Genomic DNA, 215,873 nt, shown 5'->3' with positions numbered 1-215,873 from the left:
CTGGGCGTTGCGATAGCCGTGCTTCTCGCCGAGCTCGAGCGCCGCATCCCAGGCCGCCTGCGCACGCGTGACGATGTCGGCTTGCGGGCAGGACACGAGATCGAGCGGCACCGGGTTGACGCTGAGCGCCTCGTAGCCGCTGGCCTCGCCATGCGCGGCGCGGCGGTGGTTGCGGATGACGCGCAGCATGTGCGCGGCGTTCTTCTTGTAGCCGGGGAAGGTGCCCAGTTCGGCCGCCATCTCCGCCGAGGTCTTGTAGGTGATGCCGGTCATGACCGCGGTCAGCGCGCCGCAGAGCGCACGGCCTTCCTTCGAGTCATAAGAGAGACCCATGGTCATCAGGAGGCCGCCGATATTGGCGTAGCCGAGGCCGAGCGTGCGGAACTCGTAGGAGAGCTCGGCGATCGCGCGCGACGGGAACTGCGCCATCATCACGGAGATTTCGAGCACGATGGTCCAGAGCTGGCAGAGGTGCTCATAGCCGGCGACGTCGAACTGCTTCGTGGTCGTGTTGTAGAAGGTCAGCAGGTTCGCGGAGGCGAGGTTGCACGCCGTGTCGTCCAGGAACATGTATTCCGAGCACGGATTGGACGCGCGGATGTCGCCGGACGCCTTGCAGGTGTGCCAGTCGTTCATGGTGGTGTTGAAGTGCAGGCCCGGGTCGGCCGACGCCCAGGCGGCGTAGCCGATCTTCTCCCAGAGGTCGCGCGCCTTCAGCGTCTTCGTCACCTTCTTGGAGGTGCGGGCGTTCAGGTTCCAGTCGCCATCGGTCTCGACGGCGCGGAGGAAATCGTCCTTCAGCGAGACCGAGTTGTTGGAGTTCTGGCCTGATACCGTGAGGTAGGCTTCGCTGTCCCAGTCGGTGTCGTAGGTGTCGAACTGGATGTCCTTGTAGCCTTGCTTGGCGAACTGGATGACGCGCTTGATGTAATTGTCCGGCACGAGGCTGCGGCGCGCGAGCTTGATCTCGCGGCGGAGCGCCGGGTTCTTCTCGGGGTCGAAGCAATCGTCGCCCGAGCCTTCGCAGTTCACGCAGGCCTTCAGCACCAGCTTGAGGTGCTTCTGGTTGATCTTCGATCCGGTGACGAGGGCGGCGACCTTCTGCTCCTCCTTCACCTTCCAGTCGATATAGGTCTCGATATCGGGGTGATCGACGTCGACGACGACCATCTTGGCGGCGCGGCGCGTGGTGCCGCCCGACTTGATCGCGCCGGCGGCGCGGTCGCCGATCTTGAGGAAGCTCATCAGGCCGGACGAGCGGCCGCCGCCGGAGAGCTTCTCGCCTTCGCCGCGCAGGCGCGAGAAGTTGGAGCCGGTGCCGGAGCCGTATTTGAACAAGCGGGCTTCGCGGACCCAGAGGTCCATGATGCCGCCCTCGTTGACGAGGTCGTCACCGACGCCCTGGATGAAGCAGGCGTGCGGCTGCGGATGCTCGTAGGCCGATTTGGACTTGGTCAGCTTGCCGGTGAAGGGGTCGACGTAATAATGGCCCTGGCCGGGGCCGTCGATGCCATAGGCCCAGTGCAGGCCGGTGTTGAACCATTGCGGCGAGTTCGGCGCAACCATCTGCATGGCGAGCATGTAGCGGAGCTCGTCGTAGAACGCCTGGGCGTCCTCGTCCGAGGTGAAGTAGCCGCCCTTCCAGCCCCAATAGGTCCAGCAGCCGGCGAGGCGATCGAATACCTGCTTCGATGAGAGCTCGCTGACATAGCGCTCCTTCTCAGGCAGCGCGGCAAGGGCTTCAGTGTCGGGCACGGAGCGCCACAGGAAGGAGGGGACGGATTCTTCCTCGACCTTCTTCAGGCGCGCGGCCACGCCGGCCTTGCGGAAATACTTCTGGGCGAGCACGTCGGAGGCGACCTGCGACCATTCGGTCGGGACCTCGACGCCGTCCATTTTGAACACGACCGAGCCGTCGGGATTTCTGATCTCCGACGTGGTGAGGCGGAATTCGATTCCCGCGTAAGGTGACTGTCCCGAAGTGGTATGGCGCCGCTCAATCCGCATGGTCTTGCCCCGTCCTATTCTTTGACCGGACCACCTCGGTTCAGGCGTGCCGGTCGACATTTCGTTTCGCGTTGCCACCCAGGCCTATCGGCCCTTGGGCAACGCAGTTCAGCCGGTGGACCCGGCCCTGTTTCTTCCCGACGTGAGTGGTCGATGCGCGCACCGATCATCCGCCGGCACGTCCAGACCCATCCGCCCCAAGGGATGAGCCCGACATGCGTTCAAACGCCCCACCGTCACAACGTCTACCGATGCCATCCGAGCCTGTTGCCGGCCCGTTCTGGCGCCCGAAAAATCCGCTTCTCGCGGGCAGACAAGCCCTCCTCCCGCGGCCTTTGGCTGGCTTGGCGGAGTGGAGATTTGCGAGACCCTTTGGGGGAGTGTCGGCGGGACGCAAACTCACTCGCGCCGAACGGACCGAAAGCTAGGACTCTCCGTTGCGCCCGTCAAGAACTAGTGCGGGTTCCTGAATCAAATACTAAATATGGTGGATTGCGGGGGATAACAGGGGGCAAGCCCGCGCCTGTTGTTGAGCCAAGTATCAGTGAGTCCTCAGGGATTCCCAACCGAAAAAATTTGCATCCCGTGATGATCCGGACCCTTCATCCCGCTGTTCACAGGGCAGGTATATTTTTGGGCAATGGGATTGCGTCAGCCAGACTCACGTAATGGTACGGAAGGTGAGGGCAGGCATGCCCGCCGAGGTGGTGGTGGAGTACGCGAATCCGCGCCAAGCTGAGCGCGATTTTGCCGGATACCCCACATGCTTGATTCGACCAGGCCGGTGCAGCGACCGCGCATCGCCCCGGCCGGCCTGATGTTCCTCGCCATCACCTCGATCGGCTGGGGCTTCAATTGGCCGGTCACGAAATTCCTGCTCGGCGAGCTGCCGCCGCTCACCTTGCGCGGCGTGACCGGCGTGCTCGGCGCCGTGCTGCTGGCGGCGCTCGCGCTGGTCCGCGGCGACAGCCTGAGGGTCGACCCGGCGATCTGGCCGCGGCTGATGACGGCCGCCATGCTCAACGTCACCGGTTGGATGGTGCTGATGGGGCTGGCGCTGCTCTGGCTGCCGGCCAGCGAGGCGGCGCTGATCGCCTACACCATGCCGGTCTGGGCCTCGCTGATCGCCTGGCCCGTGCTCGGCGAGCGGCCGACGCTCCTGCGTACCATCGCGCTGCTGATGGCCTTTGCGGGCCTCGCCTCGATCATGGGCGGCAACGGCATTGCCGCGAGCGCGGAGAAGCTGCCCGGCATCATCATGGCGCTGTGCGGCGCGATCGGCTTTGCCGTCGGCACCGTGTTCTCCAAGAAGTACCCGATCCACCTGCCGCCGGTCGCCGCCGCGGCGTGGCAGATCGGGATCGGCTGCCTGCCGATCTCGGTCGTCGGCCTGCTGATCGAGACCTCGCATCTGGACAAGGTGACGCCGGTCGGCTGGTGGCTGCTGATCTATTCGACCGTGGTGCAGTTCTGCATCGCCTATGTCAGCTGGTTTGCGGCGCTTGCCCGCTTACCAGCCTCGGTCGCCGCGATCGGCACCATGGCCGTGCCCGTGATCGGCGTTGTGGCCTCCGCGGTCGCCCTGCACGAGCCGCTGGGGCCGGGCCAGATCGCGTCGCTGATCTTCACGCTTGCGGCGGTGGTGCTGGCGACGCGCTAACCTGCCGCCGTCCCACCGCCGTTCAGCGCCTTGCGGATCATCTCCGCGAGCTGGTTGCGGCGGTACGGCTTGGTCAGCAGCAGGACGCCGTCGTCGAGCTTGCCGTGGTGGACGATGGCGTTGTCGGTGTAGCCGGAGGTGTAGAGCACCTTGAGGCCGGGCCGGCGCTTGGCGATCTCTTCGGCGAGCTCGCGGCCGCTCATGCCGCCGGGGATGACGATATCGGTGAACAGCAGGTCGAAGGCCTGGCCGGCCTCGATCAATTGCAGCGCGGCCTTGCTGTCGCCGGCCGCGACCGTCTTGTAGCCGAGGCTCTGCAGCTGCGCCGTGACGAAGTTGCGTACCAGATTGTCGTCCTCGACGACAAAGATGGTTTCGGCGCCGCCTTCGGCCTGCGGTGCGATCGCGGCGGCCGCTTCCGCCGCGCCCTGACCCGGCGGCAAATAGAGCTTGATCGTGGTGCCGTGGCCTTCCTCGCTGTAGATCTTGATGTGGCCGCCGGACTGCTTGACGAAGCCGTAGACCATGGAGAGGCCGAGACCTGAGCCTTTACCGACCTCCTTGGTGGTGAAGAACGGCTCGAACGCCTTTTCCTGGACGCTCTGTGCCATGCCGGCACCGGTGTCGCTGACAGCGAGCATCACGTAAGGGCCGGGCCGTACTTCGGCGTTGGCTTGTGCATAGGCTTCGTCGAGCACGACCCGGTGGGTCTCGAGCAGGAGCTTGCCGCCGTTCGGCATGGCGTCGCGGGCGTTGATCGCCATGTTGAGGACGGCATTGGTCAGTCGGGACGGATCGATATGCGAGGTCATCGGTCCCTGTTCCAGAACCGTCTCGATCTGGATCTGCTCGCCGAGGGTGGGGCGCAGCAGCTTTGCGATGTCGGTGATGGCGGCGTTGATCTCGACGTCGTGCGGCTGCAGCGGCTGCTTGCGCGCGAATGCCAGCAGATGCTGGATCAGCTCGGCGCAGCGCTCGGCGGCATCGTCGATCAGGCGCGCCGTGCGCTGCAGTTCGGGCTGCTCCTTCAGGCTCGCCACCAACGTCTCGGTATTGCCCGATATCACGGTCAGCATGTTGTTGAAGTCGTGGGCGACGCCGCCGGTCAGCTTGCCGATGGCGTCGAGCTTCTGCGACTGCTGCAACTGCCGCTCGGTTTCGCGCGACGAGGTCGCGTCGTGATACACCAGCACGGCGCCGGAGATATTGCCTTGCCCGTCGCGCATTGGCCGGCCGCTGACCATCAGATGGCGCACGTTGTTGCCGCTGTGCGGGCGGACGATCATCTCCAGTTCTTCGAACTCGTCGCCGCCCAGCACGCGCACGGACGGCAGCTCGTCGGATTTGAGCGGCGTAACGCCGTCGCCGTGGAAGACGTCGGACAGTGCCCGCAGATTGCGCAGGTTCATGCCGGCGCGGTGCAACAGCACGCGCTCGGCGGCCGGGTTGGACAGCAGGACATTGCCCTCGCTGTCGATCACCAGCACCGCTTCCGCCATGCTGCGGAACGTGCTCTGGAGCACGTTGACCGACAGGCGCAGCTCGTCATGGGCGGCGACGAGATGTTCGGTGCGGTCGGCAACGGCGGCTTCGAGGGCTTCGTTGGCGGCCTGGGTCTCGTGCAGCGAACTCTTGAGCGCGACCTGGGCGCGCTGGCTTTCGCGCATCAACATCAGGACGAGCAGCAGGATCACCAGGGCGCCGATCACGTCGATCCCGAGCAGCACGATGCCGGTCCGGCGGGAGTCCGACGTGCGCGCGGTCAGCAGCCGCTGCTCCTCCGCGGCCAGGCGGTCGAGATTGACCATCACCGTATCCATGAGGCCGCGCCCTTCGGCCTTGCCCTGGAGCGCGGTGATGCCGGCCGGATCGTTGTCGGTGCGCAGCCGCATCGCCTCGGCGGCGATCTCGATCCGGCGCAGCGCCAGCGGTTCGGTGCCCTCCAGAAGCGCGACCTGGTCGGGATTGTCGCGGACGGCCCGTTTGAGGTCTGCCAGCGCGGGCGCAAGCTCGCCGCGCGCCGCCCGGAAGTCGTCGCCGAAGGTCGGGCTCCGATAGAGTTCGAAGCCGCGTGCCGCGCTCTCGGCCCGGCGCATCAGAACGCGCAGATCCGAGATCTTCCTCAGCACCTCGACCGTATGATTGACCCACGTCGTATCCGACCGCGACTTGACGTCGAGGCCGATCGAGGCGGCGGTGATGATCAGGAGGATTGCAAGTCCAGCACCGAGAATGACGCGCTGCGTTGGAATCAAGGTGCCTCTTTCTGGTCCTTCGGCGTCGCGCTCCCGCCGAGGCATTCCCGGATCGTCGCCAGCAGCGTCTCGGGCGTGAACGGCTTGCGCAGGCAGCGCGTCGCACCGAGTTCCAGCGCCATGCGGAGGAAGTCCGGAGAGGGCGAGGCGGACGAGGCGAAGGCGTAGCCCGACATGGCGATCAGTGGAATCGCCGGTGCACGCTCGTGAAAGATGCGGATGGATTCGAAACCGCGCATGTGCGGCATGAAGATATCGACCAGCATCACATCAAACGTCTGCGCTTCCAGCGCAGCAAGCCCCGTTTCGCCGCCATCAGTCAACGTGACGTCGAAGCCCTGACGCAGAAGGAGGACTTCGATGGTCGCGCCGACCATCGGATCGTCGTCTACCACGAGAATACGCGGCATGACCTTTCCCAGTAGATCGAAGTCCCCACGATACCTGCTGATATAGGCGAATCGTGCGCCGGGTCAATTTTGGATTGGGGCACGACGGATATGCACGGCGCGATGCATAGCGGCCCTGCGACTTCTGAGCATCGGTTGTCGCTGCGGGACGCGGGCAAGAGAATTTCCCCCGGTTTTCAATTACAGGTTGAGGTAAATCCGCGCGACCTGCGAAAGCTGTTCGCGGAAAGATACGCAAGACCTGAAAGACAACACTTGCAAGACACGAGCGAAGGCGATCGCAGGGTCCGTGCGTTCGTTCGCGCAGTTTGCTCATCGGCACCTGCAACACCGACAACACAAGGCGGCCAAACGAAAAGGGCGGTGCCGAAGCCGGCGCCGCCCTCGTCTGATGGACCTCAGGCCGCGTTACGGGCAGGGATGGCGCAGCCCGTCATAGCCGAGATACGTGCCGGACGCCGGGTCGTAGGACCGGTAGCGCTGAGCGCAATAGGCCGACGAATCGCCGCCAATGTCGGGCACCGCGGCGACGGTCGCACCGTCGTCATAATAGCCATCGTCGTAGTAGGAATCGCCGTAATACGGGCCGCCGTAATAGGCATAAGAGCCGAGGCCGCCGATCGCCGCGCCCGCCGCGAAGCCGGGCCAGAAGCCGCCGTGACGGTGGTGCCAGCCACCGTGCCAGTTGCCGCCGCCGCCATTCCAGGTGCCGCCGGTTGCGGCGAAGGTGCGGGTGCCGCCGCTGAATGTCGCACCGCTGCCCGGGCGCACGGCCGGGCCGGCCGCGAAATTGCCACCGCCGCCGCTAAAGGCCGGTCCAGCGCTCGGGCGCGCCATCGCGCCGGCAGCAAAACCGCCGCCGCCCACGTGGCCGCCACCGCCACCACCGATGTGAGCGCCGCCACCGCCGCCTGCGAAGTGGGCTCCACCGCCACCGCCGCCGTGCCCGCCAGGGCCTTGGGCAAAGCTCGGGGTCGCCATCGGAAGAACCAGTGCCAGCGCTGCGGCCGCACTCAAAACTCTGAGGTTGTTCATGTTCAAACTCCTTTCCCGGAAGCAAATCCCTCGAAAGGGCTGCAGTTCCCGGGATCACGCCGGTTTGCGCATGAGGGACAGCTTTCCTCAGCCACGCTGTACCGGGCATGAATGGATCGCGTCCGATTTGCGGCGGCCTGAGCTCATTCTGTCTCCGCGTCTGGGCTGGGCATGGCCGCGCTGGCCGAACTGGACATTTGGCCGTCCGGATGGCATCAGGACCGCACGAAGCAGGGCCCTTGCCGCATGAAACAATTCTTCCTGAAGCTCTTCACCTGGTGGAATGGCCAGACCTTTGGCACCCAACTCTGGACCTCCAGGTACGGGGAACTGGTCGGACAGGACGGGCAGGGCAACAGCTATTACCGCACGGCCGGCGGCAAGATCGACCCGACGCTCGGCTTCGAGCGGCGCTGGGTGATCTACAACGGCTATGCGGAAGCCAGCCGCATCCCGCCGGAGTGGCATGGCTGGATCCATCACGTCGTCGACACGCCGCCGACCGAACTCAACTACCAGCCGCGCGAGTGGGAAAAGCCGCACCAGCCGAATCTCACCGGCACGGCGAAGGCCTACCGTCCGTCCGGCTCGACGCTCGCCAGCGGCAAGCGGCCGAAGGCGACCGGCGACTACCAGCCCTGGACGCCTGGCTAGGCCCAAAATCGAGCCCAAGGGCAGGCCTAAGAGTCCTTTCCCTCTCTGGATTGGATGCACGCGCATCCGCATGACGTCGCTGTGGACAACGGGAACAGCGGGGACGCTTTCAGCGCGCCTGTTGCGCCTGCACGGGCGATGCGGCTCAATGAACCCATCTTACGGAGATGGGAAACCATCGCGTTCGGTTCGGGCAACAGTTCGCGACTGTCCCGAGATGCAGCGGCCGCCGAGGAAGGACTCGATCGGGAGATAGGCCCCCGGTCTGGAAGCTCCGACATCGCCCGATGAGAATGTGCGCCGCCGTGAGACAGGAAAGGCCGCTTGGGAAACCGAGCGGCCTTTTTCTGTTGGGGCGGGTCACATCAGCCGCGCCGACGCACGCGCCACCGCTTCGAGGCGACGGGCCTGTCTCGGCGCGCCACGCTCCCTGAGCAAGGCGAGCACGTCCGCGGACGCTGTGTCGGGCGAGCCCGAATTGAACGGCGGCGCCGGATTGTATTCGAGCTGCAGCTGGATCGCTTCCGCCGTCGTGCGGTCGCGCAGGATCGAAACCAGCGTCAGCGCGAAATCGATCCCTGCGGTGACGCCGCCGCCGGTGACGCGGTTGCGGTCGATGCAGACGCGCGTCTTCGTTGGCGTTGCCCCGAACTGACTGAGCATCTCCATCGCACTCCAATGGGTCGCAGCGCGATAGCCCTTCAGCAGGCCCGCGGCGCCCAGCGCCAGCGATCCCGTGCAAACCGATGTCACGTATTTGGCGCCCTCGGCCTGCCGGCGCAGGAAATCGAGCACCTCCTCGTCGTTGAGCAGGTCGTCGGTGCCGCCGCCCCCGGGCACGCAGATCACGTCGAGCTGCGGGCAGTCGGCAAACGTCGTGGTCGGCGTCAGCGTGAGAACGGAATCGCTCGGCACCGGCTCGATGCGCTTCCAGATCAGATGCAGTTTCGCGCCGGGGACGTTGGCAAACACCTGCAACGGACCGGTGAAGTCGAGCTGGGTGACGCGCGGAAACACCAGAAGTCCGATCTGGAGCGGTGCCGACATGAGAACCTCCGATGAAAAGCTTGACGGGCGCAAATTGGCATGATGCCCTCCTGTCCAAAATGGCGTATTTCCCTCACTTTCGGACATAGGCATGATCGGCATCCTGATCTTCCCGGATTTCCAACTGCTCGATGCGGCGGGCCCGATCTCGGTGTTCGAGATCGCGGCACGCGCCGGCGGCAAGCCGCTGGCGCTGCGGGTGCTGGCGGCGCAGGCCGGGCTCGTGCGCAGCTCGTCGGGCGTCGAGATGATGGCGCGTGATTTCAAGGCGACGAATGCGATCACGACGTTGGTCGTGGCAGGCGGCTCTGGCGTGGCCGAGGCGTCGCGCTGTCCAACGACGCTCGCCTTCGTGCAGCGGCTGGCGAAGCGCGGCGTGCGGATCGCCAGCGTCTGCTCGGGCGCCTATGTGCTTGCGGAGGCCGGCCTGCTCGACGGCCGCCGCGCCACCACGCATTGGGGCCGGACGCGGGAATTCGTCGCGCGCTTTCCGAAGGTGAAGTTCGAGCCCGACCAGATCTTCACCCGTGACGGCAATGTCTGGACGTCGGCGGGCATCAGCGCCGGCATCGACCTCGCGCTCGCGATGGTCACGGAAGATCATGGCGAGGACATCGCGCAGCAGACGGCGCGCCAGCTCGTGCTCTATCATCGCCGCAGCGGCGGCCAGTCGCAGTTCTCATCGCTGCTGGAGTTGAAGACGCCGAACGGCCGTTTCGGTGCGCTGTTGTCATGGGCGCGCGAAAATCTCGACGCGCCGCTGACGGTAGAAAATCTCGCCGATCGCGCCGGCATGAGCGCGCGGCACTTTGCGCGCGCCTTTGCCGCGGAGACCGGCACGACGCCATCGAAGGCGATCGAGCGGTTGCGGATCGAGGTCGCCCGCGAGCGCGTGCAGTCCTCGCGCGAGGCCATCGAGCGCGTTGCGGAGACGACCGGATTCGGTGATCCCGAACGCATGCGCCGCGCCTTCATCCGCGCCTTCGGCCAGCCCCCGCAGGCCCTGCGGCGCGCGGCGCGGGCGGGGTAGGGGACTCATCGCCATGGATGAGAGTGATCCCGAATATTGGCCTACCAGTTGCGGGACATTTTTGCCGCGGTCGGCGAGGCCATGGGTGATAGGCGATTAACGCCGGAGACACTCAAATCGGTTCGACTTCCGAATGACGAATTTGCGATCTGCTATGTCTCCGCTCAGGAGGCTGGATGGAAGCGTGGCCACTATCGAATATCGATGGCCGGGGGACAGTGGACTTTCAAGTCAACTGTCGCGCAGGGCTGCTAGACTAAAAAGCAATCTCCACTTTAGCATTCGGTTCCACCTTCGAAATCAGACATTCCATTCATGCGGGCTCGCCCTAGCTACTGCTGTTCGCGGCTGCCGCTGATGTCTCCGCCTGCGCCGTCAGCCGCCGCGCGATCGGCGTCAACAGGTACGGCGACAGGTGGATCGGAAACTGCGTCATCGCGAAATAGAGCCAGGTCGTGGCCGGCAGGGCGCCTGCGGTCGCAGCCAGCATCAGGCCGAGATTGCGCTGTGACACCATCAGCCCGAGCGCCAATGCGCGCTCATAGCCGATGCGGCGGAACAGCAAGGTTGTGACGCCGAGCAGCGTGAAATAGATCGCGAAGGACAGGGCTGCGAGGCTGATGGTGAAGATCGGCCGCGCCACCAGATCGCTGACGACATCGCCCATGATCGCGGACGCGAAGACCAAGAGGATGATGATGTTGAAGCCGTCGATCGGCTGCTTGTGGCGCTGGATCGCGTCAGCGCCGAAAACCCGGCGGATGATGGTGGCGGCCAGCAGCGATGCCGCGAGGATGCCGAGCAGCTTCAGGCCGAGCGTGAGCGGTGAGATGCTGAGCATGCCGCCGAGAAACAGGCTCGCGAACAGCGATGCGGTGAAGGGCACGATCGCGGTTGCGGTCACGAGCGTGACCAGCACCAGCGTGGCGTCGAGGCCCATCAAGGCTGCGAGGGCCGGAGAGGCCATCATCGGCGAGGCCATGCTCTGGAGCATCAGCGCGAGCGTCAGGCCGGGGGCGCGATCGCTGAGCCCGGTCGCGTGTGCGATCAGCCCGACGATCAGCGGCACGCCGATCGTGGTCCAGGCCGTGGCCGCCGCCACCAGCGCCGGCCGGCGCAGATGGCCGTACAGCGCCGCGAGATCCACCCGCATGAACGAGATGCAAAGCAGGACGAGGATCGCCTCGGTGACGTAGGGGCGCAGCAGCGCGCCGAGCGGCGGCACGGCAGCAGCAATGAACACGACGGATGCCACCGCGCGCGTCCCCTGGCCGCCGAGCCAGGTCAGGCCGCGGAGGGGAAGGGCGAAGATGGTTTGGAGAACGGAGGACATGCGTATGAGGGCGTTGTTCAGCCCGGTCCTGGGCGGGGCGGCCAGTGTCCTGAAACGCCTTTGGGGAGGAACATTCGCACTGAAGACCCCCCGGACTATCCCACCCGTGGCCCTGTCTGGCCAGCGGGCGGCGGGCAGGGCGGGAATGCCGCCCTTTCCCCGCCGTATTCGCCGTGTTAACCGGAGGGCCTGCGAGCGGCGGTATCCCCTGTAGAATGTCCAACAAGCCCGATTCGCTGTTGAAGCCGCGCGAGATATGTTTCGAACCATTACCCTGACAGGTCTTGCGGCGCTTTTGGCCGCCACCGCTTTGACGGTGGCGACGCCAGCGCAGGCGCAGATCGGCACGATTTTCTCCGATCCGCCGCCGCTGCGGCCGCCGGGGACCATTCCCCGTGGCGGGCAGCCGCAACCGGCGCCGACGCCCGACGACGACGAAGAGGTGCCGGAGCTGCCGCCGCAGGGTCGCGTGCTGCCATCGCGCCCGATGCCGCCGCCGGGCCGTCAGGGCAATGTGATGCCCGGGCCGGTCGAGAGTCAGCCGCTGGCGCCGCCGCCGGGCAGCCCCGTCGCGCCGCCGAACCAGCCGCCCGCCGTCGCGGTTGCGCCGCCAGGCGCGCCGGCTCAGCCAGGCGCCGCTCCTGGCCGCCAGCCGCAGCAGAAAGGCGCCCCGCAGCAGGGCGCCGTGCCGCAGGCCCCGGCGAGCCTTCAGCCGGGCGACGAGGTCGTGACCGAGCCGCCGGCGCAGAAGATCGTGAACAAGAAGGCGACGTTCTCCGGCCTCGACAAGATCACCGGGCGCATCATCAATTTCGACGAGGATATCGGCGAGACCGTGCAGTTCGGCGCGCTGCGCGTGAAGACCGATGCCTGCTACACGCGGCCCGCGACCGAAGCGGCCAATACCGACGCTTTCGTCGAGGTCGACGAGATCACCTTGCAAGGCGAGGTGAAGCGGATCTTCTCCGGCTGGATGTACGCCGCGAGTCCCGGCCTGCACGGCGTCGAGCACCCGATCTACGACATCTGGCTCACCGACTGCAAAGAGCCGCAGCAGACCATTGCAACGGCGGCACCGGATCCCGCGACGAAGCCCGCGCCACCACCGCCGCCTGCCGCACAGAAGAAGGCCGCGCCCAAGCAGGCCGTGCAGCAGCGTCCGCCGCAGCCCTTGCCGCCACCGCAGCAGCCGCAGGCGGCTCCGCCACCACCTCCGCCGCCGGAGCAGCGGCCGGGTCTGTTCGGTATCCCGGGGTTTGGCCGCTAAAGCGGAATGTGTTTTGGTTGAATCGGTGCAATCCGCGAACTCCGAACACCTCTCCCTTAGGGAGAGGTCGGAGCGCATCGGAGATGCGGTCCGGGTGAGGGGTTCTGGTCTCACTGGGGGGGCGCGGCTCTTGGCAGCCGGTAAGCCTGATCTATTGCCGTGAGGCGATGATCTCGAGCGCGCGCGCGCCGGGGATCGCCTCACCATTTGACATCCGCAGGAAATCGCCGGGCTCGCCGGCGAGTGCCTTGTCGAGCAGCGCGGTGTAGCGCCGCCGCGAGATCTCGGCCGCACCGAAGCTCTTGAGATGTTCGGTGACGTATTGCGTGTCGAGCAGCTCGAAGCCGCCATGGATCAGACGCGCGACCAGATGCACCAGCGCCACCTTGGAGGCGTCGCGCGCGGTGTGGAACATGCTCTCACCGAAGAAGGCGCGGCCAAGGCTCACGCCATAGAGGCCGCCGACGAGCTCGTCGTCCTGCCAGGCCTCGACGCTGTGGCAATGGCCGAGCTCGTGGAGCCCGCCATAGAGGTCGCGAATGCGCTTGTTGATCCAGGTGTCCTCGCGCCCCAGCTGCGGCGCGGCGCAGCCGGCGATGGTCGCCTTGAACGCGGTGTTGACGGTGACGCGAAACGCATCCGAACGCACCGTGCGTGCGAGGCGCGAGGCGACGCGAAAGCCATCGAGCGGGATCACGCCGCGCATTTCCGGCTCGACCCAGAACAGGGTCGGGTCGTCGGCGCTCTCGGCCATTGGAAAGATGCCGCAGGCATAGGCGCGCAGCAGCACGGCCGGGGTAATTTCAGACGAAGCGGAGTCGCGCGAAGTCATGGCATCCGATCATAGCAGGATCGCGCTGCGCGTGCGATGGGGGCGAATTCCGGTTGCGGAGATCAACCCGCTGCAGCGCTGCTCGCCTTGCCGGGAACGGCGGGGGTTCGGGGGAACTGCAGGATGATGCGGGTTCCGGAATGCGTGGGATCGCGCTCGACGGTGGCTTCGAGCTTGGAGGCCATGGCCGCGACGATGCGCTGACCCATGCCGGTGGAGCGCGGATCGGCCTTGACGTTGTCGCCGACGCCGTTGTCGGTGATCGACAGCAGCAGATCGTCTCCTTTCGAGATCAGCTCGACATGAATGGGGCCGGCTCCGTCCGGATAGGCGTATTTCACCGCGTTCATCACCAGCTCGTTGACGATGATGCCGACGGCGACGGCACGGTCCGGGTCGATCTCGATCGGCTCGGCCTTCACCGTCAGGCGCGACATCCGGTTGCCTTCGGCGGAGCGGCGGAGATCCTCGAGCAGGGAGTCCAGATACTGGTTGAGCACCACGCTCTTCAGGTCCTGCGAGGTGTAGAGACGGCGGTGCACCTGGGCGACGGCTGCGACGCGGCCCATCGCGTTGGTCAACGCGGCCTTGACCTCGTCTTGAGCTGCAGAGTTCGCCTGCAGATGCAGGAGCGACGCGATGATCTGGAGCGAATTGCCGACGCGGTGATTGACCTCGCGCAGCAGCATCTCGCGCTCGGCGGCGAGCGCCGCGTAGCGGTCGCGCGAGGCATGGATCTCGGCCTCGGCTTCCTCGCGCGCCCGCTGCAATTCGGCCTGGCGCAGCGCGCCTTCGGCCGCGACGTGCAGCAGCGGGATGAAGTCGCCCTTGACGTCCTTGACCAGATAGTCGGCCGCGCCGGCCTTCAGCGCGGTGACGGCGATGCTGGAATCCTGCGAGGCCGTGACGAAGACCACCGGCGGGGCGTCCGGGATCGCCATGATCTGCTCGAGGGTCTCGAGCCCGTCGAGGCCCGGCATGTACTGGTCGAGCGCCACGACATCGATGCCGCCATCGCTGCCACCCTGGCCGATTGCACTACGGATGCGCTCGAGGCCTTCCTCGCCGCTTGCGGCATGGACGACCTTGTAGCCGCGCCGCGTCAGGCCGCGATCGACCAGGCGCGCCAGCGCATCGTCATCGTCGATATACAGCAGTGTTGGCGTGCGCTGGTTCATGGTGCGGCGGGGGGGACCTGGATGACCGAGAAGAACAGGCCGAGCTGCCGGATGGCATTGGCGAAATTCTCGTAGTTGACGGGCTTGGTGATGTAGACGTTGCAGCCGAGCTCGTAGCAGCGCTTGATCTCCTGGCTGTCGTCGGTCGTGGTCAGCACCACCACCGGCGAGGCCTTGAGATATTTGTTCTCCTTGATCTGCTTCAGGATATCGATCCCGCTCATGTCGGGCAAGTTGAGGTCGAGCAGGATCAGGAGCGCGTTGCCCTTCTGGGCGATCCCGCTGCCGTCGGCGCCAAACAGATGCTTCATCGCCTCGGTGCCGTTGGCGAAGGAGATGATTTCGTTGTTCACGCCGGATCGGCGGATATTGCGCTCGATCAGCCGGGCGTGCCCTTCGTCGTCCTCGATCATGATGATGTTGACAGGCTGGGTCATTTATCGGCGTTCCGTTTGGTGGCGTTCCAGGCGATGGGCAGCGTGATCGTGAAGGTGCTGCCCGCGTTCAGTTCCGACGATACCGACATTGTGCCGCCGAGGCGGCGCACAAGTGCACGCACGTGGGCAAGACCGATGCCCTGACCGGGCTTGTCCTGGGTTCCCGCGCGGCGGAACAGGTCGAAAATCCGCTGATGATCCTTCGCGTCGATGCCGCGGCCGTTGTCGCTGATTTCGAAGATAGCGTAGCCGAGCTTGGTGCGCCCGCGAATTCTGATTTCGCCGGGTATCCCGCTCTTGAGATATTTGATCGCGTTATCGATCAGATTGGAGAAGATCTGCTCCAGCGCAAGGCGGTCGCTGACGATATTCGGCAGCGCCTCGATATGGATTTCGGCCTGGGCCTCGACGGCCTGATGCGCCAGCGTCGACACGATGGTCTCGACGAAATCACGGGTGTTGATCTTCTCCGGCTGGAACTCGCGTCGACCCTCGCGGGTGAGGTTGAGGATCGCCGAGATCAGACGGTCCATCTTGGCGATCGACGACTTGATGAAGCCGAGCGCCTCGGAAAAATCCGCCGAGAGCTGCTGGTCGGGGCCGTCGAGCGCGAATTCGCCGGTGCTGCCGGGGACCAGAGGCGGCCCGTCGGCCGGGATATGGGTGAGACTACTGACGCGGCGGAAGATGTCGCCGCCGAGCTCCTCGAGTTCGCTGGTGAAGCCCATGATGTTGACGAGTGGCGAGCGCAAATCGTGGCTCACAATGTAAGCAAAGCGCTGGATCTCGTCGTTGGCCTCGCGCAGATCGGCGGTGCGCTCATCGACGATGGTCTCGAGGTTGACGTTGGCGTCGCGCAGCCGCGCCTCGGCCTCGTCACGAAGGCGTGCCGAGCGCTGCATGAGCCAGATCGAGATCAGGGCCAGCACCACCACGAGGCCCGAGCCGATGCCGGTGAGGGAGGCGGCCAGCGTCTGGCTCTGGTCGGAATTGGCGCTGCGAACCCGGAACAGTCGTTCCTCCTCCCGGATCATCGCGTTGGCCAGATTGCCGATCGTCGTCGTGATGTCGCCGCCGGAGGCCTCGCGGACGAGCGCGGTGGCCATGTCCGGTTGCCCCTGCTTGACGAAGTTCATCTCGCGCGAGAACTGGTCGAGCCGAGTCTCGATCGCCGCGCTGAGCTTCTCGATGCTGTCGCGTTGCGCCGGGTTGTCGCCGATCTGGCGCGTGAGCTTGTCGAGCGCCGGAACGATTGCCGCGACGGCCTTCTCGTGATCCGACTGAAAATCCGGTTTCTGCGTCAGGAGAAAGCCGCGGGCGCTGCTCTCAGCGCGCCGGACTTCGAGCAGCAAGGCGTTGATCTGGTTTTCCGCCTCGATGGTGTGGACGACCCATTTGCTGTCGTCCCGCGCCTTGTTGACGAGGTAGACGGAGCCGGCGCTGATCGCGGTCAGCACGACCAAACCCGCTGCAAACAGCAGGATCTGCCAAAATAGGCGCCGTCGCTGCGACTCGCTCGTCACGACGGTCTCGCGTTGTCAGGCTGAGTGGAATTCAAAACGCCCCCTTGGAACTGGCCCCAACGTCCAGAACGTGATTGGGGCCAAAGGGTTCCATGAGGCGAGCCGATTATTTCGCGGCGGGTTCCGCCTTGCCGGCCAGATATTGTTCCAGCCAGTGGATGTGGTAGTCGCCGTTGATGATGTCGTCCTGACGCACCAGGTCGCGGAACAGCGGCAGGGTGGTTTCGATGCCTTCGACCACCATCTCGTCCAGCGCCCGGCGCAGCCGCATCAGGCATTCGGCACGGGTCTTGCCGTGGACGATCAGCTTGCCAACCAGGGAATCGTAATAGGGCGGGATCTGGTAGCCCTGGTAGACCGCCGAATCGATGCGCACGCCAAGCCCGCCCGGCGGGTGGTATTGCGAGATCCGGCCGGGTGAGGGGCGGAAGGTCTGCGGGTTCTCCGCATTGATGCGGCACTCGATGGCGTGGCCGATGATCTGGATCTCGCTCTGCTTGGCCGGCAATTCGCCGCCGGCGGCGATGCGGATCTGCTCCAGCACCAGATCGATGTCGGTGATGCTCTCGGTGACGGGATGCTCCACCTGGATGCGCGTGTTCATCTCGATGAAGTAGAACTCGCCGTCCTCAAAGAGGAATTCGATGGTGCCGACGCCGAGATATTTCATCTCGCGCATCGCCTTCGCACAGGTCTCGCCGATCTTGGCGCGCGCAGCGGCGGCCAGCACGGGCGAGGGGCCTTCTTCCCAGACCTTCTGGTGGCGGCGCTGCAGCGAGCAGTCGCGCTCGCCGAGATGGATCGCGCCGCCGCGGCCGTCGCCAAGGATCTGGATTTCGATGTGGCGCGGTTTCTGGAGGTATTTTTCCAGGTAGACGGAGGCGTCGCCGAAGGCGGATTTCGCCTCATTGGCCGCCGTCGACAGCGCCAGTTGGAGATCCGCCTCGCTCTGCGCGACCTTCATGCCGCGGCCACCGCCGCCGGCAGCCGCCTTCACCAGCACGGGAAAGCCGATCTTCTTCGCGATCGCCAGCGCGTCGTCGTTGGGCCCGACCGCGCCATCGGAGCCGGGCACCACGGGGATACCGAGCCGCTTGGCGGTCTTCTTGGCCTCGATCTTGTCGCCCATCAGGCGGATGTGCTCGGCCTTGGGGCCGATGAACTGCAGATTGTGCTCGCCGAGGATCTCGGCGAAGCGCGCGTTCTCCGACAGGAAGCCGTAGCCGGGATGAACGGCGTCCGCGCCGGTGATCTCGCAGGCCGCGAGCAGCGCGGGGATGTTGAGGTAGCTGTCCTTCGACGGCGGCGGCCCGATGCAGACGCTCTCGTCCGACAGGCGCACATGCATGGCGTCGGCGTCGGCGGTGGAGTGCACGGCGACGGTCGCGATGCCGAGCTCCTTGCAGGCCCGCAGGATGCGAAGGGCGATCTCGCCGCGATTGGCTATGAGGATCTTGTCGAACATGTTGTCCTAGCGAATGGCGAGTGGCGAATGGCGAATAGGGAACGGCGACTCCATTCGCTACTCGCTATTCCCCATTCGCGTTACTCGATAATCACCAGCGGCTCGCCGAACTCGACCGGCTGGCCGTCTTCGACCAGGATCTGCGTCACCGTGCCGGCGCGCGGCGAGGGGATCTGGTTCATGGTCTTCATCGCTTCGATGATCAGCAGGGTCTGCCCGACCGAGACCTTCGAGCCGACCTCGACGAACGGCTTGGCGCCGGGCTCCGGCGCCCAATAGGCGGTGCCGACCATCGGCGAGGTCACCGCGCCCGGGTGCTTGGAGACGTCCGCGGCGGCCGCGGGGGCGGCCGGCGCCGCGACGAGCGCGGGCGCAGCGGCTGCGACCGGCATCGGCATGGTCGCGGCGACGCTGATATTGCGGGCGACGCGCAGGCGCAGACCGGCGCGCTCGATCTCGATCTCGGTGAGGCTGGTCTCATCGAGCAGCAAAGCGAGTTCGCGGACGAGCGCGGAATCGTCGCTGGAAAACTTTGCGGCTGCTTTGTCGTCTGGCTGGCGCGCCATGTTCTTTGATCCGAATGTTCTGTGTGAGAGGGAGCGTCAGGCTTTGGGCTTGATGCCGACCTTGGCGGCAAGGCCCTGGATGGCGAGGCGGTAACCCTCGATGCCGAAACCGCAGAGCGAGGCGAAGGCCGCGCGCGCGGTGTAGGAGTGGTGACGGAAGCTCTCGCGGGCGTGAATATTGGTCACGTGCACTTCGACCGTCGGGATCTGCACCGCGAGCAACGCGTCGTGCAGCGCGATCGAAGTATGCGAATAGCCGCCGGCGTTGATGACGATGCCCTTCATCTTGCGGGCATGAGCCTCGTGGATGAAGTCGATCAGCTCGCCTTCGCGGTTGGACTGCCGGCAGTCGGCCTTGAGGCCGAAGGTCGCCGCCGTCTCCCGGCACAGCGCCTCGACGTCGGCCAGCGTCGCATGGCCATACTTCTCGGGCTCGCGCGTCCCCAACATGTTGAGGTTCGGCCCGTTGAGAACGAGGATCGTGTCGGTTGCTGGTTCGGCCATTCCTGTCCCGGAAAGGTGTTTCGGCGTGGCGGGGGTTATAGGTAACAAAGCGCGTGAGGGGAAGCCTTGAAGGGCCTCCCGGACCGGTTAAGGCACCTCATCCGGTGTGCAAAAACCTGTGCGGAAGCTACGGAAATTGCTTGTTAACCAGTCAAAAGCATGGCTGCCGGCCGAACGCAAAGGGGCGGGCATCGCTGCCCGCCCCTGAGGTTGCCGTCATCCGGCCTTAGACGTTCAGGACCGCCACGATCTCGTAGGTGTCCGGATTGATGATCACGATCTCTTCCTTGACCAGGACGTACTTGTAGGTCCGCCACTCCGGATAGATCGTCACGACCCGCGACGGCAGGGCGTGCAGCTCGATACCCTCACGCGGAATACGGGTACCAACCGAGATCGAGAAGTTCACGTTGGTCACCGGACGCACGCGCTCCTCGCGGATCACCGAGGTGATCTGCGTGCGCTGCTCGGTCGAGAGCTTGGCGCCGGCGCCGGCCTGGCCGACCGTCGTGTTGGTGCTGCTCTGACCCTGCGCATTCTGGTTGGTGCTGGTGCCGGTCTGGCCCTGTGCGTTCTGGTTGGTGCGCGTCTCGGTGCCCTTCTGGTTCTCGGCATTGTTGGTCGAGGTGCCGCTCTTGCTGCCCTCAGCCTTCATGTCCTTTTGCTCCTTGGCGCCGGACTTGCTGGTGTCCTGGCTCATGCTCTTGGACTTGTCCTGCTGGCCCTGCGCATGTTCGTCAGTGCGCTGGCTCTTGGTGGCGCCGGATTTCTCCTCGGCCGCGTTCTTGTTCATCTCGCGGCCGGAGTGCTCGTCCTTGGCCGCGCCTGAGGACTTCTCCTCGGCCGATGTGCCGGACTTCATGGTGCTGGAGCCGCCAGCCTGGCCGACGGTGCCCTTCTCGTGGGTGGATTCCTTGCCCATCGAGTTGCCGCGCTCGGCGGCGCCGCCCGAAGACTGCGAGTGCTGCATCGGCTGCGCGCCGGCGCCGCCACTCTCGTTCTTCGTCGTGCCTTGTGCGTTCGCCAGACCGGTGCCTGCGATGAGTGCGAGTGCGGCAACCGAAATCATAAAGCGGTTCGACATCGTATTCTCCTCACGTGTTTCTTTGCGTCATTGCCCGCGCCACCAACGAAAGGAGATTTGAGTTGTTCCGGAACATCTGATGTTCCGCGGTATTTGTTTCCTAAACGCGCGATGAACGCGCGCGCCGGATTTGCGCCAGGATTTGTGCAGAGCTTCGGCCAACGAAAAAGGCCGGCTTTTCAGCCGGCCTCGTTGCGAGCGTGAGTTGTAGGATGCGCGATCAGCAGGTCGCTTTGCCGCAGCGGGCAACGCCGATCTTTTCCTTGAGGCCGTCGAGGCCGACGGCGCCGACCACGATCTGCTTGCCGATCACGTAGCTCGGCGTGCCGTTCATGCCCATCGCTTCGGCGAGCTTGAAGTTCTCCTCGATGGTGGCGCGCACTTCGGGGCTGGCGATGTCCTTCTCGATCTTGGCGACGTCGAGGCCGGCTTCCTTGGCCGCCTGGAGCGCGCGCGCCTTGTCGGCGGCGCCACGACCGCCGAGCAGCTTCTGGTGGAAGTCGAGATATTTCTTGCCGGAGGGATCCTGCATGCGCACCGCGACCGCAACCTGGGCTGCCTCGACCGAGCCCTGGCTCAGCACCGGAAACTCCTTCAGCACGACCTTCAGCTTCGAATCGGACTTCATCAGGTCGAGCATGTCGCTCATCGCGCGCTTGCAGTAGCCGCAATTGTAGTCGAAGAACTCGACGAAGGTGACGTCGCCGTCCTTGTTGCCGAGCACGACCTGGCGCGGCGAATTGAAGATCGCATCCGAGTTCTGCGCAATGCTGGCCTCGTGCTTCTTCGCTTCCGCGTCAGCCTGGCGCTTGCTGAGCTCGGTCATGGCCTCCTCGAGCACCTCGGGATGGCTGACGAGGTAGTTCTTGATGATCGCCTCGATGTCGGTGCGCTGGGCATCGGAGAAGCTCTCGGCCGAAGCCGGTCCCGTCGCGCCGAAGATGGCGAGCGCAAACAGCGCGGGAGCAAGCAGGCGCAGCGAAGGCATTGGCAAATCCTCTTATCCAGAGCAGGTTTCAAAAAACGTCCCGGCGGACTTAAGCTGGTGTCGTGACGTCAAAGTGGCGGACAGGTCTAGTTGCGCGGCGGTTTCGACGCCACGATGTCGTCGGCCTTGACCCATCCGGGCGTGCCGACGGCGAAACGGGTTTTCGCGCGCGTGGCGAGCTCGCGAGCGGTCTTGTTGTCGCCGCGCAAATATGCGGCCTGGGCGGAGGCGAGATCCGCCTCGGCATAGTCTCCCTTCCGGCCATAGGCCATCGCGAGCTGGGTGTAGCCGATCGGCGCCTCGGGCTCGCGTGCCACCGCGGCACGGAGAATCCGAATGGCGTCGTCCGTGTAGGCCTTATTATCGGTTCCAACCAGGGCCTGCCCAAGTAACATCTCGATGAGGGCCGCATTGTTTGAGAGTGCGACAGCCTTACGCAGGGGAGCGATCGCCTCGGCCGGCTTGCCGCTCTCCAGCAGGGCCTGGCCACGGACCTCGTAAAAATACGGGTTGTTCGGCTGTGCCGCGATCAACGCGTCGATCTGGGTCAGCGCGCTGCGCAAATCGCCGTGCAGATAGGTGCTGATGGCGCGGGCATAGCGCGCCGGCATGCTGTCATTGGTCAGGGGATAGCGGCGATACACCAGCTCCGGCCGCTCCAGGAAGGCGGAGATCTTGGCGCGCACCATGTCGTGGCGGAGCTGCAGCGCGGGATCGTCCTTCTTGTCCCAATACGGGCTGCTGCTGGCGAATTCCTGGAGCGCTGCGACGCGCTCGGCGGGCATCGGGTGCGACTGCAGATAGGGATCGGCGCCGCGCGCTGCGAACAGGCTCTCGCTGGTGAAGCGCTTGAAGGTCTCGTACATGCCCTTCGGGGACTGTTGGGTCGCGGTCAGGAATTTCACGCCGGCGCGGTCGGCGTTTTCTTCCTGCTGGCGCTGGTAGGACAATAGCGAGCGGCGGATCATCTCCTGCGGTCCGGCGATTGCGGCCGCGCCGGCATTGGCGAGCCCGTTATTGCCGCTGCCGCCGCGGCTGGCACCCGCCGCGAGCGCGCCGGCGCCGAGCAGCATGGCGATGATCATCTGGGTCTGGGCACTGGCGAGCTGCTCGCGCAGCTTGGACAGATGGCCGCCGGCCAGATGCCCGGTTTCGTGCGCGAGCACGCCGATCAGCTGGTTCGGCGTCTCCGACTGCAGGATCGCGCCGAAATTGACGAAGATGCGGCGGCCATCGGCGACGAACGCGTTGAACGAGCCGTCGTTGATGATCACCATCTGGATGTTCTGCTTCTCCAGACCGGCAACCCTCAGGATCGGGCGCGTATATTCGCGCAACAGCTGCTCGGTTTCGGTATCGCGCAGCACCGGCGGCCCGCGGCCCTCCTGGGCCTGCGTTGCCGGGACCGGCAGCAGCGCGATCGCAGCCGCCGTGACGAGGGCGGTCAGCGCCGAGGCCTTCTTGCGCAATGCGATCTGGAGCAACATCAAACGGTCTGGATCAAACGGACATGCAAAGCGGAGTTGGAAGCAGTTTCGTGCTTGGTTTTGGCGATTGGCGGCCGACCGGATACGCGATATGCCCTTATGAGCCGTATAATGCGGCTAGTCTGGGGCGCAAGCGCCCTGTTTTCCGGACCGAACGGACCGGTCCGCCAGCGAAATAGCAGAAATCGATGCACGATGCGACATTGAGGAACCGGGTGGGGCAGTGGCTCGAGCCGTCCCGCCGCAGTGATGTTCCCCCGTTCATGGTGATGGACGTGATGGCGGCTGCGGCCCGAATCGAGGCGGCTGGCGGTCATGTCATCCATATGGAGGTCGGTCAGCCGGCGGCCGGCGCGCCGAAGACCGCAATTGCGGCGGCGCAGGCCGCGCTTTCTGCGGGGCGGATCGACTACACCTCGGCGCTCGGCATCCCCAGTCTACGCGAGCGCATCGCGCGGCATTATCGCGATGCCTATGGCTGCACCGTCAGCCCCGACAGGATCGTGGTGACCACCGGCTCCTCGGGCGGGTTCATCCTGGCGTTCCTGTCGATGTTCGAGCCCGGCGATCGCGTCGCCGTCACGGTGCCGGGCTATCCGCCATACCGTCACATCCTCACAGCGCTCGGCTGCGAGCCGGTGCTGATCGAGACCACCAACGAGACGCGCCACGCGCTGACGGGCGAGGCGCTGCTCGCTGCCCATCGCAAGGCGCCGCTGAAAGGCGTGCTGGTGGGAAGCCCCGCCAATCCGACGGGAACGATGATGTCCCGTGAGGCGCTCGCCGGCCTCATTGCGGCTTCCGAGGATGCCGGCATCCGCTTCATCTCCGACGAAATCTATCACGGGCTCGATTATGCCTTTCCGGCAGTTACGGCGGCAGAGCTGTCTCCGCACGCCCTCGTGATCAACTCCTTCTCGAAGTATTTTTGCATGACGGGCTGGCGCGTCGGCTGGATGGTCGTGCCCGAGATCCTGGTGCGGCCGATCGAGCGGCTGCAGCAGAACCTCTCGATCTCGGTGCCGTCGCTGTCGCAGATCGCGGCGGAGGCTGCCTTCGACGGTGCGGCCGAGATGGAGGAGATCAAGCACGGTTATCAGGAGAACCGGCGCATCTTGATCGAGGGACTGCCGAAGGCGGGCCTCAGCAAGTTCCTGCCGGCGGACGGCGCGTTCTATCTCTATGCCGACGTCTCGGACTTCACCTCCGACAGCTTCGACTTCGCCAAGGAGATGCTGGAGCAGGCCCAGGTTGCGGCGACACCGGGCGTCGATTTCGATCCGATCCATGGCCGCTCGTTCATCCGATTCTCTTATGCGCGCTCGGCCACGGAGATGCAGGAGGCAGTTGACCGGATCGCCCACTGGCTTAAATAGCCGCCAGTTTTCGCGACATCTCCGGAGTGCATCTTGTCTGACCGAACCGTCCAGTCCACCGCCACGTCACGTTCTCCTCTTGCCGCAGTGATGTGGCCAACCCGGCCGGGCGAAGCCGTCGGGCACTTGCGTGCCGTCGTGCTGATCGCGCTCGGTTCCGCACTGATGGCGCTATCAGCCAAGGTGAACCTGCCGCTGCCTTATGTGCCCATGACGTTGCAGACGCTGGTCGTGCTGGTGATCGGTGCGGCCTATGGCTGGCGCCTTGGCAGCGCAACCATGATTGCCTACCTCGCCGAGGGTGCGATGGGACTGCCGGTGTTCGCCGGACCGGTTGGTGGAATTGCGCCGCTGGTCGGCCCGACCGCGGGCTATCTCTATGGCTTCGTGGCTGCTGCCTTCATCACCGGCTGGCTGGCCGAGCGCGGCTGGGATCGCAACGTGGTGGTGCTGTTTGCGGCTATGGCGGTCGGCCATGTCGTCATTTTCATCGCCGGCTTCGGCTGGCTCGCCTATGGCATCGGCCTTGGCGCAACCAAGGCCTGGATGGTCGGCGTCGCGCCGTTCCTCGCGGCCTCCGTCATCAAGAACGCCCTCGGCGCCGCGCTGATGCCGGCGGCGCGCCGGATCGTCGACCGCCGCGGCTAGATTTCGTCGTACGGAATGTTCCAATTGACAGGGCCGGCCAAGTTGATCTTGGCTGGCTCTGAGTTTTTGAGGGGGAGTGAAACAATGACAACGACAACGATGGCTGGTGCGCCGGCCGCACCGAGCGCGGCCAAGCCGTGGTATAAAATTCTCTACGTCCAGGTGCTCATCGCCATCGTGCTTGGCGCGATCGTCGGCTGGTTGTGGCCGTCCGTCGCCACCAACGACTGGATCAAGGCGATGGGCGACGGCTTCATCAAGCTGATCAAGATGGTGATCGCGCCGATCATCTTCTGCACCGTCGTCTCCGGTATCGCCCACATCCAGGACGCCAAGAAGGTCGGACGCATCGGCGTCAAGGCGCTGGTCTATTTCGAAGTGGTCTCCACCTTCGCGCTCGTCATCGGCCTCATCATCGGCAACCTCGTGAAGCCGGGCACCGGCTTCGGCAATGCAGCGGCAAACGAGGCAGCCGTCGCCAATTACGCCAAGCAGGCCGCGGGCCAGAAGTCGGTCGACTTCATCCTGCACATCATTCCCGACACCGTGGTTGGCGCCTTTGCGCAGGGCGAGATCCTGCAAGTGCTGCTGTTCTCGGTGCTGTTCGGCTTCGCCATCATGGGGCTCGGCGAGCGCGGCCATACCATCCGCAGCTTCATCGACGATGCCGCGCATGCGGTGTTCGGCGTGATCTCGATCGTGATGCGCGCGGCGCCGATCGGTGCGTTCGGCGCGATGGCCTACACCATCGGCAAGTTCGGCACCGGCGCGATCCTCAATCTGATGGGCCTGATTGCCACGTTCTATCTCACCGCGGCGCTGTTCGTGTTCGTCGTGCTCGGCATCATCGCGCGGCTGGCCGGCTTCTCGATCTTCAAGTTCCTGGCTTACATCAAGGACGAGCTGCTGATCGTGCTCGGCACCTCCTCGTCGGAAAGTGCACTGCCGTCCTTGATGGAGAAGCTGGAACGGCTCGGCTGCTCGAAGTCGGTGGTCGGCCTCGTGGTGCCCACGGGCTATTCGTTCAACCTCGACGGCACCAACATCTACATGACGCTGGCGACGCTCTTCATCGCCCAGGCGCTGGGCTTCGATCTCACCTTCGGCCAGCAGCTCACGATCCTGGTCGTGGCGATGCTGACCTCGAAGGGCGCCTCCGGCATCACCGGTGCGGGCTTCATCACGCTGGCGGCAACGCTCGCGGTGGTCGATCCGCGCCTCGTGCCGGGCATGGCGATCGTGCTCGGCATCGACAAGTTCATGAGCGAGTGCCGCGCGCTGACCAATCTCTGCGGCAACGGCGTGGCCTGCGTGATCGTCGCCTGGTGGGAGGGCGAGCTCGATCGCGACAAGCTCACCGCGCGGCTGAGCCAGCAGATCGATCCGACCGACATGGAAACCGCTGTCACGACGGACTGACCCGACCGAACGGCGCGGTGCGCCGTCAGGTCTCGAAGTAAGAGGGCTGATCGGGATCCTCGATCAGCCCTTTCTCCTTTGGCGAAACCGTGGTCGCCACCCCGTGCTCGGCCCGATCTCGTTCGAATATTCGGCCTTCGCAGTCGACGGCCGGCCCGATCTCGGCATGGTCGTCTACAATCCGGCGACGCCGGAGGATGCCCAGCGCATCAAAGCCATCCTCGACGCGCATATCGACTGACGGAATTGGCCGCCTCGCGCGTTTAACCGGCATCTCTAATGTCGGGGGCGGTGGTATCGTGGGCGAGGCGGCTGTTCATCGGATTGTGCTGGAGGCGGCGGAGCATTTTGCGGCGGGCCGGCCGGATCGGGCAGGGCACCTCTGCACGGAGGTTCTGAAGGCGGCGCCAGATCATGTGTCGGCGCTGCATCTGGCCGCGGTCGCCGCCTTCGTCACCGACCGCGCCACCGAAGGGGCTGCGCTGCTGAGCCGCGTCTTCACGATCGATTCCGATCATGCGCCGGCGCTGATCACGCTGGGCGATGCGCTCGCTGTGAAAGGCGAGCACGAAGGTGCCGTGGCCGCGTTCCAGCGCGCGCTACGCGGGCGGCCTGATGATGCCGGCCTGCACAACAAGCTCGGCGTGGCTTTGGGCGAGCTTGCGCGCTTCGGCGAGGCGGAGACGGCCTATCGCCGTGCGATCGCGCTCGATACGCATCTGACGCGCGCGTGCTTCAACCTTGCCGTCGCGCTCGCCGAGCAGGGACGGCTGATCGAGGCGGAGGACGCCTATCGCGCCGTGATCGCGCGCGAGCCTGCTTACCGTGGCGCTTGGCTCAATCTCGGCAACGTCCTTGCGGACCAGAACCGGCTCGCTGACGCTGTGGCTGCGTATCGTCGCGCACTCCAGGCCGATCCCGATGATATCGGGTTGCTGTGCAATCTCGGCGCGGCGCTCTATCGGCAGGAATTGCTCGATGACGCCATCGTCCAGTACCGCCGCGCCGTCGCGCTCGCGCCCGACAATGTCGCGGCGTTGCGCCTGCTTGGCCTTGTCCTGCATGAAGCCCGTCATTTGCAGGAAGCCGCCGGGATCTATCGGCAGACATTCGCGCTTGATCCCAATGATCACATGATCGCCACCAATCTGGGCGCCTGCCTCTCCGATCTCGGCGACCTCGACGACGCGGTTGCGGCCTGCGAGCACGCGCTGCGGCTGAAGCCCGATCACGCGCCGGCCTATACCAATCTCGGTATCATTTTCGAGAAGCAGCAGCGCGTCGCCGATGCGGTCGCCGCGCACCGCTGCGCGGTGGCGTCCGATCCATCCTATGCCAAGGGCCACGCCAATCTCGCAGTCGCGCTGCGTAATGCGGGCGAGCTCGACGAGGCGCTCGCGGTCTCCGCCCGCGCCGTCGCGCTCGATCCGGAGCAGCCGCTTGCGCAATACAACCACGCGCATTTCCTGCTGATGAACGGTCATTTCGCCGAGGGCTTCGAGGCTTATCGCTGGCGCCGCAGGTGCAAGACGCTGTCGGACGGCGATCCCCATTTCAGCGAGCCGGAATGGCAGGGCGAGCCGCTCAAGGGGCGCACCTTGCTGGTATTCGCTGAATATGGCCTGGGCGATGCCCTGCATTTCGTGCGCTATCTGCCGCTGGTGACCGCAAGCGGCGGCAAGATCATCCTGCAGGTGCAGCCGGCGCTGGCCTCGCTGCTGCGGCAGCTGCCCGACGTCACGGTGATCCCGCGCGGTGAAGCGCTGCCGCCATTCGATCTGCAGGTGCCGCTGATGAGCCTGCCGCGCCTGTTCGGCACGACGCTGGATAATGTGCCTGCCGATGGTCCGTATCTGCACGCCGATCCCGGGAAGCTGTCGCGCTGGCGGACTGTGCTTGGTTGCGAGGCGAGGCTGAAGGTCGGCGTGGTCTGGGCCGGCAATCCCAGGCACAAGGGCGACCGGCAGCGTTCGCTGCCGGCCGCGGCCGTCTTGCCGCGGCTCGTGATGCCGGGCGTGCAGCTCTATAGCTTGCAAAAGGAGCCGCGCGCCGAAGACGTCCCGGTGCTGGCCGCGCTCGGTGGCGACATCATCGATCTCGCGCCTGCGCTCGGCGATTTCGCCGATACAGCGGCGGCCGTGGCGGCGCTCGATCTCGTCATCGCCGTCGACACGTCGGTGGCGCATCTGGCGGGCGCACTCGGCCGTCCGGTGTGGATGCTGACGCCTTACGCGCTCGACTGGCGCTGGCTGCGCGATCGCGAGGACAGCCCGTGGTATACGACCATGCGGCTGTTCCGCCAGCGTCGCCCGCGCGAATGGGATGATCCGTTGATGCGCTTGGCGGCGGCGCTTGCGGTGCTCGCCGCGAAGGCTGAGTGCTAGAACCGCTCCGGCCGGTACGGTGTCGGATCGATTGATGGCGTCTCGCCGTTCATCATCTCGGCGAGCAATCGTCCGGTCGCGGGTCCCAGCGTAAAGCCTTGGTGGCCGTGGCCGAAGTTCATCCAGAGTCCAGGGTGGCGCGGGGCGCGACCGAGCACCGGCACCATGTCGGGCGTGCAGGGACGGGTGCCGAACCACGGCTCCGGTTCGGCACGCTTGCCGAGATCGATCAACTCGCGTGCCGATGCTTCGGCACTGGCGAGTTGCACCGGCGTCGCCAGCGCATCCGGCCCGGTCAGCTCCGCGCCCGTGGTGATGCGGATGCCCTTGGCCATCGGGCCCATGGCATAACCGCCCCCCTTGTCGACCAGCGGCAGGTCGAGCGAGGCGCCGCCGCTGTAATGCATGTGGTAACCGCGCTTGCGCACCAGCGGAATCCGGTAACCGAACTTGTGCAGGAGATCCGGCGACCACGGGCCCAGCGTCACGACGGCGTTGGCGGCATCGACGCGGCCATTGTCAGTCTCGACCGACCATCCGGTCCCTGTCTGCTGCAGCGACTGCGCATTGCCGAGCACGATGGCGCCACCGAGACGCTCGAACAGATCGGCGTAGGCCGTGACCAGGGCGCCGGGATCGGATGCGGTCCAGGTGTCGAGCCAATGGATCGCGCCGGGGAGGTCGTCGCGCAGGATCGGCTCGGCCCTGGTCAACTCGCTGCCCGAGAGCACGCGAAAATTCACGCCGAACTCGCGGCGATCTTCCTCCGCCGACTTGATCGCCTGGTCGAATGATGCGGCGTCACGATGCAGCACACGGTAGCCGGCGCGGCGGATCAGATTGTCGGCATGGGCCTCGCGGATGAGGATGTCGTGCTCGGGCGTCGCATAGGCGATCAGGCGAGCCCAGGCCTCGATCGCTTCGCGGTGTCGCTTCGGCGCGGAGTGCCACCAGTAGCGAAGCAGCGGCTCGACGTGGCGATGCAGCGACGAAAAGCTGTAGCGCACGTCGTTGGTGCGCCCGGTTGCGATATTCAGGAGTGAAGTGAGGTCGCGCGGCATCGGATAGGGCCGCACCGCCTCCGCCTGGATCATCCCGGCATTGCCGTAACTGGTCTCGCGGCCCGGCTCACGGCGGTCGACGAGCGTGACGGTCCAGCCGCGTTGCTTCAGATGCAAGGCGGCACTCACGCCTACCATGCCGCCGCCAAGAACGATTGCGCTTTGCATCGGCAGACCTCTCTCGTCAGGCCGGCTCTGGCGCGAGCCTGGGCTGCGCCGTGTTGATGGTCGTAGCGACGACGACGGACAGCGCCGTCATCGCGACCAGGAAGCCGAAGGCCGCGTCGAATGATCCGGTTCCGGTCACGATGAAACCCATGATGGCCGGCGCAACGAAGCCCGCGCTCTGGCCGCCAAGGTTGACCATGCCGACGCCCGATCCGATCTGATCGTCCCGGAGCAGCTTGGTCGGGAGCGCAACCACCGCCGCCAGCACGAAGGACTTGAAGAAGTAGACCAGCGACTGAAACACGATCAGCACCGTGATCGTCTCCGACTTGTACATGGCGTAGAGGAAGATGCCGGTCAACGTGGAGCTGCCGATCAGGAGATATTTTTCGCGCTCGGCAAAGAACGTGGTCATGACCCAGCCACCGATCGCGGTCGCGATCGTCGCCATCACGAACGGGATCGGTGCCACGATGCCGACCGTCTTGAGATCCAGCCCGCGGTGCTGAAGCAGATAGAGCGGCATCCAGGAATCCAGGCCCTTGTTGACGCAGCTGAGGCCGAACCACACCACCATCAACTGCCAGAGCAGCGGATTCTTCATCAGCTCGCGCATCGGAGCCCGGGGCTTCGCCGTCACGGGCCCCACGCCGATACGCGCAAGATGTGGAACGAAGACGAAATAAATCAGCGCGAACAGGACGCCGGCGAAGCCGATGGCATTGAAGGCATGACGCCAGCCCAGCCAGAGGATCAGCGGCGCCATGATGAGCGGCGCGATCATGCTGCCGGCATAGTTCGACGACAGCAGCAGCGCCGACATTTTTGGCCGGCTGTCCTTCTTGAACAACTCCGCTATGGCGCGGATGCTCGCCGGCGGAAATCCGCCCTCGGCGATGCCGAAGATGAAGCGGATCGCGATCAGCGAGGTCAGCGACCAGGCCAGGCTCGTGAAGGCCGTGAAGATCGACCACATCACGATCGTGACGATCACCACATATTTGGAGCCGAAGCGATCGGAGAGCCATCCGCCCGGCACTTGCATCGCGGCATAGCCGAGAAAGAACGCGCTGATGACGATGCCGAGGTCGGCGGCCTGGAGATTGAAGTCCTTACCGATCTGCGCCAGCGCCAGCGAGATCGCCGCACGGTCGATATAGGAGATGCAATAGGCAATGTAGAGCAGGACGAACGCGACGATTCCGGTTTTCCGCTGCGACAGTTCGGTCATGCTGATCTCCGTTTCGCCGGCGACCCGGCGGCCATGCCTGCTTGGTCGATTGCCAGGTTCTATTCCCAGGTGAGGAAGCCGGGTGCCGACGAGAGCGGCGGTGCCGTTGCAAGCCGCGCCAGGTCGGGCACCGGCCGGCACAGTTGCGGGTCGCCCGCGAGTGCAGCCTCGAGGCTCGCTGCGACGGAGAGCACGATCGCGTCGCCGCCGCGCGGGCCGACGATCTGCAGGCCGAAGGGCAGGCCGGCTTCGTCGCGGCCGAGTGGAATGCTGATCGCGGGATGGCCGGGGAGCGTCACCGCGTAGGCAAGCGCGAGCCAGTGGAAGTAGGACTTTGTCGGCGCGCCGTCGATCTCGGCGGGATAGAGCTCGGACCACGGCCGGGGACTGAGCGTGATGGTCGGGCTGACCAGGACGTCGCAGGTTTCGAAGAAGCTTTGATAGGCACGGTAGATCCGCGTCTGCGTCGTCGCGGCGCGTCCGTGATCTTCGAGCGTATAGCTCAGGCCTTCCTCGACATTGGCGCGAACATTGGGGCCGAGCATCTCCGGCCGCTCTTTGTAATTCTTGCCGTGCATCGCCAGGAACAGCCCGGCGCGCAGCACGGCGAAGGCATCGTCCGCGCCGGTGCAGTCCGGCGTCGCCTCGCGGCATTCGGCGAACAGCGGCGCAAGCGTCTTGACGCGATTGCGGAAGACGCGGCGGATGGCCTGCTCGGTCGGCGCAAAGCCGAAGTCTTCGGTGAAGGCGAGGCGCAGCTTGCCAAGGTCAGCGGGGCGCGGCGCGGCCCAGCGCTCGGCGCGTCCGCGCAGGGGCTCGCCGGGCAGCGTGTAGGCGAGCGGATCGCGGGCATCGTCGCTCGCCATCACTGACAGCATCAGCGCGGTATCGGCGACATTGCGCGCCATCGGTCCGTCGGTCGACAGGTTGGACCAGCCGAAGGCGCGCTTCTCGCTGGCCACGAGACCGTAGGAGGGACGCATGCCGACGATGCCGGCGTAGCCCGCGGGATTGCGCAAGGATCCGCCGGTGTCGGAGCCCGAGGCAAGCGGCGCCATGCTGCAAGCAAGCGCGACCGCGGAGCCGCCGGAGGAGCCGGCTGCCGAACGCATGGGATCGAAGGGATTGCCGGTCGCGCCGAACACGGGATTGCGGGTGTTGCCGCCGGCCGCCCATTCCGGCGTGTTGGTCTTGCCGAAGATGATGGCGCCGGCCGCGCGCAATCGTGCGACCGAGCCCTGGTCGGCGGCTGGCACATTCTCGCTCAGCAGCGGGCTGCCATAGGTGGAGCGCATCCCGGCGGTGTCTTGCGTATCCTTGATCAGAACCGGGAGGCCGTGCAGCGCGCCATGATCCTCACCGCGCAGGAGCGCGGCCTCGGCCTGCTTCGCGGCAGCCCGTGCACCCGGCTCGTCGAGCGTCACGACCGCGTTGACGGCGGCATTCGTCGTGGCGATGCGGGACAGGCAGGCGTCAAGCAGCTCGACTGGCGAGATCGCCCGCGCGGCCAGCAGGCGGCGCAACTCAACGGCACTCGTGTCGCAAAGTTCGGGCAACGCCAGCTCCCTTTCAGAATATGAAAACAATTTAGCATATCGGAAAGTAGGTTCGACGCATCAATATTCGTCAAATCCGGCGAGTTCGTGCACAAATCCTGGTTGGTTTGCCCAGGAAGCTACCAAAAGAGGTAATTAGGTATTCGATCCGTTGAAGAGATTAGGTCGATCGGCCAATATTTTTTCTCGTGGCCGTGTTAGAGATGCTGCATGAGCGAGATTACGACGCCCGAAGGTGCCAATTCCCAGCTCGGCCAGTGTCTCAAGGCTGCGCGCCAGGCGCGTGGGCTGACGCTCAAGCAGGTCGCGGAGCGGACCGGCATGGCGCTGTCGACGCTGTCGAAGGTCGAGAACGGGTTGATGTCGCTGACCTACGACAAGCTGCTCCAGCTCACCTCAGGCCTGAAGATGGAGATCGCCGAGCTGTTCAATCCGGCGGTGGCGGCGCCTGCACAAGGCAGGCCGGTCACGGCGCGGCGGAGCATCAGCCGGGCCGGGCAGGGCCAACTGATCAACACGAAATTCTACACCTACACCTATCAATGCACGGATCTGATCGGCAAGCGCATGGTGCCGATCGTGGCTGAGGTCCGCGCGCGCTCGCTGGACGAGTTCGGCCCGCTGCTGCGCCATGCCGGCGAAGAGTATTTTCTGGTGACGAGCGGACGCGTCGCGGTTCACACCGAGTTCTACGCGCCGGAGATCCTCGGCGAAGGCGACGGCATCTATCTCGACAGCACCATGGGCCACGCCTACCTCAATGCCGGCGAGGCGTCGTCCGCCAAGGGAGTCTGTCTCTGCACCAGCGAGGCGCCAGATCTCTACGATCAGCTCCGCCAGATCGCATCGCGCGACGTGGCGCCGCTCGCCGATGACGAGTTGCCGTCCTAGCACTTCGGCGAGGCATGAAACGAAAAACGCCCGGCCAGGCCGGGCGTTTTTTTACTTTGGATATTTCCTTCTATTCGCCGCCGCCGAAGCGGCGCGACCACCAGCCGGCGCGGCGCGGGGCGGCCGGCGTCTCGGTGGCCACTTCCGGCGCGGGCTCAGGCGCAGGTGCTGGTGGAGCAACCGGTTCGGGCGCTGCCGCAACCGGGGCTACCGGCTCGCTCGGGCTGCTCGACAGGAAGCTCACCTTCTCGCGAACCGTGGAGCGGCGTCGGGCGGCCTTGTCGTCGGCTGAGGGTTCTTCCTCAGCAACGACGGCAGAAGGCGCGGGCTGCACCGGCGTTTCAACAGGTGCCTGCAGCTGAAACTCGGGCTGAGACGCCTCAACCGGGGCGATATGCTCCGAATGCGCAATCGACGGTGCCGACTCGCTGCCGGAGCTGTCGAAATCAGCGACCGCTTCGGTTGCTTCCGACGGCGGATTGCCGCCGAGCTCGTCGCCGATGGAGCCGGCGAGACCTTCCTCGCCGTTACCGCGCCGACGACGTCCACCCCTGCGACCACGCCGGCGACGGCGCTCGCCGCTGCCCTGCTGCTCGCCGCGGGCGGCCTGCTCCTCGCCTTCCTCGCCGTCCTGTTCGGCCTCGGCGTCCTCTTCGCCTTCGACTGCGACCGCTGCGGCCCCTTCAGCAGAAGCGGGAGCGCCATCCTCGCGCGCCTCGCCGTCGCGCTGACCACCGCGGCCACGCCGGCGGCGGCGGCGCTTGCGGCGCTGGCCGTCCTGCTCGGGCGAAGCGTCGCCTGCAGCTTGTTCTTCCGCGAGACCCTCGGTCTCCTCGGTCTCGACTTCGGATTCCAGCTCCGGATCGAACTCCTCGTCGTCATAGGCTTCTTCGGCCAGCGGCGGCGGGCTTGCGGCGGCCTGAGCTGCAAGCAGCGCCTTGGCGGCTTCCAGCGTATGCACCTGCTCGCCACGGTCGATGAGATAGGCCTGCGGTCCGCTGACGCTTGCATCGGCGATGACCGACAGCGTGACCTTGAAGCCGTTCTCGAGGTCGCGCAGATGACCGCGCTTGTGATTCAGCACATAGAGCGCGACGTCGGTGCGGGTGCGGACCACCAGGTTGTGGGTCGCGCCCTTCATCAGGATTTCTTCGAGGCCGCGCAGCAGTTGCAGCGCCACCGAGGACACCGACCGGACATGGCCGGTGCCGCCGCAATGCGGGCAGGGATCGGTCGAGCTCTCCAGCACGCTGGCGCGGATGCGCTGGCGCGACATTTCAAGCAGGCCGAAATGCGAGATACGCCCGACCTGGATGCGCGCGCGATCCTGCCGCAGGCAATCGGACAGCTTGCGCTCGACCGCACGGTTGTTGCGCTTCTCGTCCATATCGATGAAGTCGATGACGATCAGGCCGGCGAGGTCGCGCAGGCGGAGCTGGCGGGCGACCTCTTCGGCCGCCTCCAGATTGGTCTTGAGCGCGGTGTCCTCGATATGATGCTCGCGGGTCGATCGCCCGGAGTTGACGTCGATCGAGACCAGCGCCTCGGTCTGGTTGATCACGATGTAGCCGCCGGAGCGTAGCTGCACGGTCGGCGAGAACATCGCATCGAGCTGGCTCTCGACGCCCATGCGCGAGAACAGCGGCTGGCCGTCGCGATACTGCCGCACCGCGCTGACATTGGCGGGCATGAGCATCTTCATGAAATCGCGCGCTTCGCGGTAGCCGGCCTCGCCGGCGACCTGAATCTCGTCGATCTCCTTGTTGTAGAGGTCGCGCAGCGAGCGCTTGATCAGCGAGCCTTCCTCGTAGACCAGCGTCGGGGCCTGCGACTTCAGCGTCAGGTCGCGCACCGTCTCCCACATCCGGATCAGGTATTCGAAATCGCGCTTGATCTCGGGCTTGGTGCGGGCGGCACCCGCGGTGCGCAGGATGATTCCCATGCCCTCGGGCACGTCGAGATCCTGCACCACTTCCTTCAGGCGCGAACGGTCCTGGGCCGAGGTGATCTTGCGGCTGATGCCGCCGCCACGCGCGGTGTTCGGCATCAACACGGCATAGCGGCCGGCGAGCGACAGATAGGTCGTCAGCGCCGCGCCCTTGTTGCCGCGCTCTTCCTTGACCACCTGCACCAGCATCACCTGGCGGCGCTTGATGACTTCCTGGATCTTGTACTGGCGGCGGGGGCGGAAGGTGCGCTCCGGCACTTCTTCTAGCACGTCGTCACCGCCGACGGATTCGACGACTTCCTCTTCGGCTTCCTCGCCGTCGTCCTCGTCCTCGTCGTCGTCACCGGCGGCGTCCGCAGCCTCGCCATGCGGCGCTTCGCTGATCTCGCCGGCAGCGTAAACGGCATCGGCCGGCTCGGTGACTGATGTCACGGCTTCGGCAAGGGCCTCGCTGTGCGTTTCGAAGGCGGGAGCTTCCTGCGGCTCGGCCACGGTCTCGGCGGCAACGACCGGCTCGGCGCCGATGGCTGCGACAGGCGCGGGCGTCTCGTCGGCATGATGATCATGGTCGTGATGATCGTGCTCACCATCGTGACCGTGGTCGTCATTGTCGTGGTGGTGATCGTCATCATGGGCATGATGATGGTCGTCATGGCCATGATCGTCGTGATCATGCTCGTGATGATCATGACCTTCGTGCTCGCCGTGATGCTCTGCGTCGGCGTGCAGGTGCTCGCCCTCATGCGAAGCGCCCTCGGCGTGCTCAGGCAGCGGCTGGCCCTCGACCGGCTGCGCCGCCGGATCGGCGCCGGCGTCCAGACCCTCGACGATGTCGCTGCGGACGCGCTCGCCGTGACCGCGACGGCGGGCGTTGCGGTGGCGCGAGCGGCGGCGGCCGTGGGAGCGATTCTCGCTCTCTTCCTCGGCTTCACGATGGGCCTGCTCCTCGGCCTCGATCAGCGCCTGCCGGTCGGCGACCGGGATCTGATAATAGTCGGGATGGATTTCGCTGAAGGCGAGGAAGCCGTGGCGGTTGCCGCCGTATTCAACGAAGGCGGCCTGGAGCGAGGGTTCGACCCTGGTGACCTTGGCGAGATAGATGTTCCCGCGCAGTTGCTTGCGTTGCGCGGTCTCGAAGTCAAACTCTTCGACGCGATTGCCGCGGACCACGACGACCCGGGTCTCTTCCGGGTGGGTGGCATCGATCAACATCTTGTTGGGCATGTCTTAACTCTTGGCGGCGGCGGGCGCGATCGACCGTGGGCGCGAAGAGCGCTGCCGGGTGACGCGACGGTCCACCTGATTCGGGGGTGAGGGGAAGGCCGAAACGCCGTCTCTCGCGCCTTGCCGAACCGAAAGCTTCAGGACCCAAGCGGCGCGCGGGAGTGTCACTCCGCAGCGTCGCGAAAGGTCCTTCAGAATTCGTCGGCACAGTCTGGCGCATCAAGCGTCGGCCCGTATGAAACATTGGGCGGCGGGGCCGCCCCTCAATCAGTTGCTGCTGGCCAGGCATGGCGCGAGCGCGCTCGCCTTGGTGATTGCGAACCGCTCCCTTGGGATCAAGGGACCGGGTAACGGGTTAAGTCGCTGTCAGAACCGCCCCGGAAACGCAGTGGTAACCGGAAACCGTCCGCCGCCGGGGCTTGCCCCGTTCCGCCTCGCTGCCGCGCACCGCGCTGGTCTTAGAGGGGAACGAAAAACGCTGGAATTCCCAAACCTTGGGCGTTCCGGCGCTGCACCGGGAGGCTGAACGCGACACAACCGGAAATATCGGCCGTCAGCATTCCGTACATACGAGGAATGGGGCATCCGTGCAAGGGAGCGTCGCACGCCGGTCACAGTCGAAGAGTTTCGCGCTTCCGTCATTAAGGATCGATTAACCCTGTGGTTCTATTGCGTTAAAGAGGGCTGCTCGGAGGCACGGAGTCGGTGGCGAGCCGCACAAATCAACGGGTTTTGCTGGGGGTTGCGCTGCTATGCGCCGCAGCACTGCCGTGCGCCGATTCCTCGCGTCTGAATGCGGCTGAGAGCCCATCGCAACCCTCTGTTGCAACAGCGAATTTTCCCGTTGCCACGGCCGCGCGCCTGGCCGGTGACGGCAAGCAGACCCGCTTCATTCTCGACCTCGACCAGACCGTCAGCTTCCGCACCGCAACGCTCGCCGATCCCTATCGGGTCGTGATCGATGTTCCCCAGGTCAATTTTCAGCTGGCGCCGGGCACGGGGGCCGGGCGGGGGCTGGTCAAGGCCTTCCGCTATGGGCTCGTGATGCCGGGCGGCTCTCGAATCGTGTTCGACCTGACCGGGCCCGCCAAGATCACCAATTCCTACGTTCTCGATGCGGCCAACGGCCAGCCGGCCCGGCTGGTGCTCGAGTTGGAGGAGGTCGATCGCGCAGCCTTCGTGCAAACGCCGGCTCCGGAGAATCGCCCTGAGTTGCGCCCGACGGTTGCTGCCGCGCCGCCGGTAACTATTCCTGCCGGGCCCGAAGCGGCCCCGCAGAAGCCGGGGACGCCGTCCGACGGGCGGCCGGTCGTCGTGATCGATCCTGGCCATGGCGGCATCGATAACGGCACCCAGTCGAGCGGCGAGAGCGAGAAGAACCTGGTGCTGGCGTTTGGCCTCGCGTTGCGCGACCGGCTCGAAAAGGCCGGCAAATATCGCGTGGTGATGACGCGGGACGACGACACTTTCATTCCGCTCAATGACCGTCCCAAGGTCGCCCGCAATCTGAACGCCGCGCTGTTCGTCTCGATCCACGCCGATGCGCTGCCGAAGGCCGAGGGCGATGCGCAGGGGGCCACGATCTACACGCTCTCGGACAAGGCGTCCGACGCTGAGGCCCAGCGCCTGGCCGACGCCGAAAACCGGGCGGACGCGATTGCCGGCTTCAATCTCGCGGAAGAGCCGACCGACGTCGCCGACATTCTGATCGACCTCACACAGCGGGAAACCCGCACCTTTTCAAACCGTTTCGCCCATTTGCTGATGGGCGAAATGAAGTCGACGGTGCGGATGCACAAGCACCCCCTTAAATCGGCCGGGTTCCGGGTGCTGAAGGCTCCCGACGTGCCTTCGGTGCTGGTCGAGATCGGCTATGTCTCCAACAAGGGCGACCTCGAGCACCTCGTATCGGAGGGCTGGCGCTCCAAGGCTGTCGGCTCGATGGCCCAGGCGATCGACACATTCCTGGCCAAGCGGATGGCGACGGCGGGGGCTGGCAATTGAGAAGGGAATGCCGGGTCAGCTGTTAAGCCCTAGTTTGGCCACAGCGGGCGCCTTATAAAAACGACGCAGGGGGTTCCGGAATCGACGAGAATCCCGTTCGGCAAGCGTCTTTCGGTCCGGCATTGATGGTATTGAGTAGGCCGGCGAATTCGCGACGTGAGGACGGCGCCTCTTTTGTGGTTTGGGCGCCTTGAGGCTGATCTTGGGCTGATCCAGGGATTGAACGGATAAATATATAATGCGCTTGCTTGTGCGGTTCATGGGCTTCCTGTTCGCCGCGGGAACGGTGGTGTTCCTTGTCGGTGTCGGTGCCGTGGCAGGCCTGATCTGGCATTTCTCCAAGGACTTGCCCGATTACTCTCAGCTTCAGGATTACGAGCCGCCGGTGATGACCCGCGTGCACGCGGTCGACGGCTCGCTGCTCGGCGAATACGCCAAGGAGCGCCGGCTTTACTTGCCGATCCAGGCCGTGCCGAAGCTCGTGATCAACGCCTTCCTCGCCGCCGAAGACAAGAATTTCTATGAGCACGGCGGCATCGACTACACCGGCATGGCCCGTGCGGGTCTGCTGTACTTGCAGAACTACGGCTCCAACCGCCGTCCGCAGGGTGCGTCGACGATCACCCAGCAGGTCGCCAAAAACTTCCTTCTGACCAACGAAGTTTCGTTCGCGCGCAAGATCAAGGAAGCCTTGCTCGCGATGCGGATCGAGAAGACCTATTCGAAGGACAAGATCCTCGAGCTGTATCTGAACGAGATCTATCTCGGCCTCGGCGCCTACGGCATCGCTGCCGCCTCGCTGGTCTATTTCGACAAGTCGGTGAACGAGCTCACCGTGGCGGAAGCCGCCTACCTCGCGGCGCTGCCGAAAATGCCGGCGACGCTGCACCCGGTTCGCAACCGGGACCGCGCCATCGAGCGCCGCAACTACGTGATCGACCGTCTCCAGGAGAACGGCTGGATCAAGCAGGCCGACGCCGACAAGGCGCGCAAGGAGCCGCTGGCCGTCACCAACCGTTCCAACGGCGCCCACACCTTCGCCGGCGAATATTTCGCCGAGGAGGTCCGCCGCGACATCTTCGAGCGCTATGGCGAGAAGAAGCTGTACGAGGGCGGTCTGTCGGTCCGCACCACGCTCGATCCGAAGATCCAGGTCATGGCGCGCAAGACCATGGTGTCCGGTCTCGTCAATTATGACGAGCAGCAGGGCTACCGCGGCGCCATTAGCAAGCTCGATATTTCTGGCGACTGGGGCGTGAAGCTCGCCGAGATCAAGTCGCTGTCCGACATTTCGCCGTGGCGCATGGCCGTGGTGCTGGAGACCAGCGACCAGTCGGCCCGCATCGGCTTCCAACCGAACCGCGAGCTCGGCGGGGCCGTCAGCAAGCAGCGCGAGACCGGCCTCATCACGGTCGACGGCGTGCGCTGGGCGAGGGCGGCGCAGGGGAACGCCAAAGGCAAGACGCCGAATTCGGTGGCGCAGGTGCTGCAGCCCGGTGACGTGATCTATGCCGATCCGCTCTACAGCAAGGAAGGACAACCGGTCGAAGGTCAGTACCGTCTGCGCCAGATCCCCGAAGTGTCGGGTGCGATGGTGGTGATGGACCCCTGGACCGGCCGCGTGCTCGCGATGGTCGGCGGCTTCTCGTTCGACCAGAGCCAGTTCAACCGCGCCACGCAGGCCTACCGGCAGCCGGGTTCGTCGTTCAAGCCGATCGTCTATTCGGCCGCGCTCGACAACGGTTATACGCCATCGACCGTCGTGCTCGACGCCCCGATCGAAATCGACCAGGGGCAGGGCGCCGGTGTCTGGCGGCCTGAAAACTTTTCGGCGAACAAATATCAGGGACCGGTGACGCTGCGGAACGCGCTGCGGCAGTCGCTGAACACCGTGACGGTGCGCCTTGCGCAGGACATCGGCATGCCCCTGATCGGCGAATATGCACGCCGCTTCGGCGTCTATGACGAACTGCCGAATTTTCTCTCCTACGCGCTCGGCGCCGGCGAGACCACGGCGATGCGCATGGTCACGGCCTATTCGATGCTCGCCAATGGCGGCCGCCGCGTGAAGCCGACCTTGATCGACCGAATCCAGGACCGCTACGGACACACCATCTTCAAGCACGACCAGCGCGAATGCCGCGGCTGCGACGCACCCGGCGGCTGGAAGAACCAGGCCGAGCCGCAACTGATCGACCGCCGCGAGCAGGTGCTGGATTCCATGACCGCCTATCAGATCACCGAGCTGATGGAAGGCGTGGTCCAGGCCGGTACCGCGACCGTGGTGAGGGAAGTCGGCAAGCCGATCGCCGGCAAGACCGGCACGACCAACGAGGCCAAGGACGCCTGGTTCGTCGGCTTCTCGCCCGACGTCGCGGTCGCCATCTACATGGGCTACGACAAGCCGCGTCCGCTCGGCAAAGGCAACGCGGCGACCGGCGGCCATCTGGCCGCGCCGATCGCGCGCGATTTCCTGAAGCTCGCGCTCGCCGACAAGCCCGCCGTTCCCTTCAAGGTGCCCGCCGGCATCAAGCTGATCCGCGTCGTTGCAAAGACCGGCATGCGCGCCGGTCCGGGCGAGACCGGTGGAACCATCCTCGAAGCCTTCAAGCCGGGTACGGCTCCGCCGGACAATTACTCGGTCATCGGCGTCGCCGACGCCGACGGACGCGGCGGGCCGGGAGCGCCGCAACAGCAGCCGGATTCCGGCTTCTTCATGCGGCCGGGCACCGGCGGACTGTACTAAGGCCTAGGACAAGACAGACGTACTTTGCGGTGGCGGTTGCGCTTTGCAGCCGCCGCCGCTACATCCCGGTCTCACTTGTACGCGGAACGAATTCCGCGAGATCAGAGAACGACATGCGCGCCGAAATCGAACGGTTGGTAGAAGAGATCAAGCAGTCAGTCGGGCTGCTGAGGAGGCATCTTTGACGTCGAGAAATCGACGGCGCGCCTCGCTGAGCTGAACAAGCTCGCAGAAGATCCCAACCTCTGGAACGATCCCCAGAAAGCCCAGAAGCTGATGCAGGAGCGCACCTCGCTTGAGGACTCGCTCTCGGGCATCGGCAAGGTCGAGCAGGAGCTCGAAGACGATATCGGCATGATCGAGCTCGGCGAAGCCGAGGGCGACACCGGTGTCGTGGCCGAAGCTGAAGCTGCGCTCAAGAACCTCAAGAAGGAAGTGGCTCGGCGCGAGCTCGAGGCGCTGTTGTCGGGCGAGGCCGACCGCTTCGACTCCTATCTCGAGGTCCATGCCGGCGCCGGCGGCACCGAGAGCCAGGACTGGGCGCAGATGCTCCTGCGCATGTACACACGCTGGGCCGAGACGCACGGCTTCAAGGTCGAGTTCCTCGAAGAGTCCGAGGGCGAAGAGGCCGGCATCAAGTCCGCAACCATCCAGGTTTCCGGCCACAACGCCTATGGCTGGCTCAAGACCGAAGCGGGCGTGCATCGCCTCGTGCGCATCTCGCCATTCGATTCCAACGCGCGGCGGCACACCTCGTTTTCGAGCGTGCAGGTGTTCCCGGTCATCGACGACAGCATCAAGATCGACATCAAGGAATCCGACGTCCGCACCGACACCATGCGTTCGGGCGGCGCCGGCGGCCAGCACGTCAACAAGACCGAATCCGCGGTGCGCCTGACGCATATCCCGACCGGCGTCGCGGTGGTCTGTCAGGCCGGCCGTTCCCAGCACAAGAACCGGGCGCAGGCCTGGGACATGCTGCGCGCGCGCCTGTACGAGATCGAGCTGAAGAAGCGCGAGGAGAAGGCCGCCGCCGACCAGGCCGCCAAGACCGATATCGGCTGGGGCCACCAGATCCGCTCCTACGTGCTGCAGCCCTATCAGATGGTGAAAGACCTGCGCACGGGCGTGCAGACCTCCGATACCTCGGGCGTGCTCAACGGCGAGCTTGATGACTTCATGGCCGCGACGCTGGCGCAGCGCGCCTTCGGCACCACTGGTGCCGACATCGAGGACGTAGACTAGCCATGACCCGCGTTGCCTTCATCGGGTTGGGACGGATGGGCCATGGCATGGCCGGCCGTTATCTCGATGCCGGTTTTACTGTGGCGCTGTGGAATCGCAGCAAGGCGAAAGCTGAAGACCTGATTGCGCGCGGCGCGAAATGGGCGACCTCGCCCGAGGACGCCGCGATCGATGCCGATGCGGTCGTGACCATGGTCGCCGACGACGAAGCTTCGCGCGCTGTCTGGCTCGGACCGAACGGCGCGGCCAAGACGATGAAGGCCGGCACCATCGCCATCGAGTGCTCCACCGTTTCCTACGACCATGCGCGCGAGATGGGCCGCGAGCTCAATGCGCGTGGCCTGATCTATATCGATTGCCCCGTGACGGGATTGCCGGATGCGGCTGCGGCGGGAAAGCTGACGCTGCTCGCCGGCGCCGACCCGGCCGATCTCGAACGCGCGCGCCCGTTCCTCGAGCCGATCGGCTCGACCATCCGCCATTTCGGCGCGGTTGGCTCCGGTACGGTCTACAAGCTCATCAACAACCTCCTGGGGGCGATCCAGATCGCGGGCCTCGCCGAGGGCCTTGCCATCGCCGAGCAGGCCGGGCTCGACATGAAGCTCGTGCTGGAGTCGATCCAGGCCGGTGTTGCCGCGAGCCCGCAGGTCACGCGCCACTCCAAGCGCATGGTCGCCCGCGATTTCAGCGGCGCGACCTTTACGGCCGCACTCCGGCACAAGGATGCCGCCTACGCCGTGAGGCTTGCGGAGAGCCTGCTCGCCGACAAGCCGCTGGTTGCGCGCGCCGCCGTCGAGTCCTATGCGCAGGCGAAGGCCGCGATGCCCGACGACGACGAAGGCAAGATGATCGAGCTGGTGTCGCGGCCGAAGAAGCCTTCGTAACTGGAATTCGACTTAACTGGAATTCAACATGGGGCAGCCTCGATCGGACCGCGGTCTCGGCATTGCCCTCGTCACCGCTGCGGCGATTGCCTGGAGCACGGCGCCGTTCTTCACGCGGCTCCTGCCGTTTGATCCCTGGACCATTCTGTTCTGGCGCGGCCTGTTCGGCGGCAGCCTGATCTCAGGCCTTCTCGTCCTGATGCAGGGGCCGGGCGCGCTCAGGCAATTGGTGGTGCCGGGACGTGGCGGCTTACTGGTCGCGTCATTGTCCGCCATCGGCATGATCTCGTTCATTCCCGCGCTTCAGATGACTGATGTCATGAACGTCGCGGTGTTGATCGCGACCCAGCCGTTTGTCGCGGCGGTGCTGGCATGGCTGTGGCTCGGCGAAGCCGCGACATGGCGCACTCTGATCGCGAGCCTCGTCGCGCTTGCCGGCGTGGTCATCACCGTCGGCGGGATTAGAGCGGGCGCCGATATCGGCGGCGTGGCGCTGAGCTGCCTGATGGTGCTTGCCATCTCGGCGATGACGGTCGTCGTTCGACGCCATCGCGAGACGTCGATGGTGGCGGCAGCCGCACTGTCGAATTTCATCGGCAGCCTGGTCAGCCTGCCGCTCGCCCACGACATCACCCATGTCGGCGGCTACAATCTGGCAATCCTTGCGATGTTCGGCTGCCTCCAGGTCGCGCTCGGCCTGACCTTCTACATGCTCGGTTCGCGGCTGCTGCCGTCAGGGCAGGCGTCGCTCATCGCCACGCTGGAGACGCCGCTGATGGCGTTCTGGATCTGGGTCGGCTTTGGTGAGGTGCCGGCCGTGCATGCGCTGATTGGCGGGACGCTGGTGATCGGGGCGGTGATCGCGGATATCGCGGGGGATGCGCATTCGCGCCGATCGCCTGAGTGACTTTATCGGAAACCGGGTGGCAAGATCAGCCGCGCCGTCCTAGGCGACAGGCTAGGCCGCAGAGGCGAGACGCATGCCCCCGAACGACAACCGGATCGACGCGCGAGATTGGTCGCTGCTCGCATTGCTCTCGATGCTCTGGGGCGGCTCGTTCTTCTTCAACGGCGCCGCGCTGCGCGAGTTGCCGCCGCTGACGCTGGTGTTCCTGCGCGTTGTCCTTGGCGCGGCCATGCTGCTGCCGCTTCTGCGCATGCAGGGGATCAGCTTTCCCAGGGGTATGAGCGGCTGGAAGCCGTTCCTCGTGATCGGACTCCTCAACAACGTCATCCCGTTCTCGCTGATCGTAATCGGCCAGATTTTTATCCCGAGCGGCCTGGCGTCGGTCCTCAACGCGACCACGCCGCTGTTCACCGTGCTGGTGATGGCAGCGGCACGTGAAGAGGCGTTGCAGGCGCGGCGGGTGGCTGGCGTCGCGCTTGGCCTTGCCGGCGTGATCATCCTGCGCGGATGGGGCATCGAGACGCGGACCGGGCAGGGGCTCGGCATCCTGCTCTGTCTTGGCGGCGCGCTCAGCTATGGCTTTGCGGCGCTCGCCGCGCGGCGGCTGTTGAAAGACTCGCCGCCGCTTGGCACGGCGACATTTCAACTGATGGCCTCCACGTTGATGATGGCTCTCGTCGCCGGCGTGGTGGAGCAGCCGTGGCGGCTACCGATGCCGGGCCTGGCGACCTGGCTTGCGGTGCTCGGCCTCGCCGCGCTCTCGACGGCGCTCGCCTATTTCGTCTTCTTTCAGATTCTGCAGCGCTCGGGTGCGACCAACGTCATGCTGGTGACGCTGCTCATTCCCGTCACCGCTATCCTGCTCGGATGGCTGGTGCTGGGCGAGCCGATCTCCATGCGCGAGATCGCCGGCGCGATCGTCATCGGTAGCGCTTTGATTGTGATCGACGGACGTGCCCTGAGAATATTGCAGCGCGTCGGTAAAGTTCCGGCTCTCGCCCGACGATGTCACGAGGCAGGCGGCAAGCCTGAAGAATTTCCACACCACGAGCGCAGCCAGTAGTCGGGAGCGGCTTGCCCTTTCAGGACCATGCCGCCGGCCACGCCGACGCCGAGCACATAGATCCAGCCCTCGTGGAAATCGACAAGGTGCGAGTTCAGGAGTGAGCTCACGATGTTCTGCACGACCACGACGAGGCCGATCCAGGCGGCAAGACCATCCCCCGTGAACAGGCGAAGATGCGCGATCCATAGGGCGTAAAGCAGGACGACGCCCAGCAGTCCCCATTGCACGGCGACGTGCAGGGTCTGGTTGTGCGGATTGCTGACGATCTCGGCATCGAGGTCGCTCTCGGTCGAGGCGGCGCGCTCGAACTGCCGCTTGATCGAGCCCGTGCCGTGGCCGAACAGCGGGGCCTCGGCAAAGGCGGCTGCAGCCTTGCGCCAATAGGTCAGGCGCTGTGCGGTCGAGGCGTGGCTGATGTCCTCGCGTCCGTGCCGATATTCCACGGCGACGTCGGCAATGCGCTGGCGCAGATAGGGCGATGCGGTCCAGGCCAGTGCGCTTGCCGCGACAGCACTTGCGAACAACAGCGGCGCCGCGCGCCGACTGAGGTGCCGCCAGGCAAACAGCATCAGCAGAACGCCGATGCAGAGCAGCGCCGTCCTGGCCGAGGCGACGAACACCATGTTGGTCACGAACAGCAGGATCAGCGCGAGGCAGGCCGCCGTCGCGATCATGCTACCGCCGCGCAAGAAGTTCAGCACCGGTAGCGCGAGCGCGATGGCGCACAGCGTGAACTCCTGGCTCTGGTCGATGTAGTTCTTGACGGGAACGCCGGCAGACGCCGTTGCGGTCAGCTTCAGGGCGGGATTGAGCAGCACGATCCAGGAGTACACCGCAAGCAGCGCACAGGAGACCAGAAAGGCTGCGCAAACCGTGAAGCCGCGCTCGGACCGGCTGAAGTGATAGAGTAGCGGCGGGATCAGCACGAGCTTTGCGACCGGCTTGATCGCATGCAGCCGGTCGGTCCAATCGCCGTCCGACCACAGCGTGCCCAGAAGCGCGAGCAGCAGGACGACGAAGGGCAGGGCGTAAGCGGGCTGTGCGAGGCGGCGTGCATAGTCTCGCCAGTCGATGATCGGCGTCACCACGAGCAGCCAGAGCCCGACGAAGATCGACGGGACCGTGGTCGACCACGGCAGCGACGCCGCGATCAGTGCGGCGAGCACATCAGCGGCGCGCATCAGCGTGGCCGAGCCCTGCCGGGCCGGCGCCGCGGCGAGGCTCGCGCACGGAGCGGATTCGGCGATCATGCTCACTATTGCGCCGCGACCAGGCGCTCCGGCGGCAGATACTGCCCGAGGAAATCGCGGGCCTGGGTCTGGTAGCCGAAGCGCTCGGCAAGCTCGGGGCGCCGGGCCCGGATCTTGCCGCGGGACTCCTCTTGCCGCGCCAGCACGCGGGTGACTGAGGCGACGATCGACTCTGGCGCGAACGGATCGAAATAGTCTGCAAGCTCGCCCGCGACCTCACGGAACACGGCGATGTCCGAGCACAGCACCGGCGTATTGGCGGCGAGCGCTTCGATGATCGGGATGCCAAAGCCCTCGGCGAGGCTCGGCATGATCAGGCCGTGTGCCTCCGCGATCAGCGCGGCCTTCTCCTGCTCGTCGACATAGCCGGCGAAACGGACGTTCTTCGGAAGATTGCGCATCTGGCTGATCTGGCCAGCATATCCGATCACGACGAGATCGGCCTGAGGGATGTTGCGGAAGGCGCGGATGACGGTGGCGACGTTCTTGCGCGGCTCGTTCGACACGATGATGACGAAGTTCGGCCGCCCCGGACGCCCCGACGGGGCTGGGAGGTGCAGGACATCCGGGGCGTCGAACCGGGTGCGGGGATACACGACCCGCGCCGGTACGTGAGCAAATTGCGGCAACAGGTCCCTGAACCGCATCATGCTATAGTGTGAAACAAAGGCGAGCTCGTCAGCCTGGCGCAGACTGGTGCGGATTCGCGCCAGGAACTGCCGCGTGGCAATGTCGCTGAGCTTGAGGTCGGTGAGCGGCAGCAAATCGTGCACCACGCAGATCACCTTGGCGTCCGGCCTGCGCTTGATCGCAACCCGTGTCGGGGTATCCACCACGATGACGTCGTAGTCGCGTGCGTCGATCCGCGGCGGCGGCAGTAGGAAGAAGGCCGAGGAGTCCTGATAGTTGAAGAATCCAGGCTCGAGCTGAAAGGCGCGGAACAGTTCGAGATGGCTCAGGTCCGGCGGAATGTATTCGAGGGCGGCGGTCCGGTTCTCGATCAGCCGTGCGCCTGGGCTACGCAGGCCGATCGCGCCCAGGAGGCAGAGGAGGTTGTCCCGCGACAGCAACATGCCGCCCCTGTGACGGAGCCAATCGAACTTGCGGCTTGTGCCGCTGAGCGTCATCGGTCCACTCATATTGACTTCGTCCAGGAAGCGATAAAGCGCGAGCAACTCGATGTTGCGCGCCTGCGCCGGAAACAACCTCGTGCGCCGCTCGCGCCGGCACAGCTTGCGGTAACGCTTCGAGGTCTCCACGAGCAACGTGAGGTCGTGGCCTTCCGAGGCGAGCGAGCGCGTCAATTCCCGGGTGAAGTGGAAGATGCCGCGCTTGTGGTTGGGTTGTCCGAGTGACTCGGACACGACGAGGATGTTCTGCTTCATGCGCGTTTCTCGCGGAGCTCGAAGGAAAGAGCCGACGGTTGCTCGACGGTGACGGTCGAGGCGATGCGGCCGTGATCCAGATTGATGATGCTGGTGCAGGTGCGGCGCAGCAGTGGCTGGTCGTGCGAGGCGATGATCACGATCGCGGCCTGCGAGACCAGGTTCTGCAGCCGCTGCTCGGCCTTCGCGGCAAAGCGCTCGTCGACCACGCTCAGCCATTCGTCGAGCAGCAGGATGTCGGCGGGAAAGGCAGTTGCGGTGGCAAACAGCACGCGCATCAGCATACCCGAGGAGAACATCCGCAACGGCAGTCGCTGCATGCGCTCTTCGAGCTCGGTGAAGGCCCAGATCTCGTCGATCGCGGCGCGCGTCGGCTTGCGGCCGCTGATCCGCAGCAGCAGGGCGATATTGTCGTCAGCGACGAAATCGAGGTTCACGCCGGCGTTGAGGCCGAGCAGGGGCACGACATTGCCCTTGATCGCGACGCGGCCGCTGCTCGGCGGATAGACGCCGGCGATCAGCCGCAGCAGCGTCGACTTGCCGGAGCCGTTGGGGCCGGCAAGCCCGATGCGCGCACCGGCCTCGGCTTCGATCGTGACATGATCGACAGCGCGGACGATCCGCATCTCGCCCTTCTCGCGGATGAGGTGGCCGATCAGGCGCCGCTTCAGCGAGAAGTCGTAGGCTCCGTAGAGCGGATAGTCGAGACAGACATTGCGCAGGCTGATCGAGGCCATCGGTCAGATCCAGAAGGCGGCTTTACGCAAGTGGACCAGGGTCAGCACGCTCGCACAGAGCAACAGCGCCAGCGCGACCAGGACATAGATGATGCTGGTCGCATCGACATGGCCGCCGGCCAGCGGCTCGCGCCACACCGCGAACAGATGCGTCAGCGGATTGAGCCGCATCACGGTCGAGCGATGATTGACCATGTCGGCGGACCAGATCACGGGCGAGGCGAGGAAGGCGAGCATCAAGGTGGACTCGATGATCGGCTTGAGGTCGCGATACCGGGTTGCCAGCGCGCCGAGCACGAGGCTCAGTGCGAAGGTGCAGATGACGAAAAGCGACAGGCCGGGCAGCGCTGTGAGCGCGCCGGAGAGATCGTGCGGCGTGAGCAGCAGCCAGAGCGCGAGCGGGACGCAGGCGTTATGCAGCGCGAACAACCCCTGGCGGAACGTGCATTGCAGCAGGAAGATCACCGGCGGCAGCGCCCGGTCGCGGATCAGGCTTGCGGAGTTCTGGAGCGCGGTGGTTGCGTCGAGCACGACGCTGTTGAGGAAGGTCCATGCCGTCATCGAGAGCGCCAGCATCGGCAGCCGCGCCAGCATGTCGGCATTCGACATTTGCCCGATCACCGAGCCGAGCACCGCGACCACGATCGCCATCTGCAGCGACATCCAGAAGGGGCCCAAGAGCGAGCGCACATAGCGGTGGCGCATATCGGACCAGGCGAGCGCGGCGGCGATCCGGATGCTGTCGAACCAGCTGGTCTCCTCCGGTTGATCATCCGCGGGCGCCGGCTTGTCGCAAGGCGCCGCGACCGCCGAGCGATAGACCGATTCCATGCCTTCCCTGAAAGCCGTGGCGGAGTAACGGCTCACAGCGCGGGTCCGGGCGGATAGCCCCATGCGGCGGCGGCGCTCGGGATCGCTGATCAGAGCGTCGATGGCCGCGCCAAGCGCTTCAGCTTCGCCCGGCGGCACGGTGATCGCCTCCATGCCATGTCGGGCGACACGGGGCACCGCCGTGTCGAGGGCGGTGTTCACCACGGGCCGGCCGGCGGCCATGGCCTCGAGCTGGGAGAGGCCGAAGGTCTCGGCATTGGTGACGGATGGCATCACGAAGACGTCGGCAAGGCACATCAGCTTGATGCGCTCGCAGTCATTGACGGAGCCGAGCAGGCGGACGCGCTCACCGAGGCCAAGCTCGGCGATCAGCTGCTCGAGCCGGGCCCGCTCGGCGCCCTCGCCGATGATCCAGACCTCGAACTTGCGATTGACCGCCGCGCGGATCAGCACGTCATACCCCTTGTAGGGTACCAGCCGGCCGCAGGCGAGCACGAGGCGACCGCGATCGTTGACGTGGTGGGGTTCGATCTTCGGCCAGTCATAGACACTGGTGTCGATGCCGAACGGAACGACATGGCATTTGTCTTCGAATTCGCGCAGCAACGGCGTCGCCTCGATCAGCACGCGGTCGGAGACGATGATCGCCTTGGCCCGACACAGCGTCTGGCGCATCAGCGGCTCGACGAACCAGCGCAGGCCCGCATGGGTGACGATGTCGGCATGCCAGTGCACCACCAGCGGCCGGTTGCGGCCGAAGCCGAGGGCGAAAACGAGGTCGGCGAGCGGGAAGGGCGCATGCAGCGCCAGCAGATCGTGCTCGGCGATCTTCTGCCATAGCCGCCAAGGGTAGGCGGGCGCCGCCGGCAGCGACAGCACATTGCCGAACGAGCGGACGCGCTCGACCGGCACGTCGTTGACGATGATCTCGCCTTTCTCGGCCGATTGCGAGCAGGTCAGCACGGCCGAGGCGAAGGCGTCCTTCAGGCTGGCGCAGATGTCACGGATCACCGTCAGCGTCCCGCCGAACAGGTCGGGATAGTAGATCTTGAAGATGTGCAGCACCGACGGGCGGCGCGGGGGAGAACTGGTGTGATGCATGGTGGCGTCAGCCCGCGAGCAGCGCTGCAACGAACGGTGCTGATAGCACCGAGATGAAGATCACGCCGCGCAGCAGCGCCGGCAGCATCGGCTCGATCGTGGTGGCCCGGCTCCGATCGGGAAACGGCACAGCACGCGGTGAACTGGAAATGCGGACCAGGCGGTCGGCCATGGGTGTCGTGTCCCTCTACGTCGTGCCCTCAGTGGCGTCTCGTGTACGTGGGAAAATTTACCACGTCAATCTCAAAATGGAAAAATGTGGGATTGTGTCCCACGTATGGCGCGGGTACAATTCAGACATGAATGCCAAGTCCGGGCCCAAAGCGGCGGCGCCAGAGCCGAATGCCGCAGCAAAGCTGCACGCGCCGCTGGCGCGGCTGCTGCGCCCGCTCGTGCGGCTCTGTATCCGCAGCGGCATGACGTTTCCGGCGCTGGCGCAATTGCTCCGCGAGCTTTTCGTCAACGTCGCCGAGCATGATTTCGCGCTGGAGGGCAAAGAGCAGACCGACAGCCGCGTCAGCCTGCTCACCGGCATCCACCGCAAGGAGGTGGCGCGGTTGCGCGGCGCCGGCGCGCCGGTCCACGAAACGCCGGCGGCGCTGTCGCTGACGAGCGCGGTGATCGCGCGCTGGCTCGCCGCGCCTGAATTCACCGATGCGAGGGGCGAGCCGCTGGCATTGCCGCGCACCGCCGAGGGCGATGCGCCGTCATTCGAGCAACTCGTTGCCTCCGTCACCAAGGATGTGCGCCCGCGTGCGGTGCTCGACGAATGGATCGACCGCAAGCTCGTCACCATCAACGCGGCCGACGAGATCGAATTGGTCGAGGCGGCCTTCGTTCCGAGCGGCGCGGACGACAGCAAATGGCACTATCTCGGCCGCAATCTGCACGACCACATCGCGGCTGCCGCCGAGAACGTGTCGGGGCTGGCACCGCGCTTCCTCGAACGCGCGGTCCATTACAACAACATCTCGCCGAAGCTGGCCAAACGCCTCGAGGCGCGTTCGCGCGAGCTCGCGATGGACGCGCTGAAGACCGCCAATCGCGAGGCCAATCGCGCGCTCGCCAAGGACAAAGGCGGCGACGCCCGCTGGAATTTCGGCATCTACATCTACAGCGAAGACGCCGATGAGCAGAGCGAGAAGGATGCGAGTAAGGACGGCGGCAAGGAGGGCAGCTCCTCATGAGCCGGCCGCCGCTGATCTCACGCCGTTTGCTGCTGACCGGGTTCTGGCTCGCCGGAACCGAGATCGCGCGTGCGCAGGTCAAGCGCGGCACGGATCAGGGCATTGGCGGCACCGGAATCACCCGCGGTGACGATCACGGCATCGGCGGCACCGGCATCGTCGGCGTAATCCAGCGTTTCGGCAGCATCTACGTCAACGGCGAGCGCGTCACCTATGCGAGCGATGTGCCGGTGCGTATCGACGGCGAGGCGGCGAGCCCGAAGGCGCTGCGCATCGGCCAGCTCGCGCGCGTGGTCGCGACGCGGCAGGCCGACGGCACGCTCGTGACCCGCAACATCGCGATTGCGAGCGAGGTCTCCGGCCCGATCGAGCAGGTGAAGGGCAACGAGCTGACGGTACTCGGCCAGAAGATCGTGGCCGGCAGCAAGGACAGCAAGCTTCGCGCGGGCGCGCAGGTGGCCGTCTATGGATTGCGCCGGACCGACGGTGTGATCGTCGCGAGCCTGGTCGAGCCGCGCAAGGACACCGCTGAGCGCGTCACGGGTCTGGTCGAGCGCGGGCCTGACGGCCTGCATATCGGCGGACTGAAGCTGAACGGCGTCGATCCCTTGCTGGTCGGCCAGCGCGTCCAGATCGAGGGCAGCACGAGCCAGGGCAGGATGCAGGCTGCACACACGCGCATCGACGATTTCTCGGATCTCGTTGGCGCGAGCCGCCTCTCGATCGAGGCCTATGTGCAGCGTGCGGGCTCCAGCCTGCAGCTGGGCTCGGGGCTTGTCGCGCGCGACAGTTCGCGCTTTGGGCCGGCGGCGGGCGAAGCGCGCATGGTCGTCAACGGTGTGTTCGATCGCTCGCGTGGCTTGCAAGTCGAGTCGACGCAGGCGATCAGCCCAGCGCCGGGCGCTCCGCAGCCCGGCGGCGGCAATCCCGGCCGGTCGCCCGGTGGTTCGATCATGCATCCGGATCGCGGCACGCCAAGCCCGGGCAACAGTCAGCCCGGCGCGCCGGGAGCGCCCGGATCCGGTCCCGCTGGCAGTCCCGGTCCCGCGCCGTCGGGGCCAAGCGGCCCGTCAGGTCCGGGCGGTTTTGGCGCGCCCGGTGGAGGTCCGATGGGGCCGGGTGGCGGAATGGGTGGTGGCGGTTTCGGCGGTCCTGGAGGCGGGATGGGCGGCGGCCGGCGCTAAATGACGCCTTAGTGCACTTTCGCGAGAAAGGAGCGCAACCGCTCGTGACCGGGACGATCAAGGACCTCGGCCGGCGGACCGCTCTCGACGATTTGACCCTTGTCCAGAAACCAGACGGTGTCTGCGACCTCACGGGCGAATCCGACCTCGTGCGTGACGACAACCATCGTCATGCCGTTCTGCGCAAGCGTCCTCATCACCCGCAGCACCTCGCCCACCATCTCCGGATCGAGCGCGCTGGTCGGCTCGTCGAACAGCATGACGTCCGGATCCATCGCCAGCGCGCGTGCAATCGCAACGCGTTGCCGCTGGCCGCCGGACAGGCGCGACGGCAGGGCGTCGGCCTTGTCTGCCAGCCCGACGCGGTCGAGCTCGGTCATCGCGCGCTCTCTAGCCAAAGGCTTGGACATTTTCCGCAGGCGCTCCAGCCCCAGCGTAATGTTGCCGAGCGCGGTGAGATGCGGAAACAGGTTGAACGCCTGGAACACGAATCCGACGCGCTGGCGCAAACGGTTGATATCGACGCCACGCCCGGCGAGATCGACACCCTCGAATAGCACTTTCCCGCCTTGAATCGCTTCGAGGCGCGTCACCGTGCGGATGAGCGTGGATTTGCCGGAGCCGGATGAACCCAGCAGCGTGACGACCTCGCCGCGCTTCACGTCGCCGGTCACGCCAGCCAGCACCTGCTGCTGACCAAACCATTTCTCCACGGCCTCGAAGCGGATCATTTCTGCCCTCACGCCGTCTGGACGCCGAGCCCACCACGCTCAGCTGCCAGCCGTCGCTCCAGCCAGCGCGCCGCCGATGTCAGGGTGAAGCAAAGCGTGAAATAGGTCAGCGCCAGCAGGCCGTAGACCTCGAACGGTTGCGTCATGAGCTGGTTGTTGACCTGGCTCGCCGCAAAGGTCACCTCGTTGGCGCTGATGACATAGCCGAGCGAGGTCTCCTTGATGGTGGAGACGAACTGGCTGACCAGGCTCGGCATCATGTTGTGCAGGACTTGCGGCAGGATGACCTTGAAGGTGGTCGGAAAATAGCCGAGGCCAAGGGCCTTTGCCGCCTCAGTCTGGCCTTTTGGCAGGCCTTCGATTCCGGCACGGATGATCTCCGACAGATAGCTCGCTTCGTAGACGACAAGCGCGAAGAGCAGCGTTTCGACGCCTCCGACCGTACGTCCGGTCAACAGCGGCAGCGCGAAATAGGTCCAGAAGATGAACATGATCAGCGGCAAGCCGCGCACAATGTAGACCACGGCGGTTGCCGGTCCGCGGAGCCAGCCATGCGAGCTGAGACGCGCCAGCGCGAGCGCGACTGCGACCGGAAAGCTGAGAGATAGTCCGACAACCGCGAGGAACAGCGTCATGGCGAGGCCGCCAACGGGGCCATGCGGGTATTGCCCGATCAGGAACAGAAGCCAGTTGTTCTCGAGGATCTCCAGCATCAGCGCAACTCGAGCTTCAGCCGCCGGTTGGCGAAGGCGCCGAGCGCCATGATCCCAAAGGAGATCGCAAGATAAATGATGGTCGCGACCGCAAACGCTTCGAACGTCTTGAACGTGTAGCTGTCGACCTCGCGCGTGCGATAGGTAAGCTCACCGACGCCGATCGCCATGGCGAGGCTGGTGTTCTTGAACAGGAGCAGGGTCTGGTTGATCAGCGGCGGAATCACGATGCGCAGCGCCTGCGGCAGGATCACGTAGCTCATCGCTTGGAGATAGTTGAACCCGATCGAGCGCGCCGCCTCATATTGCGTCTTCGGGATCGAACGAATTCCGCTGCGCAGATCCTCGGTGATATAGGCCGCGCTGGCGAGGCCGAGCGCCACCATGGCGAGCAGAAACTCGCTGTGGTGGCTGTTGACCCACATGCGGATGGCGCGCGGCAGAAGTTGCGGGACGCCGAAATACCAGACCAGGATCTGGACCAGCAGCGGAACGTTGCGATGATATTCGACGTAAGCCGCGACCAGCCATTCGAGCGGCCTGAACGGAAGCATACGGACCAGCGTCAGGATGATCCCGATCGTCATCCCGAGCAGCCAGGCCGCGACCGTCAGCGCGATCGTCGTCGCCAGTCCCCAGATGAACCAGTCCAGATATTGGCCGGTCAGGACTGCGGCCGGGTCGAAGACATAGCCCATCGTTAAGTCATGCTCTCCCGATGCTCGGTTTCGCGCGGCGGCGAGGGATCAGCCCTTGATCTCCTCGATCTTGAAATCGAGCTTCATGCCATAGACGGTATCGGGGCCAAACCATTTGGCAAAAATCTTGCCGGCCTCTCCGGACGCATCCAGCCCGGTCAGCACCTTGTTGACGTGGTCCTTGAAGGCGGCCTCACCCTTGCGGACGCCGAGTCCCCACGGCTCGACAAAGACCGACTTTTCGACGATCGACATCGGCGCGGAGGCCTGGGCCTGCTTGCGCAGCTTCACCAGGATCAGCTCCGAAGCACAGAAGCCGTCGACCTTTCCCTGAACGACCGCAAGGAAGGCCGAGGACGAATCCTGAAACGTCACGGTTTCTGCCGTTGGTATGACGCGCCTGACGCCCTGTTCCGAAGACGATCCCTTGAGCGCGCTGACCCGCTTGCCCGATAGCTGCTCCAAGGTGGCGATACCGGAATCGGCGGATACAAGCACCTTCTGCTCGCTGACGAAGTACGAGTAGCTGTAGTCGATCTGCTGCGCGCGCTCCTTGGTCCAGCCGAGATTGGCGGCGAGGATGTCGACCCGACCCTGCAACAGCTCGGGGATGCGGGCCTCGACCGCCATCGGCTTGAGCTCGAGCGCGACGCCGAGGGACTCTGCGACCTTGCGGCACATGTCGACGTCGTATCCGACGATCTCCCGCGTCTTCGGGTCCTGGAAGCTGAACGGCTCGGCCGTGCCGAGCGTCCCGCAGACCAGCTTGCCGCGGGCCTTCACGTCAGCGAGCTCGTCGGCCTTGGCCACGTTGACAACGCCGGCAAGGATCAGGAGTCCGGCGGCGACCTCTAGTAATCTCATGGCTCTTCTCCTTTGTCCTTCAGCGGTTAGCGCAACGCCGCACAGCATCGCGCGAGCCGAGTGCAGGCTTCCTCGATCTTGGGCAACGAAGTTGCGATCGACATGCGCAGATAGGATGGCATGCCGTAGGCCGTTCCATCGATCACTGCAACGCCGGCGGCATCGAGAAAGTGCATCACGACATCCAGATCCGACTTCAGGACCTTGCCCTCGGGCGTGGTCTTCCCGATCAGGCCGGCGCAAGACGGAAACACGTAGAAGGCACCATCGGGCGCAAGGCAAGACAGGCCGGGAATGTCGTTGAGCATGGCGACGGCACGATCGCGGCGACGGCGATACATCTCGCGGGCCTCCGCGACGAAGCCCTGATCGCCTTCGAGCGCGGCGGTCGCTGCGGCCTGGCTGATGGCCGACGTGCAGGACGTCGACTGCGACTGGATCGTGTTCATGGCTGCGATGAGTTGCGCGGGCCCGGCGCCATAGCCGAGGCGGAAGCCGGTCATGGCGTAGGTCTTGGAGACGCCGTTGACCAGCAAGGTCCGCTCCGTCAAGCGCGGCTCGATGGCGACGATGCACGGCGTTGCGCCACCGTCGAAACGGATGTGCTCGTAGATGTCATCGGTCATGACAGCGACATGGGGGTGGCGCAGCAGCACTTCGCTCAGCGCAGCCAACTCGGCGGCGGAATAGAACGCACCGGTGGGATTGCACGGGGAGTTCAGGATGAGCCAGCGCGTCTTGGCGGTGATCGCTTGGGCGAGGGCCTCGGCTGACAGCTTGAATCCGGAGTTCTCGCCGCAGCTCACGATCACAGGCGTCCCGTCACAGGCTTCGACCATGTCGGGATAGGAGACCCAATAGGGCGCGGGGATGATCACCTCATCGCCGGCGCCGAGGGTGGCGGCGAGCGCGTTGTAGATGACCTGCTTGGCGCCGCCGCCGACGGAGATCTCGTTCATGGCGTAGCGAGCGCCGTTCTCGCGCGAGAGCTTTGCGATGATCGCCTTGCGCAGCGCTGGCGTTCCATTGACCGGCGTGTAGCGCGTCTCTCCCGCTTCGAGCGCGGCAGCGGCCGCTGCGCGGATGTGCTTCGGGGTGTCCAGATCCGGCTCGCCGGCGGTGAGATCGATGACGTCACGTCCCTCGGCCTGGAGCTGGCGGACCAGGTCCCGTGCGACCATGCTCGGCGACGGCTTGATCCGTTGAACCCTCGGGGCGAGGGCGATGGCAGCCGTGCGGCTCATGAGGCGGCTCCCTGGGCGGGCGCGGGTCCGGTGCCGATGTAGGAATTGTCGAGACGGCCCTCGCGGATGGCGGCCAGCGCGCCGGCTTCGCGCGCCTCCTGCTGTTTGACCCGCGCGAGCAGCTCTGCTGCAACCGATCGGTCGAAGGCGACAACGCCGTCTTCGTCGCCGAGGATGACGTCGCCCGGCATCACCACCATGCCATCGATCGAAACGGGCACGTTGATCTCGCCGGGACCTGATTTGTAGGGACCGCGATGCGTGACACCGCGTGCGAAGCAGGGAAAGCCGGCTTCCGCGAACGCGCCGACGTCGCGGACGGCGCCGTCGATGACGAAGCCGGCAACCCCCATCGCCTTGGCGCGCGTCATCATGATCTCGCCGACCAGTGCCTGGTTGAGATCACCGCCGCCATCGACCACGAGCACGTCGCCCGGTCGCAGCAGCTCATAGGCCTTGTGCAGCATGAAATTGTCGCCGGCGCGCGTCTTGACGGTGATCGCGGTGCCGATCAGGCGGGCGCTGCCATGGAGCGGCCGAAGCGCGCGCGTGCCGTGCAGCCGATTCATGTTGTCAGAGACAATCGCGACTTGCGCGGCGGCAAAGTCGGCGATGGTCGCGGGCGGGACGGAGGGCGGCGAGGGAAGCAGTCGATGGCCGGGCAGGAGCATGAGCAAAACCGAAGGGCTGTGCGCGGGAGCGCAGATGTTCCGCGAAGCCTGCCCCGCGGTAGACTTGAAGAAAAGTGAATATTTTTCTAGGTATATGATCGCTTTTTTCGATTTATGGGTGTCGCGACCATGGTGAGCCTGACGTTGAAGCAGGTCGAAGCCTTCTACTGGATTGCCGAATTGGGCGGCGTGGTTGACGCCGCGGAGCGGCTGAACCTGGCGCAATCGACCATCTCCAAGCGCATCGCCGAGTTGGAAGCCGCGGTCGGGAGCGCGCTGTTCGATCGCAACGGTCGAACGATCAGCCTGACGCGCAGCGGTGAAAACCTGATCGAACTCGCAGCAGAGCTGTTGGAGCTCGAGGCGCGCATGCGTCAGGTCGCAGCGGGACCATTGGCGTTCAGTGGCGCGTTCCGGTTCGGCGTCACCGAGCTGGTAGCGCTGACCTGGCTGCCGAAGCTAATCGTGGCCATGAAGGAGGCCTATCCGGCGGTCATTCCGGAGCCCGAAGTCGAATCCAGCGTCGTGCTGCTCGATAAGCTCGCCGATCGTCGGCTGGATCTCGTCATTGGTCTTGATCCGCCGGCCAGTGCCGATTTCAACGCGCTGCCGCTCGACAGCGTCACGCTGCAATGGATGTCGGCGCCCGGCGTCGGCCCCAAGGCTGACGCGGCCGCGCTCGACGAGATCGCGCGATACCCGATCCTCACTCAGGGCGAAGGATCGGGCTTACAGAAGCTTGTTCTGGATTGGCTGGGCGCGAGCGGTATCAAGCTCAACCGCGTCGTCAAGTGCAACAGTCTCAGCGTGCTCTCGGCGCTGGCCGTGGCCGGGCTCGGCATCACCTTCCTGACCGAGCAGTATTTCCGGCATGAGATCGAGATCGGTCTCTTGCGCACGATTAGGACTTCGCCACCCATCCCGCAGATCAGGTACTTTGCCGTGACGCGGACCGACTTCGTCGATCCGCTGGCCGGGCAGATCGCGCGGATTGCGCGTGAATGCTGCGATTTCTCGCTTCGAGGCCTGTCGGCGCGTCGCGTCCGACAGCGCTAGCTAACCCGCGCTGAGGCGTACGCCGGCGCGCAAGAACTTCTGCGGGTCGACGGCTTCGCCATCGATGCGGGTCTCATAGTGCAGATGCGGGCCGGTCGAACGTCCCGTCGATCCGACGAGGCCGATGACCTGGCCGATCTTCACGATTTCTCCGACCTTGACGTTGATCTCGGAGAGATGGCCGTAGCGGGTCGACAGCCCATTGCCGTGATCGACCTCGACCATGCGGCCGTAACCACCGGACCAGCCGGCCGAGATCACTTTGCCGTTGGCCGTGACGCGCGCGGGATCGCCGGTCGCGGCACGGAAGTCGAGACCGGTATGCATCGCCGGCCGGCCGAGGAAGGGATCGCTGCGCACGCCGAAGCCCGAGGTGAATTCGACCTCGCCGATGACGGGCTTGCGATAGGGCACCTGCGCCAGGGTGCGGTTGAGCCGGTCCATCTCGGCGCGGGTGATATTGATACGATAGAGCTGCTTCTCGAACGAGCCTGCATTGGCGGTGAGCTTCACCGGCACGAACGGGCCGCCCATCGCGGCACGCGGCACGGCGGCTTCGAGACTGGCGATGTTCAGGCCGAGGTCGCTGACCACGCCGCGCATCCGCCGCATCCGCGAATCCATGCCCTCCTCGACGGCGTTGAGCGCCGCTACCTGGCGGCGCTCGACCTGGTCGAGCGAGGTCGTGAGCCGAACCAGGACATTGTCAAACCCCTGGTTCTTGGCAAATTGGTTGGCTGGCGGCGCCATCACCGCCGGCGCGCGTGATTCGAGCCGCGCTTCGCGATCGGGCGGCGCCACGAAAATCACGGTGTCGCTGATCGGCGACGGTTTGGGCGTACCTTGCGTCGTCGTCTGGCTGGCGTCGCCGCGCTGCGGCGTCGCGCGTGGAATCGATCCGGTGACATCAGGCATGGCGCCGAGCGCCGTGGCCCGGGACTCCAGCGCCGTCTGGCGCTTCATGATCTGATCGAGCTTCTGGTCGAACTGCTCCTGGTCGAGCAGTTGGCGGCTGGTGGTGCGGTCGACCTTGGCGCGCAGTTCGGCGATGCGGTCTTCATAGGCGTATTGCATCTCGGCCTGGCGAGCGATCAGCCGGGTCAGGACGTCGTCGCGGAAGGCGAAATAGGTGGCGGTCGCCGCCGACCACAGCCCGAGCAAGACGACGGTGCCGACGACGATCCAGAACACCACCGGTCCCAAGCGAACCTGCTTGCCGTGATGCAGGATGGTGTAGGCGTCATCGGTGTCGGCGAGGGGGATGGCGACTGCCGCCGCAGCTGTGGCCGGACGGCGATGAAAGGCACGCCCGTGGTCGTGGGGATGATGTTGGGGGGACTGCGAATATTGGGCAGAACTTTTCGACATCGGCACTCCCGCGCCGGTCGGAACGGTTCCTTGCGGCCTAATTGCCGCGGCAATCTGGGCTGGTCATGGTTAATTTTCCGGAAACGGGAACGCTCGATTTTAACGCGCTGGTTAAAGACCTCTTGCCGCTGTCAGCACCTCATCGGCATGTCCGTCGACCCGGACATTGCGCCAGACCTTGGCCACTTTGCCGTCGGCGCCGATTAATACGGTGGTGCGAAGAACCCCGAGGAAGCTCTTGCCATACATGGACTTTTCGCCCCAGGCCCCATAGGCCTCCAGCATCTCGTGCTGCTCATCCGAGATCAGGGGGATACCGAGGCTGTGCTTGTCACGAAACTTCTCCTGGGCCTTTAACGGATCGGCCGAGATGCCCAGCACGGCGGTGCCGGCAGAGGCGAAAGCGTCGTTGAGCCGGGTGAAGTCGATCGCCTCGCGGGTGCAGCCCGGCGTGTCGGCGCGGGGATAGAAGAACAGCACCAGCTTCCGGCCGGCGTAATCCGCGGAGGCGGCGACATTGCCGCCGTCGCGGGGCAGGCGGAACGCCGGGGCCTTCTGGCCCTCGACCAGAGCGGATTTGGCGCCGGAGGCCGCAGCGGCGGGCTCAGATGCCTTTTCAGAAGATTTTAACCGTTTCGATGCGGCCTTATGCGATGCTGCCTTTGGGCCCGCTTTGCCTGATTTGCTTGCCGACGCCGGCTGTGTTTTGGCGCCACGTGTTTGAGTCGCGGCCCGTGTTTTGAGGGGCTTGCTTTTTGCTGTTGAACTGCCGGAGGGCGTTTTGGACGATTTCTTTCGGGATTTCTTGGACATACGCCTTCCTTTCGTCGCTTTCGGCGGGTCAACCGAAGCGGTATTGCAGCTCTCGTCCGGCAAGCCGGATTCGCGCCCTCGGCTGGGCAAGTTTGGCGGCGCCGGAGTATGGTTACAAGGAATTCCACGCACCACCCCACTGCTCGTTGAACGCGCTCCCGGGGCGAAATGACGAACAGCAGGAACATTCGAGGCATGGCGGCAATGCCGGCGCGGGGAGCATCGATTCCCGCCGACGGCTGCAGTCCCGGCGGCGCTTCATCCTACGATGGGCGCCTGTATCGAGAGGCAATGGCTAGGAATACGTCGCCCCAGGATCACAATCGGGACTTCGATCGGCACGGCGGTCATGACGCGCAGCCGGAATGGGACGAGGCCGACTGGGATCAAGACCAGGAAGAGGAGGCGGGGCATCGCGCACGCCGCCTGTTGTCGCGTTCCAACTCGCGCTTCCGTGTCGGTGACGGCATCTCGGCCTTTCGGCGGGTGCTTCCGAGCGGTCGCTGGCTTCGCCGGATGTCCGTCGTCATCGGTGCCCTGATCGTCATCTTCGTCGGCTGCTTTGGCGCGCTGTGGTGGCGGCTGGGCGCCGGCCCCATCAATCTCGACATGGCAACACCCTGGCTCGCCGCCGCGATCGAGGACAATATCGGCCACGGCAACACCGTAGAGGTCGGCGGCACACAAATCGAGCGCGCCGGGCGTATCAGGATTGCTGTGCGCATCCGCGACATCATCGTTCGCGACCATGACCATGCCATTGTTGCCAGCGCACCGAAGGCTGAGGTGCGGCTGTCGGGGGTCGCACTTCTCACCGGGCATCTGCGTGCCGAAAGCCTCAACCTCGTCGATGCCGAGCTTGCCATCCGGATTGCACCTGACGGGACTGTCACGGTGTCCGCCGGCGATACGGCGAAACCGCTGGCAACCGGCGTCGCATCCAAGAAGGAAGCAGGCCTGCCGCCGACATTCCCGCGGAACGGCGTGCCGCCGCCGCCTTTCGGGATGGCGCCTGCGACCCCGGACGCGTCTCAGGCAGCACCCCAAGCCGTCGCGCAGAGTGGAATCCTTCAGGGCCTCGACTGGCTCGATAGCCTGAGCATGACCGGCCTCGACGGCCAGAACCTCAACGAGATCGGTCTCAAGAACGGCAATCTGATCGTTGACGACCAGCAGCGCGGCAGCAAATGGGCGTTTGAGAACATCACGCTCAGCCTGCGCCGGCCGAGCCAGGGTGGCGTCACGCTCAGCCTCGGCGAGGAGGGAGCGCATCCGTGGTCGTTGCGCGCCACGATCGGGCCAGCCGAGAATGGCGTGCGTTCGGTCGATATCCGTGCCGACAAGGTCTCCACTTCCAACATCCTGCTCGCACTGCGCGTGAAGGATCTCACCTATACGGCCGATCTGCCTCTGACCGGCGAGCTCAAGGGCGAGCTTGGCCGCGACGGTGTTCCGACGTTCTTCCGGGGCAAGATCGCGGTCGGCGCGGGCAACATCATCGACACCGACACGCCTGATTATCCAATGGCGATCGACCAGGCCGAGATCAATGTCGAGTGGGATGCGGGACGGCGGGTGCTGGTCGCGCCTTTCAAGATCCTCTCGGGCGCGAACCGTCTGACGCTGCTGGCGCATCTCGAGCCTCCCAACGGCACCGTCAACGACTGGCAACTCGGCTTCAGCGGCGGCTCGATCCTGCTGGGCGGCATCGACAACGAGCCGCCGCTCGTCTTCAACCGCATTGCGATCGGCTTCCGCTTCGACACCGACCACAAGCGCATGCTGCTGACGCAGGCCGATATCAGCAATGGCGAGATCGGCGTCGCCGGCACCGGCGCGATCGACTATTCCGGCGAGCCGCGCCTGACGCTCGGCTTTGCGGGAACGCCGATGTCGGCCTCCGCGCTGAAGCGGATGTGGCCGACACTGGTGGTGCCGGAGTTGCGCCAATGGGTGATCGAGCGGATCGAGCGCGGCACGCTCCAGCGCATCGAGGTCGGGATCAATTCGCCGACCAGGAACCTTCCGCGCAAGGGGCCGCCGATCCCCGATGACGGCCTGTCGGTCAACATCGTCGCGAGCGGCGTCGCGGTTCGCCCCGTGGACGGCATGCCGGTGGTGCACGACGCCGACCTCAAGGCGCACGTGACCGGACGCACCGCCACCGTGACTATCGGGCAGGGCATTGCCGACACGCCCGCGGGCCGCAAGATCACGATCTCCGACTTCACCTTCGAGGTGCCGGACATGGCGCCGAAGCCGTCACCGTCGCGGACCCGCTTCCGCGTCGAGGGCCCGGTGCCGGCGGCGGCCGAGATGCTCTCCAATGATCGGCTCAGCGATCTGTCGTCGACCGTCGTCGATCCCAACACCAGCAAGGGCACGTTCACGGCCAACATCCAGCTCGGCCTGCCGGTCAAAGGCGAACTGACCAAGTCGGATACGGTCTACGCCGTCACCGCCGATCTCAACGGCTTTGCCGCCGACAAGCTGGTGATGAACCAGAAGCTCGAGGCCAACAATCTCAAGATCGTCGCCAACAACCAGGGCTATCAGGTCAAGGGCGACGTCAAGATCAACGGGCAGGCGGCCTCGCTCGACTATCGCAAGGCGACCGATGGCGACGCGGACGTCAAGCTGCAGACGACGCTGGATGATGCCGGCCGTGCACGACTGGGCTTCGATCTCAGTCCGGCCGTGAGCGGGTCGGTGCCGGTCAAGGTGTCCGGCAAGATTGCCGGCGGCCCCGAGCAGACGACGAAGCTCGGCATCGAGGCCGACCTGACCTCGGTCAAGCTCGACAACATCCTTCCCGGCTGGGTCAAGCTGCCGGGGAAGTCGAGCAAAGCGACGTTCAAGGTGGTGCCGACGGCGCAATCGACGCGGCTCGAGGACATCGTCATCGAAGGCGGCGGTGCCTCGATCAAAGGCTCGCTGGAAGTCGATCCGAACGGCGACCTCATGAATGCGAACTTCCCGACCTATTCGCCGTCCGACGGTGACAAGACGTCGTTGAAGGTGGAGCGCGGCCAGGACGGCGTGGTCCGCGGCACGATGCGCGGCGACGTGTTCGACGGCCGCGGTTTCCTGAAGTCGGCGATCTCAGGGAATTCCAAGGACGACAGCAAGAGCAAGCTCAAGAACGTCGATTTCGACATCGACGTGAAGCTCGGCACGGTCGCCGGATTCAATGGCGAGACGATGCGCAGCGTCGACGCCAAGATGTCGAAGCGCAGCGGGGCCATCAAGGCGTTCTCGCTCAGCGGCAGGATCGGCCAGAACACCCCGGTGGCGGCCGATCTGCGCGGCGGACGGGCGCAGGGCAGCCGCGAGGTGATCTACCTCCAGACCAACGATGCTGGATCGCTGCTGAAGTTCACCGACACCTATACCAAGGCGGTCGGCGGCCAGATGGTGGTGGCGATGGAGCCGCCAACGTCGGAGCCGAACACGGCGCGCGAAGGTCTCATCAACGTGCGCGACTTCACGGTGAAGGGCGAAGCGCAACTCGAGCGCGTTGCGGCCGGCGCGCCGAACGGCACGCCAGGCGGAACCGGTGTCTCCTTCAGCGCGTTGCGCGCGGAGTTCACCCGGCAGAATGGCGCGCTGACGATCCGCGACGGCGTGGTCAAGGGACCGATGATCGGCGCCACCATCGAGGGCTCGATCGACTATCCCGGCAATCAGGTGTGCATGAGCGGCACCTTCGTGCCGATGTACGGCGTCAACAACATCTTTGGCCAGATTCCGTTGTTCGGCATCTTTCTCGGCGGTGGCGACAAGGAAGGATTGATCGGCGTCACCTACGAGGTCGTCGGCACGCCGGCGGCGCCGGTGATGCGCGTCAATCCGATCTCGGCGATGGCGCCGGGCCTGTTCCGCAAGATCTTCGAGTTCAATACCGGCAAGCAGAACACGCCGATCGACGAGCTGCCGTCGTCGCAGTCCAGCGACAGCTCGACGGGATCGGCAAGGCCGCTTTCGAGCGGCTGCGGCCTCGCACGGCGTTAGCCGCGAAGCTACGATTGCACCGTGTTGGCGTGCGCTGAAAAATCGATCTTGGAATTTGTTGGGTGAGGGAGGCTGACGGGACCCGCAATGAACCGATTCGTTCACCGTCTCGTCATGTCCTTACTGCTCGTAGCGGCCCTCGTCCTGATCTGGAACGTGCTGGGGTCGCGCTAAATCGGCGCCGGCAAATCGCCGGCGCCGTCTCACGAAGTGTTGGTCCGTTGAGCGCGTCAGCGCCGTGCGAAGGCGCCGCCCGACGCCTCGCTTTCCTTGCCCAGCAGGGCGTCGACGCTGACCGAGCCGCCGCCTGCTGCCGAGATGTAGAGGCAGGCGAAGCAGAACAGGATCGCGGCGGTGCCGCCATTGAGCAGCGGCAGGAACACCGGCGTGCCGGTCTTGAGCATGTGGCCCATGAAGTAGGCGAAGGCCATTTCACCCGACAGGATGAAGGCCGTGAGGCGGGTGAACAGGCCGAGCATCAGCGCCGCACCGAGCACCAGCTCGAGCGTGCCGGCCGCATAGATCAGCGGCGGGATGTCCGCGAAGTAGGGGAGCACCGGGAACTTGAACAGCTTGGCTACGCCATACTGGAACAGCAGCAGGCCGGTGATGAAGCGAAACAGGCTCAAGAGAACCGGCTGAAAGCGAGTGAGATAAGGAAAGTTCATTGGTTTGTGCCCTCCATCCAATGCTGCGACTAGGACCGCATTCGGTTCCGCCCTGCAAGCTGCGCCAGGTCAATTTGCGCTGACATTTTTGTCATGTCGGACAAAACACCGCAGGCTGTGATTTCAGCCGCGTACCATTCGCATTTTCTGAGCGTATACGCGTCACGGCCGCCCGTAGTTCCCCGGTGACACGAATGAGATCAGGTTACCCCTGGGATACCTAGCGCCGTAAGGCGGGCACGATCAGGAACGGAATCATCCCGAGCACCACGCTCGCAAGCGCGAAAACGAGCAGTGCGTTGTAGCCGTGGGTCGCGTCATGGATCAGGCCGCCGCTCCAGGACCCGAACGCAGAGCCGAGGCCACTGCCGATCGAGATGGTGCCGTAGATGGTGCCGACCCGCTTGCCCCGAAAGATCTTCATGGCGGTTGCCGTGATCAGCGGCCCGCGCGAGCCCATCATGCTGCCGAAGCAGACGACGAAGCCGGTGAGCAGGATGAGGTTCGGGGAGTACTGCAACAGCCAGAGCAGGGCGATGCCGAGGATCGAGATCGCGTAGCTCAGCAGCACCGATGGCCTGCGTCCGATCAGCCCGTCGAGCGCCGAGACCCCTAACATGCCGAACACCAGAACCACGCCGGAAAAGCCCCAGGCGGTTGCGGCCTGGAGAGGCGGAAAGCCTGCATCGATCAGATAGGCGACGATCTGGGCCGCGATCGCATACATGCCGACGGCGGTGAAGAAGAAGGTCGAGAACAGCGCCCAGAAGGCGTGGTGGCGCATTGCGCTGAGAAGTGTCCAGCCGTCATCGATGAAATCCGGATCGGTCTTCTTCACCACGTGTGGCGAGCCTGCTGCAAAGAGCCGCCACGGCAGCAGCATGAGCGGCACCAGCAGGCCCAAAGCGGCGAAGCCGAACATCTGATAGGTCTGGCGCCAGCCGAGATGATCGATCAGAAGCTGCGAAGCCGGCAGCAGCGCCAGCACGCCGCCGCCCATCGCCGAGTAAACCACCGCCATTGCGGTCGGCAGCTTTGGGCCGAACCAGCGGCCGAGCAGGATCGAGTTCGGCACGTTGCCGATGAAGGCCACGCCGATGCCGACGCACAGCCCGATCGAAAGTTGAAATTGCCAGAGTGCTTTCGCATGGCCTGCGATCAGAAACGCCGAGCCGAGCAGCAACAGGCCGAGCGCATAGACGATGCGCGGTCCGGAATGATCGAACAGCCGTCCGACCAGCGGTGCGGTCAGCCCGCTGATCAACCACGTCAGCGAATAGATCGAGACGACTTGCGCGCGGTCCCAACCGAAGGTCTCAGCGATGGGCTTGAGGAAAACGGTGAAGCTTTCACTCAGGCCGCGGCCGAGCACTGCCAGCGTGAAGCACAGCGCGAGCACGACGAGCGCGGTGCGCACCGCGCCTTGCTGCGGGCTTTCGCGTTCCGTAGCCGTTTCCTTGGGCGTCTTCTGATCCATTGCCTGTCAGGGAGCGCGCTTCGGCACGCCCTGACAAGCATCAAAAGCTCATACGCCTATGCAGGTCGGATGAGGACGTGCTTCTTCTTGCCGAAGGACAGCTTGATCACACCTTCCGGCGTCAGATTGGCCGCCGACAGTGCCATCTTCTCGTCGGCGACCGGCTCGTCGTTGATGCGCAGGCCGCCGCCCTTGATCTGGCGGCGCGCCTCGCCATTGGAGGCGACGAGGCCCGCCTTGACGAAGGCGTTGAGCACGCCGAGCCCGGCCTCCAGCTCGCCGCGCGGAATTTCCACCGTCGGCAGGCTTTCGGCGAGCGCGCCTTCCTCGAAGGTGCGGCGCGCGGTTTCGGCCGCTTCGTTGGCTGCGTCGCGGCCATGCAGCAGCGCGGTCGCTTCCGTTGCGAGCACCTTCTTGGCCTCGTTGATCTCCGAGCCGCCGAGCGTTTCGAGCTTCTTGATCTCGTTCAGCGGCAGGGTCGTGAACAGCTTCAGGAATTTGCCGACGTCGGCGTCCTCGGTGTTGCGCCAGTACTGCCAGAAATCATAGGGCGAGAACTGGTCGGCATTGAGCCACACCGCGCCTTGCGCCGTCTTGCCCATCTTGGCGCCCGAGGCGGTCGTCAGCAGCGGCGTCGTCAGCGCGAACAGCTGATGCGTGCCCATGCGGCGGCCGAGATCGACACCCATGATGATGTTGCCCCACTGGTCCGAGCCGCCCATCTGCAAATGGCAGCCGGTCCGCTTGGCCAGTTCGACGAAGTCGTAGGCCTGGCAGATCATGTAGTTGAACTCGATGAAGCTCATCTCCTGCTCGCGCTCGAGGCGCAGGCGCACGGAGTCCATGGTCAGCATGCGGTTGACCGAGAAATGCCGGCCGACGTCGCGCAGCATCTCGATCCAGTTGAGCTTGGTCAGCCACTCCGCATTGTCCAGCATGACAGCGTCGCTCTTGCCGTCGCCATAGCGCAGCACTTTTGCGAACACGCCACGGATCGAGGCCTTGTTTGCCTCGATCTCGGCGACGGTGCGGATCGCGCGCGTCTCGTCCTTGCCGGAGGGATCGCCGACCATGGTGGTGCCGCCGCCCATCAGCGTGATCGGCTTGTTGCCGGACTGCTGAAACCAGTGCAGCAGCATCATGGTCAGGTAGTTGCCGATGTGCAGCGAGGGAGCGGTACAGTCGTAGCCGACATAGGCGATCGCCTCGCCCTTGGCGGCGAGGGCGTCCAGCCCCTCGAAATCGGAGCATTGGTGGATGAATCCACGTTCCTGCAGGGTGTTGAGGAAATCCGATTTAAATGCAGTCATCTGTCGGCGTGCCTGACAATTCTTGGTTTACTGTTTTGGGAGCAATTTAAGGGTCTTTCGTGGGAACTCGATTGCTGCCCGCCACTTGGCGCTGTGGCATTATAAGATGTACCCCTCTGGCACAAGATCGGCATGCCGGAGGTAGGGTTTTGAGGACGCTGATCCATGATGTTGACGGCACTCGGTTTGATGAGCGGCACCTCGCTGGACGGGGTGGACGTCGCGCTCATCGAAACCGACGGAAAGCAGGTGAAAGCATTCGGACCGTCCGGTTACCGGCCCTATAGCCCGGCGGAGCGCAGTCTGCTGCGCCAGGCGTTGTCCGAGGCTGTGCATCTGTCGCAACGCGACGCCCGGCCGGGGATTTTGGCCGCGGCCGAGCGCGCGGTGACACTGGCGCATGCCGAGGCGGTCGCCGCTTTCGTCGCCCAGAACCGGATGAAGCCTGAGGAGATCGACATCGTCGGCTTTCACGGCCAGACCGTGCTGCACCGGCCTGAGCGGCGGCTGACGGTGCAGATCGGCGATGCGCCGGCGCTGGCCCGGGCCATCCATATCCCTGTCATGCACGATTTCCGCGCCGCCGACGTCGAGGCCGGCGGGCAGGGCGCGCCCCTCGTGCCGGTCTACCACCGCGCGCTCGCCAATTCGCTGGCGCGCGAAGGACCGATCGTCGTGGTCAACATCGGCGGCGTCTCCAACATCACCTATATCGACGAAAACGATACGCTGATCGCCTGCGATACCGGTCCGGGCAACGCGCTGCTCGACGATTTCATGTACCGCACCATGAACCAGGCGTTCGATACCGAAGGGAAATTCGCAGCCCTCGGCAAGGCCGACGAGGCCTGGATCGCAAAGGCGCTGGAGCTGCCGTTCTTCGCTCTTCCGCCGCCGAAATCGCTCGACCGCAACGACTTTGCGGCCTTGAGGCTTGGCGACGTCGCGCCGGCCGATGGCGCTGCGACGCTCACCGCCTTCACTGCGGCTGCGATCGCGCGCATCGTCCCCTTGCTGCCGCGACGGCCGCGAAGCTGGATCGTCTGCGGCGGCGGCGCGCGCAACCTTACCATGATGCGGATGCTGCGGGAGCGCGTCGGCTCGGCCACGGTCGAGGCCGCGGAAACGCTGGGTTGGGCCTCCGATGCGATCGAGGCGCAGGCCTTCGGCTTCCTTGCCGCCCGCGGCCTGAAGGGCCTGCCGCTGTCCTATCCGGCCACCACAGGCGTGCCGATGCCGATGACGGGCGGGGTGATCGCGAGGCCCTAAGAAGGACTGCCCAAAGGTCACGGTCGATTAATGCAAACGCATTGATCTTGACAGATAAATGCAAATGCATCTATCTTAGATGCGACTGCATCTAACCGCCGGGATCATGGCCATGACTGCTTCACGCGGAACGCCCGCTTCATTGAAACTGATCAGCCACAAGCTTTGCCCCTACGTGCAGCGCGCGGTGATCGCGCTGAAGGAGAAGGGCGTTCCGTTCGAGCGGATCGATATCGATCTCGCGAGCAAGCCCGACTGGTTCTTAAAGCTTTCGCCGCTCGGCAAGGTGCCGGTGCTGGTGGTGACGACGGAGCAGGGCGAGGTCGCGCTGTTCGAGAGCAATGTGATCTGCGAATACATCGAGGAGACGCAAGGCGGCGCGAAGCTGCATCCGGCGGATGCGTTGAAGCGCGCCGAGCACCGTGCCTGGATGGAGTTCGGCTCGGCGATCCTTGGCGATCTCTGGGGCTTGGAGACCACGACGGATCCGGGGACGTTCGAGAGCAAGCGCCAGGCACTTGCGGCAAAATTCGCGCGCGTGGAAGCGGCGCTCGGCGCCGGACCTTATTTCGCAGGCGAGGCGTTCAGCCTGGTCGATGCGGTGTTTGCACCGGTCTTCCGCTATTTCGATCTGTTCGACGAGCTGACCGATCACGGCATTTTCCGCGATCTGCCGAAGGTCCGTGCCTGGCGCGCGGAGCTCACGAAACGTCCGAGCGTCCGCACCGCAGTCGGCGCAGACTATGTGCAATTGCTGCGCGCCTTCCTCGTGCGGCACGACGCGCATTTGCTCAAGCTCGCGGCCTGACGGAATTCTTTTAGGGGGAAAGCTTCCGGCGTCGCTCGAAGAGCGATGCGGAAGCGTGCCCACCGCGCCTGCTGCAATGGTGGAGAGATGGTGGGCACGCTGCGCTTTGCCCATCCTGCCAGCCACTAGAGTTCCGCGGCCATTTTCGCCAGCGTCGCGATCGTGTTCATGTTGCGCGCCGTGCCAAGCTTGGCAGCGGGAATCGCGAGTTTTGACGTTCCCATACCGTCGCCGTAATGCACGTAGATCTCGCGGCGGCCGAGCTTGACCTCTTCGTTCTTCTGACCGCGAATTCCGGCGAGCGTATCCGCAGGCGGCGCCTTGTCGAGGAAGATCGCGACCGTGCGGTTGGGCGCCATCTTGGGAAATGGATTGTCGGCGAAAACCCGCGCCATCTCCGCAGCGCTGCGCACGAGCACACCGACCGGCGCGCCGGCGTAGGTGTGCAAACGCTTTTCCAGCGCGGCCTTGACTGCGGATTCCGATTTGCGGCTGGTGAAGACCACATTGCCGCTGGCGATGTAGGTGCGCACGGCGCCAAAGCCGAGCTCTTCGCACATCGCCTTGAGCTCGGTCATCGGCAGCTTGCCGGTGCCTCCGACATTGACCGCGCGCAGCAGAGCTACAAACGCGGCCATGTCATTCTTACCGCACGTTGGCGAGACGCATGTCCAGATACGCCGTGATGGTTTCCATCAGCGGCTCGAGCTTGGCGTCGAAGAAGTGGTTGGCGCCTGGAATGACCTGCTGGTCGATCACGATGCCCTTCTGCGTCTTCAGCTTCTCGACAAGCGTGTTGACGTCCTTCGGCGGCACCACCGCGTCCTTCTCGCCATGCACGATCAGGCCCGACGACGGGCAGGGCGCAAGGAACGAGAAGTCGTAGAGATTGGCCGGCGGCGCAATCGAGATGAAGCCTTCGACCTCGGGACGGCGCATCAAGAGCTGCATGCCGATCCAGGCACCGAAGGAGAAGCCGGCGACCCAGCAGGCGCGCGCTTCGGGATTGATGGTCTGTGCCCAGTCGAGGGCTGCCGCCGCGTCCGACAGTTCGCCGGTGCCGTGGTCGAATGAGCCCTGGCTGCGGCCGACGCCGCGGAAGTTGAAGCGCAGCACCGAGAAGCCGCGATGCGCAAAGGCGTAGTAGCACTGGTACACGATCTGATGGTTCATCGTGCCGTGAAACTGCGGATGCGGATGCAGGATCATCGCGATCGGCGCGTTCTTCTGCTTGGCCGGGTGATAGCGGCCTTCGAGACGGCCGGCGGGGCCGGTGAAAATAACTTCAGGCATCGATGATCTCTTGATTGATGTGCTGGAGAGCTGGTCCTTGGCAATCAATCGATTGTGGCCTCATCGGCAGGTGCCGACGAAAGCGCGAATGGAAGGATGAGAAGGCGTGCGCCTCGCGGTGATGCGCGATCGGCGCGCGGTGACTTGACGGCCGCGTTCTAACATAGGCTGCGGGGCAAAAAGCAAGCATCTTCGGCATCTATCAATGAGCTCAAGTGCTTAGCCGGCCATCCCGGTGTCACGCCAAGTGCGGCTGGAATTGAACGAGGTGTTGGCCAGCCTCGCATTTGAGGCGGCAACTGATTGGAATCACGGTCGTTTATCGACCGTCGGGCACTCCCGCGAGCGATTCACGCCGGTGCTGTGCGGCCTCCGAGCGCGGCGACAGCGGGCCGATAGCGGCGGCTGCCGCCCAGCGTCTTGCCATTGTCGAATGTGAGCTCGAAATCCCCCGACGGCTTGAAGTCCACGCCGCTGACCCGGTCGAGATTGGCAAGTCTCGTCCGGTGAACGCGCACGATGGCAAAGCGGGCGAGCTCGCTTTCAGTCGCAGCGAGCGTCCCGCGGATCAGGTGCTGGGTGCCGTTTGCAAGGCTGTATTCGATGTAGTTGCCGGCAGAGGCGACCCACAGGATGTCGCGCGGCGCGACGCGAATGCGGCTGGTGCCATCCCGGAGCCAGACCAAATCGGGAGACGGTTGCTCCTGCAGGGCGGCTGGCATGGACAGGGCTTGTTGTGCGGCCCTGCGCAGCTCGCGACGGCTTTCGAGCAGCCAGAGCGTGGCCCCGATCAGCAATGCGGTCACCGCATCCTTGCGGAACTCATAAAGGACTGACGCCAGCGAGAAATGGAAGTCGTAGGCACTGCCCGCGAGCCAGAGCGTGAGTTTCCGCAAGGCCACCATGCCGGCGATGTGAAGGGCCGAGAAGCCGAGCAGGGCGGCCACACCCATCCCGGTCCGCGCCGCCAGGCCCGGCGTCTGGCGCATGTGCCGGACCGCCAGCATCAGGATCGGCACCAACGCCAGGATAACGATGATGCTCGTCATCTCCCAGAAGAGGCGCCGGCCGATATCGGCGCTGTCGCCGCGCCAGGCAGCGTCCTGCGCGCCGGAGAGCGCGTTGACGATGCCGATGGCGAGCGCAATGGCGGCCATCGCCGCGAACATCATCCAATCGCCACTGATCCCGCGGGACCAACCGCTCGTCCCTGATGGCGACACCTCATCCCCTGGCGCTCGGTTCTGATCCCAAACCGTCTCGACGGGCTCCGTTTCGGGGGCATTTTGGCCGTCAGCCATGGCTCGAAAACCGCATTTGCCGAGCCGTCAAGGAGCAGAGAACCATGTCAACACCGCAGCAAGCATCAAACCCGGAACGACGCGTCGATCTGGACTGGGTGCGGATTTTAGCCTTTGGGCTCCTGATCTTCTACCACGTCGGCATGCTCTACGTGTCCTGGGGATTTCACATCAAGAGCGAGCACCGGCTCACCTGGCTCGAGCCCGTGATGCTGGTGCTCAATCCCTGGCGGCTGTCGCTGCTGTTCCTGGTCTCCGGGGTTGCCAGCCGTTTCATGCTGAGGAAGGTCCGCCTCGCCGCGTTCGTCCGCGCGCGGTCGATGCGGCTGCTGATACCGCTGATCTTCGGCATGCTCGTGATCGTGCCGCCGCAATCCTATCTCCAGATCGTCGAGAGCCTCGGCTATCCGGCAGGTTTCGCCGACTACTATCTCCACCATTATCTGGCGTTCAGCGCGCAGTTTTGTCCGAACCCCTGCATCGTGCAGCCGACCTGGAACCATCTCTGGTTCGTGGTCTATCTCTGGGTCTATACGATGGCCCTGGCTGGCGTGCTGTCCCTGTGGCCGACGGCCGCAGATCGGATTGGTGACAAGTTGGCGGCCGCGCTTACAGGCCCGTGGCTGCTGCTTCCGTGCCTGCTGTTTGCCGCCTGGCGGCTGTTTCTGTCACCGATCTTTCCATCGACGCATGCGCTGTTCGGCGACTGGTACAACCACGCGGACTACGCGACCGCATTCCTGATCGGTTTCCTGCTCGCGCGCCAAGATCGTGTCTGGCATGACATCGAGCGGCAACGGTGGGTGGCGCTGGCGCTTGGTGCCGCTTGCTTCACCGCCTTCATCCTCATTTATGCCGGCTGGTTCCCGCGGTCGCTGATGCTGCGATGGTTCGCCGGCTCGGTCTATGGCTGCTATCAGTGGATCGCGATGGTGGCCGTTCTCGGCTTTGCACGACGCCATTTGACGGCCGATGGTCCGGTGCGCCGCTATCTGACCGATGCGATCTTCCCCTATTACATCGTGCATCAGACCGCGATCATCGTGATCGCGCACGCGCTGCGGGACAGCGGACTGTCTGCTGGAAGCGAGGCCGCCATCGTGATCGCGGGCACCGCGCTCACCTGTCTGGTCAGTTACGAAGTCGCGCGGCGCATTGGCTGGCTGCGTCCGCTGTTCGGGCTGCGGATGGAACCCCGTTCAACCGCCGGAATCGCGCGGCAACAGCCAGCCTGATGCGCTTCCAATTGGCGTGATGGCAAAAGGTGCTAAGAGGGCGCCATGCCAAACCGCGTCTATCTCGACTGGAATGCGACCACGCCGCTGCGCCCCGAGGCGCGGGCGGCGATGGTCGCCGCCTATGAGCGGATTGGCAATCCGTCCTCGGTCCATGCCGAGGGGCGGGAAGCACGGCGGCTGGTCGAGGAGGCCCGTGCCACGCTGGCGGCCGCGGTGGGCGCGCTGCCCCGGAACGTCGTGTTCACGTCCGCCGGAACCGAAGCCAATGCGCTGGCGCTGTCACCCGGCCTGCGCGGGGGGGCGGGCGAGCCGGTGCAGCGGCTTCTGGTCTCCGCGATCGAACATGCCTCGGTGCTGGCGGGGGGCCGGTTCCCGGCAGAGCGCATCAGCCAGATCCGGGTCACGCGCTCCGGGATCGTCGATCTCGATCATCTCCGCGCTCTGCTCGCCGACGGCCCGCCGGCGCTGGTCTCGGTCATGGCGGCCAATAACGAGACCGGCACGCTCCAGCCGGTCGCGGAGGCGGCGCGGATCGTCCGCGAGGCCGGCGGCCTTCTGCACGTCGATGCGATTCAGGCGCTCGGCAAAATTGCGTTCAATATTAATGCGATAGGCGCGGACCTTGCGACCTTTTCTGCGCACAAGATCGGTGGTCCGAAGGGCGTCGGTGCGCTGATCGTGGCGGAGGGGCTTGCTGGGTTGGAACCGGTCCTGCGCGGTGGCGGGCAGGAGCTCGGCCGGCGGGCGGGAACCGAGAATGTCGCCGGTATCGCGGCCTTCGGCGCGGCGGTGAAAGCTGCGCTTCAGGCTCTGCCGGAGGATGCGGAGCGCATGACAACCCTTAGAGATTGCTTGGAAAACGGCCTTCGGGCGATCGCCGGCGCGACGATCTTCGCGGATCAGGTTGCGCGGTTGCCAAATACCGTTCTCTTCACTGCGCCGGGTCTGAAGGCCGAGACCGCCGTGATCGGCTTCGACCTCGAAGGCATCGCGGTCTCCTCCGGTTCCGCCTGCTCCTCCGGGAAGGTTCAGCCCTCCCACGTGCTCTCGGCCATGGGATTCGATGCCACCGTTGCCCAGGGAGCGGTGCGTCTCAGTCTGGGCTGGTCCACGGAACCGGCGGACATCAATAGGACGTTAGAGGCTTGGCGAAAGCTCGGTAATACCCTACTTAGAGCCTAAGCGACGAAACACGGCTTGAACTGTTCTAAGCCCGTGCTTTCCGCACAGAAACATCGTAATAGTCGTTCGAGTTTGATCCACCGCGGTCCTTGAAACCGCGAGCGGAGGATGGAATGCCAGCCGTACAAGAGACGGTCGAGCGCGTGAAGCGCATCGACGTCGACCAGTATCGTTATGGGTTTGAGACCCTGATCGACTCCGAGAAGGCTCCCAAGGGGCTGTCGGAAGAGATCGTAAAGTTCATCTCGCAGAAAAAGAACGAACCCGACTGGATGCTCCAGTGGCGGCTCGATGCCTATCGGCGCTGGCTGACCATGACCGAGCCGACCTGGGCGCGTGTCGACTATCCCAAGATCGACTTCCAGGATCTCTATTACTACGCCGCGCCGAAGCCGAAGAAGACGGTCACCTCGCTCGACGAGATCGATCCGGAGATCCTGAAGACCTACGAGAAGCTCGGCATTCCCTTGCGGGAAGTCGCCATGCTCGAAGGCGTCGAGCCCAAGCCCGGCGAGCAAGATCCCGCGCGTCGCAAGATCGCGGTCGATGCCGTCTTCGATTCGGTCTCCGTTGCGACCACCTTCAAGGCGGAGCTGAAGAAGGCCGGCGTGATCTTCATGCCGATCTCGGAAGCGATCCGCGAGCACCCTGAACTGGTGCAGAAATATCTCGGCTCGGTGGTTCCGACCTCGGACAATTTCTACGCCACGCTGAACTCGGCGGTGTTCTCCGACGGCTCGTTCGTCTACGTGCCGCCGGGCGTGCGCTGCCCGATGGAGCTGTCGACCTATTTCCGCATCAACGAGCGCAACACCGGCCAGTTCGAGCGCACGCTGATCATCGCGGACAAGGGTTCCTATGTCTCCTATCTCGAAGGCTGCACCGCTCCGCAGCGCGACGAGAACCAGCTGCATGCCGCCGTGGTCGAGCTCGTCGCGCATGACGACGCCGAGATCAAATATTCGACTGTGCAGAACTGGTACCCCGGCAATTCGGAAGGCAAGGGCGGCATCTACAATTTCGTCACCAAGCGTGGCGACTGCCGCGGCAACCATTCCAAGATCTCCTGGACCCAGGTCGAAACGGGTTCAGCGATCACCTGGAAGTATCCGAGCTGCATTCTCCGCGGCGACAATTCGCGCGGCGAGTTCTACTCGATCGCGATCTCGAACGGCTTCCAGCAGGTCGATTCCGGCACCAAGATGATCCATCTCGGCAAGAACACGTCGAGCCGCATCATCTCGAAGGGTATCGCCGCCGGCAAATCGCAGAACACCTATCGCGGTCTCGTCACCGCGCACCGGAAAGCGACCGGCGCGCGCAATTTCACCGCATGTGACTCGCTGTTGATCGGCGACAAATGCGGCGCGCACACCGTGCCGTACATCGAGGCCAAGAACTCGTCGGCGACGTTCGAGCACGAGGCGACGACGTCGAAGATCTCCGAGGACGTGCTGTTCTACTGCATCCAGCGCGGCCTCAGCCAGGAAGAGGCTGTCGGCCTCGTCGTCAACGGCTTCGTCAAGGATGTGCTGCAGCAACTGCCGATGGAATTCGCGGTGGAAGCGCAGAAGCTGATCTCGATCTCGCTTGAAGGGTCGGTTGGCTGATCGCCGACCCCAGCGGTGCGCCACGGCGCTCAAACATCAATTGAATAAACTGGATACCAAGATGGCTTTGCTTGAAGTGAAAGACCTCAAGGTTCGTGTCGAGGAGCGTGAGATCCTCCACGGGCTGACGCTGACCGTGAACGAGGGCGAGGTGCACGCGATCATGGGGCCGAACGGCTCCGGCAAATCGACGCTCTCCCACGTCATCGCCGGCAAGCCCGGTTATGAGGTCACCGACGGCCAGATCCTGTTCAAGGGCGAGGACCTTCTGGAAATGGATCCCAACGAGCGCGCCGCGAAGGGCGTGTTCCTGGCGTTCCAGTACCCGGTCGAGATTCCCGGCGTCGCCACCATGACCTTCCTGCGCACGGCGCTGAACGCACAGCGCAAGGCGCGCGGCGAGAGCGAATATTCGACGCCGGACTTTCTGAAGAAGGTCCGCGAGGTCTCGAAGTCGCTGAACATTCCGCAGGACATGCTCAAGCGCGGCGTCAATGTCGGCTTCTCCGGCGGCGAGAAGAAGCGCAACGAGGTGCTGCAGATGGCTCTGTTCGAGCCGAGCCTGTGCATCCTCGACGAGATGGATTCGGGCCTCGACATCGACGCGCTGCGCATCGCGGCCGACGGTGTCAACGCGCTCCGCTCGCCGGGCCGTGCGATGGTCGTGATCACCCATTATCAGCGGCTGCTGAACTACATCGTGCCCGACGTCGTGCACGTGATGTCGAAGGGCCGTGTGGTGAAGAGCGGCGGCAAGGAATTGGCGCTGGAGCTGGAAGCGTCCGGCTACGCCCAGTTCGAGGATGCCGCGTAAGGAATTTTGCGATGAACGTTGCTGTGGCTAAGACCGGAGGTGGCCGCGCGGTGAGCGATCTGTTCGCCAGCGCCGAAGGCCGCCTGGCGGGTTCGCCTTCCGTAATCGCGGTCCGCCGCGAGGCGTTCGAGACCTATGAGCGTCTCGGCCTGCCGCACCGCCGGATCGAGGAATGGAAATACACCGACCTGCGCGCGCTGGTCGGCGAGGTGCCGCCGCTGGCAGCCGCGCCCGATGCGGCCGCGCTGAAGCGCGCTGCGGACGCCGTGAAGACACACGCGATCGTGGGCGCCCGCAAGCTGGTGCTGGTTGACGGTGTGTTCGCGGCTGATCTGTCCGATGTCAAGGCGCTTGCCTCCGAGGTGAGCTTCAAGACGTTGCGGGAAGCGCTGGAGAAAGACTCGGGTCTGCTGACGACCGCCGCCACCGACGCCGTGATCGCGCTGAACGCTGCCATGGCGACCGACGGTGTGGTGCTGTCGATTGCCGACGGCACGCAGCTGTCCGCGCCGATCCAGATCATCCACATTGCGACGGCAGCTTCCGCATCTGGCTTCACCCGCTCGCAAGTCGCGATCGGGAAGGGCGCGCGTGCCACCATCGTCGAGAGCTTCGTTGCGGCTGGCGCCAAGGCCTACCAGGTCAACGACGCCTTGATCGTCACGGTCGGCGACGATGCCGATGTCGCACATATCCGCCTGATGGACGATGCGCCTGACGCCGTGAACGTCTCGTCGCATTTCGTCACCATCGGCGCCAATGTGAAGTTCAACTTTTTCAACATGACCACGGGGGCCGCGGTCAGCCGCCTGCAGGGTTTCATCACGCTGGCAGGCGAGGGCAGCGAGCTCTCGGCCAATGGCGTCAACCTGCTGCAGAAGACCGAGCATGGCGACACCACGCTGGTGGTCGACCATGCCGTGCCGAACTGCGTCAGCCGCGAAGTCTTCCGTGCCGTGATCGACGATCGCGCCCACTCGGTGTTTCAGGGCCGCATCATCGTTCGTCCCGACGCGCAGAAAACCGACGGCAAGATGATGACCCGTGCGTTGCTGCTCTCGGACGAAGCCGAGGCCGACAACAAGCCGGAGCTCGAGATCTTCGCCGATGACGTCTCCTGCGGCCACGGTGCCACCGCCGGCGCGTTGGACGACAGCCTCTTGTTCTACCTGAAGGCCCGTGGCCTGCCGGAGAAGCAGGCCCAGGCGCTGCTAATCCAGGCGTTCGTTGGCGAGGCGATCGAGCAGATCGCCGATGATGGCCTTCGCGAGCACGTGATCGGCATTGCCGAGCGCTGGCTGGAGCGGCGGTCATGAGCACGCATCCCGCAGTCAAGAACGGCGTCTATGACGTCGCGCGCGTGCGCCAGGACTTTCCGGCGCTCGCCATGCAGGTCTATGGCAAGCCGCTGGTCTATCTCGACAACGCCGCCTCGGCGCAGAAGCCGAGCGCCGTGCTCGACCGCATGACGCAGGCCTATACGAGCGAATACGCCAACGTGCATCGCGGGCTGCACTACCTCGCCAATGCGGCGACGGAGGCTTACGAGGGCGGCCGCACCAAGGTGGCGCAGTTCATCAATGCTGCTCGAACCGAGGAAGTGATCTTCACCCGCAACGCCACGGAGGCGATCAACCTCGTCGCGTCGTCCTGGGGCGGGCCGAACATCAAAGAGGGCGACGAGATCGTCATCTCGATCATGGAGCACCACTCCAACATCGTGCCGTGGCATTTCCTCAGGGAACGCCAGGGTGCCGTGATCAAGTGGGCGCCGGTCGACGATGAGGGTAACTTCCTCATCGACGAGTTCGAGAAGCTGCTGACGCCGAAGACCAAGCTGGTCGCGATCACGCAGATGTCGAACGCGCTCGGCACCATCGTCCCAGTCAAGGACGTCGTGAAGATCGCCCGCGCCCGCGGCATTCCCGTGCTGGTCGACGGCAGCCAGGGCGCGGTGCATCTGCCGGTCGACGTCCAGGACATCGGCTGCGACTTTTACGTCTTCACCGGCCACAAGGTATACGGTCCGACCGGCATCGGCGTGCTTTGGGCCAAGTACGACCACCTCGTCGCGATGCGCCCCTTTAACGGCGGCGGCGAGATGATCCGCGAGGTCTCGCGTGATGTCGTCACCTATGGCGATCCGCCGCACAAGTTCGAAGCGGGCACGCCCGCGATCGTCGAGGCCGTCGGTCTTGGCGCCGCCATCGATTACGTCAATTCGATCGGCAAGGAGCGCATCGCCGCGCACGAGAACGACCTCACCACCTATGCCCAGGAGAAGCTGCGCGAGATCAACTCGGTCAGGCTGATCGGCACCGCCCGCGGCAAGGGACCGGTGATCTCCTTCGAGCTCAAGGGCGCACACGCTCATGACGTCGCCACCGTGATCGACCGCCAGGGCATCGCAGTGCGCGCCGGCACCCATTGCGTGATGCCGCTTTTAGAGCGGTTCAACGTGACCGCCACCTGCCGCGCCTCGTTCGGCATGTATAATACGCGGGAAGAAGTCGATCATCTGGCACAGGCGCTGCTCAAGGCGCGGGATTTGTTCGCATGAGTGACACGGCCGAAATCAAAGCCAATCCGATGGAGACTCATTCGGCGCTGCCGCCGGAGGAGACCGAGCGTCTCACCGCCGAGATCATCGCCGGCCTCAAGACCGTTTTCGACCCGGAAATCCCCGCCGACATTTACGAGCTCGGCCTGATCTACAAGGTCGAGATCAAGGACGATCGTTCCGTCGACGTTCAGATGACGCTGACGACGCCGAACTGCCCGGCCGCCGGCGAGCTGCCGACCATGGTCGAGAACGCGGTCGCAAGCGTTCCCGGCGTCGGCGTGGTCGACGTCAAGGTCGTCTGGGAGCCGGCCTGGACGCCGGAGCGCATGAGCGACGAGGCTCGCCTCGTGCTCAACATGTGGTGACGCGTACCCCCGATATTGAATTCGCTTCGCAACGGACCACATCACTGACATGACACAGGCAACACCAGCATCCACTCCGAAGCCCCGGCGGCCCCGCCCGCAGGTGATGCGGCTGACGGATGCAGCGGCCCAGCGCATCAGCGAACTGACGAGCCGCGCCGATTCCGAGATCGTCGGCCTGCGCGTCGGCGTCAAGAACGGTGGCTGCGCCGGCCAGTCCTACACGGTCGAATACGCTCACGAGATCCGCCCGACCGACGAGGTCGTCGAGGACAAGGGCGTCAAGATCCTGGTTGATCCCAAGGCCGTCCTGTTCCTGCTCGGCACCGAGATGGACTACAAGACCGACAAGATGCAGGCCCAGTTCGTCTTCAACAATCCCAACCAGATCTCGGCTTGCGGCTGCGGCGAGTCGGTCGAGCTGCGTCCGGCCAAGATCGACGGGTAAGCCCGGCTCCGTCGTTTCACTCCGCTGTCGTCCTGGAGAATGCCAGGACCCATACCGCGTGATCTCTCGGCGATCCGAGATGTCAGTACCGACAGTCTTCGCTAAACTTCTCCCTGTGGTAATGGGTCCTGGCATTCGCCAGGACGACGTTGCGGAGAAAGTTGGCCATGGACCGCGAATTCCTGATCGACCTGTTCGCCGATTTCGGCCCCGTCGCCATTCGCAAGATGTTTTCCGGCTATGGCGTCTCCGCCGACGGCATCAACTTCGCGCTCGCCTTGCGCGCCGGCCTGTTCTTTCGCGCCGACGAGGTGACCATCCCGGACTTTGAAGCGGAAGGCTCAAAACCGTTCCAGTATTCGACCCGCGCCAAGACCGTGCTGGTGAACTCGTACTGGGAGCTGCCCGCACGCCTGTTCGACGATTCCGAGGAGCTGGCGCAATGGGCGAGGGCGGCACTCGCCGCTGCCCAGCGCGCCAAGGTGAAGAAGCGGCCGAAGGGGAAGAAGGCGAGCAAGCCTACGAAAAAGGCCGTACCGAAGAAGCGGTCGGCCAAGAAGGCAGCCAAGAAGATGGTGCTGTAGGGTGGGCAAAGCGGAGCGTGCCCACGATTAGGATTGTCATCGCGAGAGCGCGTGGGCACGGCGCGATGCGCCCACCCTACGAGTCCTTAATCTGCGGCCTTGGTCAGGCCAACGCGCATATCCTTCGCCACAAAGACAGACACGCCGTCGGCAACCACGCGCCCATCCGCGATCCCGAGCACGAGCTTGCCGCGGCGGACCATCCGCATCGCAACCTCGTAGCGCACGGATCGCGTCTCGGGCGTGATCGTCCCCGTGACCTCGACCTCGCCGACGCCGATGGCGCGGCCCTTGCCGGGCGAGCCTGACCAGCCGAGCCAGTAGCCGACCATCTGCCACATCGCATCCAGGCCGAGGCTTCCCGGCATCATCGCATCGCCGCGATAGTGGCAGTCGAAGAACCAGTGATCCGGCACAATGTCGAGCTCGCCGACGATATGGCCCTTGCCGAACTCGCCGCCGTCCAGGCTGATCTCGGTGATGCGGTCCATCATCAGCATCGGCGGCGCCGGCAATTGCGCGTTGCCCGGACCGAAATAGCCACCTTCGCTCGATCTCAGCAGCTCGTCCTTGGTGTAGGACGGTTGCGGCGTGTGAAAATCATGAGGATTGGGCACGATGACGAGTCCTCGCTGCGAATTGGCGAGGAAGATGTCGTTCGTCAGCTTGGAATGTCAAGCAGGGTCGGATCCCGCAGGCCCCTTACTCGCCTCAAGCCACCCGATTGTGTGTCTCGACCGCGTATTCCGGGTCGACTTCGCAGATCACGCGGTTGCGGCCGTTGCGCTTGGCGGCGTAGAGGCAGGCATCCGCGCGCTCGATCAGTGCGTCGGTGTCGTCGCCTTGTTTCAGCAAGGAGACGCCAACGGAGATGGTGACGCGACCGAGGATCTCGCCGGTGGACTTCTTCTTCAATTCCTTCGCCATCACGGCGCGGCGGATATGGTCGGCGACGGTGAGGGCCTGGCGCAGCGCGGTGTTGGGCAGCACCACCGCGAATTCCTCGCCGCCATAGCGTGCCGTGATGTCCTGGCCCTTGATGGTCTGCTTCAGCGACAGGCCAACGAGCCGGAGCACCTGGTCGCCGGTGAGATGGCCGTAGGAATCGTTGAACGACTTGAAGTGGTCGATGTCGAGCAGCAACAGCGACAGCGGCTCACCACCGGCAAGTGCGCTCTGTACGGCCATGCCGATCATGCGGTCGAAATATTTGCGGTTGCCGAGACCAGTCAAAGGATCTGTCAGGCTCTCGGCACGGATTGCCTCGAGGCTCTGCTGGAGATTGCTGATCTCGTTCTTCGACAGTGTCAGCCGGTCTTCCAGCGTCTTGTTGATCTCGCGCATCTCACTGGTCGAGCGCAGCAGGGCTTCGACGATCGTCCTGACCTGCTCGGGGCTCTTGGCCGAGGTCAATTGCTCGCTCGCACCCGACAGACTGGCATCGTAGGCGCCGGTCATGCCGAGCGCATCGCTCAGCACAGTCATCACGTCGTCGATCTCGCCGATGACGCGTGCGCCGACCTTGTCGATGCGGTCGGTGGTTTTGATGTGAGACAGATAGGTATCGTAGATCTGTTCGAGATCGGCTTCGGTCAGCTTGCCGTTGCGCGCGAGCGTCTCGTTGATGATCTTGTTGAGCGGGGCGTTGTAGCCGGTCGCGTAGACGTACCAGATCTCGTAATTGCGGGGAATTGCGGTTTGCTTCAACGACCGGATCTGACCGAGCGCCACCTCGGCGAACGCCATCGTGCGTTCGTGTTCGTCGAGAACCTTGACCACAGAACATACCCCACAGCGGTCGGTGCGCGCGCGACCGCAGCAATGCTTAAATTATGTTCGTAGGCTAACGGACGATCATGAACGGTCGGTAAACGGCCGGCAGCTCAACTCAGGCGTGTATCGTGATGTCAGGCCCCGGCGGGGGAGCGGACCGGCCGCAACAAGAAGGCGGGGAGATGCGAGTGATCGCCGGGCTCGGTGTCGACCTCGCGCTGGCGGCGCGGTTCGGGGCGGCCAATCGACGGCACGTGCGAATTGTTGGCCTGCTGGCGCGCACCATGACGCGCCTCGGATTGCCTGGCTTCGCGCGGCGGCCTCGCCTCGCGCGCCGGCCGAGCTTCGCCGGTGGGCCGTGCCTCGGCTGCAGGCCTTGCGTCGGCCGAGAGGCTCGCTTCGGCGCGCGGCTCGTGGCTGCGCTCACGATCACGACCGCGCGGGCCGCGCTCGCGCTGTGGCTTGCCGCGTCCGCCGCGAGAACGCTCACGGCCGCGCGATTCGCGCGAACGGTCGCTCTGCTCACCCGAATCCGCATGCACTTCGTAGTCGCCTTCGGCGCGGGGGATGCTCTGGCCGATCAGCTTCTCGATCGCCACCATCGACTTCTGGTCGAGCGGCGTCACGATCGAGATCGCGGTGCCGGTGCGGCCGGCACGGCCGGTGCGGCCGACGCGATGGACGTAATCGTCGGGATGATGGGGGACGTCGAAATTGAAGACGTGGCTGACCTCGGGAATGTCGAGGCCGCGGGCGGCGACGTCGGAGGCGACGAGGAGGGGAAGCTCGCCCTTGCGGAATTGCTCGAGTGCGGCCATGCGGGCCGGCTGGTCCATGTCGCCATGCAGCGCGCCGACGCTGAAGCCGTGCTTCTGAAGCGATTTGTGAACGATCGCCACCTCGCGCTTGCGATTGCAGAAGATGATCGCGTTCTTGAGATCCTTGGCCTCGCGCAGCAGGCGGCGAAGCAGCTCGCGCTTTTCATGCGCCTCGCGTCCGGCGGGGACCTGCGACTGCGTGACGGTGACGGCGGTGGTGGCGGGCTTGGAGACTTCGACCTTCTGCGGATTGTGCAGGAAAGCTTCGGTGATGCGCCGGATTTCCGGCGGCATGGTCGCGGTGAAGAACAGGGTCTGCCGCGTGAAAGGAACGAGCTTGCAGATGCGCTCGATGTCGGGAATGAAGCCCATGTCCAGCATGCGGTCGGCTTCGTCGATGACGAGCAGTTCGACGCCGGTGAGCAGCAGGCCGCCGCGCTCGGTATGGTCGAGCAGACGGCCCGGGGTGGCGATCAGCACGTCGACGCCGCGCGTCAGCTTGGCATCCTGGTCGCCGAAGGAGACGCCGCCGATCAGGAGGGCGACGTTGAGCTTCTGGCCGGCGCCGTAGCGGTCGAAGTTTTCTTTCACCTGGGCTGCGAGCTCGCGGGTCGGCTCCAGGATCAGCGTGCGCGGCATTCGCGCGCGCGCTCTGCCCTTTTCGAGAATGGTGAGCATCGGCAGCACGAAAGCCGCGGTCTTGCCGGTGCCGGTCTGGGCGATGCCGAGCACGTCCTTGCGTGCGAGGACGTGGGGGATCGCCTGTTCCTGAATGGGGGTGGGATTGGTGTAACCGGTGGCCGCCACTGCGGCGAGGACTTTTTCGGACAGTCCGAGATTGGAAAAGGACATTGAGCCTCTGGTCGAAACCGCCGTTCGGAATCGAGAGTAAAAAGGCTGTCGCGTTCCACCCCGAAACGGCGCGCTCTCAAAGAAGCTGGGGGTGCTGACTCACGCGAACAAAGCGCCAAGCTCAGGAATCGCTCTTCGATACCGAGCCGCGTCGACCCGGAACATAGGGCGGAATCGGCCAAAGTCAATGCAGCAGGCACGGGAAGGTCCTTAAAACCCTAAGGTTTTTGCCCAAATAGCGGGCGTAGCTCGGCTTTTTGCCGCGGCAGCCGGCCCGAGGGTTAACGCCTCCCTGCTGCCTGGGCGCGGAAATCGCCGGGCGCCATGCCGTAGGCGGCGTTGAAGACCCGGTAGTAGGTCGCCAGGCTCTCGAAACCGCAGGCGGCGGCGATATCTGCGATCAGCCGCTCCGGCGCTTCACGCATCAAGCGGCGGCTTCTCTTCAACCGCTCTTCGGTCACGGTCTGGGAGAAGCTGCGGTCGGCGACCTCAAACAGCATGTGCAGGTGCCGCACGGAGACGCCGAGCAGGTCGGCCACCCGTGTCGGCGCCAGATCCGGATCCTCGAGATGTCGTGCGATCAGGCGCCGCGCCAGCGACAGGCGGGCGGTTCGCAGCGCGGCCTGTCCGCGCCGGCTGCCCGGCCTGACGATGCCACGTTCGATCAGCGCCAGATGTCCCAGCGCCTGCACCAGCGGCAGGGCGCCAGGCGACCCATCATTCGCGGCCGTCTCGCCGAGATCGGTAAAGCAAGCGTCGAGCAGCGGCGCCAGAGCAGGATCGATGAAGGGTTTGGGCGCCAGCTCGCGCATGCGCTTGTCCTGTGTCGCGAGGCCGCTGACGGGGATCTTCAGAATACGCAGGTGGAAGCCGGAGGCGCCCAGCGGCTTGGTGCGGTAGGGCAGGTCGGTGTGGCTGGTGGCGAAGCTGCCATTGGCAATCGCAAAATCGCTGGAGCGCATGCCGCCGAACCAGCCGCCGCCACCGAGTTGCTGGTAGACGCAGATGCTGTCACCGGGGGCGTCGCTGATGTCGGCCTGGCTGCGTTCGACGGCATAGGGCGAAGCCTTCAGCTCGACCAGGGCGCCATTGCCGACCTGGCTCAGCGAGAATTCACCGTGGAAGTCGCCGCGCCGTTCGCGCTCCAGTTCTGCGGTGACCCCGAACAGCCCCTTGGCGCGCACCTCGCGCCAAAAGTCGAAGCGGTCGTGCGGCTCGACCTCGTCGGTGCACCAGCGAACCACGGCAGCCCCTCGTCTCGAACGGAATTCCGCCAAAGAAAAAGCAGATTCCGGCGGAATCTGCCATAGGTCAGGTGATGGAACTGCTCGGGCGCGCCGGTTGAACCGCCGTTACGGCTGGACCGACTATCACATCAACGGCGTAAGGTCCCGCATGGAGCCTGCGGGGAGCCGTTCAGAAGCGGGAACACTGAGATGACGCGTCGGGTTTTCAGAATTTTGGCGGCGCTTGGCCTGGCGGCGAGCCTCAGCGGTTTCGCAGGCCCTGCACACGCCGAAAAGCGCGTCGCGCTCGTCGTCGGCAACAACGACTACAAGAACGTTCCAAAACTCCTCAAGGCCGTCAACGACGCCCGCACCATGGGAGACACGCTGAAGCAGCTCGGCTTCCAGGTGATGGTCGCCGAAAACCAGAACCGTCAGCAATTCGCCGAAACGCTGCTCGCCTTCGACCGGGCGATCGAGCCCGGCGATACCGCGTTCTTCTTCTACGCCGGCCACGGTTTTGAGATCGCGGGCCAGAACTATCTGCTGCCGACCGACGTGCCGGCCGCGACCGAAGGCCAGGAAGAGCTGGTGCGCGACGCCTCCATTCTCGCCGATCGCGTCGTCGAGCGTCTGCAGAACAAGAAGGCGCGCACCTCGATCCTGGTGTTCGACGCCTGCCGCAACAATCCGTTCGAACGATCAGGCACGCGCGCAGTCGCCGGTGGCGGCGGCCTTGCGCCGATGACGCAATTGCCCGAGGGCGTGTTCTCGGTGTTCTCGGCGGGGCCGCGCCAGACCGCGCTCGATCGCCTCTCCAATGACGATGCCAACCCGAACTCGGTGTTCACGCGCACCTTCGCCAGGGAGCTGCTCCAGCCCGGCGAGAACCTGGTTCAGGTCGCGCAGCACACGCGCCGTCTCGTCAGCGAGATGGCCGACACCGTCAGGCACAAGCAGGTGCCGGTATATTTCGACCAGATGGTCGACGACGTCTTCCTCAGTGGCGCTGCGAAGGACGCGGCAGCCGCCGCCGCGCGTCCGGCCGATCCGCCGCCGCAAAAGGTTGCGGCTTTGCCGCCGGTGTCGGTGCCGCGCGTACCGAAGGAGGAGACCACCAACGCGCCGATCGCGAGTTTCTCGCGCCACAATGGCGGCTGGAGCGTGACGTTCTCCTTCGCCGATCCCACGCTCGGCGTGTCCTGGCGCATGGCCGGCAGCGGCGATTTCCGCGAGACCGGCTTCATCGACACGCTCGACCCGCGCACGCGCAAGCGGATGCCGAACCCGTCGATCGAGCTGCCTCCGGATGCGCAGGCCGGCACCATCGAGGTGCGTTACGTCGATGCGTCCGGCGACATGCAGGGCCCGTTCCCGATCAAGTTCGATCCCGAAGCGGCGCTGATCCGCGATCAGCGCAAGATCCTTGATATGACCGCCACGAGCTGGCTGTCGTTCCGCCAGTTCAACGGGCTGCTGGTCTACTACTCGCATCTGGTGTCGTATCGTTGCGCGATCCGCGAGGTCAGGATCGGCATCGACACGGCGGTGCCGGACAAGGTGCTGAAGCTGCCGCCCTGCGATCTCCGCGATCCCTCTGCCATCACGGCCGGCATGCTGCTCTATGAGAAGCTGCCGCCGGCGACCCAGTTCATGTCCGTCGAATTGACCTATCGCGACGGCAGTGTGTCCGAGGTCAAGAGCTTCCGGACGGCCAACCGCAGCAACAATTGAACATGGTCCCGGCGCCCGCCGGCGCTACAATCGCCTGAGCGATGGCAGCGAAAGTCGGGTCATGGACACAGTCACCTCGGAACAGCCCGCATCGCGCGGCCGAAGAGTCCGCTGCTGTATCGTCGGCGGCGGGCCTGCGGGCATGATGCTCGGCTATCTCCTGGGACGCGCCGGCATCGATGTCGTGGTGCTGGAGAAGCACGCCGATTTCTTCCGCGATTTTCGCGGCGATACCGTGCATCCCTCGACGCTTCAGGTGATGGACGAGCTCGGCCTGATCGATGGTTTCCTCAAGCTCCCGCATCAGCGGCTGCAGACGATGGACGGCCTGATCGGTGGCTCCAAGGTGCGGATCGCCGATCTGCGCCGGTTGAACACGAAGTACCCGTTCATCGCCTTCATGCCGCAATGGGATTTTCTCAATTTCCTGCGCGAGTCCGGCAAGCGCTTCGCCTCGCTCGGGGTGCTGATGAATACGGAGGCGGTCGACCTGATCCGCCACGGCGAAATCGTTGCCGGCGTGCGTGCGAGGACGCCAGACGGCATCGTCGACATCGAGGCCGATCTCACCATCGCCTGCGATGGCCGGCATTCGACCGTGCGCGAGCGCGCAGGCCTCAGCGTGGAGGAAATCGGCGCGCCGATGGACGTCCTGTGGTTCCGCGCCGGGCGAACTCCCGACGAGACCGAAAATTTGTTCGCCCGTGTCGAGTCCGGCAAGATGATGGTTACCTTCGATCGCGGCGACTACTGGCAATGCGCCTATGTCATCGCCAAGGGACAATACGAAGCGGTGAAGGCGAGGGGATTGCCGGCGCTGCTCGAGGATGTCGTGCGCATGGCGCCGGTGCTCAAGCGTGGCGTTGCCGATGTGAAGAGCTTCGACGACGTCAAATTGCTGACCGTCGCGATCAACCGTCTGGGCCGCTGGACGCGGCCCGGGCTGCTGTGCATTGGCGATGCCGCGCATGCGATGTCGCCGGTCGGTGGCGTCGGCGTCAATCTGGCCGTTCAGGATGCGGTCGCCGCAGCCAATCTGCTTGCGGACGCGCTGACGCGCGGCTGTCCGTCCGAGCATGAGCTCGATGCCGTACGCCGCCGCCGCGAGTTTCCGGTGAAGATGACGCAGGCGATGCAGGTGATCGTCCAGAACAACATCATCAGCGGCGCGCTGAAGGGCGGCGACCGGCCGCTCAAGGTGCCGCTGATCGTGCGTCTGATCACCGCACTGCCGTGGCTTCAGGGCATCCCGGCGCGCTTCATTGCGTTCGGCGTGCGACCCGAGCACGTGCATTCGAGAGCTGCGGCGGTCTCCTGATGCAGGGATTTGGTAGGGATAATGTCGCGTTAAATTGCAGCTTTCGCGTTGCGCGCGTGCAACAGCGCCGAGGGATTCAAAGCCGGCCAGACGGCAATCCGGCGCCTTAACTTTCTTGATTCAAATTTGAGTAAGAACTGCGTGTGAGCGTGCGCCCATCAAAGGACACGGGGTGTACCATGCGTAACAAATTGATTGCTGCCTTCGCCTGCACGACTGCTCTGGTTTCGACCGGCGCTGCTTCCGCCGCCGATCTCGCCGCGCGTCCGTACACCAAGGCGCCTGCTTATATCGAGCCGCTATTCAACTGGACCGGTTTCTATGTCGGTGGCCACATCGGTGGCGCCTGGACCAACGAGCAGTTCATCAACAATGGCGTCGGCGCGCCGTTCGGCGATCTGACGCCGGGCCAGGGCTATCGTCAGCGCGGTGCCGGCATCATGGGCGGCGCCCAGATCGGCTACAACTGGCAGGCCAACAACTACGTGTTCGGCATGGAAGGCACGATCTCGGGCCTCGACAACAAGGGCTCGTTCACCAATACCGCCTTCGGTGCCGGTGACGACGTGTTCTCCTGGCGCGCCAACGTTCTGGCGACTGTCGTCGGTCGCGCTGGCTTCGCGGTTCAGAACAACCTGTTCTACGTCAAGGGAGGCTACGCCGGCGTCAACAACCGTCTCAGCGTCAGTGACACGGTCGCTCCGGCGACGGGGTCGGGCGGTCAGACCCACTGGGCCAACGGCTGGACCGTCGGCGCCGGCTGGGAATACGGCGTCACCCGCAACTGGATCGTCGGCCTCGAATACAATTACGCCGCCTTCGGCAGCCAGACCTACCAGCTCGGCGGCACCTCGGGCAATTACACGTTCGATGCCAAGCCGCGTGACATCCAGTGGGCTGTCGTCCGCGCCAGCTACAAGTTCGACGCGCCTGTGATCGCGCGCTACTGAGCAACAAACGACCAATCAAAGAAAAGATCACGATCAAATTAAAAGCCCCGGCTTCCACCGGGGCTTCTTTTTTGCGTGCAGCCGCGGCGACGGCCTACGCCATCACCGAGAACCCGCCGTCGACGGGGATCGCGGTGCCCGTGACGAAGTTCGAAGCGGGCGAGGCGAGGAATACGGCGATGCCGGCGAAGTCGTCGATGTCGCCCCAGCGCCCCGCAGGCGTACGCGCCAGCACGCGCTCGTGCAGGCCCGACACCTGCTTCCGCGCGCCGCGGGTGAGATCGGTGTCGATCCAGCCCGGCAGGATCGCATTGACCTGGATGTTGTCGGGCGCCCAGGCATTGGCGCATGCGCGCGTGTACTGCACGATGCCGCCCTTGCTCGCCGCATAGGCGGTCGCGAAGCTCGCGCCGAAGATCGACATCATCGAGCCGATATTGATCACCTTGCCGTTGCCTGACGCCTTCAGTGCCGGATAGGCGAGCTTCGAGCAGACAAAGGCGCTGGTCAGGTTGGTGTCGATGACCTTGTTCCACTCGTCGAGCTCGAGCTCGTGCGGCGGCTTGCGGATGCTCATGCCGGCATTGTTGATCAGGATGTCGATGCGGCCGAGCTCCTTCACCACGCGGTCGATCATGGCCCCGACCGCCGCCTTGTCGGTGACGTCGGTGGTGACGGCGATCGCCTTCACGCCGCGTGCTCTGAGATCGGCGACGGCTGCGGCCGACTTGGTTTCGTTGCGTCCGATCACGGCGATATCGGCGCCGGCGTCGGCAAGACCGTGCGCCAGCCCGAGGCCAATGCCGCCATTGCCTCCCGTGACGATCGCGACCTTGCCGCGGAGATCGAACCGGTTGGATGTCATGCTCTTACTTTCTGGTTTCTTCTATTGGTTGCTTTGCCAGATCAGCACCAGCCCGAAGCCTGCCATGGCGGCACCATAGCCGGCCCATTGCAACTGGTTGACCATGAAGCTCGATCGCGGCCAGGCGACGGTACCGGTGCCTTGTCCGATCCAGAGCAGCCCGACGGCGAGGGCAAACAGGCCTGCTACAAGCAGAAATCTGCGCATCCATTCCTCCCCATCGGTCTGATTCTGTCGCGACCCACGGCAGAACGATCGCCGCGGATCACGAAAACTTCCCGCCAGACTAGCCGTAGCTTCGGTTCAGATACAATGGCTGCGGATGCAGGGCGGTGGGGGGAGCCAACAACAGAGAGCTGAACAGATCTCGCCCGCTCGCCGCTGGATGCTAAGGCAAGCGTCAAGCTCACCCACGCAACAAAAAAAGCCCCGGCGAGGCCGGGGCTTTGATGTCTCAGATCGAGATCAGCTCAGTACTTGGCGACGACCGGGCCGGTCCAGTTGAAGCGGTAGACCAGCGAGGTGCTGATGGTCTGGACGAACGGCTTGAAGGTGATGTCGCGGCCGTTCGAAACATTCGTGCCGTCGACCAGCTCCGAGATGTTCTTGTTGTTGTAGTAGGCTGCCCGATACTCGGTCTTCATGAACCAGCCGGGAGCGCTGATCCCGAAGATGTTCAGGTTGTTCTCGACGCCGCCACCGACGAACCAGCCACCACGATTAAAGGCGTCGGTATGCGCTCCGCCCGGCAGGGTCGTGATCGTGTTGAAGAGGGTGGTGCCCTTCCAATGAGAGTCGGAGTAGCCGGCGTTCACGTAGGAGAGGACGTTGGGGGCAACCAGATAACCCAAGCGCGCACCCGCGGCCCAGGAGTAGTCATTCTTGATGTTGCCCGCGAAGAACGGACCCTGATCCTGGATGGTGCCCTTCAGGCTGCCGAACTGGCCGTCGGCGAACACGCCAGCCACCCAAGTACCAGCGAACTGCCAGTCGTAGCCGGCACCGACGGTGCCGAACCAACCATCACCGCCCTGCTTCTGATTGAACGGGAGGAGGGGAGCACCGGTACCCGTCACCTGCACGCCGGTATTCGCGTCCCAGACACCACCGCCGCCGCCGCCGAAGATGTAGAAGCCGGTCCAGTTGGCAACCGGAGCAGCCATCGGGGCCTTGACGTAGGGACGGGCCGCAAGATCAGCGGCCGAAGCCGAGCCGGTCATCGCCGCAATCGCGGTCAGTGCGAGTGCAATCTTCTTCATAATAAAATCCCCAACCTTGGTCCGCGCGAGCGTACTGAAGTCCGTGTGATCTGATGTCCCGACTATAGACGGTTCTCGCCGAAATGCTGTTGCAGGGCAGGCACAGTCGCCGGAAAACGCCCGTCAGTCGGGTTTTGAGGGAGCGTCACCGAGATTCCCAAAAACTCCGTGATTTCAATGCACTATGCCGGCTTGAGCGTGACCCGTCCGGGTTGGATTTCGTCAGTAAGTCGCCTGTGTCCGAAACGGAGGCAATCCTGCCTCAGCCCCTCGCTTGCCGCTCGGCCGCTCTGAGTCGTTGGCCGAGTCGCATGTTCGAGAGGTAAAATGATGGGATGAAGTGTCCGTAAGACGCTCAATCGTCCGTTTCAAACGAAAAAGCCCCGGCCTCGGCCGGGGCTCGTCGCCGGGAATCGCGAAGTTTAGACGTCGAGCAGCTCGTCGCTGGCAAATTCCGCCTTGTCCGAGATGAAAGCAAAGCGCGCCTCGGCCTTGGTGCCCATCAGGCGCTCCACCGAATCCGCGGTGGTGTCGCGATCGTCGGCGAGCAGCACCACCTTGAGCAGCGTCCGCTTGCTCGGATCCATGGTGGTTTCCTTGAGCTGCGCCGGCATCATCTCGCCGAGGCCTTTGAAGCGGTTCACCTCGACCTTGGCGTTGGCGTTGAACGCGCTCTTGATCAACTCTTCCTTGTGCTTGTCGTCGCGGGCGTAGACCGACTTTTGCCCGTGGGTCAGCTTGTAGAGCGGAGGCACCGCCAGGAAGAGATGCCCTTCGTCGATCAGCTTCGGCATCTGCCGGTAGAAGAAGGTGATCAGAAGCGAAGCGATGTGGGCGCCGTCGACGTCGGCGTCGGTCATGATGATGATGCGCTGATAGCGCAGGTCCTCTTCGCGATATTGCAGCAGCTGGCCACAGCCGATCGCCTGCACGAGGTCGGAGAGCTGGGCGTTCGCCGTCAGCTTGTCCTTGCCGGCGGAGGCGACGTTGAGGATTTTTCCGCGCAGCGGCAGCACGGCCTGGGTCTTGCGGTCGCGCGCCTGCTTGGCGCTGCCGCCGGCCGAGTCACCCTCGACGATGAAGAGCTCGGAGCCTTCGGTGCCGGCGTCGGTGCAATCGGCGAGCTTGCCGGGCAGGCGGAGCTTCTTGCCGGCCGTCTTGCGGGCCGTCTCCTTTTCCTGGCGGCGGCGCAGCCGTTCCTCGGCGCGGTCGATCACGAAATCGAGCAGCCGGTTGGCCATGTTCGGATTACCCGACAGCCAATGGTCGAACGGATCCTTCATCGCCTGCTCGACGATGCGCTGCGCCTCTGCGGTGGCGAGACGATCCTTGGTCTGGCCCTGGAATTCAGGCTCGCGCACGAACACCGAGAGCATCACCGCTGCGCCCACCATGACGTCTTCCGAGGTGATGGACGCGGCGCGCTTGCCCTGGCCGACGCGCTCGGCGTGATCCTTCAGGCCGCGCAACAGCGCGCTGCGCAGGCCGGATTCGTGCGTGCCGCCGTCGGGCGTCGGCACCGTGTTGGTGTAGGAGGAGAGGAACCCGTCGGCATCCGCGGTCCAGGCCACCGCCCATTCGCAGGCGCCGTGAGCGCCGTTGCGGCCCGATTTGCCGGAGAAGATGTCGGGATGCACCAGCGTGTCGGCGTGGATCGCCGCCGCCAAATAATCCTTGAGGCCGCCCGGGAAGTGGAACGTCGCTTCCGCCGGCACGTCCTCGACGCCCTTGAGCAATTCGGGCGCGCAGTTCCAGCGGATCTCGACGCCGCCGAACAGATAGGCTTTCGAGCGCGTCATCTTGAACAGGCGCTGGGGCTTGAACGCGGCCTTGGCGCCGAAGATGTCGGTGTCGGGCTTGAAGCGCACGCGCGTGCCGCGGCGGTTGTTGACCTTGCCAAGGTCCTCGAGCTTGCCCTTGGGATGGCCGCGCTCGAACGTCATGCGATGCAGCTTCTGGCCGCGCGCGACCTCGACCTCGAGGCACGAGGAGAGGGCGTTCACCACGGAGATGCCGACGCCGTGCAGACCGCCCGAAGTCTCGTAGACTTTGCTGTCGAACTTGCCGCCCGAATGCAGCGTGCACATGATGACTTCGAGCGCCGACTTCTTCGGGAACTTCGGATGTGGATCGATGGGGATGCCGCGGCCGTTGTCGGTGACGGTGAGGAAGCCGTCGGCGGAGAGCTCGACGCCGATGAAAGTCGCATGCCCGGCCAGCGCTTCGTCCATCGAGTTGTCGATGACTTCGGCGAACAGGTGATGCAGCGCCTTCTCGTCGGTGCCGCCGATATACATGCCGGGCCGGCGCCGCACCGGTTCCAGACCTTCGAGCACCTCGATGTCAGCCGCGGTGTAATCGGCTTCGCCTCCGCTTGCGCGCGGCGCAGCCTTCGCGGCACTGGCCCGCCCCTTCGGCTCGTTGCCGTCGAACAAGTCGTCTTTGGCTTTAGTTTTCAACTGCTTGGACATATATCTTGATGCGTTTTGAGGGCCGCGCAAGCGGCGAATCGGTTGAGGTGACTATGCCACGGCCGGCCTGGAAAGGTCACCGCCGGGCCGAACCTGGGGCGTCGTTGTGGGCCAATCCCGGCGAATTTACGCCGCAGGCCCATCCATTCCCGGCAATTTGACGTCGCGGTCCGGTCTGGGCCGGATTTTGTGACTTGATGTCACACAAGTGCTTGGCTTACCAGTCCTTTTCATCGAGCAGCACCTTGAGGCAGGGCGGGAAGGCTAATCTGGAATGGAGCAGTTTGCGCACGCCCTGGCCGACTTCGTGCGGGCTCATCAGGCATGGGCGGCTCCGATCGTATTCCTGCTCGCCTTCGGCGAGTCGCTCGCTTTCATCTCGCTGCTGATCCCGGCCTGGGGCGCGCTGGTGGCGATCGGTGCGCTGATCGGGGCAAGCGGCATCAGCTTCTACCCGGTCTGGATTGCCGGCGGGCTCGGAGCTGCGCTCGGCGACTGGGTCTCGTACTGGTTCGGCTATCGCTACAAGGAGCGGGTCGCCCAGATGTGGCCGCTCTCGCGCTACCCGGAACTGTTGCCCAAGGGCGAGGCCTTCGTGCGGAGCTGGGGCGTGCCCAGCATCTTCATCGGCCGCTTCTTCGGCCCCTTGCGCGCCTCGGTGCCGCTGGCGGCCGGCATCTTCGAGATGCCTTACTGGAGTTTCCAGGCAGCCAATTTCGTCTCGGCCCTGATCTGGTCGGCAGCGCTGCTGCTGTTCGGCGACGTGATCGCGAAGGTCACGGAATGGATTTGGCGGGTGATTTAATTTCCGTCATTCCGGGTTCGCTCGCAAAGCGAGCGAACCCGGAATCTCGAAATTGTGGCGCGAGATTCCGGGTTCGATGCTCGGCATCGCCCCGGAATGACGTGGTCACCTTGACGGGAACTGCAGTTGGCCTTATAGCCGCGCGCCATGATCAACGCTGCGACCATCCTGTTCGCCCGTCGCCGCCGCCGCTCTTTAGCGGTTTGGGCGGTCGATCGCGTTTGAGATCATCGTCTTTGCCGCTGGATCCGATCCGCGGCATTCTCTCTCCTGTCAGCGCGATCTGATCCGGCGGCCCCCTTAGGAGGCCCAGCAGGAGACCACGATGTACACGCCACCCTTTTTCAAGCCGGACCGCACCGCGTGCCTGAAATTCGCCGAGGAGCGCGGCTTCGGCACGATGTGCGCCTTCGACGGCCACAAGCCGATCGCCTCGCCGTTGCCGTTCTACCTGACCTATGCCGATGACGGCACGCCGCAGGCCGCCTTTCATGTCGCCCGTCACAATCCGCTGGTAAAGCTTGCGGGCGGGACGACGTCCTGGCTGCTCGCGGTCAACGGACCCGATGCCTATGTATCGCCCGACTGGTACGTCTCGCCGGATCAGGTGCCGACCTGGCTCTACCAGTCGGTCCATCTGACCGGACCGGTGAAGTTGTTGTCGGACGACGAGCTTGCGGTGCAGATCGAGACGCTCAGCGACAAGTTCGAGAGCTGGCTGCTGCCGAAGAAGCCGTGGACGTCGGCGAAGATGACCGCGGGCCGGCTCGAGGCGCTCAAGAAGGGGATCGTGGGTCTGGTCATGACGGTTGAAGAGGTCGAAGGCAGCTTCAAGCTCAACCAGCACAAGTCCGACGCCGACTATACGGCGATTGCCAATGCGCTCGGCGCGCAAGCAGACGCCGACGCCAGACAGATCGCACAACTGATGCAGGACGTGAGGCCCGACGCCTTCGCGGCCGAAACCAACAAGCTCGAAGGGAGCGTATCATGAGCCTCACGGAAACCACGAAAGCCCCGACCTCCGGCGCGCCGAAGAAGCCCGCCACCGTCTTCGTCGACGGCGGCTCCGGGACCACCGGGCTCGGCATCAACGAGCGGCTGAAGCTCCAGAGCGACGTCGTGGTGAAAACCATCGCCGACGACAAGCGCAAGGATCCCGCGGCCAAGAAGGCGTTGATGGAGGAGGTGGATCTCGTCATCCTCTGCCTGCCCGACGAGGCCGCGAAGGAAACCGTCGCGCTGATCGACAGCATGGGCGCTTCAGGGCCGAAGGTGCTGGACGCCTCGACCGCCTACCGGGTTGCACCGGACTGGGCCTACGGCTTTCCGGAACTGGCGCCTGACCAGGCCGCCAAAATCAAGGCCGCGAAAAAGGTCTCCAATCCCGGCTGCTATCCGACCGGCGGCATCGCGTTGCTGCGGCCGATCGTCGACGCCGGCCTGCTGCCGCCCGACTATCCCATCAGCGTCAATGCGGTGAGCGGCTATTCCGGCGGCGGCAAGTCGATGATCGCGAGCTTTGAAGACGGCAGCGCGCCGTCCTTCGAGCTCTATGGCCTCGGCTTCGAGCACAAGCATCTGCCGGAGCTGCAGCTCTATTCGAACCTGACGCGGCGGCCGATCTTCATTCCCTCGGTCGGCAATTACCGGCAGGGCATGCTGGTCTCGGTGCCGCTCCAGCTCGACACGCTGCCGGGCAAGCCAAGCGGTGCGGATCTGCAGGCTGCAATGGCCAAGCGCTACGCCGGCTCGAAATATGTCTCGGTCATGCCGCTTCAGAACGAGGCGACCAAGGGCGGCCGGCTGGAGCCGGAAGCGCTCAACGAGACCAACATGCTCGAGCTCTATGTCTTCGCCAGCGACAAATATCACCAGGCCGTCCTGGTCGCCCGGCTCGACAACCTCGGCAAGGGGGCCTCAGGTGCCGCCGTGCAGAACATGCGGCTGATGCTGGGCCTGCCGGAACAGTAGAGCGCGTTGACGTTCTGGATGCTGCGCATCGCTAGCGCTGGCGATGCGAAGCATCGCCCATGGCTGTGCGCTGCAAAGTCGGAGTCTTGACGCCTATTGCAAGACGATGTCGGCCGGAAACGGCCGAGCGGGGCGACCCGAGCAGACGTTGTTGCGGGCCGTCACCGCTTCTCGGCGATATGTCGCGAAATCGCCGAGCAAGCGGTCGGAAATGCCGCAGACGTCCTGATGCTCGCTGGCGTAGTCGACCACCGCGCTCCATGCCCGCGAAGCCCGGATATAGCCGTCGCAGCCAGGCATCAATGAGCGTGCGCGAGGCTTTGCAGCTTCCACAGCCTCGTTGCGTAGCCGCGTCAGTTCAGGGCATTGCGCCTGGGCGACGGCACCGTGGCATAATCCGGCGAACGAAATCATTGCGACGACTGGCAAAAGCATCCGCATCGGGATTTCCTCGCTTCGGTTGCTAGCCGTGCGAGATTATCTTTGCCCTGCAGCAGCGTCCAGCGAACCCCGGCGCTGCGCGCTCAAAACACCTTGAAGATCGCCAGTGCCAGCACGGCCTGCGCGAGGAAACCGACACTGAAGGCGAGGGTGCGGAATACGGGGATGCCGAGCGCATAGACGATCAGATGCGCGACGCGCGACCAGAAATAGACCACGCAGGCGAGCACCGTCCATTTCGAGGAATAGTCGATCGCGTTCAGGATCAGCACCAGCGGCGCGAACAGCACGAGGTTCTCGACCGCGTTGTCATGCGCGAACATCAGGCGGTTCGCCCATTCGGCTTGCGGCTTGTCGCCGCGCGAGGGGTTAGCCATGGCGCCGCTGAGCCCGCGAACCTGGCAGCGGTTGATGGTGTAGGGAATCCAGAGGATCCCGGTCAGGATCACCGTGCAGGTCAGCCAGAACAATTCACGCGTCATAACCCGGTCCCCTCTGTCGTCGCTGTCTTGGGAGTTAGCTTATACAAGCGCCCACGATTGCACCATGCGCACGGAAGCTTTGGTTTGCGCATGATCGTTTCGGAAAACCGCTTCGCACTTTTCCGGATCATGCGCTACGCGCGAACCCTGACATAGCTGCCGGGTGCGTCCTCGATCGGGGGCAGCGCCTCGGTGCCGACGCTGCGCGCCGGCACTTCTTCCGGATCGAGGCTGCCCAGCCATTCGCGCCAGTCCGGCCACCACGAGCCCTTGTGCTCCACTGCGCCCTTCATCCACTGGGCGACGTTGACGTCCTTGATATTGTCGTTGGTCCAGTACTGGTACTTGTTCGAGGCAGGCGGATTGACGACGCCGGCGATATGGCCGGAGCCGGACAGCACGTATTTCACGGGGCCGCCGAAGAATTGCGAGCCGTACAGCACCGATTCCGCCGGCGCGATGTGGTCCTCGCGGGTCGCGAGGTTGTAGACGGGCACCTTGACCTTGGAGAGATCGAGCAGGGTGTTGTCGAGCACCATGGTGCCCGTCGACAGCCGGTTCTCCAGGTAGCAGTTGCGCAAATAGTAGGAATGGTTCGCCTGCGTCATCCGCGTCGCGTCGGAATTCCAGTGCAGCAGGTCGAACGCGCTCGGCTGCTGCCCCTTGAGATAATTGCTGACCACGTAGGACCAGATCAGATCGTTGGAGCGCAGCATGTTGAAGGCCATCGCCATCTTGGAGCCTTCGAGCACGCCGGACGCCTTCATGTCCTGCTCGAGCGCCGCGATCTGGTCTTCGTCGACGAACACGAGCAGATCGCCGGCATGGGTGAAGTCGACCTGGGCGGCAAAGAACGTCGCCGAGCTCACCCGCTGGCGCCGCTTCTCGGCGAGCCAGGCCAGCGTGGTCGCGAGCATGGTGCCGCCGACGCAATAGCCTGCGGTGTGCACCTTCATCTCGCCGGTGACCTTTTCGATCACGTCCATCGCCGTGAGCGGGCCCTCCTTCATGTAGTCTTCCCAGCTCTTGGCGCCCAACCGCCTGTCGGGATTGACCCATGAGATCACGAACACCGTGATGCCCTGGTCGACGCACCACTTGATGTAGGATTTCTCCGGCTTGAGATCGAGAATGTAGAACTTGTTGATCCAGGGCGGCACGATCAGCAACGGCGTGCGCAGTACCTTCTCCGTGGTCGGAGAATACTGGATCAGCTGCATCATCTCGTTCTGGTAGATCACCTTGCCCGGCGTCGTCGCCATGTTGACGCCGACGACGAGGTTGTCCGGATTGGACTGGCGGATCTTCAGCATGCCCTTGCCGGCGGCGATGTCCTCGGCCAGCATCGTCAGGCCGCGCGCGAGGTTCTCGCCGCTGCTTGCAACCGTCTCGCGCAGCACCTCCGGATTGGTCAGCACGAAGTTCGATGGCGAGATCGCGTTGGTGATCTGCTGGACGTAGAACTCGGCCTTGCGGCGGGTCTGCGGATCAAGCTCGGCGTCGTGCACCAGCTCCTGCGCCCATTTGGTCGTGAGCAAATAGAGCTGCATCATGAAGTCGAAGAACTGGTTCGACTTCCATTCCGGATCGGCAAAGCGCTTGTCGCGCGGCGAGGGCGCGATTGCGGGCTGGGCGTCCTGCCCGGCCATGCGCCGCGCCGCCGAGCCCCAGAGGTCGAGATAGTCCTTGGCGAGCTTGGTCTGGAGGTCTGACGACCGCGACTGGTCGGACAGCCAGTATTCGGCGACCGAGGTGAAGGTCTTGACGACCTCGGCCAGCTCGGCCGGCGGGCGGTCCTGCACCTCGCCGGTCTCGCGCGGCTTCAGATACGCGGCGAGCGCCTTGCCGCCGCTCTCCATCGCCCGCGCGACATTCATCGCGAAGGCCTCCGCATCGAATTTCGTTTCAGACTTTGTCTCGGGCTTGGTCCCGGACTTGATCTCGGATTTGGGCGTGTCGGTCGTGGCGATGCTCATGGGGCCGACAGTAACGATTCAATCCGTATTCGTCACCGCGAAGCTCGCTGGTTTCGCATTAAACACGCGCGAAGATGTGCTGCACTGCGACAAGGCTTCTTGCTTTTGTCACAATCAAAGTGCACTTCTCCGGACGTGGGCCTTGGATGATTTCTCGCTCGTACCATTTGTGGGCAGCAATGGTTTGAGCTTGGGCAGGTTGTCGGGTTAAGCTCCGGCGGCCTCGCATGGGACGAGTAGGGGAATTCCCAGGTGTTTGCGTTGTGGGACCTGCAAAAGTCGCGGCTTGCATGCTGCGCGCTGCTGACGGCGGCGTTCGCGCTTGGCGGCTGTTCGAGCCAGATCGCGGATATGTCGGCTGCCGATACGCCGGCTCATCCCAGGGAGCCCGGTGCTTATCTGCCGGTGCACGACCTGCCGCCGGATCGTGATCAGGCGATCATCCCACCCGACCAGCGCGCCAAGATCGAGGCCGAGCTTGCCGCCGCTCGCGACCGCCAGGCCGTCGCCGCCAAGGACGCCAAGTAAGAACGCGGAGTAGGACCACCCAGTCGGGCTGCCGATGCAAGGATGGGGCGCTCAGCGGGCGATGCAAGGTAATCGCTGGCGCCCCCGTCACTCCGTGCTAAAAGACGTTCATTCAGCCGAGAGTCAGGGCGAGGAACTTCAGCTCCTCTCGCCGAAAATTGCTCCAAGTATTTGTTTTTGAGCGATTTTCGCGAAAGAGTTGATGCCCTTCGGAGAGGCGGCATGGCCTCTTGATTCTTCCCTGACCGGTTGCCCGGAGCCCAGAGAGCCATGGACGATTTTTACCGCATCCGCCGCCTTCCGCCTTACGTGTTCGAGCAGGTCAACCGGGCCAAGGCGGCCGCGCGGAATGCCGGCGCCGACATCATCGATCTCGGCATGGGCAATCCGGATCTGCCGGCCCCGCCGCATGTGCTGGAGAAGCTGAAGGAGACGCTGGGCAAGCCGCGCACCGACCGCTACTCGGCATCGCGCGGCATCCCCGGCCTGCGCCGGGCCCAGGCTGCCTATTACGCCCGCCGCTTCGGCGTGAAGCTCAATCCCGACACCCAGGTGGTGGCGACGCTCGGCTCGAAGGAGGGTTTTGCCAACGTGGCCCAGGCGATCACCGCGCCGGGCGACGTCATCCTCTGCCCGAACCCGAGTTACCCGATTCACGCCTTCGGCTTTTTGATGGCGGGCGGCGTGATCCGTTCGGTGCCCTCGGAGCCGACGCCGCAATTCTTCGAGGCGGTGGAGCGGGCGATCGTGCATTCGATCCCGAAGCCGCTCGCGCTTGTGGTCTGCTATCCCTCGAACCCGACCGCCTATGTCGCGAGTCTCGATTTCTACAAGGATCTCGTCGCGTTCGCGAAGAAGCACGAGATTCTGATTCTGTCCGACCTGGCTTATGCCGAGGTCTATTTCGACGAGAACAACCCGCCGCCCTCGGTGCTCCAGGTGCCCGGCGCGATGGACGTCACCGTCGAGTTCACCTCGATGTCGAAGACCTATTCGATGGCCGGCTGGCGCATGGGCTTTGCGGTCGGCAATGAGCGCGTGATCGCAGCGCTCGCCCGCGTCAAATCCTATCTCGACTACGGTGCCTTCACGCCGGTGCAGGTCGCTGCGACCGCGGCGCTGAACGGTCCCGACGACTGCATCAAGGAGATGCGCGACACTTATCGCAAGCGCCGCGACGCGCTGGTGGAATCGTTCGGCCGGGCGGGGTGGGAGATTCCGCCGCCGGAAGCCTCGATGTTCGCCTGGGTGCCGCTGCCGGAAGCCTTCCGCAGCGTCGGCAGCATGCAGTTTGCGACCCTGATGGTGGAGAAGTCCGGTGTCGCGGTCTCGCCCGGCGTCGGCTTCGGCGAGCATGGTGAAGGATATGTCCGCATCGCCATGGTGGAAAACGAGCAACGGATCAGGCAAGCCGCGCGCGGCGTGCGCCGCTTCCTTGAAAGCGGCATCGAAACGTTGCACAACGTCGTTCCACTCGCCAACCGGCGTTAAGTTCTCTTCTGCAGGTTTTCTAAAGCATCATGGTTGCACCCCTGAAAGTGGGCATAGCGGGGCTCGGCACCGTGGGCGCCGAAGTTGTCCGTTTGATTGAAACGCAGGCCCGCGTGCTCGCGGGCCGCAGCGGCCGCGGCATCCGCGTCGTCGCTGTCACCGCACGCTCCAAGGCCAAGAAGCGCAGCATCGACCTGCGCGGCGTCGAATGGGCGAAGGATCCGATGGCGCTTGCCACGCATCCCGGCATCGATTGCTTCGTCGAACTGATGGGCGGCGCCGGCGATCCTGCGCTCTCCGCGGTCGAAGCGGCGCTCAACGCCGGCAAGTCGGTTGTCACCGCCAACAAGGCGTTGCTCGCCAAGCACGGCATCAAGCTCGCCAAGGCCGCCGAAAATCATGGCGGTGCGCTGAATTTCGAGGCAGCCGTTGGCGCCGCGATCCCCGTCATCAAAACGCTACGCGAAGGTCTTGCGGGAACCGGCATCAATCGCGTCTACGGCATTCTCAACGGCACCTGCAATTACATCCTGACGCGGATGGAGCAGGAGGGGCTGTCGTTTGCCGAGTGTCTCAAGGATGCGCAGCGGCTCGGCTATGCCGAGGCCAATCCGTCCTTCGACGTCGATGGTCACGACACCGCACAAAAGCTCGCCATTCTCGCCAGCCTCGCTTTCGGCACGAAAGTTGCTCAAAGCGCGGTGTATGTCGAAGGTATCTCCTCCATCGCGCCGGAAGACTTACGCGCCGCCGCTGATCTCGGCTATCGCGTCAAGCTGCTCGGCGTTGCCGTTCGCACCGCCAAGGGCATCGAGCAGCGCGTGCATCCGACCATGGTTCCCAAATCCTCCTCGATCGCGCAGGTGATGGGTGTCACCAATGCGGTCACGGTCGATGGCGAGGGCATTCCGCCGATCACGCTGGTCGGCCCCGGCGCTGGCGGCGCCGCAACCGCGTCCGCCGTCGTTGCCGATATCGCCGACGTCGCGCGCGGCATCCGCGCCAATCCATTCGGCCGGCCGATCGCGCAGCTGCGCGACACCAAGAAGGCGCCGATGGAGCGGCACGAGGGCGGCTACTACATCCGCCTGCTGGCGCGTGATTTCCCGGGCACCGCGGCTGCAATCGCGACCCGGCTCGCAGAGCAGAAGATTTCGATCGAGTCCATCGTGCAGCGCCATCCCAATGGCGGCGTCGCACCGGCAAATGGCAAGGCCGTGCCCGTGCCCGTCATCCTGATCACCTATGCCACGCATGAGGACGCCGTGCGCCGCGCGCTCGCGGCCGTGCAGAAGGACAAGGTCATCAGCGGACGGCCGCAGGTCATACGGATTGAGAAGAACTAGAGCATGATCCGGAAAAGTGTGACGCGGTTTTCCGGACAGGTCATGCTCAAACCATAAAACGGTTCGAACGAACTGTGGGTGTTACGAGTTGATGCGGACGGAGATGTCCGTCCCAAACGTTTCGAAGGAGTTAGCCGATGTCGACCCATATTTCAGTGCCGCCGCAGGCGTTGCTCGAGCGCATTCTCACGTTGGAGATCGTGCGCGTGACGGAGCGGGCGGCAGTGTCGTCGGCGCGGCTGCGCGGGCACGGGCAGGAAAAGGCGGCTGACCAGGCCGCCGTCGACGCCATGCGCCGAGAGCTCAACAAGCTGCCGATCCAGGGCACCATCGTGATCGGCGAGGGTGAGCGCGACGAAGCGCCGATGCTCTACATCGGCGAGAAGGTCGGCGTGAATGCCGGTCCGGAAGTCGATATCGCGGTCGATCCGCTCGAGGGCACCACACTGTGCGCCAAGAACATGCCGGGCTCGATCGCCACGATGGCGATGGCCGACGGCGGCACGCTGCTGCACGCGCCCGACGTCTACATGCAGAAGCTCGCGATCGGCCCCGGCTACGACAAGGGCGTCGTCGAGCTCGACGCTTCGCCCGCTGACAACGTTCGCCGTCTCGCCAAGGCCAAGGGCGTCAAGCCCGAGGGCATCACCGTTCTCGTGCTTGACCGTCCGCGTCATGCCAGCATCATCGAGAGCGTGCGTTCGACGGGTGCGGCGGTGCGCCTCATCACCGACGGCGACGTCGCCGGCGTGATCCACTGCGCCGACCCCGACAACACCGGCGTCGACATGTATCTCGGCACCGGCGGCGCGCCGGAAGGCGTGCTCGCGGCGGTGGCGCTGCGCTGCATCGGCGGTCAGATGCAGTGCCGCCTGATCCTCGATTCCGACGAGAAGCGCGAGCGCGCGGCCAAGATGGGCGTCAACGATCCCAAGATGATCTACGGCATCGAGGACATGGCGCGCGGCGACTGCCTGTTCGCGGCCACCGGCGTCACCACGGGCTCGCTGCTCTCGGGCGTCAAATTCCGCAAGGACGGCGTGATCGAGACCGAGACGGTGGTGATGCGCTCCGTCACCGGCACCGTGCGCTACATCAAGGCCGAGCACCGCGAGCTCGCGAAGTTCCACCTGGACTGATGGTCTCCGTCATTCCGGGGCGATGGGACCGCGCAAAGCGCGGCCCGGAGAACCCGGAATCTCGCGCCGACAACCTCTGGATTCCGGGTTCGCGCTGATGCGCGCCCCGGAATGACCAACAACACCAAAGAGGAAGCGCCCAATGTCCGATCTCTCCGCGGTCAAAGCCCTCGTCTTCGACGTGTTCGGCACCGTCGTCGACTGGCGCACCAGCCTGATCACCGACTTCATGTGGTGGAGCAAGCAGCGCGGCATCAGCGCCGACTGGGCGGCTCTGGTCGACGGTTGGCGCGGCATGTATGTCGCGTCCATGGACGACGTGCGCAAGCATCCCGAGCGCGGCTACGTCATGCTCGATGATCTGCATCGCCGCTCGCTGGAGAAGCTCGTCGAGAAGTTCGAGATCAAGGGGCTCACGGACGCCGATCTCGATCACCTCACCAAGGGCTGGCATCGTCTCAATCCCTGGCCCGACAGTGTCGCCGGCCTGACGCGGCTGAAGACGAAGTTCGTGATCTCGCCGCTGTCAAACGGCAACGTCGCGCTGCTCACCAACATGGCGAAGCACGCGGGGCTCCCGTGGGACCTCGTGATGTCGGCCGAACTTTTCGCGCACTACAAGCCGGATCCCGAAACCTATCTCGGCGCAGCTAAGCTGCTTGGCCTCAAGCCCGAGCAGGTAATGATGGTCGCCGCCCACAATGGCGATCTCGCCGCCGCGCAGAAGTACGGCCTGAAGACCGCGTTCGTGGCGCGGCCGACCGAGTATGGTCCGTTGCAGAAGGTCGACTTCGAGGCCACCGGCACTTGGGACATCGTCGCCAAGGATTTTGGCGGGATCGCCGACCGGCTGGGCTGCTAGCAGGGGCTTATCACGCGATCTTCAGCGTGAGCTCGCTTGCTTCCGTTTCGGCAAAACCCGCCTGCAAAACCTCTTCGCGCTTGTGGCGCAGATGCGCGCGCAAGATGTGGGAGAGGCCGGCGCCGTCGCGGCGCTGGAGTGCGTTCAGGATGGCCTCGTGCTCGCTGACGGCGAATGCCCAGCGCTGCGGCGTCATCGGCGTGACGTAGCGCGCTCGGCGGATGCGTGCGGTCACCGATGCATAGAGCCCTGAGAGCACGGGATTGCCGGCCGCGTTGACGATCCCCTCGTGAATGGCGCGGTTGCCGCGATAATATTGCAGCAGGTCGCCTTCGCGATAATGCTGCACCATCGCCGCGTGGGCCGCGGCAATCTCCGCGATCTCGTGATCGGTGATGCGTTCGCAGGCGAGCTCGCCCGCCAGCGCTTCGAGACCCTGGCACACTTCGAAGAGGTCGCGCATGTCCTTGTCGGTCAGTTTGGCCGCGCGCGAGCCGCGATGGGGCAGGAGCTGCACGAGACCCTCGGCCGCGAGCACCTTGAGCGCTTCACGCAGCGGCGTGCGCGAGATGTCGAGCCGCTCGCACAGCTCGCGCTCGGGAATCCGTGCGCCCGGCGGGATCTCGCCGTCGAGCAGAATGTCGCGGATGCGGCCGACGACTTCCTCATGCAGCATGGGCTATCTCAGGTTTTGAATGCAAAAATGATCCAATAGACGAGAGTTAGGTAATTATATCTTGAAATTCCAGAATTTTGCATTCAAAAATGCAAAAAACAGCAGGGATCGAGGAAATGGACCAGGCCGTAAAGGCGGACGACCTCGTTTTTGAATGCAAGGACGGGATCGGGCGGATCACCTTCAACCGCCCGCAGGCGCGCAACGCCTTCACTTTCGCGATGTACGAGCGGCTCGCCGCCATTTGCGACCAGGCCAACGACGACCGCGCCATCAAGGTGCTGGTGCTGCGCGGGGCCGGCGACAAGGCCTTTGCCTCCGGCACCGACATCAACCAGTTCCGCGAATTCAAAACGCCGCAGGACTCCATCGACTACGAGAACCGGATCGACCGGGTGCTGACCACGCTCGAGCAGTGCCGTGTGCCGACGATCGCCGCCATCAACGGCTTCTGCACCGGCGGCGGGGCGGGCATCGCTGCGGCCTGCGACCTGCGGATCGGCACCCGGAGCGCGAAGATCGGCTTTCCCATCGCCCGCACGCTCGGCAATTGCCTGTCGATGTCCAATGTCAGTCGCCTGACGGCATTGATCGGAGCTGCGCGCGTCAAGGATCTGATCTTCACCGCGCGGCTCGTCGATGCCGCGGAGGCCGCCAGCGTGGGGCTACTCGGCGAGGTCGTCGACGATCTCACAGCGCTCGACAAACGCACTGATGAGGTTGCACGCCTCGTGGCCAGCCACGCGCCACTGACGCTGAATGCGACCAAGCAGGCGGTGGCCCGGCTGCAGCGGCGGCTGACGCGGGACGAGGGCGAAGACCTCATCCTGATGTGCTACACGAGCCAGGATTTTCGCGAAGGGCTCGATGCTTTCCTCAACAAGCGCGCCCCGCAGTGGCGCGGTCAATAGGACGCTCCGATGCAAAGCGATCGATCGCAATCCACTTCACGCCGCTCGGGGCCGCTCGCGGGTCTCAGGGTCATCGATCTTACCCATGTCATGGCGGGGCCGACCTGCACCTTGATGCTCGCCGACATGGGCGCGGACGTCATCAAGATCGAGAAATGGCCGAACGGCGACGACACCCGTCATTCGGTGCCGCCCAAGATCGGCGACGAGGCGGCCTCATTCCTGATGATGAACCGCAACAAGCGCGGCATCGTGCTGGATCTCAAGACCAACGGCGGCAAGGAGGTCTTGCGGCGGCTGATCGCCGACGCCGACGTGCTGGTCGAGAATTTCGCACCGGGCGCGATGGAGCGCCTCGGTTTTGGCTATGACGAGCTGCACGAAAAATTCCCGGCGCTGATCTATTGCTCGCTGTCGGGCTTCGGCCGCACCGGTCCGTACAAGCACCGCAGGGGTTTTGACCTCGTCGCGCAGGCCATGAGCGGCATCATGAGCTTTACCGGCGAGCGGCCCGATGGCCCGCCGGTGAAATGCGGACCCCCGCTGTCCGACATCACCGCGGGCCTGCTCGCGAGCATGGGTATCCTTGCGGCCTATGCGCACCGTCTCAAGACCGGTGAGGGGCAATGGGTCGAGACCTCGCTTTACGAGGCAGCGCTGGTGCAGACCTATTGGCAGTCGACCATTGCGCTCGCCGCCGGCACCGCACCGCGCGCGATGGGCTCGGCGCATCCGCTCAACGCGCCGTATCAGGCCTTCGAAGCTTCGGACGGCTGGCTCGTGGTCGGCGGCGCCAACAAGAAGCACTGGCTGCTGATGCTGGAGGCGCTCGGCGCGAGCGAGCTCGCGGCCGATCCGCGCTTCGTCAGCGGTGCCGACCGCATGGCGAATTTGAAGGAGCTCGAAGCGGTCCTGAGCGAACACTTCCGCACCCAGACGCGCGCGCACTGGCTCGCCGCATTGGATGAGAAGGGCGTGCCCTGCGGTCCCGTGCACGACATGCTGGAGGCGCTCGGCGATCCACAGACGCTGGCGCGCGAAATGGTCGTCGAGGTCGAGCATTCCACGCTGGGCCCCGTCAAGACGATCGGGCTGCCGGTCAAATTCTCGGAGACGCCGGGCAAGGTCGTCTCGGGTGCACCCGTCTATGGTGAGCATACGCGCGAGGTGCTGGCCGAGCACGGCTTCGACCAGAAGCAAATCGAAGCGCTCGAGCAAGAAGGCGCGATCGTTTCGGCATCGAGGGAGCGCGAAGAACGCGTCGCCTGAGCCGAAACGACTGATCAAGCAAAACAGAAAAAGTCAGTTGGAGGAAATCATGCGTGGGACGTCTCTCTTCCTGTTGTCGGTCAGTGCGGCCGTGCTCGCAAGCAGTGCGCCGGCGTTTGCGGCCTGGCAGCCGCAAAAGCCGATCGAGTTCGTCGCGACCGCGGGGCCCGGTGGCGGCACCGACAATCTCGCCCGCGCGGTTCAGAACATCATCACCAAGTACAAGCTGACGGAGCAGCCGATCGTCGTCGTCAACAAGGGTGGCGGCAGCGGCGCCGAGGGCTATGTCTACGGCAAGGCCTCCGCCGGCGATCCCTACAAGGTTATCTTCGGCACCTCGAACGCCTGGCAGCAGCCGCTCGTCTCAAAGGTTGCCTTCAACTACACCGATCTCACTCCGATTGCGGCAATGGCGCAGGACGAGTTCCTGCTCTGGGTCAAGCAGGACGCGCCCTACAAGACCGCAAGCGACTATCTGAAGGCGGCCGCATCGGGCGAGTTCAAGATGGGCGGCGCGCAGTCCAAGGACACCGACGAGGTCTTGACGCGCATGATCGAGAAGGTCGGTCACATCAAGCTGACCTACATCCCGTTCAAGAGCGGCGCCGAGACTGCCGTGCAGCTCGCTGGCGGGCACCTCGACTCCCACGTCAACAATCCCAGCGAAAGCATCGGGCAATGGCGCGGCGGCACGCAGCGTCCGCTCTGCGTCTTCAGCCCGAAGCACCTGCCGCAGGGTCCCAAGGTCACCGCGACCGAGGGGTGGAGCGACGTGCCGACCTGCGCCGAGCAGGGGCTCGACATCAAGCAATATGAGCAGCCGCGCACGGTGTGGCTGCCCGGCAAGATCACGCCGGAGCAGGCCGCGTACTACGTCGACCTCATGAAGAAGGTGCAGGCGACGCCGGAATGGAAGGACTACATCGAGAAGACCTCCCAGGTCGACACGTTCCTGACCGGCGCCGAGTTTGACAAGTTCATCAAGGAGGACCTCGAGCACGTCAAGCAGGTTGCGGGCGAGCAGGGCTGGCTGATCAAGTGAGACGGGGCTCGCCTCAAATGCTGCCGTCGTCCCGGCGAACGCCGGGACCCATACCGCGTGAACTCTCGATGAGCGGCAGTCGTCGTACCGGAGCGCGTTGCACGCCGAGTCATCGTCAAACTTCTCCCTGGGGTTATGGGGCCCGGCCTTCGCCGGGACGACACCGAATGCTGGGAAACGCCAACGCTATAATCAGTCACAGCACGTGGTTTGCGCGGAGCTCCCGATGATCTCGCGCCGCGCGCTTGAACTTGCGACCGCTGTCCTTACGGGAAGCTTTGGTGTCTCCGTGGTGGTCCAGAGCCTGGACAACGGCATCGGCTGGTCGAGTGCGGGCGTGGATGCCGGCACCTTTCCGTTCCTGACCGGCATCATCATCGTCGCTGGAAGTCTCTACAATCTGGCGCGCGGCGTGATGCCGGCCGCGTCGCTGGCGAGCGTTCCCATCGCGATCACGCCGATCGAGCTGCGACGGCTGGCAGGGCTGTTCGTGCCGGCCGCGATCTTCGTCGCAGCAATTCCGCTGCTCGGGATGTATCTGGCGTCGGCGGGTTACGTGTTTGCGGTGCTGGCGATCCCCCGGCATCAATCCGTGCCTCGGGCGCTGGCGATGGCCGCGGCAACAGCGCTCGCGCTCTATGTCGTGTTCGAGCGCATGTTCCAGGTGTCCTTGCCGCACGGCGCGCTCGCCGCGGCCCTCGGGTTCTGAGGGAGAGGGCGATGGATAATCTCTCAGAGCTTCTTCACGGCTTCACCATCGCGGTCACCATCCCGCATCTGGCCTTGATGGCCGTCGGCGTGCTGCTCGGTATTCTCGTCGGCGTGCTGCCGGGGCTGGGCGCGCCGAATGGGGTGTCCCTGCTGCTGCCGCTGACTTTCGGCATGCAGCCGGTCTCGGCGATCATCCTGCTCTCCAGCATGTATTGGGGCGCGCTGTTCGGCGGCTCGGTCACGTCGATCCTGTTCAACATTCCGGGCGAACCGTCCTCGGTCGCGACCACCTTCGACGGCTATCCGATGGCCCGCGATGGCCGGCCGACCACCGCGCTCGCCACGGCGTTCGGGGCGGCGGCGTTCGGCGCACTGATTGGCGTGATCCTGATCACCTTTCTCGCGTCCTGGGTGGCGCAGGTGGCGCTCGCCTTCGGCCCACCGGAATATTTTGCGGTCTATTTCCTCGCCTTTGCGAGCTTCGTCGGCATGGGCGGTGCGGCGCCGATCAAGACAGTGGTGGCGCTCGCAATCGGCTTTGCCATCGCCGCGATCGGCATCGACACCGTGTCCGGCAGCGTGCGCCTCACCATGGGCGTGGACGAGCTGGTCAAGGGCGTGAACTTCGTCGTCGCGGTGATGGGGCTGTTCGGCATCGGCGAGCTGCTGGTCGCGGTCGAAGAAGAATTTCATGCCCGCGCCGTCTCTTCCAGGATCGACTGGCGCGAGGTGCTTCGCGCGGTCGGCCGCCTGCCGCGGCACAGTGTTGCGCTGCTGCGGAGCGCCGCGATCGGCTGCTGGATGGGGATCACGCCGGGCGGCCCGACTGCAGCGTCCTTCATGAGCTACGGCATCGCCCGTCGCTTCTCGCGCCGCGGCCGCTATTTCGGCACCGGCGAGGTCGAAGGCATCATCTCGCCGGAGACCGCCGACCATGCCGCCGGCACCAGCGCGCTGCTGCCGATGCTCTCGCTCGGCATTCCCGGCTCCGCGACGGCCGCCGTCATGATGGGCGGGCTGATGATCTGGGGCCTCAATCCCGGGCCGATGCTGTTCGTGGACCAGAAGGACTTCGTCTGGGGCCTGATCGCTTCGATGTATGTCGGCAACATCGTCGCGGTCGCGCTGGTGCTGCTGACCGTGCCGGTCTTCGCTGCCCTGATGCGGATTCCCTTCGTCGTCATCGCACCGCTGATCGTGATCATCTGCGTCGTCGGCGCCTATTCGGTGTCGAACTCCTATCTCGACGTGGTGATGATGCTCGGCTTCGGCATCGTCGGTTATCTCTTCAAGAAGCTGTTCTATCCCCTGGCGCCGCTGGTGCTCGCGATCGTCATCGGCGACAAGGCCGAGGATGCGTTCCGTCAATCGATGCTGATGTCGAAGGGATCGCTGGGCATCTTCTTTGCAAACAAGCTGGTGACGTGCCTGGTGGTAGGTGGAATTGCGCTGCTGCTGCTTCCGTTGGTGTTGCAGCTTGCGCGCCTGTTTCGCAAGCCGGCGTCTTCCGGCACCGAGACGACAAGTCAGGAGAAGGTGATCATATGACCGCAAAGCCGTTCATTGCGCTCGCAATGGGAGACCCCGCCGGCATCAGCCCGGAGTTGACCGCGAAGCTTGTGGCGCTGGACGAGATCCGCGCTCGTGGCCGCCTCGTCGTGATCGGCGACCGCCGCATCTTCGACGAGGGTGCGCGCGTCGCCGGCGTCGTGCCGGAGCTGAGCATGGTGGAGCAGGGCGCGGACTTTCGCACAGCCAAGGGCGATGCGCTGTTCGTCGATCTCGGCCATCTCGATCCCCGCGAGGTCGAGCCGAAGACTGCGACCCTTGCCGGCGGCAAATTCGCGCTGGCGAATTACCGCAACGCACTCGAGCTGGCCCGTGACGGCCGCGTCGATGCCGTCTGCTTCACCCCCTTCAACAAGCAGGCGATGCGGTATGCCCGCGCCGACTACGACGACGAGATCGCATTCTCCGCAGAAGTTGCCGGCCTGAAGACGCCGGCGAGCGAATTCAACGTGCTGGGCGAGCTCTGGAATGCGCGGGTCACCTCGCACATCCCGCTGAAGGACGTCGCGGCCAAATTGTCCAGCGAGCGCATCCGGCGCGCGCTCACGCTGACCGATGCCTGCATGCGAAAGGCCGGCTTTGCGCGGCCTCGCATTGCAGTGGCGGGTCTCAACCCCCATGCCGGCGACGGCGGCAATTTTGGCCGCGAGGAGATCGATGTCATCGCGCCCGTGGTTGAAGGCGGCAAGCGCGACGGCATCGCCGTGGACGGCCCGTTTCCAGCCGACACCGTGTTCCTGCGCGCCAAGGCCGGCGCGTTCGACGCGGTGCTGACGATGTATCATGACCAGGGCCAGATCGCGATGAAGCTGATGGGGTTCGATCGGGGCGTGACCCTGCTCGGCGGCTTCCCGTTCCCGATCTGCACGCCCGCGCACGGCACAGCCTACGACATTGCCGGCCAGGGGGTCGCGTCGATCGGTGCCAGTCGCGCGGCGGTGCTCCTCGCGGCCGAGATGGCAGCGCGTCGCGCCGTCTGGTAGGTCGCCCGGATTCCGCCGTTCGGAAAAACTGGAAACTTCCGTCGCCGAGCCGAGTTGCCAACCCGATGAACGTCTCCACGTCGGAGTTGGAACATGGCTGAGGACGTCGTGCGGCGCGCGGCGGTGAAAGTTGCGTTTGCTGTCACGCTGATCGCCTTGACGGGCGTCCCGGCGCTCGGCGCCGGGATAGACGCGGCCGCCATCGCGTCCGCCGAGCCATCGAAGAAGACGCTCTCGCGCGAGAAGCCAACCCCGGCGGGCGTCCGCTTGCAGGTCCTGCTGGACCGGGCGCACTTCTCGCCCGGCGAGATCGACGGCAAATTCGGAGAGAATGCCAGGAAGGCGCTTCGCGCCTTTGCGGAAGCACGGCAATTGCCGAACTCGGACGAGGTGACCGATGACGCCTGGAAGGCGCTGCAGGCGGAGGGCCGGCCGCCGACGATGACCTACACCATCACCGACAAGGACGTCGCAGGCCCGTTCCTGCGCAAGCTCCCATCGAAGATGGAGGACATGAAGGACATTCCGAAGCTCGGCTACACCAGTCCGCGCGAGGGGCTGGCTGAGAGGTTTCACATGAGCGAGCAACTGCTGGCGTCGCTCAACCCCGGCCGTCACTTCGACCGCGCCGGCGAGACCATCGCCGTCGTCGACGCCAGCGGCGGTGGCAGTGCGGCGCCGGCCAAGGCCGACAGGGTCGAGATCGACAAAAAGCGGCAAACGGTCAAACTGTTCGACAAGTCGAATGCGTTGATCGGCTTCTATCCGGCCAGCGTCGGCAGCGAGGAGAAACCATCACCATCAGGCACGCTGAAGGTCACCGAGATCGATCCAAATCCGACCTACCGCTATAATCCCGCCTATCATTTCAAGGGCGTTCATTCGCGGAAACCGTTCAAGATCATGCCCGGCCCGAACAATCCGGTCGGCACGGTGTGGGTCAACCTCTCCGCCGACGGCTACGGCATCCATGGCACGCCGGCCCCGCAAAACATCTCCAAGGGACAATCGCATGGCTGCGTGCGTCTCACCAATTGGGACGCCGAACGGGTCGCGGCGAGCGTCGCGAAGGGGACGCCGGTCGCGTTTGTGGAAGGCGGCGGATGATGCGGGATCCGGAGCCCTGATGGCACAAGCGTCGAATGTGCAACCCAGCCGATGCGGCTATGCTGCACGCGCCACGCAGCGGAAGCCGATATGGCTGGTCGACGTGTCGATCGGCTCGGCATGGCGCGCGGCCGGGCGGTAGCGGCGGCAGTAATTGGGCGCGCAGAGATGCGAGCCACCCTTCAGGACTTTGCGGGGAATCCTGAGATCGGGGAGGCGAGGGTCGTGGCTTGCGTCTTCACGGCCGCCGTGCGGATTGTGCGGAATGCAGCCGGGCTTCGCAGTGTCGGCCTCATGCTTGGCCGACCACCAATCGGAGGTCCACTCCCAGACATTGCCGATCATGTCGTGGAGGCCGTAGCCGTTCGGCGGGAAGGCCATGACCGGCGAGGTACGCTCGAACCCATCCTCGCCGAGATTCTGGACCGGGAAGTTGCCCTGCCAGAGGTTGGCCATGTGCTTGCCTTCAGGCATCAACGCATCGCCCCAGGCGAACTCCTCGCCGTCGAGGCCGCCGCGCGCGGCGAATTCCCATTCCGCTTCAGTCGGCAACTCCTTGCCGGCCCAGCGCGCATAGGCCGCCGCATCGCTGTAGGAGACGTGCACGACCGGATGGTCGTCGAGCCCCCTGATGTTGCTGCCGGGGCCATAAGGATGGCGCCAATCGGCGCCGCGCGCGAACGACCACCATTGGCTCCAGTCGGAAAGATCGGTGATGTGCGGCAGCGGAGAGAACACCAGTGATCCCGCGTAGAGCATCTCCCGCATCGTGCCGGGATAATCTTCGGGCTCTGGAACGATCTGTGCTTCCGTGAGATGGCCGGTCGCGTTGACGAATTGCGCGAACTGCCGGTTGGTGATCGGCGTCCGATCGATCCAGAAGCCGTCGACCGAGACGCGATGGCTCGGCGCTTCCTCGGGATAATGACGGTCGGATCCCATGCGAAAGGTTCCACCGGGAATGAAGACCATCTCGCCGGTCTTCACATCATCCGGCAACCACTCACAGTGATCCAGATCTGCCCGCAACATTGTGGCAATCCCGATACGCGTAACCCGATCTGATGATGCTACAGCGTGGACTCTGGCAGATGTCGATGACGACACATTGCCGGGCCTATCGGACGCATTGTCTGGTCCTCTCCTTTTTGGCGCTCAGAGACCAGGACGCGGCATTGCGTCAACATCTCTTTCCTTTGGGCGCGCGCAGTTGGGCACACGACACATGCCTTGCCGCGTGCGCCCTGCCGTCCGCAGAGCGCTTCCGATCGATATTGCAGAGATCGCAAAACGTATCCGAAGATTGGCTGACTGTGATGTGCAGTTTGTGCCAATACGCGCGGGTCTGGTGAGGCCTAACGACCCATGTCGCAAATTCCTGACTCAGAACGCGACGTCGACTTGTCGCGCCCACCATCGCGTAATGGTAGTATTGTGCTGCCATATGCCCCAGAATTGTCGCCCTTCAGTAACAGGATAGGGCCATGGGGCAATTCCTTCTGGTTGATTCGAAAAAGCTGGATGGTTTTGAAGGCCTCCGCCAGGCCGTTCACGGGTCGCATGTCGACGTGATGCAGCTCGGCCGCGGAAGGTTGCGCGGAACGTTGTCCCATGTCGGCATCGGCGAATTCTCGCTCAGTATTGGCGCCTTCAACGTCGGCATGCGCACGCAGCGCGTCTCCAGCGACGACAAGCTGATCATCGGAATGTTGCTCACGGCCCAGGAGCGCGTCGCCCATTGGGCGTTCGACATGCAGCTCAACGACGTGCTCGTCATTCCGCCGCGGCTCGAGCATGACGGCGTCTTTCACGGCGCGTCCGCTTACGCCGCGATGCGCTTCGACCTCAGCGAGGTCGCATCGCTATTTGGTGGTGAAGCGCGGCTGAGCGATCCCGACACCTGGCGCAGCCGCGGTCATTTCCGCGCGGACCTCGAGACAGGCGGGATCGCCAGCCGCCGCCTGGTCCGGATCATGTCACATCTGCGCAGCCGTACCGGCAGCCTGACGCCCTCGACCGCCGATTTCTGGAAGCGATCGATCGTCGAATGCATGGCGGCCAACGTCATGTCGTCGCTGCCGCCGGACGACAGCGGCTGGCTGCCTTCGGCGCGTCGGCTGATCCGCAGGGTCGAGGACCATCTCGACGAGGCCGGCACGCGCCCGGTGCATGTGTCGGAGATCTGCGCCGCACTGAGCGTATCCCGGCGCACCCTGCACCGTGCCTTTCAGGAGGTATTCGGTCTCGGTCCGGTCAGCTTCCTCAGGCACAAGCGGCTCTGCGCTGTTTATTCGATCCTGCGCCGGAGCGCGCCCGGCTCGACCACCGTGGCAGCCGTCGCGATGCAACAGGGCTTTTACGAGCTCGGCCGGTTCGCGCAATACTACCTCGCCATGTTCGGGGAGCATCCGTCGCAGACCCTCGGAATTACACCATTGCCGACCGACGGGGACAGCATCGCCAGAGCCTAGCGGTCAGGCGATGGCGATGGTGCGCGCATTCCCAGGCGTTCGACGAGGCGGATCAAATAGCCGTCGGGATCCTGGACCAGGAATTCACGCTGTCCGTCCTCCTGGTCGCCAACCCGATACCAGGCTTCGTTCGGCGGCTCGTAGAGCGGCCATTTCGCGTCGTCGAGCGCCCTCAGCACCGGATCGATACGATCGACGACCATCTGGAAATTGACGCCGCGCCCGAACGGCCGGTGCATCTCCGCCGTCTCCCAGCGCCCGTTCAATTCGCAAAGCATCACCTGCAAGCGTCCCCGCACGAGATAGGCAAATCGGGCGGCAGGACGATCATAAGCGATCTCGAAACCCAGCAGGTCCCGCCAGAACGACAGGCTGGCCTGAATGTCCGAAACGCTGAGCTCAGGCACCAGATCGGCAAAGCCACCCTGCGGCGCGCCTCCCGTGCTGTCGGAGGCGGCGCGGGCGACAGGGTCTGTCAGCTTCGGTTTGTCCATTGCGGTCTAGCCTTGAGCGCCTACCGCTTGGCGATCAGCTTCGCGGTCAACTGGTCGAATTCAATTAGTGCTTCGTCGCTGATCGGGCGCCGCATGACCTTGCGTCGCTCCTCGCGCAGCGATTGAGCGGAGGACGGGCTGGGAGAGCCGAGACGCGTGGTCCTGTCCAGCAGCGATTTTGCGTAGGCCGTGGCTTCCGCAGGCTTGCCCTGATTGTCTGCAAAGGCTTTCACTGCGGAGTTCGCAGCAGGCGTCACCGCGTACCAGAGCGCCAGCAGGAGACTCTTCTGCGTTCGGACCTCGGGTTCTGTTGCAAGCCTAGTGGCGAGGTCAGCAACGAACAGCGTCTCGTCCATTGGAAACAGCATGCAGATGAGGGAGTAGTCTTGGCCAAGCGTGAGTGAATGCTGAGGGATGAATGCTTTGAAATCGGGGAATGTCAAAATGCGGAAGGCGGCTTCGCGCGTGTCTAGTCCCTTGCTGCCGAGCGCCTGGACGGTCCGGACGTAATCGGCGGATTGAATCCCGTGCAGGTCTGCTTTTGCGATCGCGTGGAGTGCCAGGGTCTGGTCGGACCGGTCCGTCGAAAGGGCGAGAAGGAGCTTGCTCCCGTCATAGAAGAAGAACGCCGAATTCGCAGGATTTTCCAGCTCTTTTCGGAGCAAAGGCAAATTGCGCGAAGGATCGGCTTTGACCGCAGTCCAGAACTGATCCAGCTGGCTCGACTTCGCCTGCATCTCGGCGCGCGGCAGCTTGTGCGGCTCGAAGCTGTATAGCGCGGCGACTTTTGCGTGGAAGTCGGCCGCCGCAGTCGATTGCGCGTGAGCGAGACTGGATCCTGTCAGGAGAACAACGAGCGAGGCGAGGACGCGGACCGCGAGCATGGGTATCAGATGCCGGATGAAGCTGAAACGATCAGGCGCATGCGATCGTCCCGTCTACCGGGAGGCACGCACCTTGCGATCATCACAGGTTGCCAGTGTTTTGCCCGACGTGTCAAACGGGACGACCGGCTGAGACATCCGGCGTCGTCGCCCCGCGCTACTGTGCATGGGGTTGTTTTGCAGATTTCGTTTGATGGGCGGCGACGTCGACGCGGCCTTACGCCGCGCAGACGATCACGCCGTACCAGCCGAGCCCGCGATAGGTCTCGTAGCCCGGTGTCGCATGGAAGGCGATCATCGCACCGGAGCGGTCCTGGTAGACGCCGGAGCGCTGGCCGCCCAGCGACAGTGAGATGCGCTCGCTCAAGATGCCCTGTCCGTCGGAGGCGGCGATCACGCGAAAATGCGAGTCGACCAGCAGCACGCGCGCCTTGTCGTTGTCGCCGACACGTACGCCCTGCACGATCGCACGCGCCTGCGGCTCCCAGTCGAAATGGATCGCGAGGACGCCGATCGGCGCGCCGTTGGCCTGGCCGCCGGCGCGGACGCTGGCGCAGTAGGTCGCGACCTGGGCGTTGCCGAGCAGGGGCTGGTTCTCGACGTCGCCGGCGACATAGTCGTCACCGGAGCGCAGGGTCTTTGCCTCGCGAAACCATTTGGTGTGGGCGACGTTCTGGCCGACCACACGAAAGCGGTCGGCGCGGCCGTTGGCGATGACGTTGCCGTCGAGGTCGCAGAGCCAGAGATCGAGATAGACCGTGTAGGCGCCGAGGATGACGCCGAGCCGCTGCGAGGCATAGGAGACCGCCGCCGGAGCAGGCGAGGCCGCGCAATCGACCACGGCGGAATCGGTCGCCCACCAGCGCACATCGCAGGTGCGCTCATAGAGATTGCGGTCGATCAGCTCGACCGCGTTGAGCGACAGATCCATCATGCGCTCTCCGCGCGAACGCTGGCTCATGCGCTCGATCGAGGCGACCAGATCGCCGGTGCGTTTCGTCAGCTGCGTCTCGAGCTCGCGCGCGATGGTCTCGACCTGCTGGCCGACGCCGCGCACCTCCTGCGCCACCACCGCAAAGCCCGCGCCTTGCGCGCCGGCGCGGGAGCTTTCGATCAGCGCGTTCAACGCCAGCATCTTCATTTGGTTGGTGATCTGCTGGATCGACTTGGTCTTGTCGACCGCGATCTGGTTGACCTCCGCGGTCAGGCGGTTGATCAGCGCGGAGATGTCCGAATCGTCGTCAGCGGGCTCGGTGGTGGTCGGCTTGGTTTTCAGACCCAGCGCAGCAGACATCGGGAGCTTCCCTTGGCAATGAGGTCTGATCTGCAATGAACTGGGAACAACGGCTTACAGATCGAATAAGAATCGTTTTCGAAGATTCTGGCTAACGCCCACTTAATTTGCTGTCCGCCCGGCTGCTCAAATGGTAGTCAGCTCGCTCAGCATTTCAGCAATCCACCGCTTTGTGGGCCGCTGACATTGCAAATGGCCGCGGATTCCCGACGAATCCTGCGATCGGACTCGGCCATCGCGCCGCTGCTTATGCCCAGACCATTTGAACCCCGCGAATCATGACGCCGCCCGCCACCGCCTTACCCGTCGAAATGCCTCAGGCCTTCCTGGGCGTGGCGCGCTCGCTTACCGACAAGCTCTGGCGCACCCGGCTCGATGCGCGCGGGGCCGCCACGGCCCTCGCCATCGTGCAACGCCACCAGCTGCCCGAATTGCTGGCGCGAGTGCTGGCCGGCCGTGGCGTCGATATCGACGCCGTGCCTGATTTCCTCGATCCGACCATCCGCAAGCTGATGCCCGATCCCTTCACGGTCACGGAGATGGAGGCCGCGGCGAAACGGATCGCGGATGCGGCCGCGAAGGGCGAGACCGTCGCAATCTTCGGCGACTACGACGTCGACGGCGCGACCTCGGCGGCGCTGCTCGCCTGGCATCTGCGCCATTGCGGGCTCGATCCGCTGATCCACATTCCCGACCGCATCTTTGAGGGCTACGGCCCGAACGTCGAAGCCGTGCGCGGGCTGGCGGCCAAGGGCGCCACGCTGCTCGTCACCGTCGATTGCGGCACCACCAGCATCGAGCCGCTCGCCGAAGCGAAGCGCCTCGGCATGTCCGTCGTCGTGATCGATCACCATCAGGCCGGCACCGAGCTGCCGGAGGTCGACGCACTGGTCAATCCGAACCGGCTCGACGATCTCTCCGGCCTCGGCCATCTTGCGGCCGTTGGCCTCGTGCTGGTGACGCTGGTCGCCGTCAATCGCGAGCTGCGCCAGCGCGGGTTCTGGAATGCGGAGATGCCGGAGCCTGATCTGTTGGGCATGCTGCATCACGTCGCGCTCGGCACCGTCGCGGACGTCGCGCCGTTGATCGGCCTCAACCGCGCCTTCGTCGCCAAAGGGCTGATCGCGATGCGGCGGCGCGACCATGTCGGCCACACCGCGCTGATGGATGTGGCGCGGCTCAATGGCCCCCCCGAAGCCTGGCATCTCGGCTTCATGCTCGGTCCGCGCGTCAATGCGGGCGGCCGGATCGGCCGCGCCGATCTCGGCGTGCGGTTGCTGCTGGAAGGTGACAGCGTCGAGGCCGCGCGGATCGCGGCCGAGCTCGACCGCCTCAACAGCGAGCGCCGCGTGATCGAGCAGGCTGCCGAAGCGCAGGCCGAAGCCGAGGCGCTGGCCTCGATCGGTCTGGAAGACAAGCTCGGCGTGATCGTCACCGCGTCCGAAGGCTGGCATCCCGGCGTGGTCGGCCTCGTCGCCTCGCGCCTGAAGGAGAAGTTCTCGCGACCGGCCTTTGCGATTGCACTCGAGCCCGGCGGCATCGGCACTGGATCGGGCCGCTCGATCGCCGGCGTCGATCTCGGCAAGGCGGTGCGGCAGGCTGTGACTGACGGCATTTTGCTTAAGGGCGGTGGCCACGCCATGGCCGCGGGCGTCACGCTGCGGAAGGAAAAGCTCGCCGAATTCCGCGCCTATCTGGAGCACGCCCTGGCGCAGGACGTCGCCGAGGCACGCCACGTCAACGAGCTCTACATCGACGGCGCGATCTCGGCGCGCGCGGTGACGACGGAGCTTGCGACCACGCTCAATCGCGCGGGTCCCTTCGGCAGCGGCAATCCGGAGCCGGTGCTGGCGCTGCCGGGGCATCAACTCGTTTTTGCTGACGAAGTCGGGCAGGCGCACTTGAGGCTGCGCTTCAAATCGGGGGACGGCGCCATCGTCAATGGCATCGCATTTCGTTCGGTCGGGCAAAAGCTCGGCAATGCGCTTCTCGCCAATCGCGGCCAGCAACTGCATGTCGCCGGCTCCTTGTCTGTCGATCGCTATCAGGGCGCCGAGCGCGTGCAGTTTCGCGTCATCGACGTCGCACTACCGGACCAGGGGCCATCCGTCATTAGGTAGCGGCCTCAAACAACAAAAAAGAAAAGGAGAGAAACATGGCAGGGCAGGTTGAGGGCAAGGTCGCGCTGGTCACGGGGGGCGCGTCCGGCATTGGCGAAGCCATCGTCGAGCTGTTCGCGCGCGAGGGCGCGACCGTTGTCGCAACTGACATCGACGAGCTGCGTGGCTCCGAGCTTGCCAAGCGAGTGACGACAGCCGGCGGCAACGCGATCTTCCTGGAGCAGGACGTCACCAGCGAGGAGCGCTGGGTTGAGATCGTCGCCGAGATCGCGAAGCGCTATGGCCGGCTCGACGTCATGGTCTCCAATGCCGGCATCGGCATTGCCGTGCCCTCGATCACCGACATGACACTGTCTGACTGGCGCAAGCAGAACGCGATCAATCTCGACGGTGTGTTCCTCTCCGTGAAGCATTGCCTGCCCTTGATGCGCAAGACCGGCGGCGGCTCGATCGTCATGATGTCCTCGCTCGCGGGCCTGCGCGGCGCGCCCGGCCTGTCAGCTTATTCGCTGACCAAGGGCGGCGTGCGGCTGTTCGCCAAATCGATCGCAATGGAGTGCGCGGCCGCCGGTGACGGTATCCGCGTCAACTCCGTGCATCCCGGCATTATCGATACCCCGATCTGGGGCAAGATCCCGACGGGGGCGGCGGGCGCAGGCCAGAACGCACCGATCGATCCCGAGGAGCGGGCCAAGGTCGCGACGCCGCTTGGCCGCGCAGGTCAGGCTGCAGAGATTGCTTCCGGCGTGTTGTATCTGGCGTCGGATGCCTCGCGCTACGTCACCGGCAGCGAGCTCGTCATCGATGGCGGAATGAATGCCGGCGGCGTACCGCGGCGGGCGTGAGACGCGCAGGGCAGGGTGGCGGCCGGAGGGGCTGACGCGCAGGCGTAGCCCCTGTAAAACGCTGGCATCTCCTGCCCGAAAGAGGTTTCAGTCGCCATGGCGCACAGTCTTCACGCCTCCACACCCGCGCCCGTCCGTTCGAACCGGCCGGACCTTGCGACCGATGCGATCCGCACCGCGCGCGAGGATCTCGCCGCCTGTTTCCGAATGGCTGCGCGCAACGGTTTCGAGGAGGGCATCTGCAACCACTTCTCGGCCGTGGTGCCAGGCCATGACGATCTCTTCCTGGTCAACCCTTATGGTTACGCCTTCCGCGAGCTGACGGCGTCAAAGCTGCTGATCTGTGATTTCCACGGCCACGTCCTCGACGGCGAAGGTGAGCCCGAGGCGACCGCGTTCTACATCCATGCCGAAATGCACAAGCGCCTGCCGCGCGCCAAGGTCGCTTTTCACACCCACATGCCCTACGCGACGGCGCTGTCGATGACCGAGGGTGATCCCCTGATCTGGGCCGGCCAGACCGCGCTGAAATTCTATGGCCGTACCGCGGTCGATCGCGATTACAACGGTCTCGCGCTCGACAATCGCGAAGGCGCGCGCATCGCCTCGGCCGTGGGCGATGCCGACATCGTCTTCATGAAGCATCACGGCGTGATGGTGCTGGCGCCGACCATCGCGGAAGCCTGGGACGATCTCTACTACCTCGAACGCGCCGCCGAGGTGCAAGTGCTGGCGATGTCGACGGGTCGAAAGGTTCTGCCGGTCGATCCGTCGGTTGCGGCAGAGACCTACAGGCAGATGCGCGAAGGCGATTCCGAATCCGCGCGATTGCATCTAGCCGCGATCCGCCGTCAGCTCGATGCGGAAGAGCCGCAATACCGGCATTGAGGCTGCCGGCTACGATCCCTGCCGCAGCTTTGCCAAAACCTTCAGCCCGCCATAGCCATCCGCGGGCGCGATCCCGGCACGCTGCTGAAAATCCTTGATCGCCTTCATGGTGTCGTTGCCGACGCGGCCGTCGGTGCCGCCGGTATCGAAGCCGGCTTTGGTCAGCCGCGTCTGCATCTCCTGCACCTCGGCAAGCGTAAGCACGCGCTCGGAGCCGGGGAACGGTTGAATGAAGGGCGGCGCGCCCAGGCAGCGGTCGCCGAGATGGCAGATCGCGAGCGCATAGTTCATCGAGGGATTGTAGCTCTTCACCGAATAGAAGTTCGGTCCGAGCAGGAAGGTCGGCCCGCCCGCGACCGGCGTCCACATTTGCGCCGATCCGTTCGGCTGTGGAAACGCCTGGCCGTCGGCGCGTGTGACGCCGGCTGCCTGCCACGCCGCATAGGTGCGGCTGCCGCTCATTTCACTGGGCGCGCGCACCTCGTAGCCCCAATGCTCGCCGCGATGCCATTTGCCGCGATTGACCAGATATTTTGCGGTGGAGCCCAGCGCGTCGTCGGGCTTGCCAAACGGCGAGACCTTGCCGTCGCCGTCATAGTCGATGCCGACATTGAGCCAGACTTCCGGCATCCATTGCGAATGCCCCATCGCGCCGGCCCATGATCCCTGCATTTCCTCGGGCGTGCTCCAGCCCTTGTCGACGATGCGCAGCGCGTTGATCAGCTCGGTCTCCCAATAGGCTTTACGGCGCGGCTCGTTCCAGGCGAGCGCGGCGAGGGAGGGAAACACCGGCGTCATGTGATTTTGCTGCACCAGCGGATCGCCATAGGCCGACTCCACGCCCCACAGCGCCAGCAGTGTGCCGCGCTCGACGCCGAAATCCCGCTCGATGCGCGCCAGCAGCGCCTCGTTGTTCTTCAGCGCGATCTTGCCGTTGATGATGCGCCAGTCAGAGACACGTCGATTGATGTACTGCCAGACCTGCTCATGGAATTCGGGTTGGTTGCGCATCTGCTTGAACACGCTCATGTCTGGCTCGACCCGCGCCATCGCGCGCTGCCACGTCGCGGCCGAAATGCCCTTCGCCATGGCGCGTGCGCGAAAGCTTTCGCGCCATTCGTCGAACCCGGGCGGCGATGCAAGAACATGCGTTGGGGATGCCAGCAGCGCGGCTGAGCCGAGCGTGGATTGCAGCAGGGCGCGGCGGGTGATGCGACTAGTCGAGGAATCAGCGTGTTTCATACGGTCATTCTAGCGGGAAAAAAGGCCCCTGTGAGCCGGTTCCTGGAACGCGAGGAACAGGCAGTTCCCCGGAACAAAGCGTCGCACTGCTGCATTCCCTCAGCACGACATTTGAGGAGGACAAAATGAGGAAATATCTGTTTGCCGCTGCCATGATCACAGCCATCGCAGCCCCTGCGTTCGCGGATGAGGTCGGCGTTCACGTCGGTCCGGTCGGCGCCGGCGTGACGGTCGGCGAGTCTCACGAATATCGTGACCGCGATCGCGACCGCACTACTGTTATCAAGGAGCGCGCGCCCGCTGAGCGCAAAACCGTGATCAAGAAGGAAGATGAATTCGGCAACCGCAGCAAGACTGTGATCCATCACGACAACGATTGACGGAGCAAGGCCCCGGCCGATCGCCGGGGCCCGTCTTCCTCAACGCGACTTTGGGGTGGAATGAAGATACGCACGCATGCAGAAAGCCATGTCGTCGAGCTCGACGACGGATCGTGTTGGCAGATTTTTCCCGGCGATCTTGCGGCGACGCTGAGCTGGAAGCCTGAAACGGATCTGCATCTGGAGCCGAGCGCCGACCGAATGGGTTCGCACGTGCTGGTGAACACCACGGACCGAAGTCGCGTCCGGGTCATCGCGGCGGGCGAAGTGTGGCCGGATGGCGAGGTTAAGAAAGTGTTGAAGGGCGGATAGGGCGCCCTTGGTCAAGACCCGAATCTCCCGAGTTTAGGCCTGTTCCTTTACGGTCGGTTCGTTTCCGTCTGCGCATCATGCGCACATGCGAGAGCTGTTCGACATCATCCGTGCCAATCCCTGGCCCTTCGGTGCGGGACTCTTGGTCGTGGTCATGATGATCCTTGCAGAGAATTTCGGCCGCGGCATCCAGGGTGATGGTGGCGCGGGCGGCGATTTCGCTGATTTCGGCGGGTGCGATGGTGGCGGGGATGCAGGAGGCGGCGACTAGGTTCGCCTAATCCTCCTGCAGCTCCGTCGCGACGTTGGCGAGCCAGCGGCGAATGCTTGCCTCCGCCTTGGCATCGAGGTTGCTGGCGAGACGCTTTTCCAGTTCAATCACGCGATCCCTGCAAACCTTCAGCAAGGTCGTTCCGCGCGATGTCGGTGTCCATTGCTGGATGCGGCCGTGGACAGGATGCGGCGTCATCACAATCGCGCCGTCGCGTTCGAGGTTACGGATGATCACTCCGACCGTTTGCGGCGTCAGGAAGGTGAGGCGGGCGACGTCGGCCCCCGATAACCCCGGATAGGCGTTCAGCATGGTTAGGACGGCGAATTGCGGCGAGGTCACGCCGAGATCGGCCAGCGTACGTTCCATTTTCAGCCTCACCGCGGCGTGGGCCTGACGCAGGAGATAGCCGAGATAGCCTTGCTCGCCGCGCTTGCCTTCGCCGGGGGCGGGCACATGCACCGCTGCCGGCTCGCTGGATGCCCGCTGCTTCGGTTTCGATTTCGTGATGCTGGCTGGCTTGCGCATAATATAAGAGCCCTGATAATATATAAGTGGTCTTATATTATCACGAGGTGAACGGCAATGTCACACGCCCGCAGCGAATACGAGGATTTCAAGAGGATTGCGCCGGACGCGTATGATCTGGTGCTTGCGCTGGGCCAGGTTGCGGCCAAGGCCGGCCTCGACAAGCAGCTCCTTGAGCTCGTCAAGTTGCGCGCCTCGCAGATCAATGGCTGCGCCTTCTGTGTTCAGCATCATGTTCTTCTCTCGGAGCGGCTCGGGGTGTCCGCTGACAAGCTTCATCTCGTCGCGGTCTGGCGCGAGGCACCGATCTACTCGGCGCGCGAGCGTGCAGCGCTAGCCTGGGCCGAGGCTCTGACCCTGTTGCCCGAGGGCTTCGGCGACGAGATCTATGCCGAGGCGCAGCGCGAATTTTCTGCGGCCGAGCTGATGTACCTGACCTCGGCAATTGCCTCGATCAACGTCTGGAACCGCTTTGGCGCGGCCTTCCGCTGGACGCCGCCAAAGCGGCACATGGCGGCGAATGCCGCGGCGTCCTGATTGAAACGAGGGGGAGATGACAATGACCGCCATGGGTTTAGCAGCCGTTCCGCGTCAATCGCGGTCGATGGCCTGGGCCGTCGTAGCCGGCCTTGCGTGCGCATTTGCGATCGGCAAGGCGCTGCCGGTGACGATGGATACCGTCTCAGGGGCGCTTTCGCCACTCTGCGCTACCGCCGCCGAAAGTTCGCCACTCGACAAGGTCGAACCGGTCGGCTCCTACGCACTGCCCAACGTGCCGGGCAAGCGCGTCACCATCGTGCGGGTGTTCTACGGTCCAGGCGGGTTTTCGCGTCCGCACCGCCATGCGGGCTCGGTGACAGCTTACATTACCAAGGGCGAGATCCGCTCCCAGCTCGGCGGCGGCCCGGTCGAGACGTTTGGCGTCGGCCAGTCCTTCTTCGAGCCGCCCGGCGCGACGCACCTGGTCTCGGCCAATGCCAGCACCACGGAACCGGCCGAATTGATCGCCGTGTTCGTGGCCGATGAAGGCGCGCAGCTCACGACGTTTTTGGAGTGATCCGGAGCCTGCTCAGTTCTCTTCGCTGCTCGATCCCTCGCGCAGATCAGGCTTGACCACGTCCTCGGGCAGCGCATGCGCGACCGGCTGCGGGGTGCCTGCGATCTCCGGACCGATCTCGCGGCCGCGGGCGCGGATCAGGCGCTCATAGGCCGAGAGTGATTTCTAATGGAAACGTCAACAAATTCAACGGTCGTTAGTCAAAACTTAGTCACTCAGTTTTTGGTTCGTTCCGTCTCTTTGCTCGCAGTCTCATGACCTCGGCGGTAGCCTCAGCCTGGATGCGGGCATAGTCCGCCGTCTGTGAGATATCGCTGTGAGTGGCCGCCATCTGGACAAACTCGCCGCGCGCGCCGGCCAAGAACCCCTCAGAGATCGCTCCACTGCGGGAATCCATGTTCCAGACGTTCTTGGGCACCTCGGCCTTGGTAGCCACCAGCCGCCACTTCCGGCGATATTCGTTCGGGCTCCAGGGCAGGCCGGTGACGTCGTTGATGATGATCGGGCCATTCGAGGGCAGCAGGCTACGGTTTACTGTTACTTTCTTGGTAGTCTCGTCCACATGGATGAGGGGCTGCTCGCCGATCAGGATCTGCAATTCCTCGAGCACCATGGGCGCCAGCTTTAAGTCGATCTCGACCAGCTTTTGCTTCTTGCTGGTGATGTGTTTCAGGATCAGATTCTCATCGATCTCCTGCCAGACGATGCCGCGAAGCCACTTCCGATCGCCGACGATGACGGCCGAAACGCCGGGCTCCGATAGGGGCACAGTCTCGCCGATCACGTCCTTCTGACGGAAGGTGCAATCGAACTGGAAGGCCTGAGCGAGGGCCATTGAATACCAGCCGAAATGCTCGCGCGCCTTGATCCGTATGGCATTGGCGTAGTCCGCCGTCACGCTCACGGTGCGGGGCTTAGCCCCCTGGAAGCGCATTTTGCTCATCACCCCGCACAGCCGTTCGCACTCCGGGTCTTCCAGCAAGGTTGCGCCGAAGCTGAAGAGTGACCTGAGCTGCCCGATGAAGGCTGATCCTGTTGCGATCTTGCCATCTGCCGCCCAGTCCTTATGCCATGCCAGAAGAATGCGAGCCTTGATCTCGGACAGTTTCACGTCGCCGTGCTGATCGACGAGCCGGCGCATAAGGCTGTTGCGGTTTTGCTTGACGTGGAAACGGTTCTTCTGGAACGGCGAATCCGCATCCGTCTTGTAGCAGTGGATGAGAGATCGCAGGCTGCCGGTGAAATGGTCTGGCTCCGGCGGCTGAGGCTTCGGTAACTCTCGGCCGAACGTCAGCATGTCATATTGCTGGTGTTGGCAGCGCGTAGAGATCATCACAGCCTCGTCCTCGGTTGGCGTTTCGCCAACCCAGAGCTGCACATATCGCGGTGAGTAGCCGTCTTTGACGCGGTCGGTACGGGCTTGCCATGAGGCCAGCCAGCCGTCGCTGCGTAGCCTCCAGACAAGACCAGGCGCAGGTAGGCCCAGCACTGGAGGCTGTGGTTTATCGGTCATCGTAGGACCCCTTTTGATTTGGAAGTTAGCGACCCCACTGTAAGCCCGTTGTGCTTATCGAGCCAGCTTTTCACAGCAGGCCAGTAGCGTCGTTCACCAAATAATGGGGACTTCTTCGGGAATCCGTAGTCACGCTCAAGGCCCGGCAACATCGGCCGCATCACCTTTTCAGGCACGCCAAGGCGCCGGATCAGTTCTGCATCTGTCAGATACAGCTTGTCCTTTTCGCGTTCGAGCGTGTGCGCGGCAGGCATGGTCATTTGTCTGTTCCCAAGTTGTTCGACGTCAGCGGTGAACTGATCATAGGTAGCCCTTGATGATCCAGCCGATCAGCAATGCAACAAACGGCGTGAGCAGCCCTGTCATCAATGGCTTCCATGGCTCGTCCTTGGATTGCGGGATGTGCTGATGCGTCATCATACTGACCAGCAAAGAAACCGCGATGGCCTGCGGTATCGAAAGCGAAGGTAGACCGAAGATCGGAACCGCAAACCATCCCCAGATGATGCTGAGCGCCCAGCCGCGCAAAATTGCGGTGATGAGGATAAGGCCAACGACGCCGACAAAAGCGATGGAAAAGGCGAAGACATTAAGCATTTTCAGTGCCACGCTTGTTTGAGGTCATTGGCGAGGTGACGTGGCGCTAGGCCACGTTCCTCCCCTCGACGCCGCGCGCCATGCGAGCCTTAGTCCGCGACTGGAGGGCTTCCATCGCCTCCTGGACCTTCTCCAGTGCGATCTCGTTCTCGCGACAGGCGAAGGGGCCGAGCTGGAACGAGTTGAGGCGATCGGCGACGATGGCAAGCAGAACTTCCTGCGTCAGACCGTTAACGCCGTGATCGTTGATCGGGCCGTTCTGGAACAGGATCGTTGTCTTGCTCTTGGGCTCGATGCCTTGGCCGACCAATGAAGGATTGCTGGACGTATCGAATCCGGTGATCTCGTAGCGGTGGTTTGCGCCGCCGGCACCGGGCGCGTCGGTGACTTCGATCTTGAGCTTGTCGTTCACGGGATTGACGATGTGGCTTGTGATCTCACGCATAGTCGTCTCCTTGGTTGAGGTTGGTACGCACTTTCACTGATCTGAAGGGAGCCGCGACGAGGCCACGCGCTTCGCCTCGGCTTCCAGGAAGTGCAGCTCCTTGAGGAAGCCATCATCGACCTTCTCGGTCCAATAGCTGTCATACTTCGCGGCGCCGGCAATTGCCTTCAGACGTCCTGCGGCGATCATTGCCTCTTTGTACGATCCGCTATTGGCAACGAGATCGACCATGATGGCGGCGGCACGTTTCGACAGCCCGTCGCGACCGAGGACGGCGCCGGCATCCTTCAGTTGCTTGGCCCATTTGAGACGGATGCTCACTTCCCAGATCCTCCCACATCATCGGGGATGGGCTGCCACTCTTCCTTGCTATTATTCTGCCCGTAGACGCCGCCGTAGTGATAATCGCCGGGCCAGCTAAGATTGCCGCCATAATATCCGTTCGACTCGTTGCGGTAGTCGAGAACGAGATCGCCCTTGTCCGTGGTCAGCTTCAATCCATAGAGCGCGAGCTCGTCGCTTGCCGATGGCAGACTGAGTTCTTCGGCCCCCAGGATCTTCGCGGGGATGCCACCAGCGGGCATTTCGATGGATTCGATCCAGGTATCAGAGCAACAATCGCCATCGCACTTGGCGATGATCTCTTCGCCGTCTACTGTGAAGCGGATGGCCTTTTTGTCTGCCGCCAATTCGACCTTAGAAAGCGTTTTTCCGACGAGGGCTAATGCGCCTTTGTCCATCTTTATTCTCCTGAATGGTGTTGCGAAGAGACCGGGGAACAGGCGTTTTCGATCTGTGCCCCTTCCGTTGTCGGTTTTGGAAACTCTTTTCCGCCATCGAAAAAGTCTTTCCGGTCCTGAGACGTTTCAAGAACGGCCGCCTGATGAACAAGCTCTGACAGCAAATCGTCAAGCGTATCGCCATGTCCCGTCGCATAGCCGCGCTGCATCATCCACCACGCAACGTGGATGCTCGGGTTTGAAGTCCACTCAGTTAGTCCAGTTGGACTTGACCTTTCCTCGTTATCGATAAACGAGTTCAGTATCCGAGATACAGACTGATTTAGCTTCCAATCAACATCATCACCCCCGCCGCCGTTGCGGCGGATGTCCAACGCAGCCTGCTTAAGCCGCTCAAGGATTCTGAACTCAAGTTTGGGGTCGCTCATGTCATCGCTCGCTGACTTTTTGCGATGTTATCGGTCGCTGACATTTCGTCGCCACGAGGCATGATCGAAAGATCGATAAAGCGCGGGTCGCCAAAGGTCTTGAAAGTCAGTGTCCAGACCTTCCGGCCCCAGTGCTTCGTATCGTCGTTCTCAACCACGATCTTGAGATCAGCAGCGGCAATGATACGCCTCAGCAAGTGCTCGGGCTCGCATGCCCCTCCGGTCCAGGGGACGGCAACAAGGTCAAGATCACGGGTGAATGAGCCGTGGAACAGAAGCGCGTACCCCTCTGCCCATGCCAGCACTCTGGCCATGGTGAACACGCGAGCGTAATCGGGATCAATAATGCCATACAGACGGGCCGCAGTTTTCTCGCTCAACTGCTCAGCCTGTTGTTCACATTGGCTTCTCCACATATCCCGGTTGCGGCAAATGCGCGCGTGGTCATCGCGAACTGCCCTCAGTTCTGCTGCCAATCGCTGAATATCTTGAAGCGCCATCTTCATGACGTTCTCGGACTGAGCTTGGCTGCCGTTCGTGGCTGCGCAGGCGTCAACTTTGGCCCAGCTTTCAGGGTCTTTGTTGAGGTTCACTTGTCGCCTCCACCGTGTGGGCGCGTCATCGCCAGTGCGGCCTTGACGTCATCAGAAATGTCTCTGAATTCGTGCTGGCAGAGCTTGTACATGCAGGCCATGTGGTTGGCGCAGGAGTTCGCGTCTTGGCATCCGTTCGGCCAAGAGTTCTCATCTCGCTCTGGCACTGGCGTTGGCTGCGGTTGAGTGTCAGTGAGGGATGCTAGTTCATGGGCGCACCTGCGGAGCGTTTCCGCCTCGACATGGTTCATGTCGCCCTCGTCATCGTCCCCGCGCTCATAGCAATCCTCGGCAGACTTTTCGAATTGCTTAGCCTCGGTGAGCCACTTATGTGCGATCTGCTCGTATTTGCTGCTCATGCTGCCACCAGCGCGTTGAATAGGGAATCGGTGAGGGGCTTCCAGCCGCCCCAGACGAATACCTTGACCGTGGTCTTGCCGAACGTGCTGACCGGGGTGAAGCAGCCGATCTTTTTGGCATGGAACAGCGGTGAGACCAGAGCGATGGCTTCGGCTTGGTTCTTGAAGGTCTTGGCGGTCATGTCGATCTCCCGTGTTGACGGAAATACCGATATCGCATATTCTGAGTCCCGTCAATAAGCGATATCGCTTTTTCTGGGGTGAATATGAAAAAAGTTGCGAAGAAGGGTCGTGGCAGGCCGGGAATGGATGTGAAGCCAACGGTGGTTCGGCTAGATGATGGACAGCCCGAGCGCATCGATGCTCTTGAGGGACCCGGAAAGCGTGCGGAATTCATCCGGGGGGCGGTAGAAAAGGAGCTGATCAGGCGGGAGAAGAAGGGCTGAGCCATCAGTCCAGCCCATCCATGTACATTTCTTCCTCGTGTCGAGTCTTCTCCTCGAACGAGTCGATGATCGCGGCGGCCTTGTCGAACAATTCGGCGAAGTCGCGCGCGTCCTGTTCGCCGATATGGACAAAGTTGGTTGCTCGAATGCAGTCGGCGCGGGCGCGCAGCATGGCTGTGAAGTCTTGCGGCACTTCCCCATTGCCGGCAGAACATCTCTGGACAGGCGGACCGAGAATGCCACGCACGTCTTGAGCGGTCGGAAGATCAGCATCCGCCTCGACCGGAGCGGCCGGCGGCTGGGCGACGCGAACCATCGACACGTAGACGTCGTTCGCTACGTCGATCGCGAACCCTGGATCCGTCCCGTCTGTCCATTGCGTGGGGTTGTTGTCTGTCCCCGCTTCAAGCATCGCCGTGGTTGGGATCAGGGGGACAAGCTTCCACCCTTCCGGCACTTGCGAGGATTGGGCAGCATTGGGGATGTGATCGGTCATGCGACCACCTCGCCACGACGAATGCGATCCAGCAGGTTTTCCTTCTCGCGGATGGCCTTATTGACCTGCTCGACCAGTGACTTGACTTGATCCTCCAAGTCCTTGATCCGTTCATCACGGATCAGGGTCTCGTTGGCTTGAGCGACCTTCTTGCGAAGCTCAATGGCGCCCGTCTCGAATAGGCGCCCGTGGATCACGGGGTACTGATCGAGGGCCGACCGACTGTTATAGGAGCCATCGCTGCGGCCGGTGTAGCAGATGTACTGGCCATCATCGCCGCGCTTGTCACATGACAGATAGCGCCGCATCTGGTCCTCGTTGCCGAGAAGCATCTGCTCCAATGCCCGCTCTGCCATATCGACAACCCAAGCGGAAAGGTTATAGGCGAGGTTATCCTTGAGGCTCCACATCAGGGATTCCTCGAACTCGCAGGACAGATCCTTAACCTTCTTGTTGAACTGCTCCATCGTCTCGTCCGAGAGACCGGCCTGGATCGATTGTGCCAAGGCGTCGCGCAGTTTTTCGTCAATCTTGTCCATTTCACTGCTCCTCTACGACCACGGTGAGCCACGGCTCATCTTCGTATTGGTCCCTGATTTCATCGACTTCGTCGGGCGTGAGGTCGCGGAAGTGCTTCACGACATCGCCTTCGGTGTTCCAGATATCGACGCGATAAAGCGGCTCATCACAGCTCTCAGCGGAACAGCCCTGGACAGAATCCTTCACCATGACGGCACTCCAAGCGGGTGGAAGTAGAACTCGGCAATGCCCCAGGCTAGAAGGGCGGCGAGGAGGGCGAGCTTCATTGCTTTTGCTCGAAGTATTTGCAGGCGCCGAACTGCTTCGTGATGCAGTTTCCGATCTTGCCGGTCAGGCGCTTGAAGGTTGCGCATCGATAGAGCTCTCGCCGGCCCGACTGGAGGTGACAGGCTCGACAATCTCCACACGTTTTACCCGCCGGTCCCGTGTAGGCGAAATGCGCCATTCCAGGCTTGACTTCAGCTTTGGTCGGGACGCCTTCAATCCGTGTCAAAGTCATTGTTCAATACCCCGATGTTGGAGAACCACCTCTGTGGCGGTTTGGAATGTGTTGCGACGCAATCCGGATTGGATGCGAAGGCGGTAGGCTCTCGCCTGAACGGCTGCGATAGGCTTGCCCATCTCGGCTGCGACCTCGGGAAACGTGCGTCCTTCCGAGGTCAAACGCCGCAGGACGTCATCCTCTTCCTGGGTCCATACTCCGCGACGATTGCGCGCCTGCTCGAACTTGTCGGCCCATTTGCAGTTCGACGGCTCGTAATTGCCGTTGTTGTCCTTCCGCTCGATGCTGAAGCCCTTTCCAGGCCTCACACCCATGTCGGCATAGAAATCCTGGAAGCTGTTACGCCAGCGATCGCAAACCGTGATGCCGCGCCCGCCATATCGCGGGTAATCCTTGTGCGTTGTCCGGTAGCAGCGCGCTTTCATGTCGCGCCAGGCCGAGTACTCGCTGGTATAGATGAGCCGATGCGTGCTCTCGCGCGTACCTGCCGCGCAACGGAAGCTGCATGAGCGCTTCTTGTCGCTCGGGAAGCACTCGAAGGGAGCGCCGCAGTTCCTGCAATTTCTCGTCTCTTTAGGCATCACGTACCCGTTGGTTGGAAATCACTGCCGATGTGACAACCGCTCAACCGGCGGCGTCGTGATCTCGTACCAGCACACGAGACTGGCGAGACCGATGCCAAGCACGATCAGGATCACCTTGAACGTCGGAGCGTAGGCTTTGCCAACGAGTGCCATCTCAGTGCTCCGTCAATCGCATCGCCAGCATGAACGGGTCGATTTGGTATTTCTTCCAGAAAGCCATTTCGTTCATGGTGTGTTGCTCTCGATGGTGCATTCCGCAAAGTGGAACAGTCCATTTGTCCGAAGGCTTCTCCTGCATCCCGGTCGAGTTCTTGCCGTGCGCAATTGAACCAGTCCGGATGTGCGCCGCCTCAGTTGCCGTGTCGTCCTTGCAGATACAGCAGGGAAGCGAGCGGATGAAATCCAGGCGCTTGCTGTCGTGCTGGCGCGGTTGTCTCTGCCTAAGCATGTTCTACGGCTCTCCAGGCTTGGTATTGGCTTTCAAGGCGGCTCCACGCGATGCCAGCATTAGGATTGATCCCAAGCTCGACACGCGACTCCACGCCACAGATCAAACGAACGCACTCGGCCGCATTTTGAGCCTCGTGCCAGTCATCGGGGCGCTCTTCCTTCAGGAAGGCGATGAAGGTTGGCTCATTGCATCGGATGCCAGCCTGTTGCTGCGGCTGCAAATCACTCCAGTCCCGCTTGTCGCGCTTCGCTCCAGCCGAACGCTTGTCCTCGCTCGGCTGGAGCTTCGCGGGTTCGGAATCCTTAAGAGCGGCAATTCCGAACCAACGCTCAGTGGCAGGGGCTGGCATGCCTCCGAGCACTTCGTAAGCTGCATCCGCGTCCTGCAACGGGATTTCCATGACCACTTGGATCACTCCTCGGGTCTTCACGAGCTTCCAATCCGAATAGCAGGCGCGGAATGCAGAGTTCATCGTTCAATCCTCAGAACGGAATGTCGTCGTTCGGCGGCGCGTCATGAGCCGGATGACCAGGAGGAGGTCCGCTGCTGATGACTTCCATATTGTCCGAGATGCCGCCTGTGACGCGGCGCGGAGCGGCTTCGCGATTGTCCTTGGGAGTCGGGACGCGACAGCGGAGGCCATCGACGGGCTTGCCCTGGTATTCGGTCCGGATCGCGAACAGGATAACGGGCTGGTCATACCAGTCGTCGGTGTCGTCGCCGTAAGCATCGCCGATCGCATTGGCGTTGGTCTTGTTGAGGACGAGGCCCTTTTCCTTACCCTTGAAGTAGAGCACGAGCTTCTTGTCCTGCCCGATTTCTTCGCGCTCAACGCGGCCCATGGTGAGACGAACTTCGCGGCCTTGAAGGTCGGGAGCCTTGAGGTACTGGGAGGGAAACTCTTCGGAGATTTTCATTTCATTTGATCCTGATTGAGAGAGATTTGCTTCCGTTGGTCATTGTGGCGCCAGCTACCCAGCCGCTGGCCAGCAGCTCCTTGATCTTCGCCTTGTCGGGTTTCCGCTCGAACTTGCAGGCGATATCAGGGAGTTTTTCTTCGTCCGTAACCATCACTGATGGCGGGACGGATCGGATGGAAAGGGTTGCTTCCGGCAACTCAAGCTTTGGAAGCTCTGCTGCCTCCATCAGCTTGAATGCGAGTGAACGAAGCGCCTCGACGCGGTTTTCAAACCGCTCCTTACGCGCCTTCAGCTCCTCGAAACGATCCTTGGTGCCGACAACTAACCCCTTGGTGTCTTCGATCTGACGAATGACTTGGGTCAGCAGATCTTCGATCCTGGTCTCGCTCTCCAGCGACATCAGCCAAGCTTCATCGTCCTCCAGAAGCTCTGGGTGGGAGAGCTTCAAGTTTTCGATTTGCTGCCGAACAATGAGAGGATTAAGCTGCATGGGAAGGCTCAATGGGCGTTTCGCGGTAGGCTGCTTGGGCGACGATGACTTGGGTGAGCGCCGATTGCAGGACTTCGCGAACTTTGCGAAGCTCATCCTCAGCGAGGCTTTCGAAGCCAGGACGAAGCGGCAGCGCGCGGGCGTGACGGGCAGCCATGGAGGCGCCGGCTTCGATGAATTGAAGGTGAGGGGAGACCTTTTGCTCCCATTCTGCGAGCGTCATCACGCAAACTCCGGTTCGGCCATCGCCTCAGCGACGCCTTGCTGAATGGTCTCGTAGTCAAAGATCAGATCGATTAGCCGGCGCTTCTCCTGCGGATCAGCGTCCATGATCTGGTGAAAATTCTCTTGGATTGCTCGGACGATTTCGTGGGTGCAGCGGGTCATTGGAGCGCCCACGCGAAAGCCACGAACATGCACAAGCCAAATCCGATGCAGGCGAGGCTGTTCTCTATGATCTCTTGGTTGCTCACGGCAGATACTCCGGAAGGTCTTTGATTTTCTCGTAGTGCTCTTTCGCGTCAGCCCGCGTTTTGAAGCTGTCGAGCTTCACCCACACGCCGAAGATGCCCGGCCTGCGCCAGAACAGTCCGAAAGGCTCGTAGCTGCCGTGCATGAAATCGATCTTGAAACGAGCGGTGTTCATCACAGCCCCATCCGATATTCGCGGCGCATCTCGGCGCGATATTCAGCGGCAGCCTCACGCTCGGCCTCGATGCGCTCGCGGACGGCGTCATCAACCCGGTCTTTCCAGTCGATCTCGAGCCGCTCTGAGATGAGGCACACCAGCTCGAACGGCGCCTTGACGTAAATCCACGGACGCTTGCCGGCCGCGCGCTCTTCGGAGGTCAGATTCTGGTATCCCTCGACGCAGAGACCATCGATCTCCCACGCGCCGTCATGATTGAACTTGATCTCGGCGCAGCCGTTGATCTGGCCAGCCGGAATGCCGTTGGCGATCACCAGCGGGAGCTCTTCGAATTCATAGGTGAAGGTGGCCATGGCTCAAGCCTCCACCGAGACTGCGCGGGAGCCGGCCTTGCGAACCATTTCCTCGCGCTTGCCGATGACGGTATAGCCGTCGATGGTCTTGGAGCGCTTGACGCGCAGGCCGCGCCAAACATGAGAGAGGTTCGGGTCCTCGTAGTCGGCGACGAAGTAGAGTTGGTTGGCGCTGGTCTCGATGATCATGGTGTCGTCTCCCCGTCTGATGGAAACGACCATAACTCAGGTTATTATAACCGTCAATAAGAAAAGTTATCGAATACGACAAAAAATATTGTGCGGCGCACCAATGGCCGGCTTATCCCATCTTTCGAAGAATCAGCAGCAGCAGAATTGGGGTTGCGACCTGGGCAATCCACTGGATCGTTTTGAAGACCATTTCTAACATGATTTGTCGACGAGCGAGGTCATCCTGTTCCCACTCCGGATTGTTCATCGTCCGGATTCCTTGCCGACAGCTACGTGCACCTTTTGCCAATCCGACTTCTTAATAGTGAAGTGCTTTTCAGGGTTGGTCTGGCTGACATAATAAACGGCTTCGCTAGCGTCGGGCGATCGATCCAAGTATTTTATGATCGCTTCAACAGTGCCGTCATCGCGGGTTCCCTGGAAGACACAGGGATCGCCTTTTTTGGGGTGCAGGCGAGGGTCCACATACGCGATGTCATTCTCGTTGTACTCGCGGGCCATAGAATCCCCAATGACGAGAACTCCGTAGCTATCTTTCTTTCCCGCCAGCCTTTTCGGCCTGGTCGTATATGTAAATGGCTCGTTTTCCAATACCAAGGCTCCCCGGCCGCCTCGAACAATGGAGTAGACAGGCAAATCAACGTCACCCATTAGTTGCTCGCCGGGTATAACTTGCAATGCCTGCTTTGGTCGCAATAGTTCTGCGCCGTCGCCTTGGTTAACGGGAGCTTGCGAGAGAGACGGGTCCAGCTTAGACAAAGGGATACCCAACTCTTGGGCGATCTTGGGCATATGCTTTGACCGCAAAGTCTCTCCAGCCTCGATTTTTTTGATGGCTACCTGAGAAATCCTTACGCGCTTGCCCAGCTCGGCCTGCGACCAGCCGCGCCTAACTCGTTCAGTTTTAATTAGAATACCGGGTTCCATGACTCGGCATTCTATAACATCGGTTATTGATAGTCCCGATAACTTTGGTTCTTGCGTCATCCCATAACCTGTGTTATTTCAAGGTTATGGATGGCAAGAAACCAAACATCATCGAACGAGCAATCACGCTGGCGGGCGGCTCTGAAGCGGCGCTGGCGCGTGCAACTGGCCTCAGCCAGCCTTTGATCCACAAAGCCAAGAACAGCGGGCGTGCAGGCCCTCGTCTGGCTTTAGCGATCCATCATTTCAGCAAGGGAATGCTCCCGGCTTCCGATCTGCGGCCTGATCTATGGCGCCGTCCCGAGGATGTACCTCCCGCAAAAGAGCCGGAGTGCGCCGCATGAGCAGCCGGACCGCGACGACGGGGAATCCTTCGCGGCCCGGCTCTCGCAACGCGGGAACGCAATACAATCCGCGCGCCGCTAACTTAGTCCGTCTTCCTTCTGGCTCGCTCGTCCAGCTTAGCAAGCCGGTCGTTGACCCGCGCGAGGTCGGCGCGGGCTTTCTCTTCCTCTTCCTTTTGCTTCTGGAGGCGCTGATCGTTCTCGGCGCCTACTTCGGATATCAGGCGTTCGTTCCTTAGCCTGTTAACGATCAGCGCGGCATGAAAGCCGATGTTCTGAAACACTGTGTGTCCTACAAATAAAGGGTGTTGCGTCATGGGTAAGAAGATGAACCCGAAACGTTGGGAGGCCAACGGGAACACTCCCAATTGGCTTGGGAGGGCGGCATGAGTGATGCTGCTGTGATGCTCAGGGAACTTTCGTATCCCTGGGAGCCTGGTGAGAAGATCAAGGTTGTGATCGACAGAACGTCGAAGCTGTGCCGGCTCACTTACTGGCGGACTTTCGACATCTGGTATCGCAAGGCCCGGAAGGTCGAGGATTACGAGATTGCTCAGATCGCAGAGGCTCTGCGGATCAAAAACGAAAGAGCGGCCAAGAATGAACTTCACGACCTCAAGCTCAGGCTCGCCCGACTCGAAGCATCCCTTTCTGCGGGAGACGCGGACTTTCATAGCCCGACAATTGATTTCGCTCGGGAGATGGTGCGCCCAGTTGGCGGAAAAAATCGCTCCTTGGCTGGGCGATAACTAGGGGAGGGGGAGAATGACGTCTTTCGAGATGCGCCTACATGCCGAGCACAAGGCTAGGCTAGCTAGATTTGCTGAGGCGGCCACAAAGCACAACATGGCGGCGTTCGATGTCACCGTTCCGCGGAGGCCACCGGATCCAATACTTCCTCCGATCGCTGATGAGCAGATCAAGGAAGCCCATTCCTTCTTCGAGAAAAACGGGCTCGTCAGCAAGGTTGAGATCATTCAACGCGCGGTGCTCGCGAAGTTTCCGGGCATTACGATGGCGGATATCAAGTCCAGCCGTCGCACGGCCAAGACCGTCGCCCCTAGGCAGCTCGCAATGTATCTCTGCAAGGAACTGACTAACAGGACACTGCCAGACATTGGCCGGCGCTTTGGTGGCCGCGACCATACCACGGTGATCCATGCGGTGAACAAGATCACGTGCCGCATCCGCGACGACGAGAATTTTGCGCGCTTTGTCGATGAAATCCGGGAGACGCTATGATGACTGCCATCCACGTCATTGCGCGCCGTATGCAGCGGCTTCCGCTTCACCACCAGATCGCCCACCTCCGAGCGCTCGTCGATCTGGAGAAGCCCCGCAGCGTGCGTAGGATTGAGCTGGAAGCGCTCCTCAAAGAGCGGCTGACGAAGCAGCTCCGGAAAGAAAACCGGAGTGCGGCATGACGCGCATCCGCAAGTCAATTCCGACCGAAGGCGCATCGATCTGGTGGGCGTCAGGATGGGCTTATGTGATGCCAGATTTCGATAAGCCCAACCATTCGATCATCGAGTGGCTGAGCGACAATCCACCTGTGTATCCCCACCGCGTTCAACCAACAACCAGCGATGATGAGAGCACAGATGGCGACGGTCGGCGACAACAGCCAGCTTAAATCCTACGTGGATCGGATCAATCGCCTCGAGGATGAGAAAAAAACGATCTCGGGCGATATCCGGGATTTATACACCGAGGCTGGCAGCAATGGATTGAACCCGAAGGCCCTGCGCGTAGTGGTGCGCAATCAGCGCGCCGACAAGAAGAAGCGCGAGCAGCTCGAGGCCGACGTTGACGCGTACATGGTGGCGCTGGGGCTTGCATGATCCTAACACCTAAGAACTGGAAATCGTTCCAGCACTACAAGGATCGTGCGCCGGCTTGGATCAAGCTCCACAAAGGCTTGCTGGACGACTTCACGTTTGCGCGCTTGCCGCTTGCTAGCAGGGCGCTAGCACCAATGCTTTGGCTGCTAGCAAGCGAGTACGAAGACGGTGGAATTACCGCCTCGCTAGAGGAGATCGCTTTCCGTTTGCATATTAGCGAAGCGGAACTGTCTGCGGCGATAACCCCTTTAATCGATGCCGGTTTCTTCGTCTCTAGCGATGCGCTAGCAGAACCGGAGCGGATTGCTAGCCTAGAGAGAGAGGATATAGGTAAGAGAAGAGAAGAGACAGATTCCGACGCTAACGCGCCGGAGGAAAAATCTTCGCGGAAGAAAATCTCAAAACCTCTCCCCGATGGATATGGGCTATCCGAACAGGTTCGGTCCTATGCGGCTGGCCTTGGGCTCTCGAGCAGCGAGATAGCTCGAGAGCATACGAAGTTCTGCAACCACGCCAAGCAGACAGACCGCCGATGTGCCGACTGGGGTCCGGCCGAAGAGACCTGGATGATAGGAGCGGCTGAGAGGTTGGGTAAAAGCCCTCCCTCAAGCGGAAACGCGCCGCCGGACTGGAATGTCGTGCTCGAGCTATACAAGCGAACGGGGCACTGGTCGCGATGGGCTGGACCCGATCCGGAGTCACCTGCCTGCACGGCACCTCGAGACCTGCTCGAGCGTTACGGCATCCCGCCCCCGCCACCTCCTGAGCCGCAACTGAGGACCATGCAATGATTCGCGACCCCTCAGACGGCAGCGTGCGAGAGGAAATCACCCCTCAGGCTAATCAGATCAACGCGGTAGCGCCGAAAACGCCTCCAGAGGGAATCAGCGGTCTCCGCGCCGCTTCGCCGAAAGACAAATACCAAGCGCGGCTCGAATGGTCCCGCGGCTGGATGAAGGCTTATCACGCAAGCAAGGACGTAGCAGATGCAGGCGGGGAACATGACGACAGTGCAGCGACGTCGGAAGGGTAAACCGTATCTCTCTCACGGGTCTGAGGGCCGCGTTGAGATCGGTACGCGCGTCATTCCGGACCCGCTTGAGCCGGGACAGCGGTATGAGGCCGTGGTGAACGTGCGAGAGTCGTCCATCGATCACATGTACAGCAGAGGGCGAATTGATGCCTCGCAGAACGAGGCCGGGCAACGCTTCAGAAAGCTATGGGAGCGCGCCGCTGTTGGGCGCAATCAGGCAATGGACACCACCAAGGAGAATGTTGACGGGGGCGGCTTCGTCGATCCGATATCGGATGATTTGGTTAAAGCATCGATTGAGCTGAATCGCGTCCTGATGGAGCTTGGCCCTGTCGGATCAAAGCTGTTGATTTCAGTCGTAGGAGAGGGGCAGCTTATTCAGGATGCAGCCAAAGATTGGAGCCGATCTGGTGGCATCGTTCGCGGCGACCGCGCTGAGGGTTACATCGCCGGCCGCATGGTGGAGGCGTTGGATCAGCTTGTCTCGCTCTGGAAACTTGAATCTGACCCGATAGTTAGGCGCGAAGAGAAGCGCTCATATTTCAGGAACGGGAAAGAGGTGAAAGTGCATGACGCTATTCGCGTCAGTGGAGATGGCCATATCGGTCCAGCAACAGAGTTGAGCGTTGGTCGCTTTGGAGACATTGTTGAAGATCAGAAGCGCGGCGTTGACAGGGACGTCCTGATGCCGCACATTGCGGGTAATGGGAAGTGATTTGCCCATGGGCCCGCCAAGCTTATGCTTCGGCGGGTTTTCGTTTTTCTGACTTCGTGTCCTCCCTTAACTGCCCGCGTCCCCTTCGCGGGCTTTTTCATTCCGTTCGAAGCGGGCCCTGTTGCAAACCCCCGCGACTGGTGCCTGAGCAGCCCAAGGGCTCCGCTTCGTTCAATTCGCAAGGACAGATCATGACCGCAAAACAGATCAAGCTGCTCTTTCGTATGATCGTCAACGGTGATGCCGGCCTCGTCGAGCGCAACGGCAAGATCGTCCCGGTTAGCAAGACCTGATGTTCTTCCCGATCTCCCCCGCCTTCGAATACGTCGAGATCGCCATCCAATGGTTCTGGCCATTTGTGATGGCTGTCGTTGCGTTCGGGCTGGGGAGGATTTCGAAGGCCTGACACATGGCCGGCGGCCGTCCAAGCAAGTTCAAGGCTGAGTTCGTTGGCCAAGCTCAGAAGCTCTGTGAACTGGGTGCGACTGACGAGGATTTGGCGGATTTCTTCAAGGTAGCCATTCGGACTATCGCCAACTGGAAGGCCGAGCAGCCCGAGTTTCTGCAGGCCTTAAAAGCGGGGAAGGACCAGGCAGACGACCGGGTCGAGCGCAGCTTGTATCAGCGCGCAGTTGGTTACACGCATGATGCGACGCACTTCAGCAGTTTCCAGGGCAAGGTTACGGCGACGCCTTATCGGAACCATTGTCCGCCTGACGTCGTGGCGCAGATCTTTTGGCTGAAGAACCGCCGTCCGGATCAGTGGCGCGACAAGACGGATCATGAGCACACAGGCAAGGACGGCGCGCCTCTCGTCCCAATCATCAACCTCACCGGCCGCCCTGAACCTTCATCTTCATCCTAGGCAATGGGATGCGTTCGAGACACTAGCGACTGAGGTTCTTTACGGAGGGGCTGCGGGCGGCGGCAAATCGCATCTGATGCGGATTGCCGCCATTGTGTGGTGTTCGGCGATACCTGGGCTTCAGGTCTACCTGTTTCGCCGGATTCGTGACGACCTGATCAAAAACCACATGGAGGGTCCGAAAGGCTTCCGGGCCATGTTGGCGGCGTGGGAAAACGCCGGGTTCTGCAAAATCGTAGACGACGAGATCAGGTTTTGGAACGGGTCCAAGATCTATCTTTGCCACTGCAAAGACGAAAAGGATATCTACAAATATCAGGGCGCTGAAATCCACGTCCTGATCATCGACGAGCTGACGCACTTCACGGAGACCATGTATCGGTTCCTCCGTAATCGCGTTCGCATGGTCGGCGTGGTTCTGCCGAAGGATTACGTTGGCCGCTTCCCGCGCATCCTGTGCGGCGCGAACCCCGGCAACGTCGGTCATCTCTGGGTCAAGAGCACGTTCGTCACCGCAGCGCAGCCCATGGAAATGCGGCTGATGCCGGCGAATGATGGCGGGATGCTGAGGCAGTACATCCCGGCGCGGCTCGAAGATAACCCTAGCATGGGCCAGGATGACCCGGGCTACGAGATGCGCCTTGAGGGCCTTGGCTCCGCTGCGCTCGTCAGGGCGATGCGCTGGGGCGACTGGGACGTCATTGAGGGTGCGTTCTTCGATTGCTGGGATGCGCGCCGCCATGTGGTTAAGCCGTTTGAGATTCCGGCTCAGTGGACGCGCAACCGGTCGGGAGACTGGGGGTCGGCCAAGCCATTCTCGATCGGCTGGTGGGCGATCGTGCAGGACAAGTTCAAGACGCCTGACGGGCTTTGGCTGCCTCGGGGCTGCTTGGTCAGATACCGCGAATGGTATGGGATGCAGCCTGGTAAGCCGAACGTTGGGCTGAAGCTCCATGCTGATCAGGTTGGCAAGGGGATCGCGGAGAGGGAAGCGAAAGACCCTCGATTGGTTGGTGGGGTTCTCGATCCTGCTGCTTTTGCTGAGGACGGCGGCCCACCGATCTCGGAGAGACTGAACAGCGAGTTGATCAAGGCCAGGCTAGTTCCGTTCAGGGCTGCCGATAACAAGCGCGTTGCGGCTCGCGGTGCAATGGGTGGCTGGGACCAGATGCGGGCCAGGTTCGTCGGGGATGACGACGGCCTGCCGATGATTGTGTGTTTTTCGACGTGCGTTGACAGCATCCGGACAATCCCGGCTCTGCAGCACGATCCGGACAAGCCGGAAGACCTCGACAGCAACATGGAAGATCACGCTGGAGATGAGTGGCGCTACGAATGCATGTCGCGGCCTTGGATCAGGCGCGCTGCGAACGACGACGAGCCGAAGGTTGCTGCCGGATACAAGGCAGCGGCCAATTCTTCATCGAGTGACTGGAAGGCAACCCTCTAATGGCTGTCCCGACCAACTCTAACTCTTGCCCGACCGACTACGGTTGGCGCAACGGAAAGCCGATCCGGTCGCGTTGATGCAGACCATTCCCGCAGTCCAGCCACAGCGCCAAGTCGCTCGGCAGCAGCCAGACGATGACGACTACTACGACGTCGTTCGCCTGCGCCGGCAATGGAACGACTGGGCCGCTGCCAAGGACGCGGAAGGCCGCGAGATGGTCGAGTCTCGCCATTACTACCATGCCGACCAATGGACCAAGGACGATATCCGGAAGCTCCGTGATCGCGGGCAGCCTATCGTTACGTCCAACCGTATCGTCCGCAAGATCGACGCCATTGTGGGCCTTGTGGAGCGCCTGCGGCAGGACGTGAAGGCCTATCCGCGGACGCCGCACCAGGACGAAGGCGCCGAGCTTGCAACGGCCACGCTGCGCTACCAGCTCGATTCCAGTGACTGGAAATCGAAGTCCACCCGCATTGCGCGGCTGTGCGCGATCGATGGCATTGCCGGGCTGGAATACGACCTCGTTCCGGGCGATGAGGGCGATCCAACGCTTGAGATGCATATCGTCTACGCGGACGGGTTCTTCTATGACCCGCGGTCGTGGGACGAGGGTTTCACCGATGCCCGCTATATGGGCGTCGCGAAGTGGATCGATGTAGACCAGGCGAAGGAGCTGTTCCCGGACAAGGCTGCCGAGATCGATAGCCTCGTGATGTCTGGCACGGACCTGACCTCGATCAACGATTCCGACCGAGAGAAGAACTGGGTCAATAGCAACGAACGCAAGGTCAGGCTGGCCGATCACTGGTACATCAAGGGCGGCAAGTGGCGCTGGTGTATGCACATCGGCAACGCCGAGATGATGAAAGGCGTTTCGCCTTTTGTTGACGAGCGCGGCAAGACGTTCCCGCGATATCGGATGTTCTCGGCGAGCGTGGATCATGATGGCGATCGGTATGGCTTCATCCGGAACCTGAAATCGCCTCAGGACGAGATCAACCATCGCCGCTCCAAGGCTCTGCACCTGCTTAATACCCGGCGCGTCGTCTCCGAAAAGGGCGCTGTTGACGATATCGAGGTGGCCCGTCGTGAATGGGCGAAGCCTGATGGCTGGGTTGAGACCAATCCTGGCCTCAAGATGGAGCCGGATCAGTCTGCCGTCTCGGACTTCAAGGGGCAGCTCGAGATGCTGCAGGAGTCCAAGAACGAAATCGAGAACTTTGGGCCAAACCCCGCGCTGATCGGGCAGGGGCTTGAGGATAGCTCGGGCCGCGCGATCTCTCTGTTGCAGCAGGCCGGTGTTGCCGAACTCGGCCCGTACCTGAGCGCATACAAGAACTGGAAGATCCGCGTCTATCGGGACATCTGGAACATCATCCAGCGGCATTGGAAAGAACCGCGGTGGATTCGTGTGACGGACGACCAGAACGTGCCGCAGCTTTTCCAGGTCAACCAGATGTTCGACCCGCGCACGGGCCAAGTTCATCTGGACGAATATGGCCGGCCGGCGATCGTGAATGCTCTCGGCGCGCTCGACGTGGATATCATCCTCGACGAAGGTCCGGATGCGGTCAACCTGCAGGCCGACAACATGATGGTGCTGCAGTCTCTTGGGCCGCAGTTCGCTCAAGAGTTCCCGGAAATCGCGATCGAACTGGCGCCGCTCTCCAACTCGGTCAAAAAGCCGATGCTGGACAAGATCAGGGCGAAACAGAACCAGCCGCCGCCGCCCGATCCGAAGGTGATGGCGCTGCAGGCCAAGGCGCAGTTGGATGCACAGACAGCGCAGCGCGAGGATGCCCGCGAGACGGCGCGCACACAGCAGGATTTGGCCCTTCAGGCTCGCCAACAGCAGATGGATGAGCAGAAAGCCGCCATGGACGCTCAGCTTGAGCGCATGAAGGCGGCCAACGATATCGAAATCAAACGGATGGAGGCTGCGGCCGACATCCAGATAGAGCGCATCAAGGCCGCCAATGCCGCCCGCATGGAGCAGGAGCGCCACGAACAGAGCATGGACCTTGCGCGCGAGAAAGCCGCGCAGCAGGCCAAGCAGGCCGCGCGCCAACCGGCCGCATAGAGATCGTACAAGCCGACGACACAGGCTTACCCGCCCGCTGGCAGCGACATGCCGGCATACGTGATCGCACGAGACGCGAAAGGAAGAGACACCATGAGTGCTGAGAACCAGGGGCCGACCGACGACGAACTGCTCAACGAGGTGCTGACGGACGAAACGGCTGATAGTCAGACCGTAACCGAGCATCAAGAGCAGAACGACGCCACTTCCGAGGCCCAGACGACCACGCAGGAAGCGACGACGGAGACCGCGACTGAGCGGTCGCAGGTCGACGACAACGCCCCTCAGGTGCCGTCTTGGCGCGTTCGGGAGATCAACGAGGAGAAGCGGCGCGTTGCCGAAGAGAACGAGCGCCTGAAGGCCGAAATGGCCGAATTGCGCCGGGCCCAGCAGCAACCGCGACAGCAGGAACAGCCGAAGGCCGAAAAGCCCTCTAGGCCGGACCCGCTGCTTGATCCTGACGGCTACGCCGCAGCAATCCGCGAGGAGCTTCGCCAAGAGGCATTGGCAGAGCGCCGCGAGGAAAGCCTACAGCGAGCCGCTGAAGCTCATCCTGACGAGTTTCAGGCTGCCTATACCGCCGCTCAGAAGGCCGTCGACCCGGCGCTGAGGGCCCGCATGCAGGCGTCTCGAGATCCCGGCAAAACTCTCCTCGAATGGCATCGTGAGCAGAAGGTCCGCGCCGAAGTTGGCACTGACCCGAACGCTTGGCTCGAGAAGAAGCTCGAGGAACGCCTCAACGATCCCACCTTCCTTGCGAAGGCGGTCGAGCGGGCGCGCGGCTCGGCCCAGCAGAATACTCAGACGAATGGTCGCCCTCGCACTGATCTCCCGCCGTCCCTGAACGGGGCGAGCCGGGCGAACACCACGCTGAAATCGAGCGTCGAGGATGACGTCTCGGACAGCGACTTGTTTCAGCAGATAGCTGGCTAAGACTGCCCGATCAGATCGACGAAAACACCCGCCCTTGAGGCGGGTTTTTCTTTGCCTGTTCGCCAGTGGAGGCCATCAACAGAAAGGTAGCGGCCGATGGCCCTCACTACGAACCACCCGAACAATGAACTGATCAAATTCCGCAAGAATGTCGCCTTCGACTTCCTGCGGGCCTCGCGTCTCGATCCCTTCATGGGTCCGGACTCCACCAGCCCGATCGTGCGTATGTCGGACTTGGCCGGCGACGGCAAGGAAATCCGCATCCCGCTCGTCACGCAGCTCACCGGCAACGGTGTCGGTGTCGGTACGCTGGTCGGCAACGAAGAGACGCTGGACAGCTACGGCATGCCGATGTGGGCCGACTGGGCCCGCAACGCGGTCGCCAACAACCGCGCAGCCAACAAGGAAAGCTCTTTCTCGGTCCAATCGACCGCGCAGAGCCTTCTCCGCGGCTGGTCGCGCCGCATCGTCCGCGATGACCTCGTGGATACGCTGCTCTCGATCCCGACCTCGCAGATCCAGGCTGGCCGGTTCACTTCTCCCGGCAACCGCGTGAACGGCATCAAGTGGTCGGCGGCCACCGCCGGCAACAAGAACTCGTGGGTGACCGCGAACGTGGACCGCGTGGTGTTCGGATCGCAGATTTCGAACTACTCGACCACCTTCGCAACTGCGGTCGCGAACGTGGACAGCACGAACGACAAGATGACGGCTGCGGTCGGTTCGCTCATGAAGAACGTGGCGCAGCAGACCGGCGTCTCGTCCTCCAACCCCGGCGTCTACAACGGCAAGCCCAAGATCAACCCGTTCCAGATCAAGGGATCGAACAACGATCAGGAATGGTACCTGTGTCTGCTTGGCTCGCGTGCGATGCGCGATCTCAAGGCCGATCCGACCATGTACCAGGCCAATCGCGATGCCCGCGAGCGCGAGTCCAGCCCCACCACGAAGAACCCGATCTTCACTGGCGGCGGCCTGGTCTATGACGGCGTCTACTATCTGGAAATCCCGGAGATCACCCAGCGCCTGCTCCTGACCGGTGTCGGTGCCGCTTCGATCGACGTTGAACCGGTGTTCCTGCTCGGTCAGGGCGCTCTCGGCTACGTCATGGGCCAGATGCCCCGTCCGACCCGCCGCGATGAAACCGACTACGACTTCATCAAGGGCATCGGCATCGAGGCTCAGTACGGCGTTGGCAAGATCGCCAAGGCTCCGCTCTCCGTCGGTTCGGCTGCCACGGTCGGCGATCTCGTCGATTGGGGCATGGTGACCGGCTTCGTCTCCGGCGTCGCGAACGCCTAACCCCAAATCTGAAAGGAAAAGACAATGGCTTATCGTAAGGATTGGGGCCAGCCTCAGGTTGGCGCTCAGGGCGATGCCCGCATGGTCAAGACCATCGGTCGCACTGTCGCAATCTCGGTCGCTGACAACGTCACCGGCAATACTGTCGGTGCGTTCATGATCCCGGCTGGCTTTGTCGTGACTGGCATCATCGCAGTCGGTACCGATATGGACAGCGGCACGGCAATGCTCCTGAACATCGGCGACGCCGGCAATGCGTCTCGTTACTTCTCAGGCCTGAATACGCAGGCTGCGGTGACGACCCAGACGCTGGCTGCGGCTGGTCTTCTGTTCAAGAACACGGTCGATACCGAGTGCTTGATCACGATCGGAACGCAGGCCGGCACCCCTGTGGCCGGTACCGTCGATCTGCGCCTCACTGGATACATGGACCTGTAACGAACGATTGCCTGCCGGTCGCGTTGATCGGCAGGCAACCAACTGGAGACTTGCAATGCGCAAAGCAACTGCAACCTACAACGCGCCCGAAGGCGACAGCGATGTGGTCGAGATGGGCGGCGTCGAGTTCAAGAGCGGCGAGGCCGTCGATCTGAATTCGGATGACCATAGCCATCTGATCAACAAGCTTCCTGGCAACAAGCACTTTGACATCGAAATCGGCGACGAAGTCGAGCGTCCGAAGCGCGGTCGGCCGTCCAACGCCGAAAAAGCGGCCAAGGACGCGGAAAGCGCCGAAGCCTGATGTCCAAAACTCGCGCCGAGATCCAAAAGAAAGCCCTTGATATCCTCGTGGGCGGCGATGTCGGCGCGAGCATGTCCGCGGAAGATGCGACGACGCTGGATGGGTACATTGATAGCGTCGTCTCGGAAATCAATGCGGACGGAACGACATACATAGGCGATCCAAACGACTTGGACGATGAGCTGTTTCTGAGCTTCAGCAAGCTCGTGGCAAATGCCGCCGCGGAGGAGTTCGGCGGCAAGTCGGACGAGAGTATGGCCCAGCAGATGCGCAACCGGATTCGCGTGATCAAGCGTCAAACGCCGGGCTATGGCCCGCAGCAGGTCGAGTTTTTCTGATGAAGCCGACTGCCGAACTGGTGAGAAGCTTGCTGGATTATGACCCCTTAACTGGGGTCTTTCTTTGGCGCATTTCGCCATCAAGAAATACCCCGGAAGGCTCAATTGCTGGTGCTGACAGCGAAGGCTATCGCCTTATCAGGATCGATGGTGGCCGGTACAAAGCGCATCAGCTTGCGTGGTTGTACATGACTGGTGAATGGCCGTCGCGTCAGGTTGACCACAGGGACACCGACCGCTCGAACAATCGCTGGTCAAATCTTAGGCTGGCCACTACCAGCCAGAACAAAGCCAACATGGGAAGGCGAGCCGACAACAAGAGCGGCTTCAAAGGCGTGCGTTGGTATTCGCCAACTAAAAAATGGAACGCACAAATTCGTTGCCAAGGGAAAAATACGAACCTTGGCTATTTCCCTACACCGGAAGAAGCGCACGCTGCCTATTGTAGGGCGGCAGAGCGCTTGTTCGGCGAGTTTGCGAGATTCGCGTAAATGCCTGCGGTCTCGATCCCGTTCCCGCTTTCAAGTTCGCCCGGCGCAAGCTCTCAAGAGAGTGCTGGTAGATTGATAAATGCGTATGCGGAGCCGTTGGGTAAGGACATCAAGACGCAGAAGGGCTTTGCCCCTCCTTCCGTGGTCTGGCGCAAGTCGCCGGGGCTACCGCAGTTCTGTGCTTCGACGCAGACCGGTTTCCGCGGCGGTCTTTTGGTCGGAAGCGCGCTCTATACGGCATGGAGCGGGAAGGCGGCCACCTATACGTCAGGCGGCGTTGAAACGGTCCTGACCGGTGCGCTGAACGGCACAGAAAAGGTGTTCTGGGCCCGCAACAACAAGAACCCGACGCCTGACGTTGTTTGTGTCGATCCTGGGACTGGAGCCTTCTCTGTCACCTCGGCCGCTGTTTCGTCGTTCGCTGATCCTGACATCGGCACTCCGAACAGTGTCGGCTTCATGGACGGCTATTTCATCTTCACCTATGGCGATGGCACGATCCAGGCGTCAGGGCTGAACGATGTCACGATCGCGACGACCGATAAGACGAAAGAGCAAGCAAAATCTGGCGGCCTGACGCGCGGGCTTCCGTTCAACGGCCAATACTATGTTTGGGGACCGAATTTTGGGGCCGTCTATGCGGACACAGCGCAGCCGACAGGCTTCCCGTTCACCCGCTCTTATGTGATCCAGCGCGGCTTGCTGAGCCCGTATGCGGTCGCGGGCCATGAAGATGGGTTCGGATCGGCTCTGATCTGGGTTGCAGACGATAATTCGGTTGTGCAGCACAACGGTACGCCGAACCCGTTGAAGATTTCGCCGCCGGATTTGGATCGGTTGATCGCCGCGGTGAATGACAAGACGACGTTGGAGGCCTCGGTCTACATCTCGCAAGGCCATCCGAAATGGGTGCTTTCGTGCTCATCGTTCACTTGGGAATTCGACCTCGGAAGCCAGAAATGGAATGAACGTTCAAGCTACCAGCAAAACCGCTGGCGCGCGGTGAGCGGAATTTCTGCCTTTGGGAAGTGGATCACGGGTGACACGCAAGGCGGTCGGTTGCTCTATCTGAGCGAGACGTCGTATGACGAGAACGGCAACCCGCTTCAGTTCCAGATCGAAAGCGGACCTGTCTTGAACTTCCCGAACCGGACGAAGGTAGCTCGAGCTGACTTCAATTTCGTGGTCGGGGTGGGGCAGGCGACGGGGCAAGATCCGATCGCGACTGATCCTAGCGTCGGCATTTCGTGGTCCGACGATGGCGGCATTTCCTGGAGCCAAGAGTTTATCCGCAAGCTCGGCCGGCAAGCAACGCCGCAGCGGATCACGATGCTGCGCACGGGCATGACGGGCGTGCAAGGGCGCCGCTGGCGGCTGAAGGTCTCTGATCCCGTCTATGTGGCGTTCATGGGCGCCACACAAGACACGCAGCTGAGGAACCACTGATGGCGCGTCCGTTTCCAGGCAAAGACGTTCCTGTGATTGATCAAGCGACCGGGACGATGAGCCAGACTTGGTACGACTACTTTCAAAGTATCAGGAAGCTAAGCACGCTGCCTGATGTCTCCACGACGGCGCCAACCAACGGCCAGGTGCTGATCTGGGATGACACGACGAAACTCTGGGTACCAGGGGCGAACTGATGGGTCTCTTCTCGATCTTCTCGAACGATGATGCCGAGCAAGCGGCGCGCGATCGCAATGCCGGGCTCCAGCAGGGCTACAACGCGCTGTCAGATCTCTACGGGCAGGGGCGCACTGCTCTCACTCAGGGCTATAATCAGGCGTCCAACTACTATGCTCCGTTGGTCGCCTCGACGACTGCCGGCGCGAATGCATATGGCGACGCGAGCGGTGCCAATGGGACTGAAGGCCTCACGCGGGCCATGGACACGTTCAAGAACTCCGGCCAGTACGGCGCCTATGGGTTCTCGCTAGATCAGGGTTTGCAGGCGCTGAACCGGACGCATGCCGCCGCCGGCAGTCTCGCCAGCGGTAATGCTGATGCGGACTCTCTGAAGTACGCGACTGGCCTCGCCGGCCAGACCTATTCGAACTATCTGTCGGGCCTTTCGCCGTATCTTAGCGCGAACAACAGCGCGGTGGCGGGCGCATCGAACGCTGCAACCGGTCTCGGAACTGCGCTCAATCAGAGTTATCAAGGCCAAGGTGCCGCGGCGAACGCCAACTATACGGGGCAGGGTGCGTCTAACGCCGCCGCCGACATGAACAACTACAACATCAGTCAGAACATGTGGAACGGCCTCGGTAAGGCCGTGAACCTCGGCGCAAGCCTGTTTGGAGGCTTTGGTGGCTGATATCGACGAGATCATTTCCGGCGCGCGCGGGAATACGCGTTACAGCTTCGATGCGATCGGAGACCCCGTCAAGACTTTCCGCGATGCACAGAAGCAGGCTGATGAAACCAACCTCCGGCGCGCTTTCAGGGATGGCGTTCCGACCGATGCGAGCGGCCAGCCTGATTTCGCGGCGATGTCGAAAGTGCTCTTTCAGAAGGGCGGCCTGAACGAAGGCGTTGCGGCTTCAAACCTCGATATCCAGCGTCAGCAACTGAAAAACGGACAGGCTATCGCTGAGCGGATGGGCCAGCTTGAGAGCGGCGGCGGTCAGCCATTGCCGCCTTCGGCGAACCGGACGGCGTCTACTCCCGTTGCCCAGCCAATCGCACAGGGGGCCCAGCCTGCTCCTCAGCCGGGGCCACAGCAACAGGGTGGCAGCACGATTATGGGCGTTCTCTCCGCTCAGGGAATTCCCAACGATCAACTTGGAGCGGCCAGCGCGTCTATTGCTCGACAGCTTGGCGTTGATGACCCGAACGCCCCAATCGACATCAACGATCCCCGCGTGCGCAATGTTCTTGTGCCAGCCGTTCAGCAGTTGAAGAGGATGGGCATCGGCCAGGTGGCGCAAGCAGGGCAGCCGCGGCAGCAGGACATACCGCCGGTCAACCCGCGGCAGAACCAAGGCACATTTGGGGCTCCTCCCGCGACGCCGACCCGTGGGGCCGTTCCAACCGGACCCGACCCCGAAATTCAGCGGCAGATCGCGACCTATACGGCGATTGCTGCCAACCCTGCCTTGGGTAAGGCAGCGCAGGAAGCGGCGTTGTCGCGCCTTAAGGCGCTTCAAGAGCAGGGCCAGCCGACTCCGGACATCAAGAACTACGACCTCTACCGCCGGCAGGGCGGCAACCTTCCGTTCAATGAGTGGATGGCCGACACCGAGCAACGTAAGACCGCGGCGACGGAAGAGGCGAAATCCAGCGTCAAGAAGTACGAGGGATTGGTCGAGGCTGGCACCAAGGCTCAGATGGAGATCCCGCAGCTCGATCTCCTCAAAGAGCAGATGAACGATCCGAACTTCTTTTCGGGCGCGGGCGAGAAGTATAACCTCCTCTACAAGCGCCTCAAGAGCGCGGTTGGCATCGATCCGGAAGCAGCCGTTCCGCAGGAATATCTTCGCAAGGCGACGGCCGCCAACGTGCTTTCGTCTCTCGGCGCTCTCAAGGGGCTCGGACAAATCCGAGTTGCCGAGATCAACATGGCGCGCGAGGCCGCGGCGTCTCCTGACAACTCGATCCCCGCCAACAAGCTCTTGGTGGAAATCTCCAAACGAACCCACGAGCGCAATGCTCAGATCGCCGAGATGGCGCAGGACTACAAGGACAAGAACGGCGTTCTCGATCCGGGCTTCGACAAGCAAGTGACGGCTTTCTACAAGAAAAACCCGCTGTTCACTGACGCCGAAATCAAGGACTGGCACAAGGTCATCGGCGAGCAGAAGCAGGCAAAGCAGGCCTCCTCGTCGGTCCAGCAATTCAACTCACCGTCCGATGTCCGCGCCGCTGTAGCCGCTGGAAAGCTCAAGTCTGGCGATAGCTTCACCGATGCCAACGGCAAAACTCGGTACGTGCCCTGATGCCATATGTAGCCATCAGAGAAGCGCCGGCCGCTGACAGTTGGGACGCCTTCCCTGAGGCGCCGGCAGGAGGCACTCCCAAGTCGGATGGCTGGGACGCTTACCCGACCGAGAAGCCGACCGACTACGGCGGCGTCGCCAAGCAGGCCGGAGTTGGCGTCGCCAAGGGAACGATAGGTCTTGCCGGCATCGTTGGCGACATCCAGCAGATCGCCAAGAAGGTCGGATCGTATCTGCCCGATATCGCATCTGACCCGGAGTCCGAGAGGTACGCCCGCAAATACGGCCGCACGGGCGATGTTATGTCGGTCGGACAGCCGCCGGAATTCCCGACCTCGCACGATATCCAAGGCCAAGTCGAGAAGGTCACTGGCGAGTTTCGCAAGCCTCAGAACCAGGCGGAGGCGGATGCGGAAACGGTCGGTGAATTTCTGCCGGCGGCGTTGATGGGCCCCGGTGGACTCGCGCGCAAGGTCGTCACGCAGGATGCCATCCCGGCCGCCGCGTCGATCATAGCTGGCCGCTATAGCGATCAGAACCCCTATGTGAAGGCCTTGGCTGGCTTTGTGGCGGGCGGTGCGGGAGCCTTGGCCTCAGGCCCGAACACGGCCGAAAAGCTCCTGAGGGACAAAATCCCGGCCTCTGTGACCGAGCAGGACATTACCCGGGCTGGTCAGTTAATCGACCATGCACAGACCCGTGGTGTCGCCCTGACATGGCCGGAAGCCTTGTCTCGTGTCACCGGCCAGCCAGTCTTGACCGACACGCAGAGGATCCTTGAAAGCCACGGTCAGACCAGGCCGCAGATGCAGGAGTTTTTCGCCGATCGGCCGGCTCAGATCGAGCAGGCGGCGCGCGGCGAATTCGATCGCCTGGCGCAGATGCCTGCCTATCCGTCGACCATCGGGCCAGCGGCCGGAGAGGCGGCGCAGGACACGCTCAGCAATGTTCGGCAGACGATCAATGCAGCGGCTGAGCCCTATTACCAGCGCTCAGCAAACGTGCTGCTGACGCCCGCCGAAATGACCCATGTGAGGGCTATTCCTGGATGGACAGAGGCGCGCGACGCTGTTCGAAACGGCCCGAACGCATGGCGTGTCGAAAATCTGCCAGACAATTCGGTCGGCTTCCTGAATGCAGTCAAGAAGCACTTCGATGAGCTCGCCGAGAACGCTGGATCACGGTTCAACCCGCAGCGAAGCCACGAGACGCAGGCCACACGCGAAATGCAGGCGTCGGCCGTTCGCCAGATTGGCGAGGTCAAGTCAACCGACTATCAGATCGCCCTTGAAATCGGCCGCCGCGGCCGGCAAGAGTTCCTTGAGCCTTTGCTTCAGGGGCCGCTCGGCAAGCTCGCCGAGAAGGATGTGACGACGCAAAAGGCCATTGCGGCGCTGTTCCCGGAAAACCCGGTCCCAGGAACCCACAACGAGGTCCACGACGCAGTTTCGGCGCTCGTGCAGCGCCGGCCGGCGGCAGCCGAGCAGTTGGTGCGGGCTCATGTGGAAATGGTGTTCAACCAGGCCGCTCGCGATCTTCAAGGCGGCGCCAATCAATTCGCAGGCGCTAAGTTCGCCGCCAAGCTGGTTGGCGGGGCTCAGCAGCGCGACAATTTGCAGGCGGCCATCATGGCACTTCCGAACGGTGACGCGCGCTGGCGGGGCTTTGAACAGCTTCTGGACATCATGGCGGCGACGGGTAGCAGGCAGCCCAAGGGCTCATTGACAGCCTTCAACCAGCTCGAGGTTCAGTCAATGTCGACGGGCGGACTTCAGGAGTTGGCGTCTAAGGGTCTCAGTCCCGGAAAGTTGATGACCTTCGCCAACGACACCTTCAAGTCGTGGTCTCTTGGGCGAAACCTCGATCAGATCGCGCGCATCATCACGGACCCGCGTTCGGGCGAGGCCTTGCGCCAGATTGTCAGGATCCCACCTGGCTCCGACCGTGCTCTTGTGATGGCTGGGCGCCTGATCGCGCTGGGTGGCGCTGCGACGACCGAACAGAGAACCAAGACCGCCAATAAGTAGGGTGGCGAAGAACGCTGCGCCGACACCAAGGACGCCAGTCGCGTAGGGGTTGGGCGTCCATTCGTACCGAATATTGCCGCACATCACAGCGGCCATGATCGACAACTGGAAGAGTTTCCACATGCTCAAACGTCTCTGCCTCGCGCTCGCGGGGCTTTTTGCGTTGGCTACCGTAGCACAGGGGGCCGGGACTGTCCCCGGCTTTTCCCTGACGCCTCAGTTCGATCTGACGGGCGCCGTGGCTCCTGGCTGCAAACTTTACGTCTATCAGGCCGGAACCGTCGCGACGCCCCAAAATGCCTATTCGGATTCAGGACTTACACCCTCTCTGGTCCTGCCAAACCCGCTGACTTGTGACGCCGCAGGGCGTCTTCCGCAATTCTTCGTCGCGGATGGTCTGATCAAGTTGCGCCTGACAAAGTCGAATGGCACACAGATTTTCAGCGGTGACAATCTGCTTGTTGTAGGACCCAGTTCCGGAGGCGGCGGGGGCGGTGGCACGGTCGATCCGACGACCGTCCTGACGACTGGTGACATCAAGGATGTGTATGGGACTGGCGTCCTTGCCGGATTTGTTCGAACCAATGGACGAACCATCGGGTCTGCAACGTCTGGCGCTACCGAACGCGCGAATGCTGATACTTCCGCTCTCTTCGCCTTCCTATGGAATCAAGATCCGAACTTAGCCGTAAGTGGCGGTCGCGGCGCGAGTGCAGCCGCTGATTTCGCGGCCAACAAGACAATCGCATTGCCGGATTTCCGGGACAAGGTTCGCGTGGCGCTCGGTGACATGGGCAACTCGAATGCAGGTTTGTTCGGCCCAGACTATTGCATCAGTCATACGACACTCGGCTTTTCATGCGGTGGTCAAACGACCACGCTCGTTACGGCGAATCTTCCGCCATACACGCCGGCCGGAACGATCACTAACGGTGCAATCACAATCAATAATCAGGGCGCGCTTCGCAACACTGCTGGTGACTTCAACAATAACGGCGGCGGCGGCGGCGCGTTTGGTGCTCTCAGCGCTGTGCTGCCCAATCTGACTGCCACTCAGGCGGCATCGAGCTTCACCGGCTCTGCGCAGGGTGGCACTAGCACGCCGTTGCGGACTATCCAGCCGTCCATCTTCATCACTACCTATATCAAGCTCTGATCATGTTCACCGGGCAAGTCGACACCATCTCGAATAAAGCGACGTGGATCAGCGACACGATCGAGCTTTATGATGACGCTGACAACACGACGACCGATCTCTCTGCAATCTCGCCCCTTGAGATCGAGGTCACGATCAAGGATATCGAGGGATGCTGGCCGAGAGCAATAGCTACGATTGACAATGGCAAGGTCTTCGTCCCTGGCCCAGGCTTCTACTGGCGTTTTGAAAATACGGACCTGAGTTCTCTGTCCGCCGGAACGTACATGCTGGGCGTGAAGATCACCTACAACAGCACAATCATTGACGAGATTATCGGCACAATCGCTGTGCTTGAGGGCAATTAGATGACGCTTAAACTTCGCAAGAAGTCTCTCTTCCCGGCTGTTGTGACGGCACAAAGCCCGATCCTTCTGACGAAGAACGGAGCCGCCTATGACTTCAGCTTTGATTCCGACGCATACACGGCCGGTGCCCTTCCTGAATTTGTTGCTGCTGTTCTTGGATCACTCCCGGTTGACGTTACGACTATCGCAGCCCTGAAGCTGCTGCCGTCAGGCACATTCTTCGCCGCAGAAGTTCGCGGATATTACGGAGCCAACGACGGCGGCGGCGGCTTGTTCTATTGGGACGGTGCTTCAACTGCTACTGACAACGGGGGAACGATCATCCAGCCGACGGCTGGGGGGACGGGCCGTTGGATCAGGCTTGTCACCGATAAAGTCTATACTCCGAAGATGTTTGGCGCTAAGGCGGATGGCACCAACGATAAGACGTATGTCCAGAACGCCATTGATGCCATCAATCTGGCAGGCGGCGGAACGCTGTTTTTTGACAGCACCTATACGGTTGGCGGCACCAAGCACGCCAATACCTTCTCAATTATCGACCTGAAGTCAGGGGTAAATTTCGATGGGCCTGGTGGCCTGAAGCTGGCGGATAATACGAACGTCGCGGATAGCGTGTTTACCGCGACATTCGCCGGAACGACTATGACGGTCACTGGCGTTACGTCGGGCACGATTGCCCTGAACCAGTTTCTCAGCCTGTCAGGCAATGTCGCTCTCGTGAAAGTCCAGAGCTTTGGCAGCGGAACTGGTGGAACAGGTACGTATATAGTAACAGTAGCCCCGGCGAACAGCGCTGGAACTCCGATTGCCGGTCCCATTACGGTTAAGGGCATCAACCGCATGGTTGAGTTGGCCGGTGCTTATAACTCAACGTCCAACTCAATCACGGACACGACCTATAAAAACGTTCTGTTCGACTACAACGGCGCCAATAACTGCGCCTCAGGAACTATCTGGTCATTCAACTCCGTTGTGTCGATCCAGACTTGTGATGGTGTTGTTTTCCAGAACGCAAGATTCCGCAACAATTGCGGATCAAACTCGATTGTCCTCGGCACTTACCAGACGACGATCACCGCATTCCGCTCCCGCATCGAGAATTGCTCATTCCAGAACGATGGCGATCGTATCAATGCAGTGTGTGTCGATTATTCGACCTTGTTTGTCGTTGGCTCTCACATTGACATCGTGGGTAACACCTTCGGTCTTGGCCCCACGAACAATGGCGTAGCTTGGGAAGTCTACGGCCAAGACATCAACATCACGGGGAATACTGTATCGGGATACTATGGTGCGTCGAATGTGGTTGCCATCGCTAATCAGACCACTAAGACTGTCAGCATCGCGTCCAATACGGTGCAGGACTGCTCTATCGGAATCACCCTCTGGACGCTGGCGGCCACGTCAAAGCTTCAGGCTATCAGCATCGTAGGCAATACATTCGAGGCGAACGTCTCGGCGCCTGGCGGGCCATATCTGGTTGATGGTATCAATCAGGTCACTAATGCTTCTGAATTGCGGGACATCCTCATTTCTGGCAATGTCTGGCAGAACGTAAATCTTTCTGACACCACGCGCTTGACGCCGGGCGTTTCTCTGAAGTCGGCACTAACTGCCAAGATTTCAGGAAACCTTATCTACGGCATTCCGGGTCCTGGCATTTACATCACTGGAAGCCTTGAACCGGCCTCAATCGATATCACCAACAACTCTCTGATCAATACGGGCTATGGCGGCCTGGCTGGCGCTGCGACAAGGACCGGCATTACGGTGGATGCTTCCGGAACTAGCGGCTCTCTTCTTATCAATGGGAACTTGATCAATCCGATCAGCGGATACACCCTGACTACCGGCATCAAGAACGCGCTGGCGGTTACGGCGGGCTATATCCAGAATAACCTTATCATCTCGGCGACCACCCCAATTAACAATACTGGCACGAACGTCACGAGCGAGACGGGCAGCGGTGCGCTTGTGCGCGCGGCCTCGCCAACGTTCTCGGGTACGCCGCTCACCACAACGGCCGCTGTTGATACCAACACGACGCAGATTGCTTCAACGGCATTTGTTTTGGGGCAGGCGGGCGCCGCGACGCCGCTTGTATCGAATGCCGCAGTAGTTGGCACGTCAACGCGGTACGCTCGAGCAGACCATGTCCACCCATCCAGCCAAATTGCAATCCTTTGGTCCGCTGGAAACCTCGTCACCCTCTCTCCCGGCACGTTCTATATGGGGACGGGATTTGCAGCGGGAACGGAAAATGTTGTTGCGATACCGGCCCCTTGTGCAGGCACGGTTAAGAGCCTCTATGCCTCGACCAACACGGGGCCTGGAGGCGCTACGACCTATACGGTGACAATGCGTAAGAACGCAGCGGATCAGGCGCTTACCTGCCAAATGACGGGCGCCGCGACGACCGCAAACGACACAAACGGCGCACATGCCTTTACGGTTGCGGCCGGCGATCTCATCTGTGCCAAACTGGTCGTGGGGGGCGGCGCCGCAACGGCAACAGGCTTCAACGTCGGCTTTACCTTCGTGCCGTCCACCTAGTCGAGCGGTGAAGTGCTACACCACACCCGGACTGCGGCTGCACGATATGCCTCGGTCCCACGACCTTCAATGACAGCTCTGAAATCATCGTCAGAAGGCCGCTTGACATTCGAACACTGTCTCGGCGGTGCCAGCGCGGCCGCCGATGCCTGACTTGTTGGAATGAACCTTATCTCGGCATCGTCTTGCTGAATGAGAATGCTGCCGAAGTGCAGAATGCATGCAGAGCTGAACAGCAGTCCAATGACTGCGAGCACCAATTGCGGTCGCGTCATGGTCAGTGACAGCCAGCGAATTCGCGCATGGTGTTAGCTGAGACTTCTTTAAACAAATTCGCAAAAAGCGAACATAGGAACTTCATTCCAGTTCTCCCAGCCAGAGTGAAGAATCTCTTACCGCAACCCTAGGGATAGTCAACCCATGGTAGACCTAAACGCGCTAACTCGCGCGAATGCCATTCGCTGGTCGAATGCCAGGCTGACGCGAGGCTCCGAGTTCACGCAGCCGGCCAAGATCGCCGTCGCGAATAAGGGGCGGTATCTCGCTATTGCGAGACAGGCGGGAATGCCGGACATCGCGTGGGTCTTCATCGCGGTCAGCCATTATCGTGAGTCCTCACAAGACTTTAGCAAGAGCTTGGCGCAGGGCGATCCGTGGAATCGTGTCTCGACCCATGTTCCGGCTGGCCGTGGGCCATTCAAGTCCTTCGAAGATGCCGCCGTAGACGCGCTGGTGAAGTGCTCTCCCTACGCGGCTCGGCTGAAGGATTGGAGCATCGGCGGCACGCTCACGAACCTGGAGCGGTTCAACGGTACCGGCTACGCCAACCGCGGACTCCCTTCGGCCTACGTCTGGGCCGGGACCGACCAGTACGAGGCAGGTAAATTCGTCGCAGATGGCGTCTACGACCCGAACAAAGTGGACAAGCAACTCGGCGTCGCCGGCCTCATCATGACCATGATGCAGCTCGACCCGTCGATTAAGTTCGATGGTCCGGCGCCTCAGGTCCAGCCAAAGCCGACCTCTGCAACGCCTGTAGGCGCAGAGCCCGTCCGGGACGGCATCTGGCTCCAGAACAGCCTTAACCGGCTGGGTGCTAACCCGAAGCTCGAGCTGGATGGCATTGTTGGCCCCGCCACCAGGAACGCGGTCAGGGCCTTCCAGCTTGCCGCCGGCATCGGCGTGGACGGGCTGGTGGGCCCTGAGACCTTCGCGGCGATCGACAAGGCGCTGGCAGACGGGAAGCCAGTTCCAACGCTTCCTGTGCCGCCTGACATCGTCCTGCCGCCTCCGGGGACGCAGGCGCACGCCGACCTTGCGCCGACCTTCTGGGGGCGTGTTCTTGACCTCTTCAGACCGAAAGCAAAATCATGATCTTGAACGATTGGGGGAGGGTGGTCGTTTCGGCCGTCGTCGTCATCGGCTTTATCGGCGTCACCGTGATCTACATGACGAGGAAACTCGACGGGGGAGCCGTTCCTGAAATCCTTTCCATCCTGCTCGGCGCACTCGCCACGAACTTTACCGCGGTCGTCGGCTACTGGATTGGGTCTTCGTCTGGATCGGCCTCGAAGGATCAGGCCATCCAGAACCTGGCGAGCAAGCCATGATCGCAGTCCTTGCGGCGCTTCCGGCCATCCTCGGTGCTCTCGCCGGCATGGTCCCGGCCATCGTGCAGTTGTTCACATTGAAAGCCAACAATGCCCAGCAACTCGCAATGGCTCAGCTCCAGCTCCAAGCTCAAAAGGAGGGCGTGGCTCTACAGGTCGATCTCGCGAACGCTCAGGCTGATATTCGACAGGCAGACGCTATTTACAGTTTTGGTAATAGCGCTAGCGGCATCAAGTGGGTGGACGCGATTGCCATACTTGTGCGGCCATACGTTACCATCGTCTTTTTTCATATGTGGTTGGCGCTAGAGATCTGCCTGTTCATCTACGGGGTGAACAGCGGCTATGACCTCGGCCAGCTCGTTAAGCTGCTTTGGCCGGCGGAAACTCAGGCAATGTTTGGAGCCATCATCGGCTTCTGGTTCGGCGATCGCATGCTGCTCCGCGGCCAACAGCGCATGGCCGCAACTCTGGCAGTTACTCAGCCAACTGTAACCGTGAAAACATAGAAAAGCGGGCCGCCGCGGCGTCGGCAAACGTCGCGACGACCCTAACCCATGCCTCAGGGGTATTTGAGGCGCAGGCTGGGGGTACCCTAGCGGACGGCGGTCTCTAGGAGATTAACGAGGAATGGGACTTTCATTCGAATGGACTGTGAAATTGGGCGATATCCTGACAATGGGCGGCGCGCTAATGGTGGCAGCCGCGTTCCTATACAATAGGGGCGGCAAAGAAGCCGGTGACCAAATGTCGCTTCGAGCGCTCTCCAAAGAGTTCAAAGAAATCAAGACAGAGTTCAAAACGTTCAGCGACACGCTCCAGAAGATCGCGGTCCAAGAGACCAAGATCGAACTTCTGATGAAGTGGTACGACGAGCTGCGGCACGGCACGGGGTTCATCCAGGAACGCCGCGCAAACATCGACGGCGAATACAAGCGTTGATGCCCCAGCGCCGCGCGACTGCATTTCTATTCGTAATGATCTCAGCCATTTTCCTTCTCGTTGCGGCTCTGATCCTGCTGATGACCCGACCGGCATGGCCGGCCGATCAAATCCCATGCTGGAAGGCTCGGGCCATCCTCGAATACGCCGGCAGCATCGCTGAGGCTGAAAAGATAGCTCAGCAGCACGGCTACACCAAAGCCCAGATCGCCGAAGTCCGGCGCCGCTGCGGCCTCTAATCGTTCATCAACTGGAGACTACCTATGCTTCGCAAGCTTCTGCTCGCGGCGGCGCTCTTCGCGCTGCCTGCAACTGCCAACGCCGCGTCCCGTGTCTGGATCTCTGAATTCGGTGTCTTGGCCGCGACGGCAAGCGGCGGCTCGCCGGGGCAAATGGCGGCGCTTCCAAGCCTGGTGGATCAGTCAACGCTCGATATCAGCGGCGGTGTTCAATCGTCGGCTGCCTTCGGATCTCAGACCAAGTACATCCGCATCACCTGCGAGGTGCAGTGTGCCGTGAAGGTCGGAGGCACCGCTTCGACCTCGAGCCTGCCTCTTGGGGCCATGTCGCCAGAGTATTTTGGCGTTCAGGCTGGCGCGACGATCTCTGTCATTGCGAACCCGTAAGGCCGCAACATGGCAATGGGAAAATTGGGGGCACGAGGCGGCTTTGGCTCCCTCGGTGGCCTTGGGGGAGTGGGGAACAGCCCTGTCGGGCCTGCGCCCACCCTGACGCTAACCAGCCCCACGACAAACAATCGCCCAACGTTCAATTTTACGTCGACGGATATCATTGTCGTTGGGGACGTAATCTCCATCCAGTACGCGACAAATTCAGCATTTTCGAGCGCGTCTCAGCAAGATCACACCGTAACATCGACAGAGGCGATTGCGCAGAGCATCTCGCTGTCTTTGCCGAGCTTAGCGGATGGGTCTTACTGGTTCCGCGCAAAGATCAATTCTGGCCTGTGGTCGAATACCCAGAGCGAAACGATCGACGCCGCGCCAACACTCACCAATCCAACGGGCATTCAGACCGGCAACACGACCGCGACGGTTGGAGCTACTACTGATCAGGGCAACGGCACGCTGTACTATGTTGTTACGACGGCCTCGAACACCCCCAGCGCAGCGCAGGTTAAGGCTGGGCAGACGCACACAGGATCGGCCGCGCCTGCCAGCGGCTCGCAGGCGGTCTCATCTTCCGGCGTGAAAACAGCGAACGTCACGGGCCTTACGGCGGCGACCCTCTATTATTGCCATTTGATGCACGAGGACGCGGGAGGAAATCAGTCTGCTGTCGTTGATAGCTCATCGTTCCTGACGACGGGATCGTCTTATGTAGGCCCTGGGGATGTCGTCAGCGGAGCTTATGTTTGGGCGAGCCCGGCGCGTGCCTATAGCGCAGCGTTCGCAGCGTCAGCCGCGCCGATCATGGATTTGGTCGATCAGGCAGGCAACAACCCGATCACGATCAACATACTTACGACAGGGTTCGTTGATAAAGCAGCGATCTCCGCTTGGGTCGCCGCAAACAGCGTCACGACGATCAAAATTGCGAAGCTCTACGATCAAACAGGCAACAATCGCCACTTTACCCAAGCGACTCTGGCGAATATGCCAACGCTGGCATTGAATTCGCTTAATGGTCTCCCCTCAATCGCCAGTACCAGCGCGTCACGAATGGACACGCCGACCCTAATCTTGAACCAACCATACACTGCATCAACCGTGCTGACGCGAACGAGCAATACTGGGGCGGCAGCAGCGATGGGCGCAGCCTCCGGAGGCGGTCTATTCTTGGGGTTTAGCCCAACCGCCAATAATGGACGATTTGGAGCGGGAGGAACCATCAATTTTGTCATGAGTGACGCTTGGCATTCTTTCCAGGGTGTCGGCAACGGTGTCTCGGGAGCGTACAACATCGACGGCGTAGACACTCCGTCTCAAAATGCCGGCTCATTCAACTTCGCGTCGAACGCGCTGCGAGTGTGCACTGACGGCGCTAGCCCGCTGACGGGGAGTCTAATGGAAGCAGGCTTATGGCCTATAGCGCAAACCGCAACTCAACGAGCCAACATCAGCAACAACCAGCATGGTTCTAACGGGTATAACTTCTGATGAAGAGGATTCTGCTCGGGCTTGCGGGTGCTACCAACGGCAACGGTTTCTGTCCGTTCTTGAATTGGTGGAAGACCGCCGCCTCGCCAACGATCACTCGCACGGCTGGCGGAGACCTCAACGGCAAGGCGATCTGGGACGCTGGCGTCTATCTAGACACGATGACTGGGGAAATAGTCAGCCCAGCGCCCGCTGATCTGCTGACTTTGAAGCGGATATTTTTTACTGCTCCCGATCCATCGCAAATCGCTCTTGGCTGCAAGTTCGATGGCGAGCAGTGGGTAGCGAAGTGGGATGGCAGCGCGACTGGGAATATTGACTTTCTAACGCCGGGCAACACTCAAGACAAAAGCGTTCCGGGGCAAATTTCGTTCACGATGGGGTCAGCGCCCGGCAACACCCAGTTGACGCTTACGTTGACAAACCTCAACGACCCGCCGCGCAATGTCCGCGTCTATCAGAAGCGTTATGAGCCCAACCTTAACGCTGGGGAGAAGTTCAATCCCGACTGGCTCTCTGAGATCGGAAAGTTCGGCATCCTTCGGTTCATGGATCTGCAAGCCACCAACGGAATAGAGATCGCTGATTTTTCGCAAATAGCTGACGAAAGCTATACGACATGGGCTAGAGTTCTCACCTCCACCTCTAATTCGGGCCCAAAAGGCGGAATGCCTCTATCTCTGATATGCGAGATCGCAAATCGCACAGGCTGCGCAATTCACGTTTGCATACCGCATATGGCAACGGATTCTTTCGTCACGTCCTTTGCAACGTACTTCAAGAACAACACCTCAGTCGAGGTTTCTTACGAATACACCAACGAACATTGGAATTCATCTCTAGTTGGTGGGGCTGCTTACAACTATTGCGTAGCGCAGGCGAATGCGATGCCAGGAAATCCGTTTTCCGGCGACGGAAGCAAGTGGTATGGGTACCGCGCATCGCAGATCATGAAGATAATTCGCGATGTCTACAACGACGCGACGCGCTGGCGTGGAGTTCTGGCCTCTCAAACTGCCAACATCTCAATAACAACCAGTGCAATCGCAGGCGTCAACTACTGGCGGGTAAATGTTCTGAGCCCAGCCAACTCGCTGCCCGTGAACGCTCTCTTCAAGAACTTGAATATCACCGGGTATTTCGGCCAAGTTATCAGCTGTCGTCAGATTACCGGAGTAACGAAGGCGAACCCCGCTGTCGTCACGTGTAATGGGCACGGATTTACCAATGGCCAGCGCCTGAAGCTGTTCATGGACACCGGTATGCCGGAATTGAATGGTGTCTTTGTGACGGTTGCCAACGCGACGACGAACACGTTTGAACTATCGGGGGTCAACTCAACCGCCTACACCACGTTCACCACCGGCAACGGGAACAGTTACGCGGTCGATGCCGGATTGTTCGACTTGATGGACACCAGCAACAGTAACTTCATATCGAATCCCGGCACGTATCCGACGAAATACAGCTACTTCAACACAGTGATGAAGCAGCTATTCCTAACCGGATCCGCCGCAGGGCTGACATTGAGTGGAAGCCTTGCGCTAAATCGAGACACGTGGTGGCCCCAGCATCTCGCGGTAGCGCAAGCGAATGGTTTGGAGCTTCGACAATACGAAGGCGGCTGTCACTACACGACGGATATTTTTCTGAGCGGTTTTGGCGGGAATGCGCAGTTTGTTGAGTACATGGTCCAGAACGGATACTGCCAAGAAACTGCCGATGTTTATCGTGCAATGTTCATCGCCTTCATTCGTCTTGGGGGCAAAATGCCCGCCAAATTTGTAGAGGGCGGCTTGAGCAGTCGCTTTGGGACTTGGGCGGGTATCCGGTACTGGAAGACAGCAGGCAACGGGAATACCGACGACCGAGACAATCCAGTTTGGGCCGCTACGATTGATGTGTGCCAGAACGCGCAACCGGAGACTTATTCGATTAGCTGGTAGTGGTGACGCCGAGCACGGGCGGTACCTTCGCTTCTTCGCCCAGTGCCTATTTGACTGAAGAATTCCATAACGTCCAAGACGACGGCTAACACCAAAAACGATGTACAGAAAAACACGATAAGCGGGATACGCCATAGCCAAGATAGAGATGTCGGCTCTCGGGGCGCGACAGCGTTGCTTTTTGTAATCATCTAATTCACCTTGTTGAAAAAATGGTCAACGCGCTGTTGTACCAGCGTATCCTCAATGGTTGGGTCAAACTCGGCGTTGCGTTGTTCAATGAGGTGACGCCAAGGATAACGATCGTTCCTGGATTTCAGCTTTTCAATGTATGCCGCAATAGTGGACACCTGCTTCGCGGGTGAGCCCGCGACCACTGAGCCCTCAGGAACGTCACGAGTGACCACTGATCCTGCGGCAACAATAGCGTGCGGGCCGATCGTTACGCCCGGGAGTACGATGCAGCGATAGCCGAGGTAGACGTTGTCTCGGATATCGATCTTTCCAACGCTGTCTAGCTGAAGACCAAAAGCCTTGTTGACCATGTTAACGGCCCCGTCGTGGCCAAAAATCGCACAGTCATTGATGCGGACATTATTTCCGATCTTCACATAGGCAGGGTCTGGGATATTGGCACTCGGGTCGATGTAGCAATGGTCTCCGATCGCAAAAAAGCGACCGTGACGACGCAGGTACTCAGCGTATTCTCCGCCAGAAGGTTTGCAAAATCTGCGGTATAAAGAATGGCCGCGCCCCGTCTTCATTGCGAGCATGCGGATTAGGCCGAACAGCATATCTAAATCCAATATCGGGAAAAGCTCACGCTACCCCACGTTGCCCCTCCCGCCTAGCCCCTAAAGAGGGTTAATGGCGCTCTCTCAGGGAGAGCGTGGATGAGACCCTAGCGCATCTTCGGCTTCTTGCGCCATTTCGTGCGCTAGGGTCATCTCGCAGGTAGCTGGGCATTTGTTGGAGATCGAAGTCAGCACGTCACGGAGGGCCGCAATCTGTTCACTTAAGGACTGGATTTCGAGCGCGGCCTCCCTGCAAATGGGAGGTGGCTCATAGTGTTGCTGTTTCACGTTCCAGACGCGGAAGTCATGAAGGCGCTGAATTAGATTTGGCATGGTGCTTTCCGTCAGGTGCGGCATGGTGGCCGTGGGTGCGTGGCGCGACATTCAGTCCGCGGTCGTATAGTGTCTGCTCGAATTTCTTGAGATCGGCTTCCGAGATATCGATTCCGATCGCCTTGAAGGCTTCGCAGATTCCCACTGTGATCTCGATCATTTTGCCCTCAATTCTTCTAGTTCCGTCATCACGTCGGCATATTTATTGGCCCATTCGTCGCGCTCCTTTATGAGCGTCTTCACGACTTCCGGGACGAGGTGGGTAGCGCAGCAGGGATCGCAATCGCCACATGCATGGGGATCTCCAGCAATTCGGCCAGTTACGCAACAAATCGGTAATGCGGTCACGGGGTGTCCCTCACTGATTGCCCAAGAGCCTTCAGGCAAAACTGCCTAGTGCCTTCAGGGTCCATGAAAGGATCGTCGATCAGTTCTTGCATGGCGGCGCGCAACCGATCGATCTCCGCAGCGGCTTCCTTCGGATTCTCATAGACCCACATCCAATCGGTTTTCTCGGTCACACTTGCACCTTTCGGCTAGGTATTTTGCCCAGCATCACTGCGGCGTCTTTCGCGATCAGCACGAACCCACACCAAGGCCCGGTAGAGCGCGCCGGCCGGGATGCCCCGATTAGGATCTCCGTAAACAAGCATCTCCTGAACGTCAGGCGGAATGCCTGATTTGGCTAGTGAGACAAGGGCGGCTGCAACGTCATCCATCGCACTCTCCATGTTCGCTTAACGTCGCCAGTGCGTCGGCATGTAATAGACGTACATGCCGTCCTTGGGATCGGTGAACCACAGATTGCCCTTGCGGGTCAGCTTAGCGACGTTTCGCTCTCCGTGCTCGTCATCGATCTTAGTGGTCACCTCGACGTTTTCCGGAACGTCCCAGCGCTCATCGACTACGGTCGGGTACCAAGTATCCATTGCATCCTCCGTGACTGTTTATCACAAAAAGTCCGACCGACCGCCGCTCGCAGCATAGCGCTTGATGGGCGCCTTATCTGCGGCGGCGGGTGGGGAAAGGTCGTCTCTCATCTTCTTCCCACGTTGCTCGCGGCCTCTCGGGGTTATCAATCCCTACCCACCGCGCATTCTGCTCAACTGCGCGGATGATAGCGATAGGTTGTCGTGTCGTCTCCGTAGCTGACTGACTCGCTCTCGATCTCTCGCGTTCGGTCGCCGTTCTTGATCGTCAGCGTCCCACCAGAGGCCAGAACCATGGCCTTCATAGTCTTGTAGGATTCTCCGGCCCAGGCTCGAAGTTCTGCCGTCTGCTTGTCCACTAATTCGGCAAGCTTGGCGCGCTCTACGGCGTCGTTCAAGCCTGCTGAGATTCGCTGCATCCGCTCGACGTTGTGATCGAAGCACCAATGTGGGCTCCACCATGTGCCGGCCGGCTTCTTACAGCCCTTCTCAATGCACTGCTTGCCGGTGTGCCACTTCGCGGAATTGCCGTCGTGCTCGGGGTTTTCGTAGTTCATCATGGTTTGCATCCTCGATGTTCGGTCAGGATCGGCGGCCAGAGCCGCCGCAAGTCTCGCAGGGTCCGCTCAGAATGCTATCGGAGGTTCGGCGGAAGCCGTCGCCCCAGCACTCTGTGCAAAGGCCATTAGTCTGCTCTTGCATGAGGCGGGTGGCTTCCTCGGTCAGCACCTTTCTCGCCTGATAGCAGACCTGCGCAGCCGCTTTGTTTTTGTAGGGCATGTCCTTGTACTCACGAAGGACGATCAGTGCCTCTAGTGGCGTCATGAACGCTCCCCATTCGTCACTTTGGACGCCATGGCCGCGAACAGAGCGCCCTCCAGGAAAGCGTAGCGGAGCGATCCGCGGTCCACCACGATCTTGCCGGCGGGATGATAATCGACGGGCTCGACATCATCCGGGAAGCGCCTGTAGCCCTCTTCGATAAATCGCTTGATCTCTGGGTCCATGCTCATTTGCCTTGCCACACGGTGGAAGTGTCGTCGGCCGCCATGGCCTCGTCAGCCATCTGGCGAAGGCGCTGAGCGCCCGGACTGGCGATCTGCCCCTTGTCGATCCGGCCGCACATGAAGCCATGCCGGTAGCTCCTGGAGCGGTTCGCGGACGGCTCCGGCGCCGTGAGGTCGTAGCCGTCGTTGAAGCCTTCAATCATATCAGCGTTGGCCGGTATCTCTCTCGTCATCACATGCCCCTGCTCAGTGAAAGTGTGAGAAGAGGATCAGCGAGAAGTCGTCCGGCGTAATGTCGTCTCGCCCGAAGGCCTCGGCGACTGTTGCGGCCAAGGCTGCGCGATCGACATGCAGCCTGAGGGGATCGACCTTCGCTAGTTCGAAGCCCTCATAGGGGTCGCTTCGCGCGATGATCTTGCCGGCGATGCAGTATTTTCCGCACATGCCGTCGTACACGAGATCAAATCTGGCATCAGGCGCCCCCTCGATCTCGGCCTGATGCTTGTCCCAGTCGAATGCCTTGCCGCCCATATCGGCGCCGAGCATCAGGTAGTCGGTACGATCTACACCCATCGTCATCCTCCATGTGCCGCCCTAGGCGGCTATTAAGGTTGAGATGACTAACGACCGCCTCATTCGTGTGCTAGATAAGCCTTTGTTCCCTCTGGCAAATCTTCCGTTCCCACAGCACCTATCAACCTCTCATAGGCCGAGACCAGCGTGACGTAAGGGCTGACCCAGATCCAGCCATCGCGGGTGAACACCTGGACGTCGAAGTGCAAGTGCATCGACGTCCCCGCGGGATGATCGAGATAGTTCGAGATCACGCCGATCTTCTCACTTTCGGTGACGATACGGCCATTGAGCACCCCGTCGGCGTTCAACGCCTGCGGATTCATGTGCATGTAGCGGAAGCGGATGTGCTCGGTGCGGCTGTTGACCTCGAGTGTCGCGGCCTGGTCCTTGGAGGCGCGGATCACCACGGCGTCGCGCACGGCAACGACGCCGCGTTGCTTGGGATCGCAGGCGTCGCGGCCGTCACCGGGCGAGGGGCAGTCGGCGGCGCGGATGTCCTCGCCCTGGTGGCCGTAGCCGCCGCCGCACTGCCAGACCTCGAAGCTGCGTGACTCGCAGAAATTATCGCGCCAGGGATAGGCTGTCGGGCCATCGTCCTTGTCGCGCTTGGCGTAGGATTGCGAATGCACGAAGGCCGGCGCTTTCTCGAGCGGAAAGCGGATCTGCGCATAGGCCATCGCATCGGGACGGCCGCCCTGCTTGCGATAACCGGTGTTCGGAATGATGTCGCCGCTCGGCCGGTAGCTGAAATCCGCCGGTCGTCCCGCGGGACGATCGATCACGACGGAGGCAACGTCCATCAGCGGCCGCATGCGCTGGCCGCCGGCGACGTGCAGCGCCTTGAGAAAGCGTTCGGCGACGGGGTAGGCCTCCTTGCAGGCAAGTCGCCGCGGTTTCGCGACGCTGTCGAGGCACTGGACTGACACCACATAAGCGGCGCCGAAGCGCGTGAAGGCGTAGCGCACATAGCCTTCACGGATGAACCTGCGCAGATCCGGATAGATGGTCGCAAGTGGTTTGACCGGCTCGCCCTTACCGCCGGCGGGATCGGCGATGTCGTAGACGAGCGCCGATCCCGTGATCTGTACCTCGACCGGCCTTGCGAAGGTGCGCGACGGCATGCCGTCGCCGGCGCCGGGCTCGAGCGAGAACGTCGCGCTGTAGCCGGCGGGGCCCGCGTCGAACATGTCAACGGGATTGAAATCGGCCTGGTAACGCGATAGCGCGAGCGCCGCGCCCGGTGCGCCGTTGTGTTGTGCCTCGATATAGGCGGCAGCATCGAACGGCAGCAGCACTGGAACCGAACTGCGCGCAATGCCGGTGAAGAATTGCGAGGAAAGCGCGTTGAGCTGCATCAGCGCCGGCATTGCGCGCGGATCGACGCGCGGTACCGAACGGCGCGGCACGAAGACGAAATCGCCGGCGATCTGCGGGCGACTATTGATCTCGGTGCGGAGCTGGTCGAGCGCTGCGCGCCAATCGACGCGCAGGGCCGTGAGGGATGGGCTGCGGATCTCGTCCGCAGCGACCGGCGTGGCGGTGAGGAGCGAGAGCGACGCCAGAAAAAGCGAGACGAAGCGGAAACTCTTCCCAACCACTGTCTCGCCCCCCGGCGGCACCTGTCCTGAACCCTCGTTTAGTCCTTGGCGCGCTCGGAGTAGGAGCCGTCTTCGGTCATCACCACGATGCGGGTGCCGACCGAGATGTGCGGCGGCACGGTGGTGCGGATGCCGTTAGACAGCACCGCGGGCTTGTAGGACGACGAAGCGGTCTGGCCCTTGGTCACCGGCTCGGTCTCGACCACTTCCAGCGTGACGCGCTGCGGCAGCGCGAGCGAGACCACGTTGACGTCGTGGGTCGACAGCTTGACCATCATCTCCGGTTGAAGATACGCGGCTGCGTCGCCGACGACGTCCTTGGGCACCTGGACCTGATCGTAGGTCTCGGGGTTCATGAAGTGGAAGCCGTCGCCATCTTCATACAGGAAGGTGTAGTTGCGCTCTTCGATCGTGGCCTTTTCGACCTGGTCGGTGGTCTTGTAGCGCTCGGAGATCTTTACCCCGTCCGAGATTCGGCGCATTTCGATCTGGCTGACCGGCGTGCCCTTGCCGGGATGGATGTTCTCGGCACTAACGACAACATAGAGCTTGCCGTCTTGCTCGATCACGTTGCCCTTGCGAATAGAACTGGCGATGACTCTCAAAGCTATATTTCCTGCTTGCTTGGCCCGGCTCAGGCCAGGACGTGGTCAAATCGATGGGGGACTTGGGGCCTCAAATCAGACCTCGGCGCCCGTTTCGGGCCGCAACATACTGATTTTGCCGTTGAATGCCAGCGTTTTGCTGGCCCAAGGGGTGGTCGGTTAATGGCTGGGGACAAGCCGATTTCGCCGTTCTGGATGCCCAACCGGCACCTCGACCGGCGGCCGTTCCTCCAGGCCAGGGGAGCCGTTACCGGGGCTCTGCGGGGCTTTTTTGCCGAGCAGGGCTTTGTCGAGGTCGAAACCTCCGTTCTCCAGGTCTCGCCGGGTAACGAGACCCATTTGCACGCCCCGCGGACCGAAATCATGCGGCCGGATGGCAGTCGAGCCAGCCGATACCTGCGGACTTCGCCCGAATTCGCCTGCAAGAAGCTGCTGGCGGCCGGCGAAGAGCGGATTTTCGAGTTCGCGCGGGTGTTCCGCGACCGCGAGCGCGGCGACCTGCATCTGCCCGAATTCACCATGCTGGAATGGTACCGGGCGGGCGCCCCCTACGACGCCATCATGGCCGATACCGTGGTGGTCATCGCCATGGCTGCGCAGGCAACCGGGATCGGGACTTTCTCGTTCCGGGGCCGGGCCGCTGACCCCTTCGCCGAACCGGAGCTTTTGACGGTCGCGGGCGCCTTCGAGCGCTTCGCGGGCATTGATCTGCTGTCGACAATCTTGGGCGCCGAGGGTAACCGTGCTGCGCTTGCCGAGGCGGCCGGCGGCAAGGTCCGCGTGGCCGACGACGACAATTGGTCGGACATCTTCAGCAAGGTCCTGGTCGAGCATGTCGAGCCGCATCTGGGGCAGGGGCGTTTGACCATCCTGTTCGAATACCCATCTCCGGAGGCGGCGCTGGCACGGGTGAAGGCTGGCGACAAGCGGGTCGCGGAGCGGTTCGAGGTCTATGCCTGTGGCGTCGAACTCGCCAACGGCTTTGGCGAGCTCACCGACGCCGAGGAGCAGCGCAAGCGCTTCACGGAGTCCATGGCGGAGAAGCAGCGCCGCTACGGCGAGGCCTATCCGCTGGATGAGGACTTTCTGGCCGCGGTGGCCGTCATGCCGGAGGCGAGCGGTGTCGCGCTCGGGTTCGACCGGCTGGTGATGCTGGCAAGCGGCGCGACACGGATTGATCAGGTGGTGTGGACGCCGCCTGCGGATGAGAGATGACGAAGACCAATCTTGCGAGAACATTGCGCGAGCCGGCCGAGCTCGTAGCCGCGGACCTGGCGCCGGCCACGGCGCTCCCCGCGCTCGAGCGTGTCGCCGCGCGATATGCCGTTGCGATCACGCCGCCGCTGGTCGAGCTGATCGATAGCTCCGATCCCGACGATCCCATCGCGCGCCAGTTCGTTCCGTCCGCCGCAGAGCTGGAGATGCACCCCGGCGAAAATGCCGATCCGATCGGCGATCACCCGCATTCGCCGGTCCCGGGAATCGTGCATCGCTATCCCGATCGCGTGCTGTTCAAGCTCGTTCACGTCTGCGCGGTCTATTGCCGTTTCTGCTTCCGCCGCGAGATGGTCGGTCCCGGCAAGGAGAACGCACTGTCGGACGGCGCCTATCGTGCCGCGATCGACTACATCCGCTCGCATCGCGAGATTTGGGAGGTGATCCTGACCGGCGGCGATCCGCTGATGCTGTCGCCGCGCCGGATGAGCGAGATCATGGCCGATCTCGCTGCGATCGATCACGTCAAGATCATCCGCCTTCATACGCGCGTGCCCGTGGCCGATCCTGCGCGTATCAGTGACGAGATGGTCGCGGCGCTTAAAGTTGATGGTGCGACCACTTGGGTCGCAGTGCACGCCAACCATGCGCGCGAGCTCACGGACACGGCCCGCGCCGCCTGCGCACGGCTGGTCGACGCCGGCATCCCCATGGTGAGCCAGTCCGTGCTTTTGCGCGGCGTCAATGACAATGTCGCTGCTTTGTCGGATCTGATGCGGGCTTTCGTCGAGTGCCGGATCAAGCCGTACTACCTGCATCATGGCGATCTCGCGCCCGGCACTGCGCATCTGAGAACGACGCTGGCGCATGGGCAGGAATTGATGCGGGAGCTGCGCGGACGGGTGTCAGGGCTGTGTCAGCCTGATTATGTCATCGACATTCCCGGCGGCGCCGGCAAATCCCCGGTCGGGCCGAATTATGTGTTGGCGGAGCAAAATACCGCAGGCATTGCACGTGATGCAGCCACGGAAACGCGCTATCGTATCATCGACTATTGCGGCGACGTTCATCTCTATCCGCCCGAGGCGTGAGTGGTCAGAGAACGCCGGTTTGAGGAATGGGAGAATCGGACATGAAGAAGATCATGGTGGCAGCATCGCTCGTGGTCTTGCTCGGCGGCGCGGCGATTGCGCAAACCGGCACCAAGGGATCGACGTCCGGCGGTGCCGCGTCGGGATCGGTGCCGCAGGCGCCCGTCGGTCACCGCCAGCCGCGCGCCGGCGACGTGCCGAGCGAGAAGAATCTGAACGATCCGAATAATCCCGTGAACAAGGAAGACGCTCTGCTCGACAAGAAGATCAAGAGCATCTGCCGCGGCTGCTAAGCCTTAATCGCGGCGGGCAGGGCGCGAACAGCGTCGCCCCGCCCGCCCGTTGCTCTGCTTAAGCGGAGCGCTCATGCAAGCCGGCGCGCGCGGTGTTGCGCCGGATTTCGACCGCATCGGCGAGCTGCTCGAGCACATTTGCCGTCGTGGCCCAGTCGATGCATCCGTCGGTGATGCTCTGGCCGTAGGTCAGCGGCTTGCCCGGCACCACGTCCTGGCGGCCGGCGACGAGGTTGCTCTCGATCATCACGCCCATGATGCGGTTCTCGCCGCCCGAGATCTGGCCGGCGATATCAGCCATGACCAGCGGCTGGTTCTCCGGCTTCTTGCTCGAATTGGCGTGGCTCGCATCCACCATCACCAGCGGGGCGACGCCAGATTTCGCCAGATCGTTGCAGGCTGCCGTGATGCTTGCCGCATCGTAGTTCGGCTTGCTGCCGCCGCGCAGGATGATGTGGCAATCCTCGTTGCCCGAGGTCGAGGCGATTGCGGAACGGCCGAGTTTCGTCACCGCCATGAAGTGATGCGGATGCGAAGCCGATTTAACCGCGTCGGCTGCGATGCGCACATTGCCGTCGGTGCCGTTCTTGAACCCGACCGGGCAGGACAGTCCCGAGGCCAGCTCGCGATGGATCTGGCTCTCAGTGGTGCGCGCGCCGATCGCGGCCCAGGAGACGAGATCCGCAATGTATTGCGGCGTCGTCATGTCGAGGAATTCGGTGCCGGCGGGCAGGCCCAGATTGTTGATGGCCGAGAGCACGTTGCGGGCGAGCCGCAGGCCCTTGTTGATGTCGAAGCTGCCGTCGAGATCGGGATCGTTGATCAGGCCCTTCCAGCCGACGGTGGTGCGCGGCTTCTCGAAATAGACCCGCATCACGATCTCGAGCTGATCTGCGAGGTCTTCACGCAGCTTGGCGAGACGCTCGGCGTAGTCCAGAGCGGCCTTGGGATCATGCACGGAGCAGGGGCCGACGACGACCAGAAGCCGGTCGTCCTGGCCGTTGAGGATGGCGTGGACGGCGTTACGGGCCGCCATCACCACGCGGGTGGCCGTGAGGGTGCGCGGGACCTCCCGCATCACGTCCTCAGGCGTGCTCAGCTCTTTCAGTTCGCGGATACGAAGATCGTCGGTCGTGCTCAGCACGGCGGGCTCCTGTCTGTTTCTCGAACCTGCCGGCAATAAAAAAAGCCGCCAGGTCTGGCGGCTGTTCGGACGTTTGCATCAATATTTTAGATTGAGCGCGATCCTCCTGCCGCCAGCGAGCTGTCGTAGCTAAAGTACCAAAAATAGCTGGTGGCGACGGTGATCATGGCCGGTCATATAGCGCGCCATTGGCGGGTTGTCACCCCCCAATCGGCGCCCGAGGCTTCGAGCCCCCTCAACTGTTGCTTTTGCGTGCCGCCAGGGCCATGCCGATCAAGGTGGCGCCGCCGAACAAAAGGTTGATGCCGACGAGCACGCCGAGCGCCCATTCCGCCGAGCTCGGCAATCCCGTGATCACCATGAACGCGATCGCGATGTCGACGAGGCCCGAGATCAGGAGCCACGACCAGCGGCCGCTCAGCTCGCGGCGGTGCTCCAGCGCATACATGATGGTGGTGACGCCCTCGGCGAGGAAGTAGGCGCCAAGCACGATTGTCAGAGTCAGCACGGCTTGCATCGGGCGGGCCAGCAACAGCATGCCGGCGAGCACGGCCAGGGCAGCCGAGACCAGCGACCACCAGAACCCCGGCGTAGCACGTGCCCAATAGGTCGCGATCAATCCGCCGATGCCGCTGATCAGGAACATCCAGCCCAGGAAGATCGTGATGGCGAGGCTTGCGAGCGGCGGCAGGATCAGCGCGGCCACGCCGAGGACGGCGAGCAAAATACCTTCGAACAGAAAGGCCTTCCAATGCGCCTTCACCGCCTGGCTCATTGCTGATTGCAGCCGTGAAAAATCCTCAGGCGATGTCATCGGCAGGCTCCCGATCGAAATGCGTGCGCTCAGTCTAGCGTGCGCGCGCCGCGCTTGCCATCCCGAGGCTCAACCGCCGCCGTGCGCAGACGAAAAGCCCTCGCCGGTGGTGCGGATGCGGTTACGGCCAAGAATGTAGATCGCGGTCGTGACGATCAGAAGCGCAAGACCGAGCAGGATCGAGACGAATCCGATCGGGATCAGCGCTAGCGTCAGATTGCGCTCGGGGTTGATAAGCCAGTGGTGGATCGAGGTCAGCACGAAGGCGAGACCAAGGAAGCCGACGCCGCCGCCGGCGAGCAGCAGCGCCCACATCCGCCGCAACTGACTGAGCCTTTCCCGCGCGATATCGGTCCGGGGCGCATGGTGACGCGCGACGCGTCGAACCAGTCGGATGGCGAAGGCGATCGAGCTGAAGCCAATCAGCAGGCTCGCACCGCCCAGCCACATCCGCAGGGTCGGGTCGAGATCCGGCATGCGCTGGAGCGTGAGCAGCGGGAAGTCGAAGGCCGAATGCAGCGCCAGTGGGCCCGCGAAGATCAGCAGCCGGCTGGAGAGGCGGGCCCAGTCGCGGTGATGGCGGTTCGCACCCAGCGCCGTGCCGGCTCGGGCGATCGTCAAATAGGCTCCGGCGATGATGCCGAGCGCGCCGTGGAACGGGACGGTGAGCACGCTGCGCAACGCTGCCAGCGACCGCCACATCTCGGCATGCTGCACCAGATAAGCGAGGTTCTCGTAAGCCGCAAAGCCGAGGCCGACGGCGGCGCCATAGACCACGGTGTCCATGGGATTGGCGAAGGTCCGACGCTTGGTCGAGGAGACCAGCACGATCGCGATCACTTTCACCGCCTCCTCGGGCAGCGCGACGCCGAAGACAGAATGCATGGCGAGCGCAGCCCAAGGATCGTCAGGCGCTGCAACCATCTTGGCGAAGGGGGCGCGGGCGAGACCCAGCAGCGAGATGCTGGCCGCGCCGAGCAGGAAGGCGGTCCAGACCTGGGCGGGTGGTCCGGGGCGTTCTTCGGCGGCAATGACGAGCCAGAGCATCAGCAGCGCCGGGGCGATGGCGGCCGTTCCGATGACGGTGGGTAACGCTTCAATCAGGTACATCGGCGCCGAAAATAGGTTCCCCTGGTCCGCTTATCTACGTTTCCCGATGCGACCATCTGTCATGCAATCGCTGTCCCGTTGCTTAACACGCGCGACAGCCGGCGTTCATCAGGGTCGCAAAGTGTAGAATGCCGAGCGCAATCAATTGCATGACAGCATCACTGCGTTATCGGCAGTAATGGCCGTGCGCTATCGCCGGATCGCGATTGATAAGTTAGATCAAGGTAATGTGCAGGTTTCTTCGATTCACGATGCACGTGTGCCAGCGGGGAGTCCAGAGGCGGAATTGCCTCCGACCGGACAACAGGCCGGCGGGCGGAGCGACCTAGTCACGTTTCGGCGTGCGGCCGCGCGGAGGTGTCTCGATTCGGCGCGCTCGCATCTGCTCCAGCTCCCAAAGGGCACGCACGAGGCATGTGCCAAGGCAGAAAACGATGAGCAGCAGCAGGAAGGCCTGGTCGGCGGGAGGGATGTGCATCATGGCATTGGTTAAGCAACGTGCATGCCATGTGTTCCCGAACTGGCCCGCGCATGTTGCGTCGGCCTCCAATTTCGGCGACTGCTTCCCCAGCTCAATCGTGGGCTCCGGCGATGCAGCGCGTATCCGTGCCCGCCGTCAGTGGGTCATGAACGGCGCAGGGGCGTCGGGCGCGATGTCGAAGGCCCCAAGGTGGAATTCCTCGCCGACGGCCTCGTCCCGTTCGGCATGGTGCGCGAGCAGCGTGAACGCGGCTTGCGGATATTGCTTCCAGATATCGAGATCGCCGGCCGTAATGGTGAGCCAGCCGAAAGTGTACATGTAGCGCCCGGGCTCGGTGACCCGGCCGACTCTGTCCCAAGTGATTTTATCAACGGTGATCTTGTCGACTGCCATTCGGTCCCCCGATCGCAAGTCTGCAAACGACGTCCGGCCCCGAGGCGCAGACCGTCAGAAGCTGATCCCGCATTGGGGCCGCGATAGGGCAGCGATACGGATTGGTTTGGTTTGGTCGAGTCAGGCCGGCAGCGGCACGGCCTGGCGCACGACCAGGCGCACGAGGTCGTCCCGCTGCTGCTTTTCGGCGAACTTGATCGCAAAGCCATTGTCGAATTTGCGGATGACTCGCCCGACGCAGGCACCGACGGCAAGCGCTGTTCCGACCGGCGGATCGCATTCGCAGGAGATCGCGACGCCGGCCGTGGAGACGTCGATGATGAAGCAGGGATAGGTGCTGCCGTCTGCGAGCGTGAGGACGGTGTGCGAGGCCTGCGGCACGAAGCGCGCGTCGCGCCGCAGCTCCTGAATGCTGTCGTCCTTCTGCTTCTTTTCGAGCCAGGTCAGCTTTTCCGACATCCAGGCGCGGCGCGCCCGTGTCATGTCGAGCTCCATCAGGAAGCCCGACTTCAGCGTTGCGCTGATGGTGCACTGGAATTCGCCGAAGTCTTCGAAATAGGAGGTCACACGTTCGCCGATCTTGCCGACGACCGGCACGTCCACAATCATGCGAAACGGCGAAACGCGCTTGGTGCGGCAGGCGAAGTTTCGCAGCTTGCCCTCACAATCGTACCAGCGATGCAGCGAATAGCTGCCGCTCACGCTCACTTCCACTGCTCGCTGCCTGAGAAACTCCGCGACGGACATGGGCGCCAAATCGTGCTTTTGATTGTTTCCGTAATTCCACGGTAGCGATCAAAATCTAAGCAAATGATACCGGCACTCAGGAGCAGGGGTAAATTTCCGGTAAATGAACTGGACGGTAGAGTGCCGGGGCCGGCGGCAAATCGTCCCTGTTATCGGGCGCCGACGGTCACAACCGCGTCATTGTGACCGCTTCGAGGGACGGCGCCGTGAGGCCAGCCGGGGCCGTCTTCAAACGCTGCCGAGCAGCACCAGCGCCAGCGCGGCGATCGCAATCACGAATTTGATCGTTGTAAGGGGCAGGCTGTCGGGCTTGATCGCCCACCCGAACCTCGCCCTTGCGTGCCGCATCGCGAGTGATCCGATCGCTTCGATGATGGCGAACGCGAGGGCGACGCCGGCGATGAAAGCCCACGACTGCGACGGAGGCAGAACTGGCGCGAGCCAGACGGGCGCGGAGGCGCGCAGCGACGCGAGCAGGGCAATCCATCCGAACCATGATGCGAAGCCTTTGATGATGTCGGGTCCGACCGTATCCGGCTCGAACCGGACGCCGAGTATCGCGAAGGCGGTTTCGACACGCTCATGGTCGGCCAGGAACAGGTACGCGCCGAGATAGAGTGGAATTGGCGACATGCAGAGTATGGCGATCGCGCCAAACAGGACGGTGTGGCCGACGAGGTCAGCGAGGATGTCCGTGCCGCTCTTGCGCAATGGCGCGGCTGCGACTTGGCGCTGCGGCGTCGATCTCGCGCGCGCCATGTGCTCCAGCATCTTGGCGCGACGATCCGGCGGATACGGCACCGCGCGGCGCATCCAGGCCGGAGGCGTGGTCATCACCGAGGAGGTGCCGGATTGGCCTTCCGAGGTCGACTTGCGCTGCTCCATGGGGCTGTCCTTCAATCCGTGACGCCCTAGCCGGGGGCTGGGCGGTTTGCTTCGGACATTGGTCGAGGGTAAGGGCCAGGGAGGTTCATGCGGGAGGCAAGGTCGATCGTCGACGTCGTGGGGCCGGCCTCTTGGGGATTGCGACTGCTGGCGCTCCCTAGCGGCGCGCGTCGGGCGAGCACAAAACCCCGGATAACTCGGCGAATCCTGCTATTTCCTTGGCCGTGCGCGGTCCGCCGTGGCAATCTCTGTGCAACAAACTGTGCAACAGGGGGCGCGGTTGCCGGAGCGGTTGGGGCGCAGGAGCGGGGTCTGGTACTACGTGCGGCGCGTGCCGGAGGAGTTCGCTGCCGCGGACCCGCGGGGCATCGTCCGGCTGTCGACCGGCATCAAGATCCGTGACGATCGGACCGGGGTGAAGGCCGCCCGTATTGCCGCCCGGCTCGAAATAGATCTGGAGGCCTCATGGAAGGCCAGCGCGGGCCACACAGCGCGCGCCGGCGTCCTGGCGCTGGAAGATGCCCGCGCGCGGGCACAGGCGCTGGAGCTGTCCTATCGTCCTGCCGACGATGTCGCCAAGGAAGCGCTGTCCGAGATCCTGCGGCGCCTCGACGCGCTCGCGATCGGCGATCGGCGCGACGACCCGGCAACCGCGGCGGCCGCGCTCGGCGGCGTGCCGCTGCCGGAGATCCTGCTCTCTGGCCTGGTCGCGGAATTCGAGATCGCCAAGAAAACCGCGCTCGCCCGCAAATCGCCCGGCCAGGTCAAAAAGTGGCGGTCCGGCAAGATCCACGCGATCGCCATTCTGACCGACGTCATCGGCGACAAGGCGATCGACCGGCTCTCGCGCGACGACGCGCTGCGCTATATCGAGCACTGGACCGACCGGGTTGTCGACGGCGAGGTGCTGGCGGAAACCGCCAACCGCAACCTGACCCACATCACCGGCATGCTCTCGGCCGTCGCGCGCCGGCACCGCCTGCCGCTCGATCCAGTCTTTGCCGGACTGCGCCTCGAGGGCGAGGGCTCGCGGCCGCGGCCGCCGTTCTCGGCCTGGTGGATCGTCAACCGGCTGCTGGCGCCTGGCGCGCTCGATGCCATGAACGCCGAGGAGCGCGCGGCGCTGCTGGTGATGATCAACACCGGCGCCAGGCCGAGCGAGATCATCAATCTGCGCCGGCCGCACATCGTCCTCGAGTCCAACATTCCGCACATCCAGGTGCGGCCCGACGATCGCGTGCTCAAGACCGAGTTCTCCTGGCGCGACATTCCGCTGGTCGGCGTCTCGCTCGAGGCGATGCGGCAGTTTCCGGACGGCTTTCCGCGCTACCGCGACAACGGCGATGCGTTCTCGGCGGCCGTCAATAAATTCCTCGAGGAGCACGGCTTGCGCGAGACCGAGCGGCACACGCTCTACTCGCTACGTCACGGCTTCAAGGACCGGCTGCGCGAGACCGAGGCGACCGACGAGCTGAAAGACGAGCTGATGGGCCACGACACAAGAAAGCCGAAATACGGCGACGGCCACGGCCTGCATTTGAAACTGAAAATTATCGAGCGGATTGCGCTGGCGCCGGGGATGCAGATTGCGCCGCCCTTGCAGCTTGTGCCCGCGCGAGATGCATCCGCGCGCGGCTGACGGGATCGCTGCCGCGCTTCAACGCCTCAAGTTCCTGCTCGAGCCGGTCGAGGATCGGCGCATATTGCGGCCCGTGCTTGACGATCACCTCCGCGACCAGGGCGATGGCGTCCGTCAGCCTCTCCTCGGTCGGGATTGATGTCATCGGTTCGCCAGCTCTAGCAGCACGTCTGCGTGGCAGGGCGCGCCGGGCTTGCACCAGCACGCGAGGTTCTTTCCGCGCAGTTCGGCGAGCGCCTCGCGCGTCGAGGCGTGGTCTGCCAGCGATCGCTCGAGGTAAGTCCGATATAGCGCGGCGGCATCGGCCTGAGTCACTTCCGGGATCTTGACCATGTCGCTTTCGAAGGCGGGGCCGCATACGAACGGATTGCCCCACTTGCCCGGCCGCGTGACGCTGACCGTGTTGGGCGGCATGCGCGAGCCCTTGGTGCGGAGGCGCTGGATACGTCGCGGGCTCACTGCCGGCCCTCCGGCCGCCGGCAGCATTCGCCCTGGATTGCGCCGCAGACCATGCAGCTGCCGTCGAGGTCGCATTCATTGGTCTCGCATCCCTACGCCAACCTGTTCCCGCTGATCGAGGGGCAGGAATTTTACGATCTCGCCGAGGACATCCGCCTTAACGGGCTGCTCGACCGCATCGGGCTGATCCCTGTCGATGGCGGCGAGCAGATTCTTGATGGTCGCAACCGCTATCGCGCGCTGGTCTGGCTGGTCTCGACCGGCGAGGTTCTCGGCGATGCCTGGGGCAAATGGTCGGGCGAGCCTCTCACGGTCGATCGTCTCTCGAATCTCGACGATTACGGCCTGTATTGCGATGCCCCGGTCGAAAACGACGCCGAGGCTCTGGCCTTTGTGCTGTCGAAAAACCTCAACCGCCGGCATCTGACCGACGACCAGCGCCGCATGCTCGGCGCCCGGCTGGTCAACATGCGGCCCGGCCGACAGGTCCAAACTTCGCAATCTGCGAACATTAGCCGCGAGCAGGCTGCCGGGCTGGTGGCGGCAGACGTTGCCGGCATCGACCGGGCGCGGGCCGTCGTCGCGCGGGCCGTTCCGGAAGTGGTTGCGGCGGTCGACGATGGTGCTCTGTCCGTCGCTGCTGCCGCCGAGATCGCCGCGCAGCCGGTCGAGCGCCAGGCCGAGATCGCCAGGGCGCTGACACGCGATGCCTCCGGCAAGCTGACCGACGAGGCCCGTAAGGCCTTGGCACCCCTGATCCGGGAGATCCGCGGCGACAAGATAGCGGCCAAGAAAGAGCGCCGGGCCGAGCGCGAGGCCGAGACCGGCCGGCGCATCCAGCAATTGCCCGGAAATCTCTACGGCGTCGCGATCGAGGATTTCGAGTGGCATCACGCGGCCTGGTCGGAAGAGACCGGGAGCGAGAAAAGCCCGTCGATGCATTACGAGACCGCGATCGACGCGCAGACGCCGGAGGCGATCGTCGCGCGCTGCGCCGAGCGGTTCGCCTGCCTCGCCGAGGACTGCATTCTCTTCAAGTGGGTGACGGCGCCGCATCTGTCGATCGGCATCAAGGTGCTCGAGCTGCAGGGCTTCCGCTACGTCACCATGCTGGTCTGGAACAAGGAACGCTCCGGCGACCGGCCTCGACCTCTCGCGCGACTGCGAGCGCCTGGCCGCGAACGTCACTGATCCGCTCGAGGACGGCCGCATCAACGCGGGCGGCAATCCCAAACGCGCTGTCGGCGAATACCGCGTCGCGCTTCGCGGCGCCAATCGCAATATCACGGCGACGCGCGAGTGCCAGGCGGCGCAGCGCGAGCGGCTATCCGAGGGGAAACAGTGAGCATCACCGAGCTTGAAATTCGCCAAGTTGTCGCGGCTGTTCTCGATGCCGAGAACGTGCGCCATGCCGCCAATCTCGACGACGTTGTGCTCAAGGCGGTGGCGACCATCCTGACCTCGTTCGGCATCGAAGAAGAAGACCGCATCGAGCTGCGCGCCGATTTCCAGCATCTACGCAAGTGGCGCAAGAGCGTCGAACAGGCGCAGTCGATCACCATGCGCGTGGCCGTCACGGTGATCGTTACCGGGACGCTTGGTGCGATCTGGCTCGGCGTCAAAACCCTCCTTTCGGTGAAGTCATGAAGCTTGAACCGCAGATCCTGCGCCATCCGCTCGATGAGGCCTTGTTCGGCGTCGCCGCCATCAAGATCCTCGTCGCGCTCGCGATCGTCATCGCGCTGCTGTCGATCGTCGCTGCCATCCGCGCTGCGGCCGAGCGGCCCTCGTCGGCCGCCGGCTGGCTCGCCGGCGCCGCGCTCGTGGCCGCGGTCATTGCGGCGGTGCTGGTCGGGACGGTGACGGCGACCTATGGCTGCGAGCGGCGCTTTTCCGGCCTCGCGTCCTATTACTCCAACGGCGAAAGCGGCAGCCACGCGGCCTCCGGCGCGCGCTTCAACGATGCATTGCCGACTGCGGCGCATCGCTGCTTGCCATTCGGCACGCGGCTGCGCGTGACCAGAGGCGGCCGCAGTGTCGTCGTCACCGTCAACGATCGCGGCCCGGCGATCCCTGGTCGCGTGCTCGACTTGGCGCGCGCGCCGGCCGCGCAGCTCGGCATGCTCGGCGCCGGCGTCGCGCGCGTCGAGGCCGAGGTGGTCGACTAGAGATCCGCGCCGGGCGGTTTCCCGGCATTCAAAGGAGAAGACGAAAATGTCCGCATTCATGAGGGCAAAGATGCAGGTCAACAAGGTCGAGCGCTTCACGGGCTCGGATCGAATTACCTGCAATGCTGTCGCGGCGAAGAGTTATCCGGCGGATGGCTCCGACGAGGACAATACCTATGCGAACTTCAGTCCTTCGGGCGAGCTGTCGCTTACCATCGCCAACCCGTCGCTGCTCGGCATGATCGAGCCGGGCCAGAAGTTCTATCTCGACTTCACGCTGGCGGCGGAGCCGGAGAAGCCCTCGACCTGAATTCGTCCGCGTTCGCCTCCCGGACGGATGCCGGGCCCCTGTGGCTCGGCCGAGCCCGGCGCGCAATGACCCTGCGCGCCGGGCTTTTTTGTACAGGTGCGGCGATGACGCGACTTGCGCGTGCGGTCCACTTCTCAATCCCGCGTCGTCTCTGCGGATCGCGGGACGCAAAGCGAGGTCCAAATGGGTATTGAGCCCGGCGCGCGCCCGTCCTCTCATTTTTTTTGTGTGCTCAAGTTCCACCTGCGAGGGTAACTAGAAACCTCTTCGTGGGTTGATACGCGCACGCATGCCGTGTATATGAGGCGGTCGGGGTGTGGGTTGGAATATTTTGACCTATAGCAACAATGATTTACGCGTCTTCGACGCTCGTCTGCTGCGTGCGTTCGTGCGCTGGTGGTGGCTGATCCTCGGCGGTGCTCTACTGGCCGCGCTCGCGTTTTTTGCCGTCAACCCGTCCTTGCCGGGGGCGTATCGCAGTTCGGCCGTCGTGCGGCTCACCCCGGCCCAGGAGGCAAACTTTCGGGCCTGGCAGAAACCCGGCCCAGAGGTGCTTCCGGTCCGCGTCCAGCAGAAGCGGATGAAGATTACCTTTAGGGAAGCCATAGGACCGAGTTCCGACACGTCGCGCGTCCTCTACGTTGAGGCATACGGTGACACCCCGGAGCAGGCGCATGCGCTGGTGGCCGACAACTTGGATGAATGGCTGCGCAGCACGCCTTTCGACCGGCTCAGCGTGATCGTTGTGGCGGCAGATCTTCCGCAGGAGACGGTCCATGCCGAACGTGGCACGGCGAGCCTCATCGCGGGTTTCGCCGCGCTGCCCGTGATGGCAATCATTAGTCTCGCGCTGTCCTACCCTTCTGCGCGCGCCGGGCTTGCTGTCCTCGCGAATCCGACCATCGGCACGGTGTTGCTGATCTTTGTCGTGACTGATTTGGCGCTGGGCGGAAACGGTTATCTTGCGCAAGTCGGCAGCGTCAGACTGAGGGACCTGCTGTTCATACTGTGCATGATTTGGGCCGTCGCTAGCGTTGTGGCGCGGCCAGAATGTCGGCCGCCGCGCGCAATCTGGTGGCTGCTGGCGATATTTTGCGGTGTGACGAGCTTCGGGTTCCTGTACGGCTATCTCGCCGGTAACTTTGATACAGGGTACGTCTTGAGCGCCGGGCGGCCGGCTATGGAGGTCAATACAAGCTCGGTCGCGGCTATCATGCTTGAATTGAAGCCGTTGCTGTATTTCCCGATGCTGCTGTTTTTCGTTGTTGCCATACGGTCGCGGCATGAGGTGACGACAGTAGTCTCGATCGTCGTAGCGTCGGGAGTTCTGCTGGCATCGTCCTATCTGCTGTTGCTCCTCAGCGCCAAACTTGGTCTCGTGAGCTATGGCGCGATCTACGACACCTTGGGCGCGAGCGACGAGTTTATCTTCCGACACACCGTTGACAAACATGCGCCTTTCGTAGGTTTTTTCTACAAGGGGATGTTTTACGTTTGCATTGCGGCCATTCTGCTGTCGCTCGATCCTTTCAAGCTAACCAAGATTGCGGGCACGGTCGCTGTCGCTGCGGTGGCTTTCACGCTGACGCGGAGCCTCACGTTCGCGCTGGCGCTATGCCTGGTCGTCAGCGTCATCATGACGCACGATCGCCGGGCGTTCCGGCTGATCGGCCAGTTGGTGGTCCTCGTTGCGTTCACGCTCTTCGCGCATAATGCCGACAAGAGTCTGCCTCCCGAAGTCGCACAGGGGGCAGCCGCGGCCGCGGCGCCTAGCGCTGGCAACACTGAGGGCACTTCCATTGTGGAGAGCTTGGGGCGGCGGACAGATTCTTATCGTTCTGGCGACATCCGCTTCGTTGCCGATCATCTTGACCTGCGTACGCTGCTCATTGGCCGCGGCTTCGGTGCAAAGATCGATCAGCGCAGTCGGATCGAGCTGAACTATCTGGAAATTCTCTACAAGCAAGGCCTGCTGGGGTTGGCCACCTGGTTTCTTCTGTTCGGCCTCACTTGCTGGCTCTATGCTCGAACTCCGTCCTGCAACAGGGCCCTGGCTCTGGCCCTGGCGCTTTCGAGCCTGTTCGTATTTGTCTCGACAGCGGCGACGACATTTCTCACCGGCTCGATCGGCATGGGGATGGTCTTCATTACGATCGCGGCGCTGATCGTGCTGTCGCGCGAAGGCAAGCCTGTGGCATGGTATTCGGGCTGGCCGAACCGTGTGCCGACCTAAGTGTCCGCGATGACCATCTCGCCGCGGAACAATCTCGATTTCATCCGGACGCTGCTCGCGCTTGGCGTATTTTCCTTCCACGCCGGGCAGTTCATCGGCGTCGAGTATCCCCAATTGCCGTGGGTCCCGGCCTTCATTGCCATTTCCGGCTATCTGATCACGGACAGCATGTTTCGGTCGGACGGCTATTTGCACTTCGCCTGGAAGCGGGCGTTGCGGATCGGTCCGGCTTTTCTGCTCTCCCTTCTGCTGGTCTCGATGACCGGAGGAAGTATCCTCCGCGCGCTGACCGATTGGGTCTGTATGAGTCTCTGCAGCCGCTTCGCCAATCCTCCGTTGTGGAGCCTCAGCCTGGAGGAAATCACTTACGCTCTGCTCGCTTGCTGCTTCGCTCTCGGCATGTATCGGTCGGCGCGTCGCGCAATTCTGTGGCTGTTCGGCCTCTATGCCGCGATATCTGTCGCCAGCACCTATTTGCCGTTCGCAACAGCGCCAATCATAAGCGTGTTGCTGTCATTCATCGCAGGCTCGACCCTTTACCTCGTCAGAGATCGCGTGCCATGGTCCCCGCTTGCAGCCGTAGCATGTCTAGCCTCGGTTCTGTGGATGAGAAACACTCCGTTCGCAGGAAGCGCGCTATATGCGCTCTGCATCGGGCCGCCGATGGCCTACGCGCTTTTGACGCTGGGCCTTTATGCAAGGCCAGTGTTCGCTGGCTATAAGCAACGGATCGGAGATCTGAGCCTCGGCATCTACGTTTACCACTTCCCGATACTGATCTGGCTGTATGAGCAGCAGGGGTTGAAGGGGTGGTGGCTTTGCGCCGCCGCCCTTGGGCTCACGCTGAGTGTCTCCCTGTTATCGTGGCACTTGATTGAGAAGCGCGCGCTAAGTTGGCGCAACTCGCTGCCAGTGGCTGGTGGTCTACTCAAGGTCGATCGTGACACTGGCAACCATGCCGTCGGCGACGACCGCGGGGTAAGCGCCGCGCTGACGCCGCCGGCTGATGCCTAGATCGCGCTGGCTCTGCCGGCGTTTTTGTTTCAACTGATCAGCCGGTAGGTTTTGACGCGCTTGCCCCGCTCGACCTCCGGCGGCGGCTTGCCGGCGTTGAGCGCGCGCATCATGCCGATGCGGGCGAGCATGGTCGGGCCGCCGCGCTCGGCGACCAGCAGCAGCGCCTCGGCCGCGGCCTGCCATTCCGGGCGCGTCTGCGTCGCGGCGGGCAGGGCGGTGATATAGGCGCCGGCGTCGCGCAGCGTCACCAGGCTGCGGCCGCCCGGCAGCGCGATCGGCTCGTCGAACGCGCGCGACCAGCTCATCCGCGGCGATGCCAGGGCCGGCTGCGATCGGCATCGAGCGCGCGCGCCTGGCGGATCTGGTCGTAGCTGATCTGGCCTTGCAGGTCCGTCCATGCGATCCGGAATTGCGCCTTGGCCTGGTCGAGGCTTGTGGCGCGGCCGCGGTGCGCGCTTGGCTGCGGCACGTTCGGCAGCGCGACCGACCAGGACCATGCATCCGCGCCGCCGACGCTCGCCGATCGGAAGATGCGGCCGATCGGCAAGCCGTCCCAGATCACGGCATAGTCGTCGGGCGCGGTTTCGCCGCCGATGACGGTTTTGCGCATGGTGAGATCGTCGGGCATCGCGGGACTATCTGGCGCGGGAACGAACGTCGAACAAGTGCGGCCTGGAAGTGTGCAACAAACTGTGTAACAGCGATTTTCGCTGTCTCGTAATACGTTGAAATTGCTTTGATATTTTTCGGCAATTTGCCCGGTGGCGCTCCCTAGCGGAATCGAACCGCTCTCTCCACCGTGAAAGGGTGGCGTCCTAACCGATAGACGAAGGGAGCAAACGCAAGGCCTGATCGCATCTGGCGACAGGCCCGCTGGCCGGCCGAGTCGTGCCCGGCGGCTTGCAGCGGGCGAACGTATAGTGGCCTTTGGGCCCGTGGGCAAGCCGTTCCGGAACGCTGTTTTGGCGGCGGTGGATAGCCTGCCCCGGGACCGTTCGGACGGTCATTTCAACCGTTTCTTAGGGTTCCCGGGCTAGCGCTGGAGCGGGAGAGATCTTTAGCCGATGCCACCGCCCAAGAAGCGCGCAGCCCGCAAATTGCTGTCGCAGCATGCCTGGATCACGCTCGACGGCGGATTCGCGGCGCGGCATTGCCTCGTCCAGGACATCTCGGCCTCGGGCGCCAGGATCACCATGGACGAGGACGCAAGCCAGCTCCCGGGCGTGATCCGGATGGCCTTTGCACGGGATGCGCGGACCGGGCGGAGCTGCCAGGTGGTCTGGCGCCGCGGCAAGTCGGCCGGCATCAAGTTCCTCTGACGGCCGCCGGATGGCGCCGGGCCCGGGTCCCGGGTACAAGGCGGGATGCGCCCCACAGTCCTCGTCCTGATCTCCTTTGCACTGACCTCCACGGCCACCGCCGAGCCCTTGCGCCTGCCGCCGGCCGGAGGGCCGCAGTCCGGCAAGACCCTGCCGCTGAAGGGCACCGCGGGGGCGGCGAAGGCCAATGGCTGCGCCGCCTTCGGCCGCGGCTTCACCATGGTCGAGGAGACCTGCGTCAAGATCGGCGGCTCCGTCAGGGTCGACGCCGTGACCGGGCGCTGAGGGCGGACGTCGCCACAACAAAAACCGCGAAAACAACCCCATGCACAGTAGCCGTCAAGTGCGGGCTGTTTGCGCGGCCGGCGCGATTCACCGCGCTCTCGCCAGAGCTTAAACTCGGTCAGCGGTTCACGACATCGGCGGCGCCACGTGCTCTGCAAATCCGGGCCGCTTGCCGAGCTCGGCGAGCCACCGCGTCAGGTTCGGCTGCGCCGGCCGGCTGATCCCCTCGACGCCGAGCCAGCGCCGCGCATAGGCACCCACGGCGATGTCGGCGAGCGTGAACGCATCGCCTTCCATGAAAGGCCGCGTCGCGAGCAGGCGGTCGGCGATCGTCCAGACCTCGGAGGCGGCATCTGCATCCTGCTGAACCTTGATCATGTCGCGCTCGGCGGGCGCGGTGCGCACGATGCCCCAGAACACCGGGCGGTCGACCGGCTGCACCGTCGACAGCGTCCAGTCGAGCCAGCGGTCGATGCCGGCGCGCAGCTTCGGCGTCTCCGGATAGATCGGCGTGCCGCGCCCGTGCGCGAGGCAGAGATAACGCATGATCGAATTGGATTCCCACAGCACGAAATCGCCCTCGACCAGCGTCGGGATCCGCGCATTCGGGTTCATCGCGAGATAGTCGGCCTCGCGGGTCTTGCCATATTGCATGCCGGCGTCGATGCGCTGACAGGGCAGGTTGAGCTCGGCCAGGCACCACAGCACCTTCTGCACGTTGACCGAATTGGCGCGTCCCCAGATCGTCAGCTGCGTGTCAGGCATCAAGCGTCTCCCGCGGCGTTTTGACTTGATCGTTTTGACTTGGCCGTTTTGACTTGCCGCGGTTGATAGCGGAATTCACGGCATGGAGCGACGCGCAATGCCGTGAGCCCCTCATGCAAAAAGCTCCGCCCGGGGCGAAGCTTTCATTGCACGTGTCAGCTCGGTGTAAGCCGTTGCACTGGTCGTTGAATCAGGATCAGTGGCCGAAGAACAGCCACAGCAGAATGATCACCGGGATCGGCACGCCCAGCAGCCACAACAAAATTCCGCGTCCCATCGCGTTCTCCTCCAATTTGCATTTGTTGGAGGGACAACACCGGCGGATGGGGCTGGTTCCTGTGGTGCGGACTTTACCAGTGGCCGGTGTTGGGCATCGACGTCCACGGTTCCTGCGGCGCCTTCGGCTCGCCCTTCTGCAACAGCTCGATCGAGTGCAGATCCGGCGAGCGCACGAAGGCCATGTTGCCGTCGCGCGGCGGCCGGTTGATGGTGACGCCGGCCTTCATCAGCTTCTCGCAGGTGGCGTAGATGTCGTCGACCTCATAGGCGAGATGGCCGAAGAAGCGGTCCTCGCCATATTTCTCCTCGTCCCAATTGTAGGTGAGCTCGACCAGCGGCGCGCCGCGCGATTGCGGCTGCTTCTTCAGCGCCTCGAGATCATCCGCCGAGCACAGGAACACGAGCGTGAAGCGCCCCTTGTCGTTCTCGATCCGCCGCACCTCCTTCAGCCCCAGCGCATCCTGGTAAAACTTCAGCGCGACATCGAGATTGCGCACGCGCAGCATGGTGTGGAGATAACGCATGTTTCTTGCTCCCTTGGATGATCAGAGGGTTTTTGGTTTCGGGCCGGAACGGCGGGAGAGAGATAGCAGGAAAGTGGGAGGAGGGGCAGGGGGCGGGGAGAAAGAGTGCGGGAGGGGAGCGTGCGTCTCATTTGCAGTCCATCGAACCGGCAGCAGCTCAACTTGGCCTTCTCAGAGCGAACGAGCTTGAAAAACTTCGCAATTCAAGGTTGACTAGATCCCATTATTTTGAGGTCTTTTTGGCATGGACGATGGTGGAAAGAAGATTGCCCTTGCGTTGTCTGGCGGTGGATTTCGCGCGACGTTATTTCATCTTGGTGTGCTTGTGCTCTTGCACGAGCGGAAGAAGCTGGATCAGGTTGGCTACATTGGATCCGTTTCAGGCGGTAGCATTCTGGCGGCCCACGTCGTTCTAAACTGGGACCAATATCAAACTAACTTCGATGGGGCCGCCGACAAACTCATCAAGTTTACCCAGGCGGACATACGCGGGAAAATCATTCGACGCACAATCTTCGCGTGGCTCACAGTGATCCCGCGCTTTCTTCTACCAAAGAAATATCGCTGGACGGTCGGCAACCTTTTGCAGAGGCTCTTTAGAACCCACCTGTTTCAAACTGCCGAGTTACAAGACCTCCGCGCGAGCGGACGAGAAATCTTTATCAATTGCACTAGCCTGACGACCGGCTCAGCCTGCTTTTTCAGCAATGACTCGTTCAATTGGTACGAAAGAGAAGAAAGTGAAACGAAGCCTGGCGAAATTGTTTATGTTCCTAAGCGTGTTCCCTTGGATCAAACGCCTGTTTGGTACGCTGTCGCCGCTTCTTCGGCATTTCCGCCTCTCTTTCCTCCGATCGAGATATCGAGCGAAACGCTTGTCTGCAGTAAGGACGCATTCAAGGGTGTGTTTCGTCTAACTGACGGTGGCGTCTACGACAATCTTGGTATCAACCGTCTGTTCGAGCTTAGCAAGGATGCTGAATACGTTTTGATCAGCGACGCTGAGGGTGATTTCGATTCGGAGTTCGATAAGGACTACGCTTGGCCAGTGAGCCGCAACGTACGCGCAAGCGACCTCTTGATGACGCGCGTAAGCTCGCTCCAGCTCGACGCGCTAGAGAATGACCCCATCAAGAGATCCAAATTTGTGAAAGTGGGTATCAAGGACACTCTCCCAAAGGCAAACAAGAATGAAAAGCGATTGACGGTCGAGCAACAGCGCGCAATTGCAAAAGTGCGCACTGATCTTGATGCGTTCTCGGCCGAAGAAGTGGCAGCTCTGATCCTCCACGGTTTTAATACAGCCCAGGCCGCGTTGATTAAGAACGGGAGACTGGACGGGCCTTTCCGAGAAATGGCGTGGCCGAGATTTAATGGTTTTCCCCAAAGCCAAGCCGGCCTGTTGGAAGAACTGGTGATCTCTGCGCGGCGTCGGTTGCGGCTCGTCGCTTGGGATTGGAGTTCGATCGCAACTGTTCTCCTACTGTTTCTCTTTAGCTGGGGTGTGTTTTTGGCGGGGCAGTGGGCCTACAACGTGGCGGAACAAAATTTCCGAGCCGCAGGAGCCGTGAAGGTCGCCGACGAATTGGTTGAAAAGATTGCGGCGCTGCAAGGACAGCTGAACGCTTCTAAAGGTCCGACGACCACGACTAAAGGTCCGATGACCACTACGGCGCTTCAGGTGTGCCAAGGCGAGTATTCGGATCAGTGCCCTGTAGGTGCCGTCTGGCTCGATTGCGGCAAGTCCATTCAGGCCCTTATGGCGCCAATGTGCGATAGCTTTACACCAACGAGAATCTCATCGCGCAGTGGCAACAGGTGCGGCTACTCTGTTGATCAGATCGTCTGCTCATTCGAAGTGCCCAACTTAAGTGGTCTCTATACCTGCGAAGGAAAATGTACCGGTCAGGAGCACATCTCGCAATCTGACCGCGTTCTCAGGTGCACTAACGAGAGAAATGAATCGTCCGTCGGCACGATTTCTGGGCGGAGAACGTTTGTTGGGTGTTGGAATCTACAAGCAAGCGTTTCGGAGGATCTAAGGAGAATAGATTGGCACAACGGCACGGTTTGGAACAGGGTGCCCTAAGGATCATTCCCGGCGTGGTTTTTTTGGAATTACAGGTGACGTGCACTCAATTTCGCTATCGGCGAACCGCAGACTGAAGTCGCAGGACTGGCGGGCTGGTGATAGCGAACGAGTTTTATGGGCCGGCTCGTCAGATATCAAGCACTGGTGGGATGAGTGATTTCCTTAATAAGCCTCACTCGATCGATGGTATTAGGGAGGAATAGCGTTCCTGATCGACGGAGCTAGTTTGTGAGCGACTACAAAGCGCCGGACTGGGCAGAAGCCTACGCAACAGCCCGTGACGAGATTTGGGAGAAGGACCCGCATTACAGAGGGTTTCTTGCCGCGCTCGAAGAGTTAAACAATGAAACGGATAGAGGCATGGCGCTCGTCATCACCTCATTCATCGATAGAATGCTTGGCGATATCATCGCTGCATTTTTGATCGATAATCCGAGCACCAAGGTTTGAACCTCCTCCGAATGAGTGGACACCTGTAGTAGGCTCATTGAGCCCGGAGGTGTCGAATGGAACGTCAACGTCGGTCGTTTACCGAGGAGTACAAGCGCCAGGCGGTCGAGCTGGTGATCTCGAGCGGTCGCTCGGTCACGTCGGTGGCCAAGGAGCTCGGTCTGCGCGACTCGGTGCTGCGGCGCTGGGTCGACCAGTTCCGGCAGCAGCCGGCATCGGCGGCGTGGCGCCCCACCACGCAGGCGACGCCGATGTCGGCGGACCAGGCTTCGGAGATCGCCCGTCTGCGCCAGGAGAACGAACGGCTGCGCATGGAGCGCGACATTTTAAAAAAGTCGATCGCGATCTTCGCCGGAACCCGAACATGAGCTTCCGTTTCATCGAAGACCACCGCGACAGCTATCCGGTACGGCTGATGTGTGCCGTGCTCGAGGTCTCGCCGGCCGGCTATTATGCCTGGCGCGATCGCCCGGTGGGCGAACGGACAAAATCCAATGCCGCGCTCCTGGCCGAGATCCAGCAGGTCCATCGCGACAGCAGCGGACGCTACGGCAGTCCTCGCGTTCATGCCGCTCTGCGGACACAGGGACGCGGTGCCAGCCGCGGCCGGATCGAACGGCTAATGCGTCGATATGGCATTCGAGCGATCATGGCGCGACCCCGTCGGGTTCGCACCACTGACAGCCGTCACGACCTGCCGATCGCGCCGAACCTGATCGCGCGCGACTTCACGGCGGATGCCCCGAACCGGGTCTGGCTCGCTGATATCACCTACATCCCGACCGCGGAGGGCTGGCTGTATCTGGCGGCCGTTATGGATCTGTTCAGCCGAAAGATCGTCGGCTGGGCCATGCGGGATCATATGCAAATCGAACTCGGAATTACGGTGACAGTGCACTAAATTCCGACCGACCCGGCGGTTGGTGCGGTCGACGATGATGGTCGGCAACAATGATGATGGTCGGCAACAATTAAGTGAACCCGTCACCGTGATGGAAGGCGCTGCAACTCACTTGAGCGCAAGAGCCAACCCCGCAATAGGCGGGGCTTCGCAATCGGTATGTCCTTAGTCTATTTCCTCGCCGCCTTAGACATGCACGCAGTCAGGCCGGCCATCCGTTGATCTGGCGGCAGCGTTCCTCTGGCATTTCTTGCAAAAGATGCGTTGCAGCACTTCTTGCCTTGGGCGCCGGGGAAGGTGGCGTAGCACTCTGGTGTCCCTTGAGCGTTAACGAAGTTCAGGGAGAAGATGGTTTTGCTGAGGTCTGGTGTCCAGAGGCAGCGCGCCACGGTGACAGGGCACCCAATCATAGCGAACGACCACCGCACACCGAACCGAAGGATTATCAGGCGGATGATCGCGAACGCGCTTGGTGCATTGTCGCCGCAATTTCGCAAACAAATTGGAACAGAATTCTCCGAGCTGCCCTATCGGTACGAACAACCTCCGGGAGGTTCGAGATGCGCTGCTTCACACTTTGCTTGATTGGCCTTTTGGCAGGGGCTGCTCCTGCGCTGGCGCAAGTCGATACGCGTCAGCCGAACGGACCCGTGGACCTGCGTGTCGACGGGCGCCCCAACAAACGTGTCGGTTTGCCACCCAGCGCCGCAGATAGGGGCAATGGCACTCGCGAGAATCCGATCTACGAGAGCGATTGCGCGGAAGTGGAGCAACTGAATCCGAACGCGCGACAACGTTATCAGGCTCGCGTGCGCAGGGCCTGCGGCTATTAAAGGCGCAGGACGCGGAAGCCGCACGACTAACGAGGTGCTGATGATGAGCTTCACCCCAACTCGCATTGGCGGTGACAAGGCGGGGCGTTGCTTTCGGACAACGGTGATGCCGGTCACAGCACGGGCGCGCCGATATCGACACTCTCCGATGAACGGAGTTTGTCATGCGATATGTCGCAATCATCTTGCTTGTTCTCGCCGGCCTTCAGGCGGTGCGGGGCGGGTATCTCAGCGCCCCTCTCTTCGTCGTCATGGCGGCGGGCGGCGGGGTTGGCGCGATCCTGCTGAGGAAGTTGTGAAGGCACAATGTGAGGTTTGTCACGGTCCAACGCGCGGCTCTCTTGCACAGACACATCACGAAGCGATGATCCGTACAGAAAACAGCGGGAGAATTCAAATGACCCACACGATTCCGAATGACACGCGTGAGCTGAAGATTGGCGAACTCGACCGCGTGAGCGGCGGCCTCAAGGGGGCGCTTGAGGGCGTGTGCCGCAGAGACGCACCGTCCGGTCAGAGCGACCCGGCCCAGATGTTTCAGCAGATTTTGCAGTCACTGGTCCAATAAGGGCAGAAAACGCACCGCGCGCGGGCCCAGGGCTATCGCATATGGCGCTCGCACTGTCAGGCAGCGTTCTTCCCAATACCGGCTTGCGCCCACCGATTCCCGTCATTCCGGGGCGATGCAAAGCATCGAACTATGGTGCGCAATTGCGCACCTGAAAATCTCGAGATTCCTGGTTCGCCCTTCGGGCGCCCCGGAATGACGGGTCTGACCAAACGCGATAGCCCTGCGTGCAGGCCGACGCGGCCGAGGCGAAACTCGCGCGTCCGCGATGCGTACGCCCTTCCGGTGCTGTGTAGGCTAGCTCGTGCGGAGTGCCGCGTTCCGCCGATAGGCCGCAAAGCCGAGACTGAAAAAGCCAAGTATCATCATGGCCCAGGTTTGCGGCTCCGGCACCGCAGAGGCGGGCGTCGGAGCGTCGATGCTTTCGAACGTGAAGACTTCCGCGGACGAGTTCGTTCTGCTGAAACCGATATTGTCGAAGTTCGGATCAGCGGCCGTCACACATCCGGAGGCTAGCTTTTGGCAGATGGGATCATCACTGACCACGCGTGGCGCGCCCGGGGGATCCGACGTCAAACGAATGGCAGAGACCGACCTGTTGGTCCCAAAATCGACGGGATGGAGGAACAGCAATAAGTTCAAGAACTGCTGCAAGGACTCGGAGGGATCTCTCCGCGGCTCGTCCACTGGCCATCCACGCGCAGATCCATCTCGAAGGAGGTGGTGCCGCTGGAGCAGCAGGGGTCAAAAGTGCCAGGTCCTGAAACCCCGACGAGCTTGCTGACCTGGATTGGACCGAGGAGGAATTCATATTCGGCGCTGTTGAAGTCGCTCGCGCCGAGCCAGGTCTCCGATATCGTGGCAGCGCCGGCGCTGGTGGCAGCAACGCAACCCAAGGCGATTGCCGCGACGGTACGAAAAGCTTTCATTCGAAATGTCATGATCAATGGACTTTGAAACTATGAAAAGATTCCTATTAACTATATTCCATAGGGGAGTCAACTTGAAATTGTTGCGACGACCTACGACGTCGCGCACGGATCGTCCTCGTGAAGCCGGAGTTTCCGGGGCGGCGCGGGTCGAGCCAAATTGCGGGGATTGCGAGATTGCAGTCACAGTCCGCTCAACCTGATGCTGCGGAGGACGAGTGGCAACAAGTGGGTGCACTGGACTGCAACAAGGTGATCGCGCTGGACCGCAATTCCGGGCCTGGACCAGTCCTGCTCAATCACCCCTGGCTCATATTGTGCGCGACCTCGCCAACGGCGCTGCCCACGATGACGGCGGTGACGATCGGCCAGGCGCTCGCTACGATGACGATGGCCCCCCAACGCATGTCCTGGCCGGGCCGCCGATAGCCATCGTTGATGCCACCTAAAACCAGCCAAATCAGGCAGCCAATTGCGTATCGTTTGAACCATTTCACGGCGAAATACCTTCCAGCTATGCCCTTTAGTGGCCGGGGCAGTCAGCTTGGTTCACCATCTCCCGATCTTGGCCCCCGACTGGCCGGGATGTCGCTTGATGTACTTCATGAAGGCGGGATCGAGCCGCCGCCCGCATGGGAGATCCCGAGATCATGAGGAAAGAAACCATAAACCGGTGAGCGATAGGGTCTTGAGACGCAACCGCGTGGAGAGATGGCATGGACCTCTTTCAGTCTGTTCTGGCCTTCGTGCTCCTGGTGATCTGGTACGCAGGAGCCGTCTTACTCAGCGTCATCGGCTTTATCCTGCAGAACTGGATTCTCTCGATCGTGGTTGCCGGGTTCATCGCCATCATCGTGATCATCAGAATGCGCGATGCCGGCGGTGAGCGCACTTAGCGTCGCCGAAAGCGATGTTTTCTCAGTCTGACTTGTCCGGATGGTAGTTTTCCCGGAAATGCTTCACGGCACCCTCGATTTTGACCCAGTCGTGTTTCGATTGCTCGAAAATCGATATGATCGGGGCAGGGTATTTGGGATTTGCCATCGCGCCGACTGCAACGCCGATCATCGCAGGCAGGCCAGTCACTCTCCAACAGACTGTCGATCCGCACTGCGGACAAAAATAGTTATGCATGTCCCCGCCGCTTGCGGCGGCATGCGTGAACTCCTTTGTAATTCCTGACACGGTGACGGCTTCTTCGGGGTAGTAGGCGCCGACACCGAACGGCGCGCCGGTTCGGCGCTGACAGTCGATGCAGTGACAAGCAACGACGATCCTGGACGGCTCGTCCGGAAGCGAGAGCGTGACTGCACCGCAGTTGCACCTTGCGTGGCCCATCGCGGGAGCTCCTCATCGTCGTCCGAGTCTCACCCCAAAGCACGAGACTAGCAGAGGTACAGGGAATTGCGGTGACCGTGATGCTCAATTGATGGGGAATGAAATCTGCTGCACTGGATGCACTCCCACCGTATTCGCAGCTTTGTTCTCGGTGTTCACACTGACCAGTCTTGTCGAACTTCATCAAAACGGTAGTGTATCCCATTGCAACCAGGGGGAGAGTTATGAAGTCCACGTTCTATGCTGTCATCGCCATTTGTGTTTTTGCATCTGAAGCCATGGCCGCAGGCTGTGGTGGCATGGTCTGCAACAACAATCCGACGTGCCAGAGCTTGCGCAATGCGGGCAATTGCGAAGCAGCCCGTGCGGCTGGCGGCATGAAGCCCAACGGCACCAGCGGCAAGACCGCAGGCGAGTGCCGGCAGCAAGTCGGGTTCACGCAGGCGCAGTGGGAAGCCGGACAAACCACCAAGGCTCAGCGCAGGGCTTGGGACAGGTGCATGGGGCGGTAAGGAAAGACCGGACGCGGGAAGGGCGTCGGCGAAAGCCGGGGCCTTTTCTTTTCACCATCGAGGAGAAGGTTGAGCGAACGAGCGTTCAAAGAAGTCTCTTTGGCAAAGGCACGGCCGAGGATGCGCGATCTCTGTGCGCGCGATCAGACGGAAACCACGATTGCGGATCAGACATCAAAGAGGCCGCCGGTGAGGCGGCCTCCAGGTTTCGCGGTGACGTCCGGACGGACGATATCAGAAGGGCGGCTGCCCCGGTCCCGAACCCGGACCGAACGGGCCGCGCAAATTGCCCGGCCCCTGCAGGCCGCCGGCGATGATGCCGCCGACCCATTCCACCGCATGCACGATGGCGCTGCCGATGGCGCGGAAGGCGTCGCCCAGCCAGTTGCCGCCGACGATCGAATCGAGCTCGGCATCGGTCAGCTCGATCATTCCAGAGGTCGCATGATCACTGTTCTGCATGGTCTGCTCCTGTTGAGATCGGGCGGCGGACCATTCCGCCGTCGACGGGGAGCGTGCTCCCCTTGCACCTGTGATCTCAGGAGTACCCCGCACCATTTCTGGCCGCTGTGACGGTCGTCACAGATGGCCCGGCGGTGTGAACCGGCGCGGAACTCGCCGCGACGAATGCCTGGAAACGAGGGCGCTTCGCCCTGAACTGGTTGCAAGGCAGGATGCGATGCTTGACGCTTTGCTCGGCTTCATCTTCGACCTCGTCCTCAGCGCGGTCGGGACGGTGATCGTCAAAATGTTCGGCGTGGACAACGCCGCCGAGGTCGCGACGGCCATCATCGGTCTCGGCTTCATCGCCATCGGCCTCGCGGTCACGGTGTGGGGACATTGAGGCAGGACGATCGCGAGGGGGATCGATGGTCGCTGTTCGCCGTCCCTGCGGGATCAAGCGGCAGAACGGGCGGCGGGCGAGGGAGAGCTTCCGCCCCCTCTTAACCTTGATGAGTCAGGTTAATCCGAACCTCTGCTTGAGGCGGCCGGCCGTCTCGATCAGAGTTCCCCCGTCGGACAGGGCTGGTCTTCCATTTTCGCAAAAAGCCGAGACCACGATTTCAATTGTTCGGCACGGGCCGCCAGCGATATCCGCCAAAGTCTGGCGGCCCACTCCAACCCGAATGCGAGTGGTGCGCCGATGCCGTTTGATAATCTGTCAGATTACTTCGTCATGCGGATGTATGAGAGCCTCCGCGATGAAGTGCTGGCAGACGCAACCTCCGGCGTCCGCATCGTCGGTGAGCCGGCAAAGGCCCGCGCGGAAGAGCTTCAGCGCGAGATCGAACGCCGCGGCCTGTTCTGCACGCCCATCGCGTGGCCCGGCGAGGCGGCGTCCGCACAGCCGGGCACATCGTTCTGATCAGACGGGCTTTGCGAGGGCGGCAAGAACACTCTCGGCAGTTACGCCGCGATCCGTTGCTCGACGGGGGCCGTCAGATGCTTGAGCACTTCGGCATGCTCGAGGTCCGGAACCGCGATCGCCGTGTGGCTGTAGATCGCATGCGAGCGTGATTTTGCGATTCCATCCAAAATCTCTTTGCCCTTGATGACGTGAAGACCCATGCCGTCTCCGGACGGGAAGATCGCCAGCACCACGTCATAGGCGCCGATCACGGCCCTGAGCGCTTCGGCCTTGTCTTCGGCGACATCGACAAACACACGAACATCGGCTGCGAGTTCACGCAGCTCGTCAAAATCCAGCACTTTTTGGGTACTCCAACGCAACGAGACTGATTGGAGAGTGGCGGCGTTGGGTTACCAGAGTCTGAACAACGTCCATCAAGTTGCAAGTTTCACGATGAGGTGACGCATCATGTGGAAAACCCGTCGTGGGAACCACGCGGGGCGTGCTCTCGCGTTGCTACCGCTACGTCGCCTCGCGCCCGCGTCTCGGAAGCACACCGTGCTCTCTGAAGCTGCCGAGGAAGCCGAAGCGATCGGCGTGCGGATTTGGGCGGGCTTGGATGGTGTTGCCGAGGATCTGCACGACGTCGCTCTCGTCATGGGATGGCCAGGGCGGCAGGCCGGGTCCGTTGGGATCGCCGCGCGTCGCAAAGTTCACCCAATAGGCCATCATGGTCCGGGACAAAGCGCGGTCTGCTTCCGCCGGCGGCGTTGCGCAGCCGACGATCCGCTGCGGCGTCAGCGTGCCGAAGACGAAGGGGATCTCGGTGACGTGCGAGGCGATCGGCGTGTAGGGCGAGGTGTAGTTGAAATGGTAGCCGTAGACGGGCGCGAGCGTGCTGCTGCGATGCAGCCGCAGCACCTGCCAGCATTGCTCGCCAACCACCATGTCGCCGGTCAGCGCAGCGGCGGACGCCCGGGCCTGTTCGTCGGTGTCGGCGGGATAGTTCTTCAGGAAATCCGCCAGCCGGTCCGTGCCGAACATCCGTTCGGCCGCAGCGCGGAACGCTTGCGCCGTGTGATGAGGAAGCGATTGCGACATGAAGGGGAATTGCTCCGCACTGTTCCAGCCGGCGAGGAGGGGGATGCGCATCTGCTCGCCGCGCAGGAAGCGGCGCGCGGGCACGTCAGGCACGACGTGGCGATCGATGGTCGGGGAGAACGCCTGGGTGACATGGTCGCGCTCGAAACGCCATGGCGCGGCGGCATTCAATTGCTCGGCCGGAATCGCGCGCAACGTTGCGATCGATGCGCCTTGCCGGCGCGCGAAGGCGAGGCCGCGCGCGCGGGCTTCGTCATGACTTTGCAGCGGCCCGTGCCGGCCGTCCCAGAACGCGCCACTCTCGCAGATGGCCTTGTGGAATAGCCCGCGCGCGAGCGGCGAGGCCATGAGAATGCCGACGGCCATGGCGCCGGCGGATTCACCGAACAGGGTGACGTTGTCGGCGTCGCCGCCGAACGCGGTGATATTGGCCTGGACCCAGCGCAGCGCCGCGAGCTGATCCTGCAGGCCGTAATTGCCCGACGGCGCTTCCGCGTCGAGCTCGGGATGGGCGAGGAAGCCGAAGATGCCGAGGCGATAATTGAAGCTGACCACGACGACACCTTTCGCCGCGAGCAGGCGGCCGTCGGTGGCGGGATTGGCCGAGGAGCCGAACTGAAAGCCGCCGCCGTGAATCCACACCATCACGGGCCGCTTCTCGTCCGCATCGTTCGCCGCGGTCCACACATTGAGCGTGAGGCAATCCTCATCGCGCGGTCCCGGGCGCGGATCATCTGCGAGCGACGAGAGAGAGCTGGCGCCAAAGCCAAGCGCATCGCGCACGCCAATCCACGGCATCGATGGCTGCGGTGCACGCCAGCGCAAGGGCCCGACCGGGGGCGCAGCGTAGGGGATGCCCTTGAATGCGAGCACACCGCTCGCGTCGCTTGGCGCGCCGCGCACCTGGCCCGCCTGTGTGCGAATGGTTTGGCCTGGCCGGGCTGCTTGAGGAATGATCGAGCCATGCATGGTCGCACCTCCTGAGTTGAGCGAGGCGAGATCTAGCGGCTTTCCCGGTGGATGAATTCATGCATAATTCCAAGCGATCGCTAAAAACCGTCAATGATCTCGCAGAAACGCCGTTACCCCCTTCGTTATCCCTGGCTCGACCTGGACGTGGACGACCGCTCCGCGCCGGTCATTGCCGTGCGCGTCGATGCCGACGGGACCAAGGGCGAGGTACCCAAGCACAGCCATCGCAAGGGCCAGCTCGTGGTGTCGCTCGGAGGCGGCGTCACCACCAGCGTTCCCAATGGTCTGTGGATGGTGCCGCCGCATTGTGCGGTCTGGATTCCCTCCGGCATGCCGCACAGCAATCGCGCGACCGCGAATGCGCGGCTGTTCTTCGTTTACATCGAGGCGGAGCTGGTCGACTTGCCGGATCGCTGCTGCACCATGTCGATCTCGCCATTGCTGCGCGAGTTGATCGTCGAGCTGTCCGACGGCGCCCAGCATGACGAGGCGAGGCGGGAGCGCCTGATCGGCGTGCTGCTCGGCGAGCTGCCGCGCATGCCGATGCAGCAATTGCATCTGCCGCTGTCGGGCGAGCCGCGGTTGAAGCGCATTGCGGCGGCGCTGGCGGACAATCCGGCGGACCGCCGCACGCTGGCGGAATGGGCGGCACACGTCGCGCTCAGCGAGAGCAGTCTTGCGCGTCTCGTGGCGAAACAGACGGGGCTGACCTTCGGACGCTGGCGCCAGCAACTGCATCTGATCGTCGCGATCCGCGAGCTCGCTGCGGGCGCGAGCGTGCAGCAGGTCTCCGCCGATCTCGGCTATGAATCGGTCACGGCCTTCATCACCATGTTCAAGAAGGCGCTGGGAAAGCCGCCGGCGAAATATCTGAGCAGTGTGGCTCAGGAGACGTAGTCGCATGCAAATGTGGATGAGTCCGCAAGTCGGCCGAACTCTCTAGGGACATTGTGGAATTCGATTTGTCGCCGCCGCAGACGACGTTATCCGGGCGGGTTACATGGCGGAACTTCCGCCGAACTGCTGCTTGCGTTTTCAGCCTCAATGGGTTCTAAGCCCGGCTGCTTCGTGGCCGAAAGGCCTGAACAGACGCGGGCCCCGCGCAGTTTTACCGCTTCCCGGACAAAGCACCGTCGCGGCTCGCGCGCATCCAATTCAGAGGAAATCCAGACATGGCGAAGATGACCAAGACCCAATTGATCGATGCAATTGCGGAAGGCACGCAGCTTGCGAAGAACGACGTGAAGTCGGTCATCGAGTACATGGCGACGGTCGGTTACAAGGAGCTCAACGAGTCCGGTGAATTCGTTATTCCCGGTTTCGTGAAGATGTCGGTCGTCAACAAGCCGGCGACCGAGGCCCGCATGGGCGTCAATCCCTTCACTAAGGAGCCGATGCAGTTTGCCGCGAAGCCGGCGAGCAAGTCGGTCAAGGCCTCGCCGCTGAAGGTGGCCAAGGACGCCGTCTGATCCAGCCGTCGCGCGGTCCTGAGGCCGCGCAGGCCAGCGACACGGTCGGCAAAAAAGGGGAAAACCCCGCCTGGGGGAAGCGGGGTTTTCTGATGGGGGTGAAGCCTGGGGGAAGCTTCATCTATTAAGACAAGCCAGCGCTGAAAAAGTTCACGCGCAGAGCGCAAATCATCGTCCGTTTCTCAAAAGAAAAACCCCGCGCTTGCGCACGGGGTTCTCTTGCTGGCGGCGATGGGATTTCAGCGCCTGGCCGCCAGCGGTGCGTCTAACTTAAGGTTGAAAATCCAAAAAGCAACAGCGCCGCGGTGACGGAGTATGTTCGTCCATCGCGGCGCTGGCATATGACTGGGCGCTGAAATCCCCCAGCCTCCATAGGTCTGCGGCGCGCCGAAAAGGTTCAACGCGACATGAACAGGAAAATCCGGGTGCGTGGGCTGGACTTTTTGTTCTCATTTTGTTCTAGTGAGTCATCCGCTTGGGAGGTGACTCATGACTGTCGAGAAACAGCGCGAAGTGATCAGGCTCTGGAACCAGCTCAGGAAGGTGGAGGGCCCGGCCGCAGAAGAACTCCGCATCCAGATACTGGAATGCTTCTCGGAGAAGGGCAGCGCCAAGCGTGCGGCGGCTTGAGCGTTCTCGGCGTGAGGCGGCGAACGCATGACGGCGCGCCGCGTCATCGATCGTTTGGAAACGCGTCGCGCTGATCGGCCGCGCAAGGGCAAGATTGTCCGTGCCGCAAGTGCCGCCGCGAGCGCGATCGACAGCCGCATGAGAGGACACGTCCATGCGCGCGCTGCAAACCAATTGTTAGGAGTTGCTCCGCGCCGATTTCGTCGATTCCGATTCGTTCCTTGAGAACGAAACGGCGGCGAAGCCTGAACAAATATGGTCGCGGGGCGGCGATAGGCCCGCGCGTCATCGGCTCGACGCTTCCAGCGCCGCGCGCTATCGTCGTGCGTGACGGCGGGCGCATCCATGAAGAACGGCCTCTACTCGATCCACATCCACATGCTCGACGGCGTGAAGGGCCGCGACAGCGGCGTGTTGATCCTGCGCGATGGCGTGCTGCTCGGCGGCGGACCATACTTCTGGTCACGCGGGTCCTACACGGTCGGCGATGGCACCTGGAAGGGCGAGCTTGCCACCAACCAGCATTCGCCGTTCGCCGATCCACTTGTGAGGCCGCTGTTCGCCGGCACCGAAGCGACCAGCGGCTTCTCCGGCACGTTCAGCGGGGAGGGGGCCGAGGTGTACGGCACCGTGCTGGTCGCGGGCCATCGCAGCCTCGGCTTTCGCGCTTCGTTGAAGTGGCTGGCTGAAGCCTGAGGCAACCGGCGCAACTCTCGTTTGAGCATGATCGTTTCGGAAAGCCGCGGCCCGCTTTTTTCGGATCATGCTCCCTAACGAAAGCTTGCGGGGATCGCGATAACCCTATTCGGTTAGGTTAAAAGCCCAATCGCGTTGCGCTTGCGGCGCGTTGGGATAGGTGTCTGGCAACGACAACAAGAAAACCGTTTTTTGCCAAGCACCATTATGACCCCGTTTTTAGCACCGTCATTTTATCAGGGCGACCGCCAGACCTATCGCCGCGTCGCTCTCGTCGGGACGCTGTTCTGTCTCGCCTTCGTGGTGATCAGCTTTTCGCTGCGGCCGCAGCTCGAGGACACCCGGGTCGCGGTCAAGGCGGACCGGCTGGTCCGCACCGCAGGCCAGCCGCCGCACGCGAACTAGACTAGCGTTTGCCGCCATAGACCTCGTCGTCGGTGGAATCCCGAGGGCATGCGACACCGCTTGTCGCAAGCGCCACGAAGCCGGCATAGCCGGACAAATTGAGCAAAACTTCGAGCCAGGCGGGCATGGCAGGCCTCCTCGTGCGGAAGACCACCTCAACGTGTGTGCGCAATCCTTGTTCCGCGCTCGCTGAAGAAACGCTGCTCAGAGCGGCGAGGTGGGATCGAGCCGCCGGCCCAGCGTTGCAACCGATTCCGCCGAGGGCGAGTCCTTGAGGAACTCGGCTATGGCGCGGGCGAGCTCGCCATCACTCATCGGCGTTGACGGCGGGCGGAGCGCGCCGACGCCGAAATTGCGGACGATCTCGTCGTAATGCTGTGCGTTGTTTTTGGGAACAAGCTTGCGGATGCGCGCCAGCAAAGCGGATATCGGCATTGTTCCTCCTCGACCTCCGCCCCATTGGCAGCGATCCATGTCTGCTGCCATTTTTGTCGTTGAAACTGAAAACCCCGCCAGCACCGCGGAGATGCTGACGGGGTCTTCGTGCTGTTGCCTCGACCCGGATGGCGGAGGCTCCCGCACTTGCAGGGCCAATTCCCCGGCCTGGATATTGTTCCCTTCGGCGCGATATTTTTTTGGCGCAGTTCGGTTCCATGAGGCGCGAACCATCACGTGCGGTCCGCGTTGTCTCCGCGAGATGCGAAGGAGGAGATCATGAGGAAGACACTCGCAGTTCTGGCCACCGTCGCCGCCGTCGGCGTGACCGCTGTTGCGGCGCCGGCACCTGCTCAGGCGCGCGGCATCGGTCCGGGTCTGGCATTCGGGCTCGCCGCCGGTGCAATCACCGCGGGCGCAGTCGCCGCATCCCATCCGTATGGCTACGGCTATTATGGTCCGGGCTACGGCTATTACGACGGCCCGGCCTATTATGGCCCTGGCCCGTATGCCTATTATGGTGGACCGTACTATCGGCACCACCGCTACTATCGTCACTGGTAGCAGCTGATGAATCGAAAAGCCCGGAGCAGTGCTCCGGGCTTTTTTCGTGCGCATAAACGCCTGCGCGATGTCTTACGGCCAGAGCGAGGGCCGCTCCGCCTTGCGCGCGTTCTCGAGCGTCGACACAAAATATTCCTCGCGCTCGCGCTTGAACTTTTCCTGGGTGGCACGGAAGGCGGCGACACGGGCGGCAATCTCTTCGCGTTCGCGAATCTTGCGTTGTTCGTCTTCGGTCATGTCAAAATCCCCACTACACCTGAGTATGTGTGCACTTGTGAACTCAAGCGCTGCCGCCGCAATCACGTTGAGTCGCGTCAACACATGCATTGGCGCTTCTGATTGGGGCGTCAATGGGGAAGAGGCATTGCAGGATTGTGATAAGCGATGATCGGAAAAAATTGCCGCCCCATGACAGCGCACGACTTGCGCAGCGGTGGATAAGAACGTCAACAATCTTGTCGTTTGCACATCTTGCAGCTAGCGCGGCAGCAAATCAGGAGGCGGCGAGTGATTGCATCGGACCTTCAGAGCGGTGTCGAACGGCTCGGCGATATGATCGCGCGCGCCAAGATCATCGTGCCGTTCACCGGCGCCGGCATCTCGACCGAGTGCGGCATCCCGGACTTCCGCTCGCCGGGTGGAATTTGGACTCGCAACCGTCCGATCCAGTTCGAGGAGTTCGTCGCAAGCCAGTCAGCGCGCGATGAATCCTGGCGACGGCGTTTTGCGATGGAAGAGGTCTTCGCCGCAGCGAAGCCTGGCCGCGGTCATCGCGCACTCGCCGCACTCCATCGCGCCGGCAAGATTCCCGCGGTCATCACCCAGAACATCGACAATCTGCACCAGGCCTCCGGCTTCGCCCCCGATCGCGTGATTGAACTTCACGGCAACACCACTTACGCGCGCTGCATCGGATGCGGGCAGGCTTATCCACTCGACTGGGTGAAGCGCCGGTTCGAGCAGGACGGCGCCGCGCCCGACTGCACCGCATGCGACGAGCCGGTAAAAACCGCAACGATCTCATTCGGTCAGGCGATGCCCGAGGATGAAATGCAACGGGCGACCGAGCTGTCGCAGGCCTGCGATCTCTTCATCGCGATCGGTTCCTCGCTCGTGGTGTGGCCGGCGGCAGGCTTTCCGATGATGGCGAAGAACGCCGGTGCACGTTTGGTGATCATCAATCGCGAGCCGACCGAGCAGGACGATATTGCCGATCTCGTCATCCGCCATGACATCGGCGAAACGCTCGGACCCTTTGTCGGCAATTAAGGCGTTAGTTTGATTCGCGGCTGTGCAAGCTGTTCATAGGTTCCGGCGAATCTCTTTTTTATCTATGCGTCGCAACCGGGAGTGTTATCTTTTGAGTCGAAAGATTCGCGTCGCGTCGAAGTGAGAAGATTCTCTTAAGACGCGTGATTCGAGCACCGCCAATGTGGCGGGTTGCATGAAAGTTGTGGGGTCCGGGGTTATGGGGTCGTCGGACGGATTTGAGTCCAAGAAGCTGGGAGTTCCCGCGTCGGGCGAGCACAGCGCCGGTCGCGACAATACGCTCAGTCCCTTCACCGGGTTAGGTGAGGGGAGTGCCAACCTCGTCGAGGTCCACGGCGTCATCAAATGGTTCGACGCTTCAAAGGGCTACGGCTTCATCGTACCTGACAATGGCTGGCCCGACGTGCTCCTGCACGTTACCGTGCTTAGGCGCGACGGCTTCCAGACCGCCTACGAGGGCGCCCGCATCGTCGTGGAGTGCATCCAGCGCGCCAAGGGATACCAAGCCTTCCGCGTGGTCTCGATGGACGAGTCGACCGCGATCCATCCCGCGCAGATGCTGCCGCCGCGCACCCACGTCACGGTGACCGCGACCAGCGGGCTCGAGCGGGCGCAGGTCAAATGGTTCAACCGGCTGCGCGGCTTCGGCTTCCTGACTTGCGGGGAAGGTACTCCCGACATCTTCGTGCACATGGAGACGCTGCGTCGCTTCGGCATGACCGAGCTGCGGCCAGGCCAATATGTGCTGGTCCGCTTCGGGCCGGGCTCCAAGGGCATGATGGCGGCCGAGATCCATCCGGAGACCGGTTCACCGGGCCTGCAGTCGCACTAGCGGCTTCAAATTTCCGTATTCCTGAGCAGAAGCGCGCGGCCAGGGTCGCGCGCTTCTGGCTTTTGCGGTGGTGGCCGCGTAAGGATGTCGCGATCCGCAGCCGTTGGCCCGGTCCCTGCCGTTCCGAGTTTTCCATTCCGCGAGTCCTGCCGAGTTTCCTGCCCATGAACTTTGATCGAAAGGCCGCCTGGTCCCGTGCCCAGGGCTGGCTTGCCGCAATTCTCGTCGTTGTCGGCTTTGCCGTTGCGGGCGCGCCTGTTCGCGCCGCAAGCTTCCAGCCGCTTGAGATCGTCACCAAGAACGGCGTGCAGGTGTTCTCGGTGGAGATGGCGACCACGGAGGAGGAGAAGCAGACCGGGCTGATGTACCGCAAGGAGTTGGCGGACGGCAAAGGCATGCTGTTCGACTTCAATCCCGAGCAGGAAGTGTCGATGTGGATGAAGAATACCTATGTCTCGCTCGACATGATCTTCATTCGTGCTGATGGCCGCATCCTGCGCATCGCCGAAAATACCGAGCCGCTCTCGACCAAGATCATCTCGTCCAAGGGACCTGCCCGGGCCGTCCTGGAGGTGGTGGCGGGAACAGCGCAGAAATACGGCATCCGTCCCGGCGACCGCGTCGGTCACCCCCTGTTCGGCAGCAAGTAGGTCCTGACGGGCGCGGCCAAGGCCGCCGTCGTTGGCCGCCGGGAGAGCTTGCTGGCCCTTACTAAGCTTGCTGGCGCTTACTAAACTTGCTGGCGCTTGGGGAAGCGTGTATCGACGGGGCCGGTTGGATATCGGGGTATAGCGCAGCCTGGTAGCGCGGCAGTTTTGGGTACTGCAGGTCGTTGGTTCGAATCCAGCTGCCCCGACCAATATCTTCAAAGGCTTACAAGCCAGGCCTCAAAGTCGACTCTTCCCGGATTTTCGGATTGGGACGGTCAGGTGAGCGGGCGCCCCCTGTCCGGCCCCTTACGTATTAGCTGACGGCGACACGCCGCGGATGCCTGAGGGGTTTGCGTCGAAGCCGACAAGGACGGCTGGCGGTATTACGGGCCAAGAATTTCAACTGTTTGTGGCCTATGTTACAGACGGCGTCGCTGAAACCGCGCACTCTCCCAGGTGGAGGGCATGGGGATGCGGAAGTCAGTCGCGTTATCGCTCGGCGAGCAACGCCTTAAATCGATTGATCAGATCAAGCGACGCCTCGCGGCCATCGAGGACATGCAGAAACGACTTGCTGCTTATCTGCCAGTTCCGGAAAACAGCGTCTCGGCACCGCGCACGTTGCAACGGCCTCGCGATGGAAGCCGCCATGGCTTGAACGGTCGCTCGCCGGCTCCATAAAAGCGGTTGAGATTCTCGGCCGCCGCCGCCCGCCGATTCAACGCAATATGCCCGCGGGCGGGAGCGGCGCTGCGAAGCATCGATCTTCGGCTCACGTGCCTTGCCGGACAGGCTCTGCCGGGACTGGCGGCCGGGCCGTCGCGCATGCTTTTTTGGAGCGGCTGCAATCGCCGCGACGAAGCCGCAACGAAACAATCCACGACATCCGCCGGCGACATGCGCGCGTTAGTTTGACCCCTGTTTGGGGGCACTTTCGATGATCATACCTTTAGAACCGGCCAACGGCATCACCACATCAACTCGCGTTTTCAGCCTTGCGATCGTGACGCTCTTCAACCCTACCGGCCTCGTGTTGCCCTCGGTACCGGCGCACCGTGGCCTGAACGTCGCGATTTAGGCGGCGCCTACCCGAGCCTCGCTCGGTCGCGTCACAGGCGCGGTCCGCCTGCACCCATACCGTCTGCATTGCTCATTCAACATTAGGAGGCCAACATGCATCTTGCTCGCTTTTCCAAGTTCGCAATTGTCGCCGTGGCACTTGTTGCAGGAAATCAAGCCAAGTCAGCATCAACGAACTACGGCACCTACTATGACGAGTACACGTATACTAGCTGTGGAGCGAGTGGCTATTGCCGGCTCAATTTCTCGCAATTGTCGTCGACCAATCTGACGAGGATCAAGAAGATACATTGCACGGTGATCACACAGACCGCGCCGATCGTAGCGCGCTTGCAGGTCGCGGCAACAAACGGCGGAGGCCAGCTCGGGCGGGCTTTGCCATTACAACTTCCTCCGCCAAGCGCTCCGGTTTCTAATGGCGACATTTATACGTCCATACTGGTTGAGACCGATTGGCTGATCGGTCAATCAAGATTCCCCTACATTGAGGTTTTTCCGGTCAGCGCGACCCCTTTCTCCATTGAGTGCACGCTGATTGGGGAAACCGTTGCCCCAATTTCGTAGACCGAGGCCGAGCCCGCACGACCATGGGGAGCCTCGCCACTTCACCAACTGCGTCGTCTTGTCGTGTGACCGAAGCTGGCGGCCTGCCGAATGCAGCCGCCAGACCGACGCTCTCGTCTGCGGAAAGCCAGACCAATGCAGGTCCGCTCTTACATCAAGACCACAGCCAATCGACCAGACGCCAGGCCAGCCAACCGAGTGCGTAGATCCAGCCCACCATCGAGATCGCCGCGATCGCGAGCCAGCCCACTGCAAACAGCGATGTCCGGGGCTCTTCCAGCTCGGACAGTTTGTCGGTCGCATCAACTTGGCTCACAGCATCTCCTTGCCTTACGGGCCGCTGCTCATTGGTCTCCGCTCGCTCGCGAAAATTCACCGGCCGCGCTCCAACTCACATGGACGTGAGACGGGATGACTGTCCGTTCGTTGCCGGCGGGAACTGACACAGCGCCGCTCGCATGCTCAAACGGACAGGGTGGGAAAAACCTGCAACGCGTGGCGGGGGGATTGGTTGCTAGCCCGGAAGCGAAGATGCGGCGGGCGTCGCAGCTTTTTTTCGCGCTCGCAGCGCCTGCTTCGCGCATAGCCGGCGTTGAAGGGACGAGCAGGGCGCGCCAACGACGCCTTGCCCGCAACCTTCAGGCGAGGTCTTCATGTCGATCAGTGCGATTGCATCTTCCGCCGCCGCGGTAACCGCCACCCCGTCGGGCGCTGCGACATCGTCCTCGGCCTCATCCTCAGCAACCTCGTCGACCTCAGCGACATCGTCGTTGCAATCGGCGAGCGGCAACTCGGCATCGGGCGGTGGCGGCAGCGCATCCAAGACCATCGTCAGCGAGGTCTCCACCACCATCAACGGGATCACGACAACGACGATCACCTACTCCGACGGGACGACCGAGGTGGAGACCTCCGCCGCCAGCTCCCAGGCCAGTCAGGGCAGCCAGGCGGGACAGACCTATAATGCGCAAGGCGCGCTCAGCACCAGCGGTGCCTCGACGGCTGCGAGCGGAGTTTGAACGGGCGACGATCGGGCGCCTGGCAACGGCAAGGTATGGTCCGGAGGCGCGGTCACAAGCGGCGTCGCCACCTCAGCGTTTGTTTCTCCACTCGTGCGATTTCCGCAAGAAATCGAGCGGGTTAACGGGCGCAAAATGACCAAAGCTTTATCGAACCTTTGGCCGTCGTCATCGACATACGGATGTTGGGGATTTCAGCGCCCAATGCCTAACGGACGCCGCCAAGCGAAGATACTCCGCTTGCGCGGCGTTGCGCTTTTGGTGGCTCAATTCGAGGCGTGCCAGCCCGCCGGAAACGGGATCAACGGCCACACCGGATCATTGTCGTTGTCGGCCTTCGTCGACTTGTCGTGAGTTGGCTTGGCGGCCGGTGTCGGGGGTGGCGAGAACGTCGCCAGACGCAAATGCGCACATTGCAAATTCATGATCATCCACCTGCGCAATCAGCTTCTCAAAATTCAGTCTGAGTTCAAAATCACGGGGGCACGCACAAACGGCATGCTCATTCTCAAATTGCGCAAATATCTTAGGAAAGATGGCCAGGCGATTCAACCGGCAAGGCGGTTGCCTGCCGGCGGGTAAGGTTGATCGGTTAGGTTAAGCACGAGCTGTCGTTGCGGCCGTTTTGACGACTGGTATCAAAGCGGTCCCGGCACGCGACGACGCCCCTATCAGCGGCTCACACAAGATCACATTCGTCGCGGCGTTTCGTTTCGCGCGAGTTGTTCGTCATGGCTTTCGATCCCACCTCGAAAACTCTCCGCCAACCGTCGAACTGGGCTGAGATCTGGCACCTCTGGACCGTCATCGTGCCGCGCCGCTCGATCAACGGGCAGCTCGTCTACGGCAAGGTCTGGCGCCGTCACGACGGCCGTGACTGGATCTACAAGAAGTTCACCGAATATGACGGCGAGGCGGCGGCCTGAGGCGGAGGCGCGCCCTCAGCCCGCTTGCCGCTCGCCCGGGGCCGCTCCCGGTGCCTGAATGCGCGGCAGCGGCAATTTGAAATGACGCTTTGCGTAAGCGACGATCTCGTTGTCCGAGGGATGATCGGCTGCTTCCACCGCGGCAATCCGCTTGGCGACATCGGGCGCATGGGCACGAATGTGGCTGGCGAGCTCTGTCTTCGCGCCCGCCGGACCGATGATGAGGATTTCGCCCGCATCGGCGAGGGCCGCGGTGACCTCGGCATAGAACGTCTTGTCGGGGGCGGCATGGCCGCTGCCGATCTCGTTAGCCTTGTGATGAAGATGCCGCGTCGCCAAGTGCGGGTGCAACGTGACTTCGTCCGAGCCGCTCAGACCGAGATGGAAGATCCGAGCCTGCGAATGGTCGATCCAGACCACGGCGTGAAAATGAGAGGGCATGTGCTGGGCCTTGTCCGGGGGAGGCCGCCGGCATTCGGCGGCGCGTATCCAACCAACATTAGGCCTGCCGGTGCAGTCGCCGGTTGACGCAGGTCAATCCGGTCCCCGACAAGGCGGACATGGCAACGGAAAGCTGAACGCGCGCTTGAAAAAGCGCGCGTCTCAAGCGGCCTTCGCAGCCGGATTAGCCGCAGGCTTCGCCGGCGGCGGCTTCAGCGGCTTGTCCTGCCGCTTTGACCAGGAGATGTAATAGGCGACCGTCGTCATGATCGCGATGCCCGCGATAGAGACGAAGAGCTGCGCGAACAGCGAGCCCGAGCTCATCGACAGCTCGAAATGGCCGACGAACGACAGGAACACGCCGACGCAGAACACGGCGAGCGATTGCTGGCCGCAGACGATCACGGGATCGAAGATCTTCCACTCCAGTCCCGGCCAGTCCTTCGGCACAAAACGTATCACCATGATCACGATCACGACGAAATGGATGAAGCGGTAGGGTGCAAGGTTGGTCTTGTCGTTCGGGTTGAAGGCCGAGAACAGCCATTCCGGGAACATGCCGCCGAGGGCGGGGAAGCGGCCGGCCATGGTCATGACCAGCGCGAACAGCAGATAGCCGAGGCAGAGCCACAGCGTGATCGGCGAGTTGATCAGCGTCATCGAGCGGCGCGCACCGCCCATCGCGCACCAGGCGCCGAACACGAACAGCACCTGCCAGCAATAAGGATTGAAGTACCACTGACCGGCGGGATAGGCGTTCAGGTTCAGGCCCAAGTGACGCGCGGTCAGCCACAGGATGATGGAGAGTACCATCGTCAAATCGGGTTTGCGCAGCATGAACCACAGCACCGGCGGAAACAGGCCCATCAGCACGATGTAGAGCGGCAGCACGTCGAGATTGAGCGGCTTGAAGCGCAGGAACAGCCCCTGGCGCAGCGTCTCGGTGGCGTTGTCGACGAGGCCGGCGACATTGAACTCGTTGATCATCTCGGAATCGCCGAAACGCAGCGCGAGATAGCTGATCGAGGCGATGTAGATCACGAACAGGATGATGTGGGCGACGTAGAGCTGCCAGACCCGCTTGGTCAGGCGCGTGGCGCCGACGATGAAGCCGCGCTCCAGCATCATCCGCGCATAGACGAAGGAGGCGGTGTAGCCGGAGATGAAGACG

The 215,873-nt window shown here is 62.9% G+C and carries 244 protein-coding genes, 2 tRNA genes and 3 pseudogenes (2 of these 249 only partly in view); 130 read left to right on the top strand and 119 right to left on the bottom strand.

Translation table 11 applies throughout. The features are described from left to right. Positions 1-2,007, bottom strand: partial view of a vitamin B12-dependent ribonucleotide reductase gene (locus tag ACWAT4_RS22385; RefSeq protein WP_449728083.1) — the 5' portion only. It extends 1,761 nt beyond the left edge of the window; the window shows 2,007 of its 3,768 coding nt (coding positions 1-2,007); it begins with the start codon at positions 2,005-2,007; its stop codon lies beyond the left edge, outside the window. 763 nt (positions 2,008-2,770) lie between these two features. Here ACWAT4_RS22385 and ACWAT4_RS22380 point away from each other — a divergent pair. Then, complete coding sequence (locus ACWAT4_RS22380; protein WP_449728082.1) at positions 2,771-3,667, top strand: DMT family transporter; 897 nt, start codon at positions 2,771-2,773, stop codon at positions 3,665-3,667. On the opposite strand, the gene ACWAT4_RS22375 is transcribed toward ACWAT4_RS22380, so the two are convergent. The 3 genes from ACWAT4_RS22375 to ACWAT4_RS22365 all read right to left on the bottom strand — a co-directional run bounded on the left by ACWAT4_RS22375 (position 3,664) and on the right by ACWAT4_RS22365 (position 7,367). Next, the gene (locus ACWAT4_RS22375) at positions 3,664-5,922 is read right to left on the bottom strand and encodes a CHASE3 domain-containing protein (RefSeq protein ID WP_449728081.1); all 2,259 of its coding nucleotides are present in this window, start codon (positions 5,920-5,922) and stop codon (positions 3,664-3,666) included. The genes ACWAT4_RS22380 and ACWAT4_RS22375 overlap by 4 nt on opposite strands. Beyond that, positions 5,919-6,332 carry a response regulator gene (locus ACWAT4_RS22370; RefSeq protein ID WP_212299610.1) on the bottom strand — a complete coding sequence of 138 codons (414 nt, stop codon included), beginning with the start codon at positions 6,330-6,332 and terminating at the stop codon, positions 5,919-5,921. The genes ACWAT4_RS22375 and ACWAT4_RS22370 overlap by 4 nt, the downstream gene beginning before the upstream one ends. Before the next feature lie 408 nt (positions 6,333-6,740). After that, positions 6,741-7,367 carry a BA14K family protein gene (locus ACWAT4_RS22365; RefSeq protein ID WP_212299611.1) on the bottom strand — a complete coding sequence of 209 codons (627 nt, stop codon included), beginning with the start codon at positions 7,365-7,367 and terminating at the stop codon, positions 6,741-6,743. A gap of 246 nt (positions 7,368-7,613) precedes the next feature. Here ACWAT4_RS22365 and ACWAT4_RS22360 point away from each other — a divergent pair, with 246 nt between their 5' ends. Next, positions 7,614-8,021 carry an NADH:ubiquinone oxidoreductase subunit NDUFA12 gene (locus tag ACWAT4_RS22360; RefSeq protein ID WP_212299612.1) on the top strand — a complete coding sequence of 136 codons (408 nt, stop codon included), beginning with the start codon at positions 7,614-7,616 and terminating at the stop codon, positions 8,019-8,021. A gap of 360 nt (positions 8,022-8,381) precedes the next feature. Here ACWAT4_RS22360 and ACWAT4_RS22355 read toward each other — a convergent pair whose 3' ends face one another. After that, complete coding sequence (locus ACWAT4_RS22355; protein ID WP_212299613.1) at positions 8,382-9,068, bottom strand: DJ-1/PfpI family protein; 687 nt, start codon at positions 9,066-9,068, stop codon at positions 8,382-8,384. A 91-nt stretch (positions 9,069-9,159) separates the two neighbouring features. On the opposite strand from ACWAT4_RS22355, the gene ACWAT4_RS22350 reads away from it, so the two are divergent. After that, entirely contained in the window at positions 9,160-10,098 is a 939-nt protein-coding gene (locus ACWAT4_RS22350; protein WP_212427787.1) for a GlxA family transcriptional regulator, read from the top strand. Positions 10,099-10,426: 328 nt separating this feature from the next. Here the strand turns inward: ACWAT4_RS22350 and ACWAT4_RS22345 are convergent, their stop codons facing one another. Further along, positions 10,427-11,431: a Na+-dependent transporter gene (locus ACWAT4_RS22345; protein ID WP_449728080.1), complete on the bottom strand. Its 1,005-nt coding sequence runs from the start codon at positions 11,429-11,431 to the stop codon at positions 10,427-10,429. A 215-nt stretch (positions 11,432-11,646) separates the two neighbouring features. On the opposite strand from ACWAT4_RS22345, the pseudogene ACWAT4_RS22340 reads away from it, so the two are divergent. Beyond that, positions 11,647-12,698 (top strand): annotated as a pseudogene (locus tag ACWAT4_RS22340) (DUF2155 domain-containing protein). Between the two features lie 151 nt (positions 12,699-12,849). On the opposite strand, the gene aat reads toward ACWAT4_RS22340, so the two are convergent. The 10 genes from aat to ACWAT4_RS22290 all read right to left on the bottom strand — a co-directional run bounded on the left by aat (position 12,850) and on the right by ACWAT4_RS22290 (position 22,762). Next, positions 12,850-13,530: a leucyl/phenylalanyl-tRNA--protein transferase gene (gene aat / locus ACWAT4_RS22335; protein WP_449728079.1), complete on the bottom strand. Its 681-nt coding sequence runs from the start codon at positions 13,528-13,530 to the stop codon at positions 12,850-12,852. 62 nt (positions 13,531-13,592) lie between these two features. After that, positions 13,593-14,708: a sensor histidine kinase gene (locus ACWAT4_RS22330; RefSeq protein WP_212443607.1), complete on the bottom strand. Its 1,116-nt coding sequence runs from the start codon at positions 14,706-14,708 to the stop codon at positions 13,593-13,595. Continuing rightward, on the bottom strand, positions 14,705-15,145 hold the full coding sequence (locus ACWAT4_RS22325) for a response regulator (RefSeq protein WP_212299619.1): 441 nt from the start codon (positions 15,143-15,145) through the stop codon (positions 14,705-14,707). Before ACWAT4_RS22325 ends, ACWAT4_RS22330 begins: the two co-directional genes overlap by 4 nt. Continuing rightward, positions 15,142-16,668 carry a sensor histidine kinase gene (locus tag ACWAT4_RS22320; protein ID WP_449728078.1) on the bottom strand — a complete coding sequence of 509 codons (1,527 nt, stop codon included), beginning with the start codon at positions 16,666-16,668 and terminating at the stop codon, positions 15,142-15,144. Before ACWAT4_RS22320 ends, ACWAT4_RS22325 begins: the two co-directional genes overlap by 4 nt. A 106-nt stretch (positions 16,669-16,774) precedes the next feature. Further along, positions 16,775-18,133, bottom strand: coding sequence for an acetyl-CoA carboxylase biotin carboxylase subunit (accC, locus tag ACWAT4_RS22315; RefSeq protein ID WP_212299621.1), 1,359 nt, complete (start codon positions 18,131-18,133; stop codon positions 16,775-16,777). An 80-nt stretch (positions 18,134-18,213) separates the two neighbouring features. Beyond that, positions 18,214-18,699 (bottom strand): acetyl-CoA carboxylase biotin carboxyl carrier protein, encoded by a 486-nt coding sequence (accB, locus tag ACWAT4_RS22310; protein WP_212299622.1) that lies wholly within the window; start codon positions 18,697-18,699, stop codon positions 18,214-18,216. 36 nt (positions 18,700-18,735) lie between these two features. Then, a complete protein-coding gene (gene aroQ, locus ACWAT4_RS22305) occupies positions 18,736-19,203 on the bottom strand; it encodes a type II 3-dehydroquinate dehydratase (RefSeq protein WP_449728077.1) in 468 nt (155 codons plus the stop codon). A 226-nt stretch (positions 19,204-19,429) separates the two neighbouring features. Continuing rightward, positions 19,430-20,287: a DUF1236 domain-containing protein gene (locus tag ACWAT4_RS22300; RefSeq protein ID WP_212443605.1), complete on the bottom strand. Its 858-nt coding sequence runs from the start codon at positions 20,285-20,287 to the stop codon at positions 19,430-19,432. 220 nt (positions 20,288-20,507) lie between these two features. Then, positions 20,508-21,275, bottom strand: a complete 768-nt coding sequence (locus ACWAT4_RS22295) for a DsbA family protein (protein ID WP_212299625.1) — start codon at positions 21,273-21,275, stop codon at positions 20,508-20,510. Between the two features lie 86 nt (positions 21,276-21,361). Then, complete coding sequence (locus tag ACWAT4_RS22290; protein WP_212443604.1) at positions 21,362-22,762, bottom strand: M48 family metalloprotease; 1,401 nt, start codon at positions 22,760-22,762, stop codon at positions 21,362-21,364. Between the two features lie 188 nt (positions 22,763-22,950). Between ACWAT4_RS22290 and ACWAT4_RS22285 the strand changes: the two genes are divergently transcribed. The 5 genes and pseudogenes from ACWAT4_RS22285 to ACWAT4_RS22265 all read left to right on the top strand — a co-directional run bounded on the left by ACWAT4_RS22285 (position 22,951) and on the right by ACWAT4_RS22265 (position 28,589). Next, positions 22,951-24,138: a pyridoxal phosphate-dependent aminotransferase gene (locus ACWAT4_RS22285; protein ID WP_212299627.1), complete on the top strand. Its 1,188-nt coding sequence runs from the start codon at positions 22,951-22,953 to the stop codon at positions 24,136-24,138. A gap of 90 nt (positions 24,139-24,228) precedes the next feature. Continuing rightward, positions 24,229-24,786, top strand: coding sequence for a biotin transporter BioY (locus ACWAT4_RS22280; protein ID WP_449731245.1), 558 nt, complete (start codon positions 24,229-24,231; stop codon positions 24,784-24,786). Positions 24,787-24,870: 84 nt separating this feature from the next. Beyond that, on the top strand, positions 24,871-26,205 hold the full coding sequence (locus ACWAT4_RS22275) for a dicarboxylate/amino acid:cation symporter (RefSeq protein WP_212443602.1): 1,335 nt from the start codon (positions 24,871-24,873) through the stop codon (positions 26,203-26,205). Positions 26,206-26,299: 94 nt separating this feature from the next. Next, positions 26,300-26,446 (top strand): annotated as a pseudogene (locus tag ACWAT4_RS22270) (transcriptional regulator); the annotation flags it as partial. A 58-nt stretch (positions 26,447-26,504) separates the two neighbouring features. Further along, on the top strand, positions 26,505-28,589 hold the full coding sequence (locus tag ACWAT4_RS22265) for a tetratricopeptide repeat protein (protein ID WP_449728076.1): 2,085 nt from the start codon (positions 26,505-26,507) through the stop codon (positions 28,587-28,589). On the opposite strand, the gene ACWAT4_RS22260 is transcribed toward ACWAT4_RS22265, so the two are convergent. The 3 genes from ACWAT4_RS22260 to ACWAT4_RS22250 are packed head-to-tail and all read right to left on the bottom strand — an operon-like array spanning position 28,586 to position 32,605. After that, a complete protein-coding gene (locus ACWAT4_RS22260) occupies positions 28,586-29,818 on the bottom strand; it encodes an NAD(P)/FAD-dependent oxidoreductase (protein ID WP_212299630.1) in 1,233 nt (410 codons plus the stop codon). The genes ACWAT4_RS22265 and ACWAT4_RS22260 overlap by 4 nt on opposite strands. Before the next feature lie 16 nt (positions 29,819-29,834). Then, a complete protein-coding gene (locus tag ACWAT4_RS22255; RefSeq protein WP_212427775.1) occupies positions 29,835-31,049 on the bottom strand; it encodes an MFS transporter in 1,215 nt (404 codons plus the stop codon). A 59-nt stretch (positions 31,050-31,108) separates the two neighbouring features. After that, entirely contained in the window at positions 31,109-32,605 is a 1,497-nt protein-coding gene (locus tag ACWAT4_RS22250) for an amidase (RefSeq protein ID WP_449728075.1), read from the bottom strand. 210 nt (positions 32,606-32,815) lie between these two features. On the opposite strand from ACWAT4_RS22250, the gene ACWAT4_RS22245 reads away from it, so the two are divergent. Then, on the top strand, positions 32,816-33,496 hold the full coding sequence (locus ACWAT4_RS22245; RefSeq protein WP_212443598.1) for a helix-turn-helix domain-containing protein: 681 nt from the start codon (positions 32,816-32,818) through the stop codon (positions 33,494-33,496). A 70-nt stretch (positions 33,497-33,566) separates the two neighbouring features. Here ACWAT4_RS22245 and ACWAT4_RS22240 read toward each other — a convergent pair whose 3' ends face one another. After that, positions 33,567-36,668 carry an Rne/Rng family ribonuclease gene (locus ACWAT4_RS22240; RefSeq protein ID WP_449728074.1) on the bottom strand — a complete coding sequence of 1,034 codons (3,102 nt, stop codon included), beginning with the start codon at positions 36,666-36,668 and terminating at the stop codon, positions 33,567-33,569. 705 nt (positions 36,669-37,373) lie between these two features. Between ACWAT4_RS22240 and ACWAT4_RS22235 the strand changes: the two genes are divergently transcribed. The 6 genes from ACWAT4_RS22235 (at position 37,374) to ACWAT4_RS22210 (ending at position 45,517) form a co-directional block, all read left to right on the top strand. Beyond that, complete coding sequence (locus ACWAT4_RS22235; RefSeq protein WP_449728073.1) at positions 37,374-38,672, top strand: N-acetylmuramoyl-L-alanine amidase; 1,299 nt, start codon at positions 37,374-37,376, stop codon at positions 38,670-38,672. A 238-nt stretch (positions 38,673-38,910) separates the two neighbouring features. After that, positions 38,911-41,418 (top strand): penicillin-binding protein 1A, encoded by a 2,508-nt coding sequence (locus tag ACWAT4_RS22230; protein ID WP_212299636.1) that lies wholly within the window; start codon positions 38,911-38,913, stop codon positions 41,416-41,418. A 113-nt stretch (positions 41,419-41,531) separates the two neighbouring features. Continuing rightward, positions 41,532-42,663, top strand: a protein-coding gene (gene prfB / locus ACWAT4_RS22225; protein WP_212299637.1) for a peptide chain release factor 2 whose coding sequence is annotated in 2 segments (ribosomal slippage) — positions 41,532-41,600 and positions 41,602-42,663 — 1,131 coding nt in all. Because the reading frame shifts where the segments join, the coding sequence is not laid out codon by codon here. 2 nt (positions 42,664-42,665) lie between these two features. Then, complete coding sequence (locus ACWAT4_RS22220) at positions 42,666-43,547, top strand: NAD(P)-dependent oxidoreductase (protein ID WP_212299638.1); 882 nt, start codon at positions 42,666-42,668, stop codon at positions 43,545-43,547. Between the two features lie 28 nt (positions 43,548-43,575). Next, positions 43,576-44,454, top strand: a complete 879-nt coding sequence (locus ACWAT4_RS22215) for a DMT family transporter (RefSeq protein WP_212299639.1) — start codon at positions 43,576-43,578, stop codon at positions 44,452-44,454. Between the two features lie 73 nt (positions 44,455-44,527). Further along, a complete protein-coding gene (locus ACWAT4_RS22210; protein WP_449728072.1) occupies positions 44,528-45,517 on the top strand; it encodes a DMT family transporter in 990 nt (329 codons plus the stop codon). Here ACWAT4_RS22210 and ACWAT4_RS22205 read toward each other — a convergent pair. Genes ACWAT4_RS22205 through ACWAT4_RS22185 form a run of 5 tightly spaced genes read right to left on the bottom strand, consistent with a single transcriptional unit; the run spans position 45,463 to position 50,996 of the window. After that, positions 45,463-46,770, bottom strand: coding sequence for an O-antigen ligase family protein (locus tag ACWAT4_RS22205; protein ID WP_449728071.1), 1,308 nt, complete (start codon positions 46,768-46,770; stop codon positions 45,463-45,465). The two genes, ACWAT4_RS22210 and ACWAT4_RS22205, sit on opposite strands and share 55 nt — an antisense overlap. A gap of 5 nt (positions 46,771-46,775) precedes the next feature. After that, positions 46,776-48,155: a glycosyltransferase family 4 protein gene (locus ACWAT4_RS22200; RefSeq protein WP_212427766.1), complete on the bottom strand. Its 1,380-nt coding sequence runs from the start codon at positions 48,153-48,155 to the stop codon at positions 46,776-46,778. Continuing rightward, a complete protein-coding gene (locus ACWAT4_RS22195) occupies positions 48,152-48,892 on the bottom strand; it encodes an ABC transporter ATP-binding protein (RefSeq protein WP_449728070.1) in 741 nt (246 codons plus the stop codon). The genes ACWAT4_RS22200 and ACWAT4_RS22195 overlap by 4 nt, the downstream gene beginning before the upstream one ends. A 3-nt stretch (positions 48,893-48,895) precedes the next feature. Continuing rightward, positions 48,896-50,824, bottom strand: coding sequence for a glycosyltransferase (locus tag ACWAT4_RS22190; RefSeq protein WP_449728069.1), 1,929 nt, complete (start codon positions 50,822-50,824; stop codon positions 48,896-48,898). A gap of 7 nt (positions 50,825-50,831) precedes the next feature. Then, positions 50,832-50,996 (bottom strand): hypothetical protein, encoded by a 165-nt coding sequence (locus ACWAT4_RS22185; RefSeq protein ID WP_212299645.1) that lies wholly within the window; start codon positions 50,994-50,996, stop codon positions 50,832-50,834. 127 nt (positions 50,997-51,123) lie between these two features. Here ACWAT4_RS22185 and ACWAT4_RS22180 point away from each other — a divergent pair, with 127 nt between their 5' ends. Both ACWAT4_RS22180 and ACWAT4_RS22175 read left to right on the top strand, forming a co-directional pair. Continuing rightward, positions 51,124-52,011: a DUF6502 family protein gene (locus ACWAT4_RS22180; RefSeq protein ID WP_449728068.1), complete on the top strand. Its 888-nt coding sequence runs from the start codon at positions 51,124-51,126 to the stop codon at positions 52,009-52,011. Then, the gene (locus tag ACWAT4_RS22175) at positions 52,008-53,195 is read left to right on the top strand and encodes a DUF5666 domain-containing protein (protein WP_449728067.1); all 1,188 of its coding nucleotides are present in this window, start codon (positions 52,008-52,010) and stop codon (positions 53,193-53,195) included. The genes ACWAT4_RS22180 and ACWAT4_RS22175 overlap by 4 nt, the downstream gene beginning before the upstream one ends. Before the next feature lie 8 nt (positions 53,196-53,203). On the opposite strand, the gene ACWAT4_RS22170 is transcribed toward ACWAT4_RS22175, so the two are convergent. The 6 genes from ACWAT4_RS22170 to ACWAT4_RS22145 are packed head-to-tail and all read right to left on the bottom strand — an operon-like array spanning position 53,204 to position 58,116. Further along, positions 53,204-53,926 carry an amino acid ABC transporter ATP-binding protein gene (locus tag ACWAT4_RS22170; protein WP_212427763.1) on the bottom strand — a complete coding sequence of 241 codons (723 nt, stop codon included), beginning with the start codon at positions 53,924-53,926 and terminating at the stop codon, positions 53,204-53,206. Between the two features lie 8 nt (positions 53,927-53,934). Further along, the gene (locus ACWAT4_RS22165) at positions 53,935-54,639 is read right to left on the bottom strand and encodes an amino acid ABC transporter permease (protein WP_212427762.1); all 705 of its coding nucleotides are present in this window, start codon (positions 54,637-54,639) and stop codon (positions 53,935-53,937) included. Beyond that, entirely contained in the window at positions 54,639-55,337 is a 699-nt protein-coding gene (locus tag ACWAT4_RS22160; protein ID WP_212299650.1) for an amino acid ABC transporter permease, read from the bottom strand. Before ACWAT4_RS22160 ends, ACWAT4_RS22165 begins: the two co-directional genes overlap by 1 nt. Before the next feature lie 48 nt (positions 55,338-55,385). Next, complete coding sequence (locus ACWAT4_RS22155; protein WP_212299651.1) at positions 55,386-56,201, bottom strand: ABC transporter substrate-binding protein; 816 nt, start codon at positions 56,199-56,201, stop codon at positions 55,386-55,388. A 26-nt stretch (positions 56,202-56,227) separates the two neighbouring features. Then, positions 56,228-57,445, bottom strand: coding sequence for an aspartate transaminase (locus ACWAT4_RS22150; protein ID WP_212427761.1), 1,218 nt, complete (start codon positions 57,443-57,445; stop codon positions 56,228-56,230). Next, positions 57,442-58,116 (bottom strand): RraA family protein, encoded by a 675-nt coding sequence (locus tag ACWAT4_RS22145; protein ID WP_212299653.1) that lies wholly within the window; start codon positions 58,114-58,116, stop codon positions 57,442-57,444. Before ACWAT4_RS22145 ends, ACWAT4_RS22150 begins: the two co-directional genes overlap by 4 nt. A gap of 129 nt (positions 58,117-58,245) precedes the next feature. Here ACWAT4_RS22145 and ACWAT4_RS22140 point away from each other — a divergent pair, with 129 nt between their 5' ends. Beyond that, a complete protein-coding gene (locus ACWAT4_RS22140) occupies positions 58,246-59,172 on the top strand; it encodes a LysR family transcriptional regulator (protein WP_449728066.1) in 927 nt (308 codons plus the stop codon). Here the strand turns inward: ACWAT4_RS22140 and ACWAT4_RS22135 are convergent, their stop codons facing one another. Both ACWAT4_RS22135 and ACWAT4_RS22130 read right to left on the bottom strand, forming a co-directional pair. Next, the gene (locus tag ACWAT4_RS22135; protein WP_449728065.1) at positions 59,173-60,540 is read right to left on the bottom strand and encodes a M23 family metallopeptidase; all 1,368 of its coding nucleotides are present in this window, start codon (positions 60,538-60,540) and stop codon (positions 59,173-59,175) included. Between the two features lie 111 nt (positions 60,541-60,651). Beyond that, complete coding sequence (locus ACWAT4_RS22130; protein ID WP_449728064.1) at positions 60,652-61,353, bottom strand: peroxiredoxin; 702 nt, start codon at positions 61,351-61,353, stop codon at positions 60,652-60,654. A 204-nt stretch (positions 61,354-61,557) separates the two neighbouring features. Here ACWAT4_RS22130 and ACWAT4_RS22125 point away from each other — a divergent pair, with 204 nt between their 5' ends. Further along, positions 61,558-65,364 (top strand): YhdP family protein, encoded by a 3,807-nt coding sequence (locus ACWAT4_RS22125; protein WP_449731244.1) that lies wholly within the window; start codon positions 61,558-61,560, stop codon positions 65,362-65,364. Between the two features lie 230 nt (positions 65,365-65,594). Here the strand turns inward: ACWAT4_RS22125 and ACWAT4_RS22120 are convergent, their stop codons facing one another. The 3 genes from ACWAT4_RS22120 to tyrS all read right to left on the bottom strand — a co-directional run bounded on the left by ACWAT4_RS22120 (position 65,595) and on the right by tyrS (position 68,819). After that, positions 65,595-66,032, bottom strand: a complete 438-nt coding sequence (locus tag ACWAT4_RS22120; protein ID WP_212299657.1) for a DoxX family protein — start codon at positions 66,030-66,032, stop codon at positions 65,595-65,597. Positions 66,033-66,252: 220 nt separating this feature from the next. After that, the gene (locus ACWAT4_RS22115) at positions 66,253-67,509 is read right to left on the bottom strand and encodes an MFS transporter (RefSeq protein WP_212427756.1); all 1,257 of its coding nucleotides are present in this window, start codon (positions 67,507-67,509) and stop codon (positions 66,253-66,255) included. Between the two features lie 56 nt (positions 67,510-67,565). After that, positions 67,566-68,819, bottom strand: coding sequence for a tyrosine--tRNA ligase (gene tyrS / locus ACWAT4_RS22110; RefSeq protein WP_449728063.1), 1,254 nt, complete (start codon positions 68,817-68,819; stop codon positions 67,566-67,568). 165 nt (positions 68,820-68,984) lie between these two features. Between tyrS and ACWAT4_RS22105 the strand changes: the two genes are divergently transcribed. Continuing rightward, positions 68,985-70,088 (top strand): anhydro-N-acetylmuramic acid kinase, encoded by a 1,104-nt coding sequence (locus ACWAT4_RS22105; RefSeq protein WP_449728062.1) that lies wholly within the window; start codon positions 68,985-68,987, stop codon positions 70,086-70,088. 112 nt (positions 70,089-70,200) lie between these two features. Further along, positions 70,201-70,896, top strand: coding sequence for a glutathione S-transferase family protein (locus ACWAT4_RS22100; protein ID WP_212443581.1), 696 nt, complete (start codon positions 70,201-70,203; stop codon positions 70,894-70,896). Positions 70,897-71,021: 125 nt separating this feature from the next. On the opposite strand, the gene ACWAT4_RS22095 is transcribed toward ACWAT4_RS22100, so the two are convergent. The 3 genes from ACWAT4_RS22095 to ACWAT4_RS22085 form a co-directional block, all read right to left on the bottom strand. After that, positions 71,022-71,534 carry a DUF1697 domain-containing protein gene (locus ACWAT4_RS22095; RefSeq protein WP_449728061.1) on the bottom strand — a complete coding sequence of 171 codons (513 nt, stop codon included), beginning with the start codon at positions 71,532-71,534 and terminating at the stop codon, positions 71,022-71,024. A gap of 7 nt (positions 71,535-71,541) precedes the next feature. Next, positions 71,542-72,189 (bottom strand): alpha/beta hydrolase, encoded by a 648-nt coding sequence (locus ACWAT4_RS22090; protein WP_014495555.1) that lies wholly within the window; start codon positions 72,187-72,189, stop codon positions 71,542-71,544. 350 nt (positions 72,190-72,539) lie between these two features. Further along, positions 72,540-73,361, bottom strand: coding sequence for a LytTR family DNA-binding domain-containing protein (locus tag ACWAT4_RS22085; RefSeq protein WP_449728060.1), 822 nt, complete (start codon positions 73,359-73,361; stop codon positions 72,540-72,542). Positions 73,362-73,534: 173 nt separating this feature from the next. On the opposite strand from ACWAT4_RS22085, the gene ACWAT4_RS22080 reads away from it, so the two are divergent. The 9 genes from ACWAT4_RS22080 (at position 73,535) to ACWAT4_RS22040 (ending at position 82,294) form a co-directional block, all read left to right on the top strand. After that, complete coding sequence (locus tag ACWAT4_RS22080) at positions 73,535-74,725, top strand: acyltransferase family protein (RefSeq protein WP_449728059.1); 1,191 nt, start codon at positions 73,535-73,537, stop codon at positions 74,723-74,725. Between the two features lie 45 nt (positions 74,726-74,770). After that, positions 74,771-75,910, top strand: a complete 1,140-nt coding sequence (locus ACWAT4_RS22075) for a cysteine desulfurase family protein (protein WP_449728058.1) — start codon at positions 74,771-74,773, stop codon at positions 75,908-75,910. Between the two features lie 113 nt (positions 75,911-76,023). Then, positions 76,024-77,520: a Fe-S cluster assembly protein SufB gene (sufB, locus tag ACWAT4_RS22070; protein WP_212427748.1), complete on the top strand. Its 1,497-nt coding sequence runs from the start codon at positions 76,024-76,026 to the stop codon at positions 77,518-77,520. Between the two features lie 61 nt (positions 77,521-77,581). Next, on the top strand, positions 77,582-78,334 hold the full coding sequence (gene sufC / locus ACWAT4_RS22065) for a Fe-S cluster assembly ATPase SufC (RefSeq protein WP_212299667.1): 753 nt from the start codon (positions 77,582-77,584) through the stop codon (positions 78,332-78,334). A gap of 11 nt (positions 78,335-78,345) precedes the next feature. Continuing rightward, on the top strand, positions 78,346-79,650 hold the full coding sequence (gene sufD / locus ACWAT4_RS22060) for a Fe-S cluster assembly protein SufD (protein ID WP_449728057.1): 1,305 nt from the start codon (positions 78,346-78,348) through the stop codon (positions 79,648-79,650). Next, positions 79,647-80,894 carry a cysteine desulfurase gene (locus ACWAT4_RS22055; protein WP_449728056.1) on the top strand — a complete coding sequence of 416 codons (1,248 nt, stop codon included), beginning with the start codon at positions 79,647-79,649 and terminating at the stop codon, positions 80,892-80,894. Before sufD ends, ACWAT4_RS22055 begins: the two co-directional genes overlap by 4 nt. Then, positions 80,891-81,262: an SUF system Fe-S cluster assembly protein gene (locus ACWAT4_RS22050; RefSeq protein ID WP_212427745.1), complete on the top strand. Its 372-nt coding sequence runs from the start codon at positions 80,891-80,893 to the stop codon at positions 81,260-81,262. Before ACWAT4_RS22055 ends, ACWAT4_RS22050 begins: the two co-directional genes overlap by 4 nt. A gap of 49 nt (positions 81,263-81,311) precedes the next feature. Beyond that, on the top strand, positions 81,312-81,710 hold the full coding sequence (locus ACWAT4_RS22045; protein ID WP_212299670.1) for a HesB/IscA family protein: 399 nt from the start codon (positions 81,312-81,314) through the stop codon (positions 81,708-81,710). Positions 81,711-81,877: 167 nt separating this feature from the next. Then, positions 81,878-82,294 (top strand): TfoX/Sxy family protein, encoded by a 417-nt coding sequence (locus tag ACWAT4_RS22040; RefSeq protein WP_212299671.1) that lies wholly within the window; start codon positions 81,878-81,880, stop codon positions 82,292-82,294. 86 nt (positions 82,295-82,380) lie between these two features. Here ACWAT4_RS22040 and fabA read toward each other — a convergent pair whose 3' ends face one another. The 4 genes from fabA to ACWAT4_RS22020 all read right to left on the bottom strand — a co-directional run bounded on the left by fabA (position 82,381) and on the right by ACWAT4_RS22020 (position 86,981). Next, on the bottom strand, positions 82,381-82,911 hold the full coding sequence (gene fabA / locus ACWAT4_RS22035) for a bifunctional 3-hydroxydecanoyl-ACP dehydratase/trans-2-decenoyl-ACP isomerase (RefSeq protein ID WP_212299672.1): 531 nt from the start codon (positions 82,909-82,911) through the stop codon (positions 82,381-82,383). A gap of 94 nt (positions 82,912-83,005) precedes the next feature. Next, on the bottom strand, positions 83,006-84,073 hold the full coding sequence (locus ACWAT4_RS22030; RefSeq protein ID WP_449728055.1) for a GGDEF domain-containing protein: 1,068 nt from the start codon (positions 84,071-84,073) through the stop codon (positions 83,006-83,008). Positions 84,074-84,201: 128 nt separating this feature from the next. Further along, positions 84,202-85,737 carry a DEAD/DEAH box helicase gene (locus ACWAT4_RS22025; protein WP_212299674.1) on the bottom strand — a complete coding sequence of 512 codons (1,536 nt, stop codon included), beginning with the start codon at positions 85,735-85,737 and terminating at the stop codon, positions 84,202-84,204. 281 nt (positions 85,738-86,018) lie between these two features. After that, positions 86,019-86,981 carry a helix-turn-helix transcriptional regulator gene (locus ACWAT4_RS22020; RefSeq protein ID WP_212427741.1) on the bottom strand — a complete coding sequence of 321 codons (963 nt, stop codon included), beginning with the start codon at positions 86,979-86,981 and terminating at the stop codon, positions 86,019-86,021. A 192-nt stretch (positions 86,982-87,173) separates the two neighbouring features. Between ACWAT4_RS22020 and ACWAT4_RS22015 the strand changes: the two genes are divergently transcribed. From ACWAT4_RS22015 to ACWAT4_RS22005, 3 genes are all read left to right on the top strand, one after another. After that, entirely contained in the window at positions 87,174-88,697 is a 1,524-nt protein-coding gene (locus ACWAT4_RS22015) for a caspase family protein (protein WP_212299676.1), read from the top strand. Positions 88,698-88,758: 61 nt separating this feature from the next. Next, complete coding sequence (locus tag ACWAT4_RS22010; RefSeq protein WP_449728054.1) at positions 88,759-90,015, top strand: FAD-dependent oxidoreductase; 1,257 nt, start codon at positions 88,759-88,761, stop codon at positions 90,013-90,015. Positions 90,016-90,194: 179 nt separating this feature from the next. Then, a complete protein-coding gene (locus ACWAT4_RS22005; RefSeq protein ID WP_212299678.1) occupies positions 90,195-90,965 on the top strand; it encodes an outer membrane protein in 771 nt (256 codons plus the stop codon). A gap of 94 nt (positions 90,966-91,059) precedes the next feature. On the opposite strand, the gene ACWAT4_RS22000 is transcribed toward ACWAT4_RS22005, so the two are convergent. From ACWAT4_RS22000 to parE, 4 genes are all read right to left on the bottom strand, one after another. Beyond that, positions 91,060-91,830, bottom strand: a complete 771-nt coding sequence (locus ACWAT4_RS22000) for an SDR family NAD(P)-dependent oxidoreductase (protein ID WP_212427737.1) — start codon at positions 91,828-91,830, stop codon at positions 91,060-91,062. A gap of 21 nt (positions 91,831-91,851) precedes the next feature. Then, positions 91,852-92,037 (bottom strand): hypothetical protein, encoded by a 186-nt coding sequence (locus ACWAT4_RS21995; protein ID WP_007591540.1) that lies wholly within the window; start codon positions 92,035-92,037, stop codon positions 91,852-91,854. 263 nt (positions 92,038-92,300) lie between these two features. Beyond that, positions 92,301-93,089: an outer membrane protein gene (locus tag ACWAT4_RS21990; RefSeq protein ID WP_212299680.1), complete on the bottom strand. Its 789-nt coding sequence runs from the start codon at positions 93,087-93,089 to the stop codon at positions 92,301-92,303. Positions 93,090-93,511: 422 nt separating this feature from the next. Further along, on the bottom strand, positions 93,512-95,560 hold the full coding sequence (gene parE, locus ACWAT4_RS21985) for a DNA topoisomerase IV subunit B (RefSeq protein ID WP_212427736.1): 2,049 nt from the start codon (positions 95,558-95,560) through the stop codon (positions 93,512-93,514). A gap of 274 nt (positions 95,561-95,834) precedes the next feature. Between parE and ACWAT4_RS21980 the strand changes: the two genes are divergently transcribed. From ACWAT4_RS21980 to argC, 3 genes are all read left to right on the top strand, one after another. Beyond that, positions 95,835-96,365 (top strand): DedA family protein, encoded by a 531-nt coding sequence (locus ACWAT4_RS21980; RefSeq protein ID WP_212299682.1) that lies wholly within the window; start codon positions 95,835-95,837, stop codon positions 96,363-96,365. A 325-nt stretch (positions 96,366-96,690) separates the two neighbouring features. Continuing rightward, positions 96,691-97,359: an FMN-binding negative transcriptional regulator gene (locus tag ACWAT4_RS21975; protein WP_449728053.1), complete on the top strand. Its 669-nt coding sequence runs from the start codon at positions 96,691-96,693 to the stop codon at positions 97,357-97,359. Next, entirely contained in the window at positions 97,356-98,339 is a 984-nt protein-coding gene (gene argC, locus ACWAT4_RS21970; protein ID WP_212299684.1) for an N-acetyl-gamma-glutamyl-phosphate reductase, read from the top strand. Before ACWAT4_RS21975 ends, argC begins: the two co-directional genes overlap by 4 nt. Before the next feature lie 93 nt (positions 98,340-98,432). Here the strand turns inward: argC and ACWAT4_RS21965 are convergent, their stop codons facing one another. The 3 genes from ACWAT4_RS21965 to ACWAT4_RS21955 form a co-directional block, all read right to left on the bottom strand. Then, complete coding sequence (locus ACWAT4_RS21965) at positions 98,433-98,780, bottom strand: hypothetical protein (RefSeq protein ID WP_212299685.1); 348 nt, start codon at positions 98,778-98,780, stop codon at positions 98,433-98,435. A gap of 83 nt (positions 98,781-98,863) precedes the next feature. Further along, complete coding sequence (locus ACWAT4_RS21960; protein ID WP_212299686.1) at positions 98,864-99,262, bottom strand: MAPEG family protein; 399 nt, start codon at positions 99,260-99,262, stop codon at positions 98,864-98,866. Between the two features lie 134 nt (positions 99,263-99,396). Then, the gene (locus ACWAT4_RS21955; protein WP_449728052.1) at positions 99,397-101,238 is read right to left on the bottom strand and encodes a PHA/PHB synthase family protein; all 1,842 of its coding nucleotides are present in this window, start codon (positions 101,236-101,238) and stop codon (positions 99,397-99,399) included. A 252-nt stretch (positions 101,239-101,490) separates the two neighbouring features. On the opposite strand from ACWAT4_RS21955, the gene ACWAT4_RS21950 reads away from it, so the two are divergent. The 5 genes from ACWAT4_RS21950 to ACWAT4_RS21930 all read left to right on the top strand — a co-directional run bounded on the left by ACWAT4_RS21950 (position 101,491) and on the right by ACWAT4_RS21930 (position 106,604). Next, a complete protein-coding gene (locus ACWAT4_RS21950) occupies positions 101,491-101,766 on the top strand; it encodes a hypothetical protein (RefSeq protein WP_212299687.1) in 276 nt (91 codons plus the stop codon). 270 nt (positions 101,767-102,036) lie between these two features. Continuing rightward, positions 102,037-103,257 carry an LL-diaminopimelate aminotransferase gene (locus ACWAT4_RS21945; protein WP_212299688.1) on the top strand — a complete coding sequence of 407 codons (1,221 nt, stop codon included), beginning with the start codon at positions 102,037-102,039 and terminating at the stop codon, positions 103,255-103,257. 29 nt (positions 103,258-103,286) lie between these two features. Continuing rightward, positions 103,287-104,603 carry a homoserine dehydrogenase gene (locus ACWAT4_RS21940; RefSeq protein WP_449728051.1) on the top strand — a complete coding sequence of 439 codons (1,317 nt, stop codon included), beginning with the start codon at positions 103,287-103,289 and terminating at the stop codon, positions 104,601-104,603. 137 nt (positions 104,604-104,740) lie between these two features. Beyond that, the gene (glpX, locus tag ACWAT4_RS21935; RefSeq protein ID WP_212299690.1) at positions 104,741-105,742 is read left to right on the top strand and encodes a class II fructose-bisphosphatase; all 1,002 of its coding nucleotides are present in this window, start codon (positions 104,741-104,743) and stop codon (positions 105,740-105,742) included. A gap of 142 nt (positions 105,743-105,884) precedes the next feature. Beyond that, the gene (locus ACWAT4_RS21930) at positions 105,885-106,604 is read left to right on the top strand and encodes a haloacid dehalogenase type II (RefSeq protein WP_449728050.1); all 720 of its coding nucleotides are present in this window, start codon (positions 105,885-105,887) and stop codon (positions 106,602-106,604) included. Between the two features lie 10 nt (positions 106,605-106,614). On the opposite strand, the gene ACWAT4_RS21925 is transcribed toward ACWAT4_RS21930, so the two are convergent. Next, a complete protein-coding gene (locus ACWAT4_RS21925) occupies positions 106,615-107,280 on the bottom strand; it encodes a GntR family transcriptional regulator (protein WP_212299692.1) in 666 nt (221 codons plus the stop codon). A 116-nt stretch (positions 107,281-107,396) separates the two neighbouring features. On the opposite strand from ACWAT4_RS21925, the gene ACWAT4_RS21920 reads away from it, so the two are divergent. The 7 genes from ACWAT4_RS21920 to ACWAT4_RS21890 all read left to right on the top strand — a co-directional run bounded on the left by ACWAT4_RS21920 (position 107,397) and on the right by ACWAT4_RS21890 (position 114,872). After that, positions 107,397-108,191, top strand: coding sequence for an enoyl-CoA hydratase/isomerase family protein (locus ACWAT4_RS21920; RefSeq protein ID WP_212427734.1), 795 nt, complete (start codon positions 107,397-107,399; stop codon positions 108,189-108,191). Between the two features lie 9 nt (positions 108,192-108,200). Beyond that, entirely contained in the window at positions 108,201-109,460 is a 1,260-nt protein-coding gene (locus ACWAT4_RS21915) for a CaiB/BaiF CoA transferase family protein (protein WP_449728049.1), read from the top strand. Positions 109,461-109,509: 49 nt separating this feature from the next. After that, on the top strand, positions 109,510-110,502 hold the full coding sequence (locus tag ACWAT4_RS21910; protein ID WP_449728048.1) for a Bug family tripartite tricarboxylate transporter substrate binding protein: 993 nt from the start codon (positions 109,510-109,512) through the stop codon (positions 110,500-110,502). 226 nt (positions 110,503-110,728) lie between these two features. Then, positions 110,729-111,211: a tripartite tricarboxylate transporter TctB family protein gene (locus ACWAT4_RS21905; RefSeq protein WP_449728047.1), complete on the top strand. Its 483-nt coding sequence runs from the start codon at positions 110,729-110,731 to the stop codon at positions 111,209-111,211. Between the two features lie 11 nt (positions 111,212-111,222). Beyond that, complete coding sequence (locus tag ACWAT4_RS21900) at positions 111,223-112,761, top strand: tripartite tricarboxylate transporter permease (RefSeq protein ID WP_449728046.1); 1,539 nt, start codon at positions 111,223-111,225, stop codon at positions 112,759-112,761. Further along, positions 112,758-113,765: a 4-hydroxythreonine-4-phosphate dehydrogenase PdxA gene (locus ACWAT4_RS21895; RefSeq protein ID WP_212427729.1), complete on the top strand. Its 1,008-nt coding sequence runs from the start codon at positions 112,758-112,760 to the stop codon at positions 113,763-113,765. Before ACWAT4_RS21900 ends, ACWAT4_RS21895 begins: the two co-directional genes overlap by 4 nt. Positions 113,766-113,858: 93 nt before the next feature. Beyond that, complete coding sequence (locus tag ACWAT4_RS21890) at positions 113,859-114,872, top strand: L,D-transpeptidase family protein (protein WP_449728045.1); 1,014 nt, start codon at positions 113,859-113,861, stop codon at positions 114,870-114,872. Between the two features lie 57 nt (positions 114,873-114,929). Here ACWAT4_RS21890 and ACWAT4_RS21885 read toward each other — a convergent pair whose 3' ends face one another. Beyond that, positions 114,930-115,904 carry a formylglycine-generating enzyme family protein gene (locus tag ACWAT4_RS21885; RefSeq protein ID WP_449728044.1) on the bottom strand — a complete coding sequence of 325 codons (975 nt, stop codon included), beginning with the start codon at positions 115,902-115,904 and terminating at the stop codon, positions 114,930-114,932. 452 nt (positions 115,905-116,356) lie between these two features. Here ACWAT4_RS21885 and ACWAT4_RS21880 point away from each other — a divergent pair, with 452 nt between their 5' ends. Beyond that, positions 116,357-117,343: a helix-turn-helix domain-containing protein gene (locus tag ACWAT4_RS21880; RefSeq protein WP_449728043.1), complete on the top strand. Its 987-nt coding sequence runs from the start codon at positions 116,357-116,359 to the stop codon at positions 117,341-117,343. Here the strand turns inward: ACWAT4_RS21880 and ACWAT4_RS21875 are convergent. The 3 genes from ACWAT4_RS21875 to ACWAT4_RS21865 all read right to left on the bottom strand — a co-directional run bounded on the left by ACWAT4_RS21875 (position 117,340) and on the right by ACWAT4_RS21865 (position 120,015). Then, the gene (locus ACWAT4_RS21875) at positions 117,340-117,837 is read right to left on the bottom strand and encodes a bleomycin resistance protein (protein ID WP_449728042.1); all 498 of its coding nucleotides are present in this window, start codon (positions 117,835-117,837) and stop codon (positions 117,340-117,342) included. The two genes, ACWAT4_RS21880 and ACWAT4_RS21875, sit on opposite strands and share 4 nt — an antisense overlap. A 20-nt stretch (positions 117,838-117,857) precedes the next feature. Then, positions 117,858-118,574, bottom strand: coding sequence for a hypothetical protein (locus tag ACWAT4_RS21870; protein WP_449728041.1), 717 nt, complete (start codon positions 118,572-118,574; stop codon positions 117,858-117,860). A gap of 364 nt (positions 118,575-118,938) precedes the next feature. Further along, on the bottom strand, positions 118,939-120,015 hold the full coding sequence (locus tag ACWAT4_RS21865) for a methyl-accepting chemotaxis protein (RefSeq protein ID WP_212427722.1): 1,077 nt from the start codon (positions 120,013-120,015) through the stop codon (positions 118,939-118,941). Positions 120,016-120,293: 278 nt separating this feature from the next. Between ACWAT4_RS21865 and recJ the strand changes: the two genes are divergently transcribed. The 3 genes from recJ to ACWAT4_RS21850 all read left to right on the top strand — a co-directional run bounded on the left by recJ (position 120,294) and on the right by ACWAT4_RS21850 (position 123,868). Beyond that, positions 120,294-122,135, top strand: coding sequence for a single-stranded-DNA-specific exonuclease RecJ (gene recJ, locus ACWAT4_RS21860; RefSeq protein ID WP_212299706.1), 1,842 nt, complete (start codon positions 120,294-120,296; stop codon positions 122,133-122,135). 35 nt (positions 122,136-122,170) lie between these two features. Further along, positions 122,171-122,980 carry an SDR family NAD(P)-dependent oxidoreductase gene (locus ACWAT4_RS21855; RefSeq protein WP_449728040.1) on the top strand — a complete coding sequence of 270 codons (810 nt, stop codon included), beginning with the start codon at positions 122,171-122,173 and terminating at the stop codon, positions 122,978-122,980. 96 nt (positions 122,981-123,076) lie between these two features. Continuing rightward, entirely contained in the window at positions 123,077-123,868 is a 792-nt protein-coding gene (locus ACWAT4_RS21850) for an aldolase (RefSeq protein ID WP_212299708.1), read from the top strand. A 9-nt stretch (positions 123,869-123,877) separates the two neighbouring features. Here the strand turns inward: ACWAT4_RS21850 and ACWAT4_RS21845 are convergent, their stop codons facing one another. Continuing rightward, on the bottom strand, positions 123,878-125,110 hold the full coding sequence (locus tag ACWAT4_RS21845) for a lytic murein transglycosylase (protein ID WP_212427719.1): 1,233 nt from the start codon (positions 125,108-125,110) through the stop codon (positions 123,878-123,880). Positions 125,111-125,235: 125 nt separating this feature from the next. On the opposite strand from ACWAT4_RS21845, the gene ACWAT4_RS21840 reads away from it, so the two are divergent. From ACWAT4_RS21840 to ACWAT4_RS21830, 3 genes are all read left to right on the top strand, one after another. Then, the gene (locus tag ACWAT4_RS21840) at positions 125,236-125,490 is read left to right on the top strand and encodes a hypothetical protein (RefSeq protein ID WP_212443550.1); all 255 of its coding nucleotides are present in this window, start codon (positions 125,236-125,238) and stop codon (positions 125,488-125,490) included. 60 nt (positions 125,491-125,550) lie between these two features. Continuing rightward, a complete protein-coding gene (locus tag ACWAT4_RS21835; RefSeq protein ID WP_212299711.1) occupies positions 125,551-125,802 on the top strand; it encodes a hypothetical protein in 252 nt (83 codons plus the stop codon). A gap of 85 nt (positions 125,803-125,887) precedes the next feature. After that, on the top strand, positions 125,888-126,073 hold the full coding sequence (locus ACWAT4_RS21830) for a hypothetical protein (RefSeq protein WP_212299712.1): 186 nt from the start codon (positions 125,888-125,890) through the stop codon (positions 126,071-126,073). 6 nt (positions 126,074-126,079) lie between these two features. On the opposite strand, the gene ACWAT4_RS21825 is transcribed toward ACWAT4_RS21830, so the two are convergent. Beyond that, complete coding sequence (locus tag ACWAT4_RS21825) at positions 126,080-126,604, bottom strand: MarR family winged helix-turn-helix transcriptional regulator (protein ID WP_212299830.1); 525 nt, start codon at positions 126,602-126,604, stop codon at positions 126,080-126,082. A 54-nt stretch (positions 126,605-126,658) separates the two neighbouring features. On the opposite strand from ACWAT4_RS21825, the gene ACWAT4_RS21820 reads away from it, so the two are divergent. Together ACWAT4_RS21820 and ACWAT4_RS21815 are read left to right on the top strand one after the other, a co-directional pair. Beyond that, positions 126,659-127,138 carry a carboxymuconolactone decarboxylase family protein gene (locus ACWAT4_RS21820; RefSeq protein WP_449728039.1) on the top strand — a complete coding sequence of 160 codons (480 nt, stop codon included), beginning with the start codon at positions 126,659-126,661 and terminating at the stop codon, positions 127,136-127,138. Between the two features lie 22 nt (positions 127,139-127,160). Next, entirely contained in the window at positions 127,161-127,658 is a 498-nt protein-coding gene (locus ACWAT4_RS21815) for a cupin domain-containing protein (RefSeq protein WP_212427717.1), read from the top strand. Between the two features lie 211 nt (positions 127,659-127,869). Here ACWAT4_RS21815 and ACWAT4_RS21810 read toward each other — a convergent pair whose 3' ends face one another. Genes ACWAT4_RS21810 through ACWAT4_RS21765 form a run of 10 tightly spaced genes read right to left on the bottom strand, consistent with a single transcriptional unit; the run spans position 127,870 to position 132,515 of the window. Then, positions 127,870-129,171, bottom strand: a complete 1,302-nt coding sequence (locus tag ACWAT4_RS21810) for a hypothetical protein (RefSeq protein ID WP_449728038.1) — start codon at positions 129,169-129,171, stop codon at positions 127,870-127,872. Continuing rightward, the gene (locus ACWAT4_RS21805) at positions 129,168-129,431 is read right to left on the bottom strand and encodes a winged helix-turn-helix domain-containing protein (RefSeq protein WP_449728037.1); all 264 of its coding nucleotides are present in this window, start codon (positions 129,429-129,431) and stop codon (positions 129,168-129,170) included. The genes ACWAT4_RS21810 and ACWAT4_RS21805 overlap by 4 nt, the downstream gene beginning before the upstream one ends. Positions 129,432-129,471: 40 nt before the next feature. Then, a complete protein-coding gene (locus ACWAT4_RS21800; protein ID WP_449728036.1) occupies positions 129,472-129,780 on the bottom strand; it encodes a hypothetical protein in 309 nt (102 codons plus the stop codon). A 34-nt stretch (positions 129,781-129,814) separates the two neighbouring features. Beyond that, the gene (locus ACWAT4_RS21795) at positions 129,815-130,213 is read right to left on the bottom strand and encodes a hypothetical protein (protein ID WP_449728035.1); all 399 of its coding nucleotides are present in this window, start codon (positions 130,211-130,213) and stop codon (positions 129,815-129,817) included. A gap of 33 nt (positions 130,214-130,246) precedes the next feature. Beyond that, positions 130,247-130,534 (bottom strand): hypothetical protein, encoded by a 288-nt coding sequence (locus ACWAT4_RS21790; protein ID WP_449728034.1) that lies wholly within the window; start codon positions 130,532-130,534, stop codon positions 130,247-130,249. Then, the gene (locus ACWAT4_RS21785; protein WP_449728033.1) at positions 130,531-130,953 is read right to left on the bottom strand and encodes a DUF7448 domain-containing protein; all 423 of its coding nucleotides are present in this window, start codon (positions 130,951-130,953) and stop codon (positions 130,531-130,533) included. Before ACWAT4_RS21785 ends, ACWAT4_RS21790 begins: the two co-directional genes overlap by 4 nt. Before the next feature lie 2 nt (positions 130,954-130,955). After that, positions 130,956-131,381, bottom strand: coding sequence for a hypothetical protein (locus ACWAT4_RS21780; protein ID WP_449728032.1), 426 nt, complete (start codon positions 131,379-131,381; stop codon positions 130,956-130,958). Further along, complete coding sequence (locus ACWAT4_RS21775) at positions 131,378-131,974, bottom strand: hypothetical protein (RefSeq protein WP_449728031.1); 597 nt, start codon at positions 131,972-131,974, stop codon at positions 131,378-131,380. The genes ACWAT4_RS21780 and ACWAT4_RS21775 overlap by 4 nt, the downstream gene beginning before the upstream one ends. Next, positions 131,971-132,333 (bottom strand): hypothetical protein, encoded by a 363-nt coding sequence (locus ACWAT4_RS21770; protein WP_449728030.1) that lies wholly within the window; start codon positions 132,331-132,333, stop codon positions 131,971-131,973. Before ACWAT4_RS21770 ends, ACWAT4_RS21775 begins: the two co-directional genes overlap by 4 nt. Further along, entirely contained in the window at positions 132,330-132,515 is a 186-nt protein-coding gene (locus ACWAT4_RS21765) for a hypothetical protein (RefSeq protein WP_449728029.1), read from the bottom strand. The genes ACWAT4_RS21770 and ACWAT4_RS21765 overlap by 4 nt, the downstream gene beginning before the upstream one ends. An 84-nt stretch (positions 132,516-132,599) precedes the next feature. On the opposite strand from ACWAT4_RS21765, the gene ACWAT4_RS21760 reads away from it, so the two are divergent. Continuing rightward, positions 132,600-132,779: a hypothetical protein gene (locus ACWAT4_RS21760; protein WP_449728028.1), complete on the top strand. Its 180-nt coding sequence runs from the start codon at positions 132,600-132,602 to the stop codon at positions 132,777-132,779. 4 nt (positions 132,780-132,783) lie between these two features. Here ACWAT4_RS21760 and ACWAT4_RS21755 read toward each other — a convergent pair whose 3' ends face one another. From ACWAT4_RS21755 to ACWAT4_RS21680, 16 genes are all read right to left on the bottom strand, one after another. Continuing rightward, positions 132,784-133,275 (bottom strand): hypothetical protein, encoded by a 492-nt coding sequence (locus ACWAT4_RS21755; protein ID WP_449728027.1) that lies wholly within the window; start codon positions 133,273-133,275, stop codon positions 132,784-132,786. Then, positions 133,272-133,814, bottom strand: a complete 543-nt coding sequence (locus ACWAT4_RS21750) for a hypothetical protein (RefSeq protein ID WP_449728026.1) — start codon at positions 133,812-133,814, stop codon at positions 133,272-133,274. Before ACWAT4_RS21750 ends, ACWAT4_RS21755 begins: the two co-directional genes overlap by 4 nt. Before the next feature lies 1 nt (position 133,815). Continuing rightward, complete coding sequence (locus ACWAT4_RS21745; RefSeq protein ID WP_449728025.1) at positions 133,816-134,004, bottom strand: hypothetical protein; 189 nt, start codon at positions 134,002-134,004, stop codon at positions 133,816-133,818. Positions 134,005-134,077: 73 nt separating this feature from the next. Next, complete coding sequence (locus ACWAT4_RS21740; protein WP_449728024.1) at positions 134,078-134,314, bottom strand: hypothetical protein; 237 nt, start codon at positions 134,312-134,314, stop codon at positions 134,078-134,080. Further along, a complete protein-coding gene (locus ACWAT4_RS21735; RefSeq protein WP_449728023.1) occupies positions 134,311-134,742 on the bottom strand; it encodes a hypothetical protein in 432 nt (143 codons plus the stop codon). The genes ACWAT4_RS21740 and ACWAT4_RS21735 overlap by 4 nt, the downstream gene beginning before the upstream one ends. Before the next feature lie 177 nt (positions 134,743-134,919). Then, entirely contained in the window at positions 134,920-135,054 is a 135-nt protein-coding gene (locus tag ACWAT4_RS21730) for a hypothetical protein (RefSeq protein WP_449728022.1), read from the bottom strand. A 1-nt stretch (position 135,055) separates the two neighbouring features. Continuing rightward, complete coding sequence (locus ACWAT4_RS21725) at positions 135,056-135,349, bottom strand: DUF968 domain-containing protein (protein WP_449728021.1); 294 nt, start codon at positions 135,347-135,349, stop codon at positions 135,056-135,058. Further along, positions 135,342-135,824, bottom strand: coding sequence for a hypothetical protein (locus tag ACWAT4_RS21720; protein WP_449728020.1), 483 nt, complete (start codon positions 135,822-135,824; stop codon positions 135,342-135,344). Before ACWAT4_RS21720 ends, ACWAT4_RS21725 begins: the two co-directional genes overlap by 8 nt. Positions 135,825-135,834: 10 nt before the next feature. Continuing rightward, a complete protein-coding gene (locus ACWAT4_RS21715; RefSeq protein ID WP_449728019.1) occupies positions 135,835-136,269 on the bottom strand; it encodes a hypothetical protein in 435 nt (144 codons plus the stop codon). A gap of 1 nt (position 136,270) precedes the next feature. Next, positions 136,271-136,762, bottom strand: coding sequence for a siphovirus Gp157 family protein (locus ACWAT4_RS21710; protein WP_449728018.1), 492 nt, complete (start codon positions 136,760-136,762; stop codon positions 136,271-136,273). Continuing rightward, positions 136,752-136,985: a hypothetical protein gene (locus ACWAT4_RS21705; protein WP_449728017.1), complete on the bottom strand. Its 234-nt coding sequence runs from the start codon at positions 136,983-136,985 to the stop codon at positions 136,752-136,754. The genes ACWAT4_RS21710 and ACWAT4_RS21705 overlap by 11 nt, the downstream gene beginning before the upstream one ends. A gap of 246 nt (positions 136,986-137,231) precedes the next feature. After that, a complete protein-coding gene (locus ACWAT4_RS21700) occupies positions 137,232-137,411 on the bottom strand; it encodes a hypothetical protein (RefSeq protein WP_449728016.1) in 180 nt (59 codons plus the stop codon). Beyond that, positions 137,408-137,764 carry a hypothetical protein gene (locus ACWAT4_RS21695; RefSeq protein ID WP_449728015.1) on the bottom strand — a complete coding sequence of 119 codons (357 nt, stop codon included), beginning with the start codon at positions 137,762-137,764 and terminating at the stop codon, positions 137,408-137,410. Before ACWAT4_RS21695 ends, ACWAT4_RS21700 begins: the two co-directional genes overlap by 4 nt. A 3-nt stretch (positions 137,765-137,767) precedes the next feature. Further along, positions 137,768-137,953, bottom strand: coding sequence for a hypothetical protein (locus ACWAT4_RS21690; protein ID WP_449728014.1), 186 nt, complete (start codon positions 137,951-137,953; stop codon positions 137,768-137,770). A 112-nt stretch (positions 137,954-138,065) separates the two neighbouring features. Next, a complete protein-coding gene (locus tag ACWAT4_RS21685; protein ID WP_449728013.1) occupies positions 138,066-138,203 on the bottom strand; it encodes a hypothetical protein in 138 nt (45 codons plus the stop codon). Continuing rightward, a complete protein-coding gene (locus tag ACWAT4_RS21680; RefSeq protein ID WP_449728012.1) occupies positions 138,200-138,883 on the bottom strand; it encodes a helix-turn-helix domain-containing protein in 684 nt (227 codons plus the stop codon). Before ACWAT4_RS21680 ends, ACWAT4_RS21685 begins: the two co-directional genes overlap by 4 nt. 86 nt (positions 138,884-138,969) lie before the next feature. Between ACWAT4_RS21680 and ACWAT4_RS21675 the strand changes: the two genes are divergently transcribed. The 34 genes from ACWAT4_RS21675 (at position 138,970) to ACWAT4_RS21510 (ending at position 167,662) form a co-directional block, all read left to right on the top strand. After that, entirely contained in the window at positions 138,970-139,227 is a 258-nt protein-coding gene (locus tag ACWAT4_RS21675) for a YdaS family helix-turn-helix protein (RefSeq protein WP_449728011.1), read from the top strand. After that, positions 139,224-139,466 (top strand): hypothetical protein, encoded by a 243-nt coding sequence (locus ACWAT4_RS21670; RefSeq protein WP_449728010.1) that lies wholly within the window; start codon positions 139,224-139,226, stop codon positions 139,464-139,466. The genes ACWAT4_RS21675 and ACWAT4_RS21670 overlap by 4 nt, the downstream gene beginning before the upstream one ends. A 147-nt stretch (positions 139,467-139,613) precedes the next feature. Then, positions 139,614-139,976: a hypothetical protein gene (locus ACWAT4_RS21665; RefSeq protein ID WP_449728009.1), complete on the top strand. Its 363-nt coding sequence runs from the start codon at positions 139,614-139,616 to the stop codon at positions 139,974-139,976. Positions 139,977-139,992: 16 nt separating this feature from the next. Then, positions 139,993-140,469 carry a helix-turn-helix domain-containing protein gene (locus ACWAT4_RS21660; RefSeq protein ID WP_449728008.1) on the top strand — a complete coding sequence of 159 codons (477 nt, stop codon included), beginning with the start codon at positions 139,993-139,995 and terminating at the stop codon, positions 140,467-140,469. After that, on the top strand, positions 140,466-140,651 hold the full coding sequence (locus ACWAT4_RS21655; protein WP_449728007.1) for a hypothetical protein: 186 nt from the start codon (positions 140,466-140,468) through the stop codon (positions 140,649-140,651). Before ACWAT4_RS21660 ends, ACWAT4_RS21655 begins: the two co-directional genes overlap by 4 nt. After that, a complete protein-coding gene (locus tag ACWAT4_RS21650; RefSeq protein WP_449728006.1) occupies positions 140,648-140,860 on the top strand; it encodes a hypothetical protein in 213 nt (70 codons plus the stop codon). The genes ACWAT4_RS21655 and ACWAT4_RS21650 overlap by 4 nt, the downstream gene beginning before the upstream one ends. Further along, positions 140,829-141,068 carry a DUF2312 domain-containing protein gene (locus ACWAT4_RS21645; protein WP_449728005.1) on the top strand — a complete coding sequence of 80 codons (240 nt, stop codon included), beginning with the start codon at positions 140,829-140,831 and terminating at the stop codon, positions 141,066-141,068. The genes ACWAT4_RS21650 and ACWAT4_RS21645 overlap by 32 nt, the downstream gene beginning before the upstream one ends. A 787-nt stretch (positions 141,069-141,855) precedes the next feature. Beyond that, positions 141,856-142,101: a hypothetical protein gene (locus tag ACWAT4_RS21640; protein WP_449728004.1), complete on the top strand. Its 246-nt coding sequence runs from the start codon at positions 141,856-141,858 to the stop codon at positions 142,099-142,101. Next, positions 142,070-142,816 carry a hypothetical protein gene (locus ACWAT4_RS21635; RefSeq protein WP_449728003.1) on the top strand — a complete coding sequence of 249 codons (747 nt, stop codon included), beginning with the start codon at positions 142,070-142,072 and terminating at the stop codon, positions 142,814-142,816. The genes ACWAT4_RS21640 and ACWAT4_RS21635 overlap by 32 nt, the downstream gene beginning before the upstream one ends. A 409-nt stretch (positions 142,817-143,225) precedes the next feature. Next, positions 143,226-143,681 (top strand): helix-turn-helix domain-containing protein, encoded by a 456-nt coding sequence (locus ACWAT4_RS21630; RefSeq protein ID WP_449728002.1) that lies wholly within the window; start codon positions 143,226-143,228, stop codon positions 143,679-143,681. A gap of 76 nt (positions 143,682-143,757) precedes the next feature. Next, the gene (locus tag ACWAT4_RS21625; RefSeq protein WP_449728001.1) at positions 143,758-145,131 is read left to right on the top strand and encodes a terminase; all 1,374 of its coding nucleotides are present in this window, start codon (positions 143,758-143,760) and stop codon (positions 145,129-145,131) included. 76 nt (positions 145,132-145,207) lie between these two features. Beyond that, entirely contained in the window at positions 145,208-147,214 is a 2,007-nt protein-coding gene (locus ACWAT4_RS21620) for a portal protein (protein ID WP_449728000.1), read from the top strand. Between the two features lie 93 nt (positions 147,215-147,307). After that, positions 147,308-148,147, top strand: coding sequence for a hypothetical protein (locus tag ACWAT4_RS21615; protein WP_449727999.1), 840 nt, complete (start codon positions 147,308-147,310; stop codon positions 148,145-148,147). A 96-nt stretch (positions 148,148-148,243) separates the two neighbouring features. Further along, on the top strand, positions 148,244-149,449 hold the full coding sequence (locus tag ACWAT4_RS21610; RefSeq protein WP_449727998.1) for a phage capsid family protein: 1,206 nt from the start codon (positions 148,244-148,246) through the stop codon (positions 149,447-149,449). Positions 149,450-149,473: 24 nt separating this feature from the next. Continuing rightward, positions 149,474-149,887, top strand: a complete 414-nt coding sequence (locus ACWAT4_RS21605; protein ID WP_449727997.1) for a hypothetical protein — start codon at positions 149,474-149,476, stop codon at positions 149,885-149,887. Between the two features lie 55 nt (positions 149,888-149,942). Then, entirely contained in the window at positions 149,943-150,191 is a 249-nt protein-coding gene (locus tag ACWAT4_RS21600; protein ID WP_449727996.1) for a hypothetical protein, read from the top strand. Continuing rightward, entirely contained in the window at positions 150,191-150,529 is a 339-nt protein-coding gene (locus ACWAT4_RS21595) for a hypothetical protein (RefSeq protein ID WP_449727995.1), read from the top strand. Before ACWAT4_RS21600 ends, ACWAT4_RS21595 begins: the two co-directional genes overlap by 1 nt. After that, a complete protein-coding gene (locus ACWAT4_RS21590; protein WP_449727994.1) occupies positions 150,529-151,020 on the top strand; it encodes an HNH endonuclease in 492 nt (163 codons plus the stop codon). The genes ACWAT4_RS21595 and ACWAT4_RS21590 overlap by 1 nt, the downstream gene beginning before the upstream one ends. A gap of 96 nt (positions 151,021-151,116) precedes the next feature. After that, a complete protein-coding gene (locus ACWAT4_RS21585) occupies positions 151,117-152,466 on the top strand; it encodes a hypothetical protein (protein ID WP_449727993.1) in 1,350 nt (449 codons plus the stop codon). After that, a complete protein-coding gene (locus ACWAT4_RS21580) occupies positions 152,466-152,663 on the top strand; it encodes a hypothetical protein (RefSeq protein WP_449727992.1) in 198 nt (65 codons plus the stop codon). Before ACWAT4_RS21585 ends, ACWAT4_RS21580 begins: the two co-directional genes overlap by 1 nt. After that, positions 152,663-153,337: a hypothetical protein gene (locus ACWAT4_RS21575; protein ID WP_449727991.1), complete on the top strand. Its 675-nt coding sequence runs from the start codon at positions 152,663-152,665 to the stop codon at positions 153,335-153,337. The genes ACWAT4_RS21580 and ACWAT4_RS21575 overlap by 1 nt, the downstream gene beginning before the upstream one ends. Then, positions 153,330-154,958, top strand: a complete 1,629-nt coding sequence (locus ACWAT4_RS21570; RefSeq protein WP_449727990.1) for a hypothetical protein — start codon at positions 153,330-153,332, stop codon at positions 154,956-154,958. The genes ACWAT4_RS21575 and ACWAT4_RS21570 overlap by 8 nt, the downstream gene beginning before the upstream one ends. Before the next feature lie 302 nt (positions 154,959-155,260). Then, complete coding sequence (locus ACWAT4_RS21565; protein ID WP_449727989.1) at positions 155,261-156,985, top strand: hypothetical protein; 1,725 nt, start codon at positions 155,261-155,263, stop codon at positions 156,983-156,985. Between the two features lie 94 nt (positions 156,986-157,079). Continuing rightward, entirely contained in the window at positions 157,080-158,141 is a 1,062-nt protein-coding gene (locus tag ACWAT4_RS21560; protein WP_449727988.1) for a hypothetical protein, read from the top strand. A 2-nt stretch (positions 158,142-158,143) separates the two neighbouring features. Then, entirely contained in the window at positions 158,144-158,488 is a 345-nt protein-coding gene (locus ACWAT4_RS21555) for a hypothetical protein (RefSeq protein WP_449727987.1), read from the top strand. Further along, the gene (locus tag ACWAT4_RS21550) at positions 158,489-161,044 is read left to right on the top strand and encodes a beta strand repeat-containing protein (RefSeq protein ID WP_449727986.1); all 2,556 of its coding nucleotides are present in this window, start codon (positions 158,489-158,491) and stop codon (positions 161,042-161,044) included. It begins immediately after the preceding gene. 420 nt (positions 161,045-161,464) lie between these two features. Beyond that, positions 161,465-162,418, top strand: coding sequence for a peptidoglycan-binding protein (locus ACWAT4_RS21545; RefSeq protein ID WP_449727985.1), 954 nt, complete (start codon positions 161,465-161,467; stop codon positions 162,416-162,418). Further along, positions 162,415-162,654: a hypothetical protein gene (locus ACWAT4_RS21540; RefSeq protein ID WP_449727984.1), complete on the top strand. Its 240-nt coding sequence runs from the start codon at positions 162,415-162,417 to the stop codon at positions 162,652-162,654. Before ACWAT4_RS21545 ends, ACWAT4_RS21540 begins: the two co-directional genes overlap by 4 nt. After that, positions 162,651-163,163 carry a hypothetical protein gene (locus ACWAT4_RS21535; protein WP_449727983.1) on the top strand — a complete coding sequence of 171 codons (513 nt, stop codon included), beginning with the start codon at positions 162,651-162,653 and terminating at the stop codon, positions 163,161-163,163. The genes ACWAT4_RS21540 and ACWAT4_RS21535 overlap by 4 nt, the downstream gene beginning before the upstream one ends. A 121-nt stretch (positions 163,164-163,284) precedes the next feature. After that, positions 163,285-163,596 carry a hypothetical protein gene (locus ACWAT4_RS21530; RefSeq protein WP_449727982.1) on the top strand — a complete coding sequence of 104 codons (312 nt, stop codon included), beginning with the start codon at positions 163,285-163,287 and terminating at the stop codon, positions 163,594-163,596. Next, positions 163,596-163,835: a hypothetical protein gene (locus ACWAT4_RS21525; RefSeq protein WP_449727981.1), complete on the top strand. Its 240-nt coding sequence runs from the start codon at positions 163,596-163,598 to the stop codon at positions 163,833-163,835. The genes ACWAT4_RS21530 and ACWAT4_RS21525 overlap by 1 nt, the downstream gene beginning before the upstream one ends. Before the next feature lie 24 nt (positions 163,836-163,859). Next, positions 163,860-164,222 (top strand): hypothetical protein, encoded by a 363-nt coding sequence (locus ACWAT4_RS21520; RefSeq protein ID WP_449727980.1) that lies wholly within the window; start codon positions 163,860-163,862, stop codon positions 164,220-164,222. Positions 164,223-164,231: 9 nt separating this feature from the next. After that, on the top strand, positions 164,232-165,716 hold the full coding sequence (locus tag ACWAT4_RS21515) for a hypothetical protein (protein WP_449727979.1): 1,485 nt from the start codon (positions 164,232-164,234) through the stop codon (positions 165,714-165,716). Continuing rightward, positions 165,716-167,662 carry a hypothetical protein gene (locus ACWAT4_RS21510; RefSeq protein WP_449727978.1) on the top strand — a complete coding sequence of 649 codons (1,947 nt, stop codon included), beginning with the start codon at positions 165,716-165,718 and terminating at the stop codon, positions 167,660-167,662. The genes ACWAT4_RS21515 and ACWAT4_RS21510 overlap by 1 nt, the downstream gene beginning before the upstream one ends. A 191-nt stretch (positions 167,663-167,853) precedes the next feature. Here ACWAT4_RS21510 and ACWAT4_RS21505 read toward each other — a convergent pair whose 3' ends face one another. The 10 genes from ACWAT4_RS21505 to efp form a co-directional block, all read right to left on the bottom strand. Beyond that, positions 167,854-168,456, bottom strand: coding sequence for an acyltransferase (locus ACWAT4_RS21505; protein ID WP_449727977.1), 603 nt, complete (start codon positions 168,454-168,456; stop codon positions 167,854-167,856). 304 nt (positions 168,457-168,760) lie between these two features. Further along, entirely contained in the window at positions 168,761-168,949 is a 189-nt protein-coding gene (locus tag ACWAT4_RS21500; protein ID WP_449727976.1) for a hypothetical protein, read from the bottom strand. Between the two features lie 184 nt (positions 168,950-169,133). After that, the gene (locus tag ACWAT4_RS21495; RefSeq protein ID WP_449727975.1) at positions 169,134-169,310 is read right to left on the bottom strand and encodes a hypothetical protein; all 177 of its coding nucleotides are present in this window, start codon (positions 169,308-169,310) and stop codon (positions 169,134-169,136) included. 216 nt (positions 169,311-169,526) lie between these two features. Then, the gene (locus ACWAT4_RS21490; protein ID WP_449727974.1) at positions 169,527-169,718 is read right to left on the bottom strand and encodes a hypothetical protein; all 192 of its coding nucleotides are present in this window, start codon (positions 169,716-169,718) and stop codon (positions 169,527-169,529) included. Between the two features lie 173 nt (positions 169,719-169,891). Then, on the bottom strand, positions 169,892-170,278 hold the full coding sequence (locus ACWAT4_RS21485; RefSeq protein ID WP_449727973.1) for a hypothetical protein: 387 nt from the start codon (positions 170,276-170,278) through the stop codon (positions 169,892-169,894). Between the two features lie 261 nt (positions 170,279-170,539). Further along, positions 170,540-170,731, bottom strand: coding sequence for a hypothetical protein (locus tag ACWAT4_RS21480; RefSeq protein ID WP_449727972.1), 192 nt, complete (start codon positions 170,729-170,731; stop codon positions 170,540-170,542). Beyond that, complete coding sequence (locus ACWAT4_RS21475; RefSeq protein ID WP_449727971.1) at positions 170,728-170,958, bottom strand: hypothetical protein; 231 nt, start codon at positions 170,956-170,958, stop codon at positions 170,728-170,730. The genes ACWAT4_RS21480 and ACWAT4_RS21475 overlap by 4 nt, the downstream gene beginning before the upstream one ends. 13 nt (positions 170,959-170,971) lie before the next feature. Beyond that, the gene (locus ACWAT4_RS21470; protein WP_449727970.1) at positions 170,972-171,298 is read right to left on the bottom strand and encodes a hypothetical protein; all 327 of its coding nucleotides are present in this window, start codon (positions 171,296-171,298) and stop codon (positions 170,972-170,974) included. A gap of 59 nt (positions 171,299-171,357) precedes the next feature. After that, complete coding sequence (locus ACWAT4_RS21465; RefSeq protein ID WP_449727969.1) at positions 171,358-172,920, bottom strand: M23 family peptidase; 1,563 nt, start codon at positions 172,918-172,920, stop codon at positions 171,358-171,360. A 17-nt stretch (positions 172,921-172,937) separates the two neighbouring features. Then, the gene (efp, locus tag ACWAT4_RS21460) at positions 172,938-173,504 is read right to left on the bottom strand and encodes an elongation factor P (protein WP_212299716.1); all 567 of its coding nucleotides are present in this window, start codon (positions 173,502-173,504) and stop codon (positions 172,938-172,940) included. 162 nt (positions 173,505-173,666) lie between these two features. On the opposite strand from efp, the gene epmA reads away from it, so the two are divergent. Genes epmA through ACWAT4_RS21445 form a run of 3 tightly spaced genes read left to right on the top strand, consistent with a single transcriptional unit; the run spans position 173,667 to position 176,103 of the window. Beyond that, positions 173,667-174,719, top strand: a complete 1,053-nt coding sequence (epmA, locus tag ACWAT4_RS21455) for an EF-P lysine aminoacylase EpmA (RefSeq protein WP_212427715.1) — start codon at positions 173,667-173,669, stop codon at positions 174,717-174,719. After that, positions 174,716-175,810: a lysine-2,3-aminomutase-like protein gene (locus ACWAT4_RS21450; protein WP_212427714.1), complete on the top strand. Its 1,095-nt coding sequence runs from the start codon at positions 174,716-174,718 to the stop codon at positions 175,808-175,810. Before epmA ends, ACWAT4_RS21450 begins: the two co-directional genes overlap by 4 nt. Before the next feature lie 41 nt (positions 175,811-175,851). Beyond that, complete coding sequence (locus ACWAT4_RS21445; RefSeq protein ID WP_212427713.1) at positions 175,852-176,103, top strand: hypothetical protein; 252 nt, start codon at positions 175,852-175,854, stop codon at positions 176,101-176,103. Positions 176,104-176,161: 58 nt separating this feature from the next. Here the strand turns inward: ACWAT4_RS21445 and ACWAT4_RS21440 are convergent, their stop codons facing one another. The 3 genes from ACWAT4_RS21440 to ACWAT4_RS21430 form a co-directional block, all read right to left on the bottom strand. Next, positions 176,162-177,247, bottom strand: a complete 1,086-nt coding sequence (locus tag ACWAT4_RS21440; protein WP_212299720.1) for a 3-deoxy-7-phosphoheptulonate synthase — start codon at positions 177,245-177,247, stop codon at positions 176,162-176,164. A gap of 235 nt (positions 177,248-177,482) precedes the next feature. Beyond that, positions 177,483-178,061 carry an HdeD family acid-resistance protein gene (locus tag ACWAT4_RS21435; RefSeq protein WP_212427711.1) on the bottom strand — a complete coding sequence of 193 codons (579 nt, stop codon included), beginning with the start codon at positions 178,059-178,061 and terminating at the stop codon, positions 177,483-177,485. Positions 178,062-178,130: 69 nt separating this feature from the next. Beyond that, a complete protein-coding gene (locus tag ACWAT4_RS21430; RefSeq protein ID WP_212299722.1) occupies positions 178,131-179,171 on the bottom strand; it encodes a PrsW family glutamic-type intramembrane protease in 1,041 nt (346 codons plus the stop codon). Positions 179,172-179,316: 145 nt separating this feature from the next. Between ACWAT4_RS21430 and ACWAT4_RS21425 the strand changes: the two genes are divergently transcribed. Then, positions 179,317-179,664: a hypothetical protein gene (locus ACWAT4_RS21425; RefSeq protein WP_449727968.1), complete on the top strand. Its 348-nt coding sequence runs from the start codon at positions 179,317-179,319 to the stop codon at positions 179,662-179,664. Between the two features lie 123 nt (positions 179,665-179,787). On the opposite strand, the gene ACWAT4_RS21420 is transcribed toward ACWAT4_RS21425, so the two are convergent. The 3 genes from ACWAT4_RS21420 to ACWAT4_RS21410 all read right to left on the bottom strand — a co-directional run bounded on the left by ACWAT4_RS21420 (position 179,788) and on the right by ACWAT4_RS21410 (position 181,677). Beyond that, complete coding sequence (locus ACWAT4_RS21420; protein WP_212299723.1) at positions 179,788-180,045, bottom strand: hypothetical protein; 258 nt, start codon at positions 180,043-180,045, stop codon at positions 179,788-179,790. Between the two features lie 120 nt (positions 180,046-180,165). Then, on the bottom strand, positions 180,166-180,792 hold the full coding sequence (locus ACWAT4_RS21415; RefSeq protein WP_212299724.1) for a PilZ domain-containing protein: 627 nt from the start codon (positions 180,790-180,792) through the stop codon (positions 180,166-180,168). A 228-nt stretch (positions 180,793-181,020) separates the two neighbouring features. After that, entirely contained in the window at positions 181,021-181,677 is a 657-nt protein-coding gene (locus tag ACWAT4_RS21410) for a hypothetical protein (RefSeq protein ID WP_212299725.1), read from the bottom strand. A gap of 280 nt (positions 181,678-181,957) precedes the next feature. On the opposite strand from ACWAT4_RS21410, the gene ACWAT4_RS21405 reads away from it, so the two are divergent. Continuing rightward, on the top strand, positions 181,958-183,316 hold the full coding sequence (locus ACWAT4_RS21405; RefSeq protein ID WP_449727966.1) for a molecular chaperone: 1,359 nt from the start codon (positions 181,958-181,960) through the stop codon (positions 183,314-183,316). A gap of 141 nt (positions 183,317-183,457) precedes the next feature. Here the strand turns inward: ACWAT4_RS21405 and ACWAT4_RS21400 are convergent, their stop codons facing one another. Then, on the bottom strand, positions 183,458-183,730 hold the full coding sequence (locus tag ACWAT4_RS21400; RefSeq protein ID WP_449731243.1) for a DUF4326 domain-containing protein: 273 nt from the start codon (positions 183,728-183,730) through the stop codon (positions 183,458-183,460). Positions 183,731-183,826: 96 nt separating this feature from the next. On the opposite strand from ACWAT4_RS21400, the gene ACWAT4_RS21395 reads away from it, so the two are divergent. From ACWAT4_RS21395 to ACWAT4_RS21370, 6 genes are all read left to right on the top strand, one after another. Further along, complete coding sequence (locus ACWAT4_RS21395) at positions 183,827-184,966, top strand: hypothetical protein (RefSeq protein WP_449727965.1); 1,140 nt, start codon at positions 183,827-183,829, stop codon at positions 184,964-184,966. 150 nt (positions 184,967-185,116) lie between these two features. After that, positions 185,117-185,422 carry a hypothetical protein gene (locus ACWAT4_RS21390; protein WP_449727964.1) on the top strand — a complete coding sequence of 102 codons (306 nt, stop codon included), beginning with the start codon at positions 185,117-185,119 and terminating at the stop codon, positions 185,420-185,422. Continuing rightward, on the top strand, positions 185,419-185,943 hold the full coding sequence (locus ACWAT4_RS21385; protein WP_449727963.1) for a septal ring lytic transglycosylase RlpA family protein: 525 nt from the start codon (positions 185,419-185,421) through the stop codon (positions 185,941-185,943). Before ACWAT4_RS21390 ends, ACWAT4_RS21385 begins: the two co-directional genes overlap by 4 nt. A gap of 46 nt (positions 185,944-185,989) precedes the next feature. After that, complete coding sequence (locus ACWAT4_RS21380; protein ID WP_449727962.1) at positions 185,990-186,253, top strand: hypothetical protein; 264 nt, start codon at positions 185,990-185,992, stop codon at positions 186,251-186,253. A 316-nt stretch (positions 186,254-186,569) separates the two neighbouring features. After that, on the top strand, positions 186,570-188,486 hold the full coding sequence (locus tag ACWAT4_RS21375; protein WP_449727961.1) for a hypothetical protein: 1,917 nt from the start codon (positions 186,570-186,572) through the stop codon (positions 188,484-188,486). Between the two features lie 9 nt (positions 188,487-188,495). After that, entirely contained in the window at positions 188,496-189,500 is a 1,005-nt protein-coding gene (locus ACWAT4_RS21370) for an acyltransferase family protein (RefSeq protein WP_449727960.1), read from the top strand. Between the two features lie 29 nt (positions 189,501-189,529). Here ACWAT4_RS21370 and ACWAT4_RS21365 read toward each other — a convergent pair whose 3' ends face one another. The 3 genes from ACWAT4_RS21365 to ACWAT4_RS21355 all read right to left on the bottom strand — a co-directional run bounded on the left by ACWAT4_RS21365 (position 189,530) and on the right by ACWAT4_RS21355 (position 190,340). Next, positions 189,530-189,808, bottom strand: a complete 279-nt coding sequence (locus tag ACWAT4_RS21365; RefSeq protein WP_449727959.1) for a hypothetical protein — start codon at positions 189,806-189,808, stop codon at positions 189,530-189,532. After that, on the bottom strand, positions 189,805-190,131 hold the full coding sequence (locus tag ACWAT4_RS21360; RefSeq protein ID WP_449727958.1) for a hypothetical protein: 327 nt from the start codon (positions 190,129-190,131) through the stop codon (positions 189,805-189,807). Before ACWAT4_RS21360 ends, ACWAT4_RS21365 begins: the two co-directional genes overlap by 4 nt. A gap of 134 nt (positions 190,132-190,265) precedes the next feature. Next, positions 190,266-190,340: transfer RNA gene (locus ACWAT4_RS21355), tRNA-Glu, on the bottom strand. Between the two features lie 227 nt (positions 190,341-190,567). Here ACWAT4_RS21355 and ACWAT4_RS21350 point away from each other — a divergent pair. Together ACWAT4_RS21350 and ACWAT4_RS21345 are read left to right on the top strand one after the other, a co-directional pair. After that, positions 190,568-190,822, top strand: a complete 255-nt coding sequence (locus tag ACWAT4_RS21350; protein WP_212299801.1) for a PilZ domain-containing protein — start codon at positions 190,568-190,570, stop codon at positions 190,820-190,822. A gap of 45 nt (positions 190,823-190,867) precedes the next feature. Next, positions 190,868-191,107: a hypothetical protein gene (locus ACWAT4_RS21345; RefSeq protein WP_449727957.1), complete on the top strand. Its 240-nt coding sequence runs from the start codon at positions 190,868-190,870 to the stop codon at positions 191,105-191,107. 126 nt (positions 191,108-191,233) lie between these two features. On the opposite strand, the gene ACWAT4_RS21340 is transcribed toward ACWAT4_RS21345, so the two are convergent. Beyond that, the gene (locus ACWAT4_RS21340) at positions 191,234-191,872 is read right to left on the bottom strand and encodes a glutathione S-transferase family protein (RefSeq protein WP_449727956.1); all 639 of its coding nucleotides are present in this window, start codon (positions 191,870-191,872) and stop codon (positions 191,234-191,236) included. A 350-nt stretch (positions 191,873-192,222) separates the two neighbouring features. Next, positions 192,223-192,675 carry a VOC family protein gene (locus ACWAT4_RS21335; RefSeq protein ID WP_212299804.1) on the bottom strand — a complete coding sequence of 151 codons (453 nt, stop codon included), beginning with the start codon at positions 192,673-192,675 and terminating at the stop codon, positions 192,223-192,225. Between the two features lie 244 nt (positions 192,676-192,919). Here ACWAT4_RS21335 and ACWAT4_RS21330 point away from each other — a divergent pair, with 244 nt between their 5' ends. The 4 genes from ACWAT4_RS21330 to ACWAT4_RS21315 all read left to right on the top strand — a co-directional run bounded on the left by ACWAT4_RS21330 (position 192,920) and on the right by ACWAT4_RS21315 (position 196,118). After that, positions 192,920-194,764 (top strand): patatin-like phospholipase family protein, encoded by a 1,845-nt coding sequence (locus ACWAT4_RS21330; RefSeq protein WP_449727955.1) that lies wholly within the window; start codon positions 192,920-192,922, stop codon positions 194,762-194,764. 231 nt (positions 194,765-194,995) lie between these two features. Further along, a complete protein-coding gene (locus ACWAT4_RS21325) occupies positions 194,996-195,217 on the top strand; it encodes a hypothetical protein (RefSeq protein WP_449727954.1) in 222 nt (73 codons plus the stop codon). A 56-nt stretch (positions 195,218-195,273) separates the two neighbouring features. Beyond that, positions 195,274-195,585 carry a transposase gene (locus ACWAT4_RS21320; RefSeq protein WP_449727953.1) on the top strand — a complete coding sequence of 104 codons (312 nt, stop codon included), beginning with the start codon at positions 195,274-195,276 and terminating at the stop codon, positions 195,583-195,585. Beyond that, positions 195,582-196,118: an IS3 family transposase gene (locus tag ACWAT4_RS21315; RefSeq protein WP_449727952.1), complete on the top strand. Its 537-nt coding sequence runs from the start codon at positions 195,582-195,584 to the stop codon at positions 196,116-196,118. Before ACWAT4_RS21320 ends, ACWAT4_RS21315 begins: the two co-directional genes overlap by 4 nt. 946 nt (positions 196,119-197,064) lie before the next feature. Here the strand turns inward: ACWAT4_RS21315 and ACWAT4_RS21310 are convergent. After that, positions 197,065-197,280 carry a hypothetical protein gene (locus ACWAT4_RS21310; RefSeq protein ID WP_212427376.1) on the bottom strand — a complete coding sequence of 72 codons (216 nt, stop codon included), beginning with the start codon at positions 197,278-197,280 and terminating at the stop codon, positions 197,065-197,067. Between the two features lie 68 nt (positions 197,281-197,348). Between ACWAT4_RS21310 and ACWAT4_RS21305 the strand changes: the two genes are divergently transcribed. Further along, complete coding sequence (locus ACWAT4_RS21305) at positions 197,349-197,519, top strand: hypothetical protein (protein WP_449727951.1); 171 nt, start codon at positions 197,349-197,351, stop codon at positions 197,517-197,519. A 297-nt stretch (positions 197,520-197,816) separates the two neighbouring features. Here the strand turns inward: ACWAT4_RS21305 and ACWAT4_RS21300 are convergent. Then, positions 197,817-197,921, bottom strand: a pseudogene (locus ACWAT4_RS21300) (PEPxxWA-CTERM sorting domain-containing protein); the annotation flags it as partial. Between the two features lie 321 nt (positions 197,922-198,242). Here ACWAT4_RS21300 and ACWAT4_RS21295 point away from each other — a divergent pair. Further along, positions 198,243-198,476, top strand: a complete 234-nt coding sequence (locus tag ACWAT4_RS21295) for a hypothetical protein (protein WP_449727950.1) — start codon at positions 198,243-198,245, stop codon at positions 198,474-198,476. A 271-nt stretch (positions 198,477-198,747) separates the two neighbouring features. On the opposite strand, the gene ACWAT4_RS21290 is transcribed toward ACWAT4_RS21295, so the two are convergent. Beyond that, positions 198,748-198,945, bottom strand: a complete 198-nt coding sequence (locus tag ACWAT4_RS21290) for a hypothetical protein (RefSeq protein ID WP_212303759.1) — start codon at positions 198,943-198,945, stop codon at positions 198,748-198,750. 219 nt (positions 198,946-199,164) lie between these two features. Between ACWAT4_RS21290 and ACWAT4_RS21285 the strand changes: the two genes are divergently transcribed. After that, on the top strand, positions 199,165-199,344 hold the full coding sequence (locus ACWAT4_RS21285) for a hypothetical protein (protein WP_212303758.1): 180 nt from the start codon (positions 199,165-199,167) through the stop codon (positions 199,342-199,344). A 22-nt stretch (positions 199,345-199,366) separates the two neighbouring features. On the opposite strand, the gene ACWAT4_RS21280 is transcribed toward ACWAT4_RS21285, so the two are convergent. Beyond that, positions 199,367-199,786, bottom strand: a complete 420-nt coding sequence (locus ACWAT4_RS21280) for a GFA family protein (RefSeq protein ID WP_212427379.1) — start codon at positions 199,784-199,786, stop codon at positions 199,367-199,369. Positions 199,787-200,010: 224 nt separating this feature from the next. Here ACWAT4_RS21280 and ACWAT4_RS21275 point away from each other — a divergent pair, with 224 nt between their 5' ends. Then, entirely contained in the window at positions 200,011-200,298 is a 288-nt protein-coding gene (locus ACWAT4_RS21275; protein WP_212427380.1) for a hypothetical protein, read from the top strand. Between the two features lie 234 nt (positions 200,299-200,532). Here the strand turns inward: ACWAT4_RS21275 and ACWAT4_RS21270 are convergent, their stop codons facing one another. Next, positions 200,533-200,760, bottom strand: a complete 228-nt coding sequence (locus ACWAT4_RS21270) for a hypothetical protein (RefSeq protein ID WP_212303755.1) — start codon at positions 200,758-200,760, stop codon at positions 200,533-200,535. A 217-nt stretch (positions 200,761-200,977) separates the two neighbouring features. Between ACWAT4_RS21270 and ACWAT4_RS21265 the strand changes: the two genes are divergently transcribed. Next, positions 200,978-201,142 (top strand): hypothetical protein, encoded by a 165-nt coding sequence (locus tag ACWAT4_RS21265; protein ID WP_212303754.1) that lies wholly within the window; start codon positions 200,978-200,980, stop codon positions 201,140-201,142. Positions 201,143-201,442: 300 nt separating this feature from the next. After that, positions 201,443-201,664, top strand: coding sequence for a hypothetical protein (locus tag ACWAT4_RS21260; RefSeq protein WP_212303753.1), 222 nt, complete (start codon positions 201,443-201,445; stop codon positions 201,662-201,664). Between the two features lie 41 nt (positions 201,665-201,705). Here the strand turns inward: ACWAT4_RS21260 and ACWAT4_RS21255 are convergent, their stop codons facing one another. Both ACWAT4_RS21255 and ACWAT4_RS21250 read right to left on the bottom strand, forming a co-directional pair. Continuing rightward, positions 201,706-202,008 carry a hypothetical protein gene (locus ACWAT4_RS21255; RefSeq protein ID WP_212303752.1) on the bottom strand — a complete coding sequence of 101 codons (303 nt, stop codon included), beginning with the start codon at positions 202,006-202,008 and terminating at the stop codon, positions 201,706-201,708. 163 nt (positions 202,009-202,171) lie between these two features. Beyond that, a complete protein-coding gene (locus ACWAT4_RS21250; RefSeq protein WP_449727949.1) occupies positions 202,172-203,719 on the bottom strand; it encodes a carboxylesterase/lipase family protein in 1,548 nt (515 codons plus the stop codon). Positions 203,720-203,812: 93 nt separating this feature from the next. Here ACWAT4_RS21250 and ACWAT4_RS21245 point away from each other — a divergent pair, with 93 nt between their 5' ends. The 5 genes from ACWAT4_RS21245 to ACWAT4_RS21225 all read left to right on the top strand — a co-directional run bounded on the left by ACWAT4_RS21245 (position 203,813) and on the right by ACWAT4_RS21225 (position 206,922). Beyond that, entirely contained in the window at positions 203,813-204,619 is an 807-nt protein-coding gene (locus ACWAT4_RS21245) for an AraC family transcriptional regulator (RefSeq protein WP_449727948.1), read from the top strand. A 275-nt stretch (positions 204,620-204,894) separates the two neighbouring features. Further along, positions 204,895-205,191 (top strand): HU family DNA-binding protein, encoded by a 297-nt coding sequence (locus tag ACWAT4_RS21240; protein ID WP_027542683.1) that lies wholly within the window; start codon positions 204,895-204,897, stop codon positions 205,189-205,191. A 489-nt stretch (positions 205,192-205,680) separates the two neighbouring features. Further along, positions 205,681-205,821, top strand: coding sequence for a hypothetical protein (locus ACWAT4_RS21235; protein WP_212303749.1), 141 nt, complete (start codon positions 205,681-205,683; stop codon positions 205,819-205,821). 345 nt (positions 205,822-206,166) lie between these two features. Then, positions 206,167-206,517 (top strand): GrlR family regulatory protein, encoded by a 351-nt coding sequence (locus ACWAT4_RS21230; protein WP_212303748.1) that lies wholly within the window; start codon positions 206,167-206,169, stop codon positions 206,515-206,517. Between the two features lie 207 nt (positions 206,518-206,724). Further along, positions 206,725-206,922 (top strand): hypothetical protein, encoded by a 198-nt coding sequence (locus tag ACWAT4_RS21225; RefSeq protein WP_212303747.1) that lies wholly within the window; start codon positions 206,725-206,727, stop codon positions 206,920-206,922. 1 nt (position 206,923) lies between these two features. On the opposite strand, the gene ACWAT4_RS21220 is transcribed toward ACWAT4_RS21225, so the two are convergent. Then, the gene (locus ACWAT4_RS21220; protein WP_283841427.1) at positions 206,924-207,049 is read right to left on the bottom strand and encodes a hypothetical protein; all 126 of its coding nucleotides are present in this window, start codon (positions 207,047-207,049) and stop codon (positions 206,924-206,926) included. 77 nt (positions 207,050-207,126) lie between these two features. Continuing rightward, positions 207,127-207,591, bottom strand: a complete 465-nt coding sequence (locus ACWAT4_RS21215) for a hypothetical protein (RefSeq protein ID WP_249149151.1) — start codon at positions 207,589-207,591, stop codon at positions 207,127-207,129. A 45-nt stretch (positions 207,592-207,636) separates the two neighbouring features. On the opposite strand from ACWAT4_RS21215, the gene ACWAT4_RS21210 reads away from it, so the two are divergent. Then, positions 207,637-207,921 carry a hypothetical protein gene (locus tag ACWAT4_RS21210; protein ID WP_212303745.1) on the top strand — a complete coding sequence of 95 codons (285 nt, stop codon included), beginning with the start codon at positions 207,637-207,639 and terminating at the stop codon, positions 207,919-207,921. A 72-nt stretch (positions 207,922-207,993) separates the two neighbouring features. On the opposite strand, the gene ACWAT4_RS21205 is transcribed toward ACWAT4_RS21210, so the two are convergent. Next, entirely contained in the window at positions 207,994-208,158 is a 165-nt protein-coding gene (locus ACWAT4_RS21205; protein WP_200467923.1) for a hypothetical protein, read from the bottom strand. Between the two features lie 270 nt (positions 208,159-208,428). Here ACWAT4_RS21205 and ACWAT4_RS21200 point away from each other — a divergent pair, with 270 nt between their 5' ends. From ACWAT4_RS21200 to ACWAT4_RS21175, 6 genes are all read left to right on the top strand, one after another. Next, entirely contained in the window at positions 208,429-209,190 is a 762-nt protein-coding gene (locus ACWAT4_RS21200; protein WP_212303744.1) for an SIR2 family NAD-dependent protein deacylase, read from the top strand. Between the two features lie 199 nt (positions 209,191-209,389). Next, positions 209,390-210,022 (top strand): cold-shock protein, encoded by a 633-nt coding sequence (locus ACWAT4_RS21195; protein ID WP_212303766.1) that lies wholly within the window; start codon positions 209,390-209,392, stop codon positions 210,020-210,022. A gap of 164 nt (positions 210,023-210,186) precedes the next feature. Then, complete coding sequence (locus ACWAT4_RS21190) at positions 210,187-210,672, top strand: DUF192 domain-containing protein (protein WP_449727947.1); 486 nt, start codon at positions 210,187-210,189, stop codon at positions 210,670-210,672. 132 nt (positions 210,673-210,804) lie between these two features. Further along, positions 210,805-210,881, top strand: a tRNA-Pro gene (locus ACWAT4_RS21185). 262 nt (positions 210,882-211,143) lie between these two features. Continuing rightward, positions 211,144-211,353: a hypothetical protein gene (locus ACWAT4_RS21180; protein WP_449727946.1), complete on the top strand. Its 210-nt coding sequence runs from the start codon at positions 211,144-211,146 to the stop codon at positions 211,351-211,353. A gap of 492 nt (positions 211,354-211,845) precedes the next feature. Beyond that, positions 211,846-212,316, top strand: coding sequence for a hypothetical protein (locus tag ACWAT4_RS21175; RefSeq protein WP_212303741.1), 471 nt, complete (start codon positions 211,846-211,848; stop codon positions 212,314-212,316). A gap of 154 nt (positions 212,317-212,470) precedes the next feature. On the opposite strand, the gene ACWAT4_RS21170 is transcribed toward ACWAT4_RS21175, so the two are convergent. Next, complete coding sequence (locus ACWAT4_RS21170; protein ID WP_249210130.1) at positions 212,471-212,632, bottom strand: RNA-binding protein; 162 nt, start codon at positions 212,630-212,632, stop codon at positions 212,471-212,473. A gap of 337 nt (positions 212,633-212,969) precedes the next feature. On the opposite strand from ACWAT4_RS21170, the gene ACWAT4_RS21165 reads away from it, so the two are divergent. Beyond that, entirely contained in the window at positions 212,970-213,335 is a 366-nt protein-coding gene (locus tag ACWAT4_RS21165) for a hypothetical protein (RefSeq protein ID WP_212427389.1), read from the top strand. Positions 213,336-213,601: 266 nt separating this feature from the next. On the opposite strand, the gene ACWAT4_RS21160 is transcribed toward ACWAT4_RS21165, so the two are convergent. Next, the gene (locus ACWAT4_RS21160; protein ID WP_212303738.1) at positions 213,602-213,760 is read right to left on the bottom strand and encodes a hypothetical protein; all 159 of its coding nucleotides are present in this window, start codon (positions 213,758-213,760) and stop codon (positions 213,602-213,604) included. Positions 213,761-214,066: 306 nt separating this feature from the next. Between ACWAT4_RS21160 and ACWAT4_RS21155 the strand changes: the two genes are divergently transcribed. After that, positions 214,067-214,261, top strand: coding sequence for a hypothetical protein (locus ACWAT4_RS21155; RefSeq protein ID WP_212303737.1), 195 nt, complete (start codon positions 214,067-214,069; stop codon positions 214,259-214,261). A gap of 15 nt (positions 214,262-214,276) precedes the next feature. On the opposite strand, the gene ACWAT4_RS21150 is transcribed toward ACWAT4_RS21155, so the two are convergent. Together ACWAT4_RS21150 and ACWAT4_RS21145 are read right to left on the bottom strand one after the other, a co-directional pair. After that, the gene (locus ACWAT4_RS21150; protein ID WP_212427390.1) at positions 214,277-214,702 is read right to left on the bottom strand and encodes a translational machinery protein; all 426 of its coding nucleotides are present in this window, start codon (positions 214,700-214,702) and stop codon (positions 214,277-214,279) included. Positions 214,703-214,864: 162 nt separating this feature from the next. After that, positions 214,865-215,873 carry the 3' portion of an OpgC domain-containing protein gene (locus ACWAT4_RS21145; RefSeq protein WP_212445609.1) on the bottom strand. It continues 170 nt past the right edge of the window, so 1,009 of the gene's 1,179 nt are visible here — the last part of the coding sequence; its start codon lies beyond the right edge, outside the window — the gene reads right to left on this strand; its stop codon occupies positions 214,865-214,867.

The organism is Bradyrhizobium sp. T-1 (assembly GCF_053592855.1).
Note: the sequence above shows the minus strand (reverse complement) of the source record. Positions and strands in the feature narration are given on the sequence as shown.

What these genes read in the sequence shown, in the direction of transcription:
- ACWAT4_RS21400 (WP_449731243.1), bottom strand. Translation starts at nt 183,730, where the DNA reads ATGCCGCCCAACACGGTCAGCGTCACGCGGCCGGGCAAGTGGGGCAAT.
- ACWAT4_RS22185 (WP_212299645.1), bottom strand. Translation starts at nt 50,996, where the DNA reads ATGGCCGACCGCCTGGTCCGCATTTCCAGTTCACCGCGTGCTGTGCCG.
- sufC (WP_212299667.1), top strand. Translation starts at nt 77,582, where the DNA reads ATGGCTTTGCTTGAAGTGAAAGACCTCAAGGTTCGTGTCGAGGAGCGT.
- ACWAT4_RS21575 (WP_449727991.1), top strand. Translation starts at nt 152,663, where the DNA reads ATGGGTCTCTTCTCGATCTTCTCGAACGATGATGCCGAGCAAGCGGCG.
- ACWAT4_RS22120 (WP_212299657.1), bottom strand. Translation starts at nt 66,032, where the DNA reads ATGAACTTTCCTTATCTCACTCGCTTTCAGCCGGTTCTCTTGAGCCTG.
- ACWAT4_RS21505 (WP_449727977.1), bottom strand. Translation starts at nt 168,456, where the DNA reads ATGCTGTTCGGCCTAATCCGCATGCTCGCAATGAAGACGGGGCGCGGC.
- ACWAT4_RS21340 (WP_449727956.1), bottom strand. Translation starts at nt 191,872, where the DNA reads ATGCCTGACACGCAGCTGACGATCTGGGGACGCGCCAATTCGGTCAAC.
- ACWAT4_RS21845 (WP_212427719.1), bottom strand. Translation starts at nt 125,110, where the DNA reads ATGAAACACGCTGATTCCTCGACTAGTCGCATCACCCGCCGCGCCCTG.
- ACWAT4_RS22125 (WP_449731244.1), top strand. Translation starts at nt 61,558, where the DNA reads ATGCCGGCGCGGGGAGCATCGATTCCCGCCGACGGCTGCAGTCCCGGC.
- ACWAT4_RS21670 (WP_449728010.1), top strand. Translation starts at nt 139,224, where the DNA reads ATGAGCAGCCGGACCGCGACGACGGGGAATCCTTCGCGGCCCGGCTCT.
- ACWAT4_RS21730 (WP_449728022.1), bottom strand. Translation starts at nt 135,054, where the DNA reads ATGGCACTCGTTGGCAAAGCCTACGCTCCGACGTTCAAGGTGATCCTG.
- ACWAT4_RS21720 (WP_449728020.1), bottom strand. Translation starts at nt 135,824, where the DNA reads ATGAACTCTGCATTCCGCGCCTGCTATTCGGATTGGAAGCTCGTGAAG.
- ACWAT4_RS21755 (WP_449728027.1), bottom strand. Translation starts at nt 133,275, where the DNA reads ATGACCGATCACATCCCCAATGCTGCCCAATCCTCGCAAGTGCCGGAA.
- ACWAT4_RS22255 (WP_212427775.1), bottom strand. Translation starts at nt 31,049, where the DNA reads ATGACCGAACTGTCGCAGCGGAAAACCGGAATCGTCGCGTTCGTCCTG.
- ACWAT4_RS21650 (WP_449728006.1), top strand. Translation starts at nt 140,648, where the DNA reads ATGACGCGCATCCGCAAGTCAATTCCGACCGAAGGCGCATCGATCTGG.
- ACWAT4_RS21740 (WP_449728024.1), bottom strand. Translation starts at nt 134,314, where the DNA reads ATGACTTTGACACGGATTGAAGGCGTCCCGACCAAAGCTGAAGTCAAG.
- ACWAT4_RS21820 (WP_449728039.1), top strand. Translation starts at nt 126,659, where the DNA reads ATGTCACACGCCCGCAGCGAATACGAGGATTTCAAGAGGATTGCGCCG.
- ACWAT4_RS22165 (WP_212427762.1), bottom strand. Translation starts at nt 54,639, where the DNA reads ATGCTGGAGATCCTCGAGAACAACTGGCTTCTGTTCCTGATCGGGCAA.
- ACWAT4_RS21630 (WP_449728002.1), top strand. Translation starts at nt 143,226, where the DNA reads ATGGCCGGCGGCCGTCCAAGCAAGTTCAAGGCTGAGTTCGTTGGCCAA.
- ACWAT4_RS21615 (WP_449727999.1), top strand. Translation starts at nt 147,308, where the DNA reads ATGAGTGCTGAGAACCAGGGGCCGACCGACGACGAACTGCTCAACGAG.
- ACWAT4_RS21225 (WP_212303747.1), top strand. Translation starts at nt 206,725, where the DNA reads ATGACCCCGTTTTTAGCACCGTCATTTTATCAGGGCGACCGCCAGACC.
- ACWAT4_RS21880 (WP_449728043.1), top strand. Translation starts at nt 116,357, where the DNA reads ATGGGGCAATTCCTTCTGGTTGATTCGAAAAAGCTGGATGGTTTTGAA.
- ACWAT4_RS21885 (WP_449728044.1), bottom strand. Translation starts at nt 115,904, where the DNA reads ATGTTGCGGGCAGATCTGGATCACTGTGAGTGGTTGCCGGATGATGTG.
- ACWAT4_RS21940 (WP_449728051.1), top strand. Translation starts at nt 103,287, where the DNA reads ATGGTTGCACCCCTGAAAGTGGGCATAGCGGGGCTCGGCACCGTGGGC.
- ACWAT4_RS22050 (WP_212427745.1), top strand. Translation starts at nt 80,891, where the DNA reads ATGAGTGACACGGCCGAAATCAAAGCCAATCCGATGGAGACTCATTCG.
- ACWAT4_RS22055 (WP_449728056.1), top strand. Translation starts at nt 79,647, where the DNA reads ATGAGCACGCATCCCGCAGTCAAGAACGGCGTCTATGACGTCGCGCGC.
- ACWAT4_RS21960 (WP_212299686.1), bottom strand. Translation starts at nt 99,262, where the DNA reads ATGACGCGTGAATTGTTCTGGCTGACCTGCACGGTGATCCTGACCGGG.
- ACWAT4_RS22215 (WP_212299639.1), top strand. Translation starts at nt 43,576, where the DNA reads ATGGGGCAGCCTCGATCGGACCGCGGTCTCGGCATTGCCCTCGTCACC.
- ACWAT4_RS22150 (WP_212427761.1), bottom strand. Translation starts at nt 57,445, where the DNA reads ATGAGCCGCACGGCTGCCATCGCCCTCGCCCCGAGGGTTCAACGGATC.
- ACWAT4_RS22295 (WP_212299625.1), bottom strand. Translation starts at nt 21,275, where the DNA reads ATGCCTTCGCTGCGCCTGCTTGCTCCCGCGCTGTTTGCGCTCGCCATC.
- ACWAT4_RS21565 (WP_449727989.1), top strand. Translation starts at nt 155,261, where the DNA reads ATGTCGGTCGGACAGCCGCCGGAATTCCCGACCTCGCACGATATCCAA.
- ACWAT4_RS22260 (WP_212299630.1), bottom strand. Translation starts at nt 29,818, where the DNA reads ATGCAAAGCGCAATCGTTCTTGGCGGCGGCATGGTAGGCGTGAGTGCC.
- ACWAT4_RS22195 (WP_449728070.1), bottom strand. Translation starts at nt 48,892, where the DNA reads ATGGCCTCGATCAGCCTGCGCAATGTCTGTCTCGACTATCCGCTCTAC.
- ACWAT4_RS21430 (WP_212299722.1), bottom strand. Translation starts at nt 179,171, where the DNA reads ATGTACCTGATTGAAGCGTTACCCACCGTCATCGGAACGGCCGCCATC.
- ACWAT4_RS21905 (WP_449728047.1), top strand. Translation starts at nt 110,729, where the DNA reads ATGATCTCGCGCCGCGCGCTTGAACTTGCGACCGCTGTCCTTACGGGA.
- ACWAT4_RS21280 (WP_212427379.1), bottom strand. Translation starts at nt 199,786, where the DNA reads ATGGGCCACGCAAGGTGCAACTGCGGTGCAGTCACGCTCTCGCTTCCG.
- ACWAT4_RS21245 (WP_449727948.1), top strand. Translation starts at nt 203,813, where the DNA reads ATGATCTCGCAGAAACGCCGTTACCCCCTTCGTTATCCCTGGCTCGAC.
- accC (WP_212299621.1), bottom strand. Translation starts at nt 18,133, where the DNA reads ATGTTCGACAAGATCCTCATAGCCAATCGCGGCGAGATCGCCCTTCGC.
- ACWAT4_RS22095 (WP_449728061.1), bottom strand. Translation starts at nt 71,534, where the DNA reads ATGGCCGCGTTTGTAGCTCTGCTGCGCGCGGTCAATGTCGGAGGCACC.
- ACWAT4_RS21835 (WP_212299711.1), top strand. Translation starts at nt 125,551, where the DNA reads ATGAAGATACGCACGCATGCAGAAAGCCATGTCGTCGAGCTCGACGAC.
- ACWAT4_RS21855 (WP_449728040.1), top strand. Translation starts at nt 122,171, where the DNA reads ATGGCAGGGCAGGTTGAGGGCAAGGTCGCGCTGGTCACGGGGGGCGCG.
- ACWAT4_RS21895 (WP_212427729.1), top strand. Translation starts at nt 112,758, where the DNA reads ATGACCGCAAAGCCGTTCATTGCGCTCGCAATGGGAGACCCCGCCGGC.
- ACWAT4_RS21275 (WP_212427380.1), top strand. Translation starts at nt 200,011, where the DNA reads ATGAAGTCCACGTTCTATGCTGTCATCGCCATTTGTGTTTTTGCATCT.
- ACWAT4_RS21305 (WP_449727951.1), top strand. Translation starts at nt 197,349, where the DNA reads ATGACCCACACGATTCCGAATGACACGCGTGAGCTGAAGATTGGCGAA.
- ACWAT4_RS21815 (WP_212427717.1), top strand. Translation starts at nt 127,161, where the DNA reads ATGACCGCCATGGGTTTAGCAGCCGTTCCGCGTCAATCGCGGTCGATG.
- ACWAT4_RS22350 (WP_212427787.1), top strand. Translation starts at nt 9,160, where the DNA reads ATGATCGGCATCCTGATCTTCCCGGATTTCCAACTGCTCGATGCGGCG.
- ACWAT4_RS21955 (WP_449728052.1), bottom strand. Translation starts at nt 101,238, where the DNA reads ATGAGCATCGCCACGACCGACACGCCCAAATCCGAGATCAAGTCCGGG.
- ACWAT4_RS21205 (WP_200467923.1), bottom strand. Translation starts at nt 208,158, where the DNA reads ATGACCGAAGACGAACAACGCAAGATTCGCGAACGCGAAGAGATTGCC.
- ACWAT4_RS21490 (WP_449727974.1), bottom strand. Translation starts at nt 169,718, where the DNA reads ATGGATACTTGGTACCCGACCGTAGTCGATGAGCGCTGGGACGTTCCG.
- ACWAT4_RS22360 (WP_212299612.1), top strand. Translation starts at nt 7,614, where the DNA reads ATGAAACAATTCTTCCTGAAGCTCTTCACCTGGTGGAATGGCCAGACC.
- ACWAT4_RS21335 (WP_212299804.1), bottom strand. Translation starts at nt 192,675, where the DNA reads ATGCGTTATCTCCACACCATGCTGCGCGTGCGCAATCTCGATGTCGCG.
- ACWAT4_RS21315 (WP_449727952.1), top strand. Translation starts at nt 195,582, where the DNA reads ATGAGCTTCCGTTTCATCGAAGACCACCGCGACAGCTATCCGGTACGG.
- ACWAT4_RS22155 (WP_212299651.1), bottom strand. Translation starts at nt 56,201, where the DNA reads ATGAGATTACTAGAGGTCGCCGCCGGACTCCTGATCCTTGCCGGCGTT.
- ACWAT4_RS21580 (WP_449727992.1), top strand. Translation starts at nt 152,466, where the DNA reads ATGGCGCGTCCGTTTCCAGGCAAAGACGTTCCTGTGATTGATCAAGCG.
- ACWAT4_RS21210 (WP_212303745.1), top strand. Translation starts at nt 207,637, where the DNA reads ATGAGGAAGACACTCGCAGTTCTGGCCACCGTCGCCGCCGTCGGCGTG.
- ACWAT4_RS21500 (WP_449727976.1), bottom strand. Translation starts at nt 168,949, where the DNA reads ATGATCGAGATCACAGTGGGAATCTGCGAAGCCTTCAAGGCGATCGGA.
- sufD (WP_449728057.1), top strand. Translation starts at nt 78,346, where the DNA reads ATGAACGTTGCTGTGGCTAAGACCGGAGGTGGCCGCGCGGTGAGCGAT.
- ACWAT4_RS21695 (WP_449728015.1), bottom strand. Translation starts at nt 137,764, where the DNA reads ATGGCCACCTTCACCTATGAATTCGAAGAGCTCCCGCTGGTGATCGCC.
- ACWAT4_RS21915 (WP_449728049.1), top strand. Translation starts at nt 108,201, where the DNA reads ATGCAAAGCGATCGATCGCAATCCACTTCACGCCGCTCGGGGCCGCTC.
- ACWAT4_RS21510 (WP_449727978.1), top strand. Translation starts at nt 165,716, where the DNA reads ATGAAGAGGATTCTGCTCGGGCTTGCGGGTGCTACCAACGGCAACGGT.
- ACWAT4_RS21370 (WP_449727960.1), top strand. Translation starts at nt 188,496, where the DNA reads ATGACCATCTCGCCGCGGAACAATCTCGATTTCATCCGGACGCTGCTC.
- ACWAT4_RS21590 (WP_449727994.1), top strand. Translation starts at nt 150,529, where the DNA reads ATGAAGCCGACTGCCGAACTGGTGAGAAGCTTGCTGGATTATGACCCC.
- ACWAT4_RS21610 (WP_449727998.1), top strand. Translation starts at nt 148,244, where the DNA reads ATGGCCCTCACTACGAACCACCCGAACAATGAACTGATCAAATTCCGC.
- ACWAT4_RS21640 (WP_449728004.1), top strand. Translation starts at nt 141,856, where the DNA reads ATGATTCGCGACCCCTCAGACGGCAGCGTGCGAGAGGAAATCACCCCT.
- ACWAT4_RS21770 (WP_449728030.1), bottom strand. Translation starts at nt 132,333, where the DNA reads ATGAGCAGCAAATACGAGCAGATCGCACATAAGTGGCTCACCGAGGCT.
- ACWAT4_RS22210 (WP_449728072.1), top strand. Translation starts at nt 44,528, where the DNA reads ATGCCCCCGAACGACAACCGGATCGACGCGCGAGATTGGTCGCTGCTC.
- ACWAT4_RS22015 (WP_212299676.1), top strand. Translation starts at nt 87,174, where the DNA reads ATGACGCGTCGGGTTTTCAGAATTTTGGCGGCGCTTGGCCTGGCGGCG.
- tyrS (WP_449728063.1), bottom strand. Translation starts at nt 68,819, where the DNA reads ATGACTGCATTTAAATCGGATTTCCTCAACACCCTGCAGGAACGTGGA.
- ACWAT4_RS21930 (WP_449728050.1), top strand. Translation starts at nt 105,885, where the DNA reads ATGTCCGATCTCTCCGCGGTCAAAGCCCTCGTCTTCGACGTGTTCGGC.
- ACWAT4_RS21515 (WP_449727979.1), top strand. Translation starts at nt 164,232, where the DNA reads ATGGCAATGGGAAAATTGGGGGCACGAGGCGGCTTTGGCTCCCTCGGT.
- ACWAT4_RS21160 (WP_212303738.1), bottom strand. Translation starts at nt 213,760, where the DNA reads ATGAATTTGCAATGTGCGCATTTGCGTCTGGCGACGTTCTCGCCACCC.
- recJ (WP_212299706.1), top strand. Translation starts at nt 120,294, where the DNA reads ATGACGCCGCCCGCCACCGCCTTACCCGTCGAAATGCCTCAGGCCTTC.
- ACWAT4_RS22245 (WP_212443598.1), top strand. Translation starts at nt 32,816, where the DNA reads ATGAGCGAGATTACGACGCCCGAAGGTGCCAATTCCCAGCTCGGCCAG.
- ACWAT4_RS21330 (WP_449727955.1), top strand. Translation starts at nt 192,920, where the DNA reads ATGGACGATGGTGGAAAGAAGATTGCCCTTGCGTTGTCTGGCGGTGGA.
- ACWAT4_RS22280 (WP_449731245.1), top strand. Translation starts at nt 24,229, where the DNA reads ATGTGGCCAACCCGGCCGGGCGAAGCCGTCGGGCACTTGCGTGCCGTC.
- ACWAT4_RS21165 (WP_212427389.1), top strand. Translation starts at nt 212,970, where the DNA reads ATGTCGATCAGTGCGATTGCATCTTCCGCCGCCGCGGTAACCGCCACC.
- ACWAT4_RS21540 (WP_449727984.1), top strand. Translation starts at nt 162,415, where the DNA reads ATGATCTTGAACGATTGGGGGAGGGTGGTCGTTTCGGCCGTCGTCGTC.
- ACWAT4_RS22090 (WP_014495555.1), bottom strand. Translation starts at nt 72,189, where the DNA reads ATGCCTGAAGTTATTTTCACCGGCCCCGCCGGCCGTCTCGAAGGCCGC.
- parE (WP_212427736.1), bottom strand. Translation starts at nt 95,560, where the DNA reads ATGTCCAAGCAGTTGAAAACTAAAGCCAAAGACGACTTGTTCGACGGC.
- ACWAT4_RS21840 (WP_212443550.1), top strand. Translation starts at nt 125,236, where the DNA reads ATGAGGAAATATCTGTTTGCCGCTGCCATGATCACAGCCATCGCAGCC.
- ACWAT4_RS21260 (WP_212303753.1), top strand. Translation starts at nt 201,443, where the DNA reads ATGCCGTTTGATAATCTGTCAGATTACTTCGTCATGCGGATGTATGAG.
- ACWAT4_RS21420 (WP_212299723.1), bottom strand. Translation starts at nt 180,045, where the DNA reads ATGGCAGTCGACAAGATCACCGTTGATAAAATCACTTGGGACAGAGTC.
- ACWAT4_RS21195 (WP_212303766.1), top strand. Translation starts at nt 209,390, where the DNA reads ATGGGGTCGTCGGACGGATTTGAGTCCAAGAAGCTGGGAGTTCCCGCG.
- ACWAT4_RS22190 (WP_449728069.1), bottom strand. Translation starts at nt 50,824, where the DNA reads ATGCATCACACCAGTTCTCCCCCGCGCCGCCCGTCGGTGCTGCACATC.
- ACWAT4_RS21750 (WP_449728026.1), bottom strand. Translation starts at nt 133,814, where the DNA reads ATGGACAAGATTGACGAAAAACTGCGCGACGCCTTGGCACAATCGATC.
- ACWAT4_RS22220 (WP_212299638.1), top strand. Translation starts at nt 42,666, where the DNA reads ATGACCCGCGTTGCCTTCATCGGGTTGGGACGGATGGGCCATGGCATG.
- ACWAT4_RS21175 (WP_212303741.1), top strand. Translation starts at nt 211,846, where the DNA reads ATGCATCTTGCTCGCTTTTCCAAGTTCGCAATTGTCGCCGTGGCACTT.
- ACWAT4_RS21795 (WP_449728035.1), bottom strand. Translation starts at nt 130,213, where the DNA reads ATGCGTGAGATCACAAGCCACATCGTCAATCCCGTGAACGACAAGCTC.
- ACWAT4_RS21850 (WP_212299708.1), top strand. Translation starts at nt 123,077, where the DNA reads ATGGCGCACAGTCTTCACGCCTCCACACCCGCGCCCGTCCGTTCGAAC.
- ACWAT4_RS21485 (WP_449727973.1), bottom strand. Translation starts at nt 170,278, where the DNA reads ATGATGAACTACGAAAACCCCGAGCACGACGGCAATTCCGCGAAGTGG.
- ACWAT4_RS21665 (WP_449728009.1), top strand. Translation starts at nt 139,614, where the DNA reads ATGAGTGATGCTGCTGTGATGCTCAGGGAACTTTCGTATCCCTGGGAG.
- ACWAT4_RS21975 (WP_449728053.1), top strand. Translation starts at nt 96,691, where the DNA reads ATGTACACGCCACCCTTTTTCAAGCCGGACCGCACCGCGTGCCTGAAA.
- ACWAT4_RS21535 (WP_449727983.1), top strand. Translation starts at nt 162,651, where the DNA reads ATGATCGCAGTCCTTGCGGCGCTTCCGGCCATCCTCGGTGCTCTCGCC.
- ACWAT4_RS21410 (WP_212299725.1), bottom strand. Translation starts at nt 181,677, where the DNA reads ATGGAGCAGCGCAAGTCGACCTCGGAAGGCCAATCCGGCACCTCCTCG.
- ACWAT4_RS21605 (WP_449727997.1), top strand. Translation starts at nt 149,474, where the DNA reads ATGGCTTATCGTAAGGATTGGGGCCAGCCTCAGGTTGGCGCTCAGGGC.
- ACWAT4_RS21235 (WP_212303749.1), top strand. Translation starts at nt 205,681, where the DNA reads ATGACTGTCGAGAAACAGCGCGAAGTGATCAGGCTCTGGAACCAGCTC.
- ACWAT4_RS21250 (WP_449727949.1), bottom strand. Translation starts at nt 203,719, where the DNA reads ATGCATGGCTCGATCATTCCTCAAGCAGCCCGGCCAGGCCAAACCATT.
- ACWAT4_RS21690 (WP_449728014.1), bottom strand. Translation starts at nt 137,953, where the DNA reads ATGATCATCGAGACCAGCGCCAACCAACTCTACTTCGTCGCCGACTAC.
- ACWAT4_RS21560 (WP_449727988.1), top strand. Translation starts at nt 157,080, where the DNA reads ATGATCGACAACTGGAAGAGTTTCCACATGCTCAAACGTCTCTGCCTC.
- ACWAT4_RS21995 (WP_007591540.1), bottom strand. Translation starts at nt 92,037, where the DNA reads ATGCGCAGATTTCTGCTTGTAGCAGGCCTGTTTGCCCTCGCCGTCGGG.
- ACWAT4_RS22200 (WP_212427766.1), bottom strand. Translation starts at nt 48,155, where the DNA reads ATGAAGCAGAACATCCTCGTCGTGTCCGAGTCACTCGGACAACCCAAC.
- ACWAT4_RS22045 (WP_212299670.1), top strand. Translation starts at nt 81,312, where the DNA reads ATGACACAGGCAACACCAGCATCCACTCCGAAGCCCCGGCGGCCCCGC.
- ACWAT4_RS21600 (WP_449727996.1), top strand. Translation starts at nt 149,943, where the DNA reads ATGCGCAAAGCAACTGCAACCTACAACGCGCCCGAAGGCGACAGCGAT.
- ACWAT4_RS21715 (WP_449728019.1), bottom strand. Translation starts at nt 136,269, where the DNA reads ATGAAAATCTCCGAAGAGTTTCCCTCCCAGTACCTCAAGGCTCCCGAC.
- ACWAT4_RS22275 (WP_212443602.1), top strand. Translation starts at nt 24,871, where the DNA reads ATGACAACGACAACGATGGCTGGTGCGCCGGCCGCACCGAGCGCGGCC.
- ACWAT4_RS21150 (WP_212427390.1), bottom strand. Translation starts at nt 214,702, where the DNA reads ATGCCCTCTCATTTTCACGCCGTGGTCTGGATCGACCATTCGCAGGCT.
- ACWAT4_RS21965 (WP_212299685.1), bottom strand. Translation starts at nt 98,780, where the DNA reads ATGCGGATGCTTTTGCCAGTCGTCGCAATGATTTCGTTCGCCGGATTA.
- aat (WP_449728079.1), bottom strand. Translation starts at nt 13,530, where the DNA reads ATGACTTCGCGCGACTCCGCTTCGTCTGAAATTACCCCGGCCGTGCTG.
- ACWAT4_RS21435 (WP_212427711.1), bottom strand. Translation starts at nt 178,061, where the DNA reads ATGACATCGCCTGAGGATTTTTCACGGCTGCAATCAGCAATGAGCCAG.
- ACWAT4_RS21415 (WP_212299724.1), bottom strand. Translation starts at nt 180,792, where the DNA reads ATGTCCGTCGCGGAGTTTCTCAGGCAGCGAGCAGTGGAAGTGAGCGTG.
- ACWAT4_RS21660 (WP_449728008.1), top strand. Translation starts at nt 139,993, where the DNA reads ATGACGTCTTTCGAGATGCGCCTACATGCCGAGCACAAGGCTAGGCTA.
- ACWAT4_RS22160 (WP_212299650.1), bottom strand. Translation starts at nt 55,337, where the DNA reads ATGGGCTATGTCTTCGACCCGGCCGCAGTCCTGACCGGCCAATATCTG.
- ACWAT4_RS22130 (WP_449728064.1), bottom strand. Translation starts at nt 61,353, where the DNA reads ATGTCCAAGAAATCCCGAAAGAAATCGTCCAAAACGCCCTCCGGCAGT.
- ACWAT4_RS22345 (WP_449728080.1), bottom strand. Translation starts at nt 11,431, where the DNA reads ATGTCCTCCGTTCTCCAAACCATCTTCGCCCTTCCCCTCCGCGGCCTG.
- ACWAT4_RS21190 (WP_449727947.1), top strand. Translation starts at nt 210,187, where the DNA reads ATGAACTTTGATCGAAAGGCCGCCTGGTCCCGTGCCCAGGGCTGGCTT.
- ACWAT4_RS22085 (WP_449728060.1), bottom strand. Translation starts at nt 73,361, where the DNA reads ATGATGTTCGCGGCGATGGCCGCCATTGCGCTCGCCATCGGCATCGTC.
- ACWAT4_RS21875 (WP_449728042.1), bottom strand. Translation starts at nt 117,837, where the DNA reads ATGGACAAACCGAAGCTGACAGACCCTGTCGCCCGCGCCGCCTCCGAC.
- ACWAT4_RS21215 (WP_249149151.1), bottom strand. Translation starts at nt 207,591, where the DNA reads ATGGTTCGCGCCTCATGGAACCGAACTGCGCCAAAAAAATATCGCGCC.
- ACWAT4_RS21350 (WP_212299801.1), top strand. Translation starts at nt 190,568, where the DNA reads ATGCCACCGCCCAAGAAGCGCGCAGCCCGCAAATTGCTGTCGCAGCAT.
- ACWAT4_RS21480 (WP_449727972.1), bottom strand. Translation starts at nt 170,731, where the DNA reads ATGAGCATGGACCCAGAGATCAAGCGATTTATCGAAGAGGGCTACAGG.
- ACWAT4_RS22100 (WP_212443581.1), top strand. Translation starts at nt 70,201, where the DNA reads ATGACTGCTTCACGCGGAACGCCCGCTTCATTGAAACTGATCAGCCAC.
- ACWAT4_RS21520 (WP_449727980.1), top strand. Translation starts at nt 163,860, where the DNA reads ATGCTTCGCAAGCTTCTGCTCGCGGCGGCGCTCTTCGCGCTGCCTGCA.
- ACWAT4_RS21865 (WP_212427722.1), bottom strand. Translation starts at nt 120,015, where the DNA reads ATGTCTGCTGCGCTGGGTCTGAAAACCAAGCCGACCACCACCGAGCCC.
- ACWAT4_RS21910 (WP_449728048.1), top strand. Translation starts at nt 109,510, where the DNA reads ATGCGTGGGACGTCTCTCTTCCTGTTGTCGGTCAGTGCGGCCGTGCTC.
- ACWAT4_RS21945 (WP_212299688.1), top strand. Translation starts at nt 102,037, where the DNA reads ATGGACGATTTTTACCGCATCCGCCGCCTTCCGCCTTACGTGTTCGAG.
- ACWAT4_RS21710 (WP_449728018.1), bottom strand. Translation starts at nt 136,762, where the DNA reads ATGCAGCTTAATCCTCTCATTGTTCGGCAGCAAATCGAAAACTTGAAG.
- ACWAT4_RS21285 (WP_212303758.1), top strand. Translation starts at nt 199,165, where the DNA reads ATGGACCTCTTTCAGTCTGTTCTGGCCTTCGTGCTCCTGGTGATCTGG.
- ACWAT4_RS21265 (WP_212303754.1), top strand. Translation starts at nt 200,978, where the DNA reads ATGCTTGACGCTTTGCTCGGCTTCATCTTCGACCTCGTCCTCAGCGCG.
- ACWAT4_RS21725 (WP_449728021.1), bottom strand. Translation starts at nt 135,349, where the DNA reads ATGCTTAGGCAGAGACAACCGCGCCAGCACGACAGCAAGCGCCTGGAT.
- ACWAT4_RS21655 (WP_449728007.1), top strand. Translation starts at nt 140,466, where the DNA reads ATGATGACTGCCATCCACGTCATTGCGCGCCGTATGCAGCGGCTTCCG.
- ACWAT4_RS21345 (WP_449727957.1), top strand. Translation starts at nt 190,868, where the DNA reads ATGCGCCCCACAGTCCTCGTCCTGATCTCCTTTGCACTGACCTCCACG.
- ACWAT4_RS22105 (WP_449728062.1), top strand. Translation starts at nt 68,985, where the DNA reads ATGATGTTGACGGCACTCGGTTTGATGAGCGGCACCTCGCTGGACGGG.
- ACWAT4_RS22170 (WP_212427763.1), bottom strand. Translation starts at nt 53,926, where the DNA reads ATGATCCGCTTCGAGGCCGTGGAGAAATGGTTTGGTCAGCAGCAGGTG.
- ACWAT4_RS22145 (WP_212299653.1), bottom strand. Translation starts at nt 58,116, where the DNA reads ATGCTCCTGCCCGGCCATCGACTGCTTCCCTCGCCGCCCTCCGTCCCG.
- ACWAT4_RS21450 (WP_212427714.1), top strand. Translation starts at nt 174,716, where the DNA reads ATGACGAAGACCAATCTTGCGAGAACATTGCGCGAGCCGGCCGAGCTC.
- ACWAT4_RS22135 (WP_449728065.1), bottom strand. Translation starts at nt 60,540, where the DNA reads ATGTCGAAAAGTTCTGCCCAATATTCGCAGTCCCCCCAACATCATCCC.
- ACWAT4_RS21675 (WP_449728011.1), top strand. Translation starts at nt 138,970, where the DNA reads ATGGATGGCAAGAAACCAAACATCATCGAACGAGCAATCACGCTGGCG.
- glpX (WP_212299690.1), top strand. Translation starts at nt 104,741, where the DNA reads ATGTCGACCCATATTTCAGTGCCGCCGCAGGCGTTGCTCGAGCGCATT.
- ACWAT4_RS21890 (WP_449728045.1), top strand. Translation starts at nt 113,859, where the DNA reads ATGGCTGAGGACGTCGTGCGGCGCGCGGCGGTGAAAGTTGCGTTTGCT.
- ACWAT4_RS21525 (WP_449727981.1), top strand. Translation starts at nt 163,596, where the DNA reads ATGCCCCAGCGCCGCGCGACTGCATTTCTATTCGTAATGATCTCAGCC.
- ACWAT4_RS21735 (WP_449728023.1), bottom strand. Translation starts at nt 134,742, where the DNA reads ATGAAAGCGCGCTGCTACCGGACAACGCACAAGGATTACCCGCGATAT.
- ACWAT4_RS21810 (WP_449728038.1), bottom strand. Translation starts at nt 129,171, where the DNA reads ATGACCGATAAACCACAGCCTCCAGTGCTGGGCCTACCTGCGCCTGGT.
- ACWAT4_RS21555 (WP_449727987.1), top strand. Translation starts at nt 158,144, where the DNA reads ATGTTCACCGGGCAAGTCGACACCATCTCGAATAAAGCGACGTGGATC.
- ACWAT4_RS22370 (WP_212299610.1), bottom strand. Translation starts at nt 6,332, where the DNA reads ATGCCGCGTATTCTCGTGGTAGACGACGATCCGATGGTCGGCGCGACC.
- ACWAT4_RS21360 (WP_449727958.1), bottom strand. Translation starts at nt 190,131, where the DNA reads ATGCCCGACGATCTCACCATGCGCAAAACCGTCATCGGCGGCGAAACC.
- ACWAT4_RS21635 (WP_449728003.1), top strand. Translation starts at nt 142,070, where the DNA reads ATGACGACAGTGCAGCGACGTCGGAAGGGTAAACCGTATCTCTCTCAC.
- ACWAT4_RS22285 (WP_212299627.1), top strand. Translation starts at nt 22,951, where the DNA reads ATGCACGATGCGACATTGAGGAACCGGGTGGGGCAGTGGCTCGAGCCG.
- ACWAT4_RS21620 (WP_449728000.1), top strand. Translation starts at nt 145,208, where the DNA reads ATGCAGACCATTCCCGCAGTCCAGCCACAGCGCCAAGTCGCTCGGCAG.
- ACWAT4_RS22140 (WP_449728066.1), top strand. Translation starts at nt 58,246, where the DNA reads ATGGTGAGCCTGACGTTGAAGCAGGTCGAAGCCTTCTACTGGATTGCC.
- ACWAT4_RS21220 (WP_283841427.1), bottom strand. Translation starts at nt 207,049, where the DNA reads ATGCCCGCCTGGCTCGAAGTTTTGCTCAATTTGTCCGGCTATGCCGGC.
- argC (WP_212299684.1), top strand. Translation starts at nt 97,356, where the DNA reads ATGAGCCTCACGGAAACCACGAAAGCCCCGACCTCCGGCGCGCCGAAG.
- ACWAT4_RS21320 (WP_449727953.1), top strand. Translation starts at nt 195,274, where the DNA reads ATGGAACGTCAACGTCGGTCGTTTACCGAGGAGTACAAGCGCCAGGCG.
- ACWAT4_RS21230 (WP_212303748.1), top strand. Translation starts at nt 206,167, where the DNA reads ATGAAGAACGGCCTCTACTCGATCCACATCCACATGCTCGACGGCGTG.
- ACWAT4_RS21595 (WP_449727995.1), top strand. Translation starts at nt 150,191, where the DNA reads ATGTCCAAAACTCGCGCCGAGATCCAAAAGAAAGCCCTTGATATCCTC.
- ACWAT4_RS21805 (WP_449728037.1), bottom strand. Translation starts at nt 129,431, where the DNA reads ATGACCATGCCTGCCGCGCACACGCTCGAACGCGAAAAGGACAAGCTG.
- ACWAT4_RS21270 (WP_212303755.1), bottom strand. Translation starts at nt 200,760, where the DNA reads ATGCAGAACAGTGATCATGCGACCTCTGGAATGATCGAGCTGACCGAT.
- ACWAT4_RS21925 (WP_212299692.1), bottom strand. Translation starts at nt 107,280, where the DNA reads ATGCTGCATGAGGAAGTCGTCGGCCGCATCCGCGACATTCTGCTCGAC.
- ACWAT4_RS22290 (WP_212443604.1), bottom strand. Translation starts at nt 22,762, where the DNA reads ATGTTGCTCCAGATCGCATTGCGCAAGAAGGCCTCGGCGCTGACCGCC.
- ACWAT4_RS21685 (WP_449728013.1), bottom strand. Translation starts at nt 138,203, where the DNA reads ATGAACAATCCGGAGTGGGAACAGGATGACCTCGCTCGTCGACAAATC.
- ACWAT4_RS21830 (WP_212299712.1), top strand. Translation starts at nt 125,888, where the DNA reads ATGCGAGAGCTGTTCGACATCATCCGTGCCAATCCCTGGCCCTTCGGT.
- ACWAT4_RS22330 (WP_212443607.1), bottom strand. Translation starts at nt 14,708, where the DNA reads ATGAACCAGCGCACGCCAACACTGCTGTATATCGACGATGACGATGCG.
- ACWAT4_RS22230 (WP_212299636.1), top strand. Translation starts at nt 38,911, where the DNA reads ATGCGCTTGCTTGTGCGGTTCATGGGCTTCCTGTTCGCCGCGGGAACG.
- ACWAT4_RS21780 (WP_449728032.1), bottom strand. Translation starts at nt 131,381, where the DNA reads ATGAGCGACCCCAAACTTGAGTTCAGAATCCTTGAGCGGCTTAAGCAG.
- ACWAT4_RS21900 (WP_449728046.1), top strand. Translation starts at nt 111,223, where the DNA reads ATGGATAATCTCTCAGAGCTTCTTCACGGCTTCACCATCGCGGTCACC.
- ACWAT4_RS21990 (WP_212299680.1), bottom strand. Translation starts at nt 93,089, where the DNA reads ATGAAGAAGATTGCACTCGCACTGACCGCGATTGCGGCGATGACCGGC.
- ACWAT4_RS21785 (WP_449728033.1), bottom strand. Translation starts at nt 130,953, where the DNA reads ATGGACAAAGGCGCATTAGCCCTCGTCGGAAAAACGCTTTCTAAGGTC.
- accB (WP_212299622.1), bottom strand. Translation starts at nt 18,699, where the DNA reads ATGGCGCGCCAGCCAGACGACAAAGCAGCCGCAAAGTTTTCCAGCGAC.
- ACWAT4_RS21705 (WP_449728017.1), bottom strand. Translation starts at nt 136,985, where the DNA reads ATGACGCTCGCAGAATGGGAGCAAAAGGTCTCCCCTCACCTTCAATTC.
- ACWAT4_RS21870 (WP_449728041.1), bottom strand. Translation starts at nt 118,574, where the DNA reads ATGCAGGCGAAGTCGAGCCAGCTGGATCAGTTCTGGACTGCGGTCAAA.
- ACWAT4_RS21365 (WP_449727959.1), bottom strand. Translation starts at nt 189,808, where the DNA reads ATGAGCTGGTCGCGCGCGTTCGACGAGCCGATCGCGCTGCCGGGCGGC.
- ACWAT4_RS22025 (WP_212299674.1), bottom strand. Translation starts at nt 85,737, where the DNA reads ATGTCCTTTTCCAATCTCGGACTGTCCGAAAAAGTCCTCGCCGCAGTG.
- ACWAT4_RS22300 (WP_212443605.1), bottom strand. Translation starts at nt 20,287, where the DNA reads ATGTCGAACCGCTTTATGATTTCGGTTGCCGCACTCGCACTCATCGCA.
- ACWAT4_RS21745 (WP_449728025.1), bottom strand. Translation starts at nt 134,004, where the DNA reads ATGGTGAAGGATTCTGTCCAGGGCTGTTCCGCTGAGAGCTGTGATGAG.
- ACWAT4_RS21550 (WP_449727986.1), top strand. Translation starts at nt 158,489, where the DNA reads ATGACGCTTAAACTTCGCAAGAAGTCTCTCTTCCCGGCTGTTGTGACG.
- ACWAT4_RS22175 (WP_449728067.1), top strand. Translation starts at nt 52,008, where the DNA reads ATGAGCCGGCCGCCGCTGATCTCACGCCGTTTGCTGCTGACCGGGTTC.
- ACWAT4_RS22000 (WP_212427737.1), bottom strand. Translation starts at nt 91,830, where the DNA reads ATGACATCCAACCGGTTCGATCTCCGCGGCAAGGTCGCGATCGTCACG.
- ACWAT4_RS22380 (WP_449728082.1), top strand. Translation starts at nt 2,771, where the DNA reads ATGCTTGATTCGACCAGGCCGGTGCAGCGACCGCGCATCGCCCCGGCC.
- ACWAT4_RS22355 (WP_212299613.1), bottom strand. Translation starts at nt 9,068, where the DNA reads ATGTCGGCACCGCTCCAGATCGGACTTCTGGTGTTTCCGCGCGTCACC.
- ACWAT4_RS21645 (WP_449728005.1), top strand. Translation starts at nt 140,829, where the DNA reads ATGGCGACGGTCGGCGACAACAGCCAGCTTAAATCCTACGTGGATCGG.
- ACWAT4_RS22365 (WP_212299611.1), bottom strand. Translation starts at nt 7,367, where the DNA reads ATGAACAACCTCAGAGTTTTGAGTGCGGCCGCAGCGCTGGCACTGGTT.
- ACWAT4_RS21240 (WP_027542683.1), top strand. Translation starts at nt 204,895, where the DNA reads ATGGCGAAGATGACCAAGACCCAATTGATCGATGCAATTGCGGAAGGC.
- ACWAT4_RS21385 (WP_449727963.1), top strand. Translation starts at nt 185,419, where the DNA reads ATGAAGCTTGAACCGCAGATCCTGCGCCATCCGCTCGATGAGGCCTTG.
- aroQ (WP_449728077.1), bottom strand. Translation starts at nt 19,203, where the DNA reads ATGGCCGAACCAGCAACCGACACGATCCTCGTTCTCAACGGGCCGAAC.
- ACWAT4_RS22205 (WP_449728071.1), bottom strand. Translation starts at nt 46,770, where the DNA reads ATGATCGCCGAATCCGCTCCGTGCGCGAGCCTCGCCGCGGCGCCGGCC.
- ACWAT4_RS22325 (WP_212299619.1), bottom strand. Translation starts at nt 15,145, where the DNA reads ATGACCCAGCCTGTCAACATCATCATGATCGAGGACGACGAAGGGCAC.
- ACWAT4_RS22075 (WP_449728058.1), top strand. Translation starts at nt 74,771, where the DNA reads ATGCCAAACCGCGTCTATCTCGACTGGAATGCGACCACGCCGCTGCGC.
- ACWAT4_RS21545 (WP_449727985.1), top strand. Translation starts at nt 161,465, where the DNA reads ATGGTAGACCTAAACGCGCTAACTCGCGCGAATGCCATTCGCTGGTCG.
- ACWAT4_RS21445 (WP_212427713.1), top strand. Translation starts at nt 175,852, where the DNA reads ATGAAGAAGATCATGGTGGCAGCATCGCTCGTGGTCTTGCTCGGCGGC.
- ACWAT4_RS21530 (WP_449727982.1), top strand. Translation starts at nt 163,285, where the DNA reads ATGGGACTTTCATTCGAATGGACTGTGAAATTGGGCGATATCCTGACA.
- sufB (WP_212427748.1), top strand. Translation starts at nt 76,024, where the DNA reads ATGCCAGCCGTACAAGAGACGGTCGAGCGCGTGAAGCGCATCGACGTC.
- ACWAT4_RS22080 (WP_449728059.1), top strand. Translation starts at nt 73,535, where the DNA reads ATGTCAACACCGCAGCAAGCATCAAACCCGGAACGACGCGTCGATCTG.
- ACWAT4_RS21395 (WP_449727965.1), top strand. Translation starts at nt 183,827, where the DNA reads ATGCAGCTGCCGTCGAGGTCGCATTCATTGGTCTCGCATCCCTACGCC.
- ACWAT4_RS21380 (WP_449727962.1), top strand. Translation starts at nt 185,990, where the DNA reads ATGTCCGCATTCATGAGGGCAAAGATGCAGGTCAACAAGGTCGAGCGC.
- ACWAT4_RS22010 (WP_449728054.1), top strand. Translation starts at nt 88,759, where the DNA reads ATGGACACAGTCACCTCGGAACAGCCCGCATCGCGCGGCCGAAGAGTC.
- ACWAT4_RS21765 (WP_449728029.1), bottom strand. Translation starts at nt 132,515, where the DNA reads ATGACCGCCAAGACCTTCAAGAACCAAGCCGAAGCCATCGCTCTGGTC.
- ACWAT4_RS21920 (WP_212427734.1), top strand. Translation starts at nt 107,397, where the DNA reads ATGGACCAGGCCGTAAAGGCGGACGACCTCGTTTTTGAATGCAAGGAC.
- ACWAT4_RS22240 (WP_449728074.1), bottom strand. Translation starts at nt 36,668, where the DNA reads ATGCCCAACAAGATGTTGATCGATGCCACCCACCCGGAAGAGACCCGG.
- ACWAT4_RS21470 (WP_449727970.1), bottom strand. Translation starts at nt 171,298, where the DNA reads ATGGGTGTAGATCGTACCGACTACCTGATGCTCGGCGCCGATATGGGC.
- ACWAT4_RS21180 (WP_449727946.1), top strand. Translation starts at nt 211,144, where the DNA reads ATGCGGAAGTCAGTCGCGTTATCGCTCGGCGAGCAACGCCTTAAATCG.
- epmA (WP_212427715.1), top strand. Translation starts at nt 173,667, where the DNA reads ATGGCTGGGGACAAGCCGATTTCGCCGTTCTGGATGCCCAACCGGCAC.
- ACWAT4_RS22115 (WP_212427756.1), bottom strand. Translation starts at nt 67,509, where the DNA reads ATGGATCAGAAGACGCCCAAGGAAACGGCTACGGAACGCGAAAGCCCG.
- ACWAT4_RS21760 (WP_449728028.1), top strand. Translation starts at nt 132,600, where the DNA reads ATGAAAAAAGTTGCGAAGAAGGGTCGTGGCAGGCCGGGAATGGATGTG.
- ACWAT4_RS21155 (WP_212303737.1), top strand. Translation starts at nt 214,067, where the DNA reads ATGGCTTTCGATCCCACCTCGAAAACTCTCCGCCAACCGTCGAACTGG.
- ACWAT4_RS21625 (WP_449728001.1), top strand. Translation starts at nt 143,758, where the DNA reads ATGCGGATTGCCGCCATTGTGTGGTGTTCGGCGATACCTGGGCTTCAG.
- ACWAT4_RS22180 (WP_449728068.1), top strand. Translation starts at nt 51,124, where the DNA reads ATGAATGCCAAGTCCGGGCCCAAAGCGGCGGCGCCAGAGCCGAATGCC.
- ACWAT4_RS22005 (WP_212299678.1), top strand. Translation starts at nt 90,195, where the DNA reads ATGCGTAACAAATTGATTGCTGCCTTCGCCTGCACGACTGCTCTGGTT.
- ACWAT4_RS21475 (WP_449727971.1), bottom strand. Translation starts at nt 170,958, where the DNA reads ATGACGAGAGAGATACCGGCCAACGCTGATATGATTGAAGGCTTCAAC.
- ACWAT4_RS21980 (WP_212299682.1), top strand. Translation starts at nt 95,835, where the DNA reads ATGGAGCAGTTTGCGCACGCCCTGGCCGACTTCGTGCGGGCTCATCAG.
- ACWAT4_RS22040 (WP_212299671.1), top strand. Translation starts at nt 81,878, where the DNA reads ATGGACCGCGAATTCCTGATCGACCTGTTCGCCGATTTCGGCCCCGTC.
- ACWAT4_RS21680 (WP_449728012.1), bottom strand. Translation starts at nt 138,883, where the DNA reads ATGGAACCCGGTATTCTAATTAAAACTGAACGAGTTAGGCGCGGCTGG.